Source organism: Longimicrobium sp. (genome assembly GCF_036388275.1).
Lineage (GTDB): Bacteria > Gemmatimonadota > Gemmatimonadetes > Longimicrobiales > Longimicrobiaceae > Longimicrobium.
In genome coordinates this window covers 1-229,932 of record NZ_DASVSF010000002.1, presented here as the reverse complement: position 1 = coordinate 229,932, position 229,932 = coordinate 1, and the positions used below count along the sequence as shown (strand labels likewise).

At 69.3% G+C, this 229,932-nt stretch carries 193 protein-coding genes, 4 tRNA genes, 5 pseudogenes and 1 riboswitch (1 of these 203 only partly in view); of the genes and pseudogenes, 121 read left to right on the top strand and 81 right to left on the bottom strand.

The window, feature by feature from the left end:
* A protein-coding gene (locus VF632_RS01030; RefSeq protein WP_331020974.1) for an HNH endonuclease signature motif containing protein crosses the window boundary here: on the bottom strand, positions 1–777 show its 5' portion. Its footprint begins 117 nt before the window's first position; 777 of the gene's 894 nt are visible here — the first part of the coding sequence; it begins with the start codon at positions 775–777; its stop codon lies beyond the left edge, outside the window.
* Positions 778–1,232: 455 nt separating this feature from the next.
* Here VF632_RS01030 and VF632_RS01025 point away from each other — a divergent pair, with 455 nt between their 5' ends.
* Positions 1,233–1,862, top strand: a complete 630-nt coding sequence (locus VF632_RS01025; RefSeq protein WP_331020973.1) for an SGNH/GDSL hydrolase family protein — start codon at positions 1,233–1,235, stop codon at positions 1,860–1,862.
* A 71-nt stretch (positions 1,863–1,933) separates the two neighbouring features.
* Here the strand turns inward: VF632_RS01025 and VF632_RS01020 are convergent, their stop codons facing one another.
* Entirely contained in the window at positions 1,934–2,599 is a 666-nt protein-coding gene (locus tag VF632_RS01020; protein ID WP_331020972.1) for a hypothetical protein, read from the bottom strand.
* 143 nt (positions 2,600–2,742) lie between these two features.
* Between VF632_RS01020 and VF632_RS28180 the strand changes: the two genes are divergently transcribed.
* Positions 2,743–3,372 carry a surface-adhesin E family protein gene (locus VF632_RS28180; protein ID WP_414682875.1) on the top strand — a complete coding sequence of 210 codons (630 nt, stop codon included), beginning with the start codon at positions 2,743–2,745 and terminating at the stop codon, positions 3,370–3,372.
* Between the two features lie 146 nt (positions 3,373–3,518).
* On the opposite strand, the gene VF632_RS01015 is transcribed toward VF632_RS28180, so the two are convergent.
* From VF632_RS01015 to VF632_RS01005, 3 genes are all read right to left on the bottom strand, one after another.
* Positions 3,519–4,286, bottom strand: coding sequence for a LysM peptidoglycan-binding domain-containing protein (locus VF632_RS01015; RefSeq protein ID WP_331020971.1), 768 nt, complete (start codon positions 4,284–4,286; stop codon positions 3,519–3,521).
* 169 nt (positions 4,287–4,455) lie between these two features.
* Positions 4,456–6,891, bottom strand: a complete 2,436-nt coding sequence (locus VF632_RS01010) for a transglycosylase SLT domain-containing protein (RefSeq protein WP_331020970.1) — start codon at positions 6,889–6,891, stop codon at positions 4,456–4,458.
* Positions 6,892–7,130: 239 nt separating this feature from the next.
* Positions 7,131–7,751 (bottom strand): nucleotidyltransferase domain-containing protein, encoded by a 621-nt coding sequence (locus VF632_RS01005; RefSeq protein ID WP_331020969.1) that lies wholly within the window; start codon positions 7,749–7,751, stop codon positions 7,131–7,133.
* Positions 7,752–7,929: 178 nt separating this feature from the next.
* On the opposite strand from VF632_RS01005, the gene VF632_RS01000 reads away from it, so the two are divergent.
* Together VF632_RS01000 and VF632_RS00995 are read left to right on the top strand one after the other, a co-directional pair.
* Positions 7,930–8,256, top strand: a complete 327-nt coding sequence (locus VF632_RS01000) for a type II toxin-antitoxin system PrlF family antitoxin (RefSeq protein WP_331020968.1) — start codon at positions 7,930–7,932, stop codon at positions 8,254–8,256.
* Positions 8,257–8,766, top strand: a complete 510-nt coding sequence (locus VF632_RS00995) for a type II toxin-antitoxin system YhaV family toxin (RefSeq protein ID WP_331020967.1) — start codon at positions 8,257–8,259, stop codon at positions 8,764–8,766.
* Between the two features lie 49 nt (positions 8,767–8,815).
* On the opposite strand, the gene VF632_RS00990 is transcribed toward VF632_RS00995, so the two are convergent.
* From VF632_RS00990 to ggt, 5 genes are all read right to left on the bottom strand, one after another.
* A complete protein-coding gene (locus VF632_RS00990) occupies positions 8,816–9,835 on the bottom strand; it encodes a tetratricopeptide repeat protein (RefSeq protein WP_331020966.1) in 1,020 nt (339 codons plus the stop codon).
* A gap of 91 nt (positions 9,836–9,926) precedes the next feature.
* On the bottom strand, positions 9,927–10,496 hold the full coding sequence (locus VF632_RS00985) for a hypothetical protein (protein ID WP_331020965.1): 570 nt from the start codon (positions 10,494–10,496) through the stop codon (positions 9,927–9,929).
* A 46-nt stretch (positions 10,497–10,542) separates the two neighbouring features.
* On the bottom strand, positions 10,543–12,192 hold the full coding sequence (locus VF632_RS00980; RefSeq protein WP_331020964.1) for a HAMP domain-containing sensor histidine kinase: 1,650 nt from the start codon (positions 12,190–12,192) through the stop codon (positions 10,543–10,545).
* A gap of 305 nt (positions 12,193–12,497) precedes the next feature.
* Entirely contained in the window at positions 12,498–12,881 is a 384-nt protein-coding gene (locus VF632_RS00975) for an endonuclease domain-containing protein (RefSeq protein WP_331020963.1), read from the bottom strand.
* A 236-nt stretch (positions 12,882–13,117) separates the two neighbouring features.
* Entirely contained in the window at positions 13,118–14,908 is a 1,791-nt protein-coding gene (gene ggt, locus VF632_RS00970) for a gamma-glutamyltransferase (RefSeq protein ID WP_331020962.1), read from the bottom strand.
* A gap of 181 nt (positions 14,909–15,089) precedes the next feature.
* Here ggt and murQ point away from each other — a divergent pair, with 181 nt between their 5' ends.
* The 10 genes from murQ to VF632_RS00920 all read left to right on the top strand — a co-directional run bounded on the left by murQ (position 15,090) and on the right by VF632_RS00920 (position 30,452).
* A complete protein-coding gene (gene murQ / locus VF632_RS00965) occupies positions 15,090–16,010 on the top strand; it encodes an N-acetylmuramic acid 6-phosphate etherase (RefSeq protein WP_331020961.1) in 921 nt (306 codons plus the stop codon).
* The gene (locus tag VF632_RS00960) at positions 16,007–16,480 is read left to right on the top strand and encodes a hypothetical protein (RefSeq protein WP_331020960.1); all 474 of its coding nucleotides are present in this window, start codon (positions 16,007–16,009) and stop codon (positions 16,478–16,480) included. Before murQ ends, VF632_RS00960 begins: the two co-directional genes overlap by 4 nt.
* Positions 16,481–16,483: 3 nt before the next feature.
* Positions 16,484–17,629, top strand: coding sequence for an anhydro-N-acetylmuramic acid kinase (locus VF632_RS00955; RefSeq protein WP_331020959.1), 1,146 nt, complete (start codon positions 16,484–16,486; stop codon positions 17,627–17,629).
* Between the two features lie 4 nt (positions 17,630–17,633).
* Positions 17,634–18,851 carry a HEAT repeat domain-containing protein gene (locus VF632_RS00950; protein WP_331020958.1) on the top strand — a complete coding sequence of 406 codons (1,218 nt, stop codon included), beginning with the start codon at positions 17,634–17,636 and terminating at the stop codon, positions 18,849–18,851.
* 476 nt (positions 18,852–19,327) lie between these two features.
* The gene (locus VF632_RS00945) at positions 19,328–20,797 is read left to right on the top strand and encodes a glycoside hydrolase family 3 protein (RefSeq protein WP_331020957.1); all 1,470 of its coding nucleotides are present in this window, start codon (positions 19,328–19,330) and stop codon (positions 20,795–20,797) included.
* A gap of 628 nt (positions 20,798–21,425) precedes the next feature.
* Positions 21,426–22,733, top strand: coding sequence for an AmpG family muropeptide MFS transporter (locus tag VF632_RS00940; protein WP_331020956.1), 1,308 nt, complete (start codon positions 21,426–21,428; stop codon positions 22,731–22,733).
* Positions 22,734–22,751: 18 nt separating this feature from the next.
* Positions 22,752–24,701, top strand: a complete 1,950-nt coding sequence (locus tag VF632_RS00935) for an N-acetylmuramoyl-L-alanine amidase (protein WP_331020955.1) — start codon at positions 22,752–22,754, stop codon at positions 24,699–24,701.
* A 589-nt stretch (positions 24,702–25,290) separates the two neighbouring features.
* Positions 25,291–28,272, top strand: coding sequence for a hypothetical protein (locus VF632_RS00930; RefSeq protein WP_331020954.1), 2,982 nt, complete (start codon positions 25,291–25,293; stop codon positions 28,270–28,272).
* A gap of 546 nt (positions 28,273–28,818) precedes the next feature.
* Positions 28,819–29,802: a fatty acid desaturase gene (locus VF632_RS00925; RefSeq protein ID WP_331020953.1), complete on the top strand. Its 984-nt coding sequence runs from the start codon at positions 28,819–28,821 to the stop codon at positions 29,800–29,802.
* Positions 29,799–30,452, top strand: a complete 654-nt coding sequence (locus tag VF632_RS00920) for a GNAT family N-acetyltransferase (RefSeq protein WP_331020952.1) — start codon at positions 29,799–29,801, stop codon at positions 30,450–30,452. Before VF632_RS00925 ends, VF632_RS00920 begins: the two co-directional genes overlap by 4 nt.
* A gap of 15 nt (positions 30,453–30,467) precedes the next feature.
* Here the strand turns inward: VF632_RS00920 and VF632_RS00915 are convergent, their stop codons facing one another.
* Entirely contained in the window at positions 30,468–33,149 is a 2,682-nt protein-coding gene (locus VF632_RS00915) for a histidine kinase N-terminal 7TM domain-containing protein (RefSeq protein ID WP_331020951.1), read from the bottom strand.
* 256 nt (positions 33,150–33,405) lie between these two features.
* Between VF632_RS00915 and VF632_RS00910 the strand changes: the two genes are divergently transcribed.
* A complete protein-coding gene (locus tag VF632_RS00910; protein WP_331020950.1) occupies positions 33,406–34,074 on the top strand; it encodes a lytic transglycosylase domain-containing protein in 669 nt (222 codons plus the stop codon).
* 411 nt (positions 34,075–34,485) lie between these two features.
* Here VF632_RS00910 and VF632_RS00905 read toward each other — a convergent pair whose 3' ends face one another.
* Positions 34,486–35,823: a hypothetical protein gene (locus VF632_RS00905; protein ID WP_331020949.1), complete on the bottom strand. Its 1,338-nt coding sequence runs from the start codon at positions 35,821–35,823 to the stop codon at positions 34,486–34,488.
* A 710-nt stretch (positions 35,824–36,533) separates the two neighbouring features.
* On the opposite strand from VF632_RS00905, the gene VF632_RS00900 reads away from it, so the two are divergent.
* Together VF632_RS00900 and VF632_RS00895 are read left to right on the top strand one after the other, a co-directional pair.
* Positions 36,534–37,904: a M24 family metallopeptidase gene (locus VF632_RS00900; RefSeq protein ID WP_331020948.1), complete on the top strand. Its 1,371-nt coding sequence runs from the start codon at positions 36,534–36,536 to the stop codon at positions 37,902–37,904.
* Positions 37,905–38,573: 669 nt separating this feature from the next.
* The gene (locus tag VF632_RS00895) at positions 38,574–39,761 is read left to right on the top strand and encodes a M14 family zinc carboxypeptidase (RefSeq protein WP_331020947.1); all 1,188 of its coding nucleotides are present in this window, start codon (positions 38,574–38,576) and stop codon (positions 39,759–39,761) included.
* Positions 39,762–39,841: 80 nt separating this feature from the next.
* Here the strand turns inward: VF632_RS00895 and VF632_RS00890 are convergent, their stop codons facing one another.
* From VF632_RS00890 to VF632_RS00875, 4 genes are all read right to left on the bottom strand, one after another.
* Positions 39,842–40,750 carry a dihydrodipicolinate synthase family protein gene (locus tag VF632_RS00890; protein WP_331020946.1) on the bottom strand — a complete coding sequence of 303 codons (909 nt, stop codon included), beginning with the start codon at positions 40,748–40,750 and terminating at the stop codon, positions 39,842–39,844.
* Positions 40,741–41,622: a HAMP domain-containing sensor histidine kinase gene (locus VF632_RS00885; RefSeq protein WP_331020945.1), complete on the bottom strand. Its 882-nt coding sequence runs from the start codon at positions 41,620–41,622 to the stop codon at positions 40,741–40,743. The genes VF632_RS00890 and VF632_RS00885 overlap by 10 nt, the downstream gene beginning before the upstream one ends.
* A gap of 24 nt (positions 41,623–41,646) precedes the next feature.
* Positions 41,647–42,012 (bottom strand): hypothetical protein, encoded by a 366-nt coding sequence (locus VF632_RS00880; protein WP_331020944.1) that lies wholly within the window; start codon positions 42,010–42,012, stop codon positions 41,647–41,649.
* Positions 42,013–42,121: 109 nt separating this feature from the next.
* On the bottom strand, positions 42,122–43,249 hold the full coding sequence (locus VF632_RS00875; RefSeq protein ID WP_331020943.1) for a site-2 protease family protein: 1,128 nt from the start codon (positions 43,247–43,249) through the stop codon (positions 42,122–42,124).
* A 186-nt stretch (positions 43,250–43,435) separates the two neighbouring features.
* On the opposite strand from VF632_RS00875, the gene rho reads away from it, so the two are divergent.
* From rho to VF632_RS00860, 3 genes and pseudogenes are all read left to right on the top strand, one after another.
* Positions 43,436–44,689: a transcription termination factor Rho gene (gene rho / locus VF632_RS00870; RefSeq protein ID WP_331021123.1), complete on the top strand. Its 1,254-nt coding sequence runs from the start codon at positions 43,436–43,438 to the stop codon at positions 44,687–44,689.
* A gap of 126 nt (positions 44,690–44,815) precedes the next feature.
* Complete coding sequence (locus VF632_RS00865; protein WP_331020942.1) at positions 44,816–45,241, top strand: NYN domain-containing protein; 426 nt, start codon at positions 44,816–44,818, stop codon at positions 45,239–45,241.
* A 447-nt stretch (positions 45,242–45,688) separates the two neighbouring features.
* A pseudogene (locus VF632_RS00860) lies at positions 45,689–46,267 on the top strand (thymidine kinase); the annotation flags it as partial.
* A 168-nt stretch (positions 46,268–46,435) separates the two neighbouring features.
* Here VF632_RS00860 and VF632_RS00855 read toward each other — a convergent pair.
* Entirely contained in the window at positions 46,436–47,011 is a 576-nt protein-coding gene (locus VF632_RS00855) for a pyridoxamine 5'-phosphate oxidase family protein (RefSeq protein WP_331020940.1), read from the bottom strand.
* A 155-nt stretch (positions 47,012–47,166) separates the two neighbouring features.
* Between VF632_RS00855 and VF632_RS00850 the strand changes: the two genes are divergently transcribed.
* On the top strand, positions 47,167–48,051 hold the full coding sequence (locus VF632_RS00850; RefSeq protein WP_331020939.1) for a DMT family transporter: 885 nt from the start codon (positions 47,167–47,169) through the stop codon (positions 48,049–48,051).
* A 108-nt stretch (positions 48,052–48,159) separates the two neighbouring features.
* Here VF632_RS00850 and VF632_RS00845 read toward each other — a convergent pair whose 3' ends face one another.
* From VF632_RS00845 to VF632_RS00835, 3 genes are all read right to left on the bottom strand, one after another.
* Positions 48,160–48,933 carry an energy transducer TonB gene (locus VF632_RS00845; RefSeq protein WP_331020938.1) on the bottom strand — a complete coding sequence of 258 codons (774 nt, stop codon included), beginning with the start codon at positions 48,931–48,933 and terminating at the stop codon, positions 48,160–48,162.
* A gap of 229 nt (positions 48,934–49,162) precedes the next feature.
* Positions 49,163–49,534 (bottom strand): hypothetical protein, encoded by a 372-nt coding sequence (locus tag VF632_RS00840; protein ID WP_331020937.1) that lies wholly within the window; start codon positions 49,532–49,534, stop codon positions 49,163–49,165.
* 484 nt (positions 49,535–50,018) lie between these two features.
* Positions 50,019–50,693, bottom strand: coding sequence for a uracil-DNA glycosylase (locus VF632_RS00835; protein WP_331020936.1), 675 nt, complete (start codon positions 50,691–50,693; stop codon positions 50,019–50,021).
* Between the two features lie 213 nt (positions 50,694–50,906).
* On the opposite strand from VF632_RS00835, the gene VF632_RS00830 reads away from it, so the two are divergent.
* A complete protein-coding gene (locus VF632_RS00830; protein ID WP_331020935.1) occupies positions 50,907–51,623 on the top strand; it encodes a hypothetical protein in 717 nt (238 codons plus the stop codon).
* 860 nt (positions 51,624–52,483) lie between these two features.
* Here the strand turns inward: VF632_RS00830 and VF632_RS00825 are convergent.
* Positions 52,484–52,774 (bottom strand): hypothetical protein, encoded by a 291-nt coding sequence (locus VF632_RS00825; protein WP_331020934.1) that lies wholly within the window; start codon positions 52,772–52,774, stop codon positions 52,484–52,486.
* A gap of 257 nt (positions 52,775–53,031) precedes the next feature.
* Between VF632_RS00825 and VF632_RS00820 the strand changes: the two genes are divergently transcribed.
* Complete coding sequence (locus VF632_RS00820) at positions 53,032–54,945, top strand: ABC-F family ATP-binding cassette domain-containing protein (RefSeq protein WP_331020933.1); 1,914 nt, start codon at positions 53,032–53,034, stop codon at positions 54,943–54,945.
* Between the two features lie 62 nt (positions 54,946–55,007).
* Here the strand turns inward: VF632_RS00820 and VF632_RS00815 are convergent, their stop codons facing one another.
* Positions 55,008–55,511 (bottom strand): hypothetical protein, encoded by a 504-nt coding sequence (locus VF632_RS00815; protein ID WP_331020932.1) that lies wholly within the window; start codon positions 55,509–55,511, stop codon positions 55,008–55,010.
* A 210-nt stretch (positions 55,512–55,721) separates the two neighbouring features.
* On the opposite strand from VF632_RS00815, the gene VF632_RS00810 reads away from it, so the two are divergent.
* Positions 55,722–56,018: a hypothetical protein gene (locus VF632_RS00810; protein ID WP_331020931.1), complete on the top strand. Its 297-nt coding sequence runs from the start codon at positions 55,722–55,724 to the stop codon at positions 56,016–56,018.
* A 111-nt stretch (positions 56,019–56,129) separates the two neighbouring features.
* Here VF632_RS00810 and VF632_RS00805 read toward each other — a convergent pair whose 3' ends face one another.
* Both VF632_RS00805 and VF632_RS00800 read right to left on the bottom strand, forming a co-directional pair.
* On the bottom strand, positions 56,130–56,771 hold the full coding sequence (locus tag VF632_RS00805) for a hypothetical protein (protein ID WP_331020930.1): 642 nt from the start codon (positions 56,769–56,771) through the stop codon (positions 56,130–56,132).
* Between the two features lie 73 nt (positions 56,772–56,844).
* On the bottom strand, positions 56,845–57,066 hold the full coding sequence (locus VF632_RS00800) for a helix-turn-helix transcriptional regulator (RefSeq protein WP_331020929.1): 222 nt from the start codon (positions 57,064–57,066) through the stop codon (positions 56,845–56,847).
* Positions 57,067–57,300: 234 nt separating this feature from the next.
* Here VF632_RS00800 and VF632_RS00795 point away from each other — a divergent pair, with 234 nt between their 5' ends.
* Positions 57,301–57,540, top strand: a complete 240-nt coding sequence (locus VF632_RS00795; RefSeq protein ID WP_331020928.1) for a hypothetical protein — start codon at positions 57,301–57,303, stop codon at positions 57,538–57,540.
* Here VF632_RS00795 and VF632_RS00790 read toward each other — a convergent pair.
* Both VF632_RS00790 and VF632_RS00785 read right to left on the bottom strand, forming a co-directional pair.
* Positions 57,537–58,430 carry an NAD(P)/FAD-dependent oxidoreductase gene (locus VF632_RS00790; protein WP_349263958.1) on the bottom strand — a complete coding sequence of 298 codons (894 nt, stop codon included), beginning with the start codon at positions 58,428–58,430 and terminating at the stop codon, positions 57,537–57,539. The two genes, VF632_RS00795 and VF632_RS00790, sit on opposite strands and share 4 nt — an antisense overlap.
* Positions 58,420–58,884 carry an Rrf2 family transcriptional regulator gene (locus VF632_RS00785; protein ID WP_331020926.1) on the bottom strand — a complete coding sequence of 155 codons (465 nt, stop codon included), beginning with the start codon at positions 58,882–58,884 and terminating at the stop codon, positions 58,420–58,422. The genes VF632_RS00790 and VF632_RS00785 overlap by 11 nt, the downstream gene beginning before the upstream one ends.
* Before the next feature lie 119 nt (positions 58,885–59,003).
* Here VF632_RS00785 and VF632_RS00780 point away from each other — a divergent pair, with 119 nt between their 5' ends.
* Both VF632_RS00780 and VF632_RS00775 read left to right on the top strand, forming a co-directional pair.
* The gene (locus VF632_RS00780; RefSeq protein WP_331020925.1) at positions 59,004–59,243 is read left to right on the top strand and encodes a hypothetical protein; all 240 of its coding nucleotides are present in this window, start codon (positions 59,004–59,006) and stop codon (positions 59,241–59,243) included.
* A gap of 18 nt (positions 59,244–59,261) precedes the next feature.
* Entirely contained in the window at positions 59,262–59,714 is a 453-nt protein-coding gene (locus VF632_RS00775; RefSeq protein WP_331020924.1) for a hypothetical protein, read from the top strand.
* A 64-nt stretch (positions 59,715–59,778) separates the two neighbouring features.
* Here the strand turns inward: VF632_RS00775 and VF632_RS00770 are convergent, their stop codons facing one another.
* The 9 genes from VF632_RS00770 to VF632_RS00730 all read right to left on the bottom strand — a co-directional run bounded on the left by VF632_RS00770 (position 59,779) and on the right by VF632_RS00730 (position 70,186).
* The gene (locus VF632_RS00770) at positions 59,779–61,275 is read right to left on the bottom strand and encodes an FAD-dependent monooxygenase (protein WP_331020923.1); all 1,497 of its coding nucleotides are present in this window, start codon (positions 61,273–61,275) and stop codon (positions 59,779–59,781) included.
* A gap of 234 nt (positions 61,276–61,509) precedes the next feature.
* Entirely contained in the window at positions 61,510–62,007 is a 498-nt protein-coding gene (locus tag VF632_RS00765; RefSeq protein WP_331020922.1) for a hypothetical protein, read from the bottom strand.
* Positions 62,008–62,011: 4 nt separating this feature from the next.
* Positions 62,012–62,824 carry a DUF429 domain-containing protein gene (locus VF632_RS00760; protein WP_331020921.1) on the bottom strand — a complete coding sequence of 271 codons (813 nt, stop codon included), beginning with the start codon at positions 62,822–62,824 and terminating at the stop codon, positions 62,012–62,014.
* Positions 62,825–62,897: 73 nt separating this feature from the next.
* Positions 62,898–63,956 (bottom strand): alpha/beta hydrolase family protein, encoded by a 1,059-nt coding sequence (locus VF632_RS00755; RefSeq protein WP_331020920.1) that lies wholly within the window; start codon positions 63,954–63,956, stop codon positions 62,898–62,900.
* Positions 63,957–63,975: 19 nt separating this feature from the next.
* Positions 63,976–65,556, bottom strand: a complete 1,581-nt coding sequence (locus VF632_RS00750) for an aminopeptidase P N-terminal domain-containing protein (protein ID WP_331020919.1) — start codon at positions 65,554–65,556, stop codon at positions 63,976–63,978.
* Positions 65,557–65,588: 32 nt separating this feature from the next.
* Entirely contained in the window at positions 65,589–66,062 is a 474-nt protein-coding gene (locus tag VF632_RS00745; protein WP_331020918.1) for a hypothetical protein, read from the bottom strand.
* 155 nt (positions 66,063–66,217) lie between these two features.
* Positions 66,218–68,278: a thioredoxin domain-containing protein gene (locus tag VF632_RS00740; protein ID WP_331020917.1), complete on the bottom strand. Its 2,061-nt coding sequence runs from the start codon at positions 68,276–68,278 to the stop codon at positions 66,218–66,220.
* Between the two features lie 425 nt (positions 68,279–68,703).
* Complete coding sequence (thiD, locus tag VF632_RS00735; RefSeq protein ID WP_331020916.1) at positions 68,704–69,522, bottom strand: bifunctional hydroxymethylpyrimidine kinase/phosphomethylpyrimidine kinase; 819 nt, start codon at positions 69,520–69,522, stop codon at positions 68,704–68,706.
* Positions 69,523–69,634: 112 nt separating this feature from the next.
* A complete protein-coding gene (locus VF632_RS00730; protein WP_331020915.1) occupies positions 69,635–70,186 on the bottom strand; it encodes a Uma2 family endonuclease in 552 nt (183 codons plus the stop codon).
* 442 nt (positions 70,187–70,628) lie between these two features.
* Here VF632_RS00730 and VF632_RS00725 point away from each other — a divergent pair, with 442 nt between their 5' ends.
* The 7 genes from VF632_RS00725 to VF632_RS00695 all read left to right on the top strand — a co-directional run bounded on the left by VF632_RS00725 (position 70,629) and on the right by VF632_RS00695 (position 74,166).
* Positions 70,629–70,838 carry a hypothetical protein gene (locus VF632_RS00725; protein ID WP_331020914.1) on the top strand — a complete coding sequence of 70 codons (210 nt, stop codon included), beginning with the start codon at positions 70,629–70,631 and terminating at the stop codon, positions 70,836–70,838.
* A 236-nt stretch (positions 70,839–71,074) separates the two neighbouring features.
* A tRNA-His gene (locus VF632_RS00720) sits at positions 71,075–71,148 on the top strand.
* Between the two features lie 20 nt (positions 71,149–71,168).
* Positions 71,169–71,295: transfer RNA gene (locus VF632_RS00715), tRNA-OTHER, on the top strand.
* 39 nt (positions 71,296–71,334) lie between these two features.
* Positions 71,335–71,460: transfer RNA gene (locus VF632_RS00710), tRNA-Asp, on the top strand.
* A gap of 14 nt (positions 71,461–71,474) precedes the next feature.
* Positions 71,475–71,598, top strand: a tRNA-OTHER gene (locus VF632_RS00705).
* 525 nt (positions 71,599–72,123) lie between these two features.
* Positions 72,124–73,773, top strand: coding sequence for a TROVE domain-containing protein (locus VF632_RS00700; protein ID WP_331020913.1), 1,650 nt, complete (start codon positions 72,124–72,126; stop codon positions 73,771–73,773).
* A 75-nt stretch (positions 73,774–73,848) separates the two neighbouring features.
* Complete coding sequence (locus tag VF632_RS00695) at positions 73,849–74,166, top strand: hypothetical protein (protein WP_331020912.1); 318 nt, start codon at positions 73,849–73,851, stop codon at positions 74,164–74,166.
* Between the two features lie 482 nt (positions 74,167–74,648).
* On the opposite strand, the gene VF632_RS00690 is transcribed toward VF632_RS00695, so the two are convergent.
* Positions 74,649–75,581, bottom strand: coding sequence for a hypothetical protein (locus tag VF632_RS00690; protein ID WP_331020911.1), 933 nt, complete (start codon positions 75,579–75,581; stop codon positions 74,649–74,651).
* 114 nt (positions 75,582–75,695) lie between these two features.
* Here VF632_RS00690 and VF632_RS00685 point away from each other — a divergent pair, with 114 nt between their 5' ends.
* Both VF632_RS00685 and VF632_RS00680 read left to right on the top strand, forming a co-directional pair.
* On the top strand, positions 75,696–78,320 hold the full coding sequence (locus tag VF632_RS00685; protein ID WP_331020910.1) for an RtcB family protein: 2,625 nt from the start codon (positions 75,696–75,698) through the stop codon (positions 78,318–78,320).
* Positions 78,321–78,450: 130 nt separating this feature from the next.
* On the top strand, positions 78,451–79,710 hold the full coding sequence (locus VF632_RS00680; protein ID WP_331020909.1) for a metallophosphoesterase family protein: 1,260 nt from the start codon (positions 78,451–78,453) through the stop codon (positions 79,708–79,710).
* 91 nt (positions 79,711–79,801) lie between these two features.
* Here the strand turns inward: VF632_RS00680 and VF632_RS00675 are convergent, their stop codons facing one another.
* A complete protein-coding gene (locus VF632_RS00675; protein WP_331020908.1) occupies positions 79,802–80,380 on the bottom strand; it encodes an RNA polymerase sigma factor in 579 nt (192 codons plus the stop codon).
* A gap of 25 nt (positions 80,381–80,405) precedes the next feature.
* Complete coding sequence (locus VF632_RS00670) at positions 80,406–80,699, bottom strand: hypothetical protein (RefSeq protein ID WP_331020907.1); 294 nt, start codon at positions 80,697–80,699, stop codon at positions 80,406–80,408.
* Between the two features lie 400 nt (positions 80,700–81,099).
* Here VF632_RS00670 and VF632_RS28000 point away from each other — a divergent pair, with 400 nt between their 5' ends.
* The 5 genes from VF632_RS28000 to VF632_RS00650 all read left to right on the top strand — a co-directional run bounded on the left by VF632_RS28000 (position 81,100) and on the right by VF632_RS00650 (position 86,912).
* Positions 81,100–81,240 (top strand): SEC-C metal-binding domain-containing protein, encoded by a 141-nt coding sequence (locus VF632_RS28000; protein WP_349263955.1) that lies wholly within the window; start codon positions 81,100–81,102, stop codon positions 81,238–81,240.
* Positions 81,241–81,321: 81 nt separating this feature from the next.
* Complete coding sequence (locus VF632_RS00665) at positions 81,322–81,843, top strand: hypothetical protein (protein WP_331020906.1); 522 nt, start codon at positions 81,322–81,324, stop codon at positions 81,841–81,843.
* A 231-nt stretch (positions 81,844–82,074) separates the two neighbouring features.
* A complete protein-coding gene (locus tag VF632_RS00660) occupies positions 82,075–82,593 on the top strand; it encodes a SixA phosphatase family protein (protein WP_331020905.1) in 519 nt (172 codons plus the stop codon).
* Positions 82,590–83,984, top strand: coding sequence for a CHAD domain-containing protein (locus VF632_RS00655; RefSeq protein ID WP_331020904.1), 1,395 nt, complete (start codon positions 82,590–82,592; stop codon positions 83,982–83,984). The genes VF632_RS00660 and VF632_RS00655 overlap by 4 nt, the downstream gene beginning before the upstream one ends.
* A gap of 96 nt (positions 83,985–84,080) precedes the next feature.
* A complete protein-coding gene (locus tag VF632_RS00650; RefSeq protein ID WP_331020903.1) occupies positions 84,081–86,912 on the top strand; it encodes an insulinase family protein in 2,832 nt (943 codons plus the stop codon).
* Positions 86,913–87,090: 178 nt separating this feature from the next.
* Here the strand turns inward: VF632_RS00650 and cax are convergent, their stop codons facing one another.
* Both cax and VF632_RS00640 read right to left on the bottom strand, forming a co-directional pair.
* Positions 87,091–88,248 carry a calcium/proton exchanger gene (gene cax, locus VF632_RS00645; RefSeq protein ID WP_331020902.1) on the bottom strand — a complete coding sequence of 386 codons (1,158 nt, stop codon included), beginning with the start codon at positions 88,246–88,248 and terminating at the stop codon, positions 87,091–87,093.
* 200 nt (positions 88,249–88,448) lie between these two features.
* Entirely contained in the window at positions 88,449–91,103 is a 2,655-nt protein-coding gene (locus VF632_RS00640; protein ID WP_331020901.1) for a DUF5916 domain-containing protein, read from the bottom strand.
* Positions 91,104–91,350: 247 nt separating this feature from the next.
* On the opposite strand from VF632_RS00640, the gene VF632_RS27995 reads away from it, so the two are divergent.
* The gene (locus VF632_RS27995) at positions 91,351–91,572 is read left to right on the top strand and encodes a DUF4160 domain-containing protein (protein WP_349263954.1); all 222 of its coding nucleotides are present in this window, start codon (positions 91,351–91,353) and stop codon (positions 91,570–91,572) included.
* Positions 91,573–91,801: 229 nt separating this feature from the next.
* Here VF632_RS27995 and VF632_RS00635 read toward each other — a convergent pair whose 3' ends face one another.
* Entirely contained in the window at positions 91,802–92,833 is a 1,032-nt protein-coding gene (locus tag VF632_RS00635) for a chemotaxis protein CheB (protein WP_331020900.1), read from the bottom strand.
* Between the two features lie 247 nt (positions 92,834–93,080).
* Between VF632_RS00635 and VF632_RS00630 the strand changes: the two genes are divergently transcribed.
* From VF632_RS00630 to VF632_RS00615, 4 genes are read left to right on the top strand one after another with little or no spacing between them, the layout of a single operon-like run.
* Positions 93,081–93,674, top strand: a complete 594-nt coding sequence (locus VF632_RS00630; protein WP_331020899.1) for a chemotaxis protein CheB — start codon at positions 93,081–93,083, stop codon at positions 93,672–93,674.
* The gene (locus tag VF632_RS00625) at positions 93,671–95,536 is read left to right on the top strand and encodes a CheR family methyltransferase (protein ID WP_331020898.1); all 1,866 of its coding nucleotides are present in this window, start codon (positions 93,671–93,673) and stop codon (positions 95,534–95,536) included. The genes VF632_RS00630 and VF632_RS00625 overlap by 4 nt, the downstream gene beginning before the upstream one ends.
* 4 nt (positions 95,537–95,540) lie before the next feature.
* Positions 95,541–97,814 carry a PAS domain-containing sensor histidine kinase gene (locus VF632_RS00620; protein ID WP_331020897.1) on the top strand — a complete coding sequence of 758 codons (2,274 nt, stop codon included), beginning with the start codon at positions 95,541–95,543 and terminating at the stop codon, positions 97,812–97,814.
* A complete protein-coding gene (locus tag VF632_RS00615; protein WP_331020896.1) occupies positions 97,814–99,130 on the top strand; it encodes a hemolysin family protein in 1,317 nt (438 codons plus the stop codon). Before VF632_RS00620 ends, VF632_RS00615 begins: the two co-directional genes overlap by 1 nt.
* Positions 99,131–99,481: 351 nt before the next feature.
* Here VF632_RS00615 and VF632_RS00610 read toward each other — a convergent pair whose 3' ends face one another.
* The 5 genes from VF632_RS00610 to VF632_RS00590 form a co-directional block, all read right to left on the bottom strand.
* Positions 99,482–100,126 carry a hypothetical protein gene (locus VF632_RS00610; RefSeq protein ID WP_331020895.1) on the bottom strand — a complete coding sequence of 215 codons (645 nt, stop codon included), beginning with the start codon at positions 100,124–100,126 and terminating at the stop codon, positions 99,482–99,484.
* Positions 100,127–100,129: 3 nt separating this feature from the next.
* Entirely contained in the window at positions 100,130–100,321 is a 192-nt protein-coding gene (locus VF632_RS00605) for a hypothetical protein (protein ID WP_331020894.1), read from the bottom strand.
* Positions 100,322–100,581: 260 nt separating this feature from the next.
* Positions 100,582–102,231 (bottom strand): alpha-amylase family glycosyl hydrolase, encoded by a 1,650-nt coding sequence (locus tag VF632_RS00600; protein ID WP_331020893.1) that lies wholly within the window; start codon positions 102,229–102,231, stop codon positions 100,582–100,584.
* The gene (locus tag VF632_RS00595; protein WP_331020892.1) at positions 102,228–103,202 is read right to left on the bottom strand and encodes a TIGR03885 family FMN-dependent LLM class oxidoreductase; all 975 of its coding nucleotides are present in this window, start codon (positions 103,200–103,202) and stop codon (positions 102,228–102,230) included. The genes VF632_RS00600 and VF632_RS00595 overlap by 4 nt, the downstream gene beginning before the upstream one ends.
* Entirely contained in the window at positions 103,202–104,080 is an 879-nt protein-coding gene (locus VF632_RS00590; RefSeq protein WP_331020891.1) for an SDR family oxidoreductase, read from the bottom strand. The genes VF632_RS00595 and VF632_RS00590 overlap by 1 nt, the downstream gene beginning before the upstream one ends.
* A gap of 244 nt (positions 104,081–104,324) precedes the next feature.
* Here VF632_RS00590 and VF632_RS00585 point away from each other — a divergent pair, with 244 nt between their 5' ends.
* Complete coding sequence (locus VF632_RS00585) at positions 104,325–106,040, top strand: AMP-binding protein (RefSeq protein WP_331020890.1); 1,716 nt, start codon at positions 104,325–104,327, stop codon at positions 106,038–106,040.
* A gap of 598 nt (positions 106,041–106,638) precedes the next feature.
* On the opposite strand, the gene VF632_RS00580 is transcribed toward VF632_RS00585, so the two are convergent.
* A complete protein-coding gene (locus tag VF632_RS00580) occupies positions 106,639–107,841 on the bottom strand; it encodes an acyltransferase (protein WP_331020889.1) in 1,203 nt (400 codons plus the stop codon).
* A 322-nt stretch (positions 107,842–108,163) separates the two neighbouring features.
* Between VF632_RS00580 and VF632_RS00575 the strand changes: the two genes are divergently transcribed.
* From VF632_RS00575 to VF632_RS00505, 15 genes are all read left to right on the top strand, one after another.
* Entirely contained in the window at positions 108,164–109,702 is a 1,539-nt protein-coding gene (locus VF632_RS00575) for a M20/M25/M40 family metallo-hydrolase (protein WP_331020888.1), read from the top strand.
* Between the two features lie 14 nt (positions 109,703–109,716).
* A complete protein-coding gene (locus VF632_RS00570; RefSeq protein WP_331020887.1) occupies positions 109,717–110,268 on the top strand; it encodes a hypothetical protein in 552 nt (183 codons plus the stop codon).
* A gap of 167 nt (positions 110,269–110,435) precedes the next feature.
* A complete protein-coding gene (locus tag VF632_RS00565; protein WP_331020886.1) occupies positions 110,436–111,338 on the top strand; it encodes an ABC transporter ATP-binding protein in 903 nt (300 codons plus the stop codon).
* Entirely contained in the window at positions 111,335–114,919 is a 3,585-nt protein-coding gene (locus VF632_RS00560; RefSeq protein ID WP_331020885.1) for a M1 family aminopeptidase, read from the top strand. Before VF632_RS00565 ends, VF632_RS00560 begins: the two co-directional genes overlap by 4 nt.
* A gap of 31 nt (positions 114,920–114,950) precedes the next feature.
* On the top strand, positions 114,951–115,346 hold the full coding sequence (locus VF632_RS00555; protein WP_331020884.1) for a GntR family transcriptional regulator: 396 nt from the start codon (positions 114,951–114,953) through the stop codon (positions 115,344–115,346).
* Positions 115,343–116,272 (top strand): ABC transporter ATP-binding protein, encoded by a 930-nt coding sequence (locus tag VF632_RS00550; RefSeq protein WP_331020883.1) that lies wholly within the window; start codon positions 115,343–115,345, stop codon positions 116,270–116,272. The genes VF632_RS00555 and VF632_RS00550 overlap by 4 nt, the downstream gene beginning before the upstream one ends.
* Positions 116,269–117,132: a hypothetical protein gene (locus VF632_RS00545; protein ID WP_331020882.1), complete on the top strand. Its 864-nt coding sequence runs from the start codon at positions 116,269–116,271 to the stop codon at positions 117,130–117,132. Before VF632_RS00550 ends, VF632_RS00545 begins: the two co-directional genes overlap by 4 nt.
* 2 nt (positions 117,133–117,134) lie before the next feature.
* Positions 117,135–117,983 (top strand): hypothetical protein, encoded by an 849-nt coding sequence (locus VF632_RS00540; RefSeq protein WP_331020881.1) that lies wholly within the window; start codon positions 117,135–117,137, stop codon positions 117,981–117,983.
* 2 nt (positions 117,984–117,985) lie between these two features.
* Positions 117,986–118,885 carry a hypothetical protein gene (locus VF632_RS00535; protein WP_331020880.1) on the top strand — a complete coding sequence of 300 codons (900 nt, stop codon included), beginning with the start codon at positions 117,986–117,988 and terminating at the stop codon, positions 118,883–118,885.
* A 118-nt stretch (positions 118,886–119,003) separates the two neighbouring features.
* Positions 119,004–119,537, top strand: coding sequence for a hypothetical protein (locus VF632_RS00530; protein WP_331020879.1), 534 nt, complete (start codon positions 119,004–119,006; stop codon positions 119,535–119,537).
* 266 nt (positions 119,538–119,803) lie between these two features.
* The gene (locus VF632_RS00525) at positions 119,804–121,957 is read left to right on the top strand and encodes a tyrosinase family protein (protein WP_331020878.1); all 2,154 of its coding nucleotides are present in this window, start codon (positions 119,804–119,806) and stop codon (positions 121,955–121,957) included.
* 23 nt (positions 121,958–121,980) lie between these two features.
* On the top strand, positions 121,981–124,677 hold the full coding sequence (locus tag VF632_RS00520; protein WP_331020877.1) for a LodA/GoxA family CTQ-dependent oxidase: 2,697 nt from the start codon (positions 121,981–121,983) through the stop codon (positions 124,675–124,677).
* Positions 124,674–125,123 carry a hypothetical protein gene (locus tag VF632_RS00515; RefSeq protein ID WP_331020876.1) on the top strand — a complete coding sequence of 150 codons (450 nt, stop codon included), beginning with the start codon at positions 124,674–124,676 and terminating at the stop codon, positions 125,121–125,123. The genes VF632_RS00520 and VF632_RS00515 overlap by 4 nt, the downstream gene beginning before the upstream one ends.
* A gap of 4 nt (positions 125,124–125,127) precedes the next feature.
* Positions 125,128–126,318, top strand: a complete 1,191-nt coding sequence (locus VF632_RS00510) for an NAD(P)/FAD-dependent oxidoreductase (RefSeq protein ID WP_331020875.1) — start codon at positions 125,128–125,130, stop codon at positions 126,316–126,318.
* A gap of 394 nt (positions 126,319–126,712) precedes the next feature.
* Positions 126,713–128,491 (top strand): sodium:solute symporter family protein, encoded by a 1,779-nt coding sequence (locus VF632_RS00505; protein WP_331020874.1) that lies wholly within the window; start codon positions 126,713–126,715, stop codon positions 128,489–128,491.
* On the opposite strand, the gene VF632_RS00500 is transcribed toward VF632_RS00505, so the two are convergent.
* Positions 128,451–129,932: a beta-N-acetylhexosaminidase gene (locus VF632_RS00500; protein ID WP_331020873.1), complete on the bottom strand. Its 1,482-nt coding sequence runs from the start codon at positions 129,930–129,932 to the stop codon at positions 128,451–128,453. The two genes, VF632_RS00505 and VF632_RS00500, sit on opposite strands and share 41 nt — an antisense overlap.
* A 231-nt stretch (positions 129,933–130,163) precedes the next feature.
* On the opposite strand from VF632_RS00500, the gene VF632_RS00495 reads away from it, so the two are divergent.
* Both VF632_RS00495 and VF632_RS00490 read left to right on the top strand, forming a co-directional pair.
* A complete protein-coding gene (locus VF632_RS00495; RefSeq protein WP_331020872.1) occupies positions 130,164–131,411 on the top strand; it encodes a tetratricopeptide repeat protein in 1,248 nt (415 codons plus the stop codon).
* Complete coding sequence (locus VF632_RS00490) at positions 131,408–132,646, top strand: tetratricopeptide repeat protein (protein WP_331020871.1); 1,239 nt, start codon at positions 131,408–131,410, stop codon at positions 132,644–132,646. The genes VF632_RS00495 and VF632_RS00490 overlap by 4 nt, the downstream gene beginning before the upstream one ends.
* A gap of 34 nt (positions 132,647–132,680) precedes the next feature.
* Here VF632_RS00490 and VF632_RS00485 read toward each other — a convergent pair whose 3' ends face one another.
* Positions 132,681–133,238: a hypothetical protein gene (locus tag VF632_RS00485; protein ID WP_331020870.1), complete on the bottom strand. Its 558-nt coding sequence runs from the start codon at positions 133,236–133,238 to the stop codon at positions 132,681–132,683.
* A gap of 162 nt (positions 133,239–133,400) precedes the next feature.
* Positions 133,401–133,503: riboswitch (TPP riboswitch) on the top strand.
* Between the two features lie 125 nt (positions 133,504–133,628).
* Between VF632_RS00485 and thiC the strand changes: the two genes are divergently transcribed.
* Positions 133,629–135,380 carry a phosphomethylpyrimidine synthase ThiC gene (gene thiC / locus VF632_RS00480; protein ID WP_331020869.1) on the top strand — a complete coding sequence of 584 codons (1,752 nt, stop codon included), beginning with the start codon at positions 133,629–133,631 and terminating at the stop codon, positions 135,378–135,380.
* A gap of 158 nt (positions 135,381–135,538) precedes the next feature.
* Here the strand turns inward: thiC and lepB (VF632_RS00475) are convergent, their stop codons facing one another.
* The 4 genes from lepB (VF632_RS00475) to VF632_RS00460 form a co-directional block, all read right to left on the bottom strand.
* On the bottom strand, positions 135,539–136,276 hold the full coding sequence (lepB, locus tag VF632_RS00475; protein ID WP_331020868.1) for a signal peptidase I: 738 nt from the start codon (positions 136,274–136,276) through the stop codon (positions 135,539–135,541).
* Entirely contained in the window at positions 136,236–136,631 is a 396-nt protein-coding gene (locus VF632_RS00470) for a hypothetical protein (protein ID WP_331020867.1), read from the bottom strand. Before VF632_RS00470 ends, lepB (VF632_RS00475) begins: the two co-directional genes overlap by 41 nt.
* Before the next feature lie 25 nt (positions 136,632–136,656).
* On the bottom strand, positions 136,657–136,878 hold the full coding sequence (locus tag VF632_RS00465) for a hypothetical protein (RefSeq protein WP_331020866.1): 222 nt from the start codon (positions 136,876–136,878) through the stop codon (positions 136,657–136,659).
* 323 nt (positions 136,879–137,201) lie between these two features.
* Positions 137,202–138,263 (bottom strand): BF3164 family lipoprotein, encoded by a 1,062-nt coding sequence (locus VF632_RS00460; RefSeq protein WP_331020865.1) that lies wholly within the window; start codon positions 138,261–138,263, stop codon positions 137,202–137,204.
* A gap of 248 nt (positions 138,264–138,511) precedes the next feature.
* Between VF632_RS00460 and VF632_RS27990 the strand changes: the two are divergent.
* The 11 genes and pseudogenes from VF632_RS27990 to VF632_RS00400 all read left to right on the top strand — a co-directional run.
* Positions 138,512–139,049, top strand: a pseudogene (locus VF632_RS27990) (phosphomethylpyrimidine synthase ThiC); the annotation flags it as partial.
* A gap of 141 nt (positions 139,050–139,190) precedes the next feature.
* Positions 139,191–140,306 carry a DUF4268 domain-containing protein gene (locus tag VF632_RS00445; RefSeq protein ID WP_331020863.1) on the top strand — a complete coding sequence of 372 codons (1,116 nt, stop codon included), beginning with the start codon at positions 139,191–139,193 and terminating at the stop codon, positions 140,304–140,306.
* Positions 140,307–140,680: 374 nt separating this feature from the next.
* Positions 140,681–141,538 carry an SPL family radical SAM protein gene (locus VF632_RS00440; protein ID WP_331020862.1) on the top strand — a complete coding sequence of 286 codons (858 nt, stop codon included), beginning with the start codon at positions 140,681–140,683 and terminating at the stop codon, positions 141,536–141,538.
* 103 nt (positions 141,539–141,641) lie between these two features.
* Positions 141,642–142,577: a hypothetical protein gene (locus VF632_RS00435; RefSeq protein WP_331020861.1), complete on the top strand. Its 936-nt coding sequence runs from the start codon at positions 141,642–141,644 to the stop codon at positions 142,575–142,577.
* Positions 142,578–142,782: 205 nt separating this feature from the next.
* On the top strand, positions 142,783–145,656 hold the full coding sequence (locus tag VF632_RS00430; RefSeq protein WP_331020860.1) for an SNF2-related protein: 2,874 nt from the start codon (positions 142,783–142,785) through the stop codon (positions 145,654–145,656).
* The gene (locus VF632_RS00425; protein ID WP_331020859.1) at positions 145,656–147,425 is read left to right on the top strand and encodes an AIPR family protein; all 1,770 of its coding nucleotides are present in this window, start codon (positions 145,656–145,658) and stop codon (positions 147,423–147,425) included. Before VF632_RS00430 ends, VF632_RS00425 begins: the two co-directional genes overlap by 1 nt.
* A gap of 163 nt (positions 147,426–147,588) precedes the next feature.
* The gene (locus tag VF632_RS00420; RefSeq protein WP_331020858.1) at positions 147,589–148,035 is read left to right on the top strand and encodes a DUF6932 family protein; all 447 of its coding nucleotides are present in this window, start codon (positions 147,589–147,591) and stop codon (positions 148,033–148,035) included.
* Positions 148,032–149,018, top strand: coding sequence for a hypothetical protein (locus VF632_RS00415; protein ID WP_331020857.1), 987 nt, complete (start codon positions 148,032–148,034; stop codon positions 149,016–149,018). The genes VF632_RS00420 and VF632_RS00415 overlap by 4 nt, the downstream gene beginning before the upstream one ends.
* A 534-nt stretch (positions 149,019–149,552) precedes the next feature.
* The gene (locus VF632_RS00410) at positions 149,553–149,792 is read left to right on the top strand and encodes a hypothetical protein (RefSeq protein ID WP_331020856.1); all 240 of its coding nucleotides are present in this window, start codon (positions 149,553–149,555) and stop codon (positions 149,790–149,792) included.
* Positions 149,793–150,043: 251 nt separating this feature from the next.
* Positions 150,044–151,807 carry a site-specific DNA-methyltransferase gene (locus VF632_RS00405; RefSeq protein ID WP_331020855.1) on the top strand — a complete coding sequence of 588 codons (1,764 nt, stop codon included), beginning with the start codon at positions 150,044–150,046 and terminating at the stop codon, positions 151,805–151,807.
* Positions 151,804–154,551, top strand: coding sequence for a DEAD/DEAH box helicase (locus VF632_RS00400; protein WP_331020854.1), 2,748 nt, complete (start codon positions 151,804–151,806; stop codon positions 154,549–154,551). Before VF632_RS00405 ends, VF632_RS00400 begins: the two co-directional genes overlap by 4 nt.
* Positions 154,552–154,615: 64 nt before the next feature.
* Here the strand turns inward: VF632_RS00400 and VF632_RS00395 are convergent, their stop codons facing one another.
* A complete protein-coding gene (locus VF632_RS00395; protein WP_331020853.1) occupies positions 154,616–156,430 on the bottom strand; it encodes a DUF2779 domain-containing protein in 1,815 nt (604 codons plus the stop codon).
* Between the two features lie 332 nt (positions 156,431–156,762).
* Between VF632_RS00395 and VF632_RS00390 the strand changes: the two genes are divergently transcribed.
* The gene (locus tag VF632_RS00390) at positions 156,763–158,817 is read left to right on the top strand and encodes a PAS domain S-box protein (protein WP_331020852.1); all 2,055 of its coding nucleotides are present in this window, start codon (positions 156,763–156,765) and stop codon (positions 158,815–158,817) included.
* Positions 158,818–158,925: 108 nt separating this feature from the next.
* On the top strand, positions 158,926–159,108 hold the full coding sequence (locus VF632_RS00385) for a hypothetical protein (protein WP_331020851.1): 183 nt from the start codon (positions 158,926–158,928) through the stop codon (positions 159,106–159,108).
* 27 nt (positions 159,109–159,135) lie between these two features.
* On the opposite strand, the gene VF632_RS00380 is transcribed toward VF632_RS00385, so the two are convergent.
* On the bottom strand, positions 159,136–159,978 hold the full coding sequence (locus VF632_RS00380; protein ID WP_331020850.1) for a PAS domain S-box protein: 843 nt from the start codon (positions 159,976–159,978) through the stop codon (positions 159,136–159,138).
* Positions 159,979–160,113: 135 nt separating this feature from the next.
* On the opposite strand from VF632_RS00380, the gene VF632_RS00375 reads away from it, so the two are divergent.
* Both VF632_RS00375 and VF632_RS00370 read left to right on the top strand, forming a co-directional pair.
* The gene (locus tag VF632_RS00375) at positions 160,114–160,431 is read left to right on the top strand and encodes a hypothetical protein (RefSeq protein WP_331020849.1); all 318 of its coding nucleotides are present in this window, start codon (positions 160,114–160,116) and stop codon (positions 160,429–160,431) included.
* Positions 160,432–160,480: 49 nt separating this feature from the next.
* Positions 160,481–160,693, top strand: a complete 213-nt coding sequence (locus VF632_RS00370) for a hypothetical protein (protein ID WP_331020848.1) — start codon at positions 160,481–160,483, stop codon at positions 160,691–160,693.
* Positions 160,694–160,976: 283 nt separating this feature from the next.
* Here the strand turns inward: VF632_RS00370 and VF632_RS00365 are convergent, their stop codons facing one another.
* The gene (locus VF632_RS00365; RefSeq protein ID WP_331020847.1) at positions 160,977–162,479 is read right to left on the bottom strand and encodes an Ig-like domain-containing protein; all 1,503 of its coding nucleotides are present in this window, start codon (positions 162,477–162,479) and stop codon (positions 160,977–160,979) included.
* A gap of 164 nt (positions 162,480–162,643) precedes the next feature.
* Between VF632_RS00365 and VF632_RS28175 the strand changes: the two are divergent.
* Positions 162,644–163,261, top strand: a pseudogene (locus VF632_RS28175) (DUF3800 domain-containing protein); the annotation flags it as partial.
* Positions 163,262–163,591: 330 nt separating this feature from the next.
* Here VF632_RS28175 and VF632_RS28170 read toward each other — a convergent pair.
* Both VF632_RS28170 and VF632_RS00355 read right to left on the bottom strand, forming a co-directional pair.
* Positions 163,592–163,915, bottom strand: coding sequence for a hypothetical protein (locus tag VF632_RS28170; protein WP_414682874.1), 324 nt, complete (start codon positions 163,913–163,915; stop codon positions 163,592–163,594).
* A 28-nt stretch (positions 163,916–163,943) separates the two neighbouring features.
* Positions 163,944–164,558, bottom strand: coding sequence for a DUF433 domain-containing protein (locus VF632_RS00355; RefSeq protein WP_331020845.1), 615 nt, complete (start codon positions 164,556–164,558; stop codon positions 163,944–163,946).
* Positions 164,559–164,704: 146 nt separating this feature from the next.
* Here VF632_RS00355 and VF632_RS00350 point away from each other — a divergent pair, with 146 nt between their 5' ends.
* Positions 164,705–164,947 carry a DUF2164 domain-containing protein gene (locus VF632_RS00350; protein WP_331020844.1) on the top strand — a complete coding sequence of 81 codons (243 nt, stop codon included), beginning with the start codon at positions 164,705–164,707 and terminating at the stop codon, positions 164,945–164,947.
* A gap of 20 nt (positions 164,948–164,967) precedes the next feature.
* Here VF632_RS00350 and VF632_RS00345 read toward each other — a convergent pair whose 3' ends face one another.
* On the bottom strand, positions 164,968–166,497 hold the full coding sequence (locus VF632_RS00345; protein WP_331020843.1) for a sensor histidine kinase: 1,530 nt from the start codon (positions 166,495–166,497) through the stop codon (positions 164,968–164,970).
* A gap of 5 nt (positions 166,498–166,502) precedes the next feature.
* Positions 166,503–169,607 (bottom strand): hybrid sensor histidine kinase/response regulator, encoded by a 3,105-nt coding sequence (locus VF632_RS00340; RefSeq protein ID WP_331020842.1) that lies wholly within the window; start codon positions 169,605–169,607, stop codon positions 166,503–166,505.
* A gap of 232 nt (positions 169,608–169,839) precedes the next feature.
* Between VF632_RS00340 and VF632_RS00335 the strand changes: the two genes are divergently transcribed.
* The gene (locus VF632_RS00335; protein ID WP_331020841.1) at positions 169,840–170,547 is read left to right on the top strand and encodes a hypothetical protein; all 708 of its coding nucleotides are present in this window, start codon (positions 169,840–169,842) and stop codon (positions 170,545–170,547) included.
* A gap of 125 nt (positions 170,548–170,672) precedes the next feature.
* Here the strand turns inward: VF632_RS00335 and VF632_RS00330 are convergent, their stop codons facing one another.
* The gene (locus VF632_RS00330; RefSeq protein WP_331020840.1) at positions 170,673–171,140 is read right to left on the bottom strand and encodes a group III truncated hemoglobin; all 468 of its coding nucleotides are present in this window, start codon (positions 171,138–171,140) and stop codon (positions 170,673–170,675) included.
* Between the two features lie 15 nt (positions 171,141–171,155).
* Positions 171,156–171,782, bottom strand: a complete 627-nt coding sequence (locus VF632_RS00325) for a response regulator (RefSeq protein WP_331020839.1) — start codon at positions 171,780–171,782, stop codon at positions 171,156–171,158.
* Positions 171,783–171,997: 215 nt separating this feature from the next.
* Between VF632_RS00325 and VF632_RS00320 the strand changes: the two genes are divergently transcribed.
* Positions 171,998–172,687: a class I SAM-dependent methyltransferase gene (locus VF632_RS00320; RefSeq protein WP_331020838.1), complete on the top strand. Its 690-nt coding sequence runs from the start codon at positions 171,998–172,000 to the stop codon at positions 172,685–172,687.
* Here the strand turns inward: VF632_RS00320 and VF632_RS00315 are convergent.
* Genes VF632_RS00315 through VF632_RS00305 form a run of 3 tightly spaced genes read right to left on the bottom strand, consistent with a single transcriptional unit; the run spans position 172,674 to position 176,484 of the window.
* Positions 172,674–173,303 (bottom strand): hypothetical protein, encoded by a 630-nt coding sequence (locus VF632_RS00315; protein WP_331020837.1) that lies wholly within the window; start codon positions 173,301–173,303, stop codon positions 172,674–172,676. The two genes, VF632_RS00320 and VF632_RS00315, sit on opposite strands and share 14 nt — an antisense overlap.
* A gap of 5 nt (positions 173,304–173,308) precedes the next feature.
* Positions 173,309–175,075, bottom strand: coding sequence for a hypothetical protein (locus tag VF632_RS00310; RefSeq protein WP_331020836.1), 1,767 nt, complete (start codon positions 175,073–175,075; stop codon positions 173,309–173,311).
* A 41-nt stretch (positions 175,076–175,116) separates the two neighbouring features.
* Positions 175,117–176,484: a sigma-54 dependent transcriptional regulator gene (locus VF632_RS00305; protein WP_331020835.1), complete on the bottom strand. Its 1,368-nt coding sequence runs from the start codon at positions 176,482–176,484 to the stop codon at positions 175,117–175,119.
* A gap of 530 nt (positions 176,485–177,014) precedes the next feature.
* On the opposite strand from VF632_RS00305, the gene VF632_RS00300 reads away from it, so the two are divergent.
* Both VF632_RS00300 and VF632_RS00295 read left to right on the top strand, forming a co-directional pair.
* Positions 177,015–177,197: a hypothetical protein gene (locus VF632_RS00300; protein ID WP_331020834.1), complete on the top strand. Its 183-nt coding sequence runs from the start codon at positions 177,015–177,017 to the stop codon at positions 177,195–177,197.
* A complete protein-coding gene (locus VF632_RS00295; protein ID WP_331020833.1) occupies positions 177,197–177,559 on the top strand; it encodes a type II toxin-antitoxin system VapC family toxin in 363 nt (120 codons plus the stop codon). The genes VF632_RS00300 and VF632_RS00295 overlap by 1 nt, the downstream gene beginning before the upstream one ends.
* A gap of 7 nt (positions 177,560–177,566) precedes the next feature.
* On the opposite strand, the gene VF632_RS00290 is transcribed toward VF632_RS00295, so the two are convergent.
* Complete coding sequence (locus VF632_RS00290; protein WP_331020832.1) at positions 177,567–177,935, bottom strand: hypothetical protein; 369 nt, start codon at positions 177,933–177,935, stop codon at positions 177,567–177,569.
* Positions 177,932–179,173 (bottom strand): HAMP domain-containing sensor histidine kinase, encoded by a 1,242-nt coding sequence (locus VF632_RS00285; protein WP_331020831.1) that lies wholly within the window; start codon positions 179,171–179,173, stop codon positions 177,932–177,934. The genes VF632_RS00290 and VF632_RS00285 overlap by 4 nt, the downstream gene beginning before the upstream one ends.
* Positions 179,174–179,284: 111 nt before the next feature.
* Here VF632_RS00285 and VF632_RS00280 point away from each other — a divergent pair, with 111 nt between their 5' ends.
* From VF632_RS00280 to VF632_RS00225, 12 genes are all read left to right on the top strand, one after another.
* Positions 179,285–179,971, top strand: coding sequence for a class I SAM-dependent methyltransferase (locus VF632_RS00280; RefSeq protein WP_331020830.1), 687 nt, complete (start codon positions 179,285–179,287; stop codon positions 179,969–179,971).
* 326 nt (positions 179,972–180,297) lie between these two features.
* Entirely contained in the window at positions 180,298–182,355 is a 2,058-nt protein-coding gene (locus VF632_RS00275; protein WP_331020829.1) for an NAD(+) synthase, read from the top strand.
* 74 nt (positions 182,356–182,429) lie between these two features.
* Positions 182,430–182,900 (top strand): helix-turn-helix domain-containing protein, encoded by a 471-nt coding sequence (locus VF632_RS00270; RefSeq protein WP_331020828.1) that lies wholly within the window; start codon positions 182,430–182,432, stop codon positions 182,898–182,900.
* Positions 182,851–183,471 (top strand): PIN domain-containing protein, encoded by a 621-nt coding sequence (locus VF632_RS00265; protein ID WP_331020827.1) that lies wholly within the window; start codon positions 182,851–182,853, stop codon positions 183,469–183,471. Before VF632_RS00270 ends, VF632_RS00265 begins: the two co-directional genes overlap by 50 nt.
* A 180-nt stretch (positions 183,472–183,651) precedes the next feature.
* Positions 183,652–184,548, top strand: a complete 897-nt coding sequence (lepB, locus tag VF632_RS00260; RefSeq protein ID WP_331020826.1) for a signal peptidase I — start codon at positions 183,652–183,654, stop codon at positions 184,546–184,548.
* Positions 184,549–184,658: 110 nt separating this feature from the next.
* Positions 184,659–185,243 carry a hypothetical protein gene (locus VF632_RS00255; RefSeq protein ID WP_331020825.1) on the top strand — a complete coding sequence of 195 codons (585 nt, stop codon included), beginning with the start codon at positions 184,659–184,661 and terminating at the stop codon, positions 185,241–185,243.
* 144 nt (positions 185,244–185,387) lie between these two features.
* Positions 185,388–185,750, top strand: coding sequence for a hypothetical protein (locus VF632_RS00250; protein ID WP_331020824.1), 363 nt, complete (start codon positions 185,388–185,390; stop codon positions 185,748–185,750).
* A gap of 165 nt (positions 185,751–185,915) precedes the next feature.
* Entirely contained in the window at positions 185,916–186,443 is a 528-nt protein-coding gene (locus VF632_RS00245) for a hypothetical protein (RefSeq protein ID WP_331020823.1), read from the top strand.
* Between the two features lie 16 nt (positions 186,444–186,459).
* The gene (locus tag VF632_RS00240; protein ID WP_331020822.1) at positions 186,460–186,804 is read left to right on the top strand and encodes a TfoX/Sxy family protein; all 345 of its coding nucleotides are present in this window, start codon (positions 186,460–186,462) and stop codon (positions 186,802–186,804) included.
* Between the two features lie 9 nt (positions 186,805–186,813).
* On the top strand, positions 186,814–188,217 hold the full coding sequence (locus VF632_RS00235; RefSeq protein ID WP_331020821.1) for a hypothetical protein: 1,404 nt from the start codon (positions 186,814–186,816) through the stop codon (positions 188,215–188,217).
* Positions 188,218–188,290: 73 nt separating this feature from the next.
* Positions 188,291–188,701 (top strand): peptide-methionine (R)-S-oxide reductase MsrB, encoded by a 411-nt coding sequence (gene msrB, locus VF632_RS00230; RefSeq protein WP_331020820.1) that lies wholly within the window; start codon positions 188,291–188,293, stop codon positions 188,699–188,701.
* Between the two features lie 167 nt (positions 188,702–188,868).
* Entirely contained in the window at positions 188,869–189,228 is a 360-nt protein-coding gene (locus VF632_RS00225; protein WP_331020819.1) for a hypothetical protein, read from the top strand.
* An 85-nt stretch (positions 189,229–189,313) separates the two neighbouring features.
* Here VF632_RS00225 and VF632_RS00220 read toward each other — a convergent pair whose 3' ends face one another.
* Positions 189,314–190,177 carry a helix-turn-helix domain-containing protein gene (locus VF632_RS00220; RefSeq protein WP_331020818.1) on the bottom strand — a complete coding sequence of 288 codons (864 nt, stop codon included), beginning with the start codon at positions 190,175–190,177 and terminating at the stop codon, positions 189,314–189,316.
* A 93-nt stretch (positions 190,178–190,270) separates the two neighbouring features.
* On the opposite strand from VF632_RS00220, the gene VF632_RS00215 reads away from it, so the two are divergent.
* On the top strand, positions 190,271–190,522 hold the full coding sequence (locus VF632_RS00215) for a hypothetical protein (RefSeq protein WP_331020817.1): 252 nt from the start codon (positions 190,271–190,273) through the stop codon (positions 190,520–190,522).
* A 34-nt stretch (positions 190,523–190,556) separates the two neighbouring features.
* Here VF632_RS00215 and VF632_RS00210 read toward each other — a convergent pair whose 3' ends face one another.
* Positions 190,557–191,843, bottom strand: coding sequence for a tetratricopeptide repeat protein (locus VF632_RS00210; RefSeq protein ID WP_331020816.1), 1,287 nt, complete (start codon positions 191,841–191,843; stop codon positions 190,557–190,559).
* Positions 191,844–192,079: 236 nt separating this feature from the next.
* Between VF632_RS00210 and VF632_RS00205 the strand changes: the two genes are divergently transcribed.
* From VF632_RS00205 to VF632_RS00195, 3 genes are all read left to right on the top strand, one after another.
* Positions 192,080–192,553 (top strand): hypothetical protein, encoded by a 474-nt coding sequence (locus tag VF632_RS00205; protein ID WP_331020815.1) that lies wholly within the window; start codon positions 192,080–192,082, stop codon positions 192,551–192,553.
* 275 nt (positions 192,554–192,828) lie between these two features.
* On the top strand, positions 192,829–193,356 hold the full coding sequence (locus VF632_RS00200; protein WP_331020814.1) for a restriction endonuclease: 528 nt from the start codon (positions 192,829–192,831) through the stop codon (positions 193,354–193,356).
* Complete coding sequence (locus VF632_RS00195; protein WP_331020813.1) at positions 193,353–193,937, top strand: hypothetical protein; 585 nt, start codon at positions 193,353–193,355, stop codon at positions 193,935–193,937. The genes VF632_RS00200 and VF632_RS00195 overlap by 4 nt, the downstream gene beginning before the upstream one ends.
* Here VF632_RS00195 and VF632_RS00190 read toward each other — a convergent pair.
* Entirely contained in the window at positions 193,909–194,097 is a 189-nt protein-coding gene (locus VF632_RS00190) for a hypothetical protein (RefSeq protein ID WP_331020812.1), read from the bottom strand. The two genes, VF632_RS00195 and VF632_RS00190, sit on opposite strands and share 29 nt — an antisense overlap.
* A 70-nt stretch (positions 194,098–194,167) precedes the next feature.
* Between VF632_RS00190 and VF632_RS00185 the strand changes: the two genes are divergently transcribed.
* The gene (locus VF632_RS00185; protein WP_331020811.1) at positions 194,168–195,520 is read left to right on the top strand and encodes a hypothetical protein; all 1,353 of its coding nucleotides are present in this window, start codon (positions 194,168–194,170) and stop codon (positions 195,518–195,520) included.
* 87 nt (positions 195,521–195,607) lie between these two features.
* Positions 195,608–195,814 (top strand): hypothetical protein, encoded by a 207-nt coding sequence (locus tag VF632_RS00180; protein WP_331020810.1) that lies wholly within the window; start codon positions 195,608–195,610, stop codon positions 195,812–195,814.
* Positions 195,815–195,894: 80 nt separating this feature from the next.
* On the opposite strand, the gene VF632_RS00175 is transcribed toward VF632_RS00180, so the two are convergent.
* Together VF632_RS00175 and VF632_RS00170 are read right to left on the bottom strand one after the other, a co-directional pair.
* Positions 195,895–196,338: an MOSC domain-containing protein gene (locus VF632_RS00175; protein WP_331020809.1), complete on the bottom strand. Its 444-nt coding sequence runs from the start codon at positions 196,336–196,338 to the stop codon at positions 195,895–195,897.
* Between the two features lie 8 nt (positions 196,339–196,346).
* The gene (locus VF632_RS00170) at positions 196,347–198,197 is read right to left on the bottom strand and encodes a gamma-glutamyltransferase family protein (protein WP_331020808.1); all 1,851 of its coding nucleotides are present in this window, start codon (positions 198,195–198,197) and stop codon (positions 196,347–196,349) included.
* Between the two features lie 223 nt (positions 198,198–198,420).
* Here VF632_RS00170 and VF632_RS00165 point away from each other — a divergent pair, with 223 nt between their 5' ends.
* A complete protein-coding gene (locus VF632_RS00165; protein WP_331020807.1) occupies positions 198,421–198,696 on the top strand; it encodes a BrnT family toxin in 276 nt (91 codons plus the stop codon).
* Positions 198,680–199,177, top strand: coding sequence for a hypothetical protein (locus VF632_RS00160; protein ID WP_331020806.1), 498 nt, complete (start codon positions 198,680–198,682; stop codon positions 199,175–199,177). Before VF632_RS00165 ends, VF632_RS00160 begins: the two co-directional genes overlap by 17 nt.
* A 62-nt stretch (positions 199,178–199,239) precedes the next feature.
* On the opposite strand, the gene VF632_RS00155 is transcribed toward VF632_RS00160, so the two are convergent.
* Together VF632_RS00155 and VF632_RS00150 are read right to left on the bottom strand one after the other, a co-directional pair.
* Positions 199,240–200,313: an LptF/LptG family permease gene (locus tag VF632_RS00155; RefSeq protein ID WP_331020805.1), complete on the bottom strand. Its 1,074-nt coding sequence runs from the start codon at positions 200,311–200,313 to the stop codon at positions 199,240–199,242.
* Entirely contained in the window at positions 200,310–201,707 is a 1,398-nt protein-coding gene (locus tag VF632_RS00150; protein WP_331020804.1) for an LptF/LptG family permease, read from the bottom strand. Before VF632_RS00150 ends, VF632_RS00155 begins: the two co-directional genes overlap by 4 nt.
* A 118-nt stretch (positions 201,708–201,825) precedes the next feature.
* Here VF632_RS00150 and VF632_RS00145 point away from each other — a divergent pair, with 118 nt between their 5' ends.
* The 14 genes and pseudogenes from VF632_RS00145 to VF632_RS28165 form a co-directional block, all read left to right on the top strand.
* Entirely contained in the window at positions 201,826–202,761 is a 936-nt protein-coding gene (locus tag VF632_RS00145) for a M28 family peptidase (protein ID WP_331020803.1), read from the top strand.
* A 3-nt stretch (positions 202,762–202,764) separates the two neighbouring features.
* Positions 202,765–203,448 carry a helix-hairpin-helix domain-containing protein gene (locus VF632_RS00140; RefSeq protein WP_331020802.1) on the top strand — a complete coding sequence of 228 codons (684 nt, stop codon included), beginning with the start codon at positions 202,765–202,767 and terminating at the stop codon, positions 203,446–203,448.
* Between the two features lie 109 nt (positions 203,449–203,557).
* Positions 203,558–205,267 carry a type IV-A pilus assembly ATPase PilB gene (gene pilB / locus VF632_RS00135; protein ID WP_331020801.1) on the top strand — a complete coding sequence of 570 codons (1,710 nt, stop codon included), beginning with the start codon at positions 203,558–203,560 and terminating at the stop codon, positions 205,265–205,267.
* Positions 205,268–205,466: 199 nt separating this feature from the next.
* On the top strand, positions 205,467–206,591 hold the full coding sequence (locus VF632_RS00130; protein WP_331020800.1) for a type IV pilus twitching motility protein PilT: 1,125 nt from the start codon (positions 205,467–205,469) through the stop codon (positions 206,589–206,591).
* 88 nt (positions 206,592–206,679) lie between these two features.
* The gene (locus VF632_RS00125; RefSeq protein WP_331020799.1) at positions 206,680–207,882 is read left to right on the top strand and encodes a type II secretion system F family protein; all 1,203 of its coding nucleotides are present in this window, start codon (positions 206,680–206,682) and stop codon (positions 207,880–207,882) included.
* A gap of 479 nt (positions 207,883–208,361) precedes the next feature.
* Entirely contained in the window at positions 208,362–209,327 is a 966-nt protein-coding gene (locus tag VF632_RS00120) for an SH3 domain-containing protein (RefSeq protein WP_331020798.1), read from the top strand.
* A 698-nt stretch (positions 209,328–210,025) separates the two neighbouring features.
* Complete coding sequence (locus VF632_RS00115; RefSeq protein WP_331020797.1) at positions 210,026–210,400, top strand: metalloregulator ArsR/SmtB family transcription factor; 375 nt, start codon at positions 210,026–210,028, stop codon at positions 210,398–210,400.
* 292 nt (positions 210,401–210,692) lie between these two features.
* Positions 210,693–211,742 carry a hypothetical protein gene (locus VF632_RS00110; RefSeq protein WP_331020796.1) on the top strand — a complete coding sequence of 350 codons (1,050 nt, stop codon included), beginning with the start codon at positions 210,693–210,695 and terminating at the stop codon, positions 211,740–211,742.
* Positions 211,739–213,271 (top strand): B12-binding domain-containing radical SAM protein, encoded by a 1,533-nt coding sequence (locus VF632_RS00105; protein ID WP_331020795.1) that lies wholly within the window; start codon positions 211,739–211,741, stop codon positions 213,269–213,271. Before VF632_RS00110 ends, VF632_RS00105 begins: the two co-directional genes overlap by 4 nt.
* A 338-nt stretch (positions 213,272–213,609) precedes the next feature.
* Positions 213,610–214,446: a hypothetical protein gene (locus VF632_RS00100; RefSeq protein ID WP_331020794.1), complete on the top strand. Its 837-nt coding sequence runs from the start codon at positions 213,610–213,612 to the stop codon at positions 214,444–214,446.
* Positions 214,447–214,474: 28 nt separating this feature from the next.
* On the top strand, positions 214,475–216,280 hold the full coding sequence (locus VF632_RS00095) for an ATP-binding protein (protein ID WP_331020793.1): 1,806 nt from the start codon (positions 214,475–214,477) through the stop codon (positions 216,278–216,280).
* Positions 216,281–216,878: 598 nt separating this feature from the next.
* Positions 216,879–217,424 carry a hypothetical protein gene (locus VF632_RS00090; protein ID WP_331020792.1) on the top strand — a complete coding sequence of 182 codons (546 nt, stop codon included), beginning with the start codon at positions 216,879–216,881 and terminating at the stop codon, positions 217,422–217,424.
* Positions 217,425–217,840: 416 nt separating this feature from the next.
* The gene (locus VF632_RS00085; protein WP_331020791.1) at positions 217,841–218,470 is read left to right on the top strand and encodes a class I SAM-dependent methyltransferase; all 630 of its coding nucleotides are present in this window, start codon (positions 217,841–217,843) and stop codon (positions 218,468–218,470) included.
* 169 nt (positions 218,471–218,639) lie between these two features.
* A pseudogene (locus VF632_RS28165) lies at positions 218,640–219,716 on the top strand (M23 family metallopeptidase); the annotation flags it as partial.
* A 327-nt stretch (positions 219,717–220,043) separates the two neighbouring features.
* On the opposite strand, the gene VF632_RS00080 reads toward VF632_RS28165, so the two are convergent.
* Positions 220,044–221,153 (bottom strand): S41 family peptidase, encoded by a 1,110-nt coding sequence (locus VF632_RS00080; protein ID WP_331020790.1) that lies wholly within the window; start codon positions 221,151–221,153, stop codon positions 220,044–220,046.
* A gap of 208 nt (positions 221,154–221,361) precedes the next feature.
* Here VF632_RS00080 and VF632_RS00075 point away from each other — a divergent pair, with 208 nt between their 5' ends.
* The gene (locus tag VF632_RS00075) at positions 221,362–222,519 is read left to right on the top strand and encodes a serine hydrolase domain-containing protein (protein WP_331020789.1); all 1,158 of its coding nucleotides are present in this window, start codon (positions 221,362–221,364) and stop codon (positions 222,517–222,519) included.
* Positions 222,520–222,556: 37 nt separating this feature from the next.
* Here the strand turns inward: VF632_RS00075 and VF632_RS00070 are convergent, their stop codons facing one another.
* From VF632_RS00070 to VF632_RS28160, 6 genes and pseudogenes are all read right to left on the bottom strand, one after another.
* Positions 222,557–224,092 (bottom strand): ABC transporter permease, encoded by a 1,536-nt coding sequence (locus VF632_RS00070; RefSeq protein ID WP_331020788.1) that lies wholly within the window; start codon positions 224,090–224,092, stop codon positions 222,557–222,559.
* On the bottom strand, positions 224,082–225,053 hold the full coding sequence (locus VF632_RS00065; RefSeq protein ID WP_331020787.1) for an ABC transporter ATP-binding protein: 972 nt from the start codon (positions 225,051–225,053) through the stop codon (positions 224,082–224,084). The genes VF632_RS00070 and VF632_RS00065 overlap by 11 nt, the downstream gene beginning before the upstream one ends.
* A gap of 178 nt (positions 225,054–225,231) precedes the next feature.
* Positions 225,232–225,762 (bottom strand): DUF4097 family beta strand repeat-containing protein, encoded by a 531-nt coding sequence (locus VF632_RS00060; RefSeq protein ID WP_331020786.1) that lies wholly within the window; start codon positions 225,760–225,762, stop codon positions 225,232–225,234.
* 80 nt (positions 225,763–225,842) lie between these two features.
* Positions 225,843–227,642: an alpha/beta fold hydrolase gene (locus VF632_RS00055; RefSeq protein ID WP_331020785.1), complete on the bottom strand. Its 1,800-nt coding sequence runs from the start codon at positions 227,640–227,642 to the stop codon at positions 225,843–225,845.
* 114 nt (positions 227,643–227,756) lie between these two features.
* Positions 227,757–228,389, bottom strand: coding sequence for a TetR/AcrR family transcriptional regulator (locus VF632_RS00050; protein WP_331020784.1), 633 nt, complete (start codon positions 228,387–228,389; stop codon positions 227,757–227,759).
* 508 nt (positions 228,390–228,897) lie between these two features.
* A pseudogene (locus VF632_RS28160) lies at positions 228,898–229,665 on the bottom strand (WD40/YVTN/BNR-like repeat-containing protein); the annotation flags it as partial.
* Positions 229,666–229,932 lie beyond the last annotated feature (267 nt).

Below are 229,932 nucleotides of genomic sequence, written 5' to 3'. Positions count from 1 at the left end.
CACCTCTGGTGGGTTCTCCAGCCTCGACAACTCCTGTGATGTTGAGTCAAGGTCGGCGACCTTCGCCCATGGGCGAGCGGGCGTGACGAAGATCAGGACGCCGCGCGTTGGGCGACCAGTGAACAGAGAATACGCGTCGGTCGCCGCCGCGACCTGACGAGCCCATACCGGAGCGTCCAGGTACCGCTTCCTGAGCCAGCGCACTTCGACAACGAGGTCGTGCTGTCCCTCGGGGGCGCGAAAGAGTGCGTCGAGCTGGAGACGTACATCGCCGCTCCGGACTTGCACACTGCGGAAGAGTGACACCTTGCGCTGCCGCTCGAATCGCGTGAGTGCGAGCTGCTCAAGCGTGAGCGCCGACAGCTGTGCGCCACTCGCGTACGAGAGCGTCGGAATGCCCGCGTCTCCATCCTTTGCCTGCGCTACGCGAGCCACGAGGTCGTGCGTCCCTGGTGCTGGGTGCGCCTTCAGCAGTTCCTCAAGCCTCGCCACCCGTTCTGCTAGAGCCGCATGGTGGTCGCGGCGAAGTGCTGCCTTGTACTCAGCAACCGCCTTTCTGTCGATGAGCCCAGCGTGCGCCATCTTGTGATGTTTGTCGCACAGCAGGATCAGGTTCTCGTGGCGATTGTCGCCTCTGTTTCCGTTGATGTGATGAACCTCGAGGTACGTGTGCTCCCCGCACCGCGCGATGGCACAAGCATGTCCGGACTCAACAGACACCGCGCGGCGCAGGTCGGCGGGGATAGCCGGACGCGCATCAGTGTACTTGTGTGCCATGGGTTTTTGTCGCAGTCAATTCCAAGGGGCAGGAAAGGCAGAGACAGTCGCGGGAGCAGCAACGGCTAACTTCTTGTTCAGTGGGCGGAATTCCGGCTAACAGCCCGAGATTGAGCGCATAGCCGACTCCGCTTCAATCCAGATAATACTCGGGCTCTTGGACGTCAACCTCCCGTAAATCCAACGCACTCAATCCCATGTGCTGCCAGTGGGAGCGGCGTTCCGCAGATGTCTACGCGCGGTGGCGAGATAGCGCTCTGTCCGGCGCGTTATCAGGAATGCGACGTGCGGCTCCCACGTGAGCATCACTTTCTCCCGGCGTGAGTCGGCACGCCACGAAGGAGGCTCTCGCGCATTTCTCCGGAGCCTCCGCGTGACGCCTTCGTGTTCCTTGGTGGGCCCTGCGCTTGCTCCTGCTCCGGGTTCGTTCCTGAACCGAAACGGAGTACGGAGACATGCCGCATATCGTTCTTCTCGGGGACAGCATCTTCGACAACGCGTCGTACGTGGCGGGCGGCCCGGACGTGGTTGCGCACCTGAAGCGCGAGATGCCCGAGGGATGGCGCGCCACGCTTTCCGCCATCGACGGCGCGACCACGGGGAGCATTCCCGTGCAGTACGGCCGCATTCCGCGCGACGCCACGCACCTTGTGCTCAGCATCGGCGGCAACGACGCGCTGATGAACGTCGACATCCTGCAGCGCCGCGCATCCACCGTCGCCGACGCGCTGGGGCACCTGGCCGACATGCGCGACCGCTTCGAGAACGCCTACCGCGGCGTGGTCGCGCAGCTGCTCAGGAACGACCTGCCGCTCACCGTCTGCACCATCTACAACGGCAACTTCGGCGACCACGTGATGCAGCGGCTGGCCCCCACGGCACTCATCATGTTCAACGATGCGATCCTGCGGACGGCCTTCGAGTTGGGGCTGCCCGCAATCGAGCTGCGCATCGTCTGCAGCGAGCCGGAGGACTACGCCAACCCCATCGAGCCGTCGGTGCAGGGCGGGCACAAGATCGCCAAGGCCATCATCCGCGCCATCGAAGGCCAGGAGGGTGCGCGGGGCGCCCCCGTCTTCGTCTGACCGCGCGCGAACGGAAGAGGGGCGGGGCAGCCGACCGGCCGCCTCGCCCCTTTCTCATCCTCCACCCGTAGTTACCGGATGCGTTCGATGACGAATCGCTCCCGACTGGTGTAGCGGCCCGTCAGGCGCACGCGGTCGCCTTCGCGCAGGCGGTTGAACCGGTCGCGGTCGTGCGAGTCGTGGGGGAGCGTCGCCCAGATGCGGCGTCCGTCGCTGGCGCGCAGCTCCATCTGGCGCGTGGTGCGGCTCACCCGGACCACGCGCGCGTCAAGCGAATGGACGCGGTCGTCGTACCGGCCCCGGTCCTCGTACCGATCGCGATCACGGTCCCGCCGGTCGCGGTCCCTGTCCCGATCCCGCGAGTCGTACCGGTCGTCGCCGCGGCTGTTGCGCACGCGAACGTGGTCGGCGTACAGGTAGCCGTCACGGTCGCGCGACGTGCGAATGCTCACCTCGTCGCCGCGTTCCAGGGCCGACGGGTTGTACTGCCGGTCGCGGTACACCACGCGCGTGCGGCCGTCGTAGCGCACCCGTTCGCTGCGCCCGTTGTAGGTGCGCACCTCCAGGTAGCGCGAGCGGGTGTTCACGCCGCGGATCTCGCCCTCCACCTCGTTGCCGTACAGCGTGCCCAGCCCGCCGTTCAGCACCTCTTCCATTCCATAGCCGGCGCACCCGCCGGCGGTGGCGCCCAGCGCCAGCGTCGCCGCCAGCGCCAGGCCGCGTACCATGCGTTTCATCGGAAACTGCCTCCTGCTCGGGGTCCCACGGTGTGATTGGTCCGCGCAAGGAGAGGCGCGGCGCACCAACACGGCAGGGCAACCCCGGTGCCCAGCCGAAACCCGCGCCGTTGCTCGATTTCTACGCCGCGAATGCCGTGCCCATGTCCGCGTCCGTGGACGATCCTGTCCCTTCGGCCGTAGCGACAGTGGTGAGACGAAAAAAGCCGCCTCCGGGTCGGAAGCGGCGCCGTTGTCGCAGTTGGCTGGCACTCACGCAGGGGTTGACCGGCGGGATGCTTGTAGTCGGAGACAACCGCCGCTATTGTTGGCCCCCTTCGCGTTTTGACCCCCCTGCCAGTTCCAAGCGTATGAGATGCTCGGCACCATTCCTCGCATACGCTGCCGCCACGTGCTTCATGTTGCTCACGGGGTGCGAGGCCATCAGAACCGAGATGGAAGCGGCAAACAAGGGTTGGCGGCGAATCTCGTCGAGCCCAAGACTTACCGCCTTTGTCGAAGAAGAGTCAGTTGTGCGACACGGCTCATACGTGAACGTGTGGGTACGGGTCGAGTTCGCCCAGTTGGAGGACGGCCCTCCGCAGCACAACAAGGCGACTCTTTACCTTCAGGCTGATTGCGACACGGGTGTCCTGCGCGTGTTGCGAGGCAACTACTACCTTCTGGGTAAGTTTGTCGGAGAAGTGCCGCCGGAGGAGACTGCTGAGACTCGCCCGGTCACTCCCGGAACGACGGGAGGGAGCGTGCACAAATTCGCCTGCGGAAAGAAGTAGATTGCCCCAAGGGCGGATTTCGGGCAACGGTTCCGACAAAGTGCCCAACACCGACCCAGTCCGGGAGGAAGTTCTTCGACAGGTTCGCTGCTTCTCTTCCCCGGCGATGACCGGCCTCTTCACCTACCAGGCCGAGAAACGTCCGATCAGCGCGCCGGGATGATCAGCACCTGGCCGGCGACGATGCGGTTGGTGCGCATGTCGTTGGCCACGCGCAGCCGGTCGACCGTGGTGTTGTGCCGCCGGGCGATTTCCCACAGCGAGTCGCCCTGCCGCACCCGATACGTGTCCCGACGCGGGGCCGGCGGGCGCGAGGCCGAGCGCTGCCCCGCGGGCGCCGCTTCCGCGTCGCCGATGTAGCGCCGGTACGGGCCGGGGTAGACCGCCACGTGAAAGTGCGGCGGGCGGCGCTCCTCGGTGGCCTCGAGAACCCCCTCGCGCTCCAGGCGCAGCAGCGTCTCTCGAAGAAAGGTCAGACAGCGGCCGTTGGTGGGGCGGCGGATGTCGATGGCCATGCCCGTGGGGTGCACCGAACGGTCGACGGAGTTGGCCAGGCGCAGCGACGTGGGACGCATGGCGCTCGTGATCACCAGCTGCTCGCGGCAGGTCTGCCGATACTGGCGCGCCAGGCGCTGAACGAACGTGCGGGTGATGGAAAGCGCGTACGGGTGCGACACGCCGGCCAGCCGGTAGTCGGCGTTGCCGCTCATGCGCACCAGGTCGCCGTCGCGCGCCGCGCCGCGCACCCCCGTGGCCGTTCGGTAGAACGTCAGGTCGTGCGAGCGGGCCTGCTGGTACATGCGGTCGACGCTGGCGGGCGACCCCCGCAGCGTTGTCTGCGCACGCGACGGCTCCGCCGCCAGGGCCAGCGCGGCCGGAACGAGCAGGGATGCCGCAAAGCGGAAGATTGGCATCGGCATTTGGCGGATGGTCTCGCCCGTGTCGGAAGATGTACGGACGCGCCCGAGAACGATGCACGGCCAGGGCTGCGGGCGCGAAAGCACAGTGTAGGTGCGCCCGCGGCAACGGTCAACGCCTACACCGCGAGCCTCCGCCGGGGTCCACGCGTCCGGCTCGGGCGGACTACGATCCGCCCGCCAGCCCCGGCGAGCGCTCGCCGCCGTACAGCCGGCGGTAGATGGCCGCGTTGCGAAGCACCACCTTCACGTACTTGCGCGTTTCGTCGAACGGAATGCGCTCGCGGAACACGTCCGGGTCGCCGCCGTACCCCAGCTCGCGGCGCCACCGGTCGGCCCGGCTGGGGCCCGCGTTGTACGCCGCCAGCGCCAGGTCGCGCTTGCCACCATAGCGCCGCAGCTGGTCGCGCAGGTACCGCGAGCCCATCCGCAGGTTGATCTCGGGGACGGCGAGCAGGCTGGGATCGAAGTTGCTGACCCCCGCGCCCGGCGCCAGCCACGCACCCGTCGCCGGCATGATCTGGCTGAGCCCCGTGGCGCCCACCCAGGAGCGCGCCTTGGGGTTGAACGATGATTCCTGCCGCACCAGTCCGGCCAGCAGGTAGGGATCGACGTTCGCCCGGTCCGCCTCGGCCATCAGGATGTCGCGGAAGGGGAAGGGGAACACCACCTTCAGCAGCCGTGCATCCCACTCGCCGCCGCGCGCGTCCAGTAGCTCCCGCCCAATGCGGATGCCCTCCACCGGATGATCTTCCGCGAGCCCCTCGGCCAGCACCAGCAGCGCGCCGGGGCGCGAGCGAAACCGGTACGTCTGCCAGGCCAGCTCTTCCTTGAACTCCGCCGCGAAGCCGGTGCGGTGCAGCGCATCCAGACGCCGCCGCCCCTCGTCGGCGTCGGCCTGGTCGCGCGCGGCGATGGGCCAGGCGCGCTCGTTCGCCAGGGCGCCCGCCAGCGGGTTGGAGCCCGCGCGGTCGCCGGCACGGACGGCGTAATACGATACCGGGTCGGCGCGGATGGCCGCCGCGTACATCGCGCGCGCGCGCTCGTCGCGCCCCGCTTTTTCGTGCATCACCCCCGCGCGATAGGCCAGCTCGGCGGTGGTCTCGCCTTGGGGATAGCGCGACACGTACGTCTCCCACGCCGCGAAGGCCGCGCCCGCGTCGCCCGCCTTCAGGGTGCGGTCGGCCAGGCGGAACAGCGCCTCGCGGGCGTAGGGCGAGACTTGCACCGCCGCCGCGCGCCGGTAGTACGCGATGGCGGCGCCCCGGTCGTCGGCCACGTCGCCCAGCAGGTAGAGCGCCGTTCCCGCGGCGGCCGTCCCGGCGCGCTTTTCCGCCAGCTTGCGCATCTCGGCGTATCCGTCGGCGCTTCCCAGCCGGGCCAGCGCGCGGGCGGCGTACAGCTCGGCCTCGGCCTGCTGCGCGGGGTCCGACAGCTCTCCGGACAGGCCGGCCAGCACCTCGCGGGCCGGGCGGAAGTCGCGCTCCTCGAAGAGCAGCCTACCCAGGCGAAGCCGCTGTGCGGGGTCCGCCGTCGCGCCGGCGCGAAGGGCCGCGCGAAGGCTGCGGGCGGCCAGGCCAGGTCGATTGCCCGCCTCGTACGCCGCGGCGCGGGCCATCTGCTCGTCGGCCGTGGGCGCCGTGGCTACTTCGCCCAGCCGGGCGGCGGCGCGAACGCGGACGGAGCCGGGCACGGCGTCGTCGCCAGCCACGCGGCGAAGCGCGTCGCGTGCATCCCCCAGGCGTCCGCCGGCGATCAGCAGGCGGACGCGCTCCAGCGCCAGCTCGGCGGCGTGCGGATCGGCACCGGCGCCGCGCAGGATCCCTTCTTCGCGCGCCAGCCGGTCCATCGCCTGCGCCGTGTCACCCTGCGCCAGCCAGTACCTCGCCTCGGCACGCGCCAGCCGCACGCGGACCGGGGCGCTGGAGCTGGCGGTGCCCGCCACCGCCAAGGCGGCCTTGTCGCCCGCCTTGGCCAGCGCCTCGGCCTGGAGGACGCGCAGCCAGTCGCCTTCGCGCCCGAGCGCTTGCGCCGCCTCGTCGTAGGCGTCGGCCGCCCCGGGAAGGTCGTTCAGCCGGCCGAGCGCGCGGCCCAGGCGCGCGGCCGCCTCGGCCTGTCGGGGGGCGCGGCGCACCTTGGCATAGCGGCGGTAGCCGTCGGCCGCGGCGGGCCAGTCGCCCTTGGCCTCGTGGGCGCGGGCCAGCAGGAACAGCCCCTCGCCGCCCGCTCGCTGCGCCAGCCAGTCGCGGCCGTTCAGCAGGCGGCGCACCTGCGTCCATCCTTCCCATCCCGCCGCCGCCCGCGCCGCCAGCAGCAGCACCGCGTCGGGCGCATCGTCCGGCTCGTCGACGAACGGGCGCAGCTCCTTCCACGCCTCCCACGGGCGTCCGCCGTCCACCAGCCCCTGCGCCTCGCGCACCGCCAGCGCCATCCGCGCGTTGCTGAACGCGGGCATGGGGTCGGCGGAAAAGCTGGGCGTAAGCTCCGAAACGGTGGGGACGCTGGACAGGAATGCACGCTCCCCGGCGGCGTTGCTGATTGCAAGGCCGGTTGCAAGGCCCACGAGGGCCGCCAGGGCGGGTGCGAAGCGATGCTGGATCATTGGGTACCACGAAACCGCAAGTGGGAACGCGCACGTTCCCGGCATGAGAGGCCCGGAGTTGGCCCCGCCACGCGCTGCCGAGTATGGAAAGGAGCACGATCCGTTCCCCAAATCGTGAGATGGCAGCGAGTTGGATCACGGCGGGGCACACGGGCGTTTCCTGGAGATACCCCCGCGCCCGGCCGGATGGTTCCGTCTACGGACGCCCTTGCGGTTCCGCGATCCTCGGCATGACGCCATCAGGCCGTTGCCGCCCCCTCGTTGAGGATTCCATCGTGGCCGCGCAGCCACTCCTTCGGCCCTTCGAGCACGCGCTGGATGAACGCGTTGCCGGAGCGGAGGCGCGCGCGAAGCTCGTCCTGCGCGTAGCCGACCACGTCCAGGTCCCTATCGATCAGCACGGATGCGTCGGATAGCACCCGCCCCGCCTGCTGACGCGCGGCCTCGTCGCCCACCAGGAGGACGTCGAGGTCGCTCTCCGGGCCCGCGTCGTTCCGCGCCACGGATCCAAATACGAATGCCCCTTCGATTCCGCTCGCGTCCACGAGCGCTTCCCGAAGCACGTCGGCCGGGCGGGCGCACGCGCGCAGGAGCAGGATCCACGCGCGCCAAGCCGCGTGCTCCCGGTCGGCCGAGTAGAACGCGCGGCCTCCTTCGTCATCACGGCGGAGCGTACCCAGCACGGTCAGCCGACGCAACTCGGTCTGCAGCGACGCGCTCGGCAGCCGGGTCTGGCGCATCAGCTCTCGGACGTGGAATCTCCCGCCGGGGTGCACCAGAAAGAACACCACCAGCCGGGCCATGGCCAGCGATGGGAACAGGGCTGCGAGGCTGGATCGTTGAGCAATCGATGCAGGCACGGTGACTCTCCTGGTCTGTGCTGAAAGTTAGCACAGGCGGCCGCTCCGTGTCACAGGCCATTGCGGGGGCCGCAAGTTGAGAGCGGCGCCAGTGCGCCCCGGAAGCCTTGACGCGCGCCGGGAGGTAATTACGTTTGTACTAACCGATGGGTTAGGGTCGATTGCAAGGAGGAACGCAATGCCATACAAAGGACGCTTCACCAGGACCGGGAACTCGAAGTCGTTCGCATTCGAGTCAGCCCTCTTCCGTTCGCATCCGGAGTTTGATTCCCGGAATGTCGAAGCGGATTACATCGGTCCGGGTGTGCTCCTGGTCCGCACGGTCGAGAGTGAGAAGCAGTGGGTTCCGGGCGACGACCCTGTGCTCGGCGCATTCCTTTCGTTCATCGAGCGCGACATGCTCGACAACCCGGAAAGCATCCAGCCGCTGTCAGCAGACCTTCTTGCGCGCGCGGAGCGGCTGGTGGGTGGCATGCAGGTGAACCTGGATGCACCGCTCGACTAAGTGACGGGCCTCCGCCATCGCTCGAGTGCGCCTGACAACCCGCGCGAGCCACCGGCCAGGAACGGGTGGAAGCTCTACCAGTGGCGGGCGTTTGGGCAACTTTTCGCCGATCTCATCCGCGAGGTGGAGCAGCTCGAGCCTGCCGATCCACGGAATTTCCAGTCGCACCGCTCGACGAAGCGGCTGGCCGCGATCTACCGCCTGATCACAGAAATCATCCCGGCGAACCCCAACTCGCCGGAGTTTCGGCAGGGAAATACGCTAGGCAGGGAGAACAGGCACTGGTTCTCCGCGGGGTTTTACGAACGATATCGCCTGTTCTTCCGATTTCGCTCTGACACTCGCGTGATCGTGTACGCTTGGGTGAACGACGACGACACGCTCCGCGCCCGCGGTGCGCGTTCAGATGCCTATGCCGTCTTCCAGCGGATGCTCGAAGCCGGGGCGCCTCCGGGAGATTGGGACGAGCTGCTGGCCCAATCCGAAGGGCTGGAACTCCCAGGCGAGTAGACCCCGCGCGTGCCTCGGCATCGGCATGTCGATGCCGAGGACGAAAACCCTACGCGGCCACCGGCTCGTCTTCCCAGAGCATCTCGGCGACGCGCTCGGCGTCGCGGTCGGCGCCGATGCGGGTGAACAGCTCGCGGGCGCGCTCCAGCGACGTGCGCGCCTCGTGCTCGCGGCCGCGGAGGCGCTGCAGGTCGCCCATTTCGCGCAGGGCCTCGGCTTCTTCCAGCTCCAGCTCCGCGTCGCGGGCGATCTCGACGGCGCGCGCCAGGTGCGCTTCGGCGTCACCCAGGGCGCCCTCGGCGCGTGACACCATGCCGCGAAAGCGCGCCACGTCAGACAACGCGCCGTGCGCCCCCACGCGCAGGGCCAGCTGCTCGGCGCGGTCCAGCGACTCGCGGGCCTCGCGCACCTTGCGCAGGCGCAGCAGCGGCTCGGCGCGGTTGGCGTACATGCGCGCCAGCAGGGGGGTGCCCGACATCCGCCCGGCGATCTCGATGGCCCGCTCGAAGCACACCTGCGCCTCCAGCCATTCGTTCAGGTCGGCGCACACCATCCCCAGGTTGTTGTACACCAGGGCGGCGTTCTGCTTGTCGCCCGACCGCACGAACGAGCCGATCCCCTCCAGGTAGCGCGTGCGGGCCTCGCGCAGGTCGCCGCGGATGTTGGCCACCACGCCCAGGTTCAGGCACGCCCACCCGATCAGCGCGTCGTCGCCCACGTCCAGCGCGCGCTCCAGCGCGGCCTCGAACAGCGTGCGCGCCGGCTCGTACTGGCGCTGGAAGTAGCGGATGGCGGCGCAGGTGTTGACGGCACGCGCCGCCGCCTGCCGCAGCCCGTTGCGCTCGGCCAGCTCCAGGCTGAGCTCCGCCAGCTCCTCGGCCTCTTCCCAGCGCTCTTCCTGCTGCCGGATGCGTGCCTGCCCGCGCACCGCGTCGGCCGCGGGGGCGATGTCGCCCCCGCGGACGGATGCGTGGAACACCGCCGCGTACGCCGCGCTGGCGGCCGGCCAGTCGCCCTCCCGCTCCAGCCTGGACGCCTGCGCCTGCAGCGCGGCCGTGTCGTCCGTCATGAACTCATCGGCACTGGGGATGGTCGCCATCAACGAAACGGGCCCCGCGACGTTCTGCCGCGGGGCCCCATGCTCGCAGCGCGGGCGGCGGTCAGTTGCTGCCGTCGCCGCCCGAGTCGCCGCTGCGGCCCTGTCCGATCAGGTATCCGCTGAAGTGGTCCGTAACCGTGGTGACCGTGCGGGTGAGCTTGTTGTCGACGCCGCCCTTGTCCTCCAGGATCTCCCGCGTCTGGGAATCGACGTAGTAGATCCGCAGGCTTTCCCGGTCGATGTCGGTGCGGGTACAGCGCGCGTAGCTCAGCGACATCACCACCGGCTGCAGAAACTCGAAGTGCTCCAGCCCCGCGGCCTTCACGTCCACTTCCACGTACCGCGACGCCGGAACCGTCATGGTGAAGCGGGTGGGGAACAGCACCGCGTTCGCGGGGATGATCACCCGGTGGCCTCCGGCCTCCAGGATGCCGCCGAGGGCCCCGATGGTAGCCGTGGCACTGGTGGCGGTGGACACCGGGCACTCCAGCGGGGCCGCGCCGCTGAAGCGCGCCAGCGAAGCGGGCGCGCCCGGCGCCGGCAGCGCGGCCGGGCTGTCGGCGCACGAAGCTGCCGCGCCCGCCAGAGTGGCGAGCAGGGCGAAGCGTAGCGTAGTGCGGAGCGTGTACATCGTCCGACTGCCTGCTGGAGGAAACAATCCGTTTACCGCGAGCCGCTCATTTCGCAATCGGCGTGCCCGCCGGCGCGGCGGCAGGCAGGCGAACGATGAAGCTGGAGCCCTCGCCCACGCGGCTCTCCACCACCAGGTCGCCCCCCAGCATCTTCGCCAGCTTGCGGGAAATAGGCAGCCCCAGCCCGGTTCCTCCCCGCGTGCCGCGCACCTGCTCGAACTCGTGGAAGATGCGCTGCTGGTCTTCGGGCGCGATGCCCGGGCCGGTGTCGCGCACCCGCAGCTCCACGCCGGCGTCGCCCAGCGCGTCGGCGGAAACCGACACTTCGCCGCCCGGCGGGGTGAACTTCACCGCGTTCGAAAGCAGGTTCACCAGGATCTGCCGCACCCGCGCCGCGTCGGTGTTGATGAAGGAGGCGCACGGCGGCTTCTGCAGCGACAGGCGCACGCCCTTTTCATCCGCCACGGGCTGCAGGGTGGCGGCCGCGTCTTCCACGAGCTCGCGGACGGCGGCGGGCTGGATGGTGAGCTGCACGCGGCCGGCCTCGATCTTGGCGTAGTCCAGGATGTCGTCGACGATGCGCAGCAGGTTGCGGCCGGCGGTGCTGGCCTTTTCCAGGAAACCGCGGGCCGTCGGCGGGATGTCGCCGGCCAATCCGTCGAGGAGCAGCGCCTGGTATCCCAGGATGCCGTTCAGCGGCGTGCGCAGCTCGTGGCTCATGGACGCGAAGAAGCGCTCCTTGGCCCCCGACGTTTCGCGCAGCTCGTCCAGAGCGTGCGCCAGCTCCTCGCCCCGCCCAGCAAGGGCGCGGTGAAGGCGGGCGTTGGAGATGGCGACCGCGGCGTGCCCGGCCAGGGTGAGCGCCAGCCGCGTGTCCTGCGGCGACGGCTGGTAGGCGCGCCGGTAGCCGATCACCAGCGCCCCGAACGTGCTTCCGAACAGCGCCAGCGGAACGCCGAGGCCGGCCTGCATCTGCTCGCTGGCGTGGAACGGGTATTCGGCCGGGGCAAGGCCGTCCGCGCCGCCGAGGGAGATGGGGTTCTCGGCCTCGATCACCCGCCGGGCGAACGGGTCGTCGTCCAGCACCGGCGCGTCGGTGCGCAGCCCCACGGCCGCCATGGTCCGCACGTTGTCTCCCTCGCGCGTGCTGACGGTCACGTAGTGCGCGCCCAGCAGCGTGCGGGTGAAGCGGGCGACCAGGGTCAGGACCTCGTCGGGGTCCAGGGTGCGGTTGGCCGCCAGCCCCAGGATGTGAAGGGCCTCGCTTTCCTCCGCGCGGCGCAGCAGGGTTTCGCGCTCGGCCTCCACCTCGGTGCGCTCGCGCTCCCGCTGGGCGACGGCGTGAAGCGCCAGCCGCACCCGCTCCCACCCGCCATCCGGGCCGAGGGGCACGCCGAACGCCTCGCGCTCGGCCAGCACCACCACGCTTCCCAGCGGTCCCCCCAGGGCCAGCACCAGGGCGGCGCCGCGCTCCGTTCCGTGGCAGGAAACGCCTGCAGGCGAGGTGGCGAGGGCGGGGGGCGCCGAGCCTTCCGGCCACGCCGCGGGCGAGCTGCCGCCCACCCACCACGCACCGTGGATGAGCGCCGCCTCGCGCAGCGGTTCCAGCAGGGCGTGGAACGCGGCGGCGCAGGTGCCGCTCTCGCGGACGAGGAGCGCGAGCTCGGTCGGGGAGATAGCGGGTGCTTGAATCACGATCGCCCGGCCATGCAGAAATCGTTCTTGGGCGCCGCCAGCCGTACGTGCCATGAAAGCCCCGGCGCGGCTTTCGTCCGCGATGGGGCTTCGCCTCTGATCCGGGGGCGATTGCACGGAAATCGGGAACGCGGCGGCAAAATGGGGCGGCGGGGGCGGGCTGCGTCCCTGGTGGCGAACACGAGGACGGGGTGAGGTGCACACGGGGCCGGGGGGCGCGTCCTCGGCTGCCGTGGGGCCCTCACCCGTCCGCGCTGACACGCGTCCACCCTCTCCCACAAACAGCGTGGGAGAGGGGGTACACTTCAGTCTGGTGCGGGCGCGTGGTTCCGCGTAGCGGCTCTCGCGATGCGCTGGAGCACGGAGGGGAGATCGTGCAGGACTTCTTCGTTGCGGAAGCGCATCACGCGGATGCCGTGGGCTGCCAGATGTGCGGTGCGGACATCGTCGCGCTCGCGCTGGAGTGGATCATCGTGAACGCTGCCGTCGAGTTCTACGCAGAGTCCCACCTCGGCACAGAAGAAGTCGAGCACGCAGGAGTGCAGCGGGTGCTGGCGGCGGAACTTGAGCCCGTTCACCGCCCGTCCCCGGAGCACGCGCCACAGCTTCTCCTCAGCAGGAGTCTCCGCCCGCCGAAGCGCCCGGGCGGCGGCGCGCACCTCTCGCGACGAATGCCGGCTCTGCTTCATACCAGACCTCGCACCGAACTTAGAAGTGTACCCCCTCTCCCACGCTGTTTGTGGGAGAGGGTGGACGAGCCTAAGCGAGGACGGGTGAGGGCCCCGCGGGGCGAAGGACGAGCACTGTAACATCCGTCCACACCCCCGTCCAGATTCTTGTTGCTCTCGTGTATGCTCGTGCTAAATAACGAAGGGCCGCCCCGGTACCAGGGGCGGCCCTCTCCTTCGTCGGCGGAACGCGGTCTCTACTGCACCACGCGCCTCACCTCGCCCACGCCGACGGCGGCGCCGCCGCGGCGGGGGTCCGCTACGCCGGACTGGTAGCCGTTGGGCAGCACGATGATGGACTGCACGTCGCCCTGGAATCCCCCGCGCTCCGTTACCGCGTGCCCCATGGCGCGCAGCCGCGCCGCCGTGGCGTCGGTCAGGCCGTTGCGCTCGTAGCGCAGGGTGTCGGGAAGGTGCTGGTGGTGAAGCCGCGGTGCCAGCGTCGCCGTCGCCACGTCCATCCGGAAGTCCACCACGTTGCTGACGATCTGCGCCACCGACGTGATGATCGTGGATCCCCCCGGTGTTCCCGTCACCAGCAGCACCTTGCCCGCCGGGTCCAGCACGATGGTGGGGGTCATCGCCGACAGCATCCGCTTGCCGGGCTGCACGGAGTTCGCCGCGCCCTGCACCAGCCCGAACTGGTTGGGCACCCCCGGCTTGCTGGTGAAGTCGTCCATCTCGTTGTTCAGCAGGAACCCGGCGCCCTCCACCGTCACCAGGTTGCCGTACAGCGAGTTGATGGTCGTCGTCACCGCCACGGCGTTGCCGCGCGCGTCCACGATGGAGTAGTGCGTGGTGTGCTCGCCCTCGGCCGGCGCGCCCAGCCCCGGCGCCACCTGCGTGGAGGGCGTGGCGCGCGCGCGGTCGATCCCCCGGCGGCGCTCGGCGGCGTAGGCGTCCGACACCATGCGCTCCGTGGGCATGCGCACGAAGTCGGGATCGCCCAGGTACGCGTTGCGGTCCGCGTAGGCGCGGCGGGTGGCCTCGGTGAAGGCGTGGACGTGCTCGGGCGACAGGTAGCCCATCCGCGGTACGTCGTATCCCTCCAGGATGTTCAGGATCTCCGCCATCGTCACCCCGCCGGAGGACGGCGGCGGCATGGAGATCACCTGGTGGCCGCGGTACCCGAAGTTCACCGGGTCGCGCCAGACCGCCTTGTAGCGCGCCATGTCTTCGCGGGTGATCAGCCCGCCCCCGCGCTTCATCTCCGCTTCCACCAGCTCCGCCGTGCGGCCGCGATAGAAGCCGTCCATCCCCTCGGCGGCGATGCGGCGGAAGGTCTCCGCCAGGTCCGCCTGCACGAGCCGCTCGCCCGTGCGCGGCACCCGGCCGGTGGGAACGAACACCTTCGCCGTGCCGGGATAGCGGCTCAGCCGGTCTTCGTACGAGCGAAGCGAGCTGGCCAAGCGCTCGTGCACCACGATCCCCTCGGCGAGGGCGATGGCGGGCTGCACCAGCTCGGCCCAGGGCAGCGAGCCGAAGCGCTTGTGCGCCTCCCACATCCCCGCGACCGAGCCCGGCACCCCCGCGGCCTTGTGGCCGACGATGGAGAGGGAGTCCGACACGTTGCCCAGCGAGTCCAGGAACATGTCGCGGGTGGCGGCAAGGGGTGCCGCCTCGCGGAAATCCAGCGACGCCGTGGTGCCGTCGGCCATGCGCACCACCATGAACCCGCCGCCGCCGATGTTCCCGGCCTCGGGGTTCACCACGGCCAGGGCGAAGTGGGTGGCCACGGCCGCGTCCACCGCGTTGCCGTTGCGGCGCAGGACCTCGGCGCCCACCTCGCTGGCCACGCGGTCCGTCGTCACCACCATCCCTCGCGCAGCCAGGGTGGGCGAGATGGAGCCGCGCGGAAACTCCCAGTCGGCGGCGAACCGGACGGTGTCGTCGGCCGCCGCCTCGGCGCGCGCGGGGCCGGACGGGCCGCAGGCAGCGGGCGCCAGGGTGAGGAGGAGCAGCGGGAGCGCGCGGAAGATCGTGGTCACGGTTCGGCCGCCTGGCAGCAGGGGACTGGTCGGCACGGCGCGGGTGCCGTACGTTGCCGGATCTAAACTACGGCGGAGCGCGGCGGGGGCAACCGGGCGGCGACCCGGAACCTTCCTTGCGTTCCCCTTCGGAACGGCGCACGTTGCGTCCGGCTCCGTACTTCCCCCGCGTCACCGACGGATGACTCCCAGGCCGCCGCTGGACCCCCGGCTCACCGAGCAGCGCAACCCCGCCACCGCGGAAATCGACCGCTTGTCGGCGCTGGAAATCGCCCGCATCATCAACCTCGAAGACCAGAAGGTGGCGCCCGCCGTGGCCGCCCAGATCGACGCCGTCGCCCGGGCGATCGAGCTCGCCGAGGCGGCCTTCCGCAAGGGCGGCCGGCTGATCTACGTGGGTGCCGGCACCAGCGGGCGGCTGGGCGTGCTGGACGCGTCGGAGATGCCGCCCACCTACGGCATCGATCCACAGATGGTGCAGGGGATCATCGCCGGCGGATACACGGCCCTGCTGAACGCGGTGGAGGGCGCCGAGGACAGCCGCGAGGCGGGGTGCGAGGAGATGGACGCGCGCGAGGTGGGGCCCCACGACTTCATCTTCGGCATCGCTGCGTCCGGGAGCACGCCGTACGTGCACGGTGCGCTGACGCGGGCCAAGCAGCGCGGCGCACGCACCGGCTTTCTCCTGTGCACCCATCCCGACGAGTGGATGCTGCAGGTGTACGACGTGGTGATCTCCGTCCTGGTGGGCCCCGAGGTGGTGACTGGGTCCACGCGGATGAAGGCGGGAACGGCCACCAAGCTGGTGCTGAACATGGTGACCACGGGCGCCATGATCCGGCTGGGCAAGGTGTACGGCAACCTGATGATCGACCTGCGCGCCACCAACGAAAAGCTGCGCGACCGCAGCGAGCGCATTTTGATGGAAACGCTGGACCTGGAGCGCGAGCCGGCCCGCGCGCTGCTCAAGGCGTCCGGCGGAAGCGTAAAGTTGGCGATGGTGATGAAGTGGACGGGCGCCGACCGCGAGCGTGCCTCGGCCGAGCTGGCGCGCCACGGCGGCCGCGTGGGCGAGGTGCTGAAGGAAAGCCGCGCGCGATGACGCCGTTCCCCGGCGGGTTCGACCGCTTTCCCCAGCGCCCGCCCTCCGAGGTGGAGTGGGAAGACCTGCTCCTTCGGCTGGAGATCGCCCCGCGCGCCCTGGCGCTGGCGGTGGAAGACGTGGGCGGGCGCGGTGCCTCGCTCCTTCCCGAGCTGAAGACGGCGGTGCTTTCCGACGAGTGGCTGGGGCAGGCCATCGAGGCGCTTTCCGAGGGCCGGCCGCTGGCGCGGGGCGGCGACTTCCTGCTGCAGCTTCCCAACGAGCACGACGTGGGCAAGCGCTACCTGGTCGCGTTCGCCTCGCGCCGGGCCCGCAACTTTGCCATGCTGCAGCGGCGCGGGATCAACGTATGGGACTGGCGCGCCGAGGTGGACGGCGAGCCGGTGACCATGTACCAGCTGGTGAGCGCGGTTGTGGATGCCGACGGCGAGCGGCTGGCCCGCGTGCGCCAGGCCGGCCGGGACGGCTGACCCGTGCGCATCGTCGGCCTGATGTCGGGCACCTCGCTGGACGGCATCGACGCCGCCCTCGTCGAGGTCTCGGGCGAGACGACGGACGATGTCGCCGTGCGGATGGAGGGCTTCGTCACGCTCGCGTTTACCGAGGCGCGCCGGACGGCCATCCACGACGCCATCCTGGCGGGCACGGCGGAAGCGCTCTGCGACCTGCACGCCGACCTCGGCGAGTGGCTGGCCGAGGCGGCGCTGGCGGTCTGCGAACGGACGGGCACGCCGGTCGAGCGGGTTGACGCCATCGGCTCGCACGGGCAGACGGTGTGGCACCGCCCGCCGGCGAATGGACGCCGGGGCGCTACGCTACAGCTGGGCGACCCGGCGACCATCGCCGAGCGCACCGGCCGCCCCGTCGTCGCCGACTTCCGCCCGCGCGACGTGGCGGCGGGCGGGCAGGGCGCCCCGCTGGTGCCGTGGGTCGACCAGCTGCTGTACGCGCTGCCGGACCAGGCACGGGCGCTGCAGAACCTGGGCGGCATCGGCAACGTCACCCGCGTGCCGCCGAAGGAAAGCGGCGAGCAGGTGTTCGCCTTCGACACGGGCCCCGCCAACTCGCTGATCGACGCCGCGGTGGAGATCGCCACGGGCGGCCGCCACCGCTACGACAAGGACGGCCGGCTGGCGGCGCGCGGGACGGTGGATCCCGCGCTGCTGCAGGACCTTCTGCGGCACCCGTACTTTGCCGCCGAGCCGCCCAAGTCCACCGGGCGCGAAGAGTTCGGCCGGCCGTTCGTGGAGCGGCTGGTGGAGGCCATCAAGCCCGAGGGCGACCAGGACTGGATGGACCTGGTCGCCACGCTGACGGAGCTTACCGCCCGCACCGTCGCCGACGCATACCAGCGCTGGGTGATCCCTCTGGGCATCGCCGAGGTGATGCTGACGGGGGGCGGGGCGCGCAATCCCACGCTGGCGGGGCGCATCCGCGAGCTGCTGGCCCCGCTGCCTGTCACGGATGGGGGGGGGCTGGGCGTTGATCCCGATGCGAAGGAAGCCGTGGCCTTCGCCCTGCTGGCGTGGGCGCACCTGAAGGGCATTCCCGCCAACGTGCCGTCCGCCACGGGAGCCGCCGGCCCCCGCGTGCTGGGCTCGCTGACGCCTGGCGCCTGACCCGATGACCCCGAGGCCGATGCCGCCGCACCGCACCTCCGCCCTTAGCCGCCTGGCCCGCCGCGCGTTCGCGCTGGCGGGCATGGCCGCGCTGGGTGGATGCGTGCTGTGGGGCGGCCCCGGCGCCACCCGCCACGGCTCGCGGCCCATGATGGCCGACGTCAGGCGGGTGCTGGACGTGGACGAGCCCTCGCCCGCCTATTTCCGCGCGCGGGCGCGCCTGGAGGTGCTGGGGCCGGAGCTCGACGCCATTCTCATCGGCCTGGTGGAAGACGCCGAGGCGGACGAGAACGTGCGCGGCAACGCCATCGCCCTGCTGGCCGAGCGGCGGGCGGCGGGGTCGCTGGACCTGATCCGCCGCCAGCTGACCGGCAGCCCGAGCGACGTGATTCGCGCCGCGGCGGCCCGTGCCCTCCAGCGATTCCTCCCCGACTCGGCGGGGGCACGCAACGCGCTGCGGGCCGCGGCGGGCGACCCGTCGTCCCTGGTGCGGCTGACGGTGCTGCAGCGGCTGGACGTGGAGGATGCGCCGCTGGTGCGCACGATGGTGGCGCGAGATGACAATGCCGAGGTACGCACCATCGCGCGCCAGGTGCTGGAGCTGCTGGAGGCGCGCGGCGCCCCGCTGACGCGCGACGCCCGCCGGGACCTGCGCACCAGCGGGCCGGAGGACGCGCCCACCATCGTCTTCCATCCGGCGTGGACCGACTCGCTGGGAGGGGTGCAGGTGGGAGCGCTGTGGGTGGAGGTGCGGGGCTCCCCGTCGCTGGTGCCGCTGGGCCAGCAGGTGGAGGTGGTGGGGAACGTGGTGCCCGGGTTCTTCGACGCGACGCGCTCGGTCGTGGTGTTCGAGGCCGACCGCGAGATCCGCATCCGCGACCTGCGCACCGGCAACACGGTGACGCTGGGGCCCGGCGTGGCGCCCCGCGTGGTGCCCTTTACCGGCGGCTTCGTCTTCGTGCGCGAGGTGCCCGGCGCGCGCCGGCAGCTGGGCGGCGACGCCACCGAGCTGGACTACGAGGTGCTGCGCGCCTCGTTCTCGAGCACCGCCACCGAGGTGGTCGGCCGGATCACGGCGACGGCGCGGCCCGAGGTGAGGCGCGGGGCGTCGCCGGTGAGGTGGATGGTGGTGGGCGAGGGGGCCGAGGGGTTCGTGCTGCGCGGGCCGGGCATCACGCCGTTCATCCTTCCCGGGCCGGTCGATTCGCCTCCGCAGCCCTGATCCGGCTTCTCCCTCCCGCCGGATCGCGTCTCCCCAGAACCGTTGGACCGCAGGTTGCGTCGGCGCGGCGGGCCCTCACCCGTGGGGCCCTCACCCCGCCGCGCTGACACGCGTGCGACCCTCTCCCACAAACAGCGTGGGAGAGGGGGTACACTTCGGGCTTCGGTGTGTGGGTGGGGATGGTGCGGCACGCCGGGCCGATCCCGGTGGTTGAAACCGCTGCTGGCACGTCACGAAGTCCGCCTGCGCGACTGGGCGGGACGGTGCCGTGCACCACGCCCGCGGGAGCGCGCAGGGCTGACTCCCTTCCCCCGCGCAGTTTGCGGGGGAAGGGTTGGGGATGGGGGGCGGCCGCGGCATGAGCCACAGCCCGTCGAACCGCGATCGAAGTTCTCCCCTCTCCGCACGGAGTTTGTGCGGGGAGGGGCCGGGGGAGGGGCCTCCCGCGCTTTACGACAACGACAGAATCGGAATCGATGAGCTACGAGGGTCTGAACGTCGCGAGGCTGCTGCTGCCCGCGGTCCGGTGGAGCAGCGAGATCGGGTGGGACGGGTACCGCGACGCCATCGAGCGCGGGCTGGAGATGGGCGTGGGCGGGTTCATCCTGTTCGGCGGCCCGGTAGACGCGGTGCGCGCGCTCACCTCGGAGCTGCACAGCCGCTCGCGCCACGCCCTGCTGATCGCGAGCGACCTGGAGCGCGGCGCCGGACAGCAGTTCCGCGGCGCGACGCCGCTGCCCCCCGCCGCCGCCATCGGATGGCTGAACGACCCCGCCATCACCGAACGCGCCGGCGAGCTGACGGCGCGCGAGGCGCGGGCGCTGGGCGTCAACTGGATCTACGCCCCCGTGGCCGACGTGGACCTGGAGCCTGAGAACCCCATCATCGGGGTGCGGGCGTTCGGGACGGACCCCGACAACGTGGCGCTGCACGTGGCGGCCTGGGTGCGGGGGTGCGCGCGCGGCGGCGCCCTGTCGTGCGCCAAGCACTTTCCGGGGCACGGGCGCACAGTCGGCGACTCGCACGTGGAGAAGCCCACCGTTCGCGTGGATCGCGCGGCGCTGGAAAAGGACCTGGCTCCCTTCCGCTCGGCCTCGCAGGCGGGGGTTGACTCGGTGATGACGGCCCACGTGGCCTACCCCGCGCTGGACCCCGACGGGCAGCCCGCCACGCTCTCCACGCGTATCCTGGTGGACCTGCTGCGCGACGAGATCGGCTTCGAGGGGCTGGTGGTGACCGACGCCATCATCATGGAGGGGCTGACGGAGGGCGGCAGCGAGGCGAAGGCCTCGGTGCAGGCCCTGGCCGCCGGGTGCGACGTGCTGCTGTATCCGCAGGACGCCGAGGCGGTGATCCGCGAGGTGCAGGCGGCCATCGGCGATGGGCGGCTGAGCCGCGAGCGGGTGGAGGATGCGCTGAACCGCACCGCCGCGGCCGCGGAGAAGTGCGCCAGCGTTCCCGAGGGCGGCTACGGCGGGGACGACGACCGGCGCTGGGCGCTGGATATCGCCGTCCGCTCGCTCCGGGTCTGCCGCGGGACGCCGGAACTGCCGGCGCGCGTGCGGCTGGAAGAGGTGGAGGACGACCTGGGCGGACCCTGGCCCCCGTATCCGCGCGACGCCTTTCCCGCGGCCCTCCGCGCGGCCGGGATCGAGATCGCGGACGACGGTGCGCCGCTGGTGGCGGTGTACTCAGACATCCGTGCGTGGAAGGGGCGGCCGGGCATCTCGGCCGCGGCACAGGAAAAGGTGCGCACGATCACCGAGGCACACCCGGACGCGACGGTGATCCTGTTCAGCCACCCGCGCCTGGCGCACGAGCTTCCCACCGCGCGCCACCTGCTGGCCGCGTGGGGCGGCGAGGCCATCATGCAGCAGGCTGCGGTTGCTTGGCTGACGGGGGCGGAGGGCGGGCTGGTGGAGCTGGCGAGCGGGCTGGACCGGTAGAGGCCCCTCCCCCGGCCCCTCCCCGCACAAACTGCGTGCGGAGAGGGGGGAACTTCGGTCGGGGTTCGATGGGCGCCGGCGCATGCCGCGGGAGCCCCCTCTCCCCAGCCCTCTCCCCAGCAAACTGCGCGGGAGAGAGGGAGAAACGGACTGCGCGCCGGCAGGCGGCGGCGCCCGCTGTCATCCCGAGGGAGCGGCCCCGGCGACCCTACCCGTACGCCGTAATTGGCAGCGACTGAGGGATCCGCCACACATTCGGCGGGACGCTCATCGTTCTCTGTCGGGCCGAGCCCCGGTTCTGTTCGGCGGACGAGAAGACGAACAGGATCGTGCTTGCAGGGTGTGGAGTGGATCCACCGCTGTGTGGCGGATCCCTCGGTCGCTGCCGGTCGCGTCGAGGGGAGGTCTACGGCGTGGCCGCTCCGTCGGGATGACAGAAGCGCTTCGGCAAGCGTGGTGTGCGTGCGGGTGAAGCCCCGAACGGCGACGCGACAGCGGCGTCGTGTCGGGGCTTCCCGCTTTCCGAGCGGCGGGTTCCCCCGCTCCCGGCGCGGATGTGGACGTCTGGTGCCGAACTTGCGACCCCGCGCCGCAGGCACTCACACAGCTCCCGCGAACTCACACCGCCGTGAACCAGCCACACGCTTCCCGGTCCGTCTTCAGCGTCTTTGGACAGCGAAAGATGGCCGCGCTGCTCGTCCTGGGGTTCTCCTCCGGGATGCCGCTGTTCCTGACCAGCAAGACCCTGCAGGCCTGGATGACGGTGGAAGGCGTGGACCTGGCCACCGTGGGCAGGGTAAGCTGGCTGGCGCTGCCGTACACGCTCAAGTTCCTGTGGGCGCCCATCCTGGACCGCTACATCCCGCCCTTTCTGGGCCGCCGCCGCGGATGGCTGCTGATCACCCAGGTGCTCCTGGGCCTGCTGATCGCCGCGATGTCGCTGCACGATCCCAAGCAGGCGCTATTCATCCTGTTCGTCAACACGCTGCTGATCGCCTTCTTCAGCGCCACGCAGGACATCGCCGTCGACGCGTACAGCGTGGACGTGCTGGAGGATCGCGAGATGGGCGCGGGCGCGTCGCTCAAGGTGATGGGCTACCGCATCGCGCTCATCCTCACCGGCGGGCTGGCGCTGGTGATGGCCGACCGCATGCCCTGGGGCACGGTGTACATCATCATGGCGGCGTTCATGCTCCTCGGCATCCTGGGGACGTTCCTGGCGCCCGAGCCGGTGCTGCGCGAGGGGCCCCCCGCCTCGCTGGCCGACGCGGTGGTGAAGCCGTTCATGGAGTTCTACCACCGCGCCGGCCCCACGATGGGGCCGCTCCTGCTGCTGTTCATCATCCTGTACTCCATGGCCGACCGGTTCGTGCAGAACATGGCCAACCCGTTCCTGCTGGACGTCGGCTACACGCTCACCGAGGTGGGGGCGATCACGCAGGCATTGGGGCTGGCGGCCACCATCGCCGGCGTGCTCGTGGGCGGAGCGTTCATCGCCAAGCTGGGCATCAACCGCTCGCTGTGGATCCTGGCCGTCATCCAGATGGGCAGCAACCTCGCCTACTACCTGCTGGCGGTGCGGCCCAAGGACCTGTCGCTGCTCACCGGCGCCATCCTGGTGGAAAACTTCAGCGGGGGGCTGGTGACGGCCGGCTTCGTGGCGTTCATGATGTCGCTGTGCAGCCGCCAGTTCTCCGCGACGCAGTTCGCGCTCCTCAGCAGCTTCATGGCTTTCGCCCGCGACTTTGTGGCGGGCTTCGCCGGCGACATCGCCAAGGCCACGGGATGGCCGCAGTTCTTTTTGATCAGCATCGCCGCGGGAATCCCCGCGCTGCTGATGCTGCCCATCGTGGCGCCGCTGACGCGCGAGAACCCGCGGGGCGCGGCGGAGCACACGGGCGAGGTGGCCGACGAACCGCTGACGCGCCCGGCCTGACCCTTTTCCGATGGATGCATGACGACGCGCACCTCCGCCCGTTCGCTGCTCGCGCTGGCCCTGCTGGCCGCGTGCGGCGGCCCGCCCCCGCCAGCGCCCGTGCCGCCGCCGGCCGTGGGGCCTGAAACCAGCACCCTGCGCCCGGGCGAGGCGCCGCCCATCCGCAACCTGCTGCCGCCCGTCCCGGCGGGGACCGGTGCGCTTCGCATCCAGGTGATGTACCCGGCCGAGAACGCCGCGCTGACGGCCGCGGACAGCAACTTCATCTTCGGGAACGTGGGCACCGGCGGCGCCTCGCTCACCATCAACGGCGCCGCGGTGGACGTGGCGGCCAACGGCGCCTTCCTGGGCTTCGTGCCCGTCCCGGCCGATGGCGTGTACCGTCTGCGCGCGGCGGCCGGGGGACGGACGGCGGAAGTGGAGCGGCGCGTCCGCGTTCCCGGCGGGCGTGGCGGCGGGCGCACGTCCACCGGCATCGTGGGCGGCTCCATCCTGCCGCGCGGAACGGTCACGGGGATGGAGGGCGAGTCGGTGACGGTGCGCTTCCGCGGCTCGCCCGGCGCGCAGGCGCGACTGGTGTTTCCTGACGGCAGCTCGGTTCCGCTGGTGGAGCGCCGGACGGTGGAGCGCGACGAGGGCTTCATGCAGGACCGCACGTCGGTGCCGCGCGAGTTCACCGAGTATGCGGGAAGCTTCGCGCTCTCGCAGCCGCTGGCCGCGCGCGACACCGCCGTGCGCGCGCCCACGCTGGCGGGTTCTGGCGCGCGCGCGGGGACGGCGATGATCGAGTACGTGCTGGATGGGCGCACGATGCGCGAGCCGCTGGAGCTTTCCGCGGCAGTCCTGCGGGCGGGCGAAACGCGGACGGGCGTCGCCGCGTCGGCCCGGCCGGACGGGATGGTGATCGGCACGGCGCTGCCGGGAAGCGGCACGCCATACCACTGGAGCTTCCCCAACGGCACCCGCTTCACCATCACCGGTGAGCGCGAGGGAGCCTACCGGGTGCGGCTGTCGGGCGACCAGTCGGTGTGGGTGCCCGTGGGCGACCTGCGGCTGGAGCCCGCGGGCGCTCCGGCGGTGACGGGAACTGTGGGCGCCGTGCGGCTGGACCCGGCGCCGGGATGGATCGACGTGCGGCTTTCCACATCCGACCGCCTGACGTTCGAGGTGCGGGCCGAGGACGACGCGCTGACCATCAGCGTCTACGGCGCGGAGAGCCGCACCAACTGGCTGCATTACGGCCACGCCGACCCGCTGGTGAGGCGAGCGGAGTGGAACCAGCCGCGCGACGACCTGTACACGGTGCGCCTGGAGCTGGCGGAACCGGTGTGGGGATGGCGCACGTTCTGGGACGAGTCCGGCGCGCTGGTAGTCCGCGTGCGCCGTCCGCCGCGCATCGACCCGCGGATGCCCATGCGTGCGCTGCGCATCGCCATCGACGCGGGCCATCCGCCCGGCGGCGCCATCGGGCCGACGGGGCTTACGGAGGCCGAGGCGAACCTGGCCATCAGCAAGCACCTCGTCCGCATGCTGCGCGAGGCCGGCGCCGAGGTGCTGGAGACGCGGCCCGACGCGCAGGCGGTGGACCTGGGCGCGCGCCCGCTGCGCGCGACGGTGGAGGACGCGCACTTCCTGGTGTCGGTGCACAACAACGCGTTCCCCGACGGGGTGAACCCGTGGGAGAACAACGGCACCACGGTGTTCTACAACCAGCCGCAGTCGCTGCACCTCGCGCGGCACATGCAGGCCGAGATCCTGGCCGAGATCGGTCTGCGCGACCTGGGGATCGCCCGGGCCGACCTGGCGCTCACCCGGCCGACGTGGATGCCCTCGGTGCTGACGGAAACCATGTTCCTGATGATTCCGCAGCAGGAGGCGGCGCTCCGCGACCCCGCGGTGCACGAGCGCATCGCCGCCGCGCATTTCCGCGCGATCCGCGCGTTCCTGGAGGGGCGCGCGGGGCGGTGACGGGGAAGTGCGGAAGTGCGAAGTACGAAATTGCGGAGTGCGGAGTGCGGAGTGCGGAGGTGCGGAAGTGAATCCGGGAGCGCGCCAAGGCCTGTCATCCTGAGCCCCAGGCGCACCGGACCGAACCGCACACGATACCTGGCGGGGCGAAGGATCTAGCCGCGGAAGGGAGACAAGCCAGGGCGCGGCAGCGGTCACGGAGACCGAGGCCGCCTCCGGCACGGGCGAATGAATTCGCTGCAACGACCACACGAAGTCTGCCTTCGCAGACTGGCTGGCCGGGGTGCGAATTCGGCCGTGTGGCGCGACCGGACTTGATGCAGTTCTCCCCCTCTCCCGCTTGCGGGAGAGGGGGCGGGGGGAGAGGGCAGCCGGGCATTGCGCCGAACTCACCGAAGCGCACCGGGCTGGCTCCCTTCCCCCGCGCAGTTTGCGGGGGAAGGGCTGGGGATGGGGGGCGCCCGCCGCCGCGCCCAATCAACCTCCTCTGCATCGACGTTCCCCCCTCTCCGCACGCAGTTTGTGCAGGGAGGGGCGGGGAGAGGGGCGCCTGCGCCTCTGGATGACTAATCTTCCGATGAGTGTTTCCATGACCCGAATCCGGGCCGTTCGTTCTTTTCTCGCCCACATCACCGCCAGCGCTCTGACGCTGTCGGCGCTCGCGTCCGCGCCGGTTCGCGCGCAGGTGGCGCCGGATGCGCGGTGGCGTACGTTCGACACCGAGCACTTCCAGGTGCACTACTCGGAAGGGCTCGAGGACTTCGCCCGGCGCGCGGCCGCGCGGGCCGAGGAGGCGCGCGTGCTGCTGGAAGCCGCGCTGGTGCCCGCCCCCGCCGGCCGCGTTCACCTGGTGCTGGCCGACAACGTGGACTTCGCCAATGGCTTCGCCACGCCGTTCCCGCGCAACCGCGTGGTGGTGTACGCGCATCCGCCCGTCGACGAGCCGACCCTGGCCTACACCTACGACTGGCTGGAGCTGGTGGTGGGGCACGAGCTGGCGCACATCCACCACCTGGACCACGCCAGCGGCATCCTGGCCAACCTGCGCCTGATCTTCGGCCGCAACCCGCTGCTGTATCCCAACCTGTTCGTCCCCCGCTGGACCACCGAGGGGCTGGCCACCTACCTGGAATCTCGCCTGACCGGCGCCGGCCGCGTGCACGGCAGCTACCACGAGATGGTGCTGCGCACGGCCGTGCTCGAGGACGAGTTCTTTCCCATCGACCGCCTGGCCGGCGACCCGGCCGACTGGCCCGGCGGCGGGGCCGCGTACGTCTACGGCTCCGAGTTCGCCGACTGGCTCTCGCACCGGTACGGGCCGGAGCGCGCGGGCGAGTTCGTCCGCACCGTCGGCCGCCGCCTCATCCCCTACGCGGTGGATGCGGCCGCGCGGAAAGCGTACGGCGTCTCGTTCTCTAGCGCGTACGGCGAGTGGCGGCAAGAGCTGCAGGCACGCTACGCCGCCGCCGCCGATTCCCTCCGCGCCGCCGGGCTGACCGAGCCCGAGCTGCTGACCACCTCCGGCCGCAACACGGAGTGGCCGCGGTACTCGCCCGACGGGTCGCGCATCGCCTACTCCGCCTACACGGGGCGCGACGATCCCTCCACCCGCATCCTGGGGCCGGAGGGCGACGTGCAGGTGATCGCCGGGCGCACGTCCATCGGCCCGGTGTCGTGGCGGGGGGACGGGCAGGGGTTGGTGACGGCGCAGGTGGACCTCGTCGATCCGTATCGCGCCTTTTCGGATTTGTACGCGGTGGACGTGGACGGCGGTGCGGAGCGGATGAGCCGCGGCGCCCGGCTGCTGGAGCCCGACATGCGGCGGGCGGATGGGCGGATCGTGGCGGCTCGGGGCGGGGGAGAATCGACCGAGCTGGTGCTGGTGGATGCGGACGGCCGCAACCCGCGCCCGCTGACCGGCGACGACCCCGACGTGCGCTGGTCGATGCCGCGCTGGTCGCCCGACGGCTCGCGGATCGCCGCCAGCCGCTGGCGCACCGGCGGGCTGTTCGACGTGGTGGTGATGGACACCGCCGGCCGGGTGATCCGTGAGCTGACGGCGGACCGCGCGCTGGACCTGCACCCGGCGTGGTCGCCCGACGGCCGCTACGTGGTGTTCTCGTCCGACCGCACGGGCATCTCCAACCTGTACGCGTACGACCTGCAGGCCGGCCGGCTGATGCAGATCACCAACCTGCTTTCCGGCGGCTTTCAGCCGGACGTGTCGCCGGACGGGCGCTGGATCGCCTTTTCCTGGTACCGCGCGGACGGCTATCACCTGGCGCGCATTCCGTTCGATCCCGCCACCTGGCGCACGGCCCCGCCGGTGGCGGCCGAGTTCGCTTCGCCGCCTCGTGAGACGGAGCGATACCGGCGGACGGCCGGTGGTCCCTCGCGTCCGTACTCCCCGTGGCGCACGCTGCGCCCGACCACCTGGTCGCCGCTGGTCTTCGAAGACGAATTCCTTGGTCCGGTCCGGGGCGTGGCAACGGGCGGCTCCGACGTGGTGGACCGGCACGCCTGGGCCCTCGCGGCGCAGGTGTACCCGGCCAGCGGGCGGGTCGGCGGTGCGGCGGCGTACCTCTTCTCGCGGCTGGGAACGCCGGTGCTCGGCTTTTCGGCGCGCCAGGAGTGGGACGGATTCACCGTGGACACCTTTCCCGACCTGGTGCAGCGGGAGCGGTCGGCCTCGGCGATCGCCACCTTCCCGTTCCCCCGCTACCGCTCGTACGGGTGGATCAGCACCGGGGTGAACCTTCGCGAGAGCACCTTCGACTGGCTGGACGACGAAGACCGCGCGTTCCCGTTCGCCCGGGGCGAGGGGCTGGACGTGGGCGCTGTGCTCACCGTCGGGCGGTCGAGCGCGAGGGGCTTCGACTACTCCATCAGCCCGGAAGAGGGATGGCTGATGGCGGGCACCGTCGAGGGCCGCCGCTACCTGCGCGCGCCGGAGGAGGATGGAGATCCACGGGGCTACGTGCGCCTGGCGGGGCGTGGATTGGGGTTCCAGCCCCTGGGCAGGGTGAGCTTTGCGCGGAGCGTGCTGGGCGCGCGTGCGGTGGCGGCTGGCGACGTGGGCGCGCGCAGCCCGGGCTTCCAGCTGGGGGGCCTGGACGGCGGAAACGTCGCGGGGCCGCTGGGCACCGAGACGGGGATCGGGGGACGGCTGGAGTTTCCGGTGCGCGGGTACCAGAGCGGGACGCAGTCCGGTGACCGCGCGGTGTCGGCCAGCGCGGAGTACCGTGTTCCGCTGGTGCTGGTAGACCGCGGGTACCGGATGCTCCCTGCCTTCCTGGGCCGCAGCTGGGGCGCCGTGTTCGCGGATGGTGGCGCCGCCTGGTGCGTGGATGCCTGTTCCCCCTTGTTCGGCGCCAGCCGGGAGATCTCGCCCATCTACTCCATCGGCGCCGAGCTGGGCGCGCGCACGACGCTGTTCTACTACGCGACGCTCGACATCGTGGGCGGCGTGGCCGTGCCGCTCAGCGAGGTTGCAACGACCGTTGGCGGCGACGTCACAACGATGGAGCGGCCGAAGCCGAGCTTCTACCTGCGGCTCGGCAGGGCGTTCTAGGCGGTTAGGAAGACGTGGGCGACGCGGGTTTTGAGGCGCTCCGACGTGACTCGGCGCATGCCTTGGCGCCCCCCCTCTCCGGGCCTCTCCCCCATAAACCCCATGGGGGAGAGGAGAATTCGTCTGCGCTCCGGCTGGCCCCGCGCGCTCTATTGGCTCCCTTCCCCCGCGCAGTTTGCGGGGGAAGGGTTGGGGATGGGGGGCGCCGGCCCGAGCAGCCAAGCTCATCTGAAGGCTCCAAACCCCGAAGTGTACCCCCTCTCCCACGCTGTTTGTGGGAGAGGGTCGCACGCGTGTCAGCGCGGCGGGGTGAGGGCCCCACGGCAGCCGAGGCCTCGCCTTCCGTGACCGCTGCCGCGCCCGCGCTTGTACGTGCCCTCTGCTAGATCCTTCGCCCCGCGCGGGTCGGTGTGCGGGCTGGTAGGGTGCGCTTGGGGCTCAGGATGACAGGTTCGGGTGTGCGGCCAAGTGGATTGCGTCAGATGTTTTGTTCGGTTAGCGTAGCAGGCGTTCCCGCACGAACTCCCCGCATCACACCTCCGCACGATGACGACCGCCACACTTCCCCAGACCCGGGTGTCCTTTCGCCTGCTCGCCGAAACGTTTCTCGTATTCGGCATTCTGATGGCGGCCAGCATCGCCTGCCTGGGCTGGGAATCGCCCGCACGGTGGCTGGTGCTGGCGGGGCTGATCGTGGGGCAGGGGCTGTGGCTGGACCGGATGTACATCGCCGCGCACGAGGCCATCCACAAGAAGCTCTTTCCCGACCACCCGGCGCTGAACGACGCGCTCGGTACGCTCCTGCTGCTGCCCGTTGCCGCGCCGTTCACCGTCTATCGGAAAATCCACTTCTTCCATCACGGCCACAACCGCCGCGACGCGCACACCGCCAACCTCGACACCTTCCCCACCGCGCGACCGCTGACGCCGCTGCGGCGGGGGTACTACCACGCAGTGTGGATCTTCTTCGTGTTCCTGGGCGGCTTCTTCGTCCACTCCATCGCCGCCGTGCTGATCTTTCTGCTGGTGCCCGCCGCGCGCGCCGAAAAGATCTCGCCCGTGTTCAAGCACTGGCGGGGCTCGCGCAGGCTGCGCGCCTGGGCCGAGTTCGCCGGCGGCCTGGGCTTTCACGCCGCCGTCTGGTGGGCGCTGGGTTTCGAGGCGTGGATGGTGGCGCTGGGGCTGCCGCTGGCGGTGTTCGCCTGGGTGTGGTCGCTGCTCCTGTACGTGTACCACTACGATACCACGGTGGGGCCCGACGTGCGCCACAACGTGCGCTCGCTTCCCCGGCAGCGGTTCTTTTCGTGGCTGCTGCTGAACTTCAACGAGCACGCCACGCACCACTACGACCCCAACATCCCCTGGCACCAGCTGCCGGACCGCCGCGACATCCTGCCCGAGGCGCACCACCACAACCAGGGCGTCACCTCACTCTGGCAGGCCGTCTGGCAGCAGACCAAGGGGCCTCACATCGAGGAAATCGCCGACGTGGGCGAGTTTTCGGTGGACCTGGGGCTGATGCGCAGATGAAGATCCGCCCCGCGCGGCCGGGCGACGTGGAAGGGATGCTGCGGATCAAGCGGGAGCTGAAGCTGGACCCCGCGGGGGATGCGCCCGGTGGCGGGTTTCTGCTGGGGGCCACGCGCGAGCAGTACGAGTTCCTGGTGGCGAACGCGCAGGTGCTCGCCATCGCCGACGATGACGGCGCGCTCGGCGGCTTCGCCATCGCGCTCCCCGACACCGTGCTGCGCGCGACGGACGTCTGGGCCCGGCGCCGGTCGATCCAGTGGGGAGACGGGAACTGGGACGCGCTGGAGGACGCGCGCGTCGCCTACTTCGACCAGCTCGCCGTGCGCCCCGGCCGGCGCCATCGCACGTATGCGCCGGCCCTGGCGCTCGCCGCGCTGGAATGGCTCGCCGAAACAGGGCATCAGCACCTGTTCGCCACCGTTGTCCGCGAACCGGCGATGAACCTCGCCTCGCCCCCGCTGCTGCACGCCATCGGCGCGGCGCGGGTGGGCACCATCGACGAAGACTATCCCGAAGTCGGCCGCGTCCTTTCCGACGTCTACCATCTCGCTCTCCACGCCCGCACCGCCACGGATCTCGCCACCGGGTCCGCGCTGGGGCGGAGGGTGGCCCGCACGCTCGCCGCCGCGGCGGAGCCGTCCATCCCCTGACGCAACATCGAAGAATCACGCCACCGGCAGGGTGAACCAGAAGTTGGCGCCCTCGCCCGGTACGGTGTCGACGCCCACGCGGCCGCCGTGCGCCTCTACGATGCCGCGGACGATCGGCAGGCCAAGCCCCGCGCCGGCGCGGCGGGCGGGACCGTCAGCCTGCCAGAAGCTTTCCCACAGCCGCTCCACGTGCTCGGGGGCGATGCCGGGCCCCGTGTCGCGCACCCAGAACCTCACCTCGCCCGGCCCGGGATCCGCGCCCAGCGTCACCGTGCCGCCCGCCGGCGTGAACTTCAGCGCGTTGCCCACCAGGTTGCTGAACACCTGCATCACGCGGTCGAAGTCGGCCGCCACGTCGGGGCACTCCGCCAGGCGCACCTGCTCCAAGGCGGTTCCCCGTTCGCGCGCCAGCGGCATCATCATCCCCGCCGCCTGGTCCAGCAGCCCGCACGCGGAGAGGGGAGCGGCCTCCACCCGCAGCTGCCCGGCCTCGATGCGGGCCACGTCCAGCAGGTCGCGGATCATCCGCTCCATGGCCTCGGCGCCGCGCACCACCTGCTCGGCCGACTCGCGCGCGTCGGGGGGGAGGCCGGGGTCCGCCAGCAGGAAGTCGGCATGCAGGAGGATGGCGGCGAGCGGGTTGCGCAGGTCGTGCGACACCACGCCCAGCACCGAGTCGCGCGCCCGCACCGCCTCCTGCGCCTCGGCGTACAGGCGGGCGTTGTCGATGGCCAGCGCCGCGCGGCGCGCCATCTCCTGCGCCACCGTCAGGTCCTCCGGCCCGTAGCGGCGGCCGGAGTGGTCGTACGCCAGGGTGATGGCGCCCAGCGTGCGCCCCCGGGCGATCAGCGGCACGATGATGAACGAGCGTGGCTGGATGCGGGTGAACGCGGCGCGCGTCCGGTCGTCGTGGCCCAGCCGCGAGATCACGTCGTCCGTCACCTCGGGCACCAGCATCGGCGCGCCCGTGCGCACCACCTGCAGCACCGGGCGCCGCTCGGGGTCGCCGTCGGGCGGGTTGGCGGCGTCGGGCACCAGCAGCGCCTCGCCGCGCGGGTCGCGGTGCGCCAGCGCCACCCGCCGCGTGCCGCCGTCCGGCGTCACCTCGTCGATCAGGCAGTAGTCCGCCAGCTCGGCCACGGCCAGCCGCGCCAGCTCCTGGTAGCCGGCCTGGCGAACGAAGGCCGCGCTCAGCAGCGTGCCCACGTCGGCCAGGAACGCGGCCCGCCGCGTAGCCGCCTCGGCTGCCGCGCGCGCCTCCCGCTCGCGCTCCAGCAGCGCGGCGCGGGCGCGTTCCTGCGCCTTGCGCCCGCTGATGTCGTGGTAGATGCCCCAGGTGCCCACGCGCTGGCCCCGCGCGAACACCGGCGCCCCCGTGATGTGCACGTCGGTCACGCTTCCGTCCTTGCGCCGCCGCACCGTCTCCGCCTCCGTGCGGGCGCCCGACGCCACCTGCGCCGTGATCTGGGCGCCCTCGCCCCGCAGGTGGTCGGGAACGATCAGGTCGTTGATCTGCCGGCCCCGCGCCTCGTCGGCCGGATAGCCGAAGAGGCGGCTCCACTCGGGGTTCACGTCCAGCACCTGCTCCGACTCGTCCAGCAGGGCCAGCCCCTCGGGCGCGGCATCGAACAGCTGCTCCAGAAAGGCCCGCTGCAGCGCCAGCGCGCCCTCCCGGCGCTCCGTTTCACCCACGTCGCGAAGAACGAGCAGCCGCCCGTTCACCCGTCCGCGCGCGTCGTGCAGCGTCGTCACACGCACGTCCACGGGGTGCGCGCCCTCACCCGTGCCCACCTCCACGCGAACGGGCCCGTCTACCGCCTCCTGGTCCATCACCCCGCTCAGCGCCCCCAGCACCTCCGCCGCGGGCCGTCCCACGACGTCGGCCTCGCCGAGGGTCAGGATGCGGCGCGCCGCGGGGTTCACGTCCAGCACGCGCCCCGTCTCGTCCAGCACCACCACGCCATCGGGCATCTCTTCCACCAGCGCCGCGCGAGCGACGGGCACCAGGTCCAGCAGCCGCAGGCGGAAGATGGCCCAGAAGAAGACGGCGCCGCTGAGGGTGAAGAGCACGGGCATCGGGTTGGCCGGGAACCGCACCCATCCCGCCACGTGCAGCACGTTTCCGATCCACGGCACGGCCGCCGCCACCACGATGGCCCACGCCTGCCGGCGGTACAGGTGCGCCGACCGCACCGCGCCCAGGCTCACGACGCCCACGGCCAGCCACATCAGCCCCCACGAATACACCACGTGCAGCCAGAAGCCCCAGGCGGGCACGCTGTCGATGGCCGCCCGCCCGCCGCGCTCCACCAGGGCGAAGCGCGACCAGAAGGCGTGGTGCACGGGGTTGGTGGCCACCATCACCAGCGTCAGCGCGGGGATGGCGGAGAGCGCCATCCACCAGCGGCGCAGCCACGCTTGGCGCCCGGTGAACTGCAGCGCGAACACCGCCCATGCCACGGCGACGACGATGGCGCCGGCCTGGGTGAGCACGGCGAGCAGCGCCTTGCCCTGGAAGCTGGCGTTGGCGCGGTAGAAGGCGTACGCCAGCGACCACCACGCCGAAGACGCCATCAGCAAAACGAAGCCGCCCGCCGCGGGAACGCGCCGGTGGCGCCAGGCGAACGCGCCCAGGGCGGCGCACACCATCGCCGAAACGAGGAGCGGGATGAACTCGGGCGTGGACTGCCAGGCCATCGTCACGCGCGGGGCGGGGACAGCGGGGCGAGGCGGATGGCTTCGCGCCGATGCTGGCGGAAACGGAGCCGGCCAGCGGGTGGAACTCGACTGCAAACTACATCGTCGGCGTTGGCGGGCAACCACTTACAATCCATCCGCCACTCCTTGCACAAACCTCGTGCGCGGCGCACGGCGGGTTGACGAGGGCGGTCGTGGAGTGCACGTTGTGCGGCTTGTTCAACCCCGGCTGAGCCGAAAACAAGGAGGAAACGACTTGAGCACGACAGCCGATTGCACGCGGCCACTCCCCGGCGCGCTGCGCGTTCCCGCGCTGGTGGCCGCCCTGGCCCTGTGCGCCTGGGGCATGCCCGCCCGCGCCCAGCAGGCCGACAGCGCCACCGTGGCGCCCGCCAGCACGCAAGCCGCCGAGTCCATCAACCGCGACTTCTGGCGCTGGGTGCGGGACCGCGCGCGGCAGGTGCGCGAGATGAGCGGGGGGCCGTTCGCGTTCGCCATGCAGTTCCGCATCTCGCCCCAGCTGGCGCGCACCATCCACGACGCCGCCGAAAGCCAGGGGCTGGACCCGGAGCTGGGCTTTCGCCTGGTGCGGGCGGAGAGCGCGTTCAACCCCCGCGCGCGCAGCCACGCCGGCGCGCTGGGCTACACGCAGCTGATGCCCTCGACGGCGCGCTGGCTCGACCGGCGGATGACGACGCGCGAGCGCATCCTGGAGCCCGAGCCCAACCTGCGCGTGGGCTTCGGATACCTGCGCCGGCTGATCGACAAGTACGATGGCGACGTGCGCCTGGCGCTGCTGGCGTACAACCGCGGCGAGGGCGCCGTGGACCGCGACCTGCGCTCGGGCCGCAACCCGGAGAACGGGTACACGCGGCGCGTCCTTGGCATGGGGCGGGACAGGTACCAGGGTCCGGGGCGGCGGTAGGTCGGCGGGGAAGTGCGGAAGGCGGTTTACCCGCACTTGGGTGGGGAGGCCTCGGCTCCGTCGGGCGAATGAATTCGCTGCAACGACCACACGAAGTCTGCCTTCGCAGACTGGCCTGCTTGGGTGTGAGTTGAAGTGGGGCGCGCCCGAGCTTGGTGCAGTTCTCCCCCTCTCCCGCTTGCGGGAGAGGGGGCCGGGGGGAGAGGGCAGCCGGGGACTGCGCCGGAACCATCGAAGCGCCCCACATCCCGCCCGTCGTCCACTCCGAGTTCAGCCAAACCCCGCCGCGAAGCCCTGCACGGGCGAATGAATTCGCTGCAACGACCACACGAAGTTCGCCTGCGCGGACCGGCTTGTTCTCGTGTGTGGCGGATCGTGTGGCGCGCCCCTAGTGGGGTGCGCGGCGAGACCTCACATGGGGCGGCGCACCGGGTGCGAGTACTGCCGTTCGCGCGAGCTCTCCGAAACAAGCGCCGACACCCACGCCGCGATCACCGGGTCGTCCGGCAGCGCCAGCAGGTCTCGCGAGGTGCCCGTCGGCGGGCGGGGCGCGCCGCGCTGCGGGTCCAGCGTGCGCGCCACGCCGCGGCGAAGGAGCAGGTCGCATCCTTCGTCGATGCGGGCCAGGGCCGCGTCTGCGTCCTCCGAGGCGGGAATGGGGCGGGGGATGCGTGCGCCAAACAGGCCGTCGGCGATGGTGGCTTCCACGGCCATGGCCAGGGGCAGCCGGCCCGACGTGGCAAAGGCCCGCACGTCCGCAGTCAGCGCGCGCAGGTCGGCGGGGTCGTCGGCCGCCACCAGCTCGGTGGAGAGCGCGAACACGTGCTCCTCGCCGAACGGCAGCGCCCGCCCCATCACCACGCGTCCGGGAAGTGCCTCGCCGTTGGGGTCGCGGACCGCGATCTCCCGTCCGTTCGTCAGCGAACGCGCGAGCGCCGTCTCGTGGCCCGTGCTCCGGAACACGTGCCACGCGTCCGCCTCCGACTCCACCAGCGACCGCGCCGCCCTCCGCCGCGCGGGCGTCCATCCCTCCGCTTCGGCCGTGGCCAGCAGCGAGGCCAGGATCGGCTCTCCCAGGCCGAGCGTGGGGCGGTCGGCGAACACCCACTCCATCCGCCGCGTTACGGAGCGCTCTCCGCGCTCGCTCTCCAGGTCGGCATCGGCGGCCCAGCGTTCGCTGAACCAGTACGACGCCTCCACTTCCAGTTCCAGCAGCTCGTCGTGCGAGGCCCACCCCTCCACGCTGTGCAGCACCCGCTCGGCCGTGCGCGCCAGCGCCTCGGCGGGGTGCAGCGCGCGGGTGCCCAGCACCAGCTGGTATTCCGGGTGGGCAAGCAGCATCAGCGCGTGCTCGTGCCGCTCCAGCGCGGCCTCGCGCAGCCACTCGTCGGCCAGCGGCAGCGGGGGATCGTCGATGGAGGGCATCAGCTCGGCCGCGCTGGCGGGAATCATCCGCCGAACGCGCTCGACCAGCCGCTCCAGCTCTCGCGCGGACGCGGCCAGGCTCACGGCCGGCGCCGCGTCGGCGGTACCCAGCGCGTGCGCCACGATCTGGCGGGACAGCGAGGCCGCGCCCCGTACGATGTGCTCCGACGGGTCTTCTCCGTCGGCGGCCAGGGTGCCCAACGCGGCGCCGCCCGCCGCGGCGGCCAGTACGCGCACGGCGTACGCGGCGTCCGGGGCCAGGGCAATCAGCCGCGCCCCGGCGGGGAGCGCGCGCGTGGGCCTGGAAAGCACGGAGGCGGTCATCGGCACCTGGGCTTGCTGGTGGCTGGGCGACGTACAAATCGTCCACATCGTCGCGAATGCAACATCTTCGCCATCCGTTCGGGAAACGGCTGTCCTCGACGAAACGGCATCACGCATCACGCGCGCCACAACATGCAGACATGCACCAATCAGGCGTCTACCACCTGTTGCGTTCCTCGGTGACGAGGCGCGCAATGTCATCCCGACGGAGCGGCGACACCGAGGCTGCCGACACACTGTACTTCGCAGCGACTGAGGGATGTGCCACACAGCAATCGAAGCGCACGCGTGCTTCGGCGTGCACCGTGGCTCCCGTGAGCGGTGGCAGCGCGGAGTGGGGTGCTCGGGCCGGCGCCCCCCATCCCCAACCCTTCCCCCGCAAACTGCCGCGGGGGAAGGGAGCCAGTGCCGTGCGCTTCGGTGAATGCTCTGCGGATTCGATCGACGTTGGATCTCGCGCCACACACGCGGGCCCACACCGAGCTAGCGCCTCTCCCCCGCGCAGTTTGCGGGGGAGAGGTTGGGAGAGGGGGGCGCCAGCGGCGCGCACCCGATTCGCCTGATCGCGATTGAACTTCCCCCCTCTCCGCACAGTAGTATCGTGCGGGGAGGGGCCGGGGGAGGGGCACGCCCAGCCTTGCCCGACAGTGCTCCCGCGCGCAGACTCCTTTCCTCGCACTCGCGAACCATCCACTCGAACGATCCATCGCATGACCGCCCGCCGCCTTACGATCGCGCTCGCCGCGCTGACGATCGCCGCCGCCCCGGCTTCCGCAGTGGCGCAATCCGCGCCCCCGCTCGGCACGCTTCGCGAGCAGGCGCAGACCCGGCAGGAGTGGCTGCGGCTTCGGCTGGAGCGCGTGCTTCCGCGGCTGATGCGCCAGGAGGGCGTGTCGATGTGGATCGTTCCCGTGCGCGAGTACAACGAAGACCCGGTGTTCTGGTCGCTCGTCTCGCCCACGACGATGGCGGCCCGCCGGCGGACGATCTACGTGTTCTGTGATCGCGGGGCGGAGCGCGGGGTGGACCGCATCGCCATCGGCGGATCGCCGCAGGGCGGGCTGTACCGCGTGGTGCGCGACCCGCAGGCGGCCATGGGAACGGCCGGGCCCACCGTGCGCCCCGCCGAACCGTACGGCGCCGACCAGTGGCGGCTTCTGCCCCCGCTGGTGGAGGCGTGCGACCCGGCGACCATCGCGGTGAACATCTCGCACACGCACGCCTTTTCCGACGGCCTCACCGCGGGCGAATGGGAGCAGCTGCGCGAGGCGCTCCCCGCGCGGTACCGCGACCGCGTGGTCCGCCGTGAGATGCTGCCGCTGCGCTACATCGAGGAGCGGCTTCCGGAGATGATGCCTACGTACGTGCGGATGCAGCAGGTGGCGCACGACATCATCCGCACCGCGTTCTCCAGCCAGGTGGTGAAGCCGGGCGAAACGCGCACGCAGGATGTCGTCTGGTGGATGCGGCAGCGGCTGGCGGAGCTGGGGCTGGGGACGTGGTTCCAGCCGTCGGTGACGGTACAAAGGGCGGGCGTGGAGATGGGCGACTCGGCGGACCCTGTGATCCGCCGCGGCGACGTGCTGCACACCGACTTCGGCCTGACGGCGCTGGGGCTGAACACCGACACCCAGCACATGGGCTACGTGCTTCGCGAGGGCGAGACCGACGCGCCCGCCGGGCTGTACGCGGCGCTGCGCCGGGCCAACCGCCTGCAGGACCTGCTGCTGGAGGAGATGCGCCCCGGTGCCACCGGCAACGCCGTGCTGCGCGCCACGCGCGAGCGGATGCGCGCGGAGGGGATCGACGGAACCGTGTACACGCACCCCGTGGGCGACCACGGCCACGGCGCGGGGCCGCTGATCGGGCTGTGGGACCGGCAGGAGGGCGTAGAGGGACGCGGGGAGGTGACGCTGGTGCCGAGCAGCTGGTTTTCCATCGAGCTGCAGGCGACCACGCCCGTCGCGGAGTGGGGCGGGCAGCCCGTGCGGATGGCGCTCGAGGAAGAAGCCTGGATCGACGCCGACGGCACCCGCCGCTGGGTGCTCGCCCGCCAGGAGCGCTTCCACCTCGTCCGGTGAAAAGGCCGGCGGAGTGCGGTCTTCCAGGCACCGGAGCCGAGCCCACGCCCCCTCCATCCCTCACGTTAAAGCCAGGCAGCGACTGAGGGATCCGCCACACAGCAGGGGGCCCGCTCCTCGGCGTCGGACGCGTCGATCCCATTCTTCTCGCGATGCGAGAGCCGCAAACAGCAGCGATGGTGACGGGAGAACCGCGGTGCGCTTCGGGGAGTGTGTGGCGGAGCCCTCAGTCGCTGCGGTCGACGGTGCAGGGGCAGGTTCCCATTGGCCGCTCCATCGGGATGACATCGTCTGCGCCGAAGCTGCTGAACCGCGGTCGAATTCTCCCCCCTCCCCTGCGCAGCGGGGGACGGGGGCCGGGGAGGGGCTCCCGCAGCATGCGAAGCAGCCAGTCGAACCCCAACCGAAGTTCTCCCCTCTCCCGGCGCAGTTTGCCAGGAGGGCTGGGGGAGGGGCCTTCCCGCGGCATGCGAAGGACCCCCAACCGAAGTCCTCCCTTCGCCCATCACACGGAACCCGATGAACGTCCATCGCCACCGCCTCCGAGCGACCTTCCTCGTGCTCGCGGTCCTGTCGATCGCCGGGTGCGTACGCGCCGCCCCGTCGCCCAACGTATTCCGCGACGATGCAGCGGTCGCTGAACTCGTCCGCCTCCACGATCAGTATCGAGTGCCAGCCCTCACGACGCGCCAGTTCAATCACCAGGAGATCTGGAACGCGCTGGGGCCTGTCGTGGACGCCCCCGGCGGGCCGGACCGCGAAGAGGTTGGCCGCTCGGCCGAGGGCCGCCCCATCTACACGGTCAGCTTCGGCCGAGGCGCCACCCGCGTCCTCCTCTGGTCGCAGATGCACGGCAACGAGTCTACCGCCTCGATGGCGCTGACCGACCTGTTCCACTTCCTGGACGCCGCGCCCGACGACCCGCGCGCCCGCCGCATCGCGGAGCGGCTGACGATCGTCGCCGTGCCGATGCTGAACCCCGACGGCGCCGAGCGCTTTCAGCGGCGGAACGCGATGGGCATCGACGTGAACCGCGACGCCCGCGCGCTCGTCACCCCGGAAGCGCGCATTCTCCGCGCCGTCCATCAGCGCTTCCGGCCCGAGTTCGGCTTCAACCTTCACGACCAGGACGTCCGCGCCCGCGTGGGAAGCAGCGACCGGCTTGCGGCCATCGCGCTGCTCGCGCCTCCGTTCAACCGGTCGGGCGACGACAACCCGGTGCGCATGCGGGCCAAGCGCGTCGCCGCGGTCGTTCGCGCGGCCACCGAACCCCTCGTCGCCGGCCACGTCACCCGCTACGACGACACCTTCAACCCGCGGGCGTTCGGCGACCTGATGCAGAGCTGGGGAACGAGCACCGTGCTGATCGAGTCCGGCGGATGGAGGGACGATCCGGAGAAGCAGTACCTGCGAAAGGTGAACTTCGTGGCGCTGGTGAGCGCGCTGGACGCCATCGCCACGGAGTCGTACGCGGCCGCCGATCCGGGGCTGTACGAGGAGCTTCCGGAGAACGGGCGATCGGTGAACGACCTGCTCGTGCGCGGCGCCACGATCGTGCTGCCGGGCGTCGAGCCGTACCGGGCAGACCTGTCCATCAACTTCGCCGATGCCTTGGCGCACCGGGACGGCCGTATCACGGAAGTGGGCGACCTGGCGGAGGCCGCGGCGCGCGACACGATCGACGCGACGGGACTGTACCTGCACCCCGCGCCCGCGATGCTGTCGCAGGAAGGCCCGGCCCCGCCGGTGCTGACGGTGGACCGCCCCGCCATTTTCGTGCTGCGCCGCGCTCCCAACAGGGCGAGTGAAGCGGTGTGGAGCATGGGGGCGAGCGGCTACCGCAGAACTCCGGACTGAGGACAAAACAAAAACCGGGCGCGCCTTCAGGCCGCCCGGTTCTCAATCACTGTCGCACTAACGCACTAACGCACTCCCCCTTACGCAGCAATCGGATTCGGCAAAATCCCCGCCGCCGCCAGCGCGTCGGCCAGGCGGCCGCGGTCGCGGTTGCGCAGCGGCTGAATGGGCGGGCGTGGCGCCCCGCCGCGCATTCCCATGGAGTCCAGCGCCGCCTTCATCCCCGGGACCCCCAGGTCGGCCACCACCACCTTGTGAAGCGGGGCGATACGCTCCTGCAGGCGCCCCGCCTCGCCGAACCGCTCCTCGCCAAAGGCGCGCACCAGCGCCGCGCACTCTTCCGGAAGCAGGAGCGAGACAGCCAGGATGCCGCCCACCGCGCCCATCTCCAGTGCCGCGTACAGAATGGCGCCGCTGCCAGACAGCACGTCGCACCCGCCGCGGCAGGCGTCGGCCAGGTCGCCCAGCGTACGCAGGTCGCCCGACGAGTCCTTGATGCCGACGATGTTGGGGTGCTTGGCCAGTTCGTGCACCAGCCCCGGCTCCAGCTCCATGCCGCTGAGCTTGGGCGGCACCTGGTACAGGATCACGGGAACGGGAGCCGCCTCGGCCACGGCCAGGTAGTGGTCGCGCAGGGCGGCGGGCGTAAGCAGGGGCTTGTAAAAGGTGGGCGGCTGCACCAGCACCGCGTCGGCCCCGGCGGCGGCCACGGCGCGCGTCTGCCGGATGGCGGAACGGGTGCTTTCCGCCCCCGTGCCCGCCAGCAGCAGCCGGCCGCCATCCACCACCTCGCGGGTGGCCGCCGTCAGCCTCACCTTTTCTTCCTCGTCCAGCAGCACGCCTTCGCCGGTGGACCCGAACAGCACCACCCCGCTGAGGGGCGTCTCCATCCAGCGCCGCAGGTTGGCGCGCATGGAAATCACGTCCACGTCGCCCGTCACGGGATCGAACGGCGTGGTGGCGGGGGCGAAGACGCCGCTCAGCTCCATGCGGCCCCCGCGGAGTGCGGCTCGGGGGCCAGCCCCGGCAGCGCGCCCGTGCTCACGCCGTCCCCGTACAGGGGAATGCGCAGGGTGAACGTGGTGCCCTCGCCCAGCGCCGACTCCACCTCCAGGCGCCCGGCGTGGGCCTCGGCGATCTCGCGGCAAATGGCCAGCCCCAGCCCCATTCCCTTTCCTTTCGTGCTGACGAACGGCTGAAAGATCTGGTCCAGCTTTTCCGGGGCGATCCCCGGCCCGTTGTCGCAAATCCGCACCACGGCGGCGCCCCCCTCGCGGTCCACCGAAATGGCCAGGCGCGCGTCCTCCTGCGCCGCCATCGCCTCCGCCGCGTTGCGCACCAGGTTGTCGAGCGCCTGGCGAACGTAGTACGGATCCGCCAGCACCACCGCGGGTGCCACCCTGGAGACATCCACCCGCATTCCCGTTCCGCCCGACTCGTAGCCCGCCACCTGCCGGACCAGCTGGTGAAGCTCCATCGGCTGGCGGTTCATGGCCCGCTGCGCGCCCGAGGCGTACACCGACAGCTCGTCGAGCATGGCCACCAGCCGCTGCGACTCGCCGATGATGGCCTCGGCCACCTCGCGCCGCTGCAGGGGGTCGGCCACCATGCGCTCGTTCTGCAGCAGGTCGGCGTGCAGCACGATGGTCTGCAGCGGGTTCTTGATCTGGTGAAGGATGCGCGCCGTGGCCGTGCCCATGGCCGCCAGCTTCTCCTCTTCGGCGCGCTGCCGGTCGGAGCGGCGCAGCAGGGTCACGATGACGCCGGCGGTGAACAGCACCACGCTGGCCACCACCACCACGCTCACCACGAAGAGCAGGCGGTTGTCGGGCACCACCAATGCCGCCTGGGCCAGGGTCATGCGATGCGGCGCACGGACAGGCGTTCAGCCACGGCTGTCGGCCCGGCGCGAATCGGGAATGCGCGACACGATGAACGAAACCGTTTCGCCCTTTTCCTCGCCCTCGGGAACGATGGTTTCCACGATGATGCGGCGGACGACGCCGCGGTCGTCGCGCAGGTTCACCTCGAACTCGATGCCCAGCTCGGGCGCGGCGATGTGCGTCCGCACGCGCGGGCCGGGGTCGGCCAGCGGCGTCTCGGAGTTGCGCAGCAGGATCTTCGTGGACTGGCGCCCGCTGTCCAGCCCGCGGGCCACCTTCACCTGATGGAACCAGTCCGGCTGGTAGCCGATGATGTACCGGCGTCCGTGCTGGTCCTCTCCTTCGCCTTCGCGGTTGTGGCGTGCCATCCGGACCTCCGGTAAGGCGTGCACTTTGGGTGCTACTCCCCGGGTGGAGAATTTCCGTTTTTGTGGCGTGCTCGTCAAGGGAAACGGCACCGGGGCGCCGCTCCGTCCTTCACGGAAGCGGAAAGGGCACCGGCACCCACGCCAGCACGAACGACACGAAGCACGCCCACGCCACCGCCCGGCGCGGCCCGTTCAGCCGGAACGACGCGTCCCAAACGGGGGGGTGCGCCAGCCGCCCCCGGCCGATCAGCAGCACCAGCGCCGCCCACACCCACCATCCCGGGTACCACGCCCCCAACACCAGCAGCACCCCCAGCGTCACGCGGCTGGCGGCGACGTGAAGCCGCGGCGACAGGGCATAGGCAACGTGCCCGCCGTCCAGCTGGCTGACGGGAAACAGGTTGAGCGCGGTGAAGAACAGGCCGAACCACCCCGCCACCGCCACGGGATGAAGGATGATGGTCTGCGCGTCGGCCAGGGGCGAGAGGGCGCGAAGCGCCCACAGCAGCGGCGATTCGCCCAGGGAAAGGGCGCCGTCCGGGTAGAGGGCGACCACCCGGGCGCCACCGGGCGCCTTCTCCGCGACGCCCTGGCTGAACGCGAGTCCCGCGGCGTAGACGGGAATGGAAAGGACGAAGCTGATGACGGGGCCGGCGGCGCCCATGTCCAGCAGCGCGGCGCGGTTGATCAGCGGCGAGCGCAGGCGGATGAACGCGCCGAAGGTTCCCAGCGGGCTCACGATCCACGGAGCGGGGGCGAAGTAGGGAGGCGAGGCGTCCATCCCGTGGCGCCGCGCGAAGGCCCAGTGGCCCAGTTCGTGCGCGCCCAGAATGCACAGCAACGGAACGGAGAACCACAGTCCCGGCGCCAGCGCGAGCGGTGTCAATTCCGTCGGCACGGGAATCGCTAGCCCCGCGACGCTCGCGTCTTGCATGGCGAGCGGGTTGCCCGGGCTCATCCACGCGCCCGCGATGGTGGCGGTCATCAGGGTAAGCGCCAGGAGCAGCGCGTGAAGCCACCACCGCTCGCGAGGGCGGTGGGCCACACGGCGAACCAGCGTCGCCTCCACTCCGTAAGGGCCGTCCTGCAGGTAGCGGGGCCCGGGCCAGCGGGCCAGCCAGTCGGAAACCCGCGGGTCATCCGCCGTAACGCCGGGGTGCAGGTATGCGTGAACCACCTGCTGGCCGTGCAGCTCCACCATTCGCCAGGCCGCGAACGGCCCCCACTCGTCGGGCACTTTTTCCTTGACGCTCGTGTATACGGTGCTTAGGTTGGGGCCAACGTCCCCTGAAACAAAGCCTGCACAGACCCGGGCGCGGCGCGCCTCTCTTTTTCGCCTCCCCGCACATATCGCGGAACGATCCAGCGAACCCGGCAGCCGCACCATCGAGGCCGGGCCGTGCTGATACATTCGGAGCAGAACGTGGACATTAGCACCATCAAGACCAAGAGCATCGCCGAGCTGCACGAGATGGCGGAAGGGCTCAACATCTCCAACTATTCCGGCCTCCGCAAGCAGGACCTCATCTACCGGATCGAGCAGAACCTGCTCGACAGCGAGGTGGTGCTGCGGGGCGAGGGCGTGCTGGAGGTGCTTCCCGAGGGCTACGGCTTCCTGCGCTCGCAGGACTGGAACTACCTGTACGGGCCCGACGACATCTACGTCTCGCCCAGCCAGATCAAGCGGTTCGACCTTCGCACCGGCGACACGGTGATGGGGCAGGTGCGCCCGCCCAAGGAGGGCGAGCGCTACCTGGCGCTGCTGAAGGTGGAGCGGGTGAACGGCGACGAGCCCGACCGGGCCAAGCACCGCGTGGCCTTCGACAACCTGCGCCCGCGCTACCCGGACGACCGCATTCACCTGGAAACGGTGGGCGGCGACCTGTCGCTGCGGGTGATGGACCTGATCGCCCCCATCGGCAAGGGGCAGCGCGGACTGATCGTGGCGCCCCCCAAGGCGGGCAAGACGATCCTGATGCAGAAGATCGCCAACGCCATCACCGAGAACCATCCGGAAGTTCACCTGATCGTGCTGCTGATCGACGAGCGGCCCGAAGAGGTGACCGACATGCAGGAAAACGTGAAGGCCGAGGTCATTTCCTCCACCTTCGACGAGCCTGCCGACCGCCACACGCAGGTGGCGGAGATGGTGCTGGAAAAGGCCAAGCGCCTGGTGGAGCACGGCCGCGACGTGGTGATCCTGCTGGACAGCATCACCCGCCTGGCCCGCGCGTACAACGTGGTGGTGCCGCACTCCGGCAAGATCCTGTCGGGCGGCGTGGACGCCAACGCGCTGCACAAGCCCAAGCGGTTCTTCGGCGCGGCGCGGAACATCGAGGAGGGCGGCAGCCTCACCATCATCGCCACGGCGCTGGTGGAAACGGGGAGCCGCATGGACGAGGTGATCTTCGAGGAGTTCAAGGGCACCGGCAACCTGGAACTCGTGCTGGACCGGCACATCGCCGACAAGCGGATCTTCCCGGCGATCGACCTCAACCGCTCGGGCACCCGCCGCGAAGACCTTCTGCTCAACGAGCTGGAGCTTACGCGCGTGTACCTGCTGCGCAACTTCCTTTCCGACATGCCGCCGGCGGAAGCCATCGACTTCCTGCTCAGCCGCATGCGCAAGACCAAGGCGAACAAGGACTTCCTGGATTCCATGGCCCGCGGCGGCTGATGCCCCGCGCGGGCTCGCCCCTGCAAAGGCCGGCCTCCGTCGCGGGGGCCGGCCTTTCGCGTACGCCTGTTGCATTGCCCTGGCGACAGTCGTTGCCGTGGCTCCCGTCTTTCCCTGGGTCCTGAAATGCCGGACGATCCGAACGAAGAAGGCCGCGCGGAGCGAGTGACCGTGCTGATCGACGCGAGCAACGTGGCGCACTCCACCGAGGGCGAGCACCCCCGGCTGGAGAACATCGGCATCGTGGTGCGCAAGCTCCGGGAAGAGGGGTACGAGCCCGTGGTGATGGCCGACGCCGCGCTCCGGCACCAGATCGACGACCGGGAGGGGTACGAGCGGCGGCTCGATGAGGGAAAGATCCGCCAGGCGCCCGCGGGCACCGACGCCGACTACTTCATCCTGGCGTTCGCGCGGGAGCTGGATGCGCTGATCGTGAGCAACGACCGGTTCCGCGACCGCGCCGAGGCCTTTCCCGAGGCCCACGAGCGGATGATCCGCTACATGATCGTCGCCGACGAGGTGGTGTTCGAGCGCCGCAACAAGCCGCGGTAGGATCGTCACCCGGCCTCGTTGTCATCCAGAGGCCCAAGCGCACCGTGCCAGCCGACGGCACATCCCTCGCGGGCCGAAGGATCTTGCCGAGGGCACGAACGAACCGGGGCGCGGCAGCGGTCACAGAAGTGGCGGCCTCGGCTCTGTCCCGGCGGTTGAAACCGCAGCTGGCAAATCACGAAGTCCGCCTGCGCGGACTGCAAGGGCCAGCCGAGTGCGCGCAGGCCGGCAACGAGCACGGGCTGGCTCCCTTCCCCCGCGCAGTTTGCGGGGCAAGGGCTGGGGATGGGGGGCGTCTTCCGGGATGGAGTTCTCCGCGCTCGTATCCGCCGCTTGTCCCCGTCGCCCGTGCCCGGTAGGTTGATGCTTCAGCCGCCCGCCCGCCCGGCGCGGCGCCCACGCAGGGTTCCCATCCCGAAGTCCCAACGCAGCACTCACTTGAGAGACATCGCGCTTTACCACGGCGACGGCCACGGCTGGATCGAGGTCATCACCGGGGTGATGTTCAGCGGCAAGAGCGAGGAACTGATCCGGCGCGTCCGCCGGGCCCTCATCGCCCGCCGCCGCGTGCAGGTGTTCAAGTCGGCCCTCGACGACCGCTACGCCGGCGTGCGCACCATCAGCTCGCACGCGGGCTCGGGGGTGGAGGCCGTTCCCGTGCGCTCGTCGTCGGAGGTGGCCGCGCAGGTGATGCCCGGCGTGCAGGTGGTGGCCATCGACGAGGTGCAGTTCCTGGACGAGGGGATCGTCGACGTGATCAGCGTGCTGGCAGACCGCGGCGTTCGGGTGATCGTCGCCGGGATCGACATGGACTTTCGCGGGGAGCCGTTCGGCCCCATGCCCCACGTGCTGACGGTGGCGGAGACGGTGGACAAGCTGCACGCCATCTGCGTGCTGTGCGGCAACGCGGCCACCCGCAACCAGCGCCTGGTAGACGGCGCGCCGGCGCCGTACGAGGGGCCCACCATCCAGGTGGGCGGCCACGAGGCGTACGAGGCGCGCTGCCGCGGCTGCCACGAGGTGCCCAGCGACCAGCGCTACCAGACGTCGCTGCTGGACCTGCTGGAAAGCACCCCCGCCGACCCGGTGATCCTCACCCACGAAAGCCTGCAGCGCCGCGCCTGATCATCCGCGCGGACAGCAGAAGCGGCCCCGGCGCACACGTGCCGGGGCCGCTTTCTTCGCCAGACGGGATCAGGTGCCGGTGCCGCCGTGCATCTCGTGCCCGCTGACGACGTGGGTTTCTCCCACGTTCGGCTGCTGGCCGGTGAGGATGCCCTTCACCACTTCGAACAGCACCACCGGGCGCGGCGTGTTGCTCACCATGTACACCACCGTGTCGGCGTCCACGGCGATCAGCGCCAGGCGCGGGTCGTCGGGCCCGCCGTCGCGGCCGGGGCCGTCGTCGGGGAACCACGCCTTCCAGTCGGGCTTGTACAGCTCGTGGATCTTGGCCCGGTCCGTTACCACCCGCGCCTGCCCGCTGACCGACACCCACTCGCGCGTGCGGTCGCGATAGAACGACAGGTTCACGTGCGTGTCGGATTCCAGCTCGTCCATCTTGTGCGTCTCGCCGTCGGTCACGAACCACAGGTCCGCGCCCTCCTGCCGCCCCTGCACCTGCATGGGCCGGGAAACCAGGTTTCCGTCCGGGCGGCGCGTGGTGAACATGGCGACGGAGATCCCGTCGATCAGTCCGAACAGCTGGTCGAGCTTCTTTTCCGTCGGTGCGGGCGTGGCGTCGTGCGGCCCGCTGCTGAATTCCGGCATCTTCAACGATCCCTGCAGAGAAGGTTTGGTCAAGGTTGGGGGCGGAACGCCGCCTGCGCAGGCCGCGTGCCGGGCGCCCGCACCTTGCCGGCCCGGGGGGCGAAGGGGCATCCTTCCCGCGGATTCGCCCCGTTCCCGACACCGACGACCTTCTCTTGCCTCCCGCAACCACGCATCGCCTGCAGATCTTGGGGGCGGCCCTGTTGTTTTCGACGGGCGGCGCCGCCATCAAGGCTACCACCCTCACGTCGTGGCAGGTAGCGGGCGGGCGCTCCGTCATCGCCGCGGCCGCCATCTTTCTGCTCCTGCCGGCGGCCCGCCGGGGGTGGAGCTGGCACGTGCTTCCGGTGGGGGTCCTCTACGCCGCCACCCTCGTCCTGTTCGTCACCGCGAACAAGCTCACCACCGCCGCGAATGCCATCTTCCTGCAGGCGACGGCGCCGCTGTACATCCTGCTCCTGAGCCCGCTCCTCCTGGGCGAGCACGTGCGGCGGCGCGACCTGGTCCTGATGGCCCCGGTGGTGCTCGGGATGCTGCTCTTCTTCATCGGTGCCGACCAGCCTCTGCACACCGCTCCCGACCCGCCCCGAGGGAACGTCCTCGCGCTGCTCAGTGGCTGCACCTACGCGCTGATGCTGATGGGGCTCCGCTGGATGGGGAGCCGGGAGGGGGGGCAGGGCTCGACGCTTCCCACCGTGGTGGCCGGGAATCTGATCGCCTTCCTGGCCTGCCTCCCAGCCGCGTTGCCCGTAACGGGCGCGACCGGCGGCGATTGGCTGGCGGTCGGCTACCTGGGAGTCTTCCAGATCGGCGCGGCGTACCTGCTTCTGACCGCCGGCCTCAGGCACCTCCCGGCGCTGGAAGCCTCGCTGCTCCTGCTGCTGGAACCCGCGCTCAGCCCGGTGTGGGCCTGGCTTTCGCACGGGGAGCGGCCGGGCGCGTGGCCCATCGTTGGCGGCGTGCTGATCCTGGGGGCCACGCTGCTGAGGACGCTGGTGGACGCGCGGGCGGAGCGCCGGGGCCAGCCGCCCGCGGTGTGAGTGGGAGAGGGCGGAAGTGCGTGAGTGGGTGAGTGCGGAAGTGCGGAAGTGCGGCGAGGGGCCCCGGATGAGTTCCGGGGCCCCTCGTGTTCTTGATGCGGCGGCTGCTCAGTCGCTGGTCGTCCAGACTACGGGGATGGCCACCTTCACCGGCACCACCATCCCGGCGATCTTCGCGGGGCGGAAGCGGAACCGCTCGGCGGCGCGCAGTGTGGCAGTCTCGAACGCCGGGTGCGACGTCTCGATCACCCTCGCGGACCCTGGCCGCACCCGCCCGTCCTCGTCAACGATCACCTCGACCACCGCGCGGCCGCTGACCCGCGCATCGCGCAGCTGCGGCGGATAGTTGCGCTCCATCAGGCGGGACAGCCCGTTGCGGTCCAGCGAGGGCAGTTCGTCCACGTCGCCCTCACCCGGAACCCAGTCCTTCGGTTTCACTGGCGTGCCCGGGGGGACGGGGCCCGTGGGCGGGCGGTCGTCCGCCGGGTCCACGGGCCCGATCACGTCGCCCGGCTTGCCGATGCCCGTCACCATGTCAGGCGTGATCGGCGTCTCGTCCGGCCGCGGAGGACGGATGAGGTCCGGTACGTCCGTGGGAGGCTGCAGCACCACCGTCTCCCCCGTCACCGGGGCATCAGGCGCGGGCTCGTCCGGCGTGTCCGGAGCGGGCGGGGGCGGATCCACGATGGGCTTTTCGATCGCCTTTTCCGGAACGTCCGGGATGTCGACGATGCCGTCGAGCACGACCTCGGTCCGCTCCGGCTCGCCGGAGGCGGCGTACATCACCCCGCCGAAGATCGCGACGTGGGCGGCGGCCGAGACGGCCAGGAACAGGGGGCTGATCGCCCGGCGCTTCTTTTCCCGAACCAGGATCTGGAACATGCGGCACCTCCTGCGCGTGGATCGGTTGGCCAAGTGGCCAGTGGGTCGCGGGGGGCGTGGGGCGATCGTGTCGGCGCCTATGCCGTCGTACGTCGCCGCCGGGCGGGAGTTCCATCCCGCTCCGTGCCCTTCCACATACGCAACGAACGATCGTTCGCCATTCTGACCGGCCGGGACAATGACGCTCAGCGGCAGGGTCCACCCTGAGTGCACACGTTCCACTCACGTCTCAGCATCGCCCGCGAGCGATATAGTCCCGGTACTCGTCCTGAATGACGCCTTCGTTCACCCAGCGGTCCGGAGCGGCTCCATACTCGGTCCGCGCGAGCGTTAGTGCCTCCTCCAGCGTGGCGCACGAGTGCTCGGCCGCGGGATCGCCTTGCTCTCCGTCTACTTCTGAGAAATCGTACAGGTCGAGGGAATCCTCTCCGCCCTGATCGTAGCTCTCGTAAAGGAGCAGCGTCACACCCCCGTCCTCCGGCTGGAGCGTGAGCCAGCGCAACGCCGGGGATCCATCGTGCTCGAAGCCGCCGAGGAATTGCTCGACAGGCCGACCGCGATTCAGGGCGCTCTTGATGGCCCAAGGAAGGAGGTAGCGCATCGTGTGTTACTCACGAATTGATGGACGAGGTATGAAGCATGCGCACAACAACCGACCAGCTACATTGAAGCGGCTGGCATTCGGCGCACAAGAGGCTGCCGACGCGTTGCACGCACCCAAACCTGCCGGAGCGTGATCGAATTCTCCCCTCTCCCGCTTGCGGTAGAGGAGCCGAGGGAGAGGGCAGCCGGGGAATGCGCCGGAGTTATCGAAACGCCTCGACGTCGCGGCCGCTGCACGGGTGCCGCTGCCGCGGCCCGGCTTGGAAGTGCCCAATGCTAGATCCTTCGCCCCGCGAGTAGGATGTGTAGGCTGGTACGGTGGCACCTGGGGCTCAGGATGACAGATTTCTCGGCTCTGCCCTGATTCACACCCGGGCTCCGGGTACACACCGGGCTAGCTCCCTTCCCCCGCGCGGTTTGCGGGGGAAGGGTTGGGGATGGGGGGCGCCGGAGGCATGCGCCAAAGCTGGCCTCCACCCGCCTCAGCCGTCGGAGATGCACCACTCGACCGGGGTCTTTCCGGCGCGCTGCAGCTCGCGATTGATGATGGTGAACGGCGTGCTTCCGAAGAAGCCCCGCTTGGCCGAAAGCGGTGACGGGTGCGCCGACTTGTGCACGTAGTGCGGCGCGCCGATCAGCGTCTCCTTCTTGGCCGCGTACCCGCCCCACAGCACGAACACGACGGGATCTTCACGAGCCGCCACCGCGCGGATGACCGCGTCGGTGAACGTTTCCCATCCCTTGCCCTTGTGCGCGTTGGGCTCGCCCTCGCGCACCGTCAGCACCGCGTTCAGCAGCAGCACGCCCTGCTCGGCCCAGGGAACCAGGTAGCCGCTGCGTGGCACGGGGCACCCCATCTCGGCCTTCAGCTCCTTGAAAATGTTGGACAGCGACGGGGGAGGGCGCACGCCGGGAAGAACCGAGAACGCCAGCCCGTGCGCCTGGCCGGCGCCATGGTACGGGTCCTGTCCCAGGATCAGCACCTTCACCGCGTCGTACGGCGTCAGCTCCAGCGCCGTGAACTCGTTGCCTTCGGGCGGAAAGACGGTCGCGCGGCTTCGCTCCTCGCTCACGAACGCGCGCAGCTTCTGAAAGTAGGGCTTCTCCAACTCGGCTGCCAGGGGGGACCGCCACGACGGCGGAAGCGTCGGATTCATCGGCCGGAACTCGCGATTGGGGCGCGGAAGTGAACAGCGTGCACTCCGACCGCGGGATGCAATCGTGAGGCCGGGACTGGGCTCGTCATGATTCTGGACGTTCCGGCACTCCGCATGCATTTTGGGAGATCCACGGCGCCGGGGCGGCCCGCGTGGAACTTCGCGGGCCGCCGGGCAGTACGGCGAAGACCACACGTTTCGCTGGAGGCATGGATGATCAGGCCCAACGTACGAGCATCGTTCGGCAGGCGCGAGGCGGAATTGCTTACCTCGCTGGTCGGTCCGGGTGGGGAGGAGCGGCTGCGCGAGCAGGGGCTGGACGCGCTGCTGGACGACACGGGTGTGCTGCGCGCGCTGGTGCGCAGCAAGGGCGTGAGCGCCGTTCCGGCTCCGCTGCTGTTCTACGTGATGGTGCGCCACGCGCTGATGCAGCGCGAAATCCAGGACCGGCAGCTGGCGGACTACACCGCGGCGGTGCTGCTGGAGTTCGCCATGGCCGGCAAGGCGCACCGCGTGGACGGGGGAGAGGGCGAGCCGTTCTTCTACCTGACGGACATCCTGGGGGCACTGGAGCGGGCGCGGGGGGAGCGCGAGTTCCTGCTGCGGGTGCACCTGGGCAACTTTGCCCTGTGGCTGGGGGGCGTGTTCCCCGACTACATCGCGCACCGGGTGCAGCGCCGCGGCGCGCCGCCCATGTCGTACTACGACGAGATGGGCGCGGCGGGGTTCCGGATGGCGGCGGGGAGCGACCTGGCCCTGCGCCACGGCGTGGGCGACCTGTTCCTGCGCGCGGCCGACCGCTTCCGCGACGTGCGGTCGGCGCTCAACTCGCTGTCGGACACGCTGTTCTTTCCGCAGTCGCAAGACGCCATCGAGCGGCTGCTGCGCCAGGTGAGCGACGACTTCCAGCGGCAAAGCGGCTGGCGCTGATTCGCGGGGTGCCCCTCCCCCGGCCCCTCCCCGCACAAACTACGTGCGGAGAGGGGGGAACTTCTGGCGCGGTTCGGCTGCGTTCGGCGCATGCTTCGGGCGCCCCCCATCCCCAACCCTTCCCCCGCAAACCGCGCGGGGAAGGGAGCTAGCCCGGTGCTGCACACCCGACCCCTCCGCACAGACTGTCATCCTGAGCCCCAGGCGCACCGTACCAGCCCGTACACCGTCCCTCGCGGGGCGAAGGATCTAGCGTGGGGCTCGTATTAGCTTGGGCGCGGCAGCGGTCACGGAGGTGTGGGGCTCGGCCTCGCTCGGCCGTGGCATTTCGACGGAGGCCGGCGCATGCCCCGGCTGCCCTCTCCCCCGGCCCCTCTCCCGCGAGCGGGAGAGGGGAGAATTCGAACGCGCTTCGGCAGGTGTGGTGCGCGTGCGGGTAAAGCCCCGAGCGGGACGCGGCAGCGGCCCCGAGTCGGGGCTTTTCCGCTTTCCCAGCGGCGGGTTCACCCGCTCAGGGGCCGGCGGTGCACGCTGAGGCTCTCGTACTTTGCGATCGCTGTGTGGCGGATCCCTCGTCGCTGCTATCGTCGGCGACCGGGCGGGTTCGGTGGGGCCGCTCCTCGGGATGACAGATGCGCTTCGGCAGGTGTGGTGCGCGTGCGGGGGAAGCCCCGAGCGGGACGCGGCAGCGGCCCCGAGTCGGGGCTTTCCGCTGTCCCAGCGACGGGCTCACCCGCTCAGGCAGGCAGGTGAATGCCTCGGCTTCCATCACCGCTGCCGCGCCCATGCGATTACGTGTCCGCGGCTAGATTCTTCGGCCGCGTGGGATGTACTGCGGGCGGGTGCGGCGCGCTTGGGCCTCAGGATGACAGGTTCTGTGGCACCAGGGCGTTCGTCGGCACCACGTCGGCGTCGGAGGTGCGCGTCAGGCCTTCCCATCCACAGCGCGGGCACCAGCGTCGCTGAAGCTTGCCCATCAACAGCCTCTGCAGCATCCGGCCGCCCATCCCCATCCGCACGGGAAGCGTTTCCGCGTCGCATTCGTCGCAGGTGCGCTCCGAGGGAAAGATCAGGTAGCACATCGCGATCGCAAGCAGCAGCTTGGAGATGAACGCAACGAAGATGAAGAACATCCACAGAAGCATCGGCACCACGCGTGTCGGGGGACGGGTTGGCACCGGGATGCGCATCCCTTGTGCCCGTCGGATGTTCCCGTACGCCGGAGCGGGGGCCCAGTTCCGCTGCGAAACTGCATCTCACACGGAGGGCACGGAGGTCACGGAGGAGGAAGGCAATCCCCTCCGCCGCTCCCCCGTGTACTCCGTGCCCTCCGTGTGAGGCCTTCTGTTTTCTGCGGTGTACTCGTAGGTTGGCGCGCGCACCTTCAGTCACCGCACGTGAATCGGAAATGAACGTCCTCAACGTCCAGAGTCTCAAGAAGAGCTACGGCACCCGCGTCGTCTTCGATGGCGTTTCGTTCGCGGTGGACGAGGGCGACAAGGTGGGCTTCATCGGCGTCAACGGATCGGGGAAGAGCACCCTGTTCCGCATCGTGGCCGGGCTCGAGGGGCACGAGGGCGGCACGCTCGCCTTCCAGCGGGGGATCCGCGCCGGCTACCTGTCGCAGGAGCCCGAGTTCGACCCAGGCGCCACGATCCTTTCCGCCGTCGCGGGCGGCAAGCCCGAGCTGCTGGACGCCATCAGCGAGTACCACGCGGTGGCCCAGGCGCTCACGGCGGGGGAGGGCGACGTCGACCGGCTGCTGGCGCGGCAGGAGCGCGCGGCTGGCCGCATCGACGCGCTGGGCGGGTGGGACTACGAGCACCGGATGGAGGCCATCCTCACCAAGCTGGACGTGGCGCACTGGGAGCGGCCGGTGGAGGGCCTGTCCGGGGGCGAGCGCAAGCGCGTGGCGCTGGCCCGTGTGCTTCTTCAGCAGCCGGAGCTGCTGCTGCTCGACGAGCCCACCAACCACCTGGATGCCGACACCACGGCCTGGCTGGAGGAGCACCTGCAGGAGTATCCCGGCGCGGTGCTGCTCATCACTCACGACCGCTACTTCCTGGACCGCGTGGTCACGCGGATGCTGGAGGTTTCCACCGGCGAGCTTACGGGCTATCCCGGCGGCTACACCGAGTACCTGGAGGCCAAGGCCGAGCGGATGGAGCGCGCCTCGGTGGAGGAGGAAAAGCGCAAGAAGCTGATCGCGCAGGAGCTGGCGTGGGTGCGGCGCTCGCCATCCGCGCGCACGGGCAAGCAGAAGGCGCGCATCGGGCGGCTGGGCGGGCTGGAGAAGGAGCAGAAGGATAAGCGGATGCCCAACCGCGACGCCGTGGAGATCAACCTGAATGAGGCGCCGCGCCTGGGGCGCACCGTGCTGAACCTGCACGGAATCGCCAAGTCGTTCGATGAGCGTGTGCTGATCCGCGGCTTCAACGGCATGCTGCAGGCGGGCGAGCGCATCGGCATCATCGGGCCGAACGGGGCGGGGAAGACCACCCTCCTGCGCATCATCCTGGGGCAGGAGCCGCCCGACGCCGGCGAGGTGGAGGTGGGCAAGAACACGCGTTTCGCCTACTTCGACCAGCGCCGCGAAGAGCTGAATCCCGACCACTCCATCTACGAGGCCGCGGCCGACAGCGACTGGGTGATGGTGGGCGGCCAGCGCACGCACCTGCGCAGCTACCTGGAAACGTTCCTGTTTCCGCCCGAGAAGCAGCGCCAGGTGGTGCGCTCGCTTTCCGGCGGCGAGCGCAACCGGCTGCTGCTGGCGCGCCTGTTCCTGCTGGACGCCAACCTGCTGATCCTGGACGAGCCTACGAACGACCTGGACCTGGTGACGCTGCAAGTGCTGGAGTCCGTCCTAGCGGATTATGGCGGGTGCGTGCTGATGGTAACGCACGATCGCTTCTTTCTGGACAAGGTCGCGACGGGGCTGATCGTCTTCGAGGGCAACGGCGTGCTTCACCGCCACGAGGGCAACTACGACCTCTACCGCCGTCTCAAGGAGCAGAAGGAGGCCGAAGCCGCCACCGCCCAGACGACCGCGCGCAAGGCCGCGACGTCCTCAGCCCCCGCCAAGAAGGACGAGGGCGGGCGCAAGCTGAGCTACAAGGAAAAGAAGGAGCTGGATGGGATGGAGGCTGCCATCACCGCGGCCGAGGCGCGCAAGGAAGAACTCTCCGCGCGCCTGGCCGATCCCACGCTCTACGCCGGCCCCGCCGACGAGGTAGCGCGCGTCACGGCGGCGTTCAAAGAGGCCGGCGAAGCGGTGGATGCGCTCTACGCGCGCTGGTCGGAACTGGAAGAGGCCGGGGCGTGATGTCAGCGTGGGACTCGGCCGGACATCGACGGATATAGCGTATTTTCCGGCACTTGCGGTGTTCAGCGTTGAAGCACTGCGGCAAGCTGCTTCCGATGATAGGCAACGAACTGCAGGGTTCGCAACAGTGGTTTCTGTTCGTCAACCATATTCGAGAGGATACTGACCGAAACGAGTGTGGATAAGATCTCCTCGAGCAGTTCACTGACTAAAATCAACCGACCCCCGCCAAGACTCTTGCGACCACCCGTCTTTGCTGCAAAGAGGAGAACTGCATGGGACTCGATCTCAGAAGGTATAGCAAGGCCGGAGAACAGTGACGGGATGAACTGGCGTCCCAGTTCGAACTTCTTGGCGAATCGGACTTCTCGCTTTTCCCACGCCTGCGCGTCCAGCGAAGTCTCGATATGGACAAGATGCTGACGGTCGGGGTGGAACGCTACGATATCGAGTTCCCCCTCGTGCCCTCCCTTTTTTCGACGCCCGACTTTGATGTTCCTTCGGATGAAATACCCTTGATACTCGTACCATTCAGCGACGAGTTGCTCAAGATGATTGGCGGCCATGATCTCTACCAGGACAGGTCAGGATGGCACTACGGCCATGGTATAGGAACGCTGACGCACTCGCCTACGCCCGAACGCGCGTAGCGTTCACTCCATGAGTCCAGGTGTGAACGCTGACCCCCGACTCCCGTCAGCTAACCGCGCCACATTCTCGTTGCTGATCTGATGGATTGCAGTTGCGTAGCGTGGATTTACGGTACTTCCGAGAGCTTGAAGCAAATCATGCATCGCTCGATGGCGGTCCGCAGCAGTTTGGTATCTTGTACTAAGGAGCACATCGAGAATCTCCGTCGTATTCTTCAGTTCATCAGCCGCGCGCAACTGGTCGGCAATCTGCCACGCCAATCCACGGACTCGCTCCTTGATCTCCGATCGCGTCTCCTCGCCATGCATTTCTGCGACTGTCACCCAGAAATACGTGCTGTGAAGGTCGAGAAGCTTCATGTAGATCTGGAAGCGCGCGCCCTGGACCTGTTCTCGCCGTGCGGATCGGCGTTCTACAACTGAGGTAACGACCGCAGTCAGAACCGCCAGAACAATACCGCTCAGAAACCCAAGGATCGCGTCAGGCCATTGCATCAGTCGATGGATTCGGGAAGCAAAGAGCAGCCACGCAGATCAGCCGTGGGTCGATTGGCGAAGAAAGTCACGGATCAGATCCCAGCGGTCGCGATATTGCCCGGCATCCGGGATGTCACGAACCATGAGCTTGGACCATCCATCAGACTTGGGGGCGGCCCTCACTACTTCGATCGGAAACACGTAGTACTCTGGTTCGCGAAGCACACCCGTCCCCTGCTTGTTTCCCCGATTCAGCCGACAAAACACGACGAAGTCACTATCCAAGTTACGAATGGGGAATCCCGGAGCGTTCGTACGCCAGCGACTCTTCACTTGAATCCGTGCGGACGTATTTAGCTCGGGATTTGTGGCAACCAAGTCGTATCCCGGCATATTCGTGTAGGTCTTGTAGGCCGGAATCCTCTCCACAAGCAGCCTGCCCAAGACCAAGAACTCAGCACCCTCAGACTCCAAGCGAGTATCTAAGCGCGCGCCGCCCGTGCGCCGGGTAGGAGTGGACGGTTCTGAGGCTGCAACTGGTCTCCCGTGGTCGCCCGGCGGGGTGACATGCACCTCGGTCTCCCGTTCATCAACATTCCACCCCAGCTTGGATAAACGGCTTCTGAGTTGGCGCGAGGTAACAGTAAGGTCGAACCCGGTTGGCAGTATCTCTGCGTTCTCCTGCAGCCATTTCTTCATGGGGGACAAAAGCACTCCCCCATCAGGGGCGGGGTGGGATACTAGGAAACGCTTTCTCATCAGGCCTCCCACATCATCTAAGGTCTAGGTCCATCTCGTCCCTCAAGAGAACGTCAGTGCTCACGTTGAAGCGCCGCGCCACCTTCAAAACCAGCGCCGCTGTAGGAACCTTCTTCCCGCTCTCAAGTTCACTGATGTAGGCGTGCGTCGCGTACCCGAATTCAGCCGCCAGTTGCTGCAGGGTCGAACCATGGGCCGTTCGCAATGCCCGTAGCTTTTCGCCGAACCTCTGCATCAAGCCCCCACCTCATGACCGTTGACAGGGGAACGACGCGGGATTAACATTGTCTCCAATAGAGACAAAGGGAGGCCGCTGAGATAAATAGTGGTGAACTGCGGACGCGGCGGCGGCGAGTGGTCTCTCAAGCGTGCTGATCCCGCGGGCGTGGAGCGAAGTGCCGGGTTAGACGAATTGTACCTGCCCACGTTCGCCCTGTCGACAGGGCGTCGAATCTCTACTGGAGCAACGATGATGCGCGCCAAGGCAATCGAAGGGGAGCGGACCTCGCCCATACGCGTGCTGGAGATGCTGATGGACAAGTTCGGAGCGTTCGAATCCATCGCGTACTCCAGTATCAAGCTCGCTCGCGCGCTACCGGACGAGGCGCCGCCGATGGACCTGCTTGTGGCTGAGGCCGTGCTGGAGTTCGGCGACGATCTGCGCGACGCCGCCGAGGCCGCGGCGGCGTGGGCGGGGAGCCGGCCTTAGAACACCAGGGACTTGTGCACCGCCACCCCGGCCGTGACCCCATCGGAGGTTGCCCACGTCACGTTGTGGGCGCCGCGCGTGATGTCGCCCGCGGCGTAGACACCCGGTACGGTGGTCATCTTCAGGTCATCCGTCCGGACGATGGCGCCGAACGGCCCATCGTGCAGCTCGCATCCCATCTGCTGCGCGATCCCGCTGTTCAGGCGGGTGCGCGGACCGATGTAGAGAGCATCGACCGCCGCCGTTCTTCCATCCGCCAGCTCTATGGATGACAGCCGCGTGCCGTCGCCATGCAGCGCCGTCACTGCGGCCGGTTCGATGGCGATCCCACGCTCCCGCAGGCCCGCGAGCGCCTCGGCGTCCGGCTCGGGGCCGCCGTTCAGATAGAGCGTCGTCGGACCCCATTCGGAGATCAGCAGCGCTTGGTGGATGGACATCGGCGAGAGGTTCAGCACGCCCAACCGCTGGCCGCTGAACTCGTAGCCATGGCAGTACGGGCAGTGGATCACGGAATTGCCCCAGCGCTCGGCAAGGCCCGGAATGGCGGGCAGCTCGTCGGAGATGCCGAACGCGAGCACCAGGCGCCTGCTTTCCAGCACTTCCCCCGTCGCCAGCGCGACGGAGAAGCCATCCGCCTCGCCCGAGGCGCTGGCCGCCGCCCCGTCGACGAACGTAACCGTGGGATAGGCCGCGACCTGCGGTCGCGCGGTGGCCAGCATCGCGCCCGGCGCGGCGCCATCGTGGCCGAAGAACCCGTGCGATTGTGCCGCGAAGCGGTTGCGGGGCAATCCCGTATCGATGATGCAGACCGATCGCCGCCCCCGCGCCAGGTACATGGCCGCGGAGAGCCCGGCGAAGCTGCCGCCGATGATGATGGCGTCATGAGGCATGAGCATCCTCCAGGTCGTGAGAGCCGCCACGCGCGGCGAGGCGGTCGTGGAAGTCTGCGCTCAGCATGGCCAGCGTGACCTCGCCCAGGCGCGAAAGCAGCAGCGCCTCCGCATCGTCGAACGCCTGACTGAGGGTGGCGTTCACCGCCTGTTCGACGAGACAGCCGGGCGCCTCCGTCCGGTTGCCGATGGCCAGCAGCGAGGGGCAGCCGAGCGCGGTGTAGATGTCGCGAAGCGTGACCTGGGACAGGTCGCAGGCGAGTGTCCATCCCCCACCGTGCCCCTTTTCTGATCGCACGTACCCCTGCTCCCGCAGGCCCGCCATGATCCGCCGGATCACCACCGGATTGGTATCCATGGTCGTCGCCAGGACCTCGGAGGTAACGGGGCCACCTTGCTCTGCCATGTGGAGCAGCACGTGGAGCACACCGGAGAGTCGGCTGTCGCGTCTCATGCAACTTAATATGTTGCGTGATGATGCGCCCGTCAACCCGGCCTGGGCGAACCTGTCCCGATTCGCCCCGTCAGGCGTTCTCTCGCGAACTCGCCCCCGCCTTTCTACGAATCCGTCGCATGCCTCGCACTCGCCGTTATGCCGCCCTTGCCCTGCTCGCGCTCGCGGCGGGATGCATCGTCCCTACCGGACCCGCCAAGTCCATCGCAACCGAGGTACAGGTAAGTACCCGCGGCCGCGGCGCCGACTCGACTTACGTAGACGCGTTGTTCATCCCGATCGACGGCGACCGCATCGATTTCCGCAGCGACACGCTCCGCGTGCAGAACGTGACCGGTACGCGGGCGGGGGGCCGGTAAACGGCATTCTCGGCCTCGGTGCCGCTCGACAGTGCCGCCGTCGCGGGCGGGCTTCGGGTGCGGCTTCCGGTGCCGGCGGTGGGTGCCGTGCCGCATTCGGAGTTCACCCTGTACAGCGTGGCGCGGCGGGGCAGCCCCTCGGTAACGCTCCGCGCCGGGCAGGACCTTCTGATTCCCATCTTCCCCGGCTCGTCGGGAACGCTCGGAGTTCCGGAGTTCCAGCGCTGGGAGGTGTCGTTCACGCGCGGAGGCCCCAGCCTCGCCATTTCCAGCCTTGGGCCACTCTCCTCAGCCATCATGATTCCGTGGGCACTGATTCCCAAGGAGGGATCGGACACGCTGCAGGTACGGCTCTTCTCCACTCGTTCCTTTCGCGTCGACGCGCCCCCCGCGTCCGGGTCCGCCCCGCGACTGGTCACCGCGATCCGCGCCGACGCGAACCTGGAGTGGTCCGTCCTGATCGTGCCGTGATGGCCGCAGTTCAAGGGTCGAAGTGACGATCCTTAAGCCGTCGAACCTCGTCGGGCCGGTGCGCCTACGCCCTGGGCGGTCCGAACCAGGTCGTCAGCGCCTCCGCGAGCCCCGCCTGGGTCCCGTCTCCCGTCCAGGCCACGTATCCGTCGGGCCGGATCAACACCGCGGCGGGCGCCGTGACCGCTCCGATCGCCGGAATCTCCCACGGGCCATCGTACCGGGCGTCGATCCGCTCGACGCGATCCGCCCACGGGGTGATGTCGAAGGCTCCGGGCTCACCCAGGTTCAGAAGCAGCGGCCGGGCACGGTGCAGCAGGGTGAAAAGCCGAAGCGGCCCATCGGCGGAGACCAGGTCCAGGTCGGGCATGCGCCGGCCGAGCAGCGGGTGCCCCTCGCCAAGGTCGTAGCGGATGCCCAGCCCCGACATCTCCGCGGCGAGCCGGCGGCGCGGCTCGTCCATGCTGAGTAGCTCGGCCATGGCTTCGCGCGCGGCTTTGCTGCGGTCGTCCGGGCGGAGCAGCGCCACCTGCGCCATCGTGTTGCGCAGCACGCGGGCGGCCACCGGGTGCCGCTCGGCGTGGTAGGTGTCCAGGAGGCTTTCCGGCGACGTCCGGTTGACCACCTGGGCCAGCTTCCATCCCAGGTTTACCGCATCCTGCACACCGGTGTTCAGGCCCTGTCCACCCACCGGGCTATGCACGTGCGCGGCGTCGCCCGCCAGCAGGACGCGACGGTCGCGGTAGGCGGCCGCCTGCCGGGCCATGTCGGTGAATCGCGAAATCCAGGTGGGGCTGTGAATGCCGAAATCCGTCCCGTAGACGCCGACGAGCGCCTCACGGAGGTCGCGCAGGGTGGGTTCGCCGGTGGCGCCGGGGTGCCGCTCAGTCAGCATGACGCTTACCGTGCCGCCAGCGCTGTAGACTACCTCGCCGTCCCGGAGCTCGTACTCCACCTTGCCCAGGGCATGCACCCCGAGCGCGTCGTGGCGGATGCCCAGTTCCGGCTCCTCGGCCATCTGGACCTGGGCGATCAGGGCACTGGTCGTCGCGTCCCACCCGGGGAAGTCGATGCCCGCCGCTTTCCGGACCACGCTGCGTCCTCCATCGCACCCGACGAGGTATTCCGCCCGCATCGAGCGGCCGCCGGCCAGCTCCACGTTCACCCCGGTGTCGTCCTGCGTGAAGCCCGCCACCTCACATCCGCGGTGCATCGGCACCTTCAACTCGTCCAGCCAGCCGGCCAAAATGCGCTCGATGTGGTTCTGCCACAGCCCCAGCCCGTAGTTGTGGCGGGTCGGGAAATCGCTGATGTCCAGCCGGATCTGGGCGAACCCCGCGACCTGGGCCTTCTGCCCCTCCGCGAGGAAGCGTTCAGCGATTCCACGTTGATCGAGGACTTCGAGGGTGCGTGCGTGCAGGCCGCCGGCGCGCGAGCCGGCGAGCTCCTGGCTGGCGCGCCGCTCTACGATGGCTACGTCGACGCCCGCCAACGCCAGCTCCCCCGCGAGCATCAGCCCCGTCGGGCCGCCTCCGGCAATCACCACGGCGTGGTGTGTCATCTTCGCGCCTCCCATTCCCCAGGTGTCAGGCCTTGGCCGAAGAATTTTTCGGCGCGGCAATCCTGCGGCCTTCCCCCGGGCTGGCCGCAAGTCCCCGGGTGTGCTATATGTTGATCGTGGCGAGGGAGATGATCCGTGTCGCCGCGTTCAGCACCGTACGAAACCAGACAGGGCGCAGGGGAGACCATCCCCCGCGCCCTTTGCGCGTTCGCCAGCGGGAACGCCGCCGCGCGCCTACGGCGTCGCGTCCTGGCGGACGTAGCGGAAACGCATTGTACGGCGAGGCTCGGTGAGCACTTCGAACTCCACGCGCAACTCGTCTCCCTTGAGCACACCCCTTTGCCTCGCCCGGGACTCGAGGCCCCTCTCCACGAGCACCACCGTATCGCCATGTGCGCCGTGCAGGCGAAACGTGCCGTTATAGCTGCGCGCGTCCGTGCTGTCGGGGCGGGGCTGGCCCTCGCACCGCACGTAGGATTCGAACTCGCCCTCAAATTCGCCGTCCGGCCGCAGAACGAGCACGTCGCGGATCAGCGTCATGTCGCATCGTTTCCCCGGCTCGGACAGGCGCATCGTGTGCGGAAGCCGTTTCCCGTCCCGCTCCACCAGCACGTACTCGCCCGCCACGTTGGACGGCGTTCGCACGCGTGGCGCGGAGCCCTGGCACGCCGTCAGGGCACACAGGCTCGCGGCCGCGGCGATGCGGACCTTCGCGCTGTTTCGGATCCACATCAGATCACCCCAGCGCGGCGGGTGGGCGGTAGATCCAGCCTTCCGTCTCGATGGTCTGGCGCGGGACGCGGTCCAGGCGGAACGGCTGGTCCAGGTCGTCGCGGCACAGCCAGGCCACCACGCACGCCAGGCACGCGTCGCGCGCGTCCTCCAGCGTGCAGGCGATGGCTTCCAGCGACGGGTGATCGAACGAAAAGAACGGTCGAAACGCTGCCGGCCGCGCCCGCACCTCTCCCGGGCGGAACGGCACCTTCGATCCCTTGATCCCCAAGTCCTTTACCGCGCCCGCCGGATAGACCTCGATCACCACCGTCCCCGCGTCCGTCCGTGGCGCCACCGGCGGAATGGAGACCTCGGCCGCGTCGCGCAGCTCCCACAGCACGCGGATCCCCTCCAGCGTCTGCCGGTACAGGCGCAGGTCCAGCGGCGCCATCGCGCCGTTGGTGTCCGTCGCGCGCGGAGCCTTGTGGAAGGCGGGCAACCCCTCGCGGATCTCTTCCGGCGGCCGGTCCGCCACCCACGACGCCACCCCACGCCACGACCGCTCGCGCAGCCCCTCGATGGCGTTCACCACGTCCACGGGCAGCCCGAAGGGAAAGTCGGCGCCCCAGAGGATGCCGTCGTCCGGCGCCGCGCCGGCGTGCTTGCGCCATCCATCCGCCACGAACGACACCAGGTCCGCGCGAAAGGGCTGCGGGCAGAGCGAGACGATGCACAGCTTGCCGTCGCGCTCCTCACCGACGGCCGTCCACAGCGTGGAAAGCGGCTCCTTGGCGCCGGAAAAATCGACGCCGCCGAAGTAGCGGAACCGGCTCACGCGCGCGCTCCGCGCCGGCGGTGTGCGGCGGACATCGGAAAGTTCATCGGTCGGGATGTGGGGAGATGAGCGGTCAGCGCGGGACGCGGGGCGAGTTCACGGCCCGGACGAGGAATTCCTCCGTGCGCGCCATCGCGCCGGGAAATGACGAATACCGGTGGCGGCCCTGGGGATAGCGATGGTACTGCCAGGCAACCGTGTCGCGTCCCATGCCGCGCATCACGGCGTTCAGCCGATCGCCGTGCTCCACAGCGACCTTGGGGTCCAGCGCGCCGTAGTGTCCCTGCGCGGGCGGAAGGCGGTGCGCGAACCAGGCGGGAGAGCGCCGCAGCAGCTGCATCCGGGCCTGCGGCACCGTCGTGCGTCCGTCGCGCAGGGCGAAGAGCACGCTGTCGGCCAGGTACCCGGCCCCGGGCAAGCGCGCCACCCGGCTGCCCAGCGCTCGGCCGGCCAGGCGGCGGACCTCGGGAAGCAGGAAGTCCGTAGGCCCCACGGCGCTCACGACCGCCCTGATGCGCGGGTCGCGGATCGCCATCAGCAGCATCACCCCACCGCCACGGCTGCGGCCGAACGCGGCGATGCGCGTGCTGTCCGCTTCCGGGACGTGCGCGAGCGCGGCGTTCAGCAGCGCGATGGCGTCGTCCACGTCGCGGTCCCACGGGCTCGCCGTGCCGCCGGAGCGCCAGCCGCGAAGCGCGGTCAGGCGCAGCGTCTCTGACCGGAACGACGGGAGCACCTGCACGAACCCGCGTGCCAGCCGGCCGGAGTGGAAGAAGTGATAGCCCGTGGCGCCGTTGTCGCCCCCATGCCCAATGACCAGCACGGGAAGCGGTCCGGCAGCGCCGTCGGGAACGCGCACAGCCCCGTAGTGGCGCGCTCCGTCCACCACGTGCGAGACGACCATCGTGCGCCCGGTGGCGCCGTCGCGCTCCACGTGCTCCACCCGGAAGTCGTGCACCCGCGTGTCGCGAACCGCCCAGTCGGCCTCCACCGCCGCGATCTCCGCGGCGGTGGGCGGGGCGAACAGCGCGTCCAGCAGGGGCCCTGCCTGGCCCGCGGGCATGGCGTGCGCGCACCCGCCCAGCGCCAGCAGGAGGCACGCGGCGGCGGCCGCATGACGGGGATGCGCCATCACCCCGCCTGTCCTGCGGTCACGGCGTGGTGGTGGCGGGAACGGCGGCCCGGTACCACTCCACCACCTGCGGACGGCGCTCGCGGTTCCAGAAGCTCTCCTGCGCCATCAGCGCCTCGATCTCGTCGATCTCGCGCGGGGCGCCCTCGGTCACGCGCTCAAGCCCGGCCTCGGTAAAGAAGTAGTCGTCCTCGATGCGCACGCCGATGTTGCGGTACTGCTGCACCTTGGGACGAATGCGGGCGATCAGCTGCCGGTTGCGCGGCGTGTCGGGAAGGTAGTCCAGCGCGTCGGCGCGAATGTAGACGCCGGGCTCGATGGTGAACGCGCTCCCCACCTTGAAGCCTCCTCCGTAGTTGGGGTACGACGGGTCGGGATCGTGCACGTCGAGGCCGATGCCGTGCCCGATGCCGTGCATGAAGAAGAGCGCCGCCTGCGGGCACTGGCTCCCTGGCGAGCACTCGTAGGTGGCGTCGGCCGACTCGATCAGCCCCAGCCGCGCCAGCCCGGTGGCCACCACCTGGAAGGCGGCCTGCTGCACCCGCGTCAGCGGGACCCCGATGCGCGCCGCGCGCTCCCCCGCCTTCTGCGCGTCGAGGACGATGGTGTAGATCTGCCGCTGCTCCGGGCTGAACCGCCCGCTGACCGGAACAGTGCGCGTGACGTCGGCCGTGTACCCGGCGTACGAGGCGCCGATGTCCATCACCAGCGTTTCGCCGGCCTGCATGAACCGGTCGGCCTGGCGGTAGTGAAGCGTGGTGCTGTTAGGGCCGGAGCCCACGATGCTGCCGAACCCGGGGCGCTCGGCGCCGTAGCGGCGGAAGGTGCCCTCGATCAGCCCGTGGATCTCGAACTCGTTCATCCCCGGCTCCGTGGCGCGCATGGCTTCGCGGTGGGCCAGGATGGTGATGTACACGGCGCGGCGGATCAGGTCCAGCTCGGCCGGGGTCTTGGTGGCGCGGATGCGGAACAGTGCGTTGCCCAGGTCCTGGACGCGCGTCAGGTTCTTGTACTGGTCGCGCAGGCGTTGCGCGTACTGCTGGTCGGGGCGCAGGAACTCGCTCCGCGAGCCATCCGGGCTCAGTGGGCTGAGCGTGTACAGCGTGGTCGCCTGGCTTAGCGCCGGGCGCAGCGCCTCCTGCATCTGCTGCACCGTGCGCGTGGGGATGCCCGTGAGGGCCTGCGCACGCTCCGCCCCCAGCCGCGGGCCTTCCCACACCTCACGCGAGGGGTCGCGCGCGAGCACGAACAGGTGCTCGGTCACCTGCCCGCCCCGCTTGACGATGGCCAGCACGGCCCCCGGCTCGTTCACCCCCGTCAGGTAGCGGAAGGGCGAGTTCTGCGCGAAAGACGTGTAGTCCGTCTCGGGCTCGCTCGCCCCCAGCGCCACCAGCACGCCGTCGCCCATCCCTGCGGCCAGCTGCTGGCGCCTGCGCGCGTGCTCCTGCGCAGAGATGGGCGCGGGTGCGGGCGTGGCCGCCAGGGTGAACGGGTCGGGGCTGCCGCGCGGGGGTGGAACCGGGCCCTGGGCCCGCGAGGGAAGGACGAACGCCGCCGCGGCGACAACGGGCAACAAGGCGCGGCGCAGGGCTGCGTGCATGGTCGTGTGGGCCGGGCGGATGGAGAGGCGCGTCACCGGACAGTGACCTGCGTCTCCAGGGCGGCGGCGGCATCCCACCCGGTGCCCGGGTAGGTGTGCATCACCCGAACGGTGTAGGTGCCGGGTGCCACGTCGCGCAGCGTGGCGGTGTATGGGACGGCCCCGATCGACTGGATGCACATGACGTCGGGGTCTGCCTGGCCGACGACGCGAACGGACAGCGTCTGCCCCTGCTGCTGCAGCTCGCCGGAGAGCTTGTAGCACGGGTTGGGCGTCTGCATGGTGCCGCGGATGGCGATCTGGCCGCTGCCCGCAGTGGCCGTCGCGCCCTGCTCGCCCCCGTTGGAGCTGCCTCCCTGGCCCTGCTGGAATTCGAGCTTCACTTGGGCTCCGGTAGAAGGTGCGCCGCCGGACGAAGCGGGCGGCTCGGACGTGCCCGCGTCCGACGCCACGGGACGGGCGCAGGCGGCAAGCACGAGGACGGTGAGCAGGACGGCTTTGCGCATCTGGGTAACCCCACGGTAAAGGCGGCAACTACGTTCACAACCGGATCGACGCTACTGCTCCGCCGCGCCAGAGGTGCAGCGCGCATAGTGCCGGTCGGGGCCGGACGGGCGCAAGTGCCCGATGAAGTGCCCGAATCACTTCCGCACTACCGCACTCACGCACTCCCCAGGCCCAGCTGCGCGGCGAGGGCGGCCGGGTCCGTCACCGGCTGCTGGCACGCGAAGCGCTCGCACACGTACGCCGTCGCGCGACCCTCCCGTGCCGTTCGACCCCGCAGAAGCGGAATCAGTTCCTCGTCTCCGCCCTCGTCCGCGCGGCGCAGGGCGGTGACGGTGTTGGGCAGGTAGGCGCGGCCGACCACGCGAAGCATTGCGTCCGTCTCCGCCTCCCCCGGCGTGCCCACGAACGCCACCTCGGCCGGCGTGGCCAGGTGAAAGTCCAGCGCCGAGAGCAGGTGGCCGAACCCGGCCGGAACGCGGGCCATCGTGTCCGCCAGCGACTGCAGCACCCGCCGCGCCACGCGCGAGTACCGTTCGTCGCCCACCAGCTCAGCCAGCCGCAGCAGCGCGTTCACCGCCGCCGAGTTGCCGGACGGGGTGGCGTTGTCGAACAGGTCGCGGGGACGGATCACCAGCTGCTCGGCGTCTGCCGCCGTGTCGTAGAAAATGCCCTGTTCCTCGTCCCAGAACGACTGCAGCACCTGGTCCGCCAGCGTGCGGGCTTCCCGCAGCCAGCGCTCGTCCCACGTGGTCTCGTAGACGGCGACCAGGGCCTCGGCCAGGAGGGCGTGGTCTTCCAGAAAGCCGGGGATCTTGGCGCGGCCATCCTTGTACGTGCGCGCCAGCCTGCCGTCCTCCGTCCGCAGCCGGCCCACCAGGAACTCCGCGCTGGTGATGGCGATCCGCCGGTACTCGTGCGACTCGAACGCGCGGGCGGCCTCGGCGAAGGCGTGGAGCATCATGGCGTTCCACGACGTGAGCACCTTGTCGTCGCGCCCAGGCCACACGCGCTTCGCCCGCTCCTCGTACAGGCGGGGGCGGGCTCGGTCCAGCGCGTCTTGCAGGCGCTCGACGCTGACGCCCTGCTCGGCGGCAACCTCGTCCATCGTGCGCCAGGCGTGAAGGATGTTGTGCCCCTCGAAGTTGCCCGCCTCCGTCACGCCGTAGTAGGCGCGGACCAGCGCTCCGTCCTCCACTCCAACGATCGAGTCGATCTCGCCCGGCGTCCAGACGTAGAACTTGCCTTCCTCGCCCTCGCTGTCGGCGTCCAGCGCGGAGTAGAAGCCGCCCTCCGGCGAGGTCATCTCGCGCGTCACCCAGGCCAGGACGTCTTCCGCCACCGTGCGGTGTGCATCGTCGCCCGTGGCCTGCCACGCGTGCGTGTAGAGGCGCGCGAGCAGGGCGTTGTCGTACAGCATCTTTTCGAAGTGCGGCACCAGCCAGTGCGCGTCCACGCTGTACCGCGCGAATCCGCCTCCCACGTGGTCGTACATGCCGCCGGCCGCCATCCGACGGAGCGTCACGTCCAGGAAGCGCATGGCATCGGCGTTTCCCGTACGCTTCCAGGTGCGCAGCAGGAACTCCAGCGTCAGCGGCTGGGGGAACTTGGGTGCGCCTGCCATGCCGCCCCACGCGGAATCGAAGCGCGAGGCCAGCGATCGGTAGGCGCGATCCAGGATGGAAGGGTCCAGCGTGCCCGCCGTGGCCCGCAGCTCCCCGCTCTCCCGCAGCGCCTCGGCCATGTGCTCGGCGCTCTGGTCTACATCGGCGCGCCGCTCGCGCCACGCCTCGGCGACGGCCAGCAGGATCTGCCGGAACGAGGGCAGGCCGTGGCTCGGTTCCGGCGGGTAGTAGGTGCCTCCGTAGAAGGGCGCGCCGCCGGGGGTGATGAACACCGTCATCGGCCATCCGCCGTGACCCGTCATCTGCTGCACCGCGCTCATGTAGATGCTGTCGATGTCGGGGCGCTCCTCGCGGTCTACCTTGATGTTCACGTAGTGCTCGTTCATGATCGCGGCCGTGGCCGGGTCTTCGAACGATTCATGCTCCATCACGTGGCACCAGTGGCATGCGGAGTAGCCCACGGACAGCAGGATGGGCCGGTCTTCGGCGCGCGCCCGCTCCAGCGCTTCGGGACCCCACGCGTACCAGTCTACCGGGTTGTCCTGGTGCTGCAGGAGGTACGGACTCGTTTCGTTCGCCAGGCGGTTGGGCATCGCGCGTCGCGTAGATGGTTGCGGGCCGGTGCGGCGGCTGCCGGACGGGGCAGGGCGGCGCGGCAAGCTGCGTTCCGGTGGGCCCCTCCCCCGGCCCCTCCCCGCACGGTACTGCTGTGCGGAGAGGGGAGTACTCCGTGTGGGGTTCTGCTGGCCCGGTGCTCCCGACGGGGTCGCCCCTGGAGAGTGACGCGGCGATTCGACCGGCTCCGGCGCATGCCTCGGCTGCCCTCTCCCCCCGGCCCCCTCTCCCGCAAGCGGGAGAGGGGGAGAACTGCACCATGTTCTGGTCGCGCCACAGGGTCGAACTCGCGTCGCGACAAGCCAGTCTGCGAAGGCAGACTTCGTGTGGTCGTTGCAGCGAATTCATTCGCCCGGCACGGCTGGGACTCGCACCAGCGCCTCGGCGCTGCGCCCCTCACTGGCTAACGAGCCGGGGACGCCCCTACCAGGTGATTCAGCGGGCCGTGGCCGGCGCCGTAACCCGGGGCGGCGCGCATGGCCCGCTGCACGTATTCCAGCGCGTCTTCCACCGACTGCCGCAACGGGCGCCCGTGCGCCAGCCCCGCCGCGATGGCCGCCGACAGCGTGCACCCGGTGCCGTGCGTGCTGCGCGTGTCCAGCTTGGGGCGCTTCCACTGGTGCCATTCGCGCCCGTCCCACAGCACGTCCACCAGCTCCGCCCCGCGCAGATGGCCGCCCTTCAGCAGGGCGGCGCGTGCGCCCATTTGCACAAGCTGCTCGGCGGCGCGGCGCATGGAGTCGGCGTCCTCCACCGCGAAGCCCACCAGCAGCGCGGCCTCGTCCAGGTTGGGCGTCACCAGCGCCGACAACGGCAGCAGCTCGTCGATGATGGTGCGCACAGCGTCCTCGTCCAGTAGCCGATCGCCGCTGGTGGCCACCATCACCGGGTCCAGCACGTAGTTCGGCAGGGCGTGCTCGCGAATGGACTCCGCCACGGCCCGCACCAGTTCGGCCGTGGCCAGCATCCCCGTCTTGCAGGCGGCGGGCGGCAGGTCCTCGGCTACGGCGTGGATCTGCGCGCGCACCATGTCTACCGGAACGGCGTGCACGCCCGTCACTCCGCGGGTGTTCTGCACCGTGATCGCGGTGATCGCCGTCGTGCCGAAGCAGCCGAAGGCATGAAAGCTCTTCAGGTCTGCCTGGATCCCCGCGCCGCCGCCCGAGTCGGACCCGGCGATGGTCAGTGCGATGGGCGGCTTGTCGATCGTGCTGCTGGTCATGCCGGGGGCGTTCGGGTGATTCGGATCGTGAGACGCACAGGGTACAGACGCGCTCGTTGCGGCGCAAACGTGCGCGGGAGCAGCGTGTCGCGCCGCTGCCCCCGCTGTGGTCTCATCGGAAAAGCTCGTCCACGGTAAAGCGCCACCCGGGCACGGCCGGCTCCGCGTCCGCGAGCTCGCCACGGCGGAAGAGCGACGCCCGAGTGGGATCGTCCGCACGGAAGACGCGGATCACGCCCGCGCGCAGCACATCCACGTCCCACACCACCTGGGTGCCGGCTGCGAAGTAGTCGGCCCGCTTGGCCGCCATCTCGCGCTCGGCGGTCAGGCCGTAGTCGCCCTCGCTGCGCACCTCGATGGCGAGCGCGGGGGCGCCCTCCATGAAGCGGCCGCCCGTATCGCGCCCGGTGTACCACGCGCCGTCGGGGCAGAACGACTTGCGGTGCGGAAGGTCCACCACGTATCCACCGCCCGGAAGTGCGTATCCGCCGCCGGACGCTACTTCGTGGTCCCACAGTGAGCGGTAGATCGCCGCCTCCGCCCGCATCGGCCTGAAGCCGGTTCCGTCCATGATGACGATCTGTCCGTGTACGAGTTCGGCCTTGCCTTCGACCCGGTACAGGTCGTCGATCGTGGCCGGGCGGGGGAGCTCGAGAACTTTCATTCGGTACCTCCGTGGTACGTCGCGACGCGGTGTGACTGAGGGGAAAGCTAACGCTCGTCGCATCGTTTGCAAAACAAATTCTTTCCGCCACGGACAGCACAAAAGCCGTTCAGCAGAAAGAGGTTACGCCGCATACTTCTCCAGGTCGAACTGGGTTGGGGGCATCCGAGCCGCCATCGTCCGCACCTGGATGGCCGGTGGCCGCCGCGAGCGGTCCCGGGATGGCGGGATGAGCGCCGTTCACGGAGGGGGTTGACAACTGCCGGAGGGCCGTTTAGACTCCCCGCCTTGGGAGTCGCGTCCCGATGATCGCCAGCCTTTTCGCAGTGCGGAGGGCCGGCCCCCGGACCACGTTGCGTGGACCGGCGGCATCAGGACGCGGCTCTTTTTTTGTTGATCCCGGTGGAGCAGAATCCACCATGAACCGGAGATCGAAGCTTCGATGACCATGTCCTTCGTCCAGCCCACGAACATCCACCCCGCGGCCTGCCTGGCCGCACTGGGGCTGGGAGCGTCGTGCGCCAATCGGACGAGCGGCGATCATCGTTGGGCGGCGATGGAAGTGCCGTGCAGCTACGGTATCGGGTTCGGAAGCGGGAATGACCGGCGGGACGACATCTTCGGCGGGGGGATCGGGGCGGGCGCGCGGTAGGCGCCCGGTTCCGGACCAGGGGAGCGATGCACGTCGCCCCGCCCGCGCAGCTTGCCGGGCGGGGCGATTCTTTTTTCGGCATCCAGGGGAAAGGGAGGACGATGAACGCTGACGAGGGATGCGGATGGTGAAGGACCGGGCCGGCGGGGCGTGAAGCCTCGCCCGGGTGGACAAACGCGACCCCCCGCGGCCGGGGCGGATCGTTCCCGCCGGCCCAACGCAGGAACCGGCACGTGGTGGCCGTAGCTCAACGGCAGAGCGTCGGATCGTGAATCCGAAGGCACGGGTTCGACACCCGTCGGTCACCCCAGCCGGGATGCATGCACCGGAATGCCCGTAGCTCAGTGGTTAGAGCACCGGACCGTGCCTCGCCGACTCCTCGTCCGTCCGCAAGGCGGGCCGACAGGCAAGGCTTACCGTTAATCCAGAGGCCGCGGTTCGAATCCCGCCGGGCATTCCGTGCGATGCACTACCCGTCCAGGCGGACGGAGATGATGGACCTGTAGCTCAGCTGGTAGAGCGCTGTTCCTTCCCCGCATCTCGTCCGCCACCGCGCGGGCCGAAGGCGGAGGGTTATCGACTGTCACTCGAGAGGTCGCGGGTTCGAGTCCCGCCAGGTCCACTGAACAGAGAGCGTGCCCCGTAGCTCAATGGGTAGAGCGCCGTGCTGCCTCGCCGATCACCCACGCCCGCCTTGCGCGGGCCGACAGGCAAGGCTTATCGGACACGGAGGTTGCGGGTTCGAGCCCCGCCGTGGCACCTGGATACGAATTGAGAAAGTGCGTGCGCCGTCCGCGGCGGGTCGATGGGTCCGGTTACCACCGATTCCAAATCGTCCCGGCCAAAAGCCGGTCCGGCCCCGCCTCACATCCGCCACGGGCGGCGCACGAAGATACATCGCAGGGGCCCGGGTGGGTCGAACAGCTTCGGTTATCGCTCCAAACCTTCCCCGGAACCAGCGACCTGGGGGCCGAGCTGATCCCTCATCCGCCCGGGCCACAAAGAAAGCGGAGACGCGGTCCGGCCGTGGCGATCCTCCCCAAGTCACGTCCGCTCCGGCGGGCCGAGGGCGGAGGGTTATCCGGTGAGCCCGGGGTTCGAATCCCCACCGGCCGCGCGCTCCACGACTGGCACCCCGGGCCGAATTCGCCCGGTTATCGTCTCTCTCCCAGGTGGAGGGCCAGCCGGACGAAGCTCCCTTGCCCGGGGCGCCAGTTTTTCACCGCCGAGCGAACGTTCGCCTGGCGCACACACCACTCCCGGCCCGGAAAGGAGGGCGAGTACCATGCTGGACTTCACGAAGCACTTCGCGACTCGCATCCGGGCGATGCTCACGCCGCAGGGGGAGCCCATCCCCGGCTCCACGCAGGTGCCCAACTCGGCGGGCGGGTTCGCCTGGCAGCTCGGAAACTGGGACCGGCTGGACCGGTTCCTGGTCCTCGGTTCGGAGGGCGGAACGTACTACGTCGGCGAGCGGAAGCTCACGGCGGAGAACGCCACCGCCGTGGCCGAGTGCATCGCGCAGGACGGCCCGCGCGTGGTCGCCCGCGTGGTGGAGATGAGCGAGTCGGGACGTGCCCCCCGGAACGATCCCGCGCTGTTCGTCCTGGCGATGGCGGCGGGGATGGGCGACGAGGCGACCCGGGCCGCGGCGCTGGCCGCCCTGCCGCGGGTGGCGCGGACGGGGACCCACCTGTTCCACTGGCTGCAGTTCGTGGGCGGGTTCCGCGGATGGGGGCGCGGTGTGCGCCGGGCGGTGGCCGCGTGGTACACCAGCAAGGAGCCGCGCGACCTGGCGTACCAGCTTCTGAAGTACCCGTCGCGCGACGGGTGGTCGCACCGCGACGCGCTGCGGCTGGCGCACCCCCGGCCCGCGTCGCCGGAGCAGCGTGCGCTCTTCCAGCGCACCGTCGCCAGGAACCGCGAGGCGGCGGCGCTGGTGCCGCTGGAGGGGGAGGCGCTGGCGCAGGTGAGGGCGGCGGACCGGCTGCATCGGGAGGAGCTGTCGCCCGGCGAAGCGGCGGAGCTGGTGCGCGAGCACCGGCTGACGCGCGAGATGCTGCCCACCGCGCTGCTGAACCACGCGGTAGTGTGGGAGGCGCTGCTGGAGCGGATGCCGCTGACGGCGCTGGTGCGCAACCTGGCTACCCTGACCCGCGTGGGGCTGGTGGCGCCGGGGAGCGAGGCGGCCCGCATGGTGGCGGAGCGGCTGGCGAACGGCCCCGCGCTGCAGAAGGCGCGGGTGCACCCGGTGCAGGTGCTGTCGGCGCTGCGCACGTACGCCGGCGGCCGGGGCGTGCGCGGGCAGCACACGTGGCAGCCGGTCGCGGAGGTGGTGGATGCACTGGACGCGGCGTTCTACCTGTCGTTCGCCGCGGTGCAGCCCACGGGCAGGCGCACCATGCTGGCCCTGGACGTTTCGGGGTCGATGGCCGCCATGGTGATGGGGCTGGAGGGGCTGACCTGCCGTGAAGGGTCGGCGGCGATGGCGCTGGTGACGGCGGCCAGCGAGCCGGAGCACTTCTTCACGGCGTTCACCTCCGGGTCGTACCCCTCGCAGTGGGCAGGGATGAGCAGCGGGCTTTCGACGCTGGCCATTTCCCCGCGGCAGCGGCTGGACGACGTGGTTCGGTCCATCTCCAGCATGGGGTTCGGCGGCACCGACTGCGCCCTGCCGATGCTGGAGGCGTTGAGGCACGGGTGGAAGGTGGACGTCTTCGTGGTCTACACCGACAACGAGACGTGGGCCGGCTCCATCCACCCCGCCCAGGCGCTCCGCCAGTACCGGGAGCGCACGGGCATCCCCGCGAAGCTGGTGGTCGTGGGGATGGCGTCGAACGGGTTCACCATCGCCGACCCGAACGACGCCGGAATGCTGGACGTGGTGGGCTTCGACGCCGCCGCGCCCCAGCTGATCGCCGACTTCGCGCGTTGAAGGCGGCACGCCCCGGGATGCCGGGGCGTGCCGCCGGCGCCGGAAGGTCGAACATCCAACGTTAGAAATTGTGAGATGAACGGGCTGAAGCACATGCAGGGCCTGCCGGAGCGGCCGGCCGGGCCCGGAGACTACTACGAGGTGACCACCGAGTTCGCGGTGTGGTACGTGTCGGCCGAGACGGCGGCACGGATCGGCACGGCGCTGGAGCGCAGGTGGAGGCCGCGGTGGATCAAGCTGGTGGACCTGTCGGGCAGCCGCGCGTGGGTTCGGGCGGACCGCATCGAGTCCGTCAGCGAAAGCACGGAGCGGCAGCGCACCCGGGACCGCCAGTTCCAGCACCTCCGGCGCAAGGAAGTACGCGCCGACCGCCGCTGGGACGAAGATGAGTAAGGGTCTCAGACCGATCCAGAGTGCTGTTGCAAGGGCCGCGTACTACTGACGCCCGAACTCCGCGCAAATAACGTTGAAAACGCCCGATTCCAAGTGGCGACAACCCGCTTGCAGTAGCCACTGTTCGACGGTGCGACTTGGATCTGACAGCACGCGCGCTTGTTCGGAGGTGCTTACGACTGTTCCACCGAAGGCGCGCAATCGAGTGATTCCGGGTAGCACGGCTTCCGCATCGCCGATTAGGAATCCCCGGTACCCTAGGCCGGGGGGCTCGCGTGGCTCGCCCCCGGTATGCAGACTCTGGAGCAACGCGATTAGGGCAGCAGACTGTTCTGCGTTGAGGTCAAATGACGGGTTCGGGCGACCGCTGAAGATATCGGCTTCAATGCGCATGGCCGTCGTCCTCGCATGATGTGACGCTACCTTAGCCGAGCTCACGTGCGTTCCCGACTGTGGGCCGGGGCCGTGCTCCATGACGCGTATCATGCGATTTGGACATTGCTTCCTACGAAGAAGTAGCCGCAGAAACTGGTGTACCCACCTCGGTTGGCGGTTTGCGGATTGGTAATCACATTCCCGCTGTTATCGGAATTCGTTGCTGGTGTCGAACCGGGCTTGTGTCCCCAGATCCCCCCCGCTTGTTGGCGGTACCAGTGATAGTCCACCCCCGGCCAGATCACGAGGGCAACGTACCAACGCGGCTGTAGGTTGTTCGCTAAACACATTGAGGAAGGGAGGACGCCGTCCGATTTTGCGGCGGTCTGTACATTGGAACACACCATTGTCGCGGTTTGCTTCCCGTTGCTACGTCCTGGTTGAGCAAAAGTATCGGTGCGGCGGTTCGTTGCGTAGTTGTAGCAGTTATTGTTCGCAACTACGGGGGAGACGTTCCAGAAACCCGGATTGAAGCTCGCGATCTCAATCTGGCAGGCACCTTGGGGCTGAGTGGTCCAAGTTGTCGCGTCGGTACCGAGCACGGGCGCGGCAGCCTGGAATCCTCTGACACCGCCTCGAGGAGGACTGCCGCCGCGGTGCCTAGTGACGTCTTCTTTGATCAGCTGTCGCAAATGCTCCGCTGTGACGGGAGGTACTGGTTGCGTAAGTTCGGCGCGAGGCTCCACTGCGGGATCACCTAGTTGATCAATAAGCCGTAGCGCCAGATCCACACCAGAGCGATCATCACCGGAGAGTCGAAACTGTTTAGGGAGATTTCGCGCGGTGAGAGGCCTCTCGGCTCCCGTTTCTTCAACCAGGATACCTCGGAAACCCAGACGTGCGCTGACGCTTTCGGCATCACTCATGATTTCACTAGCTGACTCTAACGTTCGAACCAGATCTGTGGTCGTGCTGGGTGTGTCGACTTCCCACGTTGGATTGGGGCGTCCGGAAAAAATGTCGAGCGTTACTCGTATCATGTGGCCTCCGCGGCTAAGGTAACTAACAGCACTCTCCTAAAATTGTCTGGGCGCATGCGATAGTCAATCGCTTGGACGGTGCGATGAGTCCGTAACCAATTTACAGATACTCCGATGAAAATCTTTGGGCAGCACGACGAGAACACCATCCGCCAGGCGCAGGACGTCGCGAGCCGGGCCGAGCGCCTTGCACTGCTGGCCGACGGACACCTCGGCTACGTCATGCCGATCGGTGGAGTGGCGGCGTACCGCGAGAAGGTGTCAGTGGTCGGAGTAGGCTTCGACATCGCATGCATCGCAGAGGGAACGCCCGTCACCCTCGGCGATGGGTACACCGTGCCCATCCAGCACGTCCGAGATCATCACGCGGTGGTTTGCTGGGACGGCGCGCAGACGCGACTGGCTTCGCCCCACATGGGCGCGGTGCCGCGCGGAACGCGCGAGGTGCTGGAGATCGGCCTTGCGAACGGGCGCACGCTGCGGGCGACGGGCGATCACGAAATTCTCACCCGTGCAGGGTGGAAGCGCGCCGACGAACTGGGTTCGTCCGACGCCGTGGCCTGTTCTCCCCACGTCGGACTTCCGTTCGAGGCGCAGGACTGGACGTCGGACGTGAGCGTCGCGAACCCGCGCGCTCGCGAGGAACTGGCGGCGCGAGAACTGCTGCCGCTGCACGGTGACGATCCGCGACTTCCGGCGCTGCTGCGCGTCCTGGGCTACGCCAGCGGCGACGGGCATCTCACGCGGAATGGCAAGCGCGTGTCGCTGTACGTCTTCAACGACCAGGACGCGGCGGATCTCGCACGGGACATTCGCCGGGTGGGCTTCGAGCCGCATGAGCACCGCCGCGTCCGTGGAGAGGGACGCCGCGAGGAGATCAACCTGTACGTGGACTCCATCGCGCTCCACGCACTCCTGGCCGGCCTCGGCTCGCCCGTCGGAAAAAAGGACTGGCCGGAGTCGCCCATGTCGTGGCTGTTCGAGGCGGCGCCCTGGGTGCGCGCGCACTTCCTTTCCGCGTTCGCCAGCGCGGAGATGATGACGCCGCGAATCCATCGGAGCGGCACCATTCCCAACCTGCAGCTGAAGCAGGCGGGAACGCACCAGCACGCGATCCATTTCTTTGCCCGTGTGCTGCGGTCGTTGGGCTTCGAGGTGTCGGTGGCGGAGAGCGGGGTACGCCGGGGCGATCGCATCATGTCCGTGCTCCAGATCCTTGGCGGACAGGCGGAGCAGCTTCGGTTCTTCCGCGAGATCGGCTTCTGCCGTTCCGTCGAGAAGCGCGTGGCCGCCGCGGCGGCCGCCAGTGTCGCATGGCAGGGGGAGCGCTACGTCCGCAACCGCGACGCGGCAAAGCATGAGGCACGTTCGCGCAAGACGGCGGGCGTGGGCTGGAGAACGGTGATGGCGGAAGTGTCGGCGGAATTCGGCGTGTCGCCCGGGTTCGTCTACCACTCCATCTACGATCAGCGTGGACCGTCGCGCCGCCTCCAGGGCGCAGCCACGGAACCCGCCAGCGAAGGCGAGATCTGCTGGGTCCCGGTGGAGCACGTGCGGCCGGACGGCGAGGCGGCGGTCTACGACGTGGTGGCGGGCGATCCCGCACAGAGCTTCATCGCCGGCGGCGTAGTCGTGCACAACTGCGGCAACGCGGCGATCCGGACCAACCTGAACGTGGGCGGCATCACGCGTGGGCTGACGCTGGACGAGATCCGGCGCAACCCGCACCGGCTGGCGGAGGACCGCGTGGCGCGCGGGCTGGCGGACGAGATCCAGCAGACCATCTCGTTCGGCATCGGCCGCAAGAACAACGCGGACGACGCGCCGACCGATCACCCGCTGTTCCTTGACCCGGCGTGGTACGCCATCCCCAACACGGGCGGCTACCGCGACACGCTCATGGACAAGGCGCGCCGCCAGCTGGGCACCGTCGGCAGCGGCAACCACTACGTCGACGTGTTCGCCGACGAGGAGGGCACGGTGTGGGTGGGCGTGCACTTCGGAAGCCGCGGCCTGGGGCACACCATCGCGTCGGACTTCCTGTCGCTGAGCCAGGGCGGCGGCTGGGGCCAGCGCGCCAAGGAAGCCGAGGTCCTGCTTCCGCTGGACCAGCCCGTGGGCCACGACTACTGGCAGCTGATGAACCTGGCCGGCCAGTACGCGTACGCCGGGCGCGAGTGGGTGGCGCGCAAGGTGGTGGAGATCCTGGGCGGGACGGAGGTGGAGCTGGTGCACAACCACCACAACTTCGCCTGGCGCGAGACGCACACGTCGCCCCAGGGCGAGACGGTGGAGTACGTGGTGGTCCGAAAGGGCGCCACCCCGGCGTTCCCCGGGCAGAAGGGATTCATCGGCGGGTCCATGGGGGATGACGCGGTGATCGTCCGCGGCGCCGAGCCGGCGGACGAGGAGACGGCTGCGCTGCAGCGCGAGGCGCTGTTCAGCACCGTCCACGGCGCGGGCCGGGTGATGTCGCGCACGGCCGCGGCGGGCAAGGTGCACCGCAAGACGGGGCGGGTGATCAGCCCCGGAAAGATCAGCCGCGAGATGATGGGCGACTGGATTGCGCGTAAGGGCGTGATCCTGCGCGGCGGCGGCCTGGACGAGGCGCCGCAGGCCTATCGCCGCCTGGAGAAGGTGCTCCAGTCGCAGGGGCCCACGATCGTGGTGGAGCACGTGCTCCGGCCGCTGATCGTGGTCATGGCCGGCGCGGGGGAGATCGATCCGTACAAGGACTGAACTGCAGTGCGGGAGTGATTTGGCCTCGCGCTCCCGCCTCAGCCGGAGATTTTTGTTGTGAGTCGAGAGGCGCCGGATTAGGATGGACGCCGTGCGCGGTTCCCATCCACCGGCCGACGAGAGGCGATTGATGAAACGGAGTTCTTGGATTGCCGCTGCGCTTGCGCTCGTGCTGTGCGCGGGCGAGGCCGGAGCACAGCGGGGCACGCTCCTGTACTGGTGGACCCAGGCCGGCGCACAGGGCGAGTGGCTGCTGCGCACCGTGTACGATGGCGGCTCGTGTCCGGCTCCCGCGTCGGTGCGCGCGCTTCCCTCCGACAGCTTTCCCGTGCTCGTGTGCCAGCAGCGGCTGGGCCCGGAGCCGGTGCAGCTGCCCGGAATGCCGCGCCCCGCCGCGGCGCCGCCCACGCGGGTGCAGCGGGTGGTGGCCATCGGTGACACGGGATGCCGGGCCAAGGAGCAGGACTGCACGGACCCGGCTGCCTGGCCGTTCTCGGCCGTGGCGTACCGCGCCCGGCAGGCCGACGCGGACCTGGCCGTGCACGTGGGCGACTACATCTACCGCGAAACCGTGAGCGATTGCGGAGGAAAGCTGCCCTGCGGCGACAACTGGAAGGCGTGGAAGGCGGACTGGTTCGCGCCCGTGGGCGAGCTGCTGGCCGCGGCGCCGTGGGTGTTCGCCCGCGGCAACCACGAGGACTGCACGCGGGGCGGCACCGGGTGGTTCCTGTTCTTCGACCCGCGCGACGTGCCGGCGAATGCGGACCGCTGCGCCGGGACCACGGAGCCGTACGCGGTGCAGGTGCCCGGGGTGGGCACGCTGCTGATCATCGACACGGCCTGCGCGCCCTGGTACTCCACCGGCTGCTGGTCCACCGGCGGCAGCAATCCCGTAAACGACACGGCCCGGGCGATCCCGGCCTATGCGCGCCAGATGGCCCAGCTGCCGGCGCTTGCCGCGGGTGGGCCCGCATGGGTGGTGACGCACGTTCCCATCTGGGCGCGCGACTATCCGGGCCAGGCAGACTCCATCGGCTCGTCGATCCTGCAGGGGGCGCTGCGGCGGGCGTCGCCTGGTGGAGAGCTTCCGCCGGCCGTGGCGCTCTCGCTGGTGGGCCATGTGCACGCGTGGGAGGCGCTGGACTTTGCCGCGCCGCGGACGCCCGTGCTGGTGCTGGGCGACGGGGGCACGTCGGAAAGCGAGGGGCTGCCGGCCTCGATGCCGTCGCCCGCGGGCGGCGTGGCGGTCGAGGGGTACTGGGCGGGGCTCGCGTTCGGGCACACCGTCCTGGAAGCCGCGGACGGCGGGTGGAACGTAAGGCTGGTGCCCGTTCCCGCCACGGGCGGCGGCGTGGCCTGCTCCCTTCGCAACGGGCAGCTGGCCTGCTGAGCAACGGCTCGTCCCTTTCGCTCCTGGCGGATCGCCGGGCCCGGAAGGGTCCGGCGATCTTTCTTGGGGGGCTACGGGAGTGCAAACGCACTCACACGCCTTGCCCAGGCCTCGGCATCGCCGGGGAGCTGACGAGTTTCCGCAGGGTGGCCAAGCCGTAGGCCAGGCGCGACTTGGCGGTGCCGGGCGGGATTTCGAGGACCGTGGCGACTTCGTCCAGGGTCAGGTCGTCCAGGTAGTGCAGGGCGAGTACGGCGCGGCTTGCGGGCGAGACGCGCTCCAGCAGCGCGGGAAGCCGCTCGACCCATCCCGGGTCGAGCGCCGGCTCGTGCGCGGTGCCCGGGAGGTCCGGCGAGAGCTCCTCGTGCGCGGCTTCGTACTTTCGATGGCGGCGCAGGTCGCGGAAGATCTGGCGGCTGGCGATGCGGCGTGCCCACGCGGAAAAGGCGCGCGGGTCGCGGAGAGTACCCAGCTTGCGATACAGCAGCACGAGCACGTCCTGCAGCACGTCGTCCGCGGCGTCCTCGTCGCGCAGCATCACTCGCGTGAACGGGTGCAGCAGTGCATGCGCATGCGAAAGCAGCCGCTCGAGCGCGGCGCGGTCCCCGGCCTGTGCACGAAGCACCAGCCAGGGAATTTCACCCGCTCCGCCGCGGTCCGCCGGGCTCATGCGAATGCTTCCCGCGTTCGCTGGTTCAGCGGCGCTCGCTCATCAGTTGAATGGCGTGCATCAGCCGCGCGTTCTGGGCGCTGGTCTTCGCGGCCATCGCGGCGATACCCAGCCCCAGGGTGAAGTACGTAAGCATCGCGAGCAGGAACATCACCTTGTGCGTCGGGTTGCCGAAGTCGATAGCCGCCAGGACGTACCCGAGAAGAACGGCTTCGATGATCGCGGCTCCGACGAGTATCATTGTCGACGTGCGGTCGTGGCGCTCGGCTTCGTCCAGCGCAGCGCGGACGGCGGCGGGGACGGGGTTCGTATCGTTCATGGTCGTGGCTCCTTTGGATGGATGGGCGTCAGCGCGACAGCAGGGCGGCGCCGATGGCGATGGCTTCGAAGGCGGCAACCATCAGGATCGCCCACCGGGGGACGTGGTTCGCGGGGCTGGTCATCTTGCCGGCTCCAGGTTCGAGTGATCGCGGCGTGCTTTCGATCGCCGCCACGTACTTGGAGGCGGGAGGGGCGCCAGGTGTTCGAATCCGCTTCCCGATCGTTCGTCCAGAGCCGCCGGGTGACTCCGCCACACCGGCTGCTCTCAACATGTTGCGGAGAGGAGGGTGTGACGATGGGCAAGAAGAATCACCTGGACCGCGAGTCCTTTTGAGCGCACCAGCAAGCGGCGGAAGGGCTTCCCGTCCGAGACGCGCGTAAAGCGCGGATTCCGCGTCGTGCACGGCGACAAGGAACTGGTGGAGAAGCTGGGGCGCAACGACCCCTGCCCCTGCGGCTCCACGAGGCGGTTTCAGGAACTGCTGTCTCGTGACGGCGGCTTTCGACGGCTCCAACCGTCACGACTACTACCGGGCTGATCCGTAAAGATCGAAGTCACAGACCGGGTGGGATGCGCGTTGTGTCCGTGCATCCCAGCCGATCAAATTCCGGAGACGAAGATGAGACTTCCGACGTTGCCCCTGGCCGCGCGCCGTGCACTGGCGCTCTACGGCGCCTTTCTCCTGGCCGCGTGCGATCCCGGCCAAGCCACCTCGCCCGAGGCGGTTGTGGGAAGCTGGCGGACGGTACAACAGCAGGGGAGCGGATCGCAGTCGCTACGCACCGAGCAGTGGCTGGACCTGCTCGCGGAGGGCACCTATCGGTGGACCACCCAGGTCAGCGGCACGGGCGGGCGGCCGGGAGACGGGCTGATCGAAACGTTCGAGCACTCCGGCTCCTGGAAGATCGTGGGCGACCGGCTGGGCCTGCGGACGATGACCGGCATGGGCTGGCGTCACGGGCAGGGCGGGTACCAGGCGGATTACGCGATAGAGTGGAACTACCAGCATCGCATCGAGGTGGGGGGCGACCAGATGAAGCTTCACTACATGACCCGCCCCGAGCAGTCCATCCTCCCCTACACGCTCGTCTTCGAGCGGATGATCGAAACCGGCCCGTTCCCCATGGGCAACGGCCGCTGACGACGCGCAATGATGATCCGTGGTTGAAGCCTCCCCGCAGTTTGGGGAGGCTTTCCGCTTTTGTTGCCGCGGATTCATCCGCCCCAGGCTCGCCCGAGGTCAGCCCAGGCCTGCCCGAGCCCCGACCCCTGCCTCGGCCCCACGCCACGGGTTACAAATCTTGCATAACCCTTCGCCCGAGGATCTGCACGACTGACGAGCAACGGGCATGACGACGACGGGAGAGGCGTGATGAGACTGCTGGTGATACGCCACGGGCTGGCGGGCGAGCGCGAGGACTGGGCGGCACGGAGCGGAAGGCCCGATGCCGAGCGGCCGATGACGGGTGAGGGACGCCGGAGGATGCGCCGCGGCGCGCGCGGGCTGCGCCGCATCGTTCCCGACATCGACGTGCTGGCCTCGTCGCCGCTCGTGCGGGCGGTGCAGACCGCGGAAATCATCACCGCGGCGTACGGCGGGTCGCTGCCCATCGAGACAATCGACGAGCTTTCGCCCGAGCGCCGGCCCGACGAGCTGCTGGGCTGGCTGCGCGCGCAGCAGCCCGGCGCCACCGTGGCCGTGGTGGGCCACGAGCCGCACCTGGGCTTCCTGGTGGGGTGGCTGCTGACGGGGCGCAACGACTCGTTCGTCGCCTTCAAGAAGGGCGGCGCCGTGCTGCTGGACTTCGACGACCCGCCCGTGGGCGGCAACGCGGTGCTGGCGTGGGCCATCGCGCCGCGGCAGCTGCGCTGGCTGGGCGAGCGGCGGTGAGCGGCCCCGCGCTGCTGGACCTGGGCGCCCCGCGCGCCGCGCGCTGGCTGGCCCTGCGTTTCCTGGAAGAGGCGCGCTCCGGGCGCACGCGGCTGGGCGACGCCGACGACGCGGAGGCGCTCCACGACTTTCGCGTGGGCCTGCGCCGGCTTCGCAGCACCGTGCGTGCCTACCGCGAGCACCTGGACGATTCCGTGGGCGGCAAGGACCGGTGCCGGCTGAAGCGCCTGGCCGCGGCGACGGGAGACAGCCGCGACGGCGAGGTGATGATCGCCTGGATGCAGAAGTACGGCGGCGGCCTTTCCGAGACGGAGGCGCCCGGCGCCGCGTGGCTGCTGGACGGGCTGCAGCGCCGGCAGCAGCGGGTGCTCCGGCGGATGCACGACGAGGTGGTCCGCGACTTCGCCCGCGCCTGCGGCCGCCTTTCGCGCCGCCTGTCGTGGTACCCCGCCCACGTTTCGCTCGACGATCCCCGCGAGGCGCCGCCGATGCGCACCGTGCTGGCGGGGCTGGTCGAGACGCACGCGGCCGAGCTGCGGGCGAAGCTGGCCGCCGTCCAGGGCGCCGCGCAGCAAGACGAGGCGCACGAGGCGCGGATCGCCGCCAAGCGCCTGCGCTACCTGCTGGAGCCGTTCCGCGACGAGCTGCCCGGCGCCGCCGAGGTCGTCAAGCGCATCAAGGGGATGCAGGACCTGTTCGGCGACATGCACGACGCCCACGTCGCCGCCGGCATCATCGCCGAGGCGCGGGAGGAGGCCCCGGCGGTGGCCCCGCCCCCCGATCCGCTCCCCGGGCTGGACGCCCTGTACGGCATCGCGCAGGCGGAGACGGAGCGGCTGTTCCGCGAGGCGCAGGGTGTGTGGCTGGGTGGCCGCGCCGACGAGTTCTTCGCCGCCGTCGACCAGGTGCTCGCCGGGCTGCGGGGCGGGGGAGAGAACCGCGAGATCGAGCGGAAGTACCTGCTCCGCCGCATGCCCCCGCTTCCGGAAGGGGCCATCCGCACCGACATCGCCCAGGGCTACCTCCCCGGCGAGCGCCTGAACGAGCGCGTGCGCCGGGTGCGGCGCGGGGGCGAGGTGCGGTACTATCGCACCATCAAGACGGGGAGCGGCCTCAGCCGGATGGAGCTGGAGGAGGAAACCACCGAGCGCATCTTCCGCCACCTGTGGCGGCTGACGAAGGGCGCCCGCATCCGCAAGCTCCGCTTTCGGGTGGCGGAGGGCGACCTGACGTGGGAGATCGACCGGTTCCGCGGCCGGCGGCTGGTGCTGGCCGAGGTGGAGCTGCCGTCGGAGGATGCCGACGCGCCCATCCCCGAGTGGCTGGCGCCCTGCGTGGAGCGCGAGGTGACCGGCGAGAAGGAGTACGTGAACATCAACCTGGCGGGCTGACTCGTCCCGCGGAGAGACGGAACCCGCGGCGGTGGCAGGCATACCACCGTACGCGGGTTTTCCGCATGCGTCGCCGCCGCACCCCCATCCATCCCGATGCGCATCTTCCGAATCGCTCCCCTGGTCCTGGCGCTGGCCGCCTGCTCGCCGCCGCGCGCGCCCGCACCGGCCGCTTCGCCGCGTCCCGCGGACAGCATCCCGGAGATCGAGTTCGACCACCGCGGCGACACGCTGGTGATCACCGACACGCTGCCGAACGGGCTGGTCTACTACGTTCGCCACAACGCCGAGCCGCGCAACCGCGCGGAGCTGCGGCTGGTGCTGAACGTGGGGTCGGTGCTGGAAGACGACGACCAGCGGGGGCTGGCGCACTTCCTGGAGCACATGGCCTTCAACGGCACCCGCCGCTTCGCCCGGAACGAGATCATCGACTACCTGGAGCGCGTGGGCATGCGCTTTGGGCCGGACGTGAACGCCACCACCTCGTTCGACGAAACCGTCTACATGCTGCAGCTGCCCACGGACAGCGCGGGCGTGCTGGACACGGGGCTGACCATCCTGGAGCACTGGGCCAGCGGCATCGCGCTGGACTCGGCGGAGATCGAGGCGGAGCGCGGCGTGGTGATCGAGGAGTGGCGCCGCTGGCGCGGCGCGGGAGCCCGCGTCTCCGACCGCCAGTTTCCGTTCCTCTTCACCGGATCGCGCTACGCCGAGCGCTCGCCCATCGGCGACCCGGAGATCATCCGCACCTTCCGCCACGAGACGCTGCGCCGCTTCTATCAGCAGTGGTACCGCCCGGAGCTGATGGCGGTGGTCGCCGTGGGCGACTTCGACGCGGCGGAGGTCGAGCGCAAGATCCGCGAGGTGTTCGGCGCCATCCCCGCGTACGGCGGCGGGCCGGCGCGGCCGGAAATCGGGATCCCCGCGCGGGACAGCGCGCGGGTGATCGTGACGGTGGACCCCGAGATCACCAGCACGGCCCTGAGCGTAAACTGGTTCCGCCCGGCGCGCAGGGACTGGTCGCCCCCCGGCTTCCGGGCGGGCCTGGTGGAGTCGATGTTCGTGGGGATGCTGGGCGACCGGCTGAACGACATGAGCCTGCTGCCGGACGCGCCGTTCCTGGACGTGGGCTCGTACCTGGGCGGCTCGCTGCGGCCGGTGGAAACCTTTTCCCTGAGCGCCGCCGTCCCGCAGGGCGGGGTGGAGCGCGGGCTGGCCGCCGTGCTCACCGAGGTGCAGCGCGCGGCACGCCACGGCTTTACCCCGGCCGAGCTGGAGCGGGAAAAGGCGGAGTTCCTGCGGATGTGGGAGCAGATGTACGCCGAGCGCCACAAGACCACCAGCGGCCAGTACGCAGGCCAGTACGCCGAGCACTTCCTGCGCGGCGGCCTGCTGCGCACGCTGGACGAAGAGTGGGTGATGCTGAACGCGTACATGCCCGGCATCACCGTGGAGGACGCCAACGAGGTGGCCCGCGGCTATGCGGCCATGCGCGACCGCACGGTGCTGGTCACCGCCCCCGAGCACGCGGGCACGGCGCTGCCCGACGAGCGCAGGCTGGCCGCCATCGCCGACTCGGTCGCGCGTGCGCCCGTCACGCCCTATCGAGAAACGGTCTCCGACGCGCCGCTACTGGCCCAATTGCCGGCGGCGGGAAGCGTGGTGTCGGAGGAGTTCGTCCCCGAGGCGGGCATCACCCGGTGGACGCTGAGCAACGGCGCGCAGGTGGTGCTGAAGCCCACGGACTTCCAGGACGACCAGGTGCTGTTCGCCGCCACCAGCCCCGGGGGGCTCTCGCTGCTCCCCGACAGCCTGTACCTGCACGGCCGGCTGGCGACCGCGGCGGTGCAGGTGGGCGGCGTGGGCGCGCTGGGGCTGACGGAGCTGCAGCGGCGGCTGGCGGGAAAGGCGGCCAGCGTGGGCACCACCATCAGCGAGCTGTACGAGACGGTGAACGGCTACGCGGCGCCGCGCGACGTGGAAACCATGTTCCAGCTGGTTTACCTGTACTTCACCGCGCCGCGCCGCGACACGGCGGCGTGGGAAGCCTTCCGCCAGCGCGGTCGCGAGATGCTGCGCAACCGGGGCGCCACCCCGGAAAGCGCCTTCGGCGACACGCTGACGGCCGTGCTCACGCAGCGGCACTCGCGCACGCGGCCCTTCACCGCGGCCATGTACGACTCGCTGGACCTGGACCGCGCGCTCACCATCTACCGGCAGCGCTTCGCCGACGCGGGCGACTTCACCTTCTTCCTGGTGGGCAGCTTTCAGCCGCACGAGGTGCGCCCGCTGGTGGAGCGCTACCTGGCCAGCCTTCCCGCCACCGGCGCGCGCGAACGCTGGCGCGACCCGGGCATCCGTCCGCCCGCGGGCGTGGTGGAGAGGACGGTGCGCCGCGGTGTGGAGCCCCAGGCGCGGACCACGCTGTATTTCACCGGCCCGGCGCAGTTCTCCCGCGAGGCCCGGTCCGAAATCACCAGCCTGGCCGACGCCCTGGAAATCCGCCTGCGCGAACGGCTGCGCGAGCAGCTGGGGGGAACCTACGGCGTAACGGTGAGCGCCAACGTGTCGCGCGATCCCGTGCCGCAGTACGTAGTGGCGATCGACTTCAACACCGACCCCGACCGGCTGGACGAGCTTACGCGCGTGACGTTCGCGGAGATCGACAGCCTGCGCGCCCGCGGCGTGCCGGCCGACGTGGTGCAGAAGGTTCGCGAGGCGCACCGGCGCAGCAAGGAAACGTCGCTGCGCCAGAACGACGTGTGGCTGACGTCGCTCATGGAGTACCAGCGGCTGGGGTGGGACGTGCGGGCGATCGACGACGCCCCGCTCTCCGCCACCCTCACCCCGGAACGCATCCGCGCCGCGGCCAGGCTGTACCTGAACCGGCGGCGGTACGTGCGGGTGTCGCTGCTGCCGGAGGGGTGAGAGTGCGTGAGTGCGTGAGTGCGGAAGTGCGAAAGTGCGAAAGTGCGAAAGTGCGAAAGTGCGAAAGTGCGAAAGTGCGAAAGTGCGAAAGTGCGAAAGTGAAGCGGCCCGGGTGCTGAGCACCCGGGCCGTTGTTTTTACTGCCGCACTAACGCACTCACGCACTCACGCACTTCCCTCAGTGTCCGCCCCCCGCGGCTGCACCCGCCGCGGCCGCGGTCTCGGGGTCCACGGGCAGGAAGTAGAACGCAATGCCCAGGATGACGTAGACGGCCAGCAGCTGAACGCCCTCCATCCAGTGGCTTTCGCCGTCCACCGAGCAGAAGGCCATGATCCCCACGCACAGCCCCACGGCCAGCACCTCCATCGGCGTGAAGATCAGGTCCATGGGCTGCGGCGCGATGAAGTAGCTCAGGAACACCAGCAGCGGCGCCACGAAGAGGGCGATCTGGATGGACGAGCCCACGGCGATGTTGATGGCCGCGTCCATCTTGTTCTTGGCCGCCATGATGATGGCCGTGGAGTGCTCGGCCGCGTTGCCGATGATGGCCACCACGATCACGCCCACGAACACCTGGCTCCATCCCAGCGCCTCGGCCGTGTGGCTGGCGGCGGCCACCAGGAACTCCGCCATGACCGCCACGCCGATGGTGGCCAGCACCAGCTTGCCGATGGAACGGCCCAGCGGCGGCAGCGTGTGGCCCTCGTTCAGCGCCGCCGCTTCGCCCGAGTCGCCCATGTACAGGTGGCGGTGCGTCTTGAGGGTGAAGAAGAGGCTGGCGACGTACGTCACCATCAGGACGATGGCGATCTCCAGGCTCAGGTTGCGCTCCGCCGCGGGTGCCGAGTCACCCACCAGCCCGTGGAAGAGCGCCGGCACCACCAGCCCCACCGCGCTCAGCACCAGCAGCGTTCCGCCCAGCCCGGCCGCCGTGCGGTTGAACTTCTGCGTCTCGTACTTCAGCCCGCCCACCAGCGCGCTCAGGCCGAACACCAGCAGCACGTTCCCGATGATGGAGCCGGTGATGGACGCCTTCACCAGGTCGTACAGCCCCGCCCGCAGCGCCACGATGGCGATGATCAGCTCCGCCGCGTTGCCGAAGGTGGCGTTCAGGAGGCCGCCCACGCCCTGGCCCACCCGCTCGGCGATCTCTTCCGTGGCGTGCCCCATCTGCCCGGCCAGGGGGATGATGCCCAGGCAGGAGACGATGAAGATGGCGATGGGGGGCGAGTGGAGCACCCATTCCATGATCATGGCGATGGGCACGAACACCAGCAGCAGGTTCAGCAGGTTGGCGGCCGAGAACAGGCTGGGCTTTGCGGTCGTCGTAGCCAAGGAAACGTGCTCCGGGCTGGGTGAGATGAACCGGTTCGGGCGGCGGCTACAGTAAGCCCCCCGGCCGCGACGCGCAACCGAGGGGAGGAGTGCGTCAGTGCGTCAGTGCGTTAGTGCGTTAGTGCGCTGAAAGCAAACGGCCCCAGGGCACACCGCACCGGGGCCGTTCACTTCCGCACTCACGCACTCACGCACTTCCCCTACTTCACCGGCAGCCAGTACGTCACCTTCATCGCCAGGAAGTTGTTCCCCGGCGCCCCGAACGCGTCGCCCAGCGCGCCGGGGCCCACGAAGTCGCCGTTGTCCAGGCTGGAGGAGCGGTCCTGCTGCCACACCAGGTACAGCGTGCTCCCCGGCCGCCACTCCCAGCGCATGACGGCGTTGCTGCGGAACGAGCGCACGTTGAAGTCGCGCGCCACCTGGTCCGGCTCTCCATCCTCCGTCGCCGTGAACAGGTGCGAGCCCGGCGAGCACGGCGCGGGATCGCTCGGCTGGCACGAGCGGATGGGGCCGTCCTCGCCGTACAGGTCCAGGTCGAACGAGCGCGGCCGCGGCACCTCGCCGAAGCGGTGGTAGCGGCCGCTGGCGGCGAACGGCTCGGCGTACAACTCCAGAGACAGGTCCGGGCTCATGGTGTACGCCAGCCGCACGGGCGCCGCCAGGGTGCTGCGGTCGATGGATGAAAAGACGTAGCGCCGGCCCAGCATGGCCGCGGGACCGCCGGACAGGTTGGCCACGTACTGCCGCGCCTCGCGCTCGCGCTCGTACCGCGGCTCAACGGACACCTGCCAGTTGGGTCCCGGCGAGGCACCGATCCCGCCCCCGATCCCCCACCCCCGGCCCCCCTGCTCGTCGCCGCCGATGCCGACGCCCCCGCCCCAGCGGAACCGCGAGGAGCCGCGGTTTTCCAGGTCCGCCTCGATCTCCCAGGTACGCCCCAGCCCCAGCCGCGGCCCGCCCCGCGTGGCCGATGCGTCGTACCGGCGCAGTTCCGAGCGCGCCTCGATGGAGCTCTGCCAGTAGTTGCTCCAGGTGACGTTCGCCGCGCCGTGCACCACGCCGTGGCGGCGGATGCCCTGGTAGTCGAACCCGTTCTCCATCCGCCCCGTGATCGAGTAGCGGCGGTACGGGCCGCGCGGCGTCGTCTCGCGATAGGTCACCTCGCCGTCGGCGGTCACGTAGTCGGCCACGAACATGCGGCCGGCCTCGTTGACGTCGAAGCCGGGCGAAATGGCGAACGCCCGCGCCTCCCAGAGCCAGTGGCGCGCGTTGAGCCGCTCGATGCCGATGCCGGCCGTGTATCCCGCCAGCGCTTCCCGCGTGGGGTCCAGCACGGCGTAGTCGCGGTCCGGCCGCTGGAAGTAGTGGGCGACCGCCGTCTGCACGCGGCGGATGGCGGCCGTGTCGCCCTCCACCACGCTGGCGCCCGCGAACCCGCGCACCTCGTAGTCGCCGCCGCCAAAGCGCAGGTTCCAGTCGGCGCCGCCGCTGAAGGCGCTGCGCGGCAGGAACGAGGCGATCAGCCCGCCCGGCTCCGTGTCGCGGCGCAGCGCCGTCAGGCTCACCCCCGCGGTGGAGGTGGACGGCCCGAACTCCTGCACGGCGCGAAAGACGCCCCACCCGGTGCGCGGCGCCACGCCCGTCTGCCGGATCTCTCCGTCCTCGTCCACGTAGCGCGCCTCGGCCGCGTCCGTCACCGCCGCGAGCGCGCCGACGGAAAGCCCCCGCTGCGTGCGCCCGGTGAGCTTGGCCGCGCCCAGGATGGTGCTGGCACGGGGATAATCCACGTAGTCGGCGTCCAGCCGCACCCGCGACGCGGCCCCGATGCGCCGGGAGTAGAAGTAGCCGGGCTGGTCCGTCCGCAGGTAGCGCAGCCCCTCGGTAAAGAAGGGGCGGCGCTCCGGGAAGAACGTCTCGAACGCGCTCAGGTTCACCTCGGCCGGGTCTGCCTCCACCTGCCCGAAGTCGGGGTTCAGCGTGGCCTCCAGCGTCAGGCTGCTCCCCAGCCCGATGCGGGCGTCGCCGCCCACGCGCATGGCGCCCGACCGCTGCTCCACCAGCGGGTCGTCGGGGTCCACCGCGCCGAAGCGGGTTCCCTCTGCCGCCACGTAGGGCATCAGCTCGATCCGCCGCGCCGGCCGCACCCCGCCGATCCCCTCCAGGTCGCCAAAGCGCGAGGCCCACGCCTGCGTGCCGCGGGGGATCACCACCCAGTAGTCGTCTTCCTCGCGCGAGGGGATCCACCGGTCCAGGTTGATCCCCCACACCTGCGCGGGAACGTCGTTGAAGCGAAGCTGGCTGAAGGGAATGCGCATCTCCGCCGTCCATCCCGCCGTGTCCACGCGCGCTTCCGCCCGCCACACCGGGTTGAACGACATGTCGCGCGAGTCCTCGTTGTCCGTGGCGTGGTACCAGTCCAGCCGCACCCCCGCGGCGGTGACGCCGAAGGTGTACGCCGTGCGCCGGTCCAGGTAGGTGTCCAGCGAGATCAGCAGGTGCTCGGACTGGTATCCTTCGTCGCGGCGCGTGACGGGCGCCTGGATGGAAGCCGGATCGGCGGCGTGCATCCGCGCGGCCACGTACAGCGCCTCGTCGTCGTACACGAAGCGCACCTCGGTGCGGTCGGTGGGCGGGGCGCCCTGCACCGGCTCCTTTTGCACGAAGTCGGAAAGCACGGGCGCGGCGGCCCACGCCTCGTCATCCAGGCGTCCGTCGATCTGCGGCGCGGCGCCGGTCAGCCGCACGGCCGAATGGCGCTTGCGCGCGCCGTCCTGCGCGTCGGCGGGGGCGGCGGCCAGCAGGGCAGCGAAAAAAGCGCATGCCGCGGCGCGCGCCAGGATAGCCGATCGATCCACGTTTTCGTCCATCGCGAAAGGCGTTGTAGCAGCCGTGTAAGATAGCGGTGCGGACGCTGGAGGGGTACCATCCGCATCCGCCGGTCTCACCCGCCGTCGCGTGCCTCATCCGCGTCCCGCCACCGCCCGTGCAAAACAAGACCACGGCTTGACTTGCGCACGCGAAAAACTGTTGCGCGAACGGAGTGGACGGCCTGAGCTGGCCCATTCGTTGCCGGGAAAATGATCGACGTCGGGGGAGGCGGTGATGCCAACGGTTCTTCGGAGTGGGCCGTATCGTATATTCTTCTTCGCGGCGGATGGCAACGAGCCGCCCCACGGTCACGTAGAACGGGAGAGCAAGAAGGCCAAGGTGTGGCTGAGTCCAGTGCGATCACAGGACAGCGGTGGGTACGGCGGGTGGGAATTGAATTCAACCGCCGGGACCGGGCCTGGTCGGGCGCTCCCCCGTCCGGCCGCGCTCCGATAACCGAAGTGTACCCCCTCTCCACGCTGTTCGTGGGAGAGGTGGCACGCGTGTCAGCCCGGCCGGGTGAGGGCCCCACGGCAGCCGAGGCCTCGGCTGCCGTGACTGCTGCCGCGCCCGGGCTGGTACGTGGCCGCGGCTGGATCCTTCGGCCCGCGTGGTGGCGTGTGCGTGCCGGTGCGGAGTGGCTTGGCCTCAGGACGACAGGTTCCGGTGATTGAGGGGGCCCCGGTCAGTCCGATGCACTGCGCTCGGGCTGCGGCTCCACGAAGGGAATCTCTTCCGGGGCCGTCAGCAGCACGCGGCGGATGAGGTCCGCGCGAACGCGGGTTTCGGTGGTCTGCTCCGCGAAGCGGTCCGCCAGCCGGGCCTGTCCCCGCTCGCGCATCCGATCCGCCATCCGCTCCGTCAGCGCCGCCCGCTCTTCCAGCGCGCGATAGGCGGCCCAGAGCGCCGCGTCCAGCGCGGTGCCCTGGCCGGCCAGCAGGCTTTCGATGGAGTACGCGTGCCCCACCCGGCAGCGGAACCGCGGCAGGCCGTCGTCAGCCGTTTCCCAGAGCACCCCGCTGCACTCGGGGCAGGCGAACCCCGACGGCACGCCCGCCCGCTCGGCCTCGATGCTCTCGCGCCGCATCTCCGAGATGCCCACCTCGTCCGCCTGCTTCCGCGCCACGGCGCCCTCCTCCTGGTCCTGTACCGGCTCCCCCACCCGCGCCGCCAGCAGCGCGGCGATCTCCGGCAGCGGCAGCACGTGCTCTACGTCGACGTTGGCGATGGCGCTGGTGGGCATGCCCGGGTACAGCGCGTCGTCGGGGCTCTGCACCACCGTCAGCCCGCCCGCCGACCGGATGGCCATCAGCCCGGCCGTGCCGTCGTCCAGGTTGCCGGTGAGCACCACGCCGATCACCCGGGCCCCGTACGCGCGCGCCGCGCTGCGGAACAGCGGGTCCACCGCGGGCCGCGCGTTGTTCTCGCGCGGGCCGCGCACCAGCCGCATGTGCCCGCGCTCCACCAGCAGGTGGCGGTCGGGCGGGGCCACGTACACACATCCCGGCACGATGGGCGCGCCGTCTACCGCGTGCTCGGCCCGCAATCCGCCACGGCGCGAGATGATGCGTGGCAGCACGCTGGTGGCGTGCGCGGGAAAGTGCACCACCACGAACACCGCGGCGGCAAGATCCTTCGGCAGCGCCCCGGCCAGGGTCGCCACCGCCTCCACCCCGCCCGCCGATGCCCCGATCACCACGATGTCGCGTTCAGCCACCCGGCAGTTCCCTTGCAGCTTTTGGTCGGCTCACCCACGGGCGCCGCGCCCGTTTGTTTCCTCCCGAACAGCAAGACCCGTGCGGCGGCCCCGCAACCGGGGCCACAGGTTGACATTTCTTACGCCGCGGCGCACCTTGCGATCATACCCGTCCCGGCCAGCACGCGCCCGCCTGCTCCATCGCCGCGCGGTCCGAATCCGCACACTTTCGGTCATTGCGAACCGGCTCCCTCGCCCGCATGCCTGGATGACCGCTCCACTTCGGGTTCCGGTGGTCGCGATGGTCGCGTCCATGGGAGGACTGCAGGCGTTCAGCGAGGTGCTGGGCGCGCTGCCGGCGGACTTTCCCGCGGCCGTGCTGGTGATGCAGCACCTGGAGCCAGCGCGGGCCAGCCAGCTGGCGCACATCCTGGAAGAGCGCACGCCGCTCCGCGTTCGCGAGGCCGTCGCCGGCGCCACGCTGGCGGCCGGGCACGTGTACGTGGCCCCGCCCGGGCGCCACCTGGAAATCACCGCCGCCCGGACGCTGGCGCTCAGCGACGCACCGCCGGTCGCCTTTTCGCGTCCGTCCGCCGACGTGCTCCTCCGCTCGCTGGCCACGGCGGGCGAGCCGGTGATCGCCGTGGTGCTCACGGGGCGCGGCCAGGACGGCGCCGTCGGCTGCGTGCAGGTTCGTCGCGGCGGCGGCACGGTGCTGGCACAGGACCAGGGTACGTCCGAGGAATATGGCATGCCCGGCGCCGCCTCGCTGGCCGGGGGAGTGGACGAAGTGCTCCCCTTGGCCGAGATCGCCCCGCGCCTCGTCGCCCTGCTTCAAACCCTGAACCACCCGCACGGATGACGACCACGGCGCCCGCGGCGCACCCCGAGTTCGAGGAACTGCTGGTGTTCCTCAGGGACATGCGGAGCTTCGACTTCTCGGGATACAAGCGCACCACCCTGCAGCGGCGCGTCGACAAGCGCATGCAGACGGTGGATGTGCAGGGCTATCCGGCGTACCGCGACTACCTGGAGGTTCACCCGGGCGAGTTCGAGGCGCTGTTCAACACCATCCTCATCAACGTCACCTCGTTCTTCCGCGACGAGGAAGCGTGGGCCGCGCTTCGCGACGACTTCGTTCCCGCGCTGCTGGACCGCAAGCAGGGTGGGCAGCCCATCCGCATCTGGAGCGCGGGGTGCGCCACCGGCCAGGAAACGTACACGCTGGTGATGCTGCTGGCCGAGGCCATGGGCGTAGACGCCTTTCGCCACCAGGTAAAGGTGTACGCCACCGACCTCGACAACGAGGCGCTGGCCGAGGCCCGGCACGCGGTATACGCCGACAAGGAGCTGGAAGGGCTTCCCGAGGGGTTCCGCGAAAAGTACTTCGAACCCACGGCCGGGCGATGGACGTTCCGCAGCGACCTGCGGCGGCAGGTGATCTTCGGGCGGCACGACCTGGCCCAGGACGCACCCATGTCGCACCTGGACCTGCTGGTGTGCCGCAACGTGCTGATGTACTTCAACTCCGAGGTGCAGGGCCGCATCCTGGCGCGCTTCCACTTCGCCCTGCAGCCCGAGGGGCTGCTGTTCCTGGGCCGGGCGGAGATGATCCGCGCCCACGCCAGCCTGTTCGCGCCGGCCAACCTGGGCGCCCGCATCTTCCGCAGGGCCCCGTCCGGCATCCGCGAGCGGCTGTTCATGCTGGGTCGTGGGGGCGCGGGGGCGCAGCGCACGTCTCCCACGGCGCAGCAGCTGGAACTGCGCGACGCGGCCCTGGACGCGCTTCCCTCGGCGCAGCTGGTGGTGGGGCCGGGGGGCGACCTGCTGCTGGCCAACGAGGCGGCCCGCAAGCTGTTCGCCCTGGGTGCCGCCGACCTGGGGCGCCCGCTGCAGGACCTGCGCGTGTCGTACCGGCCGGTGGAACTGCGTTCGCGCATCGACCAGGTGCTGGCGGAGCGCCACCCCGTGTACCTGAGCGGCATCGAGCAGCCGGGGCCGGACGGCGAGGTGCGCAGCTTCGACGTGCAGGTGTGCCCGCTGGGCAGCGCCGACGCCGCGCCGCTGGGCGTGTCCGTGTCCTTCATCGACGTCACCCGCCACACGCGCCTGCAGGCCGAGGTGGAGCACGCCAACCAGGCGCTGGAAACGGCGTTCGAGGAGCTGCAGAGCACCAACGAGGAGCTGGAAACGACCAACGAGGAGCTGCAGAGCACCATCGAGGAGCTGGAAACGACCAACGAGGAGCTGCAGAGCACCAACGAAGAGCTGGAGACCATGAACGAGGAGCTCCAGTCGACCAACGAGGAGATGGAAACGCTGAACGACGAGGTGCAGCGCCGCAGCGAGGCCTTGGAGCAGTCGAACGTGTACCTGGCCTCGGTGCTCGCCAGCCTTCGCGCCGGCGTGGTGGTGCTCGACCGCGAGATGCTGGTGCGGCTGTGGAACGACCGGATGGCGCAGCTGTGGGGGCTGCGGCCCGACGAGGTGCAGGACCAGCCCTTCCTTCACTTGGACATCGGCCTGCCGGTGGAGCGGATGAAGGGCGTTCTGCGCGCCGTGCTGGACGCGCGCTCCGCGGGCGAAACGCTGATGCTGGACGCCGTGAACCGCCGCGGCCGCGCCATCACCTGCGAGGTGACCGTCACACCCCTGGTGGCCGCGGGCCAGGACGTGCGCGGCGCGGTGATCGTGGTGGAAGAGCGCCCCGCGCAGGTCGGCTGAGGCGATGGCGCGCCCGGAGGCAGACGACGTGCGGCCCGACGGGTCGGCCGGAAGGCGGGTCCGCGCGTCGCGCCGAATGGTGGACGACCTGCGCAGGCGCGCGTCCGGAGAGGCCGGGGTCCCCGGCCCGCTGATGGACGAGGCGCTGGAATCGATGCTCACGCTGATCGAGGAGCTGCACGTCGGCGAAGAAGAGCTCCGCCTGCAGAACGAGGAGCTGATCGCCGCGCAGGCGGCGGTGGAGGCCGAGCGCCTTCGCTACCTGGAGCTTTTTCAGCAGGCCCCCGACGCCTACCTGGTCACCACCCCCGAAGGCGCAATCCGTGAGGCCAACTTCGCCGCCTCGGCGCTGCTGAACGTGCCGCCCGCCCGCCTGAAGGGAAAGCCGCTGGGCGTGTTCGTGGTCGTCGAGGCCCGGCGCGACTTCCGCTCGCGCCTGCTGCAGGCGGTGCAATTGGGCCGCGTGGACGACTGGGAGGTGCGCCTGCGCCCCCGGCGCACAGAAGAGGCAGTGGACGTTTCGTGCACCGTCACCGCCGTGCACGACGACAGCGGGAACATCACCGCGCTGCGCTGGATTCTTCGCGACGTCAGCGAGCGCACGCGCGCCGAGGAAAGCCAGCGCGCCCTGGTCCGCGAAGAGGCCGCGCACGAGGCCGCCGAGCGCGAACGCGGGTTCCTGGAGGCGGTAATCGGGCAGATGCCCAGCGGCGTGGTGATCGCCGAGGCGATCCAGGGGCGGATCGTCCGCCACAACGCCGCGGCCGAGGCCATCCTGGGCCACGCGCCCACGCACGGGGTAAACCTGGCGGAGTACGCCGAGGGCTACGGCGCGCTGGACGCGGAGGGGCGTCCCATCGCCACGCTCAGCTATCCCCTGGCCCGCTCGCTCCTGGACGGCGAAACGGTGGTGGACGAGGATTTCCGCATCCGCCGCCAGGACGGCGCCGAGGTCGTCCTTCGCTGCAGCTCCGCGCCCGTGCACGGCCCCGGCGGCGAGATCGTGGCCGCCGTCCTCACCTTCACCGACGTCACCGGGGCGCTCGAGGCCGAAGAGACGGATCGCTTCCTGGCCGAGGTGGGCGAGGTGCTGTCGTCGTCGCTGGAGTACCGCGACGTGGTGCAGCAGGTAGCCCGCGTGTGCGCCGGCACCCTGGCCGACTACTGCATCGTCCACGTGCGCGAGGGCGGGGGATCGGCGCGGGCGCTGGGCGTGGCGCACGCCGACCCCGCGCGCGAAGAGATGGTGCGTGGAATGCTGCGGCACTTTCCGGTAGACCCGGAGTCGCCCACTCATCCCGTGGTGCAGGCGCTGCGCACGGGCCGGCCCGAGCTGGCGGCCGACGTGAACGACGGCCTGCTGGACCGGATGTGCACGGGGCCGGAGCATCGCGATATGCTGGTCGCGCTGGGCCTGTCGTCGGCCATGGTGGTGCCCATCCGCGCCAAGGGCGAAACGCTGGGCACCATCTCGCTGGCCTGCACCGGCGGCTCCCCGTACGATGCCGGCGACCTGGCCGTGGCCGAAGAGGTGGCCCGGCGCGCCGCGCTCGCGGTGGAGAACGCGCGGCTGTACCAGGAGGCGCGCCAGGCGGTGCGCGCCCGCGAAGAGGTGGTGGCGGTGGTGTCGCACGACCTGCGCAACCCCATCAACGCGGTGATGCTGGCGGCCACGGTGCTCGACGAGTTCGGCAGCGGGCGCCTGGACGAGCGCGACCGCAAGCAGGTGGGCGTCATCCGCCGCTCGGCCGAGCAGATGAACGCACTGGTGCAGGACTTGGTGGAGGTCGCCGCGTTCGAAAGCGGCGAAATGCCCATGCAGCGGCGCCCCATCGTGCCCGGGGTGCTGACCACCGCCGCGGAAGAGATGTTCGGCCCGCTGGCGGGGGAGCGCGGGGTTTCGCTCACCTGCCACACGTCCGACGGCCTGCCCGCGGTGTCGGCGGACTACGGCCGCGTGCTGCAGTTGTTCAGCAACCTGGTGGGGAATGCGCTGAAGTTTACGCCGGCGGGTGGATCGGTGGAGATCGGCGCCGTGCAGGGCGCGGGGGTCGTGCGGTTCTTCGTGCGCGACACGGGCCCGGGGATCGAGCGCGACCACCTGCCGCGGCTGTTCGACCGCTTCTGGCAGGCGCAGCGCGGGCGCGGCGCCGGCGCGGGGCTGGGGCTGGCCATCTCGCGCTCCATCGCCGAGGGCCACGGTGGCCAGGTCTGGGCCGAAAGCGAGCCCGGCCAGGGCAGCACCTTTTACTTCACCATCCCCTTGGCTTCCACCTGATGGGTATCGGTACCGAGATCGGCTTCGTCCTGCTGCTGCTGCTGGCGAACGGGGTGTTCGCCATGAGCGAGATCGCCGTGGTTTCCGCGCGCAAGACGCGCCTTCAGCAGCGCGCCGAAAAGGGCGACGCGGCCGCGCGGCGCGCGCTGGAGCTGGCCGAAACCCCCGAGCGCTTCCTGGCGACGGTGCAGGTAGGCATCACCCTCGTCGGCACGCTGGCCGGCGCCTTCGGCGGCGCGCGCATCGCCGAGCCGCTGGCCGAGACGCTCAAGGGGTATCCCGCCGTCGCCCCCTACGCCGACGGGCTGGCCATCACCCTCGTCGTGCTGGGCATCACCTACTTTTCGCTGATCATCGGCGAGCTGGTGCCCAAGCAGATCGGCCTGAACCACCCCGAGCGCATCGCGGCCATGGTGGCCGGGCCCATGAACGTGCTGTCGCGCATCGCCTCGCCCCTCGTGTGGGTGCTCACCGGGTCCACCGGCCTGGTGATGCGCATGCTGCGGCTGAAGGAGTCCGACGAGCCCCCGGTGACCGAGGCCGAGATCAACGTGCTGCTGGAGCAGGGCACGCAGGCGGGCGTGTTCGACGAGGAGGAGCAGGACCTGGTGGAGCGCGTGTTCTGGCTGGGCGACCAGCGCGTGGTGAACCTGATGACGCCGCGCCACCGGGTGAAGTGGCTGGACGTGAACGACGCGCCGGAAACCAACCGCGCCCGCATGGTGGCGGCCCCGCTGACGCGCTACGTGCTGTGCGACGGGGAGCTGGACCGGGTGCTGGGGATCGTGGAGGCCAAGGACCTGTGGGCGGCGGGGCTTTCGGGCCAGCCGGTGGACGACCTGCGCGCGTACCTCAAGCAGCCGCTGTTCGTCCCCGAGAGCACGCGCGCGCTCCGCGTGCTGGAGCTGTTCCGCGAATCCGGCGTGCACCTGGCGGTGGTGGTGAACGAGTACGGCGGCACCGAGGGGCTGGTGACGCTGAACAACGTGCTGGAGGAGATCACGGGCGACATGGCGGGCAGCGCGGCCACGCCGGCCATCGTGCGGCGCGACGACGGGTCGGTGCTGGTGGACGCGTCGCTTTCCATCGACGAGTTCCGCGAGGCCATGGACCTGCCCGAGCGCCGTGACGACGACCGCGAGTACCGCACGGTGGGCGGCTTCATCTTCACCACGCTGGGCCACGTCCCCCGCCCGGGCGACCACTTCACCAGCGAGGGTCACCGCATGGAGGTGGTGGACATGGACGGCAACCGCATCGACAAGGTGCTCGTCATCCCGTCCCCGCGGCACGAGAAGCGACCGGCGGGCGAATAGGGCTTCTCAGAGCGGGCGGACGGCGGGGCGTGTTCGGAGCGAAGCCAGCCGGGATCTCTCGCCACGGCCCCGCACGGCGCCCGGCATGTTCCGCACGGGGCATGGCGCTGGCGCTGTGGCGCGTGCATGTACCCGACCGACGAGTTGAACGTCCGCATCGCCATCGCGCGAGCAACGGTGCGCCAGCTGCAGCGGCGCACCGAGGAACTGCGGCAACGAGCCCGCGAGCACTTTCGGCCGGACGCACCCCGCCCGCCCGTGCGTCCCCCCTACCCGCTCCCGCCGCCGGACACAGCCGTCGCAGTAGGGGATGAGACACGCCAGGAGTGCTAGCCGGGCGTGGTCGCCAAGTCAGAGGCCTGATCGCATTGGCAGCGGGAATCTGTCCACCCACTCCTCGGCAAGCGTGCGCAGCTCCACGAACTGAAGATCGTGAACATCGCGTTGGAGTACCTCGCAGACATCGGCTAAATCGCCAGTGAAGGTTAAGGAGCGCCGCCACATCTCTCCCGCCGACAGGAGCAGCGCCGACCCGTCCAGCGCCGTCGCCAGCCAGTTGCGTACGGCGCGGATTGCTTTCTCTGGGCTGCCCTCGTGTGCCTTGATGTCCTGCCCGGCGATGTCGGAGCAGAACTTCTGAAACCGGTATCGCTCGATGTCGAAAATCAGCGCCCGCTTCCTTTTTTGCAGGCCCGCCCCGAACTCCCGCGCGCCGAGGAAGAGTCCGAGTTCGAAAGGCATGTTGAAGCGGGGAAGTCCCGTGGCGAGGTCGAGCTCCGTTCGCGAGATGTCGTGGATCCCGAGCTGCGAATCCCGGATGATGCGCTGAATTTTGACGATTCTCACCTCGCCGCCATCATCTGCTTCGAGCGCGCACCTCGCCCGAAATCCGCACGTGAGCACCGCGAATATCACCGCCTGAAAGAGGGGCTGGTACTCGTCGTCAAACGGGCAGTTCAGAAAGATGTTCCGCTCGTAATCCGTGCCCGGCAGCATGGCTCACGACCTTTCTTCGGGGCCGCGCCGCTTCTGCGCTTTCACGGCCTTCCGTGCCTCGGCCGCCTCGCGCCTCTTTGCGGCAGCCGCGGCGTCTTTGGCGGCGCGCACACGAATGATGGCCGCGACCACCTCCTCGCGGTTGAGTCGGCCCGTATCATCCCCTCTCAACACCGTGGGATACTGCTTCTTCATCTCCGACCTCGATCGATCAAGTGGACGCACGTTCTCCCCAATGTATGTGCCTCCGACCAGGTGTGAAGGGGTCGGAAAAGAGCGCAGAAGTGTCCTGTACGGCGTGAAAAGGCACGGAGCAGTACGGAAGCTTGCGAAGATGAGGGTTTTCCGCAGACGATCCTTTGCCGGGGGACGGTCTCGCGATGGCGGGAGCGGCATGGAAACAGGAAACGGCCCAGTTGTCACGCGGACGACCGGGCCGTTTCCATCAGGGGCACCTACGCCAGCCGCACGATCACGCCTTCGTCGCCGCGGAGCCGGAGGGTGCGGTCCACCGGCTGCCCTTCGCTTCCCGGCAGCGTCCCCAGCTCCACCGTTCCCGGTCCCCCGACGCGCAGCGACGCCGGCTCGGGGCCCATGTTCAACGCAACCAGGAAGCGCGTGCCGCCGTGCGAACGGGTGAATGCGAGCACGCTCTCCTCCGCCTGCACGGGTGCCCAGTCCCCCATGGACAGCGCGGGCTCTCGCCGGCGCAGAGCCAGGAGGGCGCGGTGAAGCGTCAGCATCGACGTGGGGTCGCGCTCCTGCGCGCGCACGTTCACGCGGGAGCAGTCGCGCGAGAGGGGGAGCCACGGCTCAACGTCGGAAAAGCCCGCGTTGCGGGAGCCGTCCCACTGCATGGGCGTGCGGACGGGGTCCCTCCCCAGGCCGCGGCCCGGGAGGTTCTTTTCCCACGGGTCCTGCACGCGCTCGGGTGGGATGTCGACGTTCCGCATCCCCAGCTCGTCGCCGTAGTAGAGGGTCGGCGTGCCGCGCAGGGTGAGCAGCAGCATGGCCGCCACGCGCGCCTGCGCCGGGCCCACGCGGCTGGCCACGCGGGCGCGGTCGTGATTGCCCAGCACCCAGTTGGGCCACGCGCCAGGGGGGAGGAGCGACTCGTATCGCCGGATCGCCGCGTCGATCACCCGCGCGTCCCAGGGCAGCTTGATCAACTGGAAGTTGTAGGGAAAGTGCACCCCCCGACCGTCGCGGCCGTAGTAGGCGACGATCCGCTCCACCTCGTTGTAGATCTCGCCGATCATCACGCGGTCGCCGCCGTATCCATCCACCACGGCCCGCATCCGCTCGATCACGTCGTGGATCTCCGGCTGGTCCGACGAGTGCTCGTGCAGCAGTGCATCGTAGGGGTCGTCAGATCCCTCGACGTACGCGGGATTCGGCGGATCGTCGCGGAACAGGTGGTCCTTGATCACCTTCTGCACGGCGTCGACCCGCAGGCCGTCGGCGCCGCGGTCCAGCCAGAAGCGCACGACGTGGTGCATCGCGCGCTCCACGGCCGGGTTGCGCCAGTTGAGGTCCGGCTGCTCGCGCAGAAAGGTGTGCAGGTAGTACTGCCGCGTGTGCGAGTCCCACTCCCATGCGCTGCCGCCGAACGCGCTGCGCCAGTTGTTGGGTGGGCCGCCGCCGGGCGCGGCGTCTCGCCAGATGTACCAGTCGCGGCGCGGCGCCTCGCGCGAAAGGCGCGACTCCAGGAACCAGGGGTGGCGGTTGGAGGTGTGGTTGGGGATGAAGTCCAGGATGACACGGATACCCCGCGCGTGCGCCTCGCGGACCACGGCGTCGAAGTCGACGATGCTGCCGAACGCCTTGTCGACCGCCTCGTGGTCGGTGACGTCGTAGCCGAAGTCGCGCATGGGCGATGGATAGAACGGGCTGATCCACACCGCGTCCGCTCCCAGCCACTTGAGGTATTCCAGCCGCCGCAGGATGCCCGGCAGGTCGCCCACCCCGTCGCCGTTGCTGTCCTGGAACGAGCGGGGATAGACCTGGTAGATGACCCCGCGCTGCCACCACCGCGGCTCGCTCCCCTCGTTCCCGCCCGCGAACAGCGGCGCCGCCGTGACCGCGCCCTCCCGCCCGTCGCTCATCCCGACTTCGCCAGCTGCGGCAGCACGCGCTCACCGAACACCTCGATGAAGCGCTCCTGCTGCTGGCGGTGAACGCAATGGAGGTTGATCTCCTCGAACCCCATCTCCACGTCTTCCGCCAGCCACGCCAGGTGCTGCTCCACGTCGGCGGAGACGCGCATCTTCTGCTTCATGTCCTCGGGGCGCACGCTTTCGCCCGCGGCGTCGAATTGCGAGGGAAGCCGCAGATCGGATAGCACGGGGCTGGGCAGCTTCACCGTCTTCCACTGCTCCCACGCACCACGAGTCGCCTCTTCTTCCGTCCGCGCGAACGAGAGCTGCGCCTGCAGGAAGATGGGCTTGCCCTCGCCCCCGCCGCGGCGGAACGCGTCGATCATCTTCTGCATCGACTCGCGCGGCCCGACGACGGTCACCAGCCCGTCGGCCCAGCCGCCCATCCACTCCGCCGTCTCGGGCGAAAGCGCCGGGCCGATGATCTTGGGCGGCTCCTTGGGGCGCGAGTACAGCTTCGCCTCCTCGACCACGACGAGCCCGCGGTGCGTCACCGTCTCCCCGGCCCACAACGCGCGGACGACGTCGATCGCTTCCCGCAGCCGCGCGTTCCGCTCAGCCTTGGGGGGCCAGCGCTCGCCCACGATCCCCTCGTTCAGCTGCTCGCCGCTGCCGGGGGCGATCCAGAAGCGGCCGGGGAACATCTCCGCCAGCGTGGCCGAGGCTTGCGCGATGATCGCCGGATTGTACCGCCATCCCCCCGGCACGGTGACCACGCCGAAGGAGAGCGACGTGGCCTGCAGCGCCGCGCCCAGCCAGCTCCACGCGAACCCGCTGTGCCCCTGGCCCTCGCCCCAGGGGTGAAAGTGGTCCGACGACATGCCGCTCTGAAAACCGGCCTGCTCCGCCTGCCGTACGTACTTCAGCAGGCGGCTGGGCGCGTACTGCTCGTGGCTGGCGTGGTAGCCGATGCGGGCCATCAGCGCGTGCTCGTCTTGCCGGTGATGGCGATCACCTCGCCCGAGATGTAGCGCGCGTCGGACGAGGCCAGGTACACGTACGCCGTGGCGATCTCCACCGGCTGCGCGGGGCGCTTCCACATGGTGTCCTCCCCGAACTTCGCCACGTGCTCGGGCTCCAGCGTGGCGGGGATCAGCGGCGTCCACACGGGGCCGGGCGCCACGCAGTTCACGCGGATGCCGTCGTCGGAAATGCTCTGCGCCAGCGTCTTGGTGAAGGTGTGGATGGCGCCCTTGGTGGCCGAGTAGTCGATGAGCCCCGCGTTGCCCTCCATGGCCGTGATCGACCCGGTGTTGATGATGCAGGCGCCGGCCTTCATGTGCTTCAGCGCGGCCTGGGCCATGTAAATGTAGCCGAAGATGTTGGTGCGGAAGGTACGGTCGAGCTGCTCTTCGGTGATCTCGTGGATGGACGGCTGCTCCATCTGGTACGCGGCGTTGTTCACCAGCACGTCGAGCCGGCCGAACTCCTTGGCCGCGGCCTGCACGAAATCGAAGCACGCCTGCCGTTCGCGTACGTCCATCCGCTGGACGAGGCAGCGCCGGCCCGCGGCCTCTACCTGGCGCTTCGTCTCCTGGGCGTCTTCGTCCTCTTCCTCGCTCAGGTAGCTGATGGCGACGTCGGCGCCTTCCTTGGCGAACGCGATGGCCACCGCCCGCCCGATGCCGCTGTCGCCGCCGGTGATTACGGCGGCCAGCCCCTCGAGCTTTCCGCAGCCCGTGTAGCTTTCCTCGCCGTGGTCGGCACCCGGCTTCATGTCCTTGTCGGTGCCGGGGTACGGCTGGTCGGTGTCCTTCTTCGACACCTTGGGCCCGGACATCGGATCGCGGTCCAGCATGGTTCGTAACTCCTGCTCGGAGTGCGTGTTGGCGAAAATCGGGAGCGGGACCGTTTGCAGGGACCGTACCCGCCCGAGCACAGATAAAAACTGCTGTTCGGGAACTCGCCGCGCGCACCATCCTGAGTAGTGCTCATTGCGAACGTACGTCCGTCTGGCGCCAGCAGTGGGTTTTGTGTAAGCTAGGAGGAATTGGCCCCCAGCCACCCGGGGCAGCAGCCTTCTCACCCCTCAGGAGGCAGGAATGAGCGACCGTCCGTGGGTTTCGCACTACGCGCCCGGCTCCACGCCCGACATCGGCCCCATCCCGTACAAGCACCTGCCCGACATGGTGCGGCAGCAGTCCGCCCGCTACGCCACCACGCCCGCGTTCACGCAGGTGATGCCCAACGGCATGGCGGGCGTGCTTACGTACGAGCAGACGGAGCGCTTTTCCGACGAGTTCGCGGCCTACCTGCGCGAAACGCTGAAGCTGAAGGCGGGCGACCGGGTGGCCATCCAGATGCCCAACTCGCTGGCCTACCCCGTGGTGCTGTTCGGGGTGCTCAAGGCCGGGTGCGTGGCGGTGAACACCAATCCGCTCTACACGCCGCCCGAGATGGTGCACCAGTTCAGCGACTCGGGGGCGCGGGTGCTGGTGATCAGCGACCTGTTCGCCGACCGGCTCCCCCCGGTGCTGCCCAAGACCAAGGTGGAGACGGTGGTGACGGTGCGCATCACCGAGTGGTTCTCGGCGCTGCAGGGCACGCTGATCCGCGCGGTGCTCAAGTACGCCAAGAAGCAGCTTCCGCCTACGACGGTTCCGCACACCACCTTCCAGGCGGCGCTCAAGGCGGGCCGGGCGGCGCTGGCGTCGGGAACGGACACGCGCAAGTACCTGGACGGGGTGAACCTGGACGACCTGGCGGCGCTGCAGTACACGGGCGGCACCACGGGCGTCTCCAAGGGGGCCATGCTTTCGCACCGCAACCTGCTTGCGAACACGGCCCAGATGATCGAGATGAACGCCGAGTACCTGAAGGCGGGGACGGAGTCCATCCTGACGGCGCTCCCGCTGTACCACATCTTCGCGTTCACCGTCAACCTGCTGCTCTTCTACCAGATCGGCGGGCACAACGTGCTGATTCCCAGCCCGCGGCCGCCTTCCAACCTCCAGAAGCCGCTGGCGAAGTACAAGATCTCGTGGTTCTCGGGGGTGAACACGCTGTTCAACGCCCTGGCGAACGAGGAGTGGTTCCGGCAGAACCCGCCCAAGCTCAAGCTGTCCGTGGCCGGCGGGATGGCGCTTCACGGCTCCGTGGCCAAGCGCTGGCAGGAGGTCGTCGGCACGCCGGTGGTCGAAGGCTACGGCCTGACGGAGGCGTCGCCGGTGGTGAGCTTCAACCCGGTGCACAAGGTCAAGGAAGGGACCATCGGCATTCCGCTTCCCTCCACCTGGGTGCGCTGCGTGGACGAGTCGGGCGCCGACGTGCCGCTGGGGCAGCCGGGCGAGCTGATCTGCCGCGGCGACCAGGTGATGCTGGGCTACTGGCAGCGGCCGGAAGAGACCGCCAAGGTGCTGCGCGACGGGTGGCTGTTCACGGGCGACGTGGCGCTGATGGACGAGGACGGGTACTTCAAGATCGTCGACCGCAAGAAGGACATGATCCTGGTCAGCGGCTTCAACGTGTATCCCAACGAGGTGGAAGAGGTGGCGGCCGCGCACCCGGGCGTGCTCGAGGTGGCGGTGATCGGCGTGCCCGACGAGCACTCGGGCGAGGCGGTAAAGGCGTTCGTGGTCAAGAAGGACGCGTCGCTTACCGACGACGCGCTGATCAAGCACTGCCGCGAGTCGCTGGCGGCGTACAAGGTGCCGCGCCAGGTGGAGTTCCGCAGCGAGCTGCCCAAGAGCCCCATCGGCAAGATCATCCGCAAGGACCTGCGCGCCCCCGGCGCGGCCCCCACGGCGGCGAAGATCTAGCCTCAGCCTCGCTCTACACCGAAACCGCGCCGGGACGAGGCATCGTCCCGGCGCGGTTCTGTCATTCAGGGGCGGGGCGTCGAACGCCAGCCCGACCAATCCTCGGGGCCGTGTCATCCAGAGGCCCGAGCGCACCACACCGGCCCGTACCTCATCCCACGCGGGCCGAAGGATCTAGCCGCGGACACGTACCAGCCCGGGCGCGGCAGCGGTCACGGTAGCCAAGGCCTCGGCTGCCGTGGGGCCCTCACCCGTCCTCGCTCAGGCTCGTCCACCCTCTCCCACAAACAGCGTGGGAGAGGGGGTACACTTCGGGTTTTTTGGTGCGTGGGAAAGAGCGGAGCGACAAGCGCAGCCCTGTCCGGGGCGGTTGAATTCAACGGCCGGAGCGAGGCTGGCGCCGGGTGCGTCTCCGGTCCCGCACCGAGATCCGGAGTTCCGTGCCGCTGCCGCGCCTTGGTTCAGGAGTGACGCAGGCTAGATCCTTCGGCCCGCGTAGAATGTGCTGCGGGCAGGTTCGGTGCGCCCGGGCCTCTGGATGACAGATGAAGTCGGGGCGCCAGGGCTGAAGTGCGTAGGGCGAAAAGTACGAATTGAGTTACGGGGTTTTGCGGAAAACTTTGTTCACCTCGGGGGTGGACGGCCGGAACCGCTCATGCAGCTTGCGCGGCCAGTGCCGGTCCATGCAGGGGCGCTCCACCAGCACGAAGAACAGGGTGCTCACCAGCAGCACCGCGGGCAGCACCGTCACCGCCTGCAGCAGCAGGTCTACTCCGTAGTCGTCCCCGCGCAGCCACCGGGTCGAAAAGCGCCCCGCGACGACGATCACCGGGTTGTGAAGCAGGTAGATGGTGTAGCACATCCCGCCGATGGTGACGATCCACGGGTTGGTCAGCAGGCGCCGGAACCATATCCCGCGGAAGGTGGCCGCGAAGGTCGCCAGCGCGGCCGCGGGAAAGCCCAGGGCCAGCACTGCGGGTGACGGGCTTCGCACGGCGGCCAGCATTCCCGCCCAGCCCAGGATCCACACCCCGTCCCATCGCCAGTCGTGCCTCGGCGCACCCTTCCAGCTCGTCACGTACACGTCGGCCAGGAGAAAACCCGCGAGAAAGAACTGGATGTAGAGCAGGAGGGTGCGGGGCAGCGCGATCCCCGTCCGCGCGAGCACCACCTGCGCCGCGATGGCCAGCAGCGCGGCGCCCCCGATGGCGGCGCGGCGGCGCAGGGTGTGGCCGATGGAAAAGAACAGCCTTCCGAGCACCGGCGCGGCCAGGTAGAACTGCACCTCGATCTCCAGCGACCAGGCGATGGTGATGAAGGTGGACATCCACCCGTAGACGACGTTGTGCAGGTACAGCAGGTGCGCGACAAGCTCGGCGGCGGACGGGGCGTGGCCGCCGGGACGCACCGCCAGCGCCATCATGAAGGTCCCCAGCACGGCCACGACGTACGGCGGCTCCAGCCGGGTCAGGCGCCGGGCGAAGTAGGCACGCAGCCGCACCTTCTCTCCTCCCGCCTGGTGGTAGGAGACGAAGGGCAGGGCCAGCACGAACCCGCTGATGATGAAGAACAGGTGCACGCCCCAGCTGCCGTGCCGGACCATGCCCGCCAGCGGCTCCGCGTCCGGGGGAACGGCGTAGGCGGCCGTGGAGCTCCCGGCCACGTACACGTCCAGGTGAAAGAGGACGACCAGGGCGATGGAGACGAAGCGAAGGCCGTCGATTTCGGGGATGAACCGGCCAGAGCTGGTCCTGCGGGAGAGCGCGGAAAGGAGACGGTCTCTCCGGCGGGGGTTCGGCATGGCCGCGCGGCCCAGCGGTCGCCGGGCACGCGGGCCTTCCATGGCCCCCATCAGCCCTCGAGCGTGCCGCGCATCACCGTCTCCTGTGGGCTGCGTTCGGATGATGTGCGTATCGATGACGCTCGTGGGGACCGGCGGACAGCCCCGTAGTTTAGTGAACCGGCGGCGGGTGCAACAAGGCGAACGGAGATTGAACGAAGTTCCCCCCTCTCCGCACAGCAGTTCCGTGCGGGGAGGGGCCGGGGGAGGGGCACCACGGTTGCGCGAGCCGCCTCTTCGCACGACCATTCGCCATTCACACACGCTCTTCCAACCCGCGTCCATGCCGATGATGCGCCGCGTTTCCCTCGCCGCAGCTCTCTCGCTCGCCCTCGCCTTACCCGCGGCCGCGCAGACGCCGTCCGTCCGCGAGTGGACCCGCGCCAACGAGCACGCCATCCTGCGCGAGTACGTGGACCTGCTCGCCATTCCCAACGTGGCCAGCGACCGCGCGAACATTCGCCGCAACGCCGCGCATCTCGTGGCGATGATGGAGCGCCGGGGGCTGCGTCCACGCCTGATGGAAGCGGCGGATTCCACGGCTCCCCCGTCGGTATACGGGGAGTGGATGGTGCCGGGAGCCACGCGCACCCTGGTGCTGTACGCGCACTACGACGGCCAGCCCACCGACAGCAGCAAGTGGACGGTCACGCATCCCTGGCGCCCGGTGCTGCTGTCGGCGCGCGCGGACCGCGGCGGCCGACCCGTGCCCCTGCCGGCCGCCAGCCAGCCGATCGATCCCGAGTGGCGCCTGTACGCGCGCTCGTCGTCCGACGACAAGGCCGGGGTGATGGCCATCCTGTCGGCGGTGGACGCGCTGCGGGCGTCCGGGGCCACACCTACATCCAACCTGAAGATCTTCTTCGAGGGCGAGGAAGAAGCGGGCTCTCCGCACCTGACCAGCATCCTGGCGCGGAACGCCGGGCTGCTGGCCGCTGACGCGTGGGTCATCGTCGACGGGCCGGTGCACCAGAACGGCAACAAGCAGGTGGTGTTCGGCGTACGCGGCGACGTGAACGTGGAGGTGACGGTGTACGGGCCCGTGCGCCCGCTGCACTCCGGGCACTACGGCAACTGGGCGCCCAACCCCGCCATGCGCCTGGCCCAGCTGCTGGCGGCGATGAAGAACGACGACGGCCGCGTGCTGATCCCCGGCTGGTACGACGACGTCGAGCCCCTGGGGTCGGTGGAAACGCAGGCCATGCGCGCCCTTCCGGCGTACGATCAGCAGCTCCGCACGGAACTGGGGATCGCCGCGCCCGAGGGCGCGGGCCGCACCCTGACGGAGCTGATCGCGCAGCCGTCGCTGAACGTGAACGGCTTCGAGAGCGGCGGAATCACGGCGGGCGCGCGCAACGTGATCCCCACCGAAGCCACGGCCGTGCTGGACCTGCGCCTGGTTCGCGGCAACGACCACCGGCGGCAGGCGCAGCGGCTGGCGGACTTCATCCGGGCGCAGGGCTACCTGGTGCTGGACCGTGCGCCGACCGCGGACGAGCGGCGGGCGCACGCCCGGATCGCGCGGGTGATCGTGAGGCCGGGCGGCTACAACGCCGAGCGCACGCCCATGGACCTGCCCATCTCCCGCGCCGTGCTGCGCGCCGTGCAGTCCACCACGGGCGACCCCGTGTATGCCGTGCCCACGCTGGGGGGCAGCCTGCCGCTTTCCCTGATCAGCGAGGCGCTGCCGGGTGCGCGCACCATCACGCTGCCCATCGTGAACCACGACAACAACCAGCACGCCGAGGACGAGAACCTGCGGCTGCAGAACCTGTGGGACGGCATCGAATCCATCGCGGCCGTGATGACCATGCCCCGCTGAACGGGACCACACACATGTCCGGGCACCTCGCTTTCGCCCTGCTCCTCCTCGTCGCCTCTGTCCTGCCGCGTCCCGCCATGGCGCAGGAGATGGCGCGGGCGCTGGATGCGCTTCCGCGGAACTCGGTGGTGCGGTTGCGGGGGCCGGAGCTTCGCCGTGTCCAGGGGCCCATCGGCGACGTCGTGGGCGACACGGTGTTCATCCGGCGCGGGTCCAGGATGGTCGCGGTACCCATCGCCGGCATCACGCAGGCCGAGGTGGCGGCGGGCCGCAATCTCGTGCGCGGCATGCTGAAGGGTGCCGCCATCGGCGCCGGGGTGGGCGGGGTGATCGGTGCCGCGCTGGCGACCGGGCAGTGCGATAACTGCGATCGATCACAGCACGCGCAGTTCGGCGCCCTGGGCTTTGGCCTCGGCGCCACCTATTTCGCGCTCCCGGGCGCACTGGCGGGGCTGGTGATCGGAACGAAGGATTGGGAGCCCGTGCGCCACGACGGCTACCGTGTCAGCCTGGTGCAGGCCGCGGAGGGCCGAATGGGGATCGGCATCTCGCTCGCCGTCCCGTAGCCACGGCCCGGCCGGGGGGCCGTTACGTCGCCCCGCAGAACATCCTTGACGGCGATGCCGTGGCGCATTAGTGTATTAGCATCCTAGTACGCTGGGGCACGGGAGCCCTCCTCAATCAGCCCCCGTCACCCGCACCGGCCGCCACCACGACCCCGCGGCACGTCTCCATGGAACTGCAGATCCGCGACGTTTCCAAGACCTACGCGAACGGCGTCCAGGCGCTGAAGCACGTCAGCCTGACCATTCCCATGGGCATGTACGGCCTGCTGGGGCCCAACGGCGCCGGCAAGTCGACGCTTATGCGCACGCTGGCCACCCTGCAGGAGCCAGACACGGGCACCATCCACCTGGGCGAGATCGACGTGGTGCGCCAGCGCGACGAGCTGCGCCGGACGCTGGGATACCTGCCGCAGGAGTTCGGCGTGTATCCCAAGGTGAACGCCGAGGACCTGCTGGACCACTTCGCCGTGCTCAAGGGGATCGCCGACTGCAGAGCTCGCAAGGCGGCGGTCGAGGGGCTGCTGCGGCAAACCAACCTGTGGGAGGTGCGCAGGAAGCACCTGGGCGGCTACTCGGGCGGGATGCGGCAGCGCTTCGGGATCGCCGTGGCGCTACTGGGAAATCCCCGGCTGATCATCGTCGACGAGCCCACGGCGGGGCTGGACCCGGCGGAGCGTGTGCGCTTTCTGAACCTGCTGAGCGAGCTGGGCGAGAACAGCGTGGTGATCCTCTCCACCCACATCGTGGAGGACGTCAGCGAGCTGTGCAGCCGCATGGCCATCATCGACCAGGGCACAATCCTGCTGGAGGCGGAGCCGCTGCGGGCCATCGCCGACATGGAGGGGAGGATCTGGCGCCGCACGGTGCCTCGGAGCGAGCTCCCCGCGCTGGAGCGGGAGCACGCCGTGATCTCCACCCGGCTGCTGGCGGGGCGCACCATCGCGCACGTGTACAGCGACGGCTCGCCGGGCGCGGGGTTCGAGGCGGTGGAGCCGGACCTGAAGGACGTGTACTTCGCCGCGATGGGCGGGCACGGCCGCGCCGCGCGCCCGGTGGAGGTGGCCGCGTGAGCTGCTTCGGGGAGATCTTCCGCTGGGAGGTCACCCGCGCCCTCCGCCGCCCGTCTACCTGGGTGTACCTGGCGGTGCTGGTGGTCATCGGCACCCTGTCTACCGTCGACAGCGATCCCGCCAGCACCACCTTCTTCAACGCGCCGCTGAACGTGGCCGGCGGAACGGTCCTCCTGGGCTTCCTGGGCATTTTGGTGACCGCGGCCCTGTTCGGCGACGCGGCCAACCGCGACGTGCAGACGGGGATGCACCCGCTGTTCTACGCGGCGCCCATCAGCAAGATGGAGTACCTGGGCGGGCGCTTCCTGGGCGCCTTTGCCGTCAACGCGGCGCTCCTGCTGGCCGTCCCCCTGAGCCTGTGGCTCTCGGCGATGATGCCGTACGCGGACCCGGCGCGCGTGGGACCCTTTCGGATGGATGCGTATGTCTCCACCTACCTGCTTTTTCTGCTCCCCAACCTGCTGATCAACGCGTCGGTGCTGTTCGGCATTTCGGCGCTCAGCCGGCGCTCGTTTCCCAGCTACCTGGGCGCCATTGGCCTGTTCGCGGGCTACGCGCTGGCGATGTACATGATCGACGGGATGCAGCACTCCCCCCTGGCCACCCTGGTGGACCCGTCGGGGATGATGGCCGTGTTCGACATGGCGTCGGACTGGACGCCCGTGGAAAAGAACGCGCTCGGCCTGCGCCTGCAGGACCAGCTGCTGTGGAACCGCCTGTTCTGGATGGGCCTCGGCGCCGCCGTCCTTGCGACGACCTGCGCCCGCTTCCGCTTTGCCCACCACGCAGCCGCCGAACGCCGCCGCCCGGCCGCCGACGTCCCGGAGACGGTGGACGGAGGCGCCCCGGTCGTGGGGCCAACGCCGCGGGTGTTCGGCTTCGGCGCGCAGCTCGGGCAGGTGTGGGCCATCGCGGGGCGCTCGTTTCGTGAAGTGCTGGTGAGCCGCGACTTCCTGTTCGTGGTCGCGGGGCTCGTGGCGTTCGTGCTGCTAGCCGGCGGCGAGGTGATGGCCGACGACCGCTTTGGCGTGCCCGCCTGGCCGCTGACGCAGTACACGGCCAGCTTTCTGGGCAGCCAGTTCGTGGGGATCATCGTCTCGCTGCTCACCGCCTTCTACGCGGGCGAGCTGGTGTGGCGCGAGCGCGACGCGCGGGTGCACGAGATCAGCGACGCCACGCCGGTGCCCGACTGGGTGCCGTACGCGGGCAAGTTCCTGGCGCTGGCGCTGATGCTGGCCGCCATCCAGGCCGTGCTGATGGCGGCGGGGATGGCGCTGCAGGCCCTGCAGGGCTACTACCGGTTCGAGCTGGGGCTGTACGCCCAGGTGCTGTTCGGGCTGGGAATGGCGGACTACCTGCTGCTGGCCGCCGTCGCCCTGCTGGTGCACGCGCTGGTGAACCACAAGTACGTGGGACACTTCGTCGTCGCCCTCTTCCTGGCCGCCACGCTGTTCGCCGGCAGGCTGGGCGTGGAGCACAACCTGCTGGTGTACGGCGCCGACCCGGGATGGACGTACTCCGACATGGCGGGCTTCGGACCCTTCCTGGCGCCCGTCGTGTGGTTCAAGCTGTACTGGGGAGGGTGGGCGCTGCTGATGGCCGTGGCCGCCAGCCTGTTCTGGGTGCGCGGGACGGAGCGCGGGGCCACGCGGCGCATCCGGCAGGCGCGCATTCGCCTGAACCGCCCGGCGCTCGCCGCCGCCGCGGTGGCCGTGGTGCAGATCGTCGGCCTGGGCGGCTTCGTGTTCTACAACACGAACGTGCTGAACGAGTACCAATCGAAGGATGCCCGCGGCACCATGCAGGCGCAGTACGAGCGCCGGTACAAGCGGTACGAGTCCGCGGCGCAGCCCTGGGTGGCCGGGGTGCACCTGCACGTGGAGATTCATCCCGAGCAGCGCCGGGCGGAGCTGCGCGGCACCTACCGGCTGGTGAACCGCACGGCCCAGGCGATCGACACGGTGCACCTGAGCGTGCTCCCCGTGGTGCGGGTGAAGGCGCTCCGGTTCAGCCGGCCTGCGCGCCGGGCCTTGGCAGACCACGAGCGGGGGTACTGGATCTACACGCTGGACCGCCCGCTGCAGCCGGGCGACTCGCTGCGGCTGGACTTTGCGGTGGAGCACGCACCGCGCGGGTTCACCAACGACGCGGCCCGCACGGCCGTGGTCAGGAACGGCACCTTCATCGGCAACCGGTGGCTGCCTTCCATCGGCTATCAGCGCGATTTCGAGGTCACCGCCAACGCCGAGCGCCGCGCGCTGGGGCTGCCCCGGCGCGATCACCGGCTTTCCATCCACGACCAGGCGGCCCGGCGCATTCCCCGCGTCGCTTCGGACGCGGACTGGATCGCCTTCGAAGCGGTGATCGGCACGGCGGGGGACGAGACGGCCGTGGCGCCCGGCGCGCTGAAGCGCACGTGGACGCGGGGCGGGCGGCGCTACTTCCACTACCAGGCGCAGGCCCCCATCCTGAACTTCTACGCCATCCTTTCCTCCAACTACGCCGTGCACCGGACGGAGTGGAACGGCGTGCAGATCGAGGTGCTCCACCACCCCGACCACGCCTTCAACGTCCCGGCCCTGGCGCGCACGGCGCGGGCGTCGCTGGAGTACTACAGCCGGAGCTTCGGTCCCTACCGGCACGGGCAGCTGCGCCTGGTGGAATTCCCGCGCTACCAGCAGTTCGCCCGCGCGTACCCGGGGATGATCGTCTATTCCGAGAGCAGCAGCATGCTGGGCCGGGTGAACCACGCGGCGGGGCAGGTGGACGCGCCGATGATGGTGACGGCGCACGAGGTGGGGCACCAGTGGTGGGGCCACCAGGTGATGGGGGCCGACGTGCAGGGCTCGCAGGTGCTGGCCGAGACGCTGGCGCAGTACGGCGCCATGATGGTGCTGGAGCAGGCGCACGGCCCCGAGCACCTGCGCGGCTTCCTGGAGGCCATGCAGATCGAGTATCTCAACCGGCGCGGCGACCACCAGAACCCCGAGGTCCCGCTGCTGCTGTCCGGCGACCACGACTACCTTCACTACCGCAAGGGCGCCGTGGTGATGTACGCCCTGCGCGAGTACGTGGGCGAGGCGCGGGTGAACGCGGCGCTGCGGCGCATCGTCCAGGCCCACGCCTACACCGGCCCGCCGTATCCGACCACGCTGGACCTGTACCGCGAGCTGCACGCGGTGACGCCGGACAGCGTGAAGTACCTGCTGGACGACCTGGTGCGGCACATCACCCTGTGGGACGTGCGGGCCGGCAAGGCGCGCGCAGTGCCCGTGGGCGGCGGCCGCTACCGCGTGACGTTCCCGTTCGACGTGGCAAAGGTGCGCGCCGACAGCCTGGGCAACGACACCCCCGTGCCCATGAACGACCTGGTGGAAATCGGCGTGTTCGCCGAGGGAGACGACGCCCGGGGCCCCGCGCTGTACCTGCGCAAGCACCGGCTGGCGGCCGGGCGGCACACCGTCACCGTCACCGTGTCCGGCAGGCCCGCCCTGGCGGGAGTGGATCCGCGGTACCTGCTGCTGACGAAGGAAAAGGAAGAGATGGACGCCCGGATGGCCACCGTCCCCATCGCCCCGTAGATCACCGTAGGGCAGCTCAACAGGGAGCCCGATGCAGCTAGCCATCAACACCGCCGACTCGCGGCCCATCTACGTCCAGATCATGGACGAGGTGCGGCGCGCGATCGTACTGGGGACGCTCCGTCCCGAAGACCCGCTTCCGTCCGTGCGCCAGCTTGCCTCGGACCTGCGCGTGAACCCCAACACGGTGGCCCAGGCCTACCGCGAGCTGGAGCGCGCGGGCGTGGCTTACGTGCGCCGCGGCCAGGGCACCTTCGTCGCGGCGGCGGGGACGAACGGCACCGAGCGCCGCGCGTTGGCGACCGGCGTGGCCGAGCGGGCGCTGGTGGAGGCCCACCGCAACGGCGTGAGCGCCGAAGAACTGATCGACGCCATCCGCGAAGCCGCCGGGTCGCGCGACCTTCACACCCTCGCAGAACAACCATGAGCCCCGTGCTTCCCACCGACCTTTCCGACGGGTCCCTGGCCGTACGCACCCGAGGCCTCGCCAAGCGCTTCGGGCGCGAGACCGCCCTGGACGGCGTGAACCTGCAGGTGCCCGAGGGCGCCGTGTACGTGCTGGTGGGCCCCAACGGCGCCGGCAAGAGCACCACCTTCAAGGTGCTGATGGACCTGGTGCGCACCGACGAAGGGACCGCCGAGGTGTTCGGGCTGGACCCGCGCGCCCGGGGCCCCGAGGTGCGGGCGCAGATTGGGTACGTACCCGAGCGCCACGACTGGGGCTACGGCTGGATGCGCGTGGGCCGCCTGCTGCAGCACCACGCCACCTTCTACCCCACCTGGGACGCGGACTACGCCGCGCGGCTGGCGGAGGTCTTCGGGCTGAAGATGGACCGCAAGTTCGGCAGCCTGTCCAAGGGCCAGGGGCGGCGCGTGCACCTGACGATGGCGCTGGCGCACCGTCCCCGGCTGCTGGTGCTGGACGAGCCCACCGACGGGCTGGACCCGGTGATGCTCGACGAAACGCTGGGGCTGCTGATGGACCACATCACCGAGACCCCGACCACGGTGGTCATCAGCACGCACCAGGTGCACGACGTCGACCGCCTGGCCGACCACGTGGGGGTGATGCGCGACGGCAAGCTGATGATGCAGGTGCCGCGCGACGAGCTTCACCGCAAGCTGCGCCGGTACCGGGCCGAGGTGCCGGACGGCTGGGCGGGTCCTGCGGCGCTGAACGGCGCGGTCCTGCGCAAGGGCAGCTTCGGGCGCGAGATCCAGTGGAGCATCTGGGGCGAGGAGCGTGAGGTGGTGCAGCATCTCACGAGCGCCGGCGCCACCGTGCGCGACGCCGCCCCGCTCACCCTGGCCGACGCCGCCATCGCCCTCCTCAGCCGCAGGGAACGGGCATGACTGGTGCCGCCGAAACGCTGCACCCGCTCCCCGGCCGCGGCGCCGTGGCGCGCGAGGCCCTGCGCGCCGTGGGCCAGTCGGTGCGGCTGGAGGTGGGCGCGGTGCTCGCGCTGCTGCTGGGGCTGCTGGTGCTGATGGCGACGGTCCAGCCCCAGGGGGCGGGCGGCGCCGACTACGACGTGTCCGACATGACGTGGCCGGTGGTGATCCTGGGCCTCTTCGCGCCGCTGGCGGTGTGGAAGCACGAGGAGCCGTCGCGCCGCGCCTACCTGTGGAGCATGCCGGTAGACCGCGCCCGCCACACGCTGGCGAGGGTGTCCAGCGGCTGGACGATGCTGATGGGGCTGGTGGCCGTGTACGTCCTGTGGGCGCTGACCGTGGCGCTGGTCACGGACGGCAACATCACCATCAACCCCGAATGGGAGGCGGCGCTCAGGACCCGCCTGCCGCCGGACGCGCGCATCCGCGACCTGACGCTGTCCGGGCACCCGTGGCTGTGGCTGGTGCCGTTCACGGCGGCTACGACCACGTACCTGCTGGGCAGCAGCCTGGCGCTGCTGACGGACCATCCGCTTCGCGTGGTGGCGGGCGCCGCGTTCGCGTTCTTCGTGGCCATCGGCCTGCTGGAAAGCGCCGGGGGCGCGGCGGAGCACGCGGCCGACAGCCTGTTCGTGAACCTGGTCGCGAACCCGTACGGAATCGTGACGGAGGTCACCGGCATCGTTCACCACTTCGACGTCGGCCCCGGCGTGTTGAACGACCAGCCCAACCTGGGCGCGTGGGCCCGGGCCACGCTGCTGTGGATGGGCGGGGGGCTGGCGGCCACCGTCCTGGCCGCGCGCCGCTACCAGGAGCGCTGACCATGGAAACGACCCTGAACGCCCCCGCCGAGCCGCTGCACCCGGTGCCGTCCTCCGGCATCGTGGCGCGCGAGGCCCTGCGCACCGTGGGCCAGTCGGTGCGGCTGGAGATCGGCGCCGTGCTGCTTCTGCTGCTGGTGGTGATGGCGGTGGTTGCGCCGCGGGAGCCGGGCGGCGCCGACTACAGCGTGGCCGACATGACCTGGCCGGTGGTGATCCTGAGCCTCTTTGCGCCCCTCGCGGTGTGGAAGCACGACGAGCCGTCGCGCCGCGCGTACCTGTGGAGCCTGCCCCTGGACCGCGCCCGCCACACGCTGGTCCGCGTGTGGAGCGGCTGGGCCTGGCTGATGGCGCTGGTGGCCATCTACGTGCTGTGGGCGATGGCCGTCGCGGTCGTGAGCGGCGGAAACATCGTCATCAACGAAGAGTGGGAGACGCTGCTGCTGCGCGGGCTGCCGCCGGGCTCGCGCATCCGCGACCTCACGCTGGCCGGGCACCCCTGGCTGTGGCTGACACCCTTCGCGGGTGCCACCACCATGTACCTGGTGGGCACCATCGTGGCGCTGCTATCCAACTACCCGCTGCGGGTGTTCGCGGGCGCCTGGTTCGGCGTGATGGTCGTGATGGGGATGGCGGACGCCAGCGGAGGCGTGATGGACCAGGTGGTGGAGCGTGTCGCATCCCACGTGGCCACCAGCCGCTACGGTTTCGTCACCCATGCCACCGGCCTCATCATCCGCGGCCCGCGGGACCAGGTGGATGGCGGGGCGTGGGCGGTCGCCACGCTGCTGTGGATGGGAGTGGCGCTGGCGGGGGTGATCCTGGCCGCGCGCCGCTACCAGGAGCGCTGACCATGGACACCCTCGTGAACGGCCCCCGCGCCGATGCCGCGCCGCGCGCCGGCACGGCTGCGCCCAGGCCGCACTGGTCCGACGTGGTCCGCGAGCAGCTGCGGGCCGTCGCCGGCGGTGCCAGGCCGGAGATGACGTCGGGCGCGGCGCTGCTGGTGCTGCTCCCCCTGCCCATGCTCGTCGAGCACGCGCGGACCCCCGGCCACGGCGCCGACATGCACTTCGCCATGGTGGCGCTGCTGTGCGTGCTCGTGGGGCTGTTCGCCCCCATGGCGGTGTGGAAGGGCGAGGGGCCCGCGCGCCGGGGCTACTTCTGGTGCCTTCCCGTGGACCGCTCGCGCCACGCGCTGGTGAAGGTGGCGGCCGGGTGGGGGTGGACGATGGCCGCCGTGGGGGTGCTCCTGCTCTGGGGCGCGCTGCTGGCGTGGATGATGGGCGGCGAGATGACCCTGGGCGACACGCGCGTGCCCCTGCGCCCCTACTCCGACGTGCCCAGCCCCACGCCCGCCGACTTCTACGTCCACCGCTGGCCGATGGAGGCCTGGCTCTGGATGGCCCCGTTCGCCGCTGCCACGGCCGCGTACCTGGTCGGAAGCGCGGTGGCGCTCTCCACCGAGCACCCCTGGCGCTGGTACGCGGGGTTCGTGCTCTGCTGGGCGCTGCTGGGCGTGGCGGGGCTGCGCGAGGAGCTGGCCACCCTGGTGAATGGGCGCTACGGGTGGGGCGTGATGGTCACCGCCGGCGAGTGGCAGCTGGCAGCCCTCCGGACACCAGCGGGCGCGACGGTGTTCGCGGGGCGGTTCGTGCCGGACCCCGCCCGCTGGTCGGCCGCGATGGCGCTGTGGATGGCGATCGCCTTGGGCGCCGTCGTCTTCGCCGCGCGCCGGCACCAGGAGCGCTGAGGAAGGGTGAGAGGCTGCGCGGACGGCGGTCGGCCCGTCGCCGCGCGCCACCGCCGAAACACCCGCGAACCGATCCACGTATCGCGGTCCGGCGGTTACGACACCCTTCGCGCATCGCATGTACACTTTCCACTTCGGCTCCGCTCAGTCTCTCGGCCTCATCCTGATCGGCCTGGTGCTCCTGGGATCTGCGTTCGTCCCATCCACCCGACGCGTATACGGCCAGGCTGCGCAGCAGGCCCAATGGAAGCGGCTGGGCGCGGCGGCGCTCGGGATCGCGATGATGGGCGCGGCCTTCATGCCATCGAGCGGATTCCTGCGCCTGAGGGTTGCGCGCACGGTGGTTGGGCTGGAATACGGGACTTCCAGGCACGATGTCACCCTCCGCCTCGCCGACATCACGGCCGTCCAGTGGGAAACGGTGACGAGTAACCGGAGGAATTGGCGAGGGAAGAACGAGTCGCGGAGGCTGGTGATCAAGACGGTTCATGGGAGAACGTATCGCAGCACCCGCGTCACCCCCGAGGCGGCCGGCGGGATGCAGCATGACATCGACCGGCTGGTCGCCGCCCCGGCCGCGGCACTGCAGCCCGTCTACGAGCTACCGCTGCGGCCGCCGCGCACCCCGCCGGACTCCGTGGTCCAGCCGTGAAGAGAAAGGCGCCATCCCAGACCCGGGGCGGCGCCTTTTTCGTGGAGACAGGTGTTTGCTTGACACCCGATCCGCCATCGCACAAACTGCTGGTCCGCATTCTGGCAGCAGATGATTGCTCCCGCAGTCCGGACCAGCCCCACCGGTCCACCCCCATCCTGCCGGCGCGCAGCCCCAACGTACCGGTACCACCCCGCGGGCAGCACCTCCGTTCGAAGGCGCGAAGCGCTACGCCTCCGCACCGGCACCCACAGGAAAACCGACCGATGGCGAAAGCGACGACCACGACCCGCTGGGAGCGGGTGCAGGAAATCCTGGACCGGGCGCACACGGACGAACATCCCGTGTACGCCGGCGCCGGGCGCTTCTGGGGGAACCTGGACACGCTGCTGGCCGCCGAGATCCACGGCGTGCGCATGGTGGCCCCCGCGCAGGCCGCCGCCTCCGCCGGCACCGGCTGCGGCTGCGGGACCCCCGGGTGCGGCGGCGGGGCCGCGGACACCGGCGGCGAGCCCGGCGCGCGCTACCCGGGCCGGGGCGCCGCCTCGGGGCTGGTGAAGGGGCTGCGCGGGCAGCCGCCCTTCGACGGGTCGCGGCTGCCGCGGCTGCCCTGGGGCGGCCCGCGCGTGGACGAAGACGACGTGCGCTTCATCAGCGACTGGATCGACGACGGGTGCCCCACCGGCGACCACCGGCAGGGGCAGCTGGCCGCCATCCAGCTGCGCGGCGGGCCCGTGCAGCGCATGGAGCCGCTGGCGGTGGACGGCGACACGGCCGCGCGGCTGACGCGCGAGGCCGCCCGGGTGTTCGGCACCGGGCCGGCCGCCTCGTCGCGACCGGAGGTGCAGCAGCGGATGAACTTGGACTGCATGGACGATGCGCAGCTGGAACAGCTGCGCTACGCCTTCCGCGAGCTGTACGCGCTGAACAAGTGGCCGCGCGACTACCGCAACTACAACAACCTGGCGCTCATCCACCAGGACCACTGCCAGCACGGGTGGGAGCGCTTCCTGCCCTGGCACCGCGTGTACCTGTACGAGTTCGAGCAGGCCATGCAGGACGTCTGCCCGGGCGTCACCATGCCGTACTGGGACTGGACGATGCCCCAGTACCACCCCTACCAGCCGTACAAGGGGTGGATCATCCCGCAGTCGTTCAAGGCGTACATCACCCCGGAAATGTTCCAGGTGCTGAAGCTGCACCTGAACGACGCTCAGGCGCGGGAGGTGGAAAGGAACTTCGTGGAGCCGCGCAGGCACTTCACCTCGCTCCCGAAGTTCCTGGACGCCCTGGGCAAGCTCGACGGCTTCGGCACCATCCATCCCGAGCTGGAGCAGCACCTGATCGACGCGCTGGTGCACAGCAACCCGCTGTGGTACCCGCTGCGGTTTCCCGCCGAGTACCAGGACGGCAGCGGCAACCCCCAGACCATCAACCAGGCCATCCACTACCACTACCCGTCGCCCAAGGACATGGACGAGATCATGTCCCTGCGCAGCTGGCGGGACTTCGGCGGGGGCAGCCAGTACAACGACGCGTTCGGGTTCCTGGACCAGAACCCGCACAACACCATGCACATCTGGACGGGGGGGCAGAACCCCCGCTACAGGAAGCCGCCCGCCGCGTCGTCGTCGAAGGCCATGCGCGAGCAGCCGTACATGGAGCGCAACCGCATGGTGCGCGTGGCGGGGCGGCCGTTCCACACCAAGCAGGAGTTCTACGCCTGGAGGAACGCCCAGTACGGCGACATGTTCAGCAACCTCACCGCCGCGTACGACCCCATCTTCTGGCCCGTGCACGCCAACGTCGACCGGCTGTGGTGGGAGTGGCAGCAGCTGAACCCCAACGCGCAGCCGGTGGAGCAGAGCTCGGTGCTCACCCCCTGGGGCTACACCGTGGCCGACACGCTCGACATGACGCGCTTCGGCTACGAATACGTGCGCTGCGCCTTTTCCATCCCCGTGGGGCTGCAGGCGCCGGTGGGCCGCTTCGTCAGCGAGCCCGTGAAGGTGCCCAAGGGCGCGCGCGACCCCCGGCGGGTGGAAGTGCGGCTGCACCGCGTTCCCCAGCTGGATCGCTCCTGCTTCGTCCGCGTGTTCCTGAACCTGCCCGACGCCAACGCCAACACCCCGCCCGAGGGCGACCACTTCGGCGGCTACCTGGCCGTGTTCGGCCACGGCGAGTGCTTCGGCGGGCCGGGCCACTGCGCCATCCCCGGCCAGGCCCGCCCGTACGACCTGCGCCCCCGCAGCCACAACACGCCGCGCAACCACCGCGTAAACGTCACGCAGGCTGCCCGGGCGCTGCTGGAAAAGGGCGCCGCCACGCTGCAGGTGACGCTGGTGGCCATCGGCGCCGACTACCGCGAAGAGAACGCGCTGCTCCGCATGGAGGGCCTGTCGCTCAACTTCCTGGACTGACCCCCCACCCGAGGACATTCGCGATGGCGACGGTATACAGGATTCACCCCGGGATCGGGGTCGCCCGCCTGGGCAACAGCCCCGACGCGTTCTGCATCGCCGCCGAGCAGCCGGCGGCGCTTCCCATCGAGTGCGACCAGGACGGCAACTCGCTGCCGCTGGGGGCCAGGCCGGGAAAGGAGGTGCGGGCGCAGCGGATGAAGGACGACGAGGGTCGCATCCGGCGGCAGGCGGCGCGCTTCGGCGTGTGGGTGTACGACGACGAGCATCCGGACGGGCGCCCGCTGAAGATTGGCGACAAGGTGTCCGGGGGCGGCAACCACGGGAAGCTGGTCGACATCCAGTGGCGCGTGCACCTGGCCAACAAGAAGGCCGGCTGGTACGAGTTCCGCCAGCTGCAGGGCGAGCACGGCTTCACGGCCGACCACCCGCGGCGCAACCCGCAGGTGACGGTCGACCAGGCGCGGCAGAACCTGATCATCGACCCCGGGCCGCGGGTGGTGTCGCTGCGCGGGGAGCGGCGGGCGAGCTTTTCGCGCGACGCGGGCGCCATGTACGCCTCCACCTTTCCCCTGCCGCTGAAGCCGCGCTCCATCGACACGCTGGGCGACCTGATGGTGGACGACAGTGCGCGGCTGCTGGTGCTGGGCGGGCACGGCAACGCGGGGTCGTACCTGTTCGACGACTTCGGCCAGCCCCGCATCGACCACTACGCCAACAACGACGGCTGGTTCGACGACACCAGCGACGGGCCGGTGATGGCGCGCCTGGTGTTCTTCAGCGACGAGGTGCAGCAGCAGCGCTTCATCGACGTGGAGTACCCCGCCTGGGTGATCGCGGCCTATCCCGACTACGTGCCGCAGATTCCCGACATGGTGACGATGGACGAGCTGGTGTACGACCTGGCCGTGCGCCGGTTCGCGTACCGCACCGACCTGTACGGCGAGGCGGGAACGTGGGACTGCCCGGAGCGCGTGGACCCGCGCGACACCGGCGCGCTGCTGGCCTGGCAGGCGGGGCGGCTGGGATGGAACCCGGAGTACCGGCCCTGGTTCTGGCGCGACATCTGGCCCATCCTGTGGCGGCCGGAGCAGTACATGTTCCTCACCAGCATCCTGCTGCAGAGCAACGACCCGCACAACCAGACGGCGCGCGGCACCTTCGATCCCAAGCGCATCGGCAAGCCGCCGGTGACCCACTGGAAGAAGGTGGGCGAGTGCCTGCAGGGGTGCCTGGCTCCCAACGGCGTGGCGGCGCTCTTCATCGAGTCCGTGCAGGAGGTGCTGGACGGCCTTCCCGCCCAGAGCGGCGACCAGGGAACGCGCGGCGCCGCCGGCAAGGCCGCCGCGTTCGCGCCGGCCGGCGAGCTGCTGGACGGGCTTCGCCAGGTGGCGCAGGACATTGCCGCGGCGGACCAGCCGCAGGTGTCGCCCGACACCCCTCCCGGCCTGCTGGCGGCTGCCTTCCGCAAGAGGGCCGAGGCCCCCGAGCGGTCCGGGCTGCGTGCGCGGCTGCAGGAAGAGATCACCCGCCTGCTGGACGAGCTGTTCGGCCCGGCGGGCGACGAGGGCGAGCTGCAGGGCTCCATACAGCACACGTCGCGTTCGCCCGTCTACAACTCCGCCCCGGAAGACCGGGAGCCCATGGGCGCGCGGCGGCGCGCGGAGATCGAGCTGCAGCGCGAGGCGGGGCGGCTGCTGCGCGGCGATCTGCACCAGGAGTGCTTCCGCCGCTGCGTGAAGGCCAACACCCGCGACCGCTACGCGCCGGAGCGGCAGTTCCTGTTCAGCCTGCTGCGCGAGCCGGGCGAGGAAAACCGCTTCGTGCGCGGTGGGCGGGCCACCACGCGCGTCTTCAACCTGCCGCTGATGCCGCTGCTTTCCGGCGACAACCCCATCGACAACGTGCTGCCCTCCAAGTTCCTGCGGCTGACGGACTACCAGTACTACCTGCTGGGCCAGTGGGCGCAGGGCAAGTTCATCAACGAGGCCGACGAGAAGTGGGTGCCCGACCCCAACCCCGACGAGCCGTACGCCCACTGGCCCCTGCGCACCGGGCGCGACCTGGACCAGGGGGTGCTCTTTCACGTGGTGGGCGGCGCCTTCTGCCCGGGGGGCGAGGTGGGGTGGATCATGCGCAACCCCGCCCTGTGGCGCGAGCCGTGGCGCATCAAGGCCGACCCGGCCTTCTACAACTTCACGCTGACCGCCGCCCAGGCCAACAAGTGGAAGGGCACCGTCCCCGAAACGGACTACATCTCGTACGCCGACGAGCAGCTGAGCCAGGAACTGGACTTCGACCAGGGGATGCAGCCGGGCGACCTGACCAAGTCGATGGCGGTGCCCTGGCAGTCGGACTTCAACGAGTGCAGCACGCAGGGGATCGACGTCACCTACGAGATGTGGAACGAACTCGACTTCGACAACCCCACGAACGGCCTGCTGCAGCGGCAGCAGCGCACCTGGGAAACGCTGTGGTGGCCGGCCCACCGGCCCATGCAGAACTTCGAGCTGCAGGCCGTGGGGCCAGACGGCAAACGCAGCTACCGCTGGCTGGACTGGGCGCGCGGCGTGACGCAGACCAACGCGGGCGACCTGAAGATGGTGACGGAGTGGAGCCTGCTCCCCTTCGTCCTGCGCAACGCGGCAGACCCCAAGGACGCGGACCACGCCTACATCGGGGTGGAGCGCACTCCCCGCACGCCGGAGAACTCGCGATGAGCGCAGACGGAAGCCCGTTCGTGGGCACCTGGACGTACCGCAGCCTGCTGAACGATCCCAAGCTGTCGCCCACGGACCCGTCGACGGACCCGGCACCCTGGGCCAACCTGTTCTTCGGGTACGGGACCATCGTCATCAAGCAGGGAAGCATTCCCGAGGAGCTGACGGGCACCATCGGCGGCGACGACTGGTCGCTGGCGCTGCACGGCTCCATGAGCCCGGGAAACCCCGGCCAGGTGCGCTTCCAGGGCAAGGGCGTGGTGAACGGGGCGGAGTGGATCTACGACTACATCGGCTGGCTGGTGCCGGTGTGGCCCGGCAGCACCAACGAGCTGCAGAAGGTGGCGATGGTGGGCTCCATCGTGCGCACCATCCCGCACCCCAGCGGCGGGGGCACCGCGCCCGCGGGGGTGGTGGCGTCGTGGTACGCGGTCAAGGTCAAGTGACCGGATGACGGGCGTTCGCGACGTCGTGGTCGCGGGCGGGGGCCCCGGCGGGTGCGCGGCGGCCCTGGCCCTGCGCGCGCACGCGCCGGGGCTTTCCGTGGCGTTGATCGAAGCGTCCACGTACGAGGAGACGCGCGTCGGCGAGACCTTGGCGCCGCCCGCCGCCGACCTGCTTCAGCACCTGGGGGTGTGGGACGCGTTCCAGGCGCAGGGGCATCATGCCGGGTACGGGACCGCGGCGGCGTGGGACTCGGCCGTTCCCCACGAGAACGAGTTCCTGTTCCACGTCCGCCAGGTGGGCTGGCACCTGGACCGCGCGGCGTTCGATGGGATGCTGGCGGCACAGGCGGCGGCGCGCGGCGTGGAGGTGATCCGCGGCACGCGGGTGCTGAACGCGGCGCGGGAGGCGGACGAGTGGCGGCTGTCCCTCTCCTCCGGCGCCGAGGTGCGTGCGCGGCTCCTGGTGGACGCCACGGGCGCCGGCGCGTCGCTCGCCCGGCGGCACGGGCGCGCGCGCCACCGCGCACACGACCGGCTGGCGGGCTTCGTCCGCTTCTTCCGCCAGCCGACGGGCGGGGGCGCGCCGCACACGCTGGTGGAGGCGTTCGAGCACGGGTGGTGGTACACCGCGCCGCTGCCGGACGGGCGCCGCGTGGCCGCCTGCATGACGGACACCGACATCGCGCGCGAGCTGGGGCTGGAGTCGGACACTGTGTGGACGGAGCTGCTCGGCCGCACTGCCCCGGCTACCTCCAGCGCGCTTGCCGGGGCGGTGCAGGAGGGTGCGCCCGTGGTGCGCGCCGCCCGCACGCGACGTCTGGTCCCGGCCGCTGGGGACGGATGGCTGGCGGTGGGCGACGCGGCATCGACCTTCGACCCGCTCTCGTCGCAGGGGATGCTGAAGGCGCTGCGCTCCGGCATCTTCGGCGCGTATGCGGTGGGCGACCTGCTGGCTAAGGGCGACGAGGCCGGCATCCGCCGCTACCGCCGGTTCGTGGACGGCGAGTTCCAGGGCTACCTGCGGTCGCGCGCGAAGTACTACGCCGACGAGCGCCGCTGGCCGGAAAGCGAGTTCTGGCGCCGCCGGCACGCGTCCGCGCCGGAGCCCGAGCCCGTGGGCATCGGCGTCTCATCGGGCGCGGCGGCAAAGGACTTCGACGAGGACTGGGCTCGGTCGGGATGGCTGCCATCCTGAGCCCCAGGCGCGCGGCAGCGGTCACGATCCTGGAGGCCTCGGCCCGGCCGGGCGAATGAATTCGCTGCAACGACCACACGAAGTCCGCCTTCGCGGACTGGCTTGCCGTGGTGCGAGTTCGGCCATGGGGCGCGACCGGAACATGGTGCAGTTCTCCCTCTCTCCCGCTTGCGGGAGAGAGGGCCGGGGGGAGAGGGCAGCCGGGGCCTGCGCCGGCCCAGGTCGAGACGCCCCGCCGCTCGCCAGGGTCCCAGCCGACGCGCGGGCCTCGGCTCGGTCGGCCAAATGAATTCTCCGGTGCAGCGCCCGGGCATCGTCCCGATTGCCTTTGCGCCCGCGGCACGCCTACCTTGCCGCGCATTCCCACCCATCGCCCCCCTCCCGCCGCACCCCCATGAACCTGGCACTCGGCGACTGGCTCGTCATCGCGGCGTACTTCGTCCTGGCGGCGGGTGTCGGCGCGGCGTTCGCGCGGCGTGGGTCGCGGTCGGCGCCGGACTTTTTCGTGGGCGGGCGGCAGCTGCCGTGGTGGCTGGCGGGGACGTCGATGGTGGCCACCACCTTCGCCGCCGATACCCCGCTGGCCGTCACCGGCATGGTGGCCGAGAACGGCATCGCCGGAAACTGGCTGTGGTGGAACGCTGTGATGAGCGGCATCCTCACCGTCTTCTTCTACGCCCGGCTGTGGCGGCGCGCCGAGGTGGTGACCGACGCCGAGTTCGCCGAGATCCGCTACGCCGGACGCCCCGCCGTCTTCCTCCGCGGCTTCCGCGCCGTGTACCTGGCCCTTCCCATCAACCTGATCGTGATGGGATGGGTGAACCTGGCGATGGTCAAGATCCTGGACGTGACGCTGGGGATGGACCCGTGGACGGCCATGGGCTTCCTGTTCGTCCTCACGGCGGCGTATTCCGTCCTGTCGGGCATCTGGGGGGTGGTGGCGACGGACTTCATCCAGTTCATCATCGCCATGGCGGGCTCCATCGTCCTCGCGTTCTTCGCCATGGACGCGGTGGGCGGAATGGACGGGCTGCGCGCCGGGCTGGCGCGGCGGTACGGGTCTGCCGAGCCGATGCTCGCCTTTTTCCCCGAGGCGGGCTCCGAGTGGATGCCGGCCATCACCCTGTTCGTGTTCCTGGGCGTGCAGTGGTGGGCGGCCTGGTACCCGGGCGCCGAGCCGGGGGGCGGCGGATACGTGGCGCAACGCATCTTTTCGGCGCGCACCGAGCGCGACGGCGTGCTGGCGACGCTGCTGTTCAACGTGGCGCACTACGCGCTGCGCCCCTGGCCGTGGATCCTGGTGGCGCTCGCCTCGCTCGTCCTCTATCCAACCCTCGAAGACCCCTCCAGCGGATACATCCGCGCAATGGTGGACCTGCTGCCGACGCCCCTGCGCGGGCTGCTGCTGGCCTCCTTCGCCGCGGCGTACATGTCTACCATCAGCACCCAGCTGAACTGGGGCGCGTCGTACCTGGTGAACGACCTGTACCTGCGCTTCGTGCGCCCCGACGCGTCCGTGCGGCGCCAGGTGGGGGCGTCGCGGCTGGCGACGCTCTTCCTGTTCGCGGCGTCCGTCGTGGTGACGGCGCGGCTGGACAGCATCGCCGGGGCGTGGCGCATTCTGCTTTCCCTGGGCGCGGGCACCGGGCTGGTGTACATCCTCCGCTGGTACTGGTGGCGGATCAATGCCTGGTCGGAGATCAGCGCCATGGTGGCGTCCATGGTCGTCTCCACCCTGCTGCAGGCCGGGTTCGGGCTGCGGTCGGAGGAGCCGCGCGAGTTCGCCTGGCTGATGCTGCTGACGGTGGGGATCTCGACGGTGGTGTGGGTCGCCGCGACGTACCTGACCGCGCCCACGCCCGACGACACGCTGATCGCCTTCTACCACCGCGTGCGGCCGGGCGGGCCGGGGTGGCGCCGCGTCGCCATGGCCGCGGGCTACGGCGCCGAGCCGATGGATGGCGGCGCGCTGAACTGGACCAACTGGGTGGCCGGGGTGGTGGCCGTCTACGCCAGCCTCTTCGGCAGCGGACGGCTGATCTTCGGGCAGACGCTGCAGGGCATCGGGCTGCTGGCGCTGGCGGCGCTCGCGTTCGCGTGGATCGCGCGGAGCCTCGCCAGGGCCGAGGGCGTCACTCCGGCCAGGGCACCTGCGGCGAGCGGTAGTAGTTGATCCCCAGCAGGTGCCAGCGCGGGGCGTGGGCCGCCAGCCGCAGGCGGAAGCTTTCCCAGTCGTGCGACGCCGCCGGGCTCCACCCCAGCTCGGCGACGGCCGGCAGGCGGGGAAAGGCCAGGTACTGCGCGGCGGTGATGTTGGTCACCGTCTCCGTCCACAGCGGCGCCTCCAGCCCCGCGACCTGTTCCTCCCCCACGCCCGCGATGAACGCCGCGGGGTTCCAGTCGTACGCGTCCCGCACCTCCACGTGCCCCGCCCAGTTCAGCCCCAGCTCCGTCCCCGGCGTGTACTTCATGTCCAGGTAGATGCGCGACGCGGGGGAAAGCACCACCCGCGCGCCGCGCCTGACCGCCGCCCCGGCCGAGTCGCTGCGCCACTGCTGCACGAGGGATGTGGGATGCAGCCGCGCCTTGGCGATCTCTTCCCACCCGATCATCCGCTTGCCGTGCCGGGCGACGATCTCCTGCACGCGTTCGATGAAGCGCGCGTACTCGTCGGCCGTGAGCGCCTCTACCTCGTCGCCGCCGATGTGCAGGTACGGCCCCGGCGTCATCGCGGCCAGTTCGCGGACGATGTCGTCGATCAGCGCGTACGTCTCTTCCTTGTCCACGCACAGCGCGCTGAAGCCCACCTCGATGCCGGTGTAGATGGCCGGCGGCCGCTTGCCGCAGCTGAGCTCGGGATAGGCAACGAGCGCCGCGTTGGTGTGCCCGGGCACGTCGATCTCGGGGACGACGGTGATGTAGTGCTCCGCGGCGTAGCGGACGATCTCCGCGTAGTCCCGCTTCGTGTAGAATCCGCCCGGCCCGCCGCCTACCTGCGTGCTCCCGCCGATCTCCGCCAGCCGCGGCCGCGAGTCGATGGCGATCCGCCAGCCCTGGTCGTCGGACAGGTGAAGGTGAAGCACGTTGATCTTGTACAGCGCCAGCGCGTCGACGTACTCCTTGACCTCGTCCACGCTGAAGAAGTGGCGGGCCACGTCGAGCATGGCCCCGCGCCAGGCGAAGCGCGGCCGGTCCGCGATCGTCGCCGCGGGGATGGACCACGGCTGCTTGTAGGTGAGGCTCTGCTCGGCCTCGATGGCCGCGGGCAGAAGCTGCCGGAGCGTCTGCACCCCGCGGAACAGGCCGGCGGGACGGTGGGCCGACAGCCGCACGGAATCCGCGGAGACGGCCATCCGATACCCCTCGTCACCCAACTCCGGCTCCGCCATCAGCCGCAGCGCGATCGATCCGCCGGAAGGCCCCGCATCCTCCGAGACGGGCAGCGGATGTCCGGTGGACGGGCGGAGGATGGCGCCCAGGTACTCGCCGATCCGCGCGGCTTCGTCCACGCCGGGATCGACCACGATCCGCGTGCCGGCGGTGACGGCGAACGCGCCCCCCTCCGCGAGTTCGAAGGAGAGGGGCACGGGGACCAGGTGGTGCGTCATCGGCATCGGAGCGGGCTCCTTCGGCTGCAGTGAGCTGGCGGCGGGCGCACAGGCGGTGGACAGGACCAGCGCCAGCAACGCGCGGCTGTGTATCTTCGGGGCTCTCGCCGTCACAAGGCTCCGGTCGATCGGGGGTGGAGGCGGATGAGATGCCAACGATTCTTTCTCCCCGAAAAACCTCCCGTAAACCCCGCCGCGGCGATGGACGGAGTGCCGCGCCCCACGTACTTTCGCCTCATGGATACCAGGCACCCCGCCCTCCCCCGCGCACAGCTGCTGATCAACCAACGCCGCTTTCGGCTGGCGGAGGAGGAGCTGCGCCGCGGACTGGCCGACGAGCCGGAAAACGCGATGATGCATGCGCAGCTGGCCCTGTGCATGGTCGAGGAGCCGGCACGCGCCGCCCAGGCCCTGGCGGCGGCGAAGGCCGCCGTTGCGTACGCGCCCAACGACGCCACGATGTGGCACGCGCTGGCGCGGGTAGCGGAGCGCTGCGGAAAGGTGAACGAGGCGGAGCTCGCGGCGGCCACCGCGCTGTCGCTGGCCCCACGCACGACGCTGCTCCTGCTGAACGGCGCGGCGCTGCTGCTGGAAAGGGGCTGGTACCGCGCGGCGCTCCGCCTGGCCGAACGCGCGCTGGAGATCGCGCCCAACGACGCGAACGCGCTGATGACGGCCGGCGCGCTGCGGTCGCGCATGGGGCTGCACAACCGGGCCCGCGCCGACTTCGACCGCGCGCTGGCGCTGGAGCCGGACGACAAGGCGGTGCAGGCCAACGCCGGGTGGGCGGCGCTGCGCCGGGGCGATGCCGAGGCGGCGGTGCGGCACTTCCGCACCTCCCTGCGGCTGGACCCGGAGGAACCCAGGTCGCAGCGCGGGCTGCGGGAGGCGATGCGGGCGCGGAACCCCGCGTATGGCTTCTACCTTCGCCTGTCGCTGGGCCTGCAGCGGCTCCCCGCCTTTTTCAAGTGGGTCGCCGTGGCCTTCTCGTTCATGATCCTGTTCGCCGTGTCGCTCGACGTTCTCCCTCCCCTGCCGCTGCTGGCGCTGCAGGTGACGGTCCTCACCCTGACCGTCCTCATCTGGACGGCCCCGCCGCTGGCGGACCTGCTCCTGCTGCGGAGCGCGGAGGGGCGCCAGGCGCTCGATCCCATGCGGAAGGCCTCGGCCGTGGGGACGGCGGCACTCCTGGCCGTCGCGGCCGCCCTGGGAGTCGCGCACCAGCTGCGCCCGTCGGGCGCCGTCGCGCTGGCCGCCATCCTCGCCGTGCAGTTCACCATTCCCCTGTCGACCGCGCCACGAACGCGTCCCGGGCGGCAGCGCATGGTGTTCGGCGCCATCGTGGGCCTGCTCGCCGTCTTCGCCATCATCTCCCTCTTCCGGTTCGCCCAGCGCCAGGACGACGCGGTGCTGTGGCTGATGGCCTCCGCCGCCGGACTGCTGTACGCCGACGTCCTGGCCGAGTACCTGCCGGGGCGCCGGTGAGCCACCCCGGCCTTGCCCGCGCACAGCTGCTGATGGACCGCCGCCGCTTTCGGCTGGCGGAAGAGGAGCTGCGCCGCGCGCTGGGCGACGAGCCGGAGAACGGGGTGATGCACGGATACCTGGCCCTGTGCCTGGCGGAGGAGCCGGCCCGTGCGGTGGAGGCCATGGACACGGCCATCCGGGCCACCCTGCACGAGCCCACCACGCCCTTCACCTGGTACGCACTCTCGCTGGTCGCCGCCCGCCGCGGGACGTGGGAGCACGCCAGGAAAGCGGGCAGCACCGCACTGTCGCTGGCGCCCGAGATGCCCGAGCTGCTGGTGCACATGGCGGAGCTGATGGCGCGCCGCGACTGGCTGCCGCAGGGGCTGGAGTTCGCGGAGCGCGCCCTGGCCGTGGCGCCCGACGACCCCCGCGTGCTGATGACGGCCGGCACTCTGCGCTCGCGCCTGGGACGCCACGCTGAAGCGAAGGCGGACTTCGCACGCGCGCTGGAGCGGGCGCCGGAGAACAACGCCGTGCAGGCGAACGCGGGGTGGTCCGCCCTGCGCCGCCGCGACCCGGACGCGGCCATCGGCCACTTTCGCACGTCGCTGCGGCTGGACCCGGACGAGCGCGGGCCGCGCGTGGGGCTGCTGGAGGCGATGCGGGCGCGGAACGCGCTGTATCGCGTGTTCCTGCCCGTCGCGCTGCGGTTCTACTGGCTTCAGCCGAACATGAAGTGGGTGGCCGTCGCGGTGTCCGTCGCACTGCTGGCGTACGCGGCGCTCGTGGAGCCCGTCTGGCTGCGGCTGATGCTCCAGTCCATCATCGCCGCGGTGGCGGTGTTCACGTGGGCCGCTCGTCCCCTGGCCGACCTGGTGCTTCTGCGCGACCCGGCCGGGCGCACGCTGCTGGACCGCTCGGCGCGGGCGGTGGCCATCCTGGTCGGCGTGCTGCTGCTGGCAGGTTCGATTCTCGGCATCGCCTGGACGATGGGCGCGCCGCCCGGCATCGGGATGGCGGCCATCCTCGCGGTGCTCTTCACCATTCCGGTGATGGGGATCGAGCAGCCTGCCCCTGGCTGGCCACGCGCCGCGTACGCGGCGTACGTCGTGCTGATGACCGTCCCCGGTGTGATCGCCGTGCTTCACCACGCGCGCAAGGCGGACGCCGCGGGCACCTGGGTGGGGATCACCGTCGGCGGCCTCGCCTTCTCCCACCTCCTGACCGAGTTCCTGCCCCGCCGCGGCTGACCGCCCGTCCGCACCCGCCGCCCTGCGCACCGGGCTACTCTGGGGAGACGAACGGCGCGTCGAAGGTGCCCTGGGTGATGCTGAGCGCCGGCTGGTTGGGGTCGTGGGGCGACTGGCACGAACCCGTGCCGCTGAACGTACCCTTGATCCGCCCGGACGTCAGGGTGGACACGCTTACTGTGCCCTGGCTGATGACGCACTGGTACTCCCGCACCGTGCCGCCGATGCTCTGGTGCACGACTACCGAAATGGCGGCGCACGAATCGTCGCAGTCGGGCACGATGGCGCTGGTGCCCGTAGTGCCGCCGGGGATGAAGATGATCGCCTGGTCGTGCACGCCCCCGCTTTGCCGCCGCGCGACGACCATCGCGTCGGCCTGGTCGGTGACGGCGGCGGCCCAGGTGCCGGTTTCCGTGTCCGCGGGGTGCGCGCCCTCGGCGGCAAACGAGCCGCTCACCGGCGAGTTGGCGCTGGTGTACGAAAACTCCACGCGGCCAACGCCGTCATCGTGCTGAGGCGAGGTGGACTCAGCGCAGGCGGCCAGGGAAACGATCCCCATCATCAGCAGGGACTTCAGGGTGTGCATCGGCATGGATGTTCGTGCGGTCGAGATGAGTTGAATGGGCTCCGTCTGAAACCAACGTAGCAGAACGCGCGTGGGTGGCCTTTGGGTAGGATGACCCGGTGCCCTGGAGGTTCGCCGCGCCAACGGAGCGCACTGGCCTGGCGCCCCGCGCTCCGTTACCTTGAAAACGCAAGCCGCCAGGGGTACTTCGCTGCGAATCAGCGGGGTTGAGACAGTCCCTTGGAACCTGATCCGGTTCACACCGGCGTAGGGAGCGCGGCGTGTCGTCCATCGACGGTTCCCATCCGCCGCACCCGGCCCGCCACGGACCGGACGGGGGGATGATGCGGTCGCAGGCGCCACCCGGGCATTCCCCGGCGTGGCGCCTTTTTCGTTGCCGCACTCCAGGAGCCCCAGATGATCGACCGAGCCCGCCCCCAGACCCCCACCGCCGGCGACTACGGCGACGCCTTCCCCAACAGCCGCAAGGTGTACGTCGAGGGGCGCCACGGCGTGCGCGTGCCCATGCGCGAAATCTCGCTTTCCGGCGGCGAGCCGCCCCTGCGCGTCTACGACACCAGCGGCCCGCTCGACGTGGACGTTCGGCTGGGACTCCCCCCCGTCCGCGGCGAGTGGATCCGCGCGCGCGGCGACGTCGAGAACGCGGAGCGCACGTACCGGCCGGTGGATGGAAAGCCGTCCATCGAAATGCCCGAGTCGCTTGCGCGTCCCACCCTGCGCGGCACCGGGTGCGTGACGCAGATGCACTACGCGCGGCGCGGCGAGATCACCCCCGAGATGGAGTACGCGGCGCTGCGCGAGGGGATGGACCCCGAGTTCGTGCGAGCGGAGGTGGCGCGCGGGCGGGCCATCATCCCGGCCAACATCAACCACCCCGAGCTGGAGCCGATGATCATCGGCCGCGGGTTCAAGGTGAAGGTGAACGCCAACATCGGGAACTCGGCGGTCAGCAGCTCCATCGACGAAGAGGTGGAGAAGCTACGCTGGGCCACGCTCTGGGGCGCCGACACGGTGATGGACCTGTCGACGGGCAGGAACATCCACGAAACGCGCGAGTGGATCATCCGCAACTCCGCCGTTCCCATCGGAACGGTGCCCATCTACCAGGCGCTGGAAAAGGTGGGCGGCGTGCCCGAGGAGCTGACGTGGGAGCTGTACCGCGACACGCTGATCGAGCAGGCCGAGCAGGGCGTGGACTACTTCACCGTGCACGCCGGCGTCCTCCTGCGCTACGTGCCGATGACCGCGAACCGGTTGACGGGCATCGTATCACGCGGCGGGTCGATCATCGCCAAGTGGTGCCTGGCGCACCACCGCGAAAGCTTTCTGTACACGCACTTCCGCGAGATCTGCGAGATCATGCGGGCGTACGACGTCAGCTTTTCGCTGGGCGACGGGCTGCGGCCGGGCAGCATCTACGACGCCAACGACGAGGCCCAGTTCGCGGAGCTGCGCACGCAGGGCGAGCTGAACCGCATCGCCTGGGAGTTCGACGTGCAGACGATGAACGAGGGGCCGGGGCACGTGCCCATGCACCTGATCAAGGAAAACATGGACAAGCAGCTCGAGTGGTGCGGGGAGGCGCCGTTCTACACCCTCGGGCCGCTGACGACGGACATCGCGCCGGGCTACGACCACATCACCAGTGCCATCGGCGCGGCGCAGATCGGCTGGTACGGCACTGCCATGCTCTGCTACGTGACGCCCAAGGAGCACCTGGGGCTGCCCAACCGCGACGACGTGAAGGCGGGGGTGATCACGTACAAGATCGCGGCGCACGCGGCGGACCTGGCCAAGGGGCACCCGCGGGCGCAGGAGTGGGACAACGCGCTGAGCAAGGCGCGCTTCGAGTTTCGCTGGCGCGACCAGTTCAACCTGGCGCTGGACCCCGTGACGGCGCTCGGCTACCACGACGAGACGCTGCCGGCCGAGGGCGCCAAGATCGCGCACTTCTGCAGCATGTGCGGCCCGAAGTTCTGCAGCATGAAGATCACGCAGGACGTGCGCGACTACGCCGCGAAGCAGAAGGAGATCGAGGCGGGAATGGCCGGCAAGTCTGCCGAGTTCCGCGAGCGCGGCGCGGAGGTGTACCTGCCGGTGGGCGGCATCGTGGCGGCGGACGCGGAGGAGACGGTCGCGGCGGATTAACCTCGGAAGGGCGATGCGAAGCAGAGGGGAGCACCGGCACCGATGGTGCTCCTCTTCTGCGTTGGTGACACCCGAGAACGTTCACGGCGAGATCGGCCCACCGGGCAAGCGTGAGCCTGGATGCGTGGTGACGGACGCACGATGAATTCGATCGCGTCCTAGTCCACGCGATCACCGATCCGGCTCCAGCGAGCCGCCGTGAGCGCACGCGGGAAGCGGTTCTTTTGCGGTGCGACGGAGTAGTAGATGCGGTACACCTTGCCGCGAATCTGTTCGCGGGCGATGAAGCCCGTGTAGCGTGAGTCTCGCGACCCGTCACGATCATCGCCCAGCAGCAGGTAGTGCCCTGGCGGGATGACCAGGGGCCCCCACCGATCACGCGTCGGCCTGTAGCCCGTTGCCGAGACTCCAGCCGGAAGGGCGGCGAGGTGCCACGCTACCCCGTACGGCCCGTCGAACGCGAGCGGTTCGTCGTCGAGCAGGATGGGCGAGGCGTACGGCTCATCGAGCGTTCGCCCGTTCCGGATAACCCTGCCGTCCACCATCCGCACCGTGTCACCCGGGCCGCCAATTACGCGCTTGATGATGCGCGCCGGAGGATCGCCGGGCTTCTCACCGTACACCACCACTTCGCCGCGGCGCGGATCGCGGAAGCGCGGCGTGGACCAGCGAGTGCCGGGGATCGCCGTCCCAAACGGCAGCCCGCTGGTGATCACGTAATCCCCGGGGTGCAACGTGTTCCGCATGCTGGGGCTGCTGATGCCGTACACCTGCACCGCGAACGTGCGGGCAAGCACGACCGCCCCGAATGTGGCGACGGTCGCGCGAACCCACCCGCGGCCGTACCGCCGCGTGTCAGCGGGCTGGCGCGCGGCGGTACGAAATAAACGTTTCAAAGGATCCCCCCATCGTGATCGCGCGGAGTTCCTCCATCAGCCGAACCGTTCGCTCGTCCGCATACCACCGCCGGAATTCCTCCAGCTCCGCGAACTCGAAGCGCACCTGCACGACGATGCGTCCGTCCACCGGAGCGGTGTCCACCGACAGCAGGGCGCCATCGGCGGAGAGCCGCTCCAGGAGGGGAACCGGGAACATCAGCACGCCCCGCGGGCTGGCCAGCAGGTGCCCGGCCACCGTAAGGGTAATGCCCGGGTCGCGGCGAACGGGCGTGACATCCGCGCGCGCGTGCTGCGCGGCGGTCGCGGCGGGATACGCCGCGAGCACAAGCGTGAGTAGAAGCTGCTTGATCACCGTCTTCTCCTGGTATCGCGGCGCCCTAACTCGGGCAGGGACCGTTGCCGTTGTCGTACGAGTCCGCGACGGTTAGGCACGCCTGGGCACAGACGACGCAGAGCTGGCCTGCAGCCGAGCAGCACGTGGTGCATTCCGCCGTGGCGGGGATCATGGCTTCCGCCGTCGAGAACCGCACCGGCGCCAGGAGCGCTGCGGCGGCAAAGGCGGAGAGAGCGATCGTGCCGCGAAGCTTCGGGATTCTCATGGGCACAAATCTCCAGGTTGAAAATGGGGGCCTCAGGTCTTCACTCCGCCGCAGCCGCCGGGGCCTACCTTGCCTTCGTAGTAGTTTGAATTCGCGACGCAACTCTCCGTCCCACAGATCACGCACGTGGCGTCCGGTTGAGCGCAGCAGGTGGCGCACTCCGCCACTGCGGTGGATAGGCCACCGCCTTCCGTGACTGAAACGGGCGCGAGGACGCCGACGGATCCGCCGGTCCCGAGCAGGACCGCCAACGAGAGTCGGTTGAGCATGTCGCTTACCTCCACGGAGAGAGGGAATCGGCCGGACGCGTTCCGGCCGAAGGGTCAGCCGCCGGGCAGCGGCTGCGGGAGATCGTACCGCACGACCGACGGCTCGGGGTCGTGGCGGATCGCGAACATCTGCTTTTCGTCGGGTGCAACGGCGATGGTGAGTGCGGGCGCGTCCAGCTTCAGCCGCGCCAGCAGGTTGCCGTTCCAGTCGAAGACGTGGACCTCGCGGCCGAAGAACGCCTGCTGCGGATCATCGCCCATGCGCACCCCGGAGAACAGGGCGTAGATGCGGTCGTCGTTGGATTCCAGGTCCACATAGCCGGCGCGCACCTCGCCGCCGAGAGCCATGGACACGCCTTCGGCGCGCTGGTTGACCTCGAACACCGGCAGAAATCCGGTGGACCCGGCGACCTGGGCCAGCTGAGTGCCGTCGGCGCGGTAGATCTCCAGCCGGTCGGCCTGCCGCGTGGCCGTCGCGAACCGCGCCCGATCAGGGCGTACCGTTACGTAGCTTTCATACGCGTGCTGGAGCACCGTCGTGGGAATGGACGCCGCGTCCGGATGGCGCGGCGTCTGTCCGATGGTGCGGATCACCTCTCCCGTCCGCCGCGTGAGGAGCAGGCGGCCCTGCGGGTGCATCGGAGCGATCGCGGAAACGGCGAGGGTCGTGTCGGTAAGCCACGCGGGGTGAAGATAAACGCCCCCGCCGTTGTGCAGCTTCACCATCTCCTGGAACTCGGGAAGGGGCCCCTGCCCGACACGCACTCGCGTCATGCGCAGGAGCGACAGGTCGTAGATCCACACATCCCGGGGGTCGCGGACGTCCACCTGCACGTCCCTCGTGGACCTGAACTCCCCCGGACCGTCTCCCTTCTGCCCGAACGAGCCCAGGCGCGTTCCGTCGGAAAGGCCGAAAACGTGGATCATCGGCGCCGTGCGGTCCAGAACGAGCAGGCGCCCTCCGGCGACGGTCATGTGCCCCGGCTGATCCAGGTAATCGCCAGTCGCGAGGACCCGGCCGGTAAGGGGATGCACTCCATCGTGCGGCTCCTTCCGCCGTTCGCATCCGGAAGCAATCGCCAGCACAAGGCTGATCAGGAGGCACCTACGGTACATGGGTCACCTGGCTGGAAGAGGGGTTTTCCTGCTGGCAAAAACACTTTAGGCTGGAGTGGGGAAAAGTCAAGAGTCGTGTTGAAAGGTGCGTTCCGCTGGCGTCCGACCTTGCGCCACGGAGCCGCGGCTCTGATTTCCGGGACGCAGGGTCCCGGCCAGGATTGCCGACGCATTCCGGAATCGCCGGCCAAAACGGTACAGGAATTGGCCGCACGCGCGAATTCGAGCCACGGCGTCCACTCGGCGCCGCACGAGGCGCGGACCACGTCACGAGCATTGATTCAGCGCGGCGCAGATCGGCCGATACGGCACGGCCATGCTGTGCTACGTGACGGCCAAGGAGCACCGGCGGCTGCCCGACCGCAACGACGTGAAGGCGGGGGTGATCACGTACAAGATCGCGGCGCACGCGGCGGGCCAGGCCAAGGGGCATCCGCGGGCGCAGGAGTAGGACAACGCGATCAGCAAGGCGCGCTTCGAGTTCCGCTGGCGCGAGCAGTTCAACCTGGCGCTGGATCCGGTGACGGCGCTCAGCTACCATGACGAGACGCTGCCGGCGAGGGCGCCAAGATCGCGCACTTCTGCAGCATGTGCGGTCCCAAGTTCTGCAGCATGAAGATCACGCAGGACGTGCGCGACTACGCAGCGAAGCAGAAGGAGATCGAGGCCGGCATGGCCGACAAGTCCGCCGAGTTCCGCGAGCGCGGGGCCGAGGTGTACCTGCCGGTGGACGGCATCGACGCGGCGGACGCGGAGGACGCGGAGGAGCCGGTCGGGGCGGATTGATTCAACTTTGCGTCGGCGGTGAACGGGAGTGCGGAGCAAAAGTGCTCCGCGCCCCGGTTTTGCACTCACGCGCAGGCGACCATCGCAGGTGCGGGAGCGCAGGAATTCCCAGGATCGTTTGGAGCGTGACGAGGAGTTACAATGTACCTGATCAACCGCGCAACCAACCGGATCGAACCGCTTCAACCGCGAACGTTCTCCGAATTGGGCCTCCGGGAGCGTTCGAACCTGCAGGAGTGGATCGCGAACCATCCCGTCGCCCTTGGCGAGGAACTTCTGATCATTCAGAAGGAGTTCTCCGGTTTTGCGGACACCGCTGAACGGCTGGATCTCCTCGCACTCGACAAGGGGGGAAATCTGGTAATCATCGAGAACAAGCTGGATGATTCCGGGCGAGATGTTACATGGCAGGCCTTGAAGTACGCATCATATTGCTCCTCCCTTAGCAAGGAACAGATCCGCAGCATCTTTCAGCAATATCTTGATCAGCACTCCTTGGGATCGTCGGCCGCCGAGCGGCTTGCTGAGTTCTTCCAGGCAGAGTATGAGGAACTGGAGCTCAACCCGGGCGTATCGCAGCGCATTATGCTCATCGCCGGGCACTTCCGGAAGGAGGTCACTTCTACGGTGCTCTGGCTGATGAACTACAAGCTGCAGGTGCAGTGCTTCGAAGCGACCGTGTATTCGCTTGCCGGCGAGATGTTCTTGAGCTTGGAACAGATCATCCCGCTACGCGGCGCCGAGGAGTACATCATTGGCATGGCGGAGAAGACGCAGGAAGATGCCGTACGGCAGAAGGAGGTTCCCCATCGCCATCGTGTCCGGCGGGAGTTCTGGGGTTACCTGCTCGAGAAGATGAACGGAGAAAGTGACCTCTTTCGCAAAACCAGCCCGGGACCCGACTCGTGGATCTCGACCGGCTCGGGCGCGAGTGGGATCGCATTCAACATGGTCGCGATCCGCAACGAGTCGCGCGTGGAGGTATACATCAACCGAGAGCGATGGGAGAACGAACAAATTTTCGACTCCCTTGCAGCCCGGCGGGCCGAGTTTGAGCAGGCGATGGGCACGCCCATCCAATGGTTTCGAAACGACGAGGGGAAGGGATGCCGGATTGCAGTCGTGGGCGAAGGAAACCTGTATGACCGGGAGCGGTGGGGGGAGATGGCGGACTTCCTGATCCCGACGATGGTGAGGTTCGCCAGCACATTCCGTGTGGCCCTGCTGGAGGCGGTGCGGATGCTTCCCGCACGCTGACACGTTTTTGTGGGTGAACGATCGGCCCGAGAACCCCCCCAATGCTCATTCTGAGGGTTGATCACGCAAGGATGTGCGCGACGACGCGGGTACGCTGGGCCACCGGCGACGCCATCCAGGCTCGCGTGCGGAGTTCCGCGAGCCCAGCGGCGAGGTGCCTGCCGGTGGAAGAGCACCGGCTCTGCTGATCGGTTGTTCAAGTCATGCCCCGCGGGTAGATTCGATGCAGGGCAGAATCCTTGGCCGGAGATGCTCTCGTGCGCAAAGAAGGCCGCGCCTGTCGGGGGGACGCTTCCGAACGAAAGCAGCTTCACGATGTTCGTGGCAGTTCCGCGACGTTCGGTGGACTCGCCTGGACCTCGGTATAGGATGTCATGACTTCCTCGCAGTTGGACCTTCTCTCGCAACCGCTTCCCGTCATCCCCACTTCCGTGGGAGGCACGGAGGTAACCAGCTTCGACACCCGCCAAGTGCTGACGCGGGCAACGGGCTTCATGGCCGCGTTCGACTATACGCTCAACCCGTACGTGGGTTGTTCGTTCGGCTGCTCATACTGCTACGCGGCGTTTTTCGCGAGCACCCCGGAACGCCGCGAAAACTGGGGCCGCTGGGTCGAGGTGAAACGCAACGCGGTGGACCAGCTGGGGAGCGCGCGGGCACTGCAGGGCAAACGGATCTACATGAGCTCGGTAACGGACCCGTACCAGCCTGTTGAGCGCGAACTGGAGCTGACCCGCGGAATGCTTGCGGTGATGGCACAGCCCGGACGGCAGCCCCGCTTGGTGGTGCAGACACGGAGCCCCTTGGTGGCGCGCGACGTGGACCTCCTGTCGCGCCTTCCTCACGTGCGGGTGAACATGACGGTTACGACCGACGACGAGGAGATCCGCAGGCGTTTCGAGCCGCGCTGTCCCTCGAACGACCGGCGGCTCGAGGCACTGATGGAGGTGAAACGGGCGGGAATCCGCATAGGTGTTTGCGTGACGCCGATGCTGCCGCTTCGCGACCCCGCCCGGTTTGCCGACCGTTTGGCCGCGCTGGAAGCGGACGTGTACGTTGCGCAGCCGTTCAAGCCGTCGCGCGGACCGTTCGCGGCCAGCACCCGCCAGATGGCCAACGACATCCTGACCGAATATAGGTGGAACGAGCAATCTTACCGCAGGGCGTTCCACGAGTTGAGGCAGCGGATTCCGGGCTTGTACGAAGGGCAGGACGGTTTTATGCCCGAGTGAACGGCAGCTTGCACGGCTCTACGATTGTCCGTATCTATTCGGCCTACGCATGTTTCGCGTGGGCCGAATCTGTTGGTAATCCATCTCCGTTCCGATACGTCGCATGCCGCTTTCTTCCGCGTCGCTCGCTCAGCTCGAAACCGTAGTTGCCGATGCCGTGTGGTCAAGCCGCAACGAGGCGGAGAAACAGGGATGCCTCCCGCTGTTCCACCAGGAGCTGGCCCGCGCGTCGCAGGAGCTTTTGAAGCTTTCGCGCGGAGAAAACTGCGACTATGACCTGCCGCGGATGGGCGAGGCATACGCACTCTGGTACCACATGCGGCGCGTGAGTCAGATTTACGAGGCGTTGGAGAAGTTTCCGCAGGTTGCCACGGCACTCGAAAAAGGATGGGCGGATCCCTGGCGTGTCCTCGACATTGGAGCCGGGACCGGGGCGGGAGCAATGGCACTGTCATCGTGGATAAGCCACGCGCACCCCTCCGATGCCCCGCAACGCACCGCCATCGATTGCCTCGAGCCGTCCGGCCAGATGATTTCGACTGGCGAGAAAATCGTGGAGCAGAAGCAGAAGAGCGGTCTTCCACTGGCGCAAACACGGTGGTTGCAAGGTGGGATTGGTGCAGAGGCAGACTATGCCCCAGACAAGTACCACCTCATCCTCTGCAGCACGACGTTCGACTATCTGGAGGAAGACGACTGGAGTCGGAAGGTCGGTGAGGTAACAACCTTCTTCAACGGTCGCCTGAAGCCGGGTGGATGCGCAATATTCCTTGCGCCCAATCGCGGATTCGATGGCGTGCAGCAGGGACCCAAAGTACGCTTCGTCGAAGAATTGATCTCCAAGGCGGGTCTGGTAGAGTATAGAAGAAAGGTGGATATCCAACCACACAAGGGCACCCAGACGCAGATCCTTGGCATTCGGAAGCGGCTCAACCAGGATGCACGGCGGGCCTGCCCCGACGGCGGCTTGGGCGACGGGATTCCGGACTACACAACCGACACGTTTTCCTCCGGCGTCTATCGTCCCAGATCTTCATGATCGTGCTGAGCGGGAACACGGACGTCCAGCGCCACAGTTCAAGTTCTCGCCGGGCAGACTGCCGCGGCCTGTTCCGGCCGTCGCACCCGCACAACCGGCTGAGCACGGCGCGTTGCTGAGGGCGCATGGCGCGGGTAGCTTGCCTTTCGCCTGACCGGAGTTCGCGCCGTACACCGCCCGCACGGCCTTGCCCTTCCCGACGTCCATGCAATTCACCGATTACCACGCCAGGCTCTTTGCGCAGGAGCTGAAGCAGCGCCACGCGCCTGACGTCATCGAGAAGCTGGCCGGTACGGTGGCGGCCGCCCAGGTGCAGCTGAACCCCCACCAGGTGGAGGCGGCTCTTTTCGCGTTCCAGTCGCCCCTTTCCAAGGGCGCGCTCTTGGCGGACGAGGTGGGGCTCGGCAAGACCATCGAAGCGGGGCTGGTGATTTCGCAGCGCTGGGCGGAGCGCAAGCGGAAAATCCTGATCATCGTGCCCGCCAACCTGCGCAAGCAGTGGTCGCAGGAGCTCGCGGAAAAATTCTTTCTCCCCTCCATCATCCTGGAATCCCGGTCCTTCAACGCCATCTCCGGCACCGGCAACGTCCATCCTTTCCGGCAGAAGGAGGCCGTCGTCATCTGCTCGTACCAGTTCGCCCGGGCCAAGGCCGAGGCCGTCGCGGCCGTGCAGTGGGATCTTGTGGTGATCGACGAGGCGCACCGGCTGCGGAACGTCTACAAGCCCTCCAACCAGATCGCGAACACGCTCAAGCAGGCCCTGGCCGGGCGCAACAAGCTGCTGCTTACCGCCACGCCGCTGCAGAACTCGCTGCTGGAATTGTACGGGCTGGTGAGCTTCATCGACGAGCACGCGTTCGGTGACGTAAAGAGCTTTCGCGAACAGTTCGGCAACCTGAGCCAGGAACAGGCCTTCCGCTCGCTTCGCGAGCGGCTGCGGCCGCTGTGCCACCGCACGCTTCGCCGGCAGGTGACCGCGTACGTGTCGTTCACGCAGCGCCTCCCGCTGCTGGAGGAGTTCACGCCCGACGAAGTCGAGGACCAGCTGTACACCCTGGTTTCCGACTACCTGGCGCGGGAGAACCTGCAGGCACTTCCCGCCAGCCAGCGCACCCTCATTACGCTCGTTCTCCGCAAGCTGCTGGCGTCGTCCACCTTTGCCATTGCCGGAGCGCTGGCCAAGATGTCGCAGCGGCTCAAGGCGCGGCTTGCCGAGTTCGCGCTAGCGGGTGTAGCACTGACAGACGGCGGTGGTTTCGAGGCGGAGCTGGAGGCGGACTACGAGGCACTGGACGAGACGGCGGAGGAATGGTCGGCTGATGCGGACGACGCGCCCCTGACGCACGCGAGCCGCGCCGCCATCGAGGCGGAGATACGGGAGCTGGACTCGTTCACGTCTCTGGCCGTCTCCATCGAACAGAATGCCAAGGGACGCAAGCTGCTCGATACATTGGGCGAGGCATTTCGCGTAGCCGCAGAACGCGGGGGTCCGCGCAAGGCCATCATCTTCACGGAGTCGCGCCGCACGCAGGATTACCTGCTGGGCATTCTTTCAGACAGCCCGTTCGCTGACGGCATCGTCCTGTTCAACGGCTCCAACACCGACGAGCGGTCACGGAAGATCTACGCGGACTGGCTGGTTCGGCACCAAGGGACGGATCGTGTCTCGGGATCCAGGACGGCCGACATGCGCTCGGCGCTGGTGGACTACTTCCGGAGCGAGGAGGGGCAGATCATGATCGCCACCGAGGCGGGCGCGGAGGGCATCAACCTCCAGTTCTGCTCGCTGGTGATCAACTACGACCTGCCCTGGAACCCGCAGCGCATAGAGCAGCGCATTGGCCGGTGCCACCGATACGGGCAGCGCCACGACGTGGTGGTGGTGAACTTTCTTAACAGGAACAACGCCGCGGACCGGCGCGTGTTCGAGCTGCTGGACGAAAAATTCCAGCTGTTTAAGGGGGTCTTTGGCTCCAGCGACGAGGTGCTTGGCGCGCTTGAATCCGGCGTGGACTTCGAGAAGCGCATCGCCGCCATCTATCAGCGCTGCCGCACCCCGGAAGAGATCCAGGCAGCGTTCGATCAACTGCAGCGCGAGCTGAGTACCGAGATCAACGAGGCGATGAGCAGCACGCGCCGCAAGCTGCTGGAGAACTTCGACGAGGAGGTTGTGGAGAAGCTCCAGGCCGCCAAGGAGAAGTCCGAGCACTGGCGCTCGCGCTTCGAGGAGCTGCTGATGGACCTTACCCGCTACGAGCTGGGCGGGCGCGCGGAGTTCGTTTCGGAAGCTGCGTTCCGCCTGGTGTCACTGCCCGACGGCGTGCGCGTGCCCCTGGGCCTATACGAACTGCCCCGGCGCTCCGGCGATGCGCACACGTACCGCCTGGGCCACGAGCTCGCGGACCACGTTCTTGAGCGGGCCCTGTGCCGCGACCTACCCGTTCGCGAAGTCTCGTTCGACTACTCCGGGTCTCCCAGCAAGGTAACCCTGCTGGAGAGCCTGGTGGGCCGGCGCGGCTGGCTGTCGTTCTCCCTGTCCACCGTCGAGGCGCTGGATCAGGCCGAGGACCGGCTGGTGTTCGCCGGGTTCCGCGACGACGGCGTAGTGCTGGAAGACGACGCGGTCAGGCGGATGTTCGGTTGCGCGGCGGCCGTGGGCACGGCCCCGGCCGCGGACGCTCCCGGCGCGCTGGCAGTGCTGGCGGAGGAGCGTCACGCGGCGCACCAGCGCGACGTGTCGCTGCGCAACGCACAGGCGTTCGAGGCCGAGGCGGCCAAGCTGGATGCCTGGGCCGACGACCTGAAAGTGGGGCTGGAGCGCGAGATCAAGGAGATCGATCGGCAGATCAAGGAGGCGCGCCGCGCCGCCACCGCCGCCCTGACGCTGGAGGAGAAGCTGGCCGGACAACGAAGGGTGAAGGAGCTGGAGGGGCAGCGCAACGCAAAGCGGCGGTCCCTTTTCGACGCGCAGGACCAGATCGAGGCGCAGCGCGAAACGCTGATCAGCGAGATCGAGGGCAGGCTGGTGCAGAGCGCCACGCTGGCCACGCAGTTCGTGCTGCGCTGGGAGGTGTGCTGATGCCGGAGCCCACGCCGCTGGAGCTTCTGCAGGTGCGCGAGCAGCTGCTGGCCGAGTTCGCCGCGCACCTTCCTCCCGGCCAGACCGGTTCGGCGGAGCAGCGCGAGACGGACTTCCTGTCGCGCTCGCTGGCGGCGTTCGCCATCCGCCACCTGGCCGGCTGCACCACGGAAGAGGCCGCCGCGGCGGTGGTGGACGGCAGCGGCGACGCGGGAATTGACGCGGTGTTTCACTCGCCGAACACCGACACGTTGTGGGTGGTGCAGAGCAAGTTCATGCGCAGCGGCCGCGGTGAGCCGGACCTGGGCTCCGTCGCCAAGTTCAAGACCGGGGTGGAGCACCTGCTGAGCCAGGAGTTCGACGCCTTCGCCGGCAATGCAGGGTGGAACGCCGTGATCCCCGCCCTGCAGGCGCTCTTTCGACGCGGTCCCCTGCAGGTGCGCGGCGTGCTGGTGTACTCCGGCGTGAACGTGGTGTCAGAAGACCGGCGGCGGATGTTCGATGCGGTCAAGCGCCGGTTCCCCGTGCGCGACTACGTGGATTTCGTGTGCTGCAGCCTGACGACGGTGCACGACTGGGTGACGGGCGCCGACCAGCGCCCGGGTGTGGCCGAGGCCGAGATCGTGGTGCTGGACGCGGGGTGGATGCAGGAGCCGTACGAAACGGTGTACGGGCGGGTGGCGGTGGCCGACATGGTGAACCTGTACCGCGAGCACGGCAGCCGCATGGTGGCCGCCAACATCCGTGGATACAAGGGCAACACGGTCGTGAACCAGCGGATCGTGGACACGTTTCGCGAAGAGCCGCACCACTTCTTCTACCTGAACAACGGGCTCACGGCGTACTGCGACGACCTGCAGGTGATCCCGGCCGACATCGGCAACCCGCGCCGCAAGACGGTGCGGGTGCGTGGGTTCTCCATCGTAAACGGGGCCCAGACGCTTGGATCCGTTGCCAAGGCGGCGGCCGAAGCGGAGGACGGCGGCTACGTGTTCCTGAAGATCGTGTCGCTGGCGCGTTGTGTGGACGATGCCGATTTCGCGCGGCGCATCACCCAGAGCACCAACTTTCAGAACCAGATCGCGCCGCGCGACTTCGTGGCGCTGGACGACCAGCAGGCGCGCATTGCGTCGCACCTGCAGTTGGAAGGGGTGGGCTACCACTACAAGGACGACGCGGACCAAACGACGGAAGACGCGGCCAACTTCACGGTGCAGGAGGCCGTCCTGGCCCTGGCTTCGCTGGAGTGGGACGGCACCAGTGAGCAGGACCTGTGCGCCAAGGCCACGGGCGATCCGGCTGCCCTGTACTCCACGGAAGCCGTCTATGCGCCGCCGCATGCGTCGCGCTACCAGCGGCTCTTTCGCCCGGACCGCTCGGCGCGCACGGTGTGGCGCGCGGTGCAGACGCGGCGGGCGGTCGTGCGGCAGATGAAGGCGGAGGGGCGCGCCGCCGCCGCGGGTCCGCGAAAAACGTTCTTCGAGAACGCGCGGGCTGTGGTGCTCGCCGTGATCTTCGTGCGGCTGCGGCCGGAGCAGGCCGAGCAGCTTTCGCTCACGGCGGACCAGCTCACCGCCATCGTCGACGAAACCATCCGTTCGGCCGAGGCGCTGTGGAGCGCCTGCGAGGACCTGGGGCTGGTGAGCCGTGACGTGGCCGAAGGGGTGGAGGCGTACGTGACGCCTCGGCATTTTCGCACCGTCTTCTCGGACCCCGCCGACTGCAGGCGGCTGCGCGAGGCCACCCTCGCGCGCCTGGCACGCGTCTGAGCGCCGCGCGGGCGCTCGTGCGAAGAGCGCAAGATCGATGCGCTGGCCGGGTATCGGGGCACGTGCAGGTGATCCCTGACTGCCCTTGTGTGATCCGGAGTTTACTGTTTGTTTTCGGTGTTTGTTCGCTGGTCTCGGAGTGATCGTTCCACCGTCTGTGCTCATGCCGATTCCTCAACTCCTTCCCGACGGTTTGCTCCCTGAGGGAGTCCACGAGTGTACGATCGAGGAAGTCATCGAGCGGTTCGGCCGTTTCCAGGAGAGCGACCGCCGGCCGATGCTCGGGAAAGAACTCGCTGCCTATTTCGACGAGTTGAGGAATGTGGGGATCGGGAAGTACCTCATCGTCGACGGCTCGTTCGTGACCGGTAAGTCGCGCCCGAGCGATGTTGACTTGCTGTTGGTCCTGAAGGATGACGTAGACCTGACCGCGCCAGTACCGCCATTCAGGTACAACGCTCGTTCGAAGCGTTACGTCCGGAAACACTTCCATTTCGACTTCTTCTTCGGTTTCGATGGAGATTCGACGGCCACGGAGTACCTGGCTCTCTTTCGAGAAGTGAAGTACCAGCCAGGTCTCGTAAAAGGCTACCTGAAGGTGGTGTTATGATCGAGAGTCACGCACAGCTGGAGCAGGCGAGAGGCGCTCTCGTGCGTGTCGAGAACGCCCTGGCAGCACTACGCGCCCGCGTTGAAAGGCAGAACCCGGCGCTGTTCGCGGCGATGTCCGAAGATTACCGCGCCAACATCCTGGAAATTCGTGCCGAGATCGATGCCTATCTTGGCATCGACGCCACGACAGAACCCGTTCCGCTCTGGATGGTCCTCGAAGGCGAGAGAATCTCGCCCCGAGACATCTCCTCTCGCCTGCTTTCCGAGTGGCTCGGCAACTTCCGCAAGGCCGTTTACGGTGTGGCGGCGTTTTTGGAATCGGGCCGACTCAGATTAGGCGGCGGGAGGCCGCAATCTTGGCTGCTCGACGCCACGGACCCGCATATTGTGGCCCTTGCGCCGGGAAGCATTCGGGTCGGCCTGCGGCTGCCTGTAGAGGGTGATGCCCAGTCTGATCTGTTCGAGGAGGACGCCGTAGAGCCACTTCCGCAACGAGCCCTCCGCCATCTGCTGTCGGTGGCGGAATGGTCGACCTCCAATAGCGTCTCTCCGCCGCATGACGGCGATATGACATTGGACGAGATTTCTGTGGCGGCCCATTTTGCTGCCAGGCTCGCCCCTTCTCCGCGAAGCACCGTACGAACGGTGACGTTTTTAGGAACGATGCTTTCTTCTGCTTCCCCGGTGCGGCTCGGGGCAGAGAGTCGCGAGCGTATGCGCGGCTTGGAAAAGATGCTGAGTCGCATCGACGACGAAGTGGTGTTCGGGCTGATCAGGGAGATTGACTTGGACGCGCGGCGTGTCATCCTGCGGGAGCGGGGGGAGGGTGTCATCGACCTGAAATGTCATGTCCCCGAAGAATTGATGGGCTCCGCCGAGCGACTATTGAACAGGAACGTGAGGATCCGAGGGCTGATCTCCTCTTCCGCACCGGATACGATCACCGTGCGAGAAATATCGGAGGATATCCCGCGGGGGTAGTGGCAGAATGAGGTCGGGTGCACGGGTCGCGGCGCGTGCATCCCTTTGACGAGCATCACGGCAGCCGCAGACCTTTCTGCGGCTGCCGCGTGATTCTCACGCGACGGGTCCCACCCCCCGCGCCCGCGCCCACTCAATCGTGGCGTCGAGCGCCTCGCGCAGGTTGCTGCCGAACTCCAGCACCGCTTCCGCGACGAGCAGATCCATCGCCAGCTCGTCTTCCGGTGCGTAGCGGGCGAGCTTGATCGAGGAGTTCGCTCCCGCTTCCAGCGCTCCGAACCTGTCCTTCAGGATCTCCAGAGCCGCATGGGTGAGGCCGGGGATTGCTGCTGTTCCATACTCTACCTCCAGGCTATTGACCCAGGCCGTCCAGCAGAGCAGCTTGGTGAGCGGGCGGCCTTTGGGTCGTTCCGTGTTGAGGCTGGTCGATTCTTCTTGGCGGGAGAGCGGCCAGCCTTGGTATTGTGCCCTGCTGTCAGTAATCTATTTAACAGCAGGAGTTTTGTCAAGGCTGATTCTGACAGTGGGGACGCATTGAACTTCAAGGAAGCGACGGACCTTCTGATCCAGAAGGTTACTGTAGCTGACATCGCAGAAGCTTGTGGCTCGCACGTCAATTCCGTCGAACGCGCGCGGCTCAGCCCGGACACACGCCACTACCGCGAGCCGCCACCGGGCTGGATTGCCGCAGTGGCGCGTGTAGCACGCGAACGTGGTCGACAGCTGATTGCGCTCGCCGACACACTGGAACGGAGTATCGGTCACCACGGCTGATGCGGCCTTGCACCATCCGTTCGTTGCGGTGCTTGGCTACAGCGCGGGTGCAGGCTAAGATCGGCTACGGGATCGGAGGCCGTTCATGCTTCGGCGCACGAAGGTCCTGCGCCGGGGCCCCGCACGCACCCTAACGCTTGTGTCGTTCGCTAGATTGCGGGCGAACGCCGGCTTCGGAACGGATCGCACCGCCAGGTAGCTGCCTCCGCCGCCCGGCACCACGTATCGCTTTTTCACAACGCCCCGAAGAGATGAGCCGCAAGCAGAAGCTGGAGCTGACCTGGATTGGCAAGGAGAACCGCCCGAAGCTGGAGCCCCGCATCCTGCTAGAGGACCGGGAGCGCTCCTACCACGCTTCGCTGCGCGTATCCGAGGGCGACCACTTCGACAACCGGCTGATCTTCGGGGACAATCTGCTTGCGTTGAAGGCGCTCGAGCAGGAGTTCGCGGGAAAGATCCAGTGCATCTACATCGATCCCCCATTCAATACTCAACAGGCATTGGAGCACTACGACGACGGAATGGAGCACTCGCTGTGGCTGTCGCTGATGCGTGATCGCCTAAAGTATCTACACGTACTTCTCGGCCGAGCCGGCTCCTTGTTCATCCATATCGACGACAATGAATTGGGTTATCTGATCGCTATCGCAGACGAGATATTCGGGCGTACGAACAGGGTTTCGATCATCACATTCAAACAGAGTTCCGTATCAGGACCAAAGGCGACGAATCCAGGGGTCGTCACTACATCAAACTTCGTCCTGTGGTACGCGCGAGATAAAGAATACTGGAAATCCTACAAGGGATTCGTCCCGACCGCCCGAGACAAGCGGTACAGTAGATATATCATCAACTATGACGATCCCTGTGCCGAGTGGCGGCTCGATACTGTTACAAATGCATTTGCGAGAAGCCTGAACGTGAGTGCACGGCAACTTCGACATGTTTTTGGCGCACGACTTGAGGCAGAGCTGGAGTCGTTTGTGCTCGCCGATCCTCGACGTGTAGTGAGGACCGCTCGTGTTCAACCGAAGGATGTCAATGCTGATGCGCGGGCGTACCTTGCGGAATCGCTAGAGCAGCCGGATCGTGTCGTGCGATCCCGGAGGGACGGGAAAGAAGATTACTACTTTTTGAATGGGGAACAGTTGCTTTTCTACTCTTCGAAAACCAAGATGCTGGATGGTCGATATATCACTGGCGAGGCACTTTCTACGATCTGGGATGACTTACTTTCGAATAATCTTCACAACGAGGGCGGGGTAGAGTTTCCGAACGGGAAAAAGCCTGAGCCGCTCATAAAGCGTATCCTTGAACTCACCACTCAGAGTGGTGATTGGGTCCTCGACTCCTTCGCCGGCTCCGGCACCACGGGCGCCGTTGCTCACAAGATGGGACGGCGCTGGATCATGGTGGAGTTGGGCGATCACATCCACACGCACATTATTCCGCGGATGCGCAAGGTGGTGGATGGCGACGATCCCGGCGGCATCACCAAGGCGGTGGATTGGAAGGGCGGCGGCGGATTCCGCTACTTCCGCCTCGCGCCTTCGCTGCTGCAAAAGGACCGTTGGGGCCAGATGGTCATCAACCCGGAGTTCAACGGGGCGATGCTCGCCGAGGCCATGTGCAAGCTGGAGGGCTTTACCTATGCCCCGAGCGACACCGTCTATTGGCAGCACGGGCGATCCACCGAGAGCGACTACATCTACGTGACCACGCAGCACCTTGGGCCGGACCAGCTTGGGCAGCTTTCCGACGAAGTGGGTGACAACCACACGCTGCTGGTGCTGTGCGCGGCGTTCCGGGGCGACGACGCGCGCTATCCCAACCTTACGGTCAAGAAGATCCCCAAGCAGGTGCTTTCGCGCTGCGAATGGGGCCGCGACGACTACAGCCTGAACGTGCAGAACCTGCCCGCCGCGGCGGCGGAGCCGGCGGCCGCTCCGGAGCCCGGACCCGCACGGCGGCGGAACACGCAGCCCTCGCTGTTCGGCGCGGAAGGTGGTGAATGAGCCGCCACGTCGCGAACATCGCCTCGCGCCTGAGCCTGCGCGCGCCCCAGCGCGAGGCGCTGCAGATCCTGGACGACGTCACGGGCCGCATCGAGCTCAAAAAGGACATGGACCTGCAGTCCGCGCTGCAGGCCGTGGCGGCCGCGTACCCCTCGCTCACCGACTTCGAGCGCGAGTTTCCGTCGCTGTGCTTTGCGCTGGCCACGGGTGTGGGCAAAACGCGGCTGATGGGCGCCTTCATCAGCTACCTGCACCTGGCGCACGGCAAGGACAACTTCTTCGTCCTGGCGCCCAACCTGACCGTCTATAACAAGCTGATCGCGGACTTTACCCCCAACACGCCCAAGTACGTGTTCCGGGGCATCGCCGAGTTCGCCACCAGCCCGCCGGAGCTCATCACGGGCGACACGTACGAAAACCGCTCCGCCACGCTGTTCGACGAAACCATCCGCTGCCGCGTAAACATCTTCAACATCGCCAAGATCACCTCCGAGGTGCGCGGCGGCCGCTCGCCCCGCATCAAGCGGCTCTCGGAGTACATCGGCGAAAGCTACTTCGCGTACCTGGCGGCGCTGCCGGACCTGGTGCTGCTGATGGACGAGTCGCACCGCTACCGCGCCTCGGCCGGGGTGCGGGCCATCAACGAGCTGCGGCCCGTGCTGGGGCTGGAGCTCACGGCCACCCCGTACGTGGAAACGGGCAAGGGCCCGGTGCCGTTCCGCAACGTGGTGCAAAACTATCCGCTAGGCCGCGCCATGGCCGACGGGTTCGTCAAGGAGCCGGCCGTGGTCACCCGCCGCAACTTCGACGCGCGGGCGATGGCGCCGGAGCAGCTGGAGCGGATCAAGCTGGAAGACGGCATCCGGCTGCACGAGAGCGTGAAGGTAGACCTGGAAACGTACGCCCGGCAGACGGGCAGGGAGATCGTCAAGCCGTTCCTGCTGGTGATTGCCCGCGACACGACCCACGCGGGCGATCTCCTGCGTCTGATCGAGTCCGACACGTTTCTCGAGGGCCGCTATCGTGGACGGGTGATCCAGGTGGACAGCAGTCAGACCGGCGCCGCCGAAGAGCAGATGGTGGAGCGCCTGCTGCGGGTGGAGCACGCCGACGAGCCCACGGAAATCGTCATCCACGTGAACATGCTCAAGGAAGGGTGGGACGTCACCAACCTGTACACCATCGTTCCGCTGCGCGCGGCCAATGCCCGCATCCTCATCGAGCAGTCCATCGGGCGCGGGCTGCGCCTGCCGTACGGCGGCCGCACGGGGCAGGAGTCGCTGGACCGGCTGAGCATCGTGGCGCATGACCGCTTTCAGGAAATCGTGGACGAGGCGAGCCGGCCGGACTCCATCATCCAGCTCAAGAAGTACTACCTGGGCGAGGACGGCGAGGTGGAGCGGGGCCGGACGGTGGTTTCGCAATCCACGCTGGCGTCGCAGCTGGGGCTTGCACCCGCGCAGGCCACACCGTCAACCGAAGTGGCCGCCGCCCCCGAGGCGCCCGCGTTCGCCACGCCGCAGGAACTGCAGGTGGCGCAGATTGCGTGGCGTGCCATCCGCGGCATGGGAAACCAGCCCGCGCTGCTTCCCAGCACCGACCACCTGCGCGACCCCGAGGTGCGGGCGCGCATCCAGGCGGCCGTGACCGAAGCATACCAGCCCGCGCAGCTGGAGATGGACGGCGTTGCCGCGCCCGTGGACGTGGCGGCCATCGTGGCGCGCACGGCCGAGCTGGTGGCGGACCGCACCATCAGCATTCCGCGAATCCTGGTGCTGCCCACGGCCGAGCGCCGCACGGGGTTCCGCCCCTTCATGCTCGACCTGCGCCGCCTGAACCTGCAGGTGCCCGACGAGACGCTCCACATCCAGGAGATGCGCACCGGCCAGGTTCACACGCTGGATGCCGGCACCGATGCCCCGGGAGAGGAGCGCCTGGAGAACTACATCGTGCGGGAGCTGATCGACCAAGACGACATCTCGTACGATGAGAACGCCGACCTGCTGTACGATCTGGCGGGGCAGGTAGTGGCCCACCTGGGCGCCACCCGCACCCGGAATGACGTGGAGAAGATCGTACGGGGGCACGCGCGCCGGATCGCGGAAGCCGTGCACGCGCAGATGCAGGACCACTACTGGGAAGAAGACGTAGAGTACGAGACGCGGGTGACCGCGGGCATGACCGAGCTCAAGGAGAGCGCCTTCAAGGCCCACGACGCCACGCAGGACTTTCGCGTGGCGCCGCGCGACCGCGCCAACATGGCGAAGTACCTGTTCGGCGGGTTCGCCCGCTGCCTGTACCCGGTGCAGAAGTTCGACAGCGAGACCGAACGACAGATGGCGGTGATCCTGGACCGGGAGTCGTTGAAGTGGTTTCGTCCGGCGCGTGGGCAGTTTCAGCTGTTCTACAAGCGGGGGCACGAGCAGGCGGAGTACCAGCCGGACTTCGTGGCCGAAACGGACGACGCCATCCTCATGGTCGAAACGAAGGCGGAGAGCGAGCTGAACGATGCCGAGGTCCTCGCCAAGCGCGACGTGGCCGTGCTGTGGTGCGGCCGGGCTTCGGAGTACACGGCCACGTACGCCGGAAAGCCCTGGCGGTACCTGCTGGTTCCACACGGCGCCGTAACGCAGAACATCCAGCTCTCGTGGCTGGACCGGCAGTACGCCCAGGTGACCGCACCAACCGGCCACCGCGGGAACGAGGTTGCCGCCCCCGCGGACGCGGGGGCGCCCGGCCGTTGATCTCGTGAGGCAAAGCCGGGCCCGCGATCCTTCCGGGCCCAGCTCGGCGAGGAGCGCCGGGAGCTTACGTTCGGCCGCCCCGCCAGTGCATCCATACCATCACCATGGCCGCCGTATCGAGCTTGCAGTACCGCAGCAGCAGGTTCCGCAGCTCCTCACGGGCGGCGGCGTCGCGCGACTCCGCGCCGTACATCATCGCCTGGTAGGCGCGGACGGCGGCGGTGCCCTCTCGCACTTCGAACGGCGCCCCCGCGATCTCCACCGCCGGCAGCGAGCCGTACAGGCAGGCGGCGCCCGGTCCGTCGTACTCCGGAAACGCGGCCCGCACCCGCGGGTTTTCTGCCCACACCGCCCGCACCACGTACTTGATGGAGGTACGGCCACCCATCCGCGGATGGAAGTAGTGGTCGAAGGTGAGCTTGTTCATGTCCACCAGCCGGCCTTCCAGCTCCTCCGCCCACCCGCACACGTCCGCGTCCGCCTGGCCGCGCTCCGCGAGCTGCGAACGGATCTTCCTCAGGATGGTGCGTTCGTGGGTGGCCCACATGAACACCGTGCCCGCGTCGCCCACGGCATCGCGCAGCGTCTTGGCGAACTCGCGGTTGGGAAAGGCGTCGGTGGAGTTGATCCACTCCGAGTGCACCGGCGCGGCACCGGGGTGGGGCACGGTGTGGCAGCTCCACTGGTACGCGACCGGCTCGTACGGCCGCATGCCCGCGTGGTAGGGAATGGCCAGCGCCGACGTCTCGAAATCGATGAAGTGAAGCGGATAGGCGAACCCGTCCAGGATACGGGGAAAGTCTTCGCTCACCCACTCGCGGTTGATCCGCGTGTTGCGCAGCTGGATCAGCTGGCGGGTGTTGGCCGCGCCGACGGTGCCATCCGCCTTTACCAGATGCGCCTCGTCCATGTCCAAAAGGTGCATGCGCCGCTCGTTGATCAGCCGGTTCGCAACCGGGCTGCGCGTGCCGCCGATGGTGGCGACGGAGTAGATTTCGAAGAGGTTGGGGCGCACGTCGGCCAGGTCGCCCCAGCAGCCGGCGAACAGGCGTGCGTCGCCTTCTTCCGTTTCGCCGTGCAGCTCGCATTCGCGGCACTTCACCGAGATGGGCACCGGAATGGGGCGGGGCTGGGGAACCAGGCTGTCCACGAACTCGGTCGCCGCGCCGGTTACCTCCGCCAGCACCAGTTCCACCTCGGCCGAGACCTCGATCTTGGCCAGGAACGGCTTCCGCCGCAGCGCCTCGGCGTCGCCGTGGAACGTCACGGCAGGGCGTCCGCCGTGGGGGGCGCGCTCCAGCCGGAACCACTGCCACAGCCCGTCGAGCTCCGTACGCGCGTCGCGGTCCGGCATCATCAGGAACGGCCGGATGTGCCAGCCGGGCAGCGCCTGCCGCGCCACCCACGTCTGGAACGCGACGTCTTCCACGTGCGGCGGCCACTTGTCGACCAGCGGATGCGGCGGCTTTTTCCCCCGCATGGCGCCCGGCAGCCCGTCCCGCAGGCGGGCGCGGTGCTCGTCGCCAGGAAAGGAGGCAGACTTCACCTCGATCAGATGCACCTCGTCACCGCACCTGACCAGCACGTCCACGCGGGCGTGAAGCGCGCCGGCGACGAATGTTGCCTCGAACAGCACGCAGTCGCCCTGCTCCATCTCGCGCTGGGTGCGCTCGGCAGCCTGCTCCGGCGTGCCGTGAAAGCCGATATACCGCCCGCTGGGGTGCATCTGGCGGGCGATCTCCTCGACCATGAACCCGCCCTCGGCCAGCAGGCGCATGTATTCGTCGCCCGTGCCGTTGGGGAACTGTCCGGTTTTGCGGTAGTAGAGCTTGGTGGCGCAGGTACGCGCGACCTTGTAATCGGATTTGGTAAGGTGCATCGAGGAAGTCCGGAAGGAGGAAGGCGGGAGCGGCCGAAACGGATGACGGCCCCAAGCCTACAGGCGCCGGGCGAGTGACACAATTCTTTCGGGACATTTTCGGCTCCGGAGGTGTTTGCCCCCCGCACATCCGCGCCGGAACACGGGCCTCGGCTCCAGCGCTAGCCCGGTTGGGTCGCTGCTCGCGCCGGCGCTTGTTCGGGGGCGGCGGTGGTCGTTAGCTTTATCGACGCGTGCGGGCTCCCGGGCTGCGCGCGCCCTCGTGGACGGCGCCCGTGGGCCGTCGCCCCGTTCCGCAGGCCCCTGCCCTCCGCTGTGTCCCAGCCGTAGCCATGAGCCACCCCACTCCCAATCCCACCCTGCCGCATACCGACCCGCCCGAAGCCGACGAGCTGCGCGCCCGCATCGCCGAGCTGGAGCGGCAGCTGGACGAGGCGCGCACCGCCAGCGCGGCGCTCGCCGAGAACGAGCAGCGGTATCGCGCGCTGGTGGATGCCGACCCGGACGGCGTCGTCATCATCGACGCGGAATCCACCATCGTGGCGGTGAACCCGGCCATGTGCAGGATCTTTGGATACCCGGCCCAGCAGATGGTGGGCAAGCCGCTCACCGTGCTGATGCCGCACCGGCTGCGCGCCGGGCACATGGGCGGTACCCGGCGCTACATGATGACGGGCGAGCGGAGCATCCCGTGGCGGGGCGTGCAGGTGCCGGCGCTGCGCCGCGACGGCACCGAGTTTCCCGTGGAGATCAACTTCGGCGAGTACTCCAGCGACGGGCAGCGGTTCTTCGCCGGCTTCATGACCGACATCACGGAGCGCGTGCGGGACCAGGAGGCGCTGCAGTTCCAGACCACGCTGCTGCAGGCGCAGAGCAACGTGGCCATCGACGGCATCCTGGTTTCGCACCAGGGCCGTGTGCTGAACATGAACCGGCGCTACGCCGAAATCTTCAACGTTCCCGAGGAGCTTCGCGCGCCCGAGCGCTGCGTGGAGATGTTCGCGTGGGCCACGCGCCAGGCCGCCGACCCCGACGGGTACCGCCGCACGATCGAGGGGCTGCGCGAGGACTTCCGGACCGTGCACCGCGACGAGGTGCTGCTGGCCGACGGGCGCGTGCTGGACCGCTATTCGGCGCCGCTGGCGAGCGAGGCGGGCGAGGTGTACGGGCGCATCTGGATGGTGCGCGACATCACCGAGCGCAAGCAGTTCGAGGTGAAGCTCAAGGAGGCAAAGGAAGCGGCGGAGGCAGCCAACGAGGCCAAGAGCGAGTTCCTGTCGCGCATGAGCCACGAGCTGCGCACCCCCATGAACAGCATCCTGGGGTTCGGGCAGCTGCTGCAGCGCAGCCGGCTGCCGGCCGACCAGGCGCGCAGCGTGGAGCACATCCTCAAGGCCGGCCGCCACCTGCTGAACCTGATCAACGAGGTGCTGGAGATCGCCCGCATCGAGGCCAACCAGCAGCAGCTTTCGCTGGAGCCCGTGCACGCCGCCACCCTGCTGAACGAGGCGCTGGCCCTGGTGCGCCCCACGGCCGACCAGCGTCCGGTGCAGCTTTCGGCCCGCGCGCCGCAGGGGAGCGACGCCTACGTGCGCGCCGACCAGCAGCGGCTGATGCAGGTGCTGCTGAACCTGCTTTCCAACGCCATCAAGTACAACCGCTCCGGCGGCGCGGTGGAGCTCCTGGCCCGGCCGGCCGTGGGGGCGGATGGAAGCGCGTTCCTGGCCATCGGCGTGCGCGACACGGGGCCGGGAATTCCCGCCGACCGCCTGGGGGAACTGTTCGTCGCGTTTTCGCGGCTGGGGGCGGAGCGCTCCGGGGTGGAGGGTACCGGGCTGGGGCTGAAGCTGTCGCAGCGCCTGGTGGAGGTGATGGGCGGGCAGCTGCGCGTGGAAAGCGCCGTGGGCGAGGGGAGCACCTTCTGGGTGGAGCTTCCCGTTACCGAAAGCCCGCGCGAGCGGCTGGAGCCCGGGCGGCTGGACGGGGCGCGGGCAGAATCCGTGGCGCGGCCCGCCCGCACCATCCTGTACGTGGAAGACAACCTCGCCAACCTGGACCTGGTGGAAACCATCCTGATGGACCGGCCGGAGATCAGCCTGATCCCCGCGCTGCAGGGGCGATTGGGGCTTCAACTGGCGCGCGAGCACCGGCCGGACCTGGTGCTGCTGGACCTTCACCTTCCCGACATCTCGGGCGAGATGGTGCTTCAGGAGCTGCGCGCCGACGACCGCACGCGCCACGTCCCCGTGCTGGTGATCAGCGCCGACGCGACCACCCGCCAGATCGAGCGCCTGCGCGCGGCCGGAGCCCGCGACTACCTGACCAAGCCCCTGGACGTGGACCAGTTTCTCACGGCCGTGGACGCCGCGCTGGGCGTGGAAGGGTAGGACGGAGCCGATCGCCGCGCCTCCGGCCGGGGTGCCGCCGGCCGCCGGGCACGAAGGTCGCAGCCCGGACGCGCAGGTACCCGGCAATCCATGGACAGGAGGCAGGCAGTGGCAGACGCGAGCACGTTGACCGACGCGGAGCGCGCCAGGCTGGAGCAGCGGCGCGACCGCCTGATGAAGCTGATGAAGGAGGGCGACGGATCGGGCGGCGGCCAAGCCTTGGACGCGGACGACCGCGCCGACCTGATGCAGGAATGGACGAAGATCGACAACCTCCTGCAGCGCCGATAGATCCTTCTCCGGGCGCTCGACAGGCTCCTACCCGCCGGACTCCGGCGGCGCCTCGGCGGGGCCGGCTTCCATGCCGGTGTCGCGCCGGGCGCGTTCCGCCTCCAGCTCTGGCTCCAGCACCTTCGTCATGTACTCGTGCGTGCCGCGTGCGCGCTCCTGCGCGAACTCGGCCGCTTCTTCGGCGCGGGCGCGCGCTTCCTGCGCCGCGCGCGCGAGTTCCAGCGCGGCGTCGCGCTCGGAATGCGCGGCGGTTGCCCTGGCGACCGCGGCCTCGGCGGCGCGCCGGGCCGTGAGGTCGCGCGTGGTCTTGGCGAACCCGATGAGGTCGCCGTCCGGACCACGCAGCGCCGTGAGGGTGACGCCCGCCAGGAACGTGGAGCCGTCGCGCCGCACGCGGCACCCCTCGCTCACCGACTCGCCGTGCATCTCGGCGTCGCGCAGGTGGTCTTCGGCCGTGCCGTCCTCGGCCCCTCCGTCGGGGTACAGGAAGCGAAGGTGGGCGCCCTCGGCCTCTTCCTTGGTCCACCACTTCATCAGGTGCGCGCCCTCGCCCCAGAAACGGATCACGCCGTCGCGGTCCAGCAGGAAGATGGCGTAGTCGCGCACGTTGTCGGCGAGCGCCGCGAAGGCGGGGTTGGCCGCCCATATGGCTCGGCGCGTAGCTGTCGCCTCGTCTTCGCCGTCGGCACGCAGCCGGCGCGCCCGCCCGCGGGCCAGCGCGGCCTGGCGCTCGGACGTTTCGCTGGCGTGCGGCCGGGCAACCTCCGGGGCGAACGGAGGTTCCGGGGCGTTCGTTGCGTCGGGCCGGGTGGGGCCCGGCCCCGGACGATCGGCCGAGTCGGCCCTGGGTGCGTCGGCGTCAGTGTGCATGACGGCATCATTCGGCAAATTTCTGGCCGGTTCGTGGGCCACCGGGGGACCGTTCCTGGCCCCGTGGGGTTCTACAGTGGCTGGATGACTCCCCACTCTGGGCAGCATGCAGTATTCCCATGCCCCAAGTGATTCATGTCGTCTCCCATCGAACCGCGTCCCGTGATGTCGGCCGAAAGCTCGGACCGCCTCAACACGGCCCTCCAGCTCAGCCAGGAACTCCAGGCCCCCGCCGCCGACGGCGACGCCAAGCTGGCGACCCTGCGGACGCTGCTGGACCAGTGCCGCGACGGCATCCGCCGCGAGAAGCTCCGCTTCGGCAGGCAGCGCATCGAGGCGCTGAACAAGGCCCGCAGCTACGTGCACTTCCTGCCGAGCCTTCAGCATCCGCAGGCCGCCGGCCGCCTGCAGGGCGTGGCCCGCCGCATCCGCACGGCGCTTCGCTCCGCGTAAGCGCCTGGGCGCCGGCAAGGGCCATCCCCCTTTCTCCCGCGGGAGCTGCATGACCGAAGGCTACATCACCTTTACCACCGGCACGGGCGGAACGTGGATCGCCTGGCACACCGGCACCAAGCCGCCGGAGAACGCCACGGGCCGTGACATGATGGGCCTCCCCGGACCGGTGAGCTTCGCCATCGGGGCCACCTCCGAGGACGCGCTCGCCAAGCTGCGCGCGGAGATGCACATGGACGCCGCACCCGGGAGCACCGCATGACGCAGACACCCGGACTCCGCCAGCCCAAGCAGGGAGAGCGAACGGGAACCGTATGCCCCGTGTGCGGCGACGCCGTGCTCCGGCAGGAAACGTTCGGAAAGGCCGGGGGCCTCGCCGGCCATCGGCTCGTGTGCAGCAAGCGCGGCTGCCCCTGGCAGGGCCGCTCCGCCTGACCGGCGGCTGAACGGCCAAGCCAGCGCGGGGCGCCGGATCCATCGATCCGGCGCCCCGCTTCTTTGTGCTGTCCCGGAGGATCGCTCCGCCGGGCCCTCGCCGCGTGCCGTTAGAAGTCGCCCACGCAGAAGGCGGCGCCGTCGTTGTCCACGAACACGTTGTTCAGCGCGCCGGCCGAGAGGTCCGTAGGCGTGGTGCCCATCGGGTCTACCCAGATCCCGCAGCTGCCGGAGCCCGTGATGAAGCTGTCGGTGATGAACGCGCCCCGGTCTCCGCGGGTGAGGATGGCTCCGTCGCTCCCGCCGGCCCACTCCACCGACACGTTCCGCAGCCGGCTGCCGCCCAGCGCCTGGCGGGCGAAGAGGATGCCGTCCCAGTAGCCCTTGCCCGGCGCGTCCGAATCGGCGGTGATGCGCGTGAAGACCACCGGTCCCGCCGCCGTTTCCGTGCGGCTGCCGAGCGCCACGAGGCCGCCGGGCTCGCCGTTCCCCGACCAGTTCCCCACGTACACCGTGGCGCTGGATGCCATGCGCAGCACCACGCTGTCCGCCAGGGTGAGCACCGGCGAGCTGCCGCCGCCGATCATCAGGTCGCCGCTGATCGAGTAGGCGATCCCCAGGTTGGCCCAGGTCTGCGTGCGCGTCACCGGCTCGTTGGAGAAGATGCGCACGCGGTTGGTGCCGTTGCTGGCGAAGGTGCCGCCGTCGGGGAGCGTGCCGGCGAAGTCGGCTTCGATGACGAGCGGGAAGAGCTCGGCCCCGCTGACGCTGACGTTGGCCGAGCCGGGGCCGAACGCGCCGCCATCCATCATCACGATGCCGTTGCTGCCGCTGTTCTGGATGGTCACGTCGGCGATCGTGGGCGCCACGTTGGGCTCCACCGCCGCGATGCACGCATCCGCGCCCACCTTCACCTGGCCCCGCTCGATGCCGCAGTGGTTGAAGTCGGCGTGGCGGATGCTGGACCCGGCGCCCGTCTGGCGATTGAAGTACACGCCGTAGTAGTGGCCCTTGTCCGGCGATGCCGCGTCGGCCAGGAAGCGGATCTTCTTCGCGGCCGTGCCGTCGGCCGTCAGCCTCCCCGGCTGCTCCCCGCCGATGAAGAGGGCGGCGCGCTCGGCGAAGCGGATCTCCACGCCGGGCTCGATGGTCAGCCGCGGCGAGCTGGTGCCGGCCACCACCACGTCGTCGGTGACGTAGTGCGGATTGTCGGCCTCGCGCCAGGTCTCGCTCTGCGTGATCGGCCCGCGGTGCACGGCGCCGCGGATGGTGAGCGTCAGCGTGCCCTTGATACCGGTGGCGCTGGCGGCGGTAAGGATCACGGTGCCGTTGGCCCGGCCCGTCACCACGCCCTGTCCGTCGATCCTGGCGCGGGTGGTGTCGGCGCTGCTCCAGGCCAGCGGGCCCGTCTGCATTTCGGCGCCGTCCTGGTCGCGGCCCGTGGCGGTGAGCTGTACGCTGCCGTTGACGGGCAGCTCGGTGCGGTTCTCCTCGGCGGCCACCGTGATGCTGGTGAGCTCCGGGGTGTCGGGGGTGACGATGCCGTTGTCGGCGCAGGCGGTGGCGGCCAGGGTGCACAGGACGCCGGCCAGGCGCAGGGTGTTGAGCTTCATGGAAGTTCTCCTCACAGAGGGGACCAGGAATCGGTATCGGGAGTCGTGGTCGCGACCGACCTCGTCGGCGACGACGGGAGAATACCGGTTCCCGCTCCGCTCCTCGTGAGCAGAACGATTCATCTTCGTTCGTGGACCTCTCCACGCCGCCGAGGGTGCGCTACATGGCCCTTCCGCCGCAGGCGATCCAAAGTATACATTGTGAACAGAGAGGCCACCGCACCGATCGAGATCCCATGCCCCGTATCCACGTCTTCGCGGACGAGAGCGGAAACTTCGACTTCAGCCGAAAGCCGGGCGCAAGCCGCTACTTCATCCTGACGACGGTCGTCTGTGAGTACACGGTCGGCAACGCTCTCCTGGACCTGCGGCGGGAACTGGCGTGGGAGGGACATGGCCACATGTCCGAGTTCCACGCCACGAGCGATACGCTGCCCGTGCGGGCGCGCGTGTTCGATCTCCTGCGGCGCCACGACTTTCGCGTGGACGTGACGCTGCTGGAGAAATCCAAGGCGCAGCCGCAGACCAGGGTTTCCGACGAGACGTTCTACCAGTACGCGTGGTACTATCACATGCGCCGCCTCGCCCGGAAGGTGTCCACTCCCGCCGACGAGCTGTTCGTCGTGGGTGCGTCTCTCGGAACCCGGAAGAAGCGGAAGCTGATGCACCAGGCGGTCACGAACGTCGTGGCGCAGGTAGCCCCTGGCACTACCTATCACACCGCCTCGTGGGCGGCGGACAGCGAGCCGTGCTTGCAGGTGGCGGACTACTGCAGCTGGGCGGTGAGCCGAAAGTGGGAGCGGGGCGTCCACGCCGAGTACGACCTGATCTCCGCGAAGATCCGGAGCGAGTTCGACCTCTGGGCGGGGCACCGTGCACTACTACTGAGGGCGTTGACAGGGGGGCGGGGGAGGCATATCTTGAAGGGAGAAACCGCGGCATATGCGGTTGGCGACAAGAGCCCCTGGGCTCTGCCCGTAACACGGCTAGCTGATTGCGCCGCAGGTTGGAAAGGGCGCTCCCTCACGGGAGCGCCCTTTTTTCTGTCCGGCTGGAGTGAAGACGATTACCTCACGTTCAGTGCGGAGCGCGGGATGAGCCGGACGCACCGTTTACGGGATCTCGAACATCTCCACGCTGCCCTGATCGTCGACCACGAGCACCAGGTTGATCATATCCAGTGGCGGATCGCTGGACTCGATGAAATCCAGCGCGGCCTCGAAAAGCCGGATCTGGTCCGCGCGGGGAACGTCGGGGAGGGAGATCGCGCCCGGATGAACTTCTTCCCGCTGCAGCATCGGCCGGAAGTCTTTCCAGTTGCCGGTGACCAGTGTGAGGTTTTCGTCGAGCATACGGCGGCGGATGTGAAAATCCTGCCGCCCTTTCCAGTCTAGCTGCTGGATGTGGTACGCGTTGTAGCCGCGGCGGTTTGCCACGTCGCGAAGCCTGGGCGTGACGTCCTCGTCAATCAGGAACTGGATCACGCGACAACCGTTTCAACCCGCGCGTCCACTCGGCCCGGGGACGGCCGCGCCGGGGATAGAGCCTGGCGTATTGCGTCGCGAGCTCAAGGTCCGCCGGCTGCAAATGTGGATAGTCCTCTTCCAGTTCCTCGACGGTGGAACCCAACTCCACCTTCCGGGCGATGGCGAACACTGGCGTGCGAGTGCCGCGAAACACGGGTTCCCCGCCGCGTACGTCCGGAGCTGTTTCGATCCTCTCGTCGATCTTGGCTAGAAGTTCGAGACGCGCCTCCACTTCCCTGATCGCATTCTCCAGGTCCAGCACAACCACGCCGGTCTGAAACTGGCGCGGAAGCTCGGCCAGAGATCTCCCGCGGAACGACCGATGCAGCTTCGCGCGCACTTCGGGTGCGAGCACATGGCTGACCGCCAGGTACACGACATCGCTCGCGCCGATGCCGCGGCTGGCCCGGTCCGTCGCCCTGCGCAGCTCACGGGTGCGGATGTGCTTGCGGTCGATGGCCTGGTTCACCGTCTTGACGCTTACACCGGCGGCGAAAGCAGCCTCGTTCACGGTGACGGTCTTTTCAGTTCGACGCTCGGCTGTCGCGCTCATAAATGATCCTCCGTTGAGGATGAATTTAAATACGCCTGACTATCCTAGTCAAGGTTCGGCTGCGGAACCTCCGTACGCTTGCCGGGTGATTGCGGCCGGGGTACGCTTTACCCGGACCTCCCACTCACCTTGTTCGCGAGCTATCGATGCGGATTCGTTTGGCTGATGACCGGCGTGTGCGGCTGGTTCGCTCCCTCAAGACGTTCTTCGACGACAACTTCGACGAGCCCCTGAGCGACTTCAGGGCGAACGAGCTGCTGGACTTCATCGTCGCGGAGCTGGGGCCCGTGGTGTACAACCAGGGTGTGCAGGATGCTCGCGGGTACGTGCTGAAGAAGCTGGAAGACCTGGAGGGCGAGGTGTACGAGCCGGAGCGCTCCGGGCGCTGATTCCAGGCTGATCGCGGTCCTCAGCTCTCGCCAGCCGACGCTGGACCGGGGAGGGTGAAGAAGAAGGTGGCGCCGTGGCCGGGTTCGCTTTCCACCCAGATGCGGCCCCCGTGCGCTTCGGCGATGGCGCGGGTGATGGCGAGGCCCAGTCCCAGCCCGCGCCGGTCCGCGTGGCGCGCCTGCCAGAACGCGCCGAAGATGTGCTGCACCTGCTCCGGGCCGATCCCCGGCCCCTCGTCGGTGACGGAGATGCGCAGAGCACCATCCACCATCTCCCAACCGAGCGTCACCCGACCCTGGTGCCGGGTGAACTTGGCCGCGTTCCCCACCAGGTTGGAGATCGCCTGGATCACCCGCGCGCCGTCCACCTGCAGCACGGGCAGGCGCGCCGGGCCGTGAACGCGGAACTCCAGGCGCTGCGCTTCCACCAGCGGCCGCACCGTCGCCGCGGCTTCCTCCATGAGCAGGCCCATGGCCAGCGGTCGCCGGTCCAGCGCCAGCACGCCGCGGCTGGCGCGCGACACGTCGAGCAGGTCCTGGATCAGCGCGTCCATCCGCCCGACCGCCTGCTCCACCCGGCCCAACGTCTGCGCATCCTCAGGCGCCAATGGGCCGACGGGGTCCAGCCGCAGCATCTCTACCTCGAAGCGTACGGCGGTGAGCGGGCTGCGCAGGTCGTGCGCGACCACAGCCAGTACCTGGTCGCGCGCGGCCAGCGCGTTCTGCGCCGCCTGGAAAGCCCGCGCATTCTCCACCGCCAGCCCGGCGCGGCGGCCCAGCTCCACCGCCAGCGCCAGGTCGTCCTCCGTGAACGGCGCGTTTTCCACGGTCCTCCCGACGACCAGCCATCCCACGGACGGCCCGCTCCCCGCCAGCGGCACCCGCAACGCCGACGACCACATACCGGGACCGAGGGCGGCCCGCGCGTCCTCCCTGCCAATCAGCCCCGTCTGCTCCCCCGCGCTCGATGGCGCCGCGCCCTCGTCCGAGATATCCACGACGCACATGTCGCCCCAGCCGCCGGCCAGGAGCGCGCGGAGCTGCGCCAGGGCGGTGCCGTTGTCGAACGAGGCGGAGAGCAGCCGGCTGGCGTCGGCCAGGAGGCGGTCGCGGGCGGCGGCCTGTTCCGCGGCTTCGCGCGCGCGCCGCTCCCGCCCGTACAGCAGGCGCGTGTGCAGGAGGTTGCGGACGCGCAGCAGGACCTCGGTGCGATCGAACGGCTTGGTGACGAAGTCGCGCGCGCCGCTGGCCAGCGCCCGCTCCCGTGCCTCGGCGGTGATGTCGGCGGTAAGGACGATCACCGGCAGGTACTCGTCGTCCGGCACCAGGGCCTGCAGATCCGTCAGCACCTCGAAGCCGGTGCGATGCGGCATGTGAAGGTCCAGCAGCACCAGGTCGGGCTTCGCGCGGCGGAACTCCGCCACCGCCTGCCGCGCATCGCTCACCCGCACCAGAGAGGTGTAGCCTTTGGGCTTAAGGACGATCTCCAGCAGGTCGAGGTTGGCTTCCTCGTCGTCGACCAGCAGGATGGTGCAGGCGGTGGTATCCACTGGCGTCAGGCCCGCGCGGCGGGGCGGGCCAGCATCTCTTCTACCGTGGACAAAAAGGCGCGGACGTCCAGCGGCTTGGTGAGGAAGGCGTCGGCGCCCTCGCCCAGGAGCGCGTCCACCGTGCGTGGCGTGGCGTCGGCGCTGATGATGACCACGGGCGTGTGCGCCGTGCGCGGGTCAGCGCGCAGCTCGCGCAGCACGTCGCGGCCGTGCACGTCGGGAAGGTGAAGGTCCAGCAGCACCACGTCGGGGGCGTGCTCGAACGCCAGCTCCAGCCCCAGCCGCCCCTGCAGCGCCGGCACCAGCCGCCATTCGGGGCGGGGAAGGAGGATCGTCTCGACGAGCGACAGGTTGGCGAGGTTGTCCTCCACGTACAGCAGTGTCGCGGGCGGATGGGACGTGGTGCCCCGGTCCGCGCGCGCCGCCATCTCCGGCGCGCCGGCCAGGGGGTTGGCCGCGGGCTGAAGGTCCACACAGAAGGTGCTTCCCTCGGCGCCGCTGCGCTCCAGGAGCAGAGCCCCGCCCATCACGGTTGCGAGGCGCTGCGAAAGGGCGAGGCCGAGGCCGGTGCCCTCCACCGCCGTGTGCTCGGCGCCCAGCCGCGCGAAGGGAACGAAGAGCTGGTCGCGGCGCTCGGGGGCAATGCCGGGCCCGTCGTCCGTCACACGGATGCGCAGGCGCTCCTGTCCCGCGTCGTCGCGCACGGGCTCGCAGCCGATGCGGACGGTGCCCTGGGCGCGGTTGTACTTCACGGCGTTGGACAGAAGGTTCAGCAGCACCTGCGTCAGCCGCTGGCGGTCGGCGCGTACGTAGCGCTCGGCGGCGGGGTGCGGTACCTCGCCCACCCAGATGCCGCGCGCGGCGGCCAGGGGGCGCACCATGTCCACCGCCTCGCGGATGGCCGCCTGCACCATCACCGGCTCCAGCGACATGGGCTGCTGGTCGGCCTCGATGCGCGCGATGTCGAGCACCTCGTTGATCAGGTTCAGCAGGTGCCGCCCGCCGTTGAGAATGTGCCGCACCCCGGCGCGGTACTCCGGCGGCAGGCTCACGTCTTCCAGCACCTGCGCGAAGCCCAGGATGCTGTTGAGCGGCGTGCGCAGCTCGTGGCTCATGCGGCTGAGGAACTCGCTCTTGGCATGATTGGCCTGCTCCGCCTCGTGGCGCGCGCGCTCGGCCTCGGCGGTGGCGGCGCGCAGCTGCTCCTCGATCGCCTTGCGCTCGGTGATGTCGACGCTGTAGCCGATCATCCGCATTACCTGCCCCTGGTCATCCAGCACGGGCACCAGGCGGCGCATCACGTGGCGCGTGCCGCCGTCCGCCTGCGGCACGGCCTGCACGAAGGAGTGGGGCTGGCGGGTGCGGATCACCGCGTCCATGCTGGCCTGGCGCTCCGCGCCGATCTCCGGCGCCAGCCCGCGCTTCTGCACGTACTCCTCGTTCGTGCGGCCGATCAGCCACTCGCGGATCTCCGGATCGGGCACGGCCACGGGGCTGGCGTACTCGAACCGGCACTCGGCGTCCATCACCATCAACCCCGCGTCGATGCCGTTCAGGATTTCTTCGAAGAACGCGCGCTGGCGGACGACTTCCGCCTCGGCGGCGCGCTGCTCGGTGACGTCGCGGCCGTTGACGACGATGCCATCGTCTCCGGAGTCGGGGGCCAGGGTGCGACCCAGCGCCTCCATCACCCGCCAGCTTCCGTCGCGGTGCCGGATGCGCCAGATGACGCGGTGCACGGTGCCCGGCGTGTCGGCGATCTCGCGCAGCACCTCCATCACCCGATCCACGTCGTCCGGGTGCACCACGTCGCCCGGGACCTTGGCCAGCATCTCGGCCGGCGTGTAGCCCAGCAGGCGCTCGACCGAGGGGCTCACGTAGCTCAGCGGGCCGTCCGCGGCGGAGATCATCAGCAGGTCGCTGCCGTTCTCGATCAGCCGCCGGAAGTGCTCCTCGCTTCGCTGCAGCGCCAGCTCGGCTTCGCGCTGCTCGGTAATGTCGCGGCCGTTGGCCACCACGCCGTCGGCCCCGCTGTGCGGGTTGATGGTGCGCCCGATGGAGTCGATCAGCCGCCAGCCGCCGTGCTTGTGGCGGATGCGCCAGGCGTAGCGCCGCACCGTTCCGGGGTTGTCGAGGATGAGCTGCGTACCCTCGTACACGGGAACCACGTCGTCTGGGTGCAGCATGTCTTCGGGGCGCTTTTCGAGCATTTCGGCGGGCGTGTAGCCCAGCAGCCGCTCCACGGATGGGCTTACGTACTTCAGCTGCATGTCCGGGCCCGAGATCATCACCAGGTCGGTGCCGTGCTCCACCAGGTGCCGGAAGTGCTCTTCCGCGCGGCGGAGCTCGTCGTTCGCGGCGGCCAGCTCCGCGGTGCGCTCGGCGACGCGCTGCTCCAGCAGCTCGTTGGCGACCCGCAGCTCGCCCTCTGCCGCCAGCAGCTGCGTAACGTCCTGCACCATTCCCAGCACGCGCGCCGGCTGCCCCGCTGCGTCGAACTCCACCCGGCTGCGGGCGTGCAGCCGGCGCGTCTGCCCGTCGGGGCGCACGATGCGGTAGCCTGCCTCGGCGTGCCCGTGGCGCAGCATCTCGCTCGTGAGCGCCGCGATGGTTCCGCGGTCGTCCGGGTGCACGAACTCCAGGAAGGCGTCGAACCCGCCCTGGAACCCGCTCTCCGCGTCCAGGCCGTGGATGCGCAGCTGCTCGGCCGACCAGGTGATGCGGTCTTCCGCCACGTTCCACTCGTAGCTGCCCAGCGTCGCCAAGGCCTGTACTTCGTCCACGTGCCGCTCCAGGTCGGCGACGCGCGACTGCGCGTTGTCCGATCGCACCGCCATCGTGGCGAGCCCGGCGAACCCCTCGGCGACGACGCGGTCGGCATCCGTCCATGCGGTATCGCGCCCGAATCGCAGCGCCCCAATGTGCCCATCTTCCCCGAAGTGCACGACCAACTCGTGCGCCGCCCCTGGCGCGCCGGCGTCGCCCGGGTCCCTGTCGAAGGACGACGTCCACGTATCGAGGCTCGCGTGCACGGTGCAGGCGAGGGCGCGCGCGGCGGTTTCGCAGACGCCGCCCAGGGCGGTGCTGATGCTGTCGATGGTGGTGCTCACTGGACCTTCGTGGAGGTGGGGTCGAACGGGGCAGGGCACTTCAAGTGGTGCGGCGGAACGAATTTATCGGGTCCGGCGAATGGCGACAAGCGTGTGCGCAGTTCGCTGGGGGGACGTTCGTCTGCAGTAAGAATGAGCAGATTCGCTCACGCGCCGTGCCGTGCGGGAGTGCAGAATTGGGGCACGGCGGGCAGGTGCCCGCCGGTCGATCCCAACCCTTCGAGAGGCTCCCATGCACACGAGCATCTTCTTCTTTCGCGCGGCGTCGCTCGCGCTCCTGGCCGCCTGCAGCGGTGTCACCGTTCCCGACGACGGCGAGGTCCCGCCGCCCCCGCCCGCCGGCGTGGCGGGCATCTACATGGGCCTGCGGGTGAACGGCGCGGGCCAGCAGTACCCGGACTACTACACCTTTCTGGAGGACGGCCGCGCGTTCCGCGGCACGCCGGACGAAGGGCTGAGCCGGCCGCTGGACTGGGCCGCCGTCTGCGCCAGCTCCGAGTGCGGCACGTACTCGGTCAGCGGGAGCCAGCTGACGTTCACCCGTCAGGCGGCGGATCCCCAGGCGTTTACCGTCGGCACCGACGGGGTGCTGCGCAAGCCGGGGAGCACGCAGGGCTACCGTCGGATGCACGTGATGAACGACGTGCGCCCGGGCGCCACGTACGGCTGGCTGAGCGGCGCCGACACCATGATGGCGATCACGCTGGGTGCGGACGGCCGCTTCCGCGAGCGGGGGACGCTGGCCTGGACGGCGTGGAGCGGCGCGTCGGCCCCGGCCAGCGGATCAGGCAACTACACCGTCGTGGATGGAACGCTGACGCTGCGGTACGACGGCGGCCCGGTCGCTCACCTGCTGCTGGCGGTGCCCCCCGGAATCTCCGCGGCCCCCGCTCCCGAGCGGGTGTACCTGCGGACGACGACGATCGACCGGCTCCGCTAATCTCCCCAGCGTGCGGCGCCCTCGGCCACATGGCCGAGGGCGCCTTCGCGTTCCACGGGCAGGCCGATCACGCTCTTCCCGCGTACCCGTGCGAAGTGGTCGTGCGCCGTTCCACCCAACGATGGTCAGCCCACGATTGCCACGTCGGTAGGGGATGCGATCCGAACGGGCAAAGTGCCGATCCCCACTGGCACCCCGGCGTTTTCGATGCGGGCCGCCGTCGCGGCGCTCAGCCGAAGCTGGATGGACCGCGCGATGTAGCGCGCCTTGTCCTTCGCCGATTCCGCGTTCTCACCCGCGAAGAGGGCGTCGACCGTCCTTTCCCAGATCTGCAGCCACCGCTGGAAGTGCTCAGCGACGAGCGGCACCTTTTCGTTCAGGTCGAAGTGGGCGCGCATGGCGTTGCCCTTGTACTTGCGCACGCCGAACAGGAGCGTTTCCCAGAAGTCGTACATCAGCGGCAGATGCCGGACGAAATCCACCTGGGCCACGTCGGTGAACAGGTGTCCGATGGTGTCGTCGGTCGTCGCCTGGGCGTAGAAGCTCTCCACCAGGCGCTCGACGTCTTCGCGGGTGCGGATGTCGTTCAGCATCACTCGTTTCCTTGCCTATGCGGCGTCGGCGCCGCGGAGGACGCTGTTCACGCGGGCCCGCTTGGAGATGCCCAGCTTCGTGAGCACGCGGTAGGTGTGGTTCCGGGCCGTGTGGCCGCTGACGAACAGCTTCCGCGCGATCTCGGCGTTGGAAAGCCCCTCCGCCAGCAGCCGGGCGACCACCACCTGCTGTGGCGTGAGGCCGAACCGGTCCTGGAGATCGCCGTCCGTCAGCCCTCCCGAGGTCTCGCTGGCGGTGGTCTCGGGCGCAGCCGGCCGCGCGCTGCGGCGCAGCAGCGCACCGATGCGCTCCAGCAGCTCCAGCGCGCCGAAGGGCTTGGTCACGTAGTCGTCGGCACCCAGGCGAAAGCCCTTCACCTTGTCGGCTTCCTCCTGGCGGGCGGAAAGGATCAGCACGGGAACGTCGTTGCCCCTCTCCCGCAGCTGCTCCAGAACGCTGTAGCCGTCGCGGTCCGGCAGGCCCAAATCCAGGACGACCAGGTCGGGGTGCTCGCTGCAGGCCAGGGGCAGGGCCTGCGCGGCGCGGGTGGCCAGGAGGGTGGCGTATCCCCGGCGCTCCAGGTGGCGCTGCAGGGCCTCGGCGATTTCCGGCGTGTCTTCGACGATGAGGATGCTGTGCACGGTTCAGTTTCGTCGGATTGGGGGGGTGCCGTTCCGGTCCAGCGCTGCACGCGAAAGCTACGCGCCGCGCGGCTTCGGGGCATGAGCAGAAAGTACTACGTGGTGTCGGGAAGATGACGCGAGTGGAGAGTGCGAGACCGGTTGTCATCGCCCCGGCAAACATCTTGTAGACGCGACGGCACGCGCATACCCGATTCGACCAGCGTCAGGAATCCATGAGTTCGCCCGCGATGCAACCCGAGGTGCTCCACACGTCCATCGGCGACTTTCCCCTGCACGAGTACCGGCTGGGGCTGGGCGGCCGGCGGTGGAGCGTGCTCCATACCGAGGCGATGCTCACCAACGCCGAGGAATCCAGCTTTTTCCAGGAGCGCCTTCCCTATGGCGTGGCGCTCTGGCCGTCGGCCATCGCGCTGGCGCACGAGCTGGTGGAGCGGGCGGACGACTTTCGCGGCAGGGCGGTGCTGGAGCTGGGGGCGGGGACAGGGCTGCCGGGGATCGTCGCGGCGTCGCTGGGCGCGCGCGTGGTGCAGACGGACCGGCAGGAGCTGGTGATGTCGGTCTGCAGGCGCAACGGCGAACGGAACGGGATGGATTCCATCGACCACCGGCTGGTGGACTGGACGGACTGGAACGACGAGGCGCGCTACGACTGGATCATCGGCTCCGACATCCTGTACGGCGAGGCCATGCACCCGCACCTGCGCCACATCTTCGAAACCAGCCTGGCGCCCGGCGGGCGCCTCCTGGTCTCGGATCCGTTCCGGGCCACGGGCCTGCCCCTGCTGGAAAGGATGGAGGCTGACGGGTGGAAGGTGTCGATGACGCGATGGAGCATCGGCGAAGTCGAACCGCGGGCCATCGGCGTGTTCGACGTGCAGCCGCCCGCCGTCAGCGCACGGTGAACAGCCCCGTGCGCGCCGTGTAGCGCCGCGCGGGAAGCCCCAGCAGCCGCACGAACACGCGCTTCAGTCCCCGCTCCACCGCGCGCCCCACCGGCTGCTCGCCGGTGACCGCCGGGCCCGCCTCGCCGCGCAGCCAGCGCCGCAGCTCGTCCAGGTCCGAAAGCGAAAGCGTTTCCACCTCCAGCCGCACGATGTAGTAGTAGCGGCCCACGTAGCGCGGCCGCAGCTGCGGCGCGAACGCCGACTGCAGTGCCGCCTCGGCCGCGGCCAGCGTGGGATAGCGCCGCTCCACGCGCCCGTCCTCGATGCTGTACCCCGCCTCCAGCGGCGCGCGCAGCATGGCGCGCGACACCTCTTCGGCATCCACCAGCTGGTCGAAGGGGCTTCCCTTGCGCCACAGCTCGGCCCGCATCTGAAAGCGAAGGGGCAGGCCGCTTTCCAGCGCCTGGCGCAGGCCGGCGTCGCGCAGCAGGGCGGGCGTGCGGATCACCGGCCGCCACTGCCCCGCCGCCCCGGCCGAGGCGACGGTCAGCGCACGCCGCGACTGCGCTCCCGCGGGGGCGGCCAGCGCCAGCAGCAGGGCCGCGGCGCAGAGGAAGCGAACCAGGACGTGCACGCGCCTCAAAACCGCGGGGCCAGGCGGATGAACACGTTCAGCCCGCCGCGTCCCTGCTCTTCGTCCACCGGCATGGCCGCGTACACGCCGAAGCGGCCGAACGTGATCCCCGCGCCGATGTCCACCGCCGCCACTTCCTCGGCCCGGGCGCTCCACCCGGCGCCCATGTCCGCGAACACCACCCAGCCCAGGTCGGCGCTGAAGCGGCTCATCCACTCCTCGCCCTTGCTGGCGTCCCCACGCTGCCCGCCCAGCCCCAGGTCCGTCCAGCTGATCCCCGACAACAGGTCGCCGCGCCACTCCACCTGGAAGAGCGCGAAGCTGTCGCAGCCGTACTGCGGATACCACGTCGCCTCGCCCCGGCGCACCGTGCCCGTCCGGGCGCGGCAGTCCAGCTCGTACAGGGCGAACCCGGGGAGCGAGCCCTCGCCTCCCAGGGCGTGCTGGCGCTGCGGGGGCACTCCTCCGCCGGTGAGCGAGGCGGCGCCGGCCACGCGCAGGTTCAGCCGCGACGTGGGGCTGATGCGATTGTAGCGGCGGATGTCGAGCATTCCCGCGGACCACCCGTCGGGATACGCCACCTCCGGCAGCTCCGCCCCGCCGGCGGCCGGCACGGCGGAGGGCCGCCGCAGCCGGCTCTTCAGCGCGTGCTCCACCTCGGCGCTCACGTGCCAGCCTGTGGACGGGTCCCATTGCTCGCTGCGCGTGTCGAGCCTCAGCGTCGCCCCGATCGCCTCCATGTGCCCGCGCGCCGCCAGCGGCTGGGGACGCCAGGGCTCCTGGTTGCGGTACAGCGTCCACGGGCTGCCCGCCGCGGCGGGGCGGTGGCGCTCGTGCCGGTACTCCACCGAGGCGGAGAGCGGCGAGGCCGCCGGTTCCCAGGTGGCGTAGGCGCTCCACCCCTGCCGCTCGTAGTGGTCGCGGTAGTCCTCGTGAAGGAAGAAGGTGGACAGGCTGTTCTCCACGTCGGTCAGGTGCCAGCCCTCGATGGGGTCGACCAGCGAGTACACCCGCCCGCCCACCCGTACCCCGCGGCGGCCGGCCACGAACTGCTCCAGCCGCGCGTCGAACCCCCAGCGCCCGGGTCCCACCTCGGCCCCCGTCTCGGTGCGGACGATGGCGAGCGCGCGCAGGCGGGTGGGATTGAGCCCGGCCGTCCGCAGCGACGGGCCGAAGCGGATGGGCAGCCCCTCGACACGGTTGTAGCTGCGCCCCGCGTCCACCACGAACGACGTGCTCCCGCTCTCCTCCTCGGGGTACGCGGCCAGGGCCTCGCCCGCGGCGGTGTCCGCCGGCACCTCCACCACGTCTACGTCCACCGGGCTCGCGGCCGGGGCGGCGGGGCCGCCGCCGCAGCCCGCGGGGTCCAGGTCGATGTACGTGCCCAGGCGGCAGTACGGCACGGCCGCGGGAAACGCCACCACCCTGCCGGCCACGTGCGCGTCCGGATCCACCCGCACCCGCCCGCCGACGACGATCACCTGGCCGCCGACGTGGGCGCCGGGGCGCAGCTCCAGCCCGCCGTTCACCACCACCACGTCGCCCGACACGCGGCCGGCCAGCGCCAGGTCGCCATCCACCACGGCCAGGCTGCCCGCCACGGAGTCGCCGGCGGCCAGCGCCGCGTCGCCGCTGCGGCGGTCGGTGCCGGGGGCGTTCAGGACGGCGGTGATCCGCCGGGCCACCTCGGGGGGCAGGGGAGCCCCCTCCTGCGCCCGGACGGGCGCGGCGGCCAGCGCCAGGGCGGCGATCAGCAGCGCGGGAATGCGCATCAGAAGTTCTCCAGGAGTGGATGGGCCGCGGCGTTCGGACGTCACCGGAGGATGTCCAGGCGGCGCATGCGGCGGTACAGGTTGGCGCGGTCGGTCTTCAGGCGGCGCGCCGCCTCGGCTACGCTCCCCTCGGCGGCGTCCAGCGCGCCGGACAGCAGCAGGCGCTCGTAGGCGTCCAGCCGATCGGGAAGCGGGCGTGGGTCGTCGTCGCGGTAGGCCGCCATCTCTCCCTCCACGGGCGCGGCGCCGGCCAGCACGGAGCGGATCTCCGCCGGCCCCACCTCGGTTCCCGCGAACAGGATGCTGATGCGCTCCAGGATGTTGGCCAGCTCACGCACGTTGCCCGGCCAGGGGTGGCGCGACAGCGCCTCCATGGCGCCCGGGGAAAGGCGCGGCGGCGTGAGCCCGTGGCGGCGGCGGTTGCGGGCCACGAAGTGCTCCACCAGCAGCGGCACGTCGCCCGGGCGCTCGCGCAGCGGCGGCAGGTGAAGCGGAATGACGTGAAGGCGAAAGAACAGGTCTTCGCGAAAGCGCCCCGCGGAGATCTCCGCGCGAAGGTCCTTGTTCGTCGCCGCCAGCACCCGCACGTCCACGGCGATGGGCTCGGTGCCGCCCACCCGCTCGATCTGCCCGGCTTCCAGCGCGCGCAGCAGCTTGGCCTGCGCCTCGGAGCTCAGGTCGCCGATCTCGTCCAGGAACAGCGTTCCGCCGCTGGCCAGTTCGAACCGGCCGCGCCGCCGGTCTACGGCGCCGGTGAACGCGCCGCGCTCGTGGCCGAACATCTCCGACTCCACCAGGTCCCTGGGGATGGCGGCGCAGTTCAGCTTCACCAGCGGCCCCGCGACGCGGCGCGAAAGGCGGTGGATGGCCGAGGCCGCCACTTCCTTGCCCGTTCCCGACTCGCCGGTGATCAGCACCCGCGCATCGGTGGGCGCCACCCGCTCGATCATCTGGCGCACGCGGTCCACCGCTGCGCTCTGCCCCACCATCTCCTCCCCGTCGCCCAGCTCGGCCCGCAGGGCGCGGTTCAGCTCGCGCGTCTTCCGCAGCTCCAGCGCCGAGCCCAGCGTAAGCAGCACCGCCTCGGGCGAGAGGGGCTTTTCGATGAAGTGAAAGGCGCCCAGCCGCGTGGCCTTCACCGCGTCGGCAAGGGACGCGCGGCCGCTCATCATCACCACCGGCAGGTCGGGCGCGGCCTCCTTGATCCGCGGAAGCACGTCGAGCCCCGAGTCGCCCTCGCCCATGTACAGGTCCATCAGCACGGCGTCGGGCTCCTCGCCCTGCACCTCGGCCACGGCGCCGCGGCCGGTGCCCGCCTCGCGGGTGCGGTAGCCCTCGGCGCGCAGAAGGCTGCCCAGCATCCGGCGGATGTTCGGCTCGTCGTCGACGATCAGGATGGTGGCGGCCATGCGCGTGGGAACCGGGAAGCGTTCGCGTGCACCGGGAAGCGGCGTTCTACGCCCTCCCCGCCACAAGGTTTCCTCAAGGACGTCTTACGGCCAGCCCCCGTCCATTTTCCGCCTGAGGGCGAACATGCCTGTTCGGCTGCTGGCGCAAACGACCCCGTAGACAAACGGACACTCGGCCATCATCTTCCGCCTGTCCAGATTTTGAGCCGCGGAAGATCCCCGGCTCGTACAACGGGAACCCGAGGAATCACGGTGAGCACCATCGAACCGGAATCGAACGACAGGTCGGCCCCGGCGGCTGACCGCCCGATCGCCCGTATGCGTGCCGGGCGGCGAAATGAAACGCCCGAGGAGGCAGCTGCAAGGGTACGGAGGGCCGTGGCCGCGCTGGAGCGCATCGCCCAGCGTGGGGGATTCCGCCACATCAAAGATCCTGGCGAGTGGCAGCGGGAAATCCGTGAGGACCGCCCACTACCCGGACGAGATTACTGATGGGCAAGGTGTCACCCACGACGGCAACGAAGGATCCGATGAGCCGCAAGCGCGACCACAAGTCGGGTGAAACTGTTGAGCAACACGCCGCGCGACTGAAGGATGCTGTGTCCGCTCTCGAGGAAATCGCCCAAGCTGGAGGGATCGCATCGATCCCCGATCCGGCAGCGTGGCAGCGTGAGATCCGGGATGAACGCACGCTGCCTGGACGGGAGGACTGATGCTGCTGGACACGAACATCATTATCTACGCGGCCAACCCGGAGTATTACGCTTTACGCGAACTGATCGAGAAGCAGAAGCCAGTGGTGTCCGTCGTCAGCTATGTCGAAGCCCTGGGTTTCGCCCGGATTGAAGCTCAGGAAAAAGCTGAGCTGAAGGCTTTTTTTCGAGAGTGGAAGATGCTTCGCCTAACGCGGCCGGTGATGAAGCAGGCCGTCCGCTTGCGCCAAACTCGGAAGATGCGGCTGGGCGACAGCATCATCGCAGCGACGGCGCTCGTCCATGGGCAGACGCTGGTGACGCGCAACGTCGCGGATTTTCGGTGGATTTCAGGGCTGGGACTCATGAATCCCGTCACCTGACGTACAGTCAAAGCGTCAGCGCCATCACGCCGAGGACGGCCAGCGTCGCGGTGGCCCACACGAGCACCACGCGCGCCGACCAGCGCCCGCGCAGACTGGGCGCCAGCAGCACCAGCGCGGCGGGCACTGCACCGATCAGCAGCGCACGCAGGGCGGTGCGGACGGCCAGGTCCAGCAGCCCGACTTTCATCAGGTCGCGCATCTCCGGCTGCGGAAGACCCGGAATGTCGGGCCGCACGAGCGAGCGAAGGTGCACCGTCTGCATCCAGAAGCTAAGCGCGAACGCCGCCGCGACGAGCACGACGACCTGCACGGCGAGCTTCCACCACGATATGCGAGGACGCTGTGTTGGAGATTCGGGACGGCTCACCGTCATTCGGCCCAGTCCTTCAGCGCCGCGCGCGGATCGTCGTCGCCGGCCAGCGGCAGCGCCACGCCGAACTCCGCGCCGCCCTCGGAACGATTGCGCGCCCAGACGCGGCCGCCGTGCGCCTGCACCGTCTGGCGAACGAGGGAGAGGCCGAGCCCCGTGCCGCGGGACTTGGTGGTGAAGTCCGGCTCCCACACGCGGTCGATGATGCCGGGCGCAATCCCGGGCCCGTCGTCCAGCACCCGCACCTCCACGTGGCTGTCGGCGGTGCGCACGTCCACGGTCACCCGCGTGCCCCGGCCGCCCTGCACCGCGTCCCCCGCGTTCAGCAGCAGGTTGGCGAAGGCGCGGGAGAGCGGGTCGTGGTGGCCCGTAATCGAGGTAAGGTCGCCCGGCGCGTCGAGGGTGCCCTGCACCTCGGCGGGCAGGTGCGTGCGCAGCAGGTATTCCAGCATCTCGCGCAGGTCCACCTCGCTGGGCGGCCCCTCGGGCATGCGGCCCAGCTGGGCGAAGGTGCGGGCCAGCTCTTCCAGCCGGGCAGACTCGGCGGCGAGCACCTCCAGCGCCTCGCGCGCGTCCTCGCGCTCCGGCGTGGCGCGCTGCAGCGTGCGCAGGGCGAAGCGCATGGGCGTCAGCGGGTTCTTCAGCTCGTGCGCCACCCGCCGCGCCACGCCCACCCAGGTGCGTGCGCGCTCCGCCTCCAGGTCGCGCTCGCGCGAGGATTCCAGCTCGGCGGCCATGCGGCGGAAGGCGTTGCGCAGAACGGCGAACTCGTCGGAGGTCGCGCGACCGCTGGGGGCGGGAAGGGGCTCGCGGCGCGCCACCATCGCCGCCCAGCCGGCCAGTTCGCCCACGGGCCGTGAGAGCCGCCTCCCAATGTCCCGCGACGCGCGCAGCGCCAGCGCCGCCAGCAGGGCGCCGATGATCACGCCGGCGATGGGGATGAGCGTCAGCGCGCGGTTGAGCACGAAGTCCCACCGGCGCGCGTTGGTGATGGACTGCTCCAGTTCCGCGCGGTGCAGGATGGCCGCGCGGGCCAGCGCCGTGTCGCCCGACGCCTCGGCGCGGGTCAGCAGCTCGCTGCCGCTGGCGCCTACGCGCTCCCACGCCCCCAGCGAGTCGGTCAGCTGCACCGTGCGCGACAGGGCGTACGTGCCCAGCCCCACCAGCGCCAGCGAGGGAAGCACGCTGAACAGCAGCAGGGCGCGTCTCAGCCGGCCTTCGAACGGCTTGCGCCGGGGCATGGAAGTCGGGGTACGGAGGCGCGGTTGACCGGGGGGCGCGGCCCGGCGAGCTTCACCGGGACTGGTGGAACGTACGCCCCGGCGCGGCGGGGGAGCAAGGAAGGGAGCGGGATGACGGGTGGACTGGAGGCGGAGCTGCGGGCGCGCTACGAGGTGCGCGAAGAGCGGTACGCGCACGGGGGATGGGAAGCGTCGCTGATCCTTCCCAGCGCCGCCGACGAGTTGATCGACGAGGGCGAGTTCGCCTTCGACGAGCGGCTGCCGTACTGGGCCGAGCTGTGGCCGTCCGCCCGGGGCCTAACGGCGCACCTGCTGGACGGGGGGCGGACGTACGCGGGCGTGCGCGTGCTGGAGCTGGGGTGCGGCGTCGCGCTGCCCTCGCTGGCCCTGCGCCACCTGGGCGCGGACGTGCTGGCGACGGACTGGTACGACGAGGCGCTGCGGTTCGCCCGCGCCAACGCCTCGCGCAACGGCCTGGCCCCGCTGCAAACCACCCTGCTGGACTGGCGCCACCCCCCGGAGGACGAGGGATACGGCCTGGTGGTCGCGGCCGACGTGCTGTACGAGCAGCGCAACGCGTCGCTGCTGGCGAACCTGCTTCCCCGCGTCACCGCGCCCGGCGGCACCGTGCTGGTTGCCGATCCCGGGCGGGTGTACGCGGGCGAGTTCCTGGGGATGATCCAGGACCGCGGGTGGCGCGCGGAGCAGGTGGACGAGCGCGTGGAGCCCTCCGCCCCCAATGCCCACAGCCGCGTGCGCATCTACCAGCTTATCCCACCGGCTCCGCCCCCCGCGTGATCGGAACGGGGCGCCTCGAGCACGGCGCGACGGGTGCGCCCGCCATCGTCCGGAGTGCTACCTATCGTCCTCTCGCCCGCGGGTCTCTGCTCGGCACCCGTTGACACGCACCGGGCTGGCCCCCTTCCCCCGCGCAGTTTGCGGGGGAAGGGTTGAGGATGGGGGGCGCCGCGGACGCGCTGAGCCCGGCTGATCCGCTCGAAGTTCTCCCCTCTCGCCACGTAGGTTGTGCGGGGAGGGGCCGGGGACACCGCCTCCCCTCGCCTGCGCCCCCGCCGTTGGCTATCCTGTGGCGCAGGGCCGTTCCAGCGACCGCGGAGAACCGAATGCGCGCACCGTTCCATTCCATCTACTCCCACGGGTTCGTCCGCGTGGCCGTCTGCGTCCCCGCCGTCCGCGTGGCCGACCCCGCGTTCAACGTCGGGCACACGCTGGAGCTGGCGTGGCGCGCGTCTGACGCGGGCGCGGCGGTGGCCCTTTTCCCCGAGCTGGGCATCTCGGCCTACAGCTGCGAAGACCTGTTTCAGCAGGACGCGCTGCTCGAGGCGGTGGACGACGCCATCCGCGAGCTGGTGATGGAGAGCATCGGGATGACGCCGGTGCTGGTCGTCGGCGCGCCGCTGCGCTTCCACGGGCGCATCTTCAACTGCGGTGTCGTCATCTACCGCGGGCAGGTCCTTGGCATCGCGCCCAAATCGTACCTGCCCAACTACCGGGAGTTCTACGAGCGCCGCTGGTTCAGCGCGGCCCGCGACGCCGACTTCGACCACGTGACGCTCGCGGGCAACTCGGTGCCCTTCGGCAACGACCTGGTGTTCGAGGCCGAGAACGTCGAGAACTTCGTGCTGAACGTGGAGGTGTGCGAAGACGTCTGGACGCCCATTCCGCCCAGCAGCTACGCCGCGCTCGCCGGCGCCACGGTGATCGCCAACCTGTCGGCCAGCAACATCACCGTAGGCAAGGCCGAGTACCGCCGCGACCTGTGCGCCACGCAGAGCGGCCGCTGCATCTGCGCGTACCTGTACTCCGCCGCCGGCCCGGGCGAATCCACCACCGACCTGGCGTGGGACGGGCACGCGCTGATCTACGAGCACAACGACCTGCTCCGCGAGTCGCAGCGCTTCGACGATGAGGAGCAGGTGATCATCGCCGACGTGGACCTGGACCGGCTGGCCCAGGAGCGGTCGCGGATGAACACCTTTCGCGAGGCCGCGGGCGACGCGGGCGAGCGGGTGTCGTCCATCCGCCGCGTCCCGTTCCACTTCCAGGTGCCGGAAGGCGAAATGCCGCTGCGGCGCGACGTCGGGCGCTTTCCGTACGTGCCCGACATCGCCGCCGAGCGCGACGCCCGCTGCTACGAGGCGTACAACATCCAGGTGCACGGGTTGATGAAGCGCCTGGCGGCCACGGGGATCCAGAAGATCGTCATCGGCGTGTCGGGCGGGCTCGACAGCACGCAGGCGCTGATCGTGGCGGCGCGGACGATGGACCGGCTGGGGCTGCCGCGCACCAACATCCTGGGCTACACCATGCCGGGGTTCGCCACCAGCGACTCCACGAAGGGGAACGCCCATGCGCTGATGAAGGGGTTGGGCATCACCGCGGCGGAGATCGACATCCGGCCCAGCTGCATGCAGATGCTGCGCGACATCGGCCACCCGTACGCCGAGGGCGAGCCGGTGTACGACGTGACGTTCGAGAACGTGCAGGCGGGCGAGCGCACCTCGCACCTGTTCCGGCTGGCCAACTTCAACGACGGGCTGGTGCTGGGCACGGGAGACCTGAGCGAGCTGGCGCTGGGCTGGGCCACCTACGGCGTGGGCGACCACATGTCGCACTACAACGTCAACGCGTCGGTGCCCAAGACCATGATCCAGTACCTGATCCGCTGGGTCATCGACACCGGGCAGTTCGACGCCGACACCAACCGGGTGCTGCAGTCCATCCTGGACACCGAGATCTCGCCCGAGCTGGTGCCCGCGGGCGAAGGCGAGCCGGGCGAGGGCCCCGCGCAGAGCACGCAGCAGAAGATCGGCCCGTACGAGCTGCAGGACTTCAACCTCTACTACATCACGCGCTACGGCTTCCGACCCAGCAAGGTGGCCTTCCTGGCGCACCACGCCTGGGGAGACCGCGCGCGCGGCCCGTGGCCGGAACTGCTGCCCGAGGAGCGCCGCAACCAGTACGACCTGGCCACCATCAAGCGGTGGATGGAGGTGTTCCTGTGGCGGTTCTTCAAGACCAGCCAGTTCAAGCGCTCGGCGATGCCCAACGGGCCCAAGGTGGGCTCCGGCGGCTCGCTCTCTCCCCGCGGCGACTGGCGCGCCCCCAGCGACTCCGAGGCCACCGTCTGGCTGGACGAGCTGCGGCGGAACGTGCCGTAATGGCCGTTGCGTTTATTTCGAATGGATGCTACTGTTGATCGATCGTTGCCCCGCCACTTAGAAGCGAAACGATAATGGCATCCGCGACCGAACTGCTCATGGAGCCGATCCGTCCGAGCGACGAGGACGTGCGCCTCGCGCAAAACAGCTCGTCGAAGCTGAGCCGGTTCAAGGGCGGGGGCGCGGGGGCGGTAACCGTCACCGTGGGGCAGGACCGGGATGCGGAGGAGGTTACGATTCCCGGGGTGGCTTTCCGGATGCTCGGGCTCATTCTGCACGAGCTCGCCCAGGGCCGCTCCATCGCCCTAAATCCTGTCGACCGGCTGGTTTCAACGCAGAAAGCGGCGGATGTGCTGAACGTCTCCAGGCCCTATCTCGTGAAGCTGTTGGAGTCCGGGAAGATTCCCTTCAGCAAGGCCGGAACGCACCGCCGCGTTCGCCTGGCCGATGTGCTGGAATACAAGGCCCGCATGGATGCGGAGGCAGACCGGGCATATGAGCAGCTCGTCGCGCAAGCGCAGGAACTCGGATTGGGATATACCTGACCGCAGCCCCGTCGTTGCGGTCTACGACGCGAACGTCCTCTACCCTGCCCCTATTCGCGACCTTCTGATCCGCTTGGCCCGCGCGGGACTCGTCGGTGCACGCTGGACGAAAACGATCCAGGACGAGTGGATCACGAACCTCCTGGAGAACCGTCCCGACCTTTCCCTCCAGCACCTGCTGCGAACGCGGGCAATGATGGAGGAGGTCGTTCCTGGAGCAGTGGTGGAAGGCTACGAGCGCCACATCCCCGCACTTCAGCTTCCCGACCCGGACGACCGCCACGTACTCGCCGCCGCGATCGAAACGAAGGCCGCGATCATCGTCACGGCGGACATCAAGGATTTCCCGATCTCGGTTGTTTCGCGCTACGGTGTCGAGGTCGAGCACCCGGATGCCTTCGTTCTCCGGTTGATGGCTGTCGATCCGGAGTTGGTGTACGCCGCGGCTCGGGCTCAGCGGACGAACCTGCGCAGGCCGGCCCTTTCCGTCGAGAAGTACCTCGCGAATCTCCGGAAAGTGCGCCTGCGCCGGACCGCCGATGCCCTCGAGGCTGTCGCACACCTGCTCTGAGACCCAACCCGGCACGGTTCTGGCCCGCGGCTGCGTCCGCGTTCGCGGGGCGGGAACCCGGATTGGAGAGTGGGGGAATCCAGGTCCGGTCCCACCTTCAGGTGATCTGATCCCATCCGCCCGTGCCGGGCGTCCCACCCGGCATGGCTCGTCCGCCCCACCCATCCGCCGACCCGGTACATGAGCCAGCACGCCGCACCGGCCGGCCGCCGCTCGCCACGCGTTGCCGTGCTGCTCTCCATCGTCGGAGCGCCGCTGGGCCACATGTATGCCGGCCGTGCACGCCGTGGAATCCTGCTTCACGTCGCGATGACGCTGACCGCGCTGGCCGCGCTCGCGGCGAGCATGGAGGTGCAGTCGCGGGCGCCAAGAATCGGGTTCCTGCTGGTGATCCCGCTCGCGTGGGTCGTCGTTCTCGCGGATGCGTGGCGCACCGCAGGGCGCGCTCGGGCGGATGCCCCGCGCAGGAGGTATCAGCGGTGGTGGGTGTATGTGGTGGTCTGGATCGGGCTCGCCTTCGTGGTTCAGCCCGCGGTTTACGGCGCCGCGACCAGCCGCTGGCGCGCGTTCAAGCTGGGCAGCCGCAACATGATGCCCACGCTGCTGCCGGGCGATTACGTGATGGCGCGCCAGAACGTCGCCGTTCCGCGCGGCGCGCTCGCCACACGTGCCGATTCCACCGGCGCGATGTACATGTCGCGCATCGCCGCGGTCGCGGGAGACGTGGTGCAGATGCGCCGCGGAGACCTGCTGGTGAACGGGCGCGTCGTCATCCGTTCACCCCCGTTCTCCCCCGCCGACGACATACAGATGCCGGAGTTCGCCTGGCAGAGCGCCCACCTGGCGGGCGTGGACACCGCCGGATACCGGCCCACGATGTTCACGTGGGGTCCGCTGAAGGTGCCGGCGGGCCACGTGTTCGTGCTGGGCGACAACCTGCCCGGCAGCTTCGACAGCCGGCACTTCGGGTTCGTGCGCGAGCGGCTCATCACCGGGCGGGTGGAATGGATCTATCTGTCCCGTGACCCGGCGACCGGAGAGATCCGGTGGCCGCGGATCGGGCGGGGAGTGGAATAGGCGCGCGAAATCTCACGATGCGGGTCTGGCGCGGCGGGCGCGCGGGCGCTACGCTACTCACACCTTCCGCGGTACGCTTCCCGACCCATCCCGATCCCGGAGACCCAACGATGCAGTATCCGCTTCAGCTCTCGTTCAAGCTGCTTGCCCTCGCGCCGCAAATCTACGTGCGCGACGCCAGCGGGCAGGTGCGGATGTACGTCAAGCAGAAGCTGATGAAGCTGAAGGAGCAGGTCACCGTCTTCGCGGACGAGAGCCAGACCCAGCCGCTGTACTACATCGCGGCCAACAAGGTGATCGACTGGTCCGCGCAGTACAACTTCAGCACGCCGGACGGCACGCAGATCGGGGCGGTGCGCCGCAAGGGAATGCGCTCGCTGTGGCGCGCGCACTACGAGATCGTCCGCGACGGCCACGTCGTCTTCAACCTCCGCGAAGAGAACCCCCTGGCCAAGGTGGGCGACGCGCTGTTCGGGCAGATCCCGGTGCTGGGCATGCTCGCGGGCTACGTCTTCCATCCCAAGTACCTGGTGACTCGCCCCGACGGCACTCCGGCGGTGCGCGCCACCAAGCAGTCGGCGTTGTGGGAGGGCAAGTACGCGGTGGACCGGCTGACCGAGCTGACGCCCGAGGAGGAGGGCCTGTCGGTCCTCAGCCTGCTGATGCTGCTCCTCCTGGAACGCCGCCGCGGCTGATCCGTTCCCGGCGGTTGCAAGGCCCCGGCTCGCCTCGCGCGCGCCGGGGCCTTTCGCGTTGTGGCGCGGGCAACCATCCGCGTGGACCCGGGGTCCCATCGGGGTGTACGACGCGATGAAATCAACTCGTTGCCGCAAGGAAAGATGCGCATCCGCACCCTGTTCGCCGCCCTGCTCCCGCTGCCGCTCATCGCCGCGGTGGCCCCCCGCTCCGAGCCGGTGACGCTTTCCGGCTACTACACGGTCAAGTGGGAAGAGCAGTCGCTGCGCGTGTGCGGCGAGCGCGGGCCATGGTGGGTATCCAACGCCGGCCCGGTGTTGCAGCCGTACCGCGACCTGGTGGAGGGCGAGTACGGCACCATCTACGTCACCGTGCGCGCCGACGTGACGGGGCCGGGAATGTTCGGCCACATGGGCATGTACCGGCGCGCCGTGGCCATCCGCGAGGTGGTGGAAGCCCGGGCCGCCACCCGCGACGACTGCCGCGCGAGGAACGAGGCGGACTGACGCACGGCTTTAATCGATCGCGCGGACCCGCAGGCCGGCCGGGAGCTCTCCCCGCCGGCCTCGCTGCGTCCGCCAGTCGCGCAATCGAAGGCAGCGGAGTATTATCCGCCCGCTCCCCGGAGCGACTTTCGTCCTGATCGATCTACGCCGTACCTGCACGAGTTGATGAATAGAGACCCGTCCAACCTGGGCCCCGATCCGTACGATCCGGCCGTCCGCCGCAGGAACGTCCGCACGCTGCTGATCGTTGCCGCCGTGCTGATCGGAGCCGGCTTCATTCCCGCCACGCTCAAGCGCTTTCAGCAGCCGGAAGAGCGCTTCGAGGTGTACCAGGAAGCGACCGACGCCAAGGCCGTGGAGCGGGGGCTGCTCCCGCGCTTCGTGCCCGCGAGCGCGACGGAGATCCACACCCGCCACAACCGCGACACCGACCAGCGGTTCGTGCGCTTCACCTATGCGGACAGCGCGGCATTGAAGGCGCTCACCACGGGGATGCGCCAGCTGCCGCAGGCCGAGGTGGAGCGGGTGCTGGTTCCCACGCCGGGGTGGAGCCGCTGGTGGCCCATCACCTCGCGCACGCTTTCCGGCAGCCAGGGCGAGCGCCTGCTGGTGTGGGAGATCGCCTCCGGCCCGGACCGGGGCTACCTGGCCGCCGATCCGCGGACGAACCACGCGTTTTTCTGGAGCCGCTGACCGGAGCCCGACGACCATGGCCGTGAGCGCCGACTACCGTGAGTACGTGCTGGAGCAGATGGGCCGTGTGGCGCCGGTCAGCGGCCGGGCCATGTTCGGCGGGGTGGGCATCTACTCCGACGGGTTTTTCTTTGCGCTGATGGACGACGGCGCGGTGTACCTGAAGGTCGACGATACCAACCGCGCGATGTTCGTGGACGCCGGCATGAGTCAGTTCGATCCGTTTGGCGACGGCCAGCAGGTGATGAAGTACTACGAGCTTCCCGCCGACCTGCTGGAATCTCCCGACCTGCTGCGCCCGTGGATGGACGCGGCCCTCGACGTTGCACGCCGCGCCCGCAAGGGCAAGAAAAAGAAGTAGCCGCCTCCCATGCGCAGTCTCATTGCCGTTGTCGCCCTCCTGGCCGCCGCGCCCGCCGCGGCGCAGGGCGGCTACCGCGCCCAGCCCGATACCGTCTTCGTCGAGAGCCTCAACCCATACCGGATGTGGGTCGTCCGCGGCGGCGACACGCTGGGCAATCCCGTGCGGGCGCTGGCGGTGGAACGGCAGGTGTGGCGCGACTCGGGCGATTCGCTGGAGGTGCAGGTCGTCAGCCACACGCTGGGCCCCTCGGCGCTGGTGACGTCCGAGACGATAGGAATGAGCAGGCGCGGTAACGTCACCTCGGTGGATGGCCAGGCCGACAAGGTGCGGGGCCGCTACGACTTCGTCCTGCGGCTTCCGCCGGGACTCACCCTGGCCGAGGGCACCGCCTGGTCGGATACCAACCACAACGCCCTGCCGGTGGAGGGCGGCGACTACAGCATCCGCATCGTCCGCGACCTGCGCGTGGAACGGGTGGTGGACTCGCTGGGTTCGCGTGTGGCCGTGGTGCGCGGCACGGGAACCATGGGCTACCGCGACGTCTTCCCGTCGGAGCCCGGCCGTTTCTGGTGGCTGGACGTGACCGGCCCCGTGCGCGAAACCTTCGTGTTCGACGTGCGGAACGGGCGGGAGGTGGGGCGCGAGTGGTGGATGGACCTGCGCGGTACGGCTGGCTTTCCCGGCGCAGGCGGCGCGGTGGACACCGTCCCGGCCGGCCTCTTCTCCGCCGACACGTCGCGGATGATCTCCGCGGAGCGCGCGCGTCTCCTGACCCGCGCCCTGCCCGCCGGTGATACCACGCGCACGTACGGCGAGAACGGCACTGTGCTGCTTCACGCCGTACGCCGCACCGGTGACACCATGGAATCGGGCGCCCTGGCCAGGGATGGCACACTGACCACGGTGCGGTCCGACTCGCGCGGCGGCGTGCCCATCCGCTTCGAACTTCTGCGCACCGCGGGCCACCAGGAGCCCTGGCGGCGAACGCTGGCCGTGGAAGCTGGGCACATCCGCGTAACGGGGAGTCGCGACACCGTCCTGGCGATCCCGGCAGGCGCGTGGACGATCGCGGGCGAGGGGATGCAGGAGCACCTGGCCGCGGCACTGGCCCACGCCACGCCGGGCGCCGACGTCGAGCTGGCCGTCCTCGATCCGTTCACGCTCGGGTGGGAGCGCGTCCGCGCGCGGGTGGTACCCTTCGAAGACGTTCTGCTCGGAGTGTCGACCGCCAAGCAGGGGAACGCCGAACGGCTCGTGGTGATGCTGATTGCCAAGGACGGCGACCTGCTCTACGCCCAGGGCGCCACGGGCGACGTAGAGGACTTCACGCGCGCCCCCGCCGAGGGATCGCCCACCCTCAAGCGCGTCGGGCGGCTGGTCGATGCGCTGGAATCGCGCACGCCACGCTGAACGGCTCAGTCCGCTCCTGCGGGTGTATCATGGCTCGCCGAGGGGAGCCGGGGACGGGAACGAGAGAGAAACCATGGCCGAGAAGATCCAGAAGACCGATGCCGAGTGGCGGGCGCAGCTGACGCCCGAGCAGTACGAGGTGGCGCGGCTGAAGGGTACCGAGCGCGCCTTTACCGGGGCGTACTGGGATACGAAGGACGAGGGCGTGTACCGCTGCATTTGCTGCAACGAGGAGCTGTTCCGCAGCGACGAGAAGTTCGATTCCGGCTGCGGATGGCCCAGCTTTACCGCCCCGGCCTCGCCCCAGGTGGTGGGCGAGCACGTGGACGACTCGTTCTTCACGCGGCGCACTGAGGTGGTGTGCAACCGGTGCGGAGCACACCTGGGCCACGTCTTTCACGACGGCCCCGCGCCCACCCGGCTGCGCTACTGCATCAACTCGGCGTCCCTCTCGCTGGAGCCGAAACAGGGTGGAAATCCCTGATTTCGGTCGGGAAAGCCCGCTTGTGACGGAAAAAGGCACATTGCCTCTTGTCCCATCGCGGTCCACGCTGTAACCTGTGCAGCGAAAGCGGCCAGATTGGCTGGCCGGGATTTCACACCCAGAGGACGGGACGGTGACGGGTGCCGCCGCGTAAAGATACCGCGTCCGTGGAGACGCTTCGGGAAGCCGCGCGTACCTTCGTGGATGCCACGTCGCTGCGCCAGGCGGCGCGCGACATCGGCATGAGCCCCACGGGCCTGCGTGGGTTCCTGGATGGAGCCGATCCGTACGTGAAGACGGAACGCAAGCTTCGCGCGTGGTATCTGCGCGATGCCCAACGCAACGTCCAGGCAGTTTCGCCAGAAGCCGCGAACAACGCGCTGAAGCTGCTGGTGGGGCACTTTGCCCCCGAGCAGGGCCGCGGCGCGGTGCTCGACGTGCTGCAGGTGGTGGAGGGGCGCTGCGTCTCGACGCAGACACCCATCCCCGCCTGGATTCCGGCGCTCCGCACGCAGTACTCCGAGTAGCACCATCTCTCGGCGTCGTACGGGGGGACCATTCCACTGTGAAGGGTCCCCCGTTCGCCATTCCTGAAACCCGCGCTCCCCGGGCTCATTCCGCCTTGCGGTGCGGCCCTGGGCGCCGGCGCTCGCGGGCGGCCTCGCGGGCCTGGTGCAGCGCGTGGTTGAACGCCGCGCCCGCCGTGGCGAATGCCCCCGCCCGGCGCAGGGCTGTGCTGTCCACCCCCAGCGAGGTGGTGATGGCCCGGCGAAGCGATCGCTCGCTGGCGTAGCCGCTGGCGTACGCCGCGCTGTACACGGTGCGGCCGGGGTCGTCCAGGAGCATGCACGCCAGCAGCAGGCGAATCCACGCCTGCGTGTGCCGCGGCGCGGGCAGCCCCGCACGAAGGCAGTGCGCGGTGAGCGTGCGCGCGCTCACGCCCAGCCGCTGCGCCAGCTCCGGAGCCTGCCCTCCCTCCACCGCCACTTCCGCCGCCGCCCGCAGCAGTCCGCGCGCGTCGGACCCCACGTAGCCGTTCAGCACCGCCTCCAGCCTGCGCTTGAACGGCCGCGCGTGCGCCTGCCACAGCACGTGCCGCAGCACGCCCGGCGTGCGGAACGGCCCCAGCGGCGCCACCTCCGACACCCCCCAGTCCAGCAGCATCTGCACGTCGCCCGATACTTCCGGGCGCAGGTCCATCACCGCCAGCACCGGCACCGACGGAAACCGCTTCAGCAGGTCGCGCACGAGCGGCAGGCGCGCTCCGCTGGGCTCGCCTGCGTACGGATCCACCACCACGATGCTCGAGGGCGACGCCCTGCGCAGCGTGTCGTCCAGCTCGTCCCACCCGGGCTCAACGACGTCGTAGCGCGCTGGCACGTTCGTGAACAGGCTTCGCAGGGAAGGCTCCATCACCATCAGCAGCAACCGCTTACGAGAGTTGCTGCGCACATCTGGCGTTACAGGGGCGGTCATCTGCGCATGGTGTCTTGTTGACTAGTGGTCAAAGTGGACGACAGAATAGCCCGCACGTGCCTCACTCACCCACCCAGTTCAGGAGCTTCACCCATGAAGTCCATGCGTCTCGTGGCCGCCGCCGCGTTCCTGGTGCTCGCCGCCTGCTCGTCGTCCGCCACCGAGCCCACCGCCACCCGCGCCGACCGCCCCAGCTTTAACGGCATCAACACAATGGGCTCTGGCGGTTACTCGGAGGATAACGGCGGCGGCATGATGGGGTCGGGGAACGACGTACAGAGCACGGGTACCGCGCCAGCGGACACGATCGGTCGAGGCGGCAACACCTTGGGCTCTGGAAACTGAACCAATGATGCGGGCCGGGATTACCGGCCCGCAGTCAAACGGCTGTCATCACCGCGGCGCTTCGAAGGCCATCCAGGAAGCTGGCCGTGACCGGATCCTTGTCCGGCCGATTGAGGCGGCTTGCAGCGCGCGCCTGTGGCTGCATCCGCCGTCGTACAAGGGAAAGGGCGGATTCCGCGTCCACCATCACGTCACGCTCACCCGATTGCCCGGCGAATTCAATCGCCTGGGACAGGGCCCGTTCAGCGATGGTCCACTCCTGAAGCGCTGATGCCCCGAGACCGATCTCCAGCATGGCTGGCGCTGCTCTCGATTGTACGGATGAACAGACCGCGAGAGCGGACGCCGCGTTCCAGGCGTCGCCGAAAGTCCCCGCATCTCCGCATTCCGCAGCCGCCCGGGCGAGTGAGGCATAGACGCGCACCTGCTCTTCCGGGAGATCACCGAAGAACACCGGCAGCTTCATGAGCACGGCTAGCGCCCGTGAGTACTCACCTCGCCTAAGCCAGAGGACCATTACATCGTGCACCAGTGCGGGAAGGCGATGGTGCGCACTTTCGCGATAGATCTCAAATGCTGCCGTGGAGAGTTTCTCCGCCTCCGCCAGATCGCCACTCCACAGCGTGACGGAGAAAAGATCGTGAAGGACTTCGCCTTCCCTCTCCCTCAGCCGGCTTTTGCGCGAGATTCGCAACGCATCACGTAATGCGCGTGTTGCTCGAGGGTAGTTGCCGAATTCATAGAAGAGGTTTCCCAAGCTGTTCAGCCCTAGCACCTGGGCTTCCCAGTCCCCCGTTGCGCCGGCCACGCGCACACATCGCTGAATCCACTGCTCTGCCTCTCGCAGGCGGCCGCGCGTTCTCAGGAGCCGCCCGACCGTCCACGCGTAGCGCGGGTGCTCGGGCCAGGCGAGTGCGGCGGCCTCGGCAAAGGCCAGCGCCGTGGACCACGCCTCGCGCGTGAGCGCCCAGTCGGTGACGCATAGGCACGCGCGCGCGATGGGCTCCGGCGTGGGATCGCCGGCCAGCTCACCCACCAGCACGGCCAGGGGATAGCGCAGCTCCGGCTCCCACGAGGCGACCAGCAGCTCGCACTCCCACGCGCGCATGGCCTCGGCGTCGAAGAGGGCGGGGCGCGCTTCGGGCGTTTCGGCGGCCCACATCAGCACGCCGCGCAACGTCTGCCACACCGCAAGCGACACTTCGGCGCCCAGCTCGCGCACGATCTCCGCGCCCGCCACCTCGCCGCCGGGAATGCTCAGCGGGCCCGTGAACTCGGAGGTGCGCGGGTGCCCGCCGGGGCGGGCGGCGTTTGGCTTCATCGGGCGCTCCTGGCTGCGTGCTGGCGAACGTGGACGGCGGGGCCGCGCCGCGGCGCCCGCGCATCATCTTTCCCGGCCCATTTTAAGCCTGACCCGAACCGCCGTCTACAAGCGTACAGGACCGCCCCCCATGTGCCACCGACCGCACAAACTCGGGACTTGTGCAGATCAAGTGGACGAAGTAGACTAATGCTGGTTCGTCTACTTTGTCCACCAAAAGCACGGGGGAAAGAACGATGTCCGTCCGGCCGCAGCCGTCCATCGACCGGCTACGCAATGCGATTGTCCTGCGGGTGCAGGCCACCTCGCTGCGCGCGGTGGCGCGGCAGGTGGGAATGAGCCCCAGCGGGCTCGACAAGTTCCTGTCCGGCGGCACGCCGTACACCAAGAGCCGGCGCAAGCTCTTCGACTGGCTTCACCGCGAGCGCCACAACCTGCATTCAGACCTCACGGCCGACGGCATGGCGGCGGCGCTGGGCGCCCTGGTGCGCGACCTTGCTCCCGACCAGCGCGAGGGGGCGCTGCACACGCTGCTGGGCACCCTGCGCGACGTCTACGGCGCGCAGCCTGACACCGCGCCGCCCTGGCTGGCGCAGCTTGCCAGCATGGCCGCGGACGGCACCGCCTTCCACGAAGACGACGTGCCCCGCGCGCGCCCCTTGCTGGAGGACGACGACGGCGGGCACGCTGCCGCGGCGGGAGCGGCCTGAGGCCAGGAAAGCACGAAAAGCAGCCGGAGACCGCGCCAGACCGCGGTCCCGGCTGCGCCGCATTCTCCCATCCACCATGCACGTCCGCGGCGGGGGAGACAGATGCGGAGATCGTCTGTTTTGCGCGTGAGCGGCGGCAAAGTGGCGGGCCTAACCCGTTGCCGCCACAGCTGGTACGGGTTTTTGCGCAGGGCTTCCGGAATGTGAGGTTCGTGCGTAGCTTGGGTCCAGTTCCCACACTGGACCACGAACCCTCAGTCGGCCACCGCGGCGCGATGAGCGAACCGAATCCGGGTCCGGGCTGGCCGGAACTCCGCCAGCTCTGGGCCGACATCCTCCATCGCCGCGCGACGGGATGGCCTCCGGGCCGTGCGCTGGAGTATCTCGTGATCTGGGCTTTCGAGCTGGACGGAGCCGTCGTCAGGAAGCCGTTCAACGTACGGCTGGGGGGCAGCCCGATCGAGCAGCTGGACGGCGCTGTCTATGCCGTGGGTTTGCACTGCCTGGTGGAGTGCAAGGACAGGCGAGAGCCGCTGGGCGCAGACGCGGTCGCCAAGCTGCGGAACCAGCTGCTGAGGCGGCCTGCCGGAACCGTGGGGCTGATGTTCAGTCCAGGCGGGTATCACGAATCGGCGAAGGTGCTCGTCCGCTACTCGGCACACCAGCCAATCCTGCTGTGGCACAAGGAGGAGATCGATGCGGTGCTGCAACGCGAGAATCCCTGTGCCCTGCTGCAGCTGAAATATCGAAAGTGTGTCGAGGAGGGGAAGCCGGAGTCCAACGTGATCAAGGTGAGCTCATGAAAGTGCTGATCGCGGTATACAAGCCGTCGGGGGCCCCGATCATTCGGCGGGTGCTGGGCCTCTACTCGCCTGACGAGGTATGCGTGTATGGCGTTCAGGAGCGCTCGTCCGTGCCGTCTGCGGAAGACGTGGGGGTCAGCGAGCACAACGCCCGCGTGATCTGCGTGGTGGATGCCGACTGCAACAACGCCAACATCGCCCACGGCATTCAGTCAGATCTCTGGTTCCTGATCTCGTTTCCGCCGTTCGTCACCATGCACATGGTGATTCCCGAACTGACGGCGGTTCTGTTCCACAGCCCCGAGCACCTGGCGGAGATCCTGGGCGTAGCGGTGACGCAGGAAGACCTGATCCGGTCAGAGTACGTTCCTGGCGAGATTCTCGGAGCGCTGATCGAGCGTAGCCCGCGCGTGCACGGCATCGATGAACTGGTCGAGCAGATCGGTACCGAGTACGCCAGCCGAATGCGCGAGCACCCGCTGATGCGCGAAATCGCCTGCTCTCTGGAGCGCGCCCTCGCCGCGCCGCCCGTGCAGGAGGTGATGGACTCCCTCACCGAAGCGGCACTTCTTCCCACGTGACCGCGTCGCCCACGCGGATCTCGCCGTCGTCCAGCACCTCGGCGAAGGCGCCGCCGCCCCAGTCCGGGCGCATGGCGTCCTGAAGCCCGGGAAGCACCTCGTCCATCCGCTCGCACGGCTTCGTTTCGCCCGCGATCCGTACACGGGGCCGGCAGGGCATCGCCCTTCGCGTGTAGCCTTGGGCACCAAGCGCAATCCCGCTCGTCTACTGCGTCTCGGACGCGCTTACAATGGCTGATCCTGATTCGATCGAGAAGCGCGAGATGCCGGCGCTTGTCCCGCCGGGCCCGGCGTGGCTGCACTGGCTGACGGGCCCGCTGGACCGTGGGGCACGCTCTCCGGCCGCACCTCCAGCGGCCACGCTGATCCTGCTGGTCGCGGGCCTGCTTGGAAGCGTCTGGAGCGCCGAAATCCGTTCCGCGTTCCCGGTCGACTGGCGGTACACGGTCGGGGGGCATACGCGTTGGTTCTGGGAGATGAGTCTCGTAATCCAGGCGCTGCTGTTCTGGGTCTTTGCGTTCCTCGGGTCGGCGTTGTTCGGCTGGCGCGAGTGGGTCCTGGCGCGGACGGACGAGGCCTCGCGCACGTTCCTGTTCGAGCAGGCGGCCAGGACGAATCGCGCCATCGAAGCGCGGACGCGCGCCCTTGGTGAGCAGGCCCAGGAGCTTCATGAGCGCGGGCGTTCATTGCCACCCGAACAGTTCCTTCAGCATTCGCAGATCGTGAATACCGGTATGCACGAGATGCTGAAGAGAAGCCTGCTGCGTGCGGGCTTCGAGTCGCAGGACGTGCTGTTGGGCGAGATTCGCGCTGCGCTCGAGGGCTGCGTCGAACTCGCCACGATGTTCGAGCAGCCGGAGAGGCGTTCCGGCCGCTGGGCAGCGAACGTGATGGTGTTCGTGCCGATCGAGGCCATCGACGATTTCGCCTTGGCGGAGTATGCGGCGGCATGCCCGTACAAGCGGCTCTCCTTCGACCGGGGGCAGCTCGCGGGCGTCCTGTGGCTTCGGCAGGACCTCTCGTTCGCCATCACCTTCGGAGACGGGGCCACGAGAGAAAGCCCGGACCCGGAGGTGCGCCCGATGGCGCTGCCGGTTCCCGCGCAGCCGCTTACCGACAGCCTTCGGTTGCTGCGCGTTTTGCCGGGGGCCCCATATGCGCTGTGTGCGAATCGCCCGGCCGGTTACCCGGATACGCTGGAGCTCGGCCGCACTGCCGTAGGGGACTGCGATCTTCCCCCCGGCGCGAGCGATGAAATGACCGCTTACTTCGAGCCCGCGACGAGCCCGCGCGTACGCAGCCTGGTTTCCCTCCCGTTGCCCCGTGTGCACGAGGCAGCTCCCGCCGGGTGGGGGTGGTCGCGGCCCTCGGGCGATCGCGTGACGCTCCTCAGGCCCGATCAACTCGCGGCGGGCGTCGTGAACATCCATCGGGACCAGGGCCGGATGGCATGCACGGACGAGCGCCTCCTGCTGTTTCATCCGGTGATCGTGCCGCTGCTCGGAGTCGTTCGCGATCTCGTGGAACTGCACGACAGCGACGCGCGTGACGTGCAGCACCGCGCGTTGGAACCGGGACCGTGACTTGCCGTAGTGCAATGGTACATAGGGCTTGACACGAGCCAGAAGGCCGAGCAGCTTGAACGGAGCCCCGCGCCCAAGGAAACCGTTATGCCGAACCCCAAGATCATCACCAGCAACCGCGATTACACCGCGGCGGATGCCCGGCGGATGCTCGACAACCTCCGCTCCGGTGCGCTGGGGCAGGCCGTAATCCGGTACCGCCGCTCCGGGCCTGCGTTCTTCGTGACCGAAGAGCGCCCTGAGCCGGCCAGCCCCCCCGAACACGACCAGAGGGCTGGAAGCGCCGCCGCCTGAACGGTGAGGGGCGATGTTTCAAGAGGGGCGACGCTGGGAACTGCAGCGTCGCCCTTCGCTATTCTGGCGCGGGAGCGAGCCTACGCGCCGCCGTCATCCCACGTGACAGGGTCACCCACGCGGATCTCGCCGTCGTCCAGTACCTCGGCGAAGGCGCCGCCGCCCCAGTCCGGGCGCATGGCGTCCTGAAGCCCGGGAAGCACCTCGTCCATCCGCTCGCACGGCTTCGTTTCGCCCGCGATCCTCACGCGGCACCCGCCGATGCGCAGGATGCGGCCGCGCGAGTTCCGAAGGCGAATGCCGCGCAGCATCAGGTTGGCGCGGCGGCGCCAGGGCGGGGCGTCGCCGCCCAGGCGCGTCATCAGCTCGTCCCACGTTTCCTGCTCGATCAGCGTCACCTGCCGGCGGCGCCCCTGGTCGGCGTTGCCCACCAGCCCGCGCCCGGCCACCAGCGTGCCCGTATCCACCGCGTCCATCGGCCCGCGCTTGGCCCGCTTGATCCAGATTGCCGCCAGCTCACCCATCGAACCCCCTACCACGCGATCCCGTAGTCTTCGCCGTGGTGGCTGCTGCCACCCCAGAAGGTGCCGTGCTGCCGGTCGAACCAGATGGCGTTGATGGGGCCGGACGTGCGCTCCTCGAACGTCAGCTCGTACCCCATGCGCCGCAGGTCGCTCCGCACCCACGCGGGCATCGACTCCGCCAGCAGAATGCGCCCCGGCTGCGTCTCGTGCCCGCCGAAGGAGCTGCGCATCTGGAAGCTGTTGATGTTGGGCGCCTCCGCCGCCTCCTGCACGTTCATCCCGAACTCCACCACGTTCAGAAAGAACTGCAGGAGGTTCTGGTCCTGCGAGTCGCCGCCCTGCACGGCGAACGACAGGAACGGCTTGCCGTCCTTGAGCGCCATCGTGGGCGTAAGCGTCACGCGCGGCCGCTGGCCCGGGCGGAGCACGTTGTATGGGTTCTCGGCCGCGTCCAGCACGAAGCTCTGCAGCCGCTGGCTCAGGCCCACGCCGGTGCGCCCCGCAATCACCGCCGGCACCCACCCGCCGCTGGGGGTGATGGACACCACCCACCCCTCGGCATCCGCCGTTTCCACCGACGTCGTTCCCAGGTAGAAGCTCTGTTCGAACGTCAGCCCGGCGCGCGGCGGGGCCGAGACGCTGTCGGCGCGGGCCCGGTTCCAGTTGCGCAGCAATGCGGCGAAGGGATTCGTCTGCCCCTGGAACGGGTACGGGTCGCCGGGGGCGATGGTGGGATCGTTGCGCTCCGGGTTGATCAGCGCGGCGCGCTGGCGGGCGTACTCGTCGGAAAGCAGGCCGCGGATGGGCTCTTCGGGCGCGAAGTACGGGTCGCCGTAGTAGAAGTCGCGGTCGGCGAAGGCCAGGCTCATCGACTGGTACAGCGTGTGGATGTACCGCGAGCTGTTGTAGCCCATGGACTTGAGGTCGAAGTTCTCCAGGATGTTCAGCGCCTGCAGCATGGCCGGGCCCTGCGTCCACTGGCTGAGCTTGTAGACGCGGATGCCCTTGTAGTCGACGGACAGCGGCTGCTCGACTTTCACCTCCCAACGCGCCAGGTCGTCCAGGGTGATCAGCCCGCCCTGCTCCTGCACGCCGCGGACGAACTCGCGCGCGATGTCGCCGCGGTAGAAGCGCTCGTAGGCCGCCATGATGGCCGCACGCCGGCTGCGGCCGGCCGCCAGCGCCTGCTGCTCGGCCTCCACCAGCTGGCGAAGCATGCGCGCCAGGTCCGGCTGCCGGAAGACCTCGCCCGGGCGCGGCGCCTCGCGGTCCTCGCCGGGGTGGGTGAGGAAGACGGCGCGCGAGTAGGGCCACTCGCGGATGCGGTCCTTGTTGCGCTCGATGCTGTTGGCCGTCTGCGCCTCGATGGGGTAGCCATCGGCCATCTGGATGGCCGGCTCCAGCACCTCCCTCAGCGACAGCTTGCCGTACTCCGCCAGCATCACCAGCAGGCCGCCGGGCGTTCCGGGCGTAACCGCGGCAAGCGGTCCGTACTCCGGCGGATACTGCATGCCCCTCGAGCGGAAGAACTCCGGCGTCGCCCCCGTGGGCGCCACGCCCAGCGCGTTGATGCCGATCACCTGGCCCGTGTGCGGGTTGTAAATCAGCGCCTGGGTTTCGCCGCCCCAGCTCAGCACGTCCCACATGGTAGACGTCGCAGCCAGCATGGCGCAGGCCGCGTCCACCGCGTTGCCGCCCCGCTGAAAGGTCATGGCGCCCGCCGTGGCCGCTAGCGGCTTGCCGGTGATGGCCATCCAGTGGCGGCCATGCAGCACGGGCTTGGCGGTGCGCATCTGCGCCTCCGCCGACGAGGCGGCCAGCACGGTGGCCAGCAACGGCAGAGAGGCGCGTTTCAGCATTTGCGAAAGCATCGGAGCGAACGGGCTGGGGTGATCGGAATGGAGCGGACGGTGGCGTCTCGCGAATCTCGCCTCATCATTCGGGCCACGGGCCGAAAACACCAGCAAAATCGCTTCCCGACACACGTGGTACCAGTTTCTTCCCACCTCTTCCACTCCGTTCATTTCGTCCGTAGCTTCGGTCCACTTCGCTGGTTGACAGGCCGAGGAGACGGAGTGAGCTTTGCAGTTCGACTGGGATCCCGCGAAGGCGGCGAGCAACGAACGAAAGCACAAGGTTTCGTTCGACGAGGCGCAAACGATTTTCAAGGACCCGCGTGTCCGTGAGCTGGCAGACGAGGAGCACTCGGTCTATGAGGACCGGTTCAGGGCGATCGGCAAGTCATCGCACGGACAGATCCTGACGGTGATCTACACGTTTCGTGGCGAGTTGACGCGGATCATCAGCGCTCGTGTGGCGGTACCTCGTGAAAGGAGCGTGTATGACCGACGAAGCTGAGTTCGAGATGGCCGACGCGTACGAGTTTCGGGGCGCTCGGCCCAGCCGGCTGTACGTGCCGATGACCCGGGACGAGTACGACGACGCGGTCCGCAAGGCTGCTTGCGGCTATTCGAAGGCGTGGGACCGGATCGCCGGTGAGTCCATCCGGGCAGCGGAGCAGGCCATCATCGTCCATTGGGCCCTGGTCAGGCACGATGGCCGGGACCCGCGGAACGAGGTGTGGACGGACGCGCCCGAGTACGGCGAAATCGTAGAGGACAGGGCATGGCTGTGCTCCGATACGTATCTCACGAAGGAGGTCCTGGCACCCGCCGAGATGAAGCGCATGCGTGAGATAGAAGCTCGCGCCAATGCCCTCGCCGAACGCCTGGACGGGATCGTCGCGGCGCACCTGGGGGCGAAAGGCTTCTCGCCGCACCAAGTCGCCCAGTTGCGCGAGGCGGCGCTGTACGGCCCGCGTACGGCGGCGACAGCGTAAAAACGGAGCCGCCCACCGGGGCGGTCCCGGCGGGCGGTCGAGGAACTCGGCGGTGCCGGCGCTTACGTGCGGACGCGGGCCATCAGGAAGAGCCCGGCCACCAGCAGGATGGCGTTGGGGCCCCAGGCGGCGACCAGCGGGTCGATGGCGCCGCTGCTGCCCAGCGCCTTGCCCACGCGGAAGAGCAGCATGTAGACGATGGTGATCCCCAGGCTTACGCCCACGCCGTACGCCGTGCCCCCGCGCTGCGACGAGGTGACCAGCGGCGCGCCGAACAGCACGATCACCACCACCGCCATGGGAATGGCCAGCTTCTGCGCCCGCTCCACCCGCAGCGGCCGCGCGTCGCCCCCGGAACGCTCGATGGCGCCGATGAACCGCGTCATCTCGGCGTAGCGCATCTCCTCGGGCTCGCGCGGCTCGGCCAGCAGCTCCTCGGGCGTTTCCACCAGCCCCGGCACGCCCAGCGTGTCGAAGCGGGTGGCCTTTTCGGTGCCGTCGGCGAGCAGCTCGCGCTTCCACCCGTCTTCCAGCCGCCACCCGCCGCGGGTGCGCCACACGGCGCGGCGCGCCAGCAGGTGCATGCCCGGCGCCTTGGCGGTGGCGTTGCGCTCCAGCACCAGCTCGGTGATCTCGCCGGCCCTGGGCTCCAGCCGCCGCGCGCTGAGCACCCCCTCGCGCTCCGTCTGGAAGACGAAGTTGATGCGCGGCCCCGTGTCGGTCGCGCGCCCCGGCTCGATGAGCTCGGCGCGCTTGCGCAGCGTCACCGGCACCAGCTCGCCCAGCGCCAGCGCCCCCGCGGCGATCACCACGGAAAGCACGCCGATGGGAAGGAAGATGCGGTAGAAGCTGATGCCTCCCGCCTTGGCCGCCGTGATCTCCTGGTGCCGCGTCATCCCGCCGATGGTGAACACCGTGGCCACCAGCGCGGCGATGGGAAAGGCGTACAGCACGAACAGCGGGAACTGGTAGGCGTACGACAGCGCCAGGTTCTTCATGGCGATGCCGCGGTCCATGTACGTGTCGATGTTGTCGGTGATGTCGGCGATGATGAACAGCAGCGGCAGCCCCGTCGCCAGCGGGATGAAGGTGAAGATGAACTGCCGCAGGATGTAGCGGTCAAGCAGCCGGGTCATCGGCTTGCCCCCCAGCGCAGGCGCAGCCCGCGCAGCACCTGCAGCACGCCGTCCCACATGCCGCTGCGTGCCGTCGACGACTCGCGCCCCATGGTGGCCAGCCCGATCAGCCCCACCACCGTCATCAGCGCGTTCATCACCCACATGGCGAAGAGCGGGGTCACGTAGCCGCGCCCGGCCAGCGACTCGCCGCCGATCAGCCCCACGTAGTACAGCGAGAACACCACCATGCTGGTGGCGATCACCATTCCGATGCCGCCGCCGCCGAAGCGCAGCGCCAGCGGAGCGCCCACGATCACGAACACCAGCGAGGCGAGCGCAATGGAGTACTTCTTGTGAATTTCCACCTCGTAGTTGCGCATGCTTTCCTCCACCTGCTCCACCTGCCGGCGCAGGTTGGCCAGCGCGTCGGCGGTGCGGCGGGTGCGCGACGCCACGGTGCTCTCGGGCATGTAGCTGTCCAGCGCCAGGGCCGTGCCCGGGTCCGCGGCCTTTCCGGTGACGGCGAACTCCAGGTCCGCCAGGGCGGTCTGCCGCAGCTCCTTCACCGCGTCGCGGCGCTGGCGGGCGAGGGTGTCGATCTGCGACTGCAGCATTCCCACCGTCATCTCGCGGTCGCCCCGGTAGCCGTCGGGCCGGTCGTTGCGCGTGAGCTGGTTGCTGATCCCCGGGATGCCGAACACCTGCCGCTGGAAGTACACCCGCCGGAAGCTGGCCGGGTCGTCGGACGCCACCTCGCGGGTGTGCCCGTCGTACAGCTGCATGATCATGTCGGAGCCGTTGGCGCTGAACATGGCCCGCCCCGAGTCGGCGAAGATGGTGCGCATGCGCGTGGCGTTGGTGACGTCGTAGATCTGCACGTCCCACATGCGGTTGGTGCCCGGCTCGATGCGCCCCGCGCGCAGGTACAGCACGCTGCCGCCGGTCTGCGGCGAGATGCGGTTGAGCGTCTGCTCCTGCAGCAGAAAGGTGGGCGTCTTGCGGCCGATGTCCACGATCAGCTGGCTCCAGCGGTGGTTGGCCTCGGGGAGCACCCGGTCGTTGAACACCACCATGGCGCCGGCGATCACCCCGGCGGCCACCAGCAGGGGGGCCAGCAGGCGGCGGAGGTCCACCCCGCTGGCCTTGAGGGCCGTGATCTCGTTTTCCGCCACCAGGGTGGAAAACGTGTACAGCACGGCCACCAGCACCGCCATGGGAAAGGTGAGGGCGATGGTGGCGGGAAGCGCCAGGGCAAAGAACTCCAGGATCACGCGCATGGGCAGCCCCTTGCCGGCCAGGTCGGCAAGGCGCTTGGCCAGGGTGTTGATCAGGATCACCCCGGTGAGCGCGCAGAACGAAAAAAGAAACGGGCCCAGGTGCGCCCGCATCAGGTACCGCGTAAGGATCTTCATCCGCTGAATCCGGGCCTTGCCCCTGAAAGGGAACGGCTCCTAAGTATACGCGCGCGGAAGGGGCGGCGCCAAGCCGCCGCCGGCCTTTCGTCCCACTCCCCCGACCTGGCGAGACTCCTTGATACCAACGCGCGGGCGCGCCCGTTCCGCGGCGGCGGCTTTCACGCTGCTGCTGGCCTCCTGCTCGCGGCCCGCCCCGCCCCCGCCGGAGTTCAGCGAGGCGCGGGCATGGACGCACCTGACTGCCCAGGTGGGCTTCGGGCCGCGGTACCCGGGCGACAAGGGGAGCCGGCGGCAGCTGCTGTGGCTGGTGGACGAGTTGAAGTTCCGCGCCGACACTGTCATCCAGCAGCAGTTCACCGCGCCGGGCGAGGGCGGACGGCCCGTAAAGCTGACCAACGTGCTGGCCCGCTTTCGTCCCGAGCTCCAGGACCGCATTCTCCTGGTGGCCCACCGCGACACCCGGCGCCGCGCCGACGGATCGCCCGAGCCGCTGGACCGCCGCTTTCCCACCCCCGGCGCCAACGTGAACGCGTCGGGGGTGGCGGTGCTGGTGGAGATGGCGCAGCTGCTGAAGGAGCAGCCCGCGCCCGTGGGCGTCGACATCCTGTTCGCCGACGGCGACGACTTCCGCGACGAGGCCGACTTCGCGGGCACCCGCCACTTCCTGGCGCAGATGCCCGGGTATCGCCCCCGCTACGCCGTGGTCGTGCAGGGCGTGGGCGACAAGCTGGCGGAGTTTCCGCGCGACTCGCTTTCCGTCGCCACGGCGGCCGAGGCGACGGCGCGGATGTGGGACGCGGCGAAGGCGGCGGACGCGGACAGCGTGTTCGTGCAGCGGACGGCCCCGCCCATGAGGAACGCGGGGCGGGTGCTGGCCGCGGCGGGGATCCCCACAGTGGTGGTCGCCGACCGCGAGTACGGGCCCGACAACGCGCGCTGGCACGCCATCGCCGACAAGCCGGAGTTCCTTTCGCGCGAAACGCTGGGGCTGGTGGGCCGGGTGCTGGCGACCGCGGTGTTCGGCGAGCAGCCGGCCGCCGGGGAGAACTGAGGGATGGCGGCCACCTCGCAGGAGCGCCTGGCGCTGGGCGTGGCCGCGCTCCTGCTGGCCGCCGGCGCGGTGGCGCGCGTGGCCGCGTCGGACGGCCCGGTGCCGCTGGCGGGCGCGGTGGTGACGGAGAGCGCCGTGGCGTCGCGGCTGGTGGGCGAGGTGGCCGACTCTGTCGCCCGCGCCGAGCGCAGGCGTGCACCGCTCGGCGAGGGCGAGCGGCTGGACCCGAACACCGCGACCGCGGACGAGCTGGACCGGCTTCCCGGCGTGGGCCCCGCGCTGGCCGGGCGCATCGTCGCCTGGCGTGCGGAGCGGGGCCGCTTCCGCACGCTCGCCGACCTGGACTCGGTGCCCGGCGTGGGCCCGGCGCTGCTGCGGCAGGCCGCGCCCCACCTGTCGCTGCGGCCGGCGCCGGCCGCAGCTTCGTCGCGAAACGTCTCGACGCGGTCCGCGGGTAAGACGGGCGGAGGGCGGGGAGGTGACGGGGGCGGGATCGTGGACGTCAACACGGCGTCGGCGGAGGAGCTGGCGGCGCTTCCGGGGATCGGGCCCTCGCTGGCCGGGCGGATCGTCGCCTGGCGCGACAGGAACGGCCGATTCCGCTCGCCCGAGGCGCTGGAGGAGGTGCCGGGGATCGGCCCGTCCACCGTGTCGCGCCTGCGCCCGCGGATCCGCGCTTCCCCTTGACAGGGCAGGCACTTGCGGCGAAGCTAGAGCCACCTCGCATTCCCCGAAATCTCTCCTGGCCGGGCGATGGTACGCCGGCCGGGACATTCGCCCGACACTCTGGGCCCACATGGCCGTAAGCGCTCCCGCGGACCGGATCGGCGACCAGCTGATCCACGAAGGCCTGGTTACCCGCGAACAGCTGAGCAAGGCGCTGGACGACGCCCGCAACGGCGGCAACCGCCTGGGCTTCAGCCTGGTCAAGCTCGGCTTTTTGAGCGAGCAGGACCTGGTTCGTGCCCTGGCGCGCCAGCACCGGATTCCCGCGGTAGACCTGGAGCGGGTGAAGCTGGACCCGCGCATCCTGAAGCTGGTGCCCCCCGAGATCGCGGTGAAGCACCAGGTGCTTCCCCTGCGCCGCGTGGGGCGCACGCTGACCGTGGCGATGGCCAACCCCACCGACCTGGGGGTGCTGGACGACCTGAAATTCGTCACCCGGCTGGACATCGAGCCGGTGATCGCGGGCGACTTCTCGCTGCGCAAGATCATCGAGAAGGAGTACGAGGCCTCCGACGAGCGCATCAACGACCTGCTCAAGCAGATCGAGCAGGAGGAGATCGAGGTCGTCGACGACCGCGAAGAGGAGATGAACGTCACCGCCCTGGCGGCGGCGGTGGACGAGGCGCCGGTGGTGAAGCTGATCAACGGCATCCTCACCGACGCGGTGCAGCGGGGGGCCTCGGACATCCACTTCGAGTGCTACGAGAAGGACGTGCGGGTGCGCTACCGCATCGACGGCGTGCTTCACGAGATCATGAGGCCGCCGCCCAAGATGAAGGCGGCGCTCATCTCGCGCTTCAAGATCCTCAGCGACCTGAACATCGCCGAGCGCCGCGTGCCGCAGGACGGGCGCATCAAGCTGCGGCTGGGCAAGCGGGTGATCGACTTTCGCGTGAGCACGCTGCCCACGCTGTTCGGCGAAAAGATCGTGCTGCGTATTCTCGACAAGGGCAACCTTACCCTGGACCTCGAGAAGTTCGGCATGGAGGAGCGCGCGGAAAAGAACTTCATGCGCGCCATCATGAACCCGTACGGCATGGTGCTGGTCACCGGCCCCACGGGTTCCGGAAAGACGACCACGCTGTACAGCGCGCTTTCCAAGATCAACTCTCCCGAGGTCAACATCATGACCGCGGAAGACCCGGTGGAGTACAACCTGCACGGCATCAACCAGGTGCAGGTGCGGACGGACATCGGGATGACGTTCGCCGCGGCGCTCAAGGCGTTCCTGCGGCAGGACCCCAACATCATCATGGTGGGCGAGATCCGCGACCTGGAAACCGGGTCCATCGCCATCAAGGCCGCGCTCACCGGCCACCTGGTGCTGAGCACGCTGCACACCAACGACGCCCCGTCGACCATCACCCGCATGATCGACATGGGTATCGAGCCCTTCAACGTGGCCAGCGCCGTGAACCTGATCACGGCGCAGCGCCTGCTGCGGCGCATCTGCGGCAACTGCAAGGAATCCACGACCTATCCCGAGGAGTTCCTGCGGGGTGCCGGGCTGACCGACCAGGAGATCGACGAGGCCAGCTTCTTCAAGGGCGCCGGGTGCGACACCTGCGGCGGCACCGGCTACAAGGGCCGCGCGGGCCTGTACGAGGTGATGGCCATGTCACCGGCCCTGCGCCGCATGGTGCTGCAGGGCGCCGCGACGGCCGACCTGCAGAAGCAGGCGATCGAGGAGGGGATGCTCACGCTGCGCATGGACGGGCTGCTGAAGATGAGGAAGGGCGTCACCACGCTGGAAGAGGTGATCAAGGAAACCGCGGCGTAAGCGGCGGCGCACAAACCGTTTGCGGCGGCACGGTTCTTGGCTCCTGCGAGGGCCAGCGAACGAAAATCCGCGCCGCCACTGGCTTGTTGCCGGGGGAGGCGCCTTGCACGTTGCACGGTTTCGTGCGGATCGCCCCAGGCGGGCGGCCTCGCCCGACCGGCCGAGCGACCCTCCACGGAAGTACCTGAAAGGCAATCCCATGAGCATCGCCACCGAGGCCCCGCGCGCCGCCGCCCCCGAGGCCGCCCGCAGCCTGAACCTGCGCGCCCTGCTGGAAGAGATGATCGAGCGCGGCGCGTCGGACCTTCACGTGACGGCGGGGGAGCGCCCCAAGCTGCGGGTGGACGGGCACATCACCGACAGCGGGGTGGACTACATCCTCACCCCCAAGGACTGCCTTCAGCTGACGTACAGCATCCTTACCGAGAACCAGAAGAAGCGGTTCGAGACCGAGGACGAGCTGGACTTCAGCTTCGGCATCCAGAACCTGGCGCGCTTCCGCGGCAACGTGTACCGCCAGCGCGGGTGCGTGGCCCTGGCCATCCGCCAGATCCCCTTCAAGATCCAGACGTTCGAGGAGCTGCGGCTGCCTCCCATCATCCAGAAGCTGGCCGAGAAGCCGCGCGGGCTGGTGCTGGTGACGGGCCCCACCGGCTCGGGGAAGAGCACCACGCTGGCCGCCATGGTCGACAAGATCAACAAGGAGCGGCGCGGCCACATCCTGACCATCGAAGACCCCATCGAGTTCATCCACCGCCACCAGGGGTGCATGGTGAACCAGCGGGAGGTGGGCAGCGACACGCAGAGCTTCGGGCGGGCGCTGAAGTACGCGCTTCGGCAGGACCCCGACGTGATCCTGGTGGGCGAGCTTCGCGACCTGGAAACGGTGCAGGCCGCGCTGACCATCGCCGAAACGGGCCACCTGTGCCTGGCCACGCTGCACACCAACTCCGCGGCCGAGACCATCAACCGCGTGATCGACGTGTTCCCCTCGCACCAGCAGCCGCAGATCCGCGCGCAGCTGGCGTTCGTGCTGGAGGGCGTGGTCACCCAGCAGCTGCTGCCCAAGGCGCGCGGCCGGGGCCGGTCGATGGCGTGCGAGATCATGGTGTGCACGCAGGCCGTGCGCGCCTGCATCCGCGACGACAAGATCCACCAGATCTACTCGGCCATGCAGGCCGGCAAGAAGCACGGCATGCAGACGCTGAACGACGCCCTGTACCAGCTGTACGTGCAGCGCGAGGTGTCGCTGGAGGAGTGCGTGAAGCGCACGTCGGACCCCACCGAGTTCCTGCGCATGGTGGGCGAGCCGGTGCCGAACTGAACGACAGTACCTAGTGCCAAGTACCAGGTACCAAGTACCAGGCACTTGGTACTTTGCACTTGGTACTTCTCCCTAACCTGACCCGCTCATGCCCGTTTTTGCGTACAGCGCCCGCGCGGCCAGCGGCGAGATTACGACCGGCGAGATCGACCTGCCCACCCGCGACGAGGTGGTGGGCTTCCTGGTGCGGCAGCGGCTGAAGCCCGTCTCGGTGAACGCCAAGGCCAAGGAGATCAACATCACCTTCGGCACGGGGATCAAGACCCGTGAGGTGGTGATCTTCACGCGCCAGTTCGCCACCATGATCAACTCGGGGTTGCCGCTGGTGCAGAGCCTGACCATTCTGGCCGAGCAGACCGAGAACAAGAACTTCCAGTCCATCATCAGCGCGGTGCTCAACGACATCCAGGCCGGCATGACGCTGGCCGACGGCATGCGCAAGCACCCCAAGGTGTTCACCGAGCTGTACGTGAACATGGTGGCCGCCGGCGAGGCGGGCGGCATCCTGGACATCATCCTGCTGCGCCTGGCGCAGTTCCTGGAAAAGAACGACGCCCTGGTCCGCAAGATCAAGGGTGCCATGACCTACCCGGCCGTCATGCTGACGGTGGTGATCCTGGCCACCACCATCCTGTTGTGGAAGGTGGTGCCGGTGTTCGCCACCATCTTCATGGAGGCCGGGCTGGACCTGCCGGCGCCCACCCGCCTGGTGCTGGCGCTGAGCTCGTTCCTGCAGAACTACATCTTCTTCATCGTGCTGGGCATCGTGGGGTTCGTGTTCGCGATCCGGCGCTGGTACAAGACCGACACGGGGCAGCTGGCCATCGACCGCTTCCTGCTGCGCATGCCCGTGCTGGGCGACATGCTGCGCAAGTCGGCGGTGTCGCGCTTCACCCGCACGCTGGGCACGCTGGTGAGCTCGGGCGTGAGCATCCTGGAGGGGCTGCAGATCACCGCGCGCACGTCGGGCAACCGCGTGATCCACGACGCGGTGATGGCCTCGCGCGCCAGCATCGCCAGCGGCGCCACCATCGCCGAGCCGCTCAAGGCGTCGGGCGTGTTTCCGCCCATGGTGGTGCAGATGATCAACGTGGGCGAGCAGACGGGCGGCCTGGACGACATGCTTTCCAAGATCGCCGACTTCTACGACGACGAGGTGGACGCGGCGGTCAGCGCGCTCACCTCCATCCTGGAGCCCATCATGATCGTGGTGATGGGCGTGGTGATCGGCGGGATGGTGGTGGCCATGTACATGCCCATGTTCGACATGATCCAGACGGCGCAGGGGTAGGGATCGGCTGGGCGATCGCGTACAACGGATTTGATCTTCGTATCTCAGTGGATTAATCCGATGTCGGCGAATGGACGTGTATCCCGAGCACAGCCCGGAGGCGCGGAGGAATGTTCTCCCGGGGTTCCGCCGCCATCTATCCGACAGCCCCTGTGCACGTAACGTACTGACACAGATGCAGTTGCGCAGAAGGCGCCAGGGAAAACTCTGGCGCCTTCTGCTGTCCTGGTATTTGCATTTCACATGGAGCAACATCCGGCCGCGACAGAATCGGATGTCGCTCGCACGAGGGAAACCGATCTGCGGCTCGCGGCGTATGCACAAGGAGGCGCGGCAGGCAGGAGACCGCGCCCAGAGTGTCAACCACAGCGAGGCAGCAGATGGTAAAGATACCGGGCGGGATCAGCATCCGGGACGTGGAGAGTTCGCTGCGGATTCAGCGCGAGCTCCGAAGCCTCGGGCTCACTTCGGCCACAGAGATGGCGATCCTGGAGGACCGACTACGCTTCGAGGGTCCGATGGCCCAACTGATCCGTGAAGCCGAGACGCGGCAGGAGATGATGCGGCTGCACAATGACGTCAGTGGCGCGCTGAGCTCGCTCGTGGATCGGGCAGAGTTGATTCGGGAGTACGCCGATCGGGCGGTGAGCAGCTCGAGCTTCGCGTCGGTGCTCGCGATGAGCGAAATAGCGCGCGAAGCCGCCTCCCGAACGCCCAATCTCCCGATCGAGGGCATCCTCGCCGCGCAGGAGCGATGGTTTTCGTCGCTCACCACTGTGATAGCCCAGACGTCCATTCGCGCCCTCACGGAACGTTTGGTGGTGCCGACGCCCGACTTCGGCTTCCGGATACACAACGCACTCGACGCCGTCGCGTTCGCTTTGCCGACCGCCTTCGATGACATGCGGGACCGGATTCCAGACTGGGCACACGCAATCGCGGAGGACCTGGCCGAGCAAGCGGAGGAGAGCTTCAACGCTTGCGTCGACAACCGCAGCATCGAGCAGTATTTCCTCGACCTGCTCGGCTCGCTGGGCGTTCCGGACGCGGCCCGGCGGCCGCTGACGTTGATTCTGATCGTCATGCTTCCGGTGGCCGCGGAGTTCTCCGGATACGAGTGGGGTCGCTGGCGTGACGGGGACGCGCAGGAGGAGGTGCGCCAGCGCGAGATTTCACTTGGGCAGCATGTGGAGGACCTAGGAGCGACCCTGGACAGCCTGCTGCAGATCGCCGAGAACCCGCCGCGGCCAGCGAGGGTCATACGGTCCGCCTGGCTCCGCGATGGTCCCAGCACCACGGCCGGCAAGGTTGGCGCGGTACTCGCGCCCGGTAGCGACCTCATCGTCTACGAGCGAAAAGGCGGCTGGCTCCGCGTCCAGGTGGAGTTGGTACCTGGCGAGGTCAGAAGCGGTTGGGTGTTCGGGAGGCTCGCACGCTACCGATAGGCGGAGGTTTTTCTTGCCCACGCCGCCGCCACCTTCAGGCGGCGGCGGTTCCCGTGCTTCGAGGGTGGGCTCCGCCCCCGCGTCCTCGTTCGAGGGCACCCCCACGTCGCTCACCAAGTGGCGCATTAAGCCGTTGCTCAGCTCGCGCCCGGCGTGCGCTACCAGGTACGAGACTCCCGGCTCGCCGATCCCGGCCATGAGCCGAATCCTGCGCAGGAAGAGTCCAGCCAGAGGCAGGTCCAGGCGGTGCAGTTCCCGCCACGTGGCGCGCTGGCCCTCCGTCAGCGCTTTCCAGCGGGTGGGAGGCTTGTCCGGGGGGATGGATGCGGGCGCATCGGAACTACCGCGTGTTCTGGGATGGGTGGGATGCACCGGCCGCCGCGGCCATCCTTGGCGATCCGCAACCGCCGGGCCGAATGCCGCCGCTCGCCTCGATGGCAAGCCGGGCATAGGCTCCATTCGTCCCTGTCCCTCCGGCACCCGCGTCCTCCACTAATGGACGAACCGCTGAACCTGATAAACCGTTTACGGAGAGTGGCCCGCAAAATTAAGAGAAGACACTACTAGGACGTGCACGGCGCGGCCGAGAGCCAGAGGAAGCAGATGTCACCTGTGGTCGTGCGCCAAAATGCTGGACACCTGTTTCTCAGAGCATTACATTACTATGCATGTTCACGTGTACATATGTTCTTTTAACCATGTTACGCGAGCCCACCCCCGAAGCGCAGGCTCCGCCCCCGGGCTGCACCGATCCTGCCAAGGTCGAGCGCCTCCGGACGCGCCTGAATGCGGACGTCGTCGAACGAATCGTGGACGAGATGCGGGTGCTGACCGACGCGACGCGGGTACGCATCGTCTGGGCACTGACACACGAACGGGAAATCTGCGTCTCGGAATTCGTCGAACTCCTGCACCCGCTCAAGCAGTCCTCCGTTTCCCATGCGTTGTCGGCGCTCCGGTCGGCCGGTGTCGTCCGCAAGCGGCCGGAAGGGAAGGTGGCCTACTACTCCTTGAAAACCGATACAATCCGGGACTTCCTCAATGAGCGAATCGACAAAGCCACGCGCGCCTAACCCGCGCTCGGCGGAGGGCGCAGCTCCGCAGCCAGGTGCCCCGCCGGTGCTTCTCGTGCACCCTCCGGTGTATGACACGCGTTTTCCTTGGGGAAAGTGGCAGCAGGCGCTGTCGCTCTTACGCTACGCGGCGTTGCTGCAGGCCGACGGAGTTGTGGTGAAGTACCTAGACGCGCTAGCGATGCCGAAGGGAAGTCGCCTTCGCCGTGAGAAGTGGGGCAATTTGGATCTCGATGGGCAGCGGGTGGATCGGTGGAGGTACGGGCGGGCTCGGTCTGAACTGGCCAGGGTGATGCGCTCGCTCCTCAATGTGGGACCCGCACCGGCGCGGGTCGTGGTGGAGTGCGGTACGAGCTTCTGGTGGCGTGGAGTCCGCGAGGTCGCTGAACTCGCCGGCGAAGCGTTTCCGCGCGCCACGATCGAGGTCGTTGGCCCCTATGCCGCCCTGTTTCCGGACCACGCGGCCACCGTTGCGGGCGCTTTGCCCATCACCCTACCGGACGACACCCTCGCCAGATCTCCTTCCTGGGGGCTCCCAGCCGGCAAGTTGGCGATCGGGTACCTGCATACAGCAGGCGGAACGAGGAGCGCGGACCAGGTGTTGGGGGACATTTTTACAGCCTCAAAGCACGGGACCACCCTGTTCGCGTTCGCGGAGCACGGATTAGCTGGCAGCCACCCGGACCTCCTCACCTCCATTCTCGAGCAGGTCGTCGCACGCAAACCGCGTCGAGTATCCTTCGTCTCGAGCGGGACTCTGGCCCCCGACGAGCTCATAGCCCACCCGCACCTGCCGGAGCTGATGCGGAAGGCTGGATTCCGCCAGCTGTTCTTCGCGGACGACCGCAACATCCCGGAAGGCGGGACGGAGCGCTTCATCGAAGACTGCACCCGGGCTGCGATGCTCTGCCACAAGGCCGGCTTCCGCGCACGCAGCGATGAACTCGCAGCGGGAATCTGCTTGGGACGCCCCGGCGAAGACCTGGACGAACGCGCCCGCGTGTTGACGGCTGCCTCCCACGCGCTGGGCTCCGTCGTGGTGTGGCCCTACCAGCCCGCCGCGGCTGAAATGCCAGGGAGCGATCCGGAAGACATGAACGGGAAGCTCTTCCCGCTCCGGGCGCAAAACGGCGCCACCTACCGCGACTACCTGAACGTGCTTGGCCTCGCAACCGTACTCAACGCCAAGTACCGCGAGCATACGTTCGATTTTCTGGGAGACTCTCTGATGGCTCGACTATTCCGCGACAGCCTCGCGCGGGAGGCGTGGAATCCCGAGCAGGCCGTAAAGGGCAGCCTCCAGCTTCCCGCGCCTCGTCACCGCCTGCGGGGTGCGGCATGAGCGCCATCCACGTACCCGGCGCCCCGGCACTCAGGCAACCGGAGTTGGTGGGTTCGGATAGCCTCTACGTGCCTAGCGGACCCGCGGGGTTCCGGCGCGTACTGCTGCTGAACCCGCCTGTCTACGACGCCCAGTACTGGGCACGCTGGAGCCAGCCCGCCGGCCTGCTCAGGATCGCGACCTATCTCCGCACCCAAGGCTATGACGTCACCCTCATCGACTGCATGGAGGCCGACGCCAAGGGGTTCGTAACCAAGCGGCGGCACAAGGCTGTCGAGGGGCCGGCCGCCTATGTGCGGGGCGACATCAGCCGAGCCATCTGGCACTTCGGGCTGTCTTGGGATGAGGTCAGGCAGCGCATGGGGTCCATGCCTCGCCCGGACGAGGTGTGGATCGGCTCGGTGATGACCTATTGGTGGGAAAGCACCCGAGACGCGGTGCTCCTCGCGCGGGAGCTGTTTCCGGGCGCCCGCATCTGCGTTGGTGGGATTTACCCCACCCTCGCGCCCGACCACGCGGCCCGGAACCTGGGCGGCGCGGACTATGTTTTCATGGGCGAACTCAAGGCGGCCAGCGAGTGCCGAACCGACCTCTCGCTTTATGAGACGCCCCCGACGTACGCGATCCTCACCAGTAGCCGCGGTTGCCCGTGGGACTGCAACTACTGCGCGGCGAGAACCCTGAACGGCGGCTCCAACAAGGTCCGCGGCCGCGAGGCCGAAGACGTTGTCGACGAGATCGAGGACAAGATGCGCCGGTTCGGGATCCGGCACTTCGGCTTCTACGAGGATAACGCGCTCGTGCTGCGCGGTCATTTGAAGCGCATCTTGGAACTGATCATCGAAAGGGGCCTGAAGGTCACGCTCTATGCGCCGGAAGGGTTCGAAACGCGCCTGCTGGACTATGAGACGCTGCGGGTGATGAAAAAGGCCGGGTTCCGGAAAGTGCACCTCCCGTTCGAAACGCTGAAGTGGGAGACAAATGAAGGATGGAACCGCAGGCACGCCAGCACCGCCTCTTTCGAGGCGGCGCTCGATGCAGCCATCCGCGCGGGGTTCAAGCCGCGGACTGAAGAGATCAACGCGTTCGTCCTCTTCGGCCTTCCGGACGACAACCTGCAGGACATCATGGACGGCGTCACCTATGTCCACCACATGGTCGGGTCGGTGATCCCCATGCTCTTTACGCCGGTGCCGGGCACCAATGTGTACCGGGAGCACGCGGAGTATCTGCACGGCGAGATGGGCTGGGATCTCCAGCACCTGAACGGCAAGCTGCTGCCGTTCCTCGAGTACAACCAACGCCGCTACACCGGTCTCAAGGCCTCTGACTACCTGCAGCTCGAGGCGCTGATGTCGATCCTCAACAACGGCAAGTTCCTCTCGCGCGCAATCGACCTGTGCGATAGCAGTGCGGGAAGTCGGGCGTTCCGGAGTGCCGCGCTGGAGAACCGCACCCGGACGGCAACGAATTGGACAGTAGCCGAAGCGCCGCTAGCATGCCTCGGCGGCGCGTCCCGTGCGGATTGACGCAAAACGGCGTCGCGGCTATGCTTTCCCCTCTTGCCCCGGCCCGTCTCTTGGATTGCCCTGCCCGGCGTGGAGGGTGAAGCCCCTGAACCGCCGCAATGGTCATCGTGCCCACGAAGAAAGCCACGGCTAAGACGTCCCGAACCCCCCGTCGGCGGGAGCCGCCTCCGCCTCCTGGCGACGGGTCCCGCCGCGTTTTCATCCTTGGCGCGGGGTTCAGCTACGCCGCGGGATTCCCGCTTGCAGCCCAATTGCTCAGGCGTGTCTACGAACGCCTCCCGCGCGGAGCCCAGACGGAGCTTCACCGCACCCTCGAGTTCCTCTACCCGGAAGTCGGGGTGGCGAAGTCGATCGACGATGCGCTCGGAAAGGTCTGGGTGGAAGACCTGATGAGCCTTCTCGACGTCAGTGAGCAGTTCAACGCGCGCCTACCTACCACCTGGCTCCGCTCCTCGCGCATCCGCAATCTTCGCAGCCAACTGCTTGTCGCTATCGCCGATCTGATGATCGACTGCCAGGTGGACGCGGAAACCCGCGAGACGTACGCGTACGTTGACCGTTTCGTGAAACGGCTTTGGCCGACGGACACGGTGATCACTTTTAACTGGGACGTGCTCCTCGAGCGCCGCCTCGTCCGCAACGGAATCGCGTTTGGCTACAAGTCCCGCGACAAGGGTCAGGCCATCCAGCTCCTGAAGCTCCATGGTTCAATTGATTGGCGCCACGGCGAGATGCTGGACTCCGTTCGCCACCTCCACCAGGTGCACCGCCAGCTATTCCAGCTCCCCTGGGACCGCTTGATGGAACTGCGGCAGGGCGGTCACCTGAACGACGCTCCTCCTTACGTCGTCCCGCCAACGTTCTTCAAGGATCTCCAGGGGTCGACAGACCTAGAGGAGCTCTGGGTTACAGCGTTCCGCAAGGTGGTTCTCGCCGACGAGATCCACTTCTGCGGCTACCGCCTGCCGCCGGAGGACATGTACGCCCGCTCCGTGCTCCGCCGGGCGATCCGTCAAAACCTCAAGGACCGAAACAAGAAGGGGCGGCCCGCTCCGACCATCACGCTCGTCAATCCCGACGAGACGGGCGAGGTTCTGATACTCATGCGAAAGTTCCTGGACCGCTCCGTCAAACCTGAGACGGACAGGTTTGAGCTTTCCCGCTGGGGACGATAATCCTTTTCACCAACTCCATTTCGCTACTATGACCTCGCCCACACTCCGCGACGACGGGTCGTTCGACATCCCCGTTACCGAGGCCCACGTCGGGGCCGGCCTGCTAGACAGTCTTTCCAGCGGGATGTACCCAGACGTCTACGACATTCTCCGAGAGTATATCCAGAACGCTATCGATGCCCATGCCACCACGGTGCGCGTGTCCGTGAGCAAGCACGAAGTCACCATACTGGACAACGGCGAGGGCATGGGCCTGGAGGATCTCGACAACGCCCGGAAGGTCGGTGTATCCGGAAAGCCCGGCACCGGCAAGATCGGGTTTCGGGGCATCGGCGTGTACTCGTCATTCGCCGTCTGCGACCAGGTCGAGATCGTGACGCGTCCGAAAGGCGGAGCCGAAGCGTTCCGCCTGGTTTTCGACCATGCCGCCATCAGAGCTGAAACCGAGCGCGTCTCGGGCGGCCGCCGCAACACCCCGCCGCTCTCCGCAACCCTCGACCGGCACACCCGCATCTTCCCGGCTGACACCAAGTCGATGCCCAAAGATGCCGGTGATGGCTCGTTCACGTACATCCGGCTGCTCCGTCCCACCCAGCACTTCCGCACCCGCCTCAACGATGAGGAAAAGGTCCGGCGCTACTTGACGTCACGCGTGCCGCTCGACTTCCCCGAATTCGAGATGGACTCGGCTGGTACCCCGAAGCCCCATACCGGCTTCGCGCACGCTGCCGAGGTGCGCGCGGAACTGAAGGCCTGGGTTCCAAGCCTGAACCTCGTTAAGGTGCACTACCGGTTCGGTAGCGGGCACGAGCAGCTATTCACGCAGCCGCCGGTCGATGACGTGCTCCGCCCCGTGTTCCGTGTGATCCAGACGAAGGCGGGGGTGAGGCTAGCCTTCCTCTGGGCATGCGTGAGCCGCCCGCGCAACCAGCTTAGCCCCGAAGAGGCCCGCGGCTTCCAGATCCGCTTCCGCGGGTTTGGGATCGGGAACCGGCGGTTCCCGAAAGTTTTCTGGCCCTCGCGGGGCGGCGGACAGCTGTACGAGTGGGTCACAGGCGAGATCTACGTTCTTGACGAGACGCTCGTGCCCACGGTGGACCGCGCCAACTTCGAGGAAGGCGACAACCGCGACCGCTTGTTTGACCACCTCAAGGAAGTGTTCGACGAGTTCGAAAAAGTGGTCGGCCGGCGTCGCGAAGCATTGCGGTCACTCGAGCGGGTGACCGCGGACCTGCGCTCCGACGATCAGGCGACGAGAAAAAAAGGGCAGAAGGAACTCAAGAAGTCGATCGGCTCTCTCGATAAGCTGCGCGAGGACTTCGCACGCGACCCGCAACTCTCGGTCGCCGAACTGCTCGATGAGGAGGGGATTCAGATCTTGGACGCTCTCGGCATTCTGGACCAAGTCAACGATCCCTCCCAGATAGATTTTTCAGACGTCAGTCGCCCTGCCATCGAGAAGAGCACGGGCGGCAGTGAGCCTGAGAAGGTGGCGGAGCCCGGGTCGCAGACCGGCTCAGATACTCAGGGACACGAGCACGGGACGGACGACGCGTCCGATGAGGATGAAACCGGCACGGGCGACGCCGACGGAGGGAGCAGCGACGGAAGCGGCACCGGGCACGGAGCATCGGCGGATGACGATCCCGAGCCGCCCTCGATCGTGGAGACGTTGCTTGGACTCCGCGACTGGCCGCTCGGCGCAGAAGCCATCTTCCGCGAACTCGAAGGGGCCCTCCGCTCTGCGTTCAGCGAAGCCGAGTTCCGCACGGCGCGCCGCGTCGTCCACGAACGGTTTACTGACGCCGAGGATGTCCTCGACGATCGGGACTAACCACTCTCGAACGTCCCACGAAGAGAGGAGCGCGCGGACCCGTTCGGCCCGCGCGCTTCAGGGTGGCTACATCCCGCGTTCTGTGCGGCCGCCGGCGACTTTAGGAATGCCTGCAGTTCGTGCATGTCACGCGCCTTCGAGCAGCGCGACAGGTCATTGCGCCGGGCGCGCTCCCTGCGGGTTGAGCGACATGCCACACAACTTGGGCTCAATCGATGAGCGAACCGTCAACCCCGCTGGACGGGGCAGAGGCACGAGAACTATCAGATGCGGCCCAGCGGCTGCTCGCGGCTTTCCGCCACCACTGGACGCATCCACAATTCAGGCCTGAACACCGCGGGTACAATTCCGCACGGGTCTGGACAGAGGCGTCTGAAGACGCAGTAGTTTGATTGTTTGCGGTCCCGCCCCGGCACTCAAAACCGTGCACGTTCGCACCCCGGGACGAATCCCGGATTTTTCCGGTTGTTGGACCGGCGCGTTCAATAAAATCACGCGAGGTCCGGGAGTTGATCCTCGTCCACGTTGCTCTAAGTAGCAGTCCCATTCGCCTATCAACCGAGCATGTGTGCTAAAGGACGACAGTGGAGCCGATAAGATGATCCCGCTTGACATCGTAGCTTTCCATGAAGCAGGTCACGCCGTCGCGGCCCTGGTACTCAGGATTCGTGTGGACAAGGTTTCCGGAGTGGCTTCCAAGGGGCGTCGCAAGAACGAAGAAACGAGCGGTCACTGTAACATCGCGGCCCCGTGGCCGCGTCAAGGGCAAGGTGTGGGCGCCCCCATCGACTATGCTAAGTGCACGCCCGAACAATGCCGAGACGTTGCGATCTACCACCTTGCGGGCGGCGAAGCCGAACGAATGTTGCGCGAGAAGCGTTATCCGGACCAGCTAAGGGTAAGCGCGGAGGGGCACGAGGATGTCATTGTTGCACATCGGGCCGCGGTCGAGTGGCGTCGGCAGTTGGAAGGAACAATCCCACCCGGGAACTCTGGAGATGACGTTTTACAGTTTCGATGCAAAGCCCGAGAGATGATCCTGGAGCACTGGAGCGCTGTGGAAGCCGTCGCCAATGCCCTGATCGGAAAAACAATCACGGGTGCGGAGGCTCGCAATCTTTTTGAGGCGGCAACGTCTTCATAATTCGGCGGAGGCGTGGATAAACGCCCGGAAGCAGCGGCAGAACGTGCGAGAAGCCCAATGAGGTGGAACAGGTCTTACGTCGGCCAGCGGGCGGCACGGACCGCTGTAGACGATAGTGGCGGGCTAGCGGCGCACATTGTACCCCAATTACGCCGGGCCGGGGCGGTCGCTTGATCTGTTACGGGCGAACCCGCAGCTGCAGCAGCCAGCGATACGCAATTAACCGGATTGCGAAACTTCGGACGTACGAAAAGGAACCCGATTATACCTACGCGAATTAGATGTTTTGTAGGCCGTGCTGCAGGTTCGATGGACCGAAGGGCTCCGTAAGGCAACCGCCTCGCGGAGCCTTCGCTCATCATTCGGGGCTCCTTCCGCACGGTGACGATGTCCAGGGGACCGCCGAGGGGCGAGAAATGAAGGAACCGAAGCGGTGGGTCGCGGCGGGATACGAAGAGGTGGCGGAGCGTCATGCCGAGTGGGCCGCAGGCACGCGGGTGGGCGAGCGCATAGAGTACGCCTCACGCGTTCTTGCGTGGCTCGCACCAGGCTCCACCATCCTGGACGTGGGTTGCGGGGCCGCTGGCGTTTCGACCCGGATGCTCGCCGCGCCCCACCGGCTGGTGGGGCTCGACTTGGCGTGGAGCAACCTGGAGCTGGCACGCCGCAACGTTCCCGCGGCGGCGTTCGTTCAGGCGGACATGGGCGAAGTTTCGTTCCGCCCGGCCAGCTTCGACGCCGTAGTCGCGTTCTATTCCATCTTCCATCTCCCCCGGGCGGAACACGGGCCGCTCCTGTCGTCGATCGCCGGCTGGCTGAAGCCGGGAGGGCTGCTCGCGGCGGCCTTTGGAACGCGCGACGTGGCGGAAGGCGTAGAGGATGACTGGCTCGGTGTGCGCATGTTCTCCAGCAGCCATCCCCCCGAAACCACCGTTCGGCTGGTTCGCGACGCCGGACTGCGCGTCATCGACGCGCAGATCCGCACCGAGGACGAGGACGGCGTGCCGGTCCCCTTCCTCTGGGTGCTGGCGGCACGAAACGCGTGAGGGCCCGCCCGCGCGGGGCCGGCGGTCGCCGGGGCGCCGGCTTCGCTCGGCTGCCCGGCGGGTGCGGAACGGTTCAAACCATCGTCGCGCAAGCGGCATCCGAGTGACGCTGGCCGGGGACGGGTGGATCTCACGGCAGCAACCCTTCCAACCCCGGATCGCGCGCACGATGAGAGAGCCTACCACCGCTCGCCGCTGGATGCGCCACCCGGACCGGCGGCCCGGCCGCCGTGCATGGTGCCGTGGAACCCGCCGCCATCTCGCCTGGGGTCTCCTGTCGTGGAGCCTCGCGGTGAGTGGCCGCCCCGCATTCGCCCAGACGGCGGCCGCGGCCCCACAGCCGACCACGTATTTGAACCTTCCCCTCGACGTGGCGGCGCGGCCGGTCCCCCAGCTCGTCGCCGGCGAGGACGGGCGGCGCTACCTGCTGTACCGGCTGTACGTCACGAGCTGGCTGGACGTGGATCTGCGCTTTCGCTCCGTGGAGGTGCTGGACGCCGCCACCGGCCGCGCGCTGGCCAGCTACGATGCCGGCGCGCTATCCGACCCGCGGCGGCAGCGTGTGACCCGGTGGATCGAGAGCGACTCGATCTCGCCCGCAAACCTGGCGCTTCCGGCCGGCCGCACCTCGACGATCGCCGTGGGGATCTCGCTCGCCGCCACCGATGCGCCACCCGCCGCGCTTCTTCACCGCATCACCTTCGACACCGTCCCCACGATCCGGATTCAAACGGAAAGCGGAACCCCCACGGAAACCCTGGTCGCCACCTCGGAGCCGCTCCACGTGGAGCGGAGCCCTCCCCCGGTGCTTTCGCCCCCGCTTCGCGGCAGCAACTGGCGATGCAGCAACGGGCAGGCCCTGAGCAACTCGCACGCGGCGCTGGTGATCCAGGACCTGCGCCTTCGCGTGCCGCAGCGGTACGGCTGCGACTTCCAGCGGGTCGATTCTGCCGGAAGCATTCTGCCCAACCCGTTTCCGAACGACATCACGAACGAGATGTTCTACGGGTACGGGGCCGAGGTACTCGCGGTCGCGGACGGCGTGATCGTCTCGGTGCAGGACGGCATTCCCGACAACGTGCCGCAGGCCGACGGCCGGACCCTCATGCCGGTGCCGCTGACCAACCGGACCAACCCGGGAAACTGGCTGGCGCTGGACCTGGGCAACGGCCGCTACGCGTTCTACGCGCACCTCGTCCCCGGGTCCATTCGCGTCCGTCCGGGCGAGCGCGTGGTGCGCGGGACCGTGCTCGGCAGGCTGGGCAACTCCGGCAACAGCGTGGGACCGCACCTGCACTTTCACGTGGGTGACACGCCGTCGCTCAACGGAACGGAGGGCCAGCCGTACGTGTTCGACCGCTATTGGGTCCTCGGCCGCGGCCAGCCGAACCCGAAGGAGCGGCCTTCGGAGCAGGCGATGACCGTACCGCTGGACGGTGCCGTCCTTGCTTTTCCAACGAAATGCCCCGGAGACTCTCCGCGCGCCGTTCGCCCTCCCCCGCGCGCGGAGAGTCGCTGCGGTTTCATGGAGCGCTCCTCACTCCTACATCTGAGGCGGCGTTCCAGCGCCTTTTCATTGCGGCGCGGTGGCGCTGGCGCTCCGTGCGTCGTCGGCACGCAGCTCCTCCAGCGCCTCGCTCCAGCGCGGCGCGCGCACGGCCGAGGCGTTCTCGGCCACCAGCCGCTGCAGGGCTGCGCGGTGCGCCGCCTTCTTGGCGCCGGCAGCGGCGACGGGCATGTCCGGGCGCACGCCGACTCCCTCCCAGTTGCCATGCGTGATCGCGCTCTCCAGCCGCGCGGTGGGGACCGCCACCGCGAAGTGGGACCCCAGCATGACCCAACCGCCCGGGTTGGCCCCTCCCCGCGTCTGCTCACCCACGACGACGGCGCGACCCAGCGCCTGCAGGTCGTACGCTAGCGCCTCGGGCGCCGAGAAGGTGCGCCCGCTGACCAGCACGTACACGGGCTTGTCGAGGTAGCGCGGCCCCGCCACCCGTGCCGGCGTCCACAGATGCGCGGTGTCGCCACCGCGGCGGTGGAGCGTGCTGAGCAGCTTCGGCTCGGCGATGAAGTACGAGGTGACCAGGGCTTCCATCGCCGCGAACCCGCCTCCGGTATTCCGCAGATCGATGATCAATGCGTCCGTCTGCGCCAGGAACGACATCGCCGTGGCGAGGGCGCCCCCGGCCAGCTCCGGATTGTCGAAGCGCCCCATCTCCACGTAGCCCACGTTGCCGTCGAGCCGTTCGACCGCATGGAAGCCGAAGTTGCGCCACTGCGCATTCTCTAGGTCGCGCGCCGAGTCGGCGGCGGTCAGTCCGGCGTCGGGGGCCGCCGTGCGTGGGGTCGCGCTGAATTGCACCTGCAGGTGCTTGTCGCCGGTCCCGCGGCGCAGGTCGGCGGTCAGCGAGTCCGACAGCGCCGAAGCGGTTTCGAGGCGGCGATAGCGTCCGGCGCGCACACCCTGGCGCACCGCCCGGGCGGCGGCGGTGCCCTTGTCGGCAAAGACATATCGCGCTTCTACGGTTTCGGCGGCGGCGAGCGCCACCGAGTCGCGCGTAGCCGGCGTGACCGGCATGTCGGCGCGCCGCTCCTGCCCGCTGGCGGGAGTGAAGGACCAGGCCGCCGCCACCATGGCGAGGGCGGGGATGCGGAGTGCGGAGGAGCAAGGCTGGATGAACATGATCGCTCGCGGTGCGAGGAGGGTCGAAGCCACGTGAACAGCAATGAGACGAGTGCCGGGGCGATTGCGTTTACCTGGCGGGCTCCGCGTGGGCTCCCGGCGTCCCGCTCCTCCCCGTCCCGTGGCCGCCCGAATAAACGTTTGCGTCGCATCCCCCATCCTACCTGGGCTCTCGTATCCCGCTGCGCCCCTTCGCGTCAGGCGATCGATGACCCTGCTGTCGCTGTTCACGGTGGCCCTCGTGCTTGCACAGGACACCGTACGCCCGCCGGAGATCACCCCGGAAATCACCCGGCTGGCAGACTCCATCGCGGCGGCGGAGTTTGCCCGCGACAGCCTCGGCAGCATCACCGTGGCGATCGTTTCCGGGCCGTCGCTCGCATGGACCAGGAGCTACGGCTTCGCGGACCGCGCCCGGACCCGGCCCGCGTCTGCCGCGACGGTGTACCGCGTCGCGTCGATCACCAAACAGGTGACCGCGGTGATGCTCCTTCAGCTCGTGGAAGCGGGAACGGTCCGGCTCGACGACGCGGCAGACCGGTGGTATCCGGCGGCGGGCCAACTCGTGGACGCGAACGGCCTGAGGCACTCGCCGACCCTGGTGCAGCTGGCGACCATGACTTCCGGGCTCGTGCGGGACCCGGACGATCAGCGCCGGTCCCAGGCGGGGGACGCCCGCCAATGGGAGGGAGCGCTGGAACTCGGGCTCGCACACACCACGTTCGCGGCCCCACCCGGAACGGCCTATCAGTACTCCAACATCGGCTACGGCGTCCTCGGTGCCGCCCTCGCCCGGGCGGCAGGCGAGCCGTACCTGTCGTACGTCGAGCGCCGGATCCTGGGGCCGCTCGGGATGCGCTCGTCCGGCTTCGCGCTCACCCCCGCGCTCGAGCAGGCGCTCGCCGTGGGGGTAGACTGGGACGAGCTGTACCGCGACACGCTGAACTACGAAGACGCCGCCACGGATCACCGGTCGGGTGTCGGCTTTCGTGTGCCTGGCGGCGGTCTCTACTCCACCGTGGGAGACCTGGCGCGCCTCGTGGCGCTCCAGATCGGACACGGTCCGGCCGGGGTGCTCGGGCCCGGGGCCCTGGCGCTCCGCCAGCGCGTGCCCGTCGCCTCCTCTTCCGCGCTGGACTACGGCTACGGCCTCGGTACCCAGGTATACCGCTGGGGCGACACGACCGCGGTGGGCCACTCGGGAAACCTGGCCGGTTATACCGCGCAGGTGCTGTACGACCCGGCGCTGAAATTCGGCGTGATCGTGCTTCGGAGCGCCGCGGGTGGGGAGGCGAGTGCCGGCCGCCTCGCGGGGCGGATGTTCAGGATGGTTCGCCGAACCGGCCCCGCAGGGCCGGGAACCTGATCCGGCGGAAACCGGCTCGCGATGCCACCGGCGCGTCTCACGTCGCCGACGCTCCCGCGGTGGGGCGGTCCAGCAGCCACGAAAAGACGTTCAGGGCCAGCCGGGCGTTGTCGGTCCCGGCGTCTCCCACGCCGAAAATGGTGCCGTCGCTCCGCTTGCGCTGCGCGGTGAACAGCGCCGTCTCTCCGCTCACCACCACCCGTCCCCGGCCGTACGGGAAGGCCAGGAGCTGCCCCTGGCGCTCGCGCGGAACGCCGGGGAACAGCGGGCGTCCGGTGAGCAGGCGAGCAGACGGAGCCAGCGGAAGGAGCACGGTGGTGCCCGGGTCCGGCCGGGCGAGCGCCTGCCCTCCGTACGTGATCACCCGCCCCACGCCGGTGGTTACAGGATGGGCTCCAAGCGGAACGCCGCCCGCGCCGAACACGGTGCGCACCTTGTTCGGCGCGCGAGGATCTCCGTGCGCGGGGTCCGCCAGCACGTCCAGGCTGGATCGGACGCCGAAGGCTTCGGCCAGCCGCCGGACACGCCCGGCGAACGGCTCGTGGTCGGTAAGCAGCAGCAGGGAGCCGCCCGCGCGCACCCACTCCTGGACCGTGCGGATCTCGGCGTCCGAGAACGCGCCTTTTCCGTCCAGGTCGGTGGTGGCCCCGGCGACCACCAGGAGCTGTACGTCGGCCAGCGCCTGGGGCCGCACGGCGACGTACAAGCCGTAGACCTGGATCCGCGCTTCTTCGGCGGGCTGCACGATCCAGCGGAGGGTTCCCGGTTCCGCGGCGTTGCCCAGCCCGTGGCGGTTCCCGTGCGCCTCGTCTACCAGGATGGTGGTGGGGCGGGTGGCCACCTCGCCGAACGCGCCGGCCGGCGGACGGTACCGTGCGTCGGTAACGTGGTCTCCGCCACCGGCGCGCGGGGCCGCGAACTCGGCCATGACCACCCCCCCGGGGTAGGCGTACGGAAGCCACTGGTTCCGGCCCGGCCCCATCATCAGCAGGCAGGCGAAGGTTGCCAGCAGCCCCACGCCGACGGGCACGAGGACGTTCCGGAAGCGGGCCGACACCGCGAACTGCACGAGCGACGCGGGGACCAGCGCCAGGTAGGTCAGGAGCGCCAGCCGCGACAGCGTCGCCCTCACCGTGGCATCCGCCACCGGCCACACCGTGTGGGCGTCCGCCGGCATCAGCTCCCACCCGACGAGCCCCGCGGCCAGCGCCGCGGCGACCGCGAGCGCCACGAAAAGCTGCACCACGAGGAACTTGGCGGCGTAGACGCTGGAGATGGGGCGGGGGAGGGCACGCAGCTGCTTCCACATGTCGGTCCGGTGCTCCACGAAGAACACCATGGCCGTGATCATGATGACCAGCGTGGGGAAGGCGAGAGAAACCAGCACCGTGGTGTCGCCGATGACGCCGTCCTGCCACCGCATCTCTACCCGGCGCTCGTTCGCAAGGCGCACCAGCGCCCCCCGTACGCTCATCCACACCAGCGCCGAGAACGCGACGCCGCACGCTACGGAGACCAGCGCCAGGTGAAGGCGCCGGACCTTCCGCCATTCCGCGAGCAAGCTAGCGCGCATCGCCGCCCTCCTTCAGGAGTTGGAGAAAGTCGTCTTCGAGGGTGCCGCCGCGGCGGGCCGTTTCGTACACGTCTACCCCCGAGGCGGCGAGGGAGCGGATCGCCCGCGCTACGTCCGCGTCGGCGGCCTGCGCGAGCTCGATCCACCCTCCCGCTTCGTCTGCCGCATGCGCCTCCCCGGCCAGCACCCCGAGGGCCTGCGCCGGCGAAGCGACCCTGAGCCGCACCCGCCCCGCGCCCCCGGCCGCGGACGAGAGATCCGAGGCGGGGCCGTCGAAGCGGATCCGGCCCTGGTGAACCACGGCCACGTGGGTGACCGTCTTTTCCACCTCGGCCAGCAGGTGGCTGGAGACGATCACGGTTTTTCCGTGCTCCCGGCACAGGCGAACCAGGAGCTCCCTCATCCCCACGATGCCGACGGGGTCCAGCCCGTTGGTGGGCTCGTCGAGCACCAGGAGCGCGGGATCGTGTAGAAGCGCCGTGGCCAGCGAAAGGCGCTGCTTCATCCCCAGGGAGAAGCGGTTGACCACGATCGCCGCGGATTCCGACAGGCCGACGATCCCAAGGACCTCGTCGATGCGGGCGGCGGGCGCGCCGGTATAGGCGCGGAACACCCCCAGGTGCTCCCGCGCGGTAAGGTGCTGGTACAGCGACGGGGTCTCGATCAGGCTTGCCACCCGTGCGAGCACGGCGCGAGATCCGCGCGTGATTTCCTCGCCGAAGCACCTCACCTGGCCGCGGTCGGGAGGCAGCAGCCCCAGCATCAGCCGCATGAGGGTGGTCTTGCCCGCGCCGTTGGCGCCCAGGAGGCCGTAGATGGTTCCGCTGGGAACCTGCAGGTCGATGTCGCTCACGCCGGACCGCGAGCCGGGGTACCGGTACGTCACCCCGGCCAGGGTGAGTGCCGGCGGTGCGTGCGGGCCCGGCGTGTCTGCCTGTGCGTGCGGTACGGCGAGGGTCATGTCCCGGGGCGGGGCGGGGGGAGAAGCGCCGGTTGGCGGGACCGGTGGGGGACGACGAACGCCTGCACGGGATGGACGTGATACGTTGCGCCCCGCAACGGAGTTTCCGCCGAATGGTTTACCGGATGGATCGCACGATCGCCATGGAGCATGGGGGGCCCCTCCGGACCTGACCGCGCTACTGCTGCAGGTGGATTTCGCCGCTGAACGTGCGGATGGTGGCCTGTGCCGCCCCCCCGTTCACCGTGAACCGCGTTTCCGTCCCGCCGCTGGTGCGCTTGACCGTGGGTGCTCTGGCGAGGTTGGTCTGGACGGTCCCGCTGTTCGTGAACAGGTTGAAGGCCGCGTTCGGGGTGCCCGTCAGCCGCATTTCGGCGCGTCCCGAGTGCGTGTCGATTTCGGCATGGCTCCCGGGCGCCAGGTTGCCCGCCAGCGACACGGTTCCCGAGAAGGTCTCGAACCTGCCGCGGGCAAAGTGCATGTCGGAGCGGATGGCGCCGCTGACGGTGACCAGCGCCACGTCGCGCGCGCCTCCCCGCAGGTCGATGTCGCCGGCCCCGGTGCGTACACGCAGCCACTCGGGGCCCCCCGCCACGTCCACGCTGCCGCGGATCGTCTCGATCCTCAGCTGCCGCCCCGCGCCGCGCGCCTGCACCGGACCGTCGATGGTGTAGACGTCCAGCGACCCGGTGAGGTTCTCCACGCGCACGGAGGGCGTCCTTCCGATCCACCCCCGGGCACCGGTGACGGTGGCCGGCTGACTTTCCCGGACCGTCCAGCCGATCGATATCAGGGCTCGCGTCCCTCCAGCCGAGCGAGCTGCACGGCGGCGAAGCGGAGCATGGGGTTGAGTGCGACGGCCCGGCGATAGGCATCCGCCGCGCCGGTGCGGTCGCCGGCAGCGCGCAGGGCGGCGCCCAGCCGCACGTGCAGCGCGGGCTGCCGCGGGAACAGCTCCACCCCCGCGCGCAGCAGCTCGATGGCCGCCGCCGAGGCGGAGTCGGCGCGCAGCAGCCCCGCCGCCGCGCCGTCCACCACGTAGCTGCTGAGGTACCCCGGCGCGCCGGGCCCCGCCATCTCCCGCAGCCGCCCCGCCGCGGCCGCGCCGCCCTGTTCCCGCGCCACCCGCTGCAGCTCGCCCACCAGCACCGGCTCGTCGGGTCCGTGGAACTCCAGCGGCACCGGGATCATCGTGTCGCGCACCGGCTCGCCGCGCAGAAAGCGCATCATCACGTCGCGGATGGCCGGCGTGGCGCCGTAGAAGTCGTGCGCAACCCCGTCGATCACCACGTGCGCGCTGTTCGGAAAGCCGCTCCGCACCTCCTCCGCGTCGTCGATCGAGGTGCGGCCGTCGTAGCGCCCGCTCATGAAGAGCGCGGGGACGGGCGAGCGCAGGGGACCGCGGAACGCCTCGCCCAGGTCCCGCACCCCCCACGCCGCCTGGAAACCGGGATCGCTGAACGGAAAGTTGATGGCGTCGCCCAGCAGCGCGCCGGGCACCTGCGCCCGGATGCGCCGCAGCCGCTCCGGCGAGACGCCGGACGCCAGGTGCATGGTGTACGTCATGGCGGTGCGCAGCGGACGCTGCTTCAACCCGGCGACCACCCCGCCGGCGATGGCCTCGTACCGGCCGGCGTCCAGGGCCGCCATCAGCATCGGCAGGCGGGTGATGAAGTCCAGCTCGCCTCCGGAGAGCGCGATCAGCAGGCGCACCTCGTCCCCGCCGATCACCACCGTCTGGCTGTCCACCCGCACCCGTGCCGGCTCCGCGTCCAGCCGTGCCAGGACGCGGCGGGTGGTGCCCACCAGGTCCGGCACCAGGGGCGAAAGGCGGGGATCGGCGCGTACCGCGCTGTCCACCCGCTGCAGCAGCGCCTGCCCGTCGCCGGGGTAGCGCCAGCGCTGGCCGGGGCCGTTCACGCCGCCCACGATCATCCGGTGCACGTGCCCGCCGTGGCGCCGAACGTACGCCAGCGCCAGGTGCGAGCCGTAGCTGTGCCCCCACAGGGTGATCCGCCCCGCGCCCAGCGCCGCGCGAATGGCCTCGAGGTCGTCCGCGCTCTCCACCGTGTTGTAGGCGGCGAGGTCCACGCCGCGCGCGCGCACCTCGGCTGCCGCGCGCCGGGCGCGGGCCCCGACGGCCTCGCGCGCCTCGGGCGAGCTCACCAGCACGTCCAGCGGCAGCTCGAAGGTGCCGGTGATGGCCAGGCTGGGCTCGGCGGTCCCGGTGCCGCGCTGGTCGAAGAACACCACGTCCGCTACGTCGCGCATCTGCATGGCGATGGGAAACGCGATGCCCGTGGCCGCGCTCAGCGCCGAGCTCCCCGGTCCGCCGGCCAGGTAGACGATGGGCGGCCCGGGATTGGGGTTGCGGCTGCGGAAGCGCAGCAGCGGCAGCCGCACCCTGGGCCCGCCGGGGTTGGCGTGGCGCTCCGGCACCGTGATCCATGCCGTCTCCGCCTCCGTGCGCTCCCCCGCTGCGCTGGTGAACGAAATCGGCGTCCACTGCAGCGGTGCGGGCTGCGCGGCGAGGGGCGGGGATGCGGTCACGGCAATCGTGGCGGCGAGAAGGAAGGCTCGGGATAGCATGCGGGCACCGCGGGTCTGGGGGAAGGGACTCGCCGGGAAGCGTGCGCCTCCGGCGATGGTACTGGACCGTCCGGAGGCGACTCGTCCTTCCTGGGGAAGCCGCCTTGGCCACGCTCACGGCGGAGGCGTGGCCAGGTAGCTGTGCAGCACGTGCGTCAGCTCGCGGGTCAGCCCGTCCAGGGTGACGGGCGTGACCGCGGCGTGCGGCGCGTCGCCGAAGAGCAGCTTCTCGCGCGCGGCGCAGGCGACCACGAAGAACCCCATCCGCAGCGCCGCCTCCGGCGAGGGGTGGGGGACCTGCGCCAGGAACGGCCGCAGGACGGCGAGCGGCAGCTCCTGCACCTCGCGGCGCTGCTGGTAGAAGCTGTCGCTGAACGCGTCCGGATGCGTGCGGGCGTAGAGCGCCAGGGCGCGCATGAGGTTGCGGCGCTCCAGGTACATCTCCAGCGTGCCGCGTACGAGCGCCGCGCACGCGTCGCGAAAGGTCAGCTCCCGCCACGGCGTCCGCTCCATCCGGGCCTCGATGCGCGGCCGCAGCTCGGCATCGTAGCGTTCGTACAGGAACGGGAGCAGCGCGTCCTTGCTTCCGAAGCGGGCGTAGAACGAGCCGCTGGAGCATCGCGCCTGGCGCAGGATCTCGCCGATGGTGATCTCTTCGAACGGGCGCTCCTCCAGCAGCCGTTCCGTCGCGGCCGCCACGCGCTCGAGGGTTTCGCGGCTGCGGAGCTGAAGTGGATCGCGGACCATGGTTCCTCGGGCAGAGATGAAAATAGAACTGGATTACAATACCAATCATCGCGCGCGTCCGCAAGGGGCGGTTCCTGGCGCCCCTGGTACCGCGTGCTCCGCGGATATCTCCGTCCACCCAGCGGGCGCCGGTCGGCGCCCGCCGGGGTGTGGTCAGGTGCCCGCGGAGCTCACCGCGAGCGAGGGAGCAGGAGAGGGGGTCGCAGTGCTGCTCGATGCCCACCCCCAGGTACATCACGTCCGGCCGGCCGGGAGCAAAGGCGATCTCGCTGACGTCGTGATAGGCGTTGTGCGTCAGCGTGTGGGTCCCGGTACGCCCGTCGAGCCGCACGATGTCCGTCCCGTAGTTCCGGAAGCTGGAACTGAAGACGAAGTACAGCACCAGCGGATCGCGCGGATGCGCGGCCATCACCGGGCCGTTGACGATGTTGACCCCGCCGCCGGGTGTCTCCGAAAGAACGGGGGTGAAGGTCTGGCCGCGGTCACGCGAAAGGTAGATGTGCCGGCCCTCCGTCCCCTGCAGGTCTCTCTCGGCGACGTCGAGGCCCGCGGCCCACACGGTCCGGGGATCCACGGGTGAAACCTCGAGCTTGAAGACGTTCTGGTTGCGCTGCGGCGTGGGGGACGAGATCTGCGCGCGCGACCAGGTCCGGCCGCCGTTCTCCGTTCTCCACGCCCCCGTATGCGGCGTGCCGGCGAAGGCGACGTTCCAGTCGGCCGGGTCGAAGGCCACCGAAAACACCCAGTCGGCCTGCACCGGCGTGCCGACGCTCTTCCAGGTCGCGCCGTGATCGTTGGATTCGAAGACCTGCCCCGTCTCGCCCGCCACGCGGACGCTTTCGGGATGGCCCGCGCGAACGGCCAGGCCCCGTACGCGGGGAACGGGCGAGCTCAGCACCTGCACCGCGCCGTCCGCCGGTACGCGGTACAGGCCGCCCGGCCCGTCGGCGTAGCCGTACGCCAGCGTGGGCGAGGCGGCGACGAGCGCCACGTACGCGCCCGGCACCGTGCCGGCCTGGGTCCACGTGCACCCCGCGTCCGTCGACCTCAGGATCGTCCCCGCGTGGGCGGCAAGCAGGGTGGAGCTGCTGAGCGCCACCAGCCCGCGCGTGTACTTTACCCCCGCCAGCACGCCGTTCGTCGGCGTGAGGCTGGCACCCTCGTCGGTGGTGAAGGTGACGCCCCCGGTTCCCGTCACCTGCGTGCAGGCCGGCGGCCCCAGGTTTTCCGGGCCCGCGATCCGGTCCTGCTGGCACGCGGCACAGCTCACGAGCATCCCGGCCGTGACGATCGCTCTTTTCATCGCGCTCCTCCAGGTGCGGCGTGGCGGCGAGACCCCCCCCCTCGTAGGTGCTACCCATTACCCACATCTTTGTATCGGGCCAGGGACGCACAAAACCATGGTGACAGCAGGGGTTTGGCCCTCATCTGCGTCCACTCGGGAGACGGAGCAGCGCGCATTCCGGTGCGTAGACGCCACACACTCCTACGTCGACGACGGGTTTGACGCGGCCTCAAACCTACGCTCCCACGGCATTTTTGC

Excerpts from the sequence above, each read along its gene's own strand:
- VF632_RS01025 (WP_331020973.1), top strand. The coding sequence starts at position 1,233 with ATGCCGCATATCGTTCTTCTCGGGGACAGCATCTTCGACAACGCGTCG.
- VF632_RS01020 (WP_331020972.1), bottom strand. The coding sequence starts at position 2,599 with ATGAAACGCATGGTACGCGGCCTGGCGCTGGCGGCGACGCTGGCGCTG.
- VF632_RS28180 (WP_414682875.1), top strand. The coding sequence starts at position 2,743 with ATGTCCGCGTCCGTGGACGATCCTGTCCCTTCGGCCGTAGCGACAGTG.
- VF632_RS01015 (WP_331020971.1), bottom strand. The coding sequence starts at position 4,286 with ATGCCAATCTTCCGCTTTGCGGCATCCCTGCTCGTTCCGGCCGCGCTG.
- VF632_RS01010 (WP_331020970.1), bottom strand. The coding sequence starts at position 6,891 with ATGATCCAGCATCGCTTCGCACCCGCCCTGGCGGCCCTCGTGGGCCTT.
- VF632_RS01000 (WP_331020968.1), top strand. The coding sequence starts at position 7,930 with ATGCCATACAAAGGACGCTTCACCAGGACCGGGAACTCGAAGTCGTTC.
- VF632_RS00990 (WP_331020966.1), bottom strand. The coding sequence starts at position 9,835 with ATGACGGACGACACGGCCGCGCTGCAGGCGCAGGCGTCCAGGCTGGAG.
- VF632_RS00985 (WP_331020965.1), bottom strand. The coding sequence starts at position 10,496 with ATGTACACGCTCCGCACTACGCTACGCTTCGCCCTGCTCGCCACTCTG.
- VF632_RS00975 (WP_331020963.1), bottom strand. The coding sequence starts at position 12,881 with ATGAAGCAGAGCCGGCATTCGTCGCGAGAGGTGCGCGCCGCCGCCCGG.
- murQ (WP_331020961.1), top strand. The coding sequence starts at position 15,090 with ATGACTCCCAGGCCGCCGCTGGACCCCCGGCTCACCGAGCAGCGCAAC.
- VF632_RS00960 (WP_331020960.1), top strand. The coding sequence starts at position 16,007 with ATGACGCCGTTCCCCGGCGGGTTCGACCGCTTTCCCCAGCGCCCGCCC.
- VF632_RS00950 (WP_331020958.1), top strand. The coding sequence starts at position 17,634 with ATGACCCCGAGGCCGATGCCGCCGCACCGCACCTCCGCCCTTAGCCGC.
- VF632_RS00945 (WP_331020957.1), top strand. The coding sequence starts at position 19,328 with ATGAGCTACGAGGGTCTGAACGTCGCGAGGCTGCTGCTGCCCGCGGTC.
- VF632_RS00935 (WP_331020955.1), top strand. The coding sequence starts at position 22,752 with ATGACGACGCGCACCTCCGCCCGTTCGCTGCTCGCGCTGGCCCTGCTG.
- VF632_RS00930 (WP_331020954.1), top strand. The coding sequence starts at position 25,291 with ATGACCCGAATCCGGGCCGTTCGTTCTTTTCTCGCCCACATCACCGCC.
- VF632_RS00925 (WP_331020953.1), top strand. The coding sequence starts at position 28,819 with ATGACGACCGCCACACTTCCCCAGACCCGGGTGTCCTTTCGCCTGCTC.
- VF632_RS00920 (WP_331020952.1), top strand. The coding sequence starts at position 29,799 with ATGAAGATCCGCCCCGCGCGGCCGGGCGACGTGGAAGGGATGCTGCGG.
- VF632_RS00915 (WP_331020951.1), bottom strand. The coding sequence starts at position 33,149 with ATGGCCTGGCAGTCCACGCCCGAGTTCATCCCGCTCCTCGTTTCGGCG.
- VF632_RS00905 (WP_331020949.1), bottom strand. The coding sequence starts at position 35,823 with ATGACCGCCTCCGTGCTTTCCAGGCCCACGCGCGCGCTCCCCGCCGGG.
- VF632_RS00900 (WP_331020948.1), top strand. The coding sequence starts at position 36,534 with ATGACCGCCCGCCGCCTTACGATCGCGCTCGCCGCGCTGACGATCGCC.
- VF632_RS00890 (WP_331020946.1), bottom strand. The coding sequence starts at position 40,750 with ATGGAGCTGAGCGGCGTCTTCGCCCCCGCCACCACGCCGTTCGATCCC.
- VF632_RS00885 (WP_331020945.1), bottom strand. The coding sequence starts at position 41,622 with ATGACCCTGGCCCAGGCGGCATTGGTGGTGCCCGACAACCGCCTGCTC.
- VF632_RS00880 (WP_331020944.1), bottom strand. The coding sequence starts at position 42,012 with ATGGCACGCCACAACCGCGAAGGCGAAGGAGAGGACCAGCACGGACGC.
- VF632_RS00865 (WP_331020942.1), top strand. The coding sequence starts at position 44,816 with ATGCCGGACGATCCGAACGAAGAAGGCCGCGCGGAGCGAGTGACCGTG.
- VF632_RS00855 (WP_331020940.1), bottom strand. The coding sequence starts at position 47,011 with ATGCCGGAATTCAGCAGCGGGCCGCACGACGCCACGCCCGCACCGACG.
- VF632_RS00845 (WP_331020938.1), bottom strand. The coding sequence starts at position 48,933 with ATGTTCCAGATCCTGGTTCGGGAAAAGAAGCGCCGGGCGATCAGCCCC.
- VF632_RS00840 (WP_331020937.1), bottom strand. The coding sequence starts at position 49,534 with ATGCGCTACCTCCTTCCTTGGGCCATCAAGAGCGCCCTGAATCGCGGT.
- VF632_RS00835 (WP_331020936.1), bottom strand. The coding sequence starts at position 50,693 with ATGAATCCGACGCTTCCGCCGTCGTGGCGGTCCCCCCTGGCAGCCGAG.
- VF632_RS00830 (WP_331020935.1), top strand. The coding sequence starts at position 50,907 with ATGATCAGGCCCAACGTACGAGCATCGTTCGGCAGGCGCGAGGCGGAA.
- VF632_RS00820 (WP_331020933.1), top strand. The coding sequence starts at position 53,032 with ATGAACGTCCTCAACGTCCAGAGTCTCAAGAAGAGCTACGGCACCCGC.
- VF632_RS00815 (WP_331020932.1), bottom strand. The coding sequence starts at position 55,511 with ATGGCCGCCAATCATCTTGAGCAACTCGTCGCTGAATGGTACGAGTAT.
- VF632_RS00805 (WP_331020930.1), bottom strand. The coding sequence starts at position 56,771 with ATGAAGAAATGGCTGCAGGAGAACGCAGAGATACTGCCAACCGGGTTC.
- VF632_RS00800 (WP_331020929.1), bottom strand. The coding sequence starts at position 57,066 with ATGCAGAGGTTCGGCGAAAAGCTACGGGCATTGCGAACGGCCCATGGT.
- VF632_RS00795 (WP_331020928.1), top strand. The coding sequence starts at position 57,301 with ATGATGCGCGCCAAGGCAATCGAAGGGGAGCGGACCTCGCCCATACGC.
- VF632_RS00790 (WP_349263958.1), bottom strand. The coding sequence starts at position 58,430 with ATGCCTCATGACGCCATCATCATCGGCGGCAGCTTCGCCGGGCTCTCC.
- VF632_RS00785 (WP_331020926.1), bottom strand. The coding sequence starts at position 58,884 with ATGAGACGCGACAGCCGACTCTCCGGTGTGCTCCACGTGCTGCTCCAC.
- VF632_RS00780 (WP_331020925.1), top strand. The coding sequence starts at position 59,004 with ATGCCTCGCACTCGCCGTTATGCCGCCCTTGCCCTGCTCGCGCTCGCG.
- VF632_RS00770 (WP_331020923.1), bottom strand. The coding sequence starts at position 61,275 with ATGACACACCACGCCGTGGTGATTGCCGGAGGCGGCCCGACGGGGCTG.
- VF632_RS00765 (WP_331020922.1), bottom strand. The coding sequence starts at position 62,007 with ATGTGGATCCGAAACAGCGCGAAGGTCCGCATCGCCGCGGCCGCGAGC.
- VF632_RS00755 (WP_331020920.1), bottom strand. The coding sequence starts at position 63,956 with ATGGCGCATCCCCGTCATGCGGCCGCCGCCGCGTGCCTCCTGCTGGCG.
- VF632_RS00750 (WP_331020919.1), bottom strand. The coding sequence starts at position 65,556 with ATGCACGCAGCCCTGCGCCGCGCCTTGTTGCCCGTTGTCGCCGCGGCG.
- VF632_RS00745 (WP_331020918.1), bottom strand. The coding sequence starts at position 66,062 with ATGCGCAAAGCCGTCCTGCTCACCGTCCTCGTGCTTGCCGCCTGCGCC.
- VF632_RS00740 (WP_331020917.1), bottom strand. The coding sequence starts at position 68,278 with ATGCCCAACCGCCTGGCGAACGAAACGAGTCCGTACCTCCTGCAGCAC.
- thiD (WP_331020916.1), bottom strand. The coding sequence starts at position 69,522 with ATGACCAGCAGCACGATCGACAAGCCGCCCATCGCACTGACCATCGCC.
- VF632_RS00730 (WP_331020915.1), bottom strand. The coding sequence starts at position 70,186 with ATGAAAGTTCTCGAGCTCCCCCGCCCGGCCACGATCGACGACCTGTAC.
- VF632_RS00725 (WP_331020914.1), top strand. The coding sequence starts at position 70,629 with ATGACCATGTCCTTCGTCCAGCCCACGAACATCCACCCCGCGGCCTGC.
- VF632_RS00700 (WP_331020913.1), top strand. The coding sequence starts at position 72,124 with ATGCTGGACTTCACGAAGCACTTCGCGACTCGCATCCGGGCGATGCTC.
- VF632_RS00695 (WP_331020912.1), top strand. The coding sequence starts at position 73,849 with ATGAACGGGCTGAAGCACATGCAGGGCCTGCCGGAGCGGCCGGCCGGG.
- VF632_RS00690 (WP_331020911.1), bottom strand. The coding sequence starts at position 75,581 with ATGATACGAGTAACGCTCGACATTTTTTCCGGACGCCCCAATCCAACG.
- VF632_RS00685 (WP_331020910.1), top strand. The coding sequence starts at position 75,696 with ATGAAAATCTTTGGGCAGCACGACGAGAACACCATCCGCCAGGCGCAG.
- VF632_RS00680 (WP_331020909.1), top strand. The coding sequence starts at position 78,451 with ATGAAACGGAGTTCTTGGATTGCCGCTGCGCTTGCGCTCGTGCTGTGC.
- VF632_RS00675 (WP_331020908.1), bottom strand. The coding sequence starts at position 80,380 with ATGAGCCCGGCGGACCGCGGCGGAGCGGGTGAAATTCCCTGGCTGGTG.
- VF632_RS00670 (WP_331020907.1), bottom strand. The coding sequence starts at position 80,699 with ATGAACGATACGAACCCCGTCCCCGCCGCCGTCCGCGCTGCGCTGGAC.
- VF632_RS00665 (WP_331020906.1), top strand. The coding sequence starts at position 81,322 with ATGAGACTTCCGACGTTGCCCCTGGCCGCGCGCCGTGCACTGGCGCTC.
- VF632_RS00660 (WP_331020905.1), top strand. The coding sequence starts at position 82,075 with ATGAGACTGCTGGTGATACGCCACGGGCTGGCGGGCGAGCGCGAGGAC.
- VF632_RS00650 (WP_331020903.1), top strand. The coding sequence starts at position 84,081 with ATGCGCATCTTCCGAATCGCTCCCCTGGTCCTGGCGCTGGCCGCCTGC.
- VF632_RS27995 (WP_349263954.1), top strand. The coding sequence starts at position 91,351 with ATGCCAACGGTTCTTCGGAGTGGGCCGTATCGTATATTCTTCTTCGCG.
- VF632_RS00630 (WP_331020899.1), top strand. The coding sequence starts at position 93,081 with ATGACCGCTCCACTTCGGGTTCCGGTGGTCGCGATGGTCGCGTCCATG.
- VF632_RS00625 (WP_331020898.1), top strand. The coding sequence starts at position 93,671 with ATGACGACCACGGCGCCCGCGGCGCACCCCGAGTTCGAGGAACTGCTG.
- VF632_RS00620 (WP_331020897.1), top strand. The coding sequence starts at position 95,541 with ATGGCGCGCCCGGAGGCAGACGACGTGCGGCCCGACGGGTCGGCCGGA.
- VF632_RS00615 (WP_331020896.1), top strand. The coding sequence starts at position 97,814 with ATGGGTATCGGTACCGAGATCGGCTTCGTCCTGCTGCTGCTGCTGGCG.
- VF632_RS00610 (WP_331020895.1), bottom strand. The coding sequence starts at position 100,126 with ATGCTGCCGGGCACGGATTACGAGCGGAACATCTTTCTGAACTGCCCG.
- VF632_RS00605 (WP_331020894.1), bottom strand. The coding sequence starts at position 100,321 with ATGAAGAAGCAGTATCCCACGGTGTTGAGAGGGGATGATACGGGCCGA.
- VF632_RS00600 (WP_331020893.1), bottom strand. The coding sequence starts at position 102,231 with ATGAGCGACGGGCGGGAGGGCGCGGTCACGGCGGCGCCGCTGTTCGCG.
- VF632_RS00595 (WP_331020892.1), bottom strand. The coding sequence starts at position 103,202 with ATGGCCCGCATCGGCTACCACGCCAGCCACGAGCAGTACGCGCCCAGC.
- VF632_RS00590 (WP_331020891.1), bottom strand. The coding sequence starts at position 104,080 with ATGCTGGACCGCGATCCGATGTCCGGGCCCAAGGTGTCGAAGAAGGAC.
- VF632_RS00585 (WP_331020890.1), top strand. The coding sequence starts at position 104,325 with ATGAGCGACCGTCCGTGGGTTTCGCACTACGCGCCCGGCTCCACGCCC.
- VF632_RS00580 (WP_331020889.1), bottom strand. The coding sequence starts at position 107,841 with ATGCCGAACCCCCGCCGGAGAGACCGTCTCCTTTCCGCGCTCTCCCGC.
- VF632_RS00575 (WP_331020888.1), top strand. The coding sequence starts at position 108,164 with ATGCCGATGATGCGCCGCGTTTCCCTCGCCGCAGCTCTCTCGCTCGCC.
- VF632_RS00570 (WP_331020887.1), top strand. The coding sequence starts at position 109,717 with ATGTCCGGGCACCTCGCTTTCGCCCTGCTCCTCCTCGTCGCCTCTGTC.
- VF632_RS00565 (WP_331020886.1), top strand. The coding sequence starts at position 110,436 with ATGGAACTGCAGATCCGCGACGTTTCCAAGACCTACGCGAACGGCGTC.
- VF632_RS00555 (WP_331020884.1), top strand. The coding sequence starts at position 114,951 with ATGCAGCTAGCCATCAACACCGCCGACTCGCGGCCCATCTACGTCCAG.
- VF632_RS00550 (WP_331020883.1), top strand. The coding sequence starts at position 115,343 with ATGAGCCCCGTGCTTCCCACCGACCTTTCCGACGGGTCCCTGGCCGTA.
- VF632_RS00545 (WP_331020882.1), top strand. The coding sequence starts at position 116,269 with ATGACTGGTGCCGCCGAAACGCTGCACCCGCTCCCCGGCCGCGGCGCC.
- VF632_RS00540 (WP_331020881.1), top strand. The coding sequence starts at position 117,135 with ATGGAAACGACCCTGAACGCCCCCGCCGAGCCGCTGCACCCGGTGCCG.
- VF632_RS00535 (WP_331020880.1), top strand. The coding sequence starts at position 117,986 with ATGGACACCCTCGTGAACGGCCCCCGCGCCGATGCCGCGCCGCGCGCC.
- VF632_RS00530 (WP_331020879.1), top strand. The coding sequence starts at position 119,004 with ATGTACACTTTCCACTTCGGCTCCGCTCAGTCTCTCGGCCTCATCCTG.
- VF632_RS00525 (WP_331020878.1), top strand. The coding sequence starts at position 119,804 with ATGGCGAAAGCGACGACCACGACCCGCTGGGAGCGGGTGCAGGAAATC.
- VF632_RS00520 (WP_331020877.1), top strand. The coding sequence starts at position 121,981 with ATGGCGACGGTATACAGGATTCACCCCGGGATCGGGGTCGCCCGCCTG.
- VF632_RS00515 (WP_331020876.1), top strand. The coding sequence starts at position 124,674 with ATGAGCGCAGACGGAAGCCCGTTCGTGGGCACCTGGACGTACCGCAGC.
- VF632_RS00510 (WP_331020875.1), top strand. The coding sequence starts at position 125,128 with ATGACGGGCGTTCGCGACGTCGTGGTCGCGGGCGGGGGCCCCGGCGGG.
- VF632_RS00505 (WP_331020874.1), top strand. The coding sequence starts at position 126,713 with ATGAACCTGGCACTCGGCGACTGGCTCGTCATCGCGGCGTACTTCGTC.
- VF632_RS00500 (WP_331020873.1), bottom strand. The coding sequence starts at position 129,932 with ATGCCGATGACGCACCACCTGGTCCCCGTGCCCCTCTCCTTCGAACTC.
- VF632_RS00495 (WP_331020872.1), top strand. The coding sequence starts at position 130,164 with ATGGATACCAGGCACCCCGCCCTCCCCCGCGCACAGCTGCTGATCAAC.
- VF632_RS00485 (WP_331020870.1), bottom strand. The coding sequence starts at position 133,238 with ATGCCGATGCACACCCTGAAGTCCCTGCTGATGATGGGGATCGTTTCC.
- thiC (WP_331020869.1), top strand. The coding sequence starts at position 133,629 with ATGATCGACCGAGCCCGCCCCCAGACCCCCACCGCCGGCGACTACGGC.
- VF632_RS00465 (WP_331020866.1), bottom strand. The coding sequence starts at position 136,878 with ATGAGAATCCCGAAGCTTCGCGGCACGATCGCTCTCTCCGCCTTTGCC.
- VF632_RS00460 (WP_331020865.1), bottom strand. The coding sequence starts at position 138,263 with ATGTACCGTAGGTGCCTCCTGATCAGCCTTGTGCTGGCGATTGCTTCC.
- VF632_RS00445 (WP_331020863.1), top strand. The coding sequence starts at position 139,191 with ATGTACCTGATCAACCGCGCAACCAACCGGATCGAACCGCTTCAACCG.
- VF632_RS00440 (WP_331020862.1), top strand. The coding sequence starts at position 140,681 with ATGACTTCCTCGCAGTTGGACCTTCTCTCGCAACCGCTTCCCGTCATC.
- VF632_RS00435 (WP_331020861.1), top strand. The coding sequence starts at position 141,642 with ATGCCGCTTTCTTCCGCGTCGCTCGCTCAGCTCGAAACCGTAGTTGCC.
- VF632_RS00430 (WP_331020860.1), top strand. The coding sequence starts at position 142,783 with ATGCAATTCACCGATTACCACGCCAGGCTCTTTGCGCAGGAGCTGAAG.
- VF632_RS00425 (WP_331020859.1), top strand. The coding sequence starts at position 145,656 with ATGCCGGAGCCCACGCCGCTGGAGCTTCTGCAGGTGCGCGAGCAGCTG.
- VF632_RS00420 (WP_331020858.1), top strand. The coding sequence starts at position 147,589 with ATGCCGATTCCTCAACTCCTTCCCGACGGTTTGCTCCCTGAGGGAGTC.
- VF632_RS00415 (WP_331020857.1), top strand. The coding sequence starts at position 148,032 with ATGATCGAGAGTCACGCACAGCTGGAGCAGGCGAGAGGCGCTCTCGTG.
- VF632_RS00405 (WP_331020855.1), top strand. The coding sequence starts at position 150,044 with ATGAGCCGCAAGCAGAAGCTGGAGCTGACCTGGATTGGCAAGGAGAAC.
- VF632_RS00400 (WP_331020854.1), top strand. The coding sequence starts at position 151,804 with ATGAGCCGCCACGTCGCGAACATCGCCTCGCGCCTGAGCCTGCGCGCG.
- VF632_RS00395 (WP_331020853.1), bottom strand. The coding sequence starts at position 156,430 with ATGCACCTTACCAAATCCGATTACAAGGTCGCGCGTACCTGCGCCACC.
- VF632_RS00390 (WP_331020852.1), top strand. The coding sequence starts at position 156,763 with ATGAGCCACCCCACTCCCAATCCCACCCTGCCGCATACCGACCCGCCC.
- VF632_RS00380 (WP_331020850.1), bottom strand. The coding sequence starts at position 159,978 with ATGCACACTGACGCCGACGCACCCAGGGCCGACTCGGCCGATCGTCCG.
- VF632_RS00375 (WP_331020849.1), top strand. The coding sequence starts at position 160,114 with ATGTCGTCTCCCATCGAACCGCGTCCCGTGATGTCGGCCGAAAGCTCG.
- VF632_RS00370 (WP_331020848.1), top strand. The coding sequence starts at position 160,481 with ATGACCGAAGGCTACATCACCTTTACCACCGGCACGGGCGGAACGTGG.
- VF632_RS00365 (WP_331020847.1), bottom strand. The coding sequence starts at position 162,479 with ATGAAGCTCAACACCCTGCGCCTGGCCGGCGTCCTGTGCACCCTGGCC.
- VF632_RS00355 (WP_331020845.1), bottom strand. The coding sequence starts at position 164,558 with ATGAGCGCGACAGCCGAGCGTCGAACTGAAAAGACCGTCACCGTGAAC.
- VF632_RS00350 (WP_331020844.1), top strand. The coding sequence starts at position 164,705 with ATGCGGATTCGTTTGGCTGATGACCGGCGTGTGCGGCTGGTTCGCTCC.
- VF632_RS00335 (WP_331020841.1), top strand. The coding sequence starts at position 169,840 with ATGCACACGAGCATCTTCTTCTTTCGCGCGGCGTCGCTCGCGCTCCTG.
- VF632_RS00330 (WP_331020840.1), bottom strand. The coding sequence starts at position 171,140 with ATGCTGAACGACATCCGCACCCGCGAAGACGTCGAGCGCCTGGTGGAG.
- VF632_RS00320 (WP_331020838.1), top strand. The coding sequence starts at position 171,998 with ATGAGTTCGCCCGCGATGCAACCCGAGGTGCTCCACACGTCCATCGGC.
- VF632_RS00310 (WP_331020836.1), bottom strand. The coding sequence starts at position 175,075 with ATGCGCATTCCCGCGCTGCTGATCGCCGCCCTGGCGCTGGCCGCCGCG.
- VF632_RS00305 (WP_331020835.1), bottom strand. The coding sequence starts at position 176,484 with ATGGCCGCCACCATCCTGATCGTCGACGACGAGCCGAACATCCGCCGG.
- VF632_RS00300 (WP_331020834.1), top strand. The coding sequence starts at position 177,015 with ATGAGCCGCAAGCGCGACCACAAGTCGGGTGAAACTGTTGAGCAACAC.
- VF632_RS00295 (WP_331020833.1), top strand. The coding sequence starts at position 177,197 with ATGCTGCTGGACACGAACATCATTATCTACGCGGCCAACCCGGAGTAT.
- VF632_RS00290 (WP_331020832.1), bottom strand. The coding sequence starts at position 177,935 with ATGACGGTGAGCCGTCCCGAATCTCCAACACAGCGTCCTCGCATATCG.
- VF632_RS00285 (WP_331020831.1), bottom strand. The coding sequence starts at position 179,173 with ATGCCCCGGCGCAAGCCGTTCGAAGGCCGGCTGAGACGCGCCCTGCTG.
- VF632_RS00280 (WP_331020830.1), top strand. The coding sequence starts at position 179,285 with ATGACGGGTGGACTGGAGGCGGAGCTGCGGGCGCGCTACGAGGTGCGC.
- VF632_RS00275 (WP_331020829.1), top strand. The coding sequence starts at position 180,298 with ATGCGCGCACCGTTCCATTCCATCTACTCCCACGGGTTCGTCCGCGTG.
- VF632_RS00270 (WP_331020828.1), top strand. The coding sequence starts at position 182,430 with ATGGCATCCGCGACCGAACTGCTCATGGAGCCGATCCGTCCGAGCGAC.
- VF632_RS00265 (WP_331020827.1), top strand. The coding sequence starts at position 182,851 with ATGAGCAGCTCGTCGCGCAAGCGCAGGAACTCGGATTGGGATATACCT.
- lepB (WP_331020826.1), top strand. The coding sequence starts at position 183,652 with ATGAGCCAGCACGCCGCACCGGCCGGCCGCCGCTCGCCACGCGTTGCC.
- VF632_RS00255 (WP_331020825.1), top strand. The coding sequence starts at position 184,659 with ATGCAGTATCCGCTTCAGCTCTCGTTCAAGCTGCTTGCCCTCGCGCCG.
- VF632_RS00250 (WP_331020824.1), top strand. The coding sequence starts at position 185,388 with ATGCGCATCCGCACCCTGTTCGCCGCCCTGCTCCCGCTGCCGCTCATC.
- VF632_RS00245 (WP_331020823.1), top strand. The coding sequence starts at position 185,916 with ATGAATAGAGACCCGTCCAACCTGGGCCCCGATCCGTACGATCCGGCC.
- VF632_RS00240 (WP_331020822.1), top strand. The coding sequence starts at position 186,460 with ATGGCCGTGAGCGCCGACTACCGTGAGTACGTGCTGGAGCAGATGGGC.
- VF632_RS00235 (WP_331020821.1), top strand. The coding sequence starts at position 186,814 with ATGCGCAGTCTCATTGCCGTTGTCGCCCTCCTGGCCGCCGCGCCCGCC.
- msrB (WP_331020820.1), top strand. The coding sequence starts at position 188,291 with ATGGCCGAGAAGATCCAGAAGACCGATGCCGAGTGGCGGGCGCAGCTG.
- VF632_RS00220 (WP_331020818.1), bottom strand. The coding sequence starts at position 190,177 with ATGACCGCCCCTGTAACGCCAGATGTGCGCAGCAACTCTCGTAAGCGG.
- VF632_RS00215 (WP_331020817.1), top strand. The coding sequence starts at position 190,271 with ATGAAGTCCATGCGTCTCGTGGCCGCCGCCGCGTTCCTGGTGCTCGCC.
- VF632_RS00210 (WP_331020816.1), bottom strand. The coding sequence starts at position 191,843 with ATGAAGCCAAACGCCGCCCGCCCCGGCGGGCACCCGCGCACCTCCGAG.
- VF632_RS00205 (WP_331020815.1), top strand. The coding sequence starts at position 192,080 with ATGTCCGTCCGGCCGCAGCCGTCCATCGACCGGCTACGCAATGCGATT.
- VF632_RS00200 (WP_331020814.1), top strand. The coding sequence starts at position 192,829 with ATGAGCGAACCGAATCCGGGTCCGGGCTGGCCGGAACTCCGCCAGCTC.
- VF632_RS00195 (WP_331020813.1), top strand. The coding sequence starts at position 193,353 with ATGAAAGTGCTGATCGCGGTATACAAGCCGTCGGGGGCCCCGATCATT.
- VF632_RS00190 (WP_331020812.1), bottom strand. The coding sequence starts at position 194,097 with ATGCCCTGCCGGCCCCGTGTACGGATCGCGGGCGAAACGAAGCCGTGC.
- VF632_RS00185 (WP_331020811.1), top strand. The coding sequence starts at position 194,168 with ATGGCTGATCCTGATTCGATCGAGAAGCGCGAGATGCCGGCGCTTGTC.
- VF632_RS00180 (WP_331020810.1), top strand. The coding sequence starts at position 195,608 with ATGCCGAACCCCAAGATCATCACCAGCAACCGCGATTACACCGCGGCG.
- VF632_RS00175 (WP_331020809.1), bottom strand. The coding sequence starts at position 196,338 with ATGGGTGAGCTGGCGGCAATCTGGATCAAGCGGGCCAAGCGCGGGCCG.
- VF632_RS00170 (WP_331020808.1), bottom strand. The coding sequence starts at position 198,197 with ATGCTGAAACGCGCCTCTCTGCCGTTGCTGGCCACCGTGCTGGCCGCC.
- VF632_RS00160 (WP_331020806.1), top strand. The coding sequence starts at position 198,680 with ATGACCGACGAAGCTGAGTTCGAGATGGCCGACGCGTACGAGTTTCGG.
- VF632_RS00155 (WP_331020805.1), bottom strand. The coding sequence starts at position 200,313 with ATGACCCGGCTGCTTGACCGCTACATCCTGCGGCAGTTCATCTTCACC.
- VF632_RS00150 (WP_331020804.1), bottom strand. The coding sequence starts at position 201,707 with ATGAAGATCCTTACGCGGTACCTGATGCGGGCGCACCTGGGCCCGTTT.
- VF632_RS00140 (WP_331020802.1), top strand. The coding sequence starts at position 202,765 with ATGGCGGCCACCTCGCAGGAGCGCCTGGCGCTGGGCGTGGCCGCGCTC.
- pilB (WP_331020801.1), top strand. The coding sequence starts at position 203,558 with ATGGCCGTAAGCGCTCCCGCGGACCGGATCGGCGACCAGCTGATCCAC.
- VF632_RS00130 (WP_331020800.1), top strand. The coding sequence starts at position 205,467 with ATGAGCATCGCCACCGAGGCCCCGCGCGCCGCCGCCCCCGAGGCCGCC.
- VF632_RS00125 (WP_331020799.1), top strand. The coding sequence starts at position 206,680 with ATGCCCGTTTTTGCGTACAGCGCCCGCGCGGCCAGCGGCGAGATTACG.
- VF632_RS00120 (WP_331020798.1), top strand. The coding sequence starts at position 208,362 with ATGGCGATCCTGGAGGACCGACTACGCTTCGAGGGTCCGATGGCCCAA.
- VF632_RS00115 (WP_331020797.1), top strand. The coding sequence starts at position 210,026 with ATGTTACGCGAGCCCACCCCCGAAGCGCAGGCTCCGCCCCCGGGCTGC.
- VF632_RS00110 (WP_331020796.1), top strand. The coding sequence starts at position 210,693 with ATGCGCTCGCTCCTCAATGTGGGACCCGCACCGGCGCGGGTCGTGGTG.
- VF632_RS00105 (WP_331020795.1), top strand. The coding sequence starts at position 211,739 with ATGAGCGCCATCCACGTACCCGGCGCCCCGGCACTCAGGCAACCGGAG.
- VF632_RS00095 (WP_331020793.1), top strand. The coding sequence starts at position 214,475 with ATGACCTCGCCCACACTCCGCGACGACGGGTCGTTCGACATCCCCGTT.
- VF632_RS00090 (WP_331020792.1), top strand. The coding sequence starts at position 216,879 with ATGATCCCGCTTGACATCGTAGCTTTCCATGAAGCAGGTCACGCCGTC.
- VF632_RS00085 (WP_331020791.1), top strand. The coding sequence starts at position 217,841 with ATGAAGGAACCGAAGCGGTGGGTCGCGGCGGGATACGAAGAGGTGGCG.
- VF632_RS00080 (WP_331020790.1), bottom strand. The coding sequence starts at position 221,153 with ATGTTCATCCAGCCTTGCTCCTCCGCACTCCGCATCCCCGCCCTCGCC.
- VF632_RS00075 (WP_331020789.1), top strand. The coding sequence starts at position 221,362 with ATGACCCTGCTGTCGCTGTTCACGGTGGCCCTCGTGCTTGCACAGGAC.
- VF632_RS00070 (WP_331020788.1), bottom strand. The coding sequence starts at position 224,092 with ATGCGCGCTAGCTTGCTCGCGGAATGGCGGAAGGTCCGGCGCCTTCAC.
- VF632_RS00065 (WP_331020787.1), bottom strand. The coding sequence starts at position 225,053 with ATGACCCTCGCCGTACCGCACGCACAGGCAGACACGCCGGGCCCGCAC.
- VF632_RS00055 (WP_331020785.1), bottom strand. The coding sequence starts at position 227,642 with ATGCTATCCCGAGCCTTCCTTCTCGCCGCCACGATTGCCGTGACCGCA.
- VF632_RS00050 (WP_331020784.1), bottom strand. The coding sequence starts at position 228,389 with ATGGTCCGCGATCCACTTCAGCTCCGCAGCCGCGAAACCCTCGAGCGC.